The following is a 170,878-nucleotide window of genomic DNA, read 5'->3' as shown; positions in this document are numbered from 1 at the left end:
TGAGCGCCTCTGGCGCACGCGCCGTTGTAGTGCCGGAACTGATCGGTTCCTGGACGCAGGATATCATCGAAGGGCTCGATCTGGCCTTCGGTGGGTCTCCCGCCGAGTTGCTGCAGCGACCCGCTTCGAGCGAACCGCTCCCGGTCATTGATACAAATGACCTGTCCTATCTCCAGTTTTCTTCGGGCAGCACGCGCTTTCCTATAGGTGTTGCTGTGACGCAGTCAGCCGGGATGGCCAATGCCCGGGCAATCGCTCGTGACGGCTTGCAGGTTACCGAAACGGGCGATCGCTGCGTGTCCTGGTTGCCGCTCTATCATGACATGGGGCTCGTCGGGTTCTTTCTCACCCCCATGACATGTCAGCTCACTGTCGATCTGCTGCCCACGCGTGAGTTTGCCCGTCGCCCGCATGTCTGGCTCGATCTGATCAGCCGCAATCGCGGGACGATCGCCTACAGCCCATCCTTTGGCTATGAACTTTGCGCGCGTCGTCCGGTCTCCGGCGATCTCGATCTCTCCTGCTGGCGTATCGCCGGCATCGGGGGTGATATGATCCGCCATCATATCCTCGAGACTTTTTCCGAACGCTTTGCGGCATATGGTTTTGACGGTCGCGCCTTTGTTGCCAGCTACGGTATGGCTGAAGCTACCCTCGCCATCAGTTTCGCACCCCTCAACACAGGCATCGCGACCGACACGATTGATTTGCGCACGCTGGAGACCGAAGGCGTGGCGCGGGCATCCAACGATCCCTCTCATGCTCTTCGCACTTTTGTGCTTTGTGGCGTCGCCCTGCCAGAACACGATGTTCAGGTGCGCGATGCCAAGGGCGACCTGCTGGAGGAACGCCACGTTGGCATGGTCTATGTCCGTGGCCCCAGCCTGATGCGCGGCTATTTTGGCCGCGATACCGAGACGGCCGAAGTGCTTGATGAGAAGGGATGGCTCAACACGGGCGACCTTGGCTACATGCTCAACGGGCAGGTGGTCATTACAGGTCGCGCCAAGGACCTGATCATCATCAATGGTCGCAACATCTGGCCGCAGGACCTTGAGTGGTCTGCTGAGCACGAAATCACCTCCCTGCGGTCACGCGATGTCGCCGTGTTTGCCGTTGAAGAAGAAGCTGGCGAACGCGTAGTGGCCCTCGTGCAGTGCCGTGCGACCAATGACGACGACCGTGCCCGCCTGCGCGAGGAGACGATGGGCCTTTTCCGTCGCCAGCACGGCGTTGATGTAGACGTCATTCTCGTGCCGCCACATACCCTGCCCCAGACATCGTCTGGCAAGCTGACGCGAGCCCGGGCAAAGGCCATGCTTCTCGCTGGTCAGTTCGAGACCATGACCAGCAGCACCGCAGCCTGACAAACATGCCGGAGCCTCATCCAAGGTTCCGGCACCTCGTTCAGGGCTTCGGAGAAACTGCCCCCTCTGGCCTTCCTTTCAAGCCTGACGCATAAGACGCTTCATCTGGGGTGCTTGTCACCCGAACGCCAAAAGCCGGAGAATTTTGATGACCGATACGGTCGCCTCCATCACTGCGATGATCATCGACAAGCTCCTTGCCAATCCGAAGGTGCCACGCGACATCAACGGTGACAGCAAGATTGTCGAAGATCTCGCTTTCGACTCACTGGCCGTCATGAATTTTGTCATGGAAATCGAGGATGAACTCGATGTTTCCGTGCCGCTCGACAAGCTCGCCGATATCCGCACGATCCACGATCTTGCCGTGTGCCTCTCAAGCCTGAAATCGGGTGGTTGATCCTCGTGACCGATATTTTTGCCAAATATGCAGGCCTCAAAACCGCCGCCGCTGGTCTGACCGCCAAGTCGCCGCGCAACCCGTTCGGCGTCGTCATCGATCACCCTGTCTCGGCGACGGTAGGCCTGATCGAAGGGCGCGAGACACTGCTGTTTGGAACAAACAACTATCTCGGCCTGAGTCAGTCCCGTGCCGCGGCAGAAGCCGCAATTGAGACGGTCAGGCGCGAGGGCGTTGGCACAACAGGTTCACGCATTGCCAACGGCACCTATGCCCTGCACCGCAGGCTGGAAGCCCGTCTGGCTGAAGTGTTCCGCCGCCGTCACTGCATGATTTTCTCGACCGGCTATCAGGCCAATCTCGGCGCGATCTCGGCTCTCGCGGGCAAGGACGACATCCTGCTTCTCGATGCAGATAGTCATGCAAGCATCTATGACGCGAGCCGCCTCGGTTACGCCCAGGTCATACGCTTCCGCCACAACGACCCGGCTGATCTCGACAAGCGCCTGTCGCGCCTGAAAGACCACCAGGGCGCAAAACTCGTCGTTGTCGAGGGCATCTACTCCATGACCGGCAACGTCGCGCCCATGCACGAATTTGCCGAGGTCAAGAAGAAGCACGGCGCCTATCTCTTGGCGGACGAGGCTCATTCCTTCGGTGTGCTTGGTGAGAACGGTCGCGGCGTGGCTGAGCGGGACGGCTGCGAAGACGATGTGGATTTCGTGGTTGGCACGTTCTCCAAGTCGCTTGGTACCGTGGGCGGTTACTGTGTCTCGAATCTCGACGGGCTGGAGCTTATCCGTCTCTGCTCACGTCCCTACATGTTCACGGCGTCGCTTCCGCCAGAAATCATCGCCTCCACGCTCGCCGCGCTGGATGAGATGCAGGCCCGCCCCGAACTGCGCAAGCAGCTCTATGCCAATGCCGAGCAGCTCAATCATGGCCTGCACAAGCTGGGTTTAAAGACCAGCCCGCATGTCAGCCCGGTCGTTGCCGTGACGCTGGAGACAGTGGAGCAGGCCCTGGCATTCTGGAACCGCCTGCTCGAACTGGGCGTCTATGTGAATCTCTCACTGCCGCCCGCGACACCGGACGAGCATCCGCTGCTGCGTTGTTCTGTCATGGCTGTCCACACGGCTCAGGAGATCGATAAGGCGCTTTCCGCCTTCGCTCAGGCCAAGGCAGAAATTATGGGCTGAACATCGCCCGCCACGGCGTTAAAAAGGGAGGCCAGTCTGTCACTGGCCTCCCTTTTTTTGTCTCAGCAAGCCTTTGGCCTCAGCCCTTCATCCCCTTGAGGAAGATCCCTCTGGCCCGCCACAACAGGCAAGGCAGGCAGATGAGCGGGTGGCGAGCCTCGAAGGGCGAGAGTGCAAGACGAAAACCGCTATGTCGCTCGATTTTCCACGCAAGATAGGCCGCCCCATCGCGAAAAGTGAAGGCCGCCTTCACCAGGCGGGCGATATTACGCCATCGCCCGTGTCGCGCCATGCGGGCCCAACGTTTGCCGGCACGGATCCGGGCAAGCCGCGTTAATCTGGGCCTCAACTGGCCGTCCCGCTCGTCGAATTCCAGATGGCCCAGCGTCCACGCATCGCGTGTGAGAGCTGCATACCGGTTTTCGAGCCCCTGCATGATGGTTGAACCACGGCTCTCATGCTCGACCCGCAATTCGGCGCGATAGGTCCGACTGAAGAGAAGGCGCCACCACTCGGCGGGCGCATGCGTACCCTCACCCAGACGTGCGGCCCAGCCAGAAGCGGTCACAACGGCACGGCGCAGCACATCGAGAAGTGCCTCGGCGGAATCCGCATTGCGTACCCAGACAAGCCGTACAGGCTGGCAGAAACGCGCCCAGAGCGTCGTATCCTGCGAGCGTGGCGAAACACGGGAACGGAATTGCGCCAAGGTAATCAGTGCGACCTTGGCCCGCAAAATCTGACCCCCGACCTCATGCTCGGCATAAAACACATTCGGTGGAAGCAATGCGTTGCCGAGCAAGGCCAATGGAGGAGCTGGCCAGTCTGACAGGCGCTCGAGCACGATATAGAAGTCAAAAAGCCCGTCAGGATCGAACTGGCGCAGGCCCGAACCGTAGAACAGGACCCCGAGCGGGCGTGCAGTCCCAAGTATATGGGCCACCAGCTGGTGGATACGCGGGTCAACCGGGGTTGTCAGTTCGCTAATCAGCGTCCGGTCAAGCAGGGTCTCGGTCTCGACCGGACGTGCCGCATGGTCAGTCATGCACAAAGCCAAACTGGGGCCCTTCGGAAAGAAGGATACGATGTCCTGCTCCGGGCGCAAAGCGCTCACCATCAAGCACGAAATCCCCCGCGCAGGTCAGGACCATTCGGCTGGCGCGTCCGCTCATGTAGTCTCCGCTCTGGCGCAGCCACGAAGGAGCGCGCCCCCGCAGCAGCGACCAGGTCGCCTGAAGCAGGCGGCGGGGATGATCGGCCACATGCAGATAGTGCAGCCCTTCGGACCTCGCCTTGCCGCTATTCCAGAATGGCCAGATGCCCAGATCCAGCTTTTGCAGCGCCGTCGAGAGAAACAGGAAGCTCTGACCGTCAGCGAGGGTTTCGCCATCGCCCTCGAGCGTGAAGCGATCTCCCGTCAGCCAGGTCTCACGCTGCCGGCGCCAAAGCAGGCTGCCGAACGCGCCCACCAGCGTAACGGCCACAGCGAGATTATGCGGCGCGTAACGCAGCACATGCGGGGAATGGGCTATTGCAATGGCACGCGCATAGCCGGAACTGCCCTGAAACATGCCAAGGCGCGCCCCATGCTCGTTTTCCGGCCATGAAATCTTGAGCGGGCGTCGATTGGTGCGTGGAAGCACTTCGCCATGGTTCCAGAGCTGGCGCAGGGCGGCGATCCCGCGATGCGTGAACCCGACGTCACGGGCAATCAGATTGGTGTTGCCGGACGGAAAGATGGCGAGATCAGGCAACGCGCCTTCCGGATAGGCGCGCATGACGGCCGTCATGACGTCGCTGACTGTTCCATCACCGCCATTGATCGCAATCAGCCGGACATTGCGTCGCGCGAGATCCTCGACCATCTCGGTCATCTCGTCATGGGAAGCCGGGACAAGAAACCCCTCCCCCAGAAGCTGATGCGCCTGTCTGGCAAATTTCCTGCCATCGCGCCTGTTCTTGCGACTGCGTGGATTATGGATCAGGGCTAGGCGCACGGCAGTATCATTTATGTTACGGTCAATCCTCTGGCCCGACGCAACTTCGGGCGTCCGCCTTGCGCGGCGCCATAGCATGACTTACGCAGCGGGACCAGAAACCGATTGGTCATTTTTGGATTTTGCCGGTATCGGCCTTTGACCTGTGGTGACGAGGAGAGAGGCAGATGACCGGAAACAGCGATACGTCACCAGTGGTTCTGGCCCATCTGTCGGATGTTCACCTCCCCCCGCCTGCCCCCCTGCCGTCATGGCGTGCTTTCACGAACAAACGCGCCCTGAGCGTCGCTTCCTGGAAGCGCCACAGGGTGCATCGCCACCGACCCGAGCTTGCGACTATCGTGCGCGAGGATATCGTCGCCGCCGCTCCGGATCTCGTTCTCAATACGGGCGATCTGACCAATTTCGGACTGCCGGAGGAATGCGCCGCAGCGGCTGACTGGCTCGCCTCCATGCCGGCCCGGACGCTGGTGGTGCCCGGCAACCATGATGCAATGGTCCGCTCGAATTGGCCGGACCATGCCGGGTTATGGTCAAAGTGGATGGAAGACACCGACGAGACCAGCTTTCCGTATTGCCACATCCACGGCAATGTGGCGGTCATCGGGCTGAATTCCGCAATCCCGACACCACCCTTCATGGCTTGTGGGCGCATCGGCAAGACGCAGCGCGAGAAGCTGGCTCAACTTCTGGACGAGACAAAGATTCTTTGTCGCGTGGTCATGATCCATCATCCGCCACGGGCCGGGCTTGTTCCGTGGCGCAAATCCCTGCTCGATCACAAGGCCGTTGCTACAGTCATCGCCCAGCACGGAGCCTCGATTGTCCTTCACGGACATTCGCATGACGCTACGCTTGCAACGGTCCCGGGCAGCGAAATTCCTCTGGTTGGCGTTCCATCAGCATCCCTGCTGTCCTCACGCCCCTGGCGTCAGAGTGGCTGGAACAGAATCGCCATTACTCCCACGCAGGAAGGCTGGACCATCGACCTGCAAACCAGACAATTCACGAGTGATGTCGGCTGGCGGTGCAGCCGCCATCGGCGCTGGCAGCAACACTCAGAACTGCGCGGTCAGATCATGAAGGCGAATGAGCCACGATGATGCGCCTCCCCCATTTTCCCACGCTTGATCGCTATCTGCTGGCCCAGCTCGTTCCCCCCTTCGTGGTGTCGCTGGCGGCGGTGCTCGCGGCGCTCCTCCTGGAGCGCCTTCTCGTCCTGTTCGATGACCTCGCCGCGGAAGGCAGTTCGCTGGCGACCTTTGTGGCCCTGCTGACGGATCTGCTGCCGCATTATCTGGGCCTCGCCCTGCCTGCTGCCCTGTGCGTGAGCGTCTTCCTGATCATCCGGCGCATGAGCGACAACAATGAGATCGACGCCCTGATGGCGAGCGGCGTTTCTCTTTTGCGCATCGCACGCCCTTATATGTGGACCGGCGTTGCGGTCGGCTGCGGCAGTATTCTGCTCTACGGCTATATCCAGCCGGTTGCTCGCTACGATTTCCGCTCTGGTTTCTATTATGCCGCCCATTCAGGCTGGGCCCCCCACCTGCAAGCTGGCATGTTCGCGACAACAGCAGATGATTCCATGCTCACCGCCGATCGCGTGACCCGTAATGGTACCGTTCTGCATGAGGTTTTCATTCGCCAAAGAGAGCCTGGTGGCGCCGTCAGGATCATCACCGCCCATCGCGGACTGATCACCGCGGTGCCTTCGCTCAAACAGACACGCCTTGACCTGTGGGATGGGCTGATTGTCTACGACCCGCGCGATGGCAGCAACAAGGCCACGCAGACCCGCTTCGACCACAGCATGAAAGTGTTCGACCAAAGTCATGACACGGCGGTCTTCCGCTCGCGCGGCATTGATGAGCGTGAATTGACCCTCGTGGAGCTGGCAACCCGGCTCGAGGCGTCCCATCAATCCGACAATCAGAACGGAAATGGTGGTATTACCCGCTCGAGCCTGCGTGCGGAGCTCGATTTCCGTCTTGCGCGTGCGCTTGCCATACCGTTCATCCCGCCGCTCGCTGTAGCGCTGGCGATTGGTGCCAAAAGACGACGCCCGATCATTGGGCTGATCGCCCTTGCCCTCGTTCTGGTGGGGTTTGACCATACGCTGCAATTTGGTCACGGCCTGGTGGCGACGGGCAGCATGCGCGGCTTCTTCGCCATATGGCTGCCCGAAATCGCTTTCTGTACGGTCTGTCTCGCCTCAATTTTCAGACGCTCGCGTGGATCGTGGCGACGCCGCAAGGCCATTCCGCTCGGCCCGGCAAAGGCCACATCATGATCCCGCTCAATCCATCGCGCTCCGTGCTTCTGATGCATCTGACCAGAAGCTTCATCGGGCGCACACTGATCTGCGGGGCCATACTCGTCTCGATGATGGAGATCCTCGGACTCCTTGAGATGACAACGCCCATACTGGAGCGCCATCTTGGTGCCCTTGGGCTGGTCCGTTATGCCCTGCTGAAATTACCGGCCCTGACCGTACAGACCCTGCCACTCAGCACCCTCATCGGCGCGTTGTTCATGCTTATGCAGATGACGCTTGCAAGCGAGATGGCCAGTCTGCGCGCCGCCGGTCTGTCGACCACAAGGCTGCTGACACTCCTACTGCCCTCCATAGGCATCATCAGTGTCGCGGGGATTCTCACACAGGAAATCATCGCGCCACGCACCGAGCTTTCTCTCGCGAAATGGTGGAACCAGACCGATCCGAAAGCTGCCGGAAGCGGTCATGGTTTCTGGTTTCACGCCTCGGGCAATGTCATTCACATCGACAGCTTCACAGAAGGCGGTCGCCGTATCCAGAAAATCGCGGTCTACCACCGCGCCAATGGGGGTGATCTGACCGCTACGGATACCGCACCGGAGATGGTTTACGACACCCTCACTGGCTGGCGCGCTGCCTCGGTGCGCAGCCTCGTCCTGAAAAGCAACCGCGTGGAGACCACCTTGCGGCAGGACGTGTCGCTGCTGCCAGCCCGCGTGACACCGGATACGCTGATCCAGCTCTCGCAATCCTATCCGGTTCTTTCCTGCTGGTCGCTATGGACCATACTGCATCGTGGCGGTGCCTCCAGCCTGCCCAAGGCCACCTATCGCATGGCGCTTTTTGCGCCTTTCACCCTGCCGGTTTCGCTTTGCGCCATGCTGTTTCTGGCGCTGCCTGTCATCTATATTCCCCCCCGCACAGGCACCCGTAGCCTCCTGCCCATTGCGGCGCTGGCTGCGGGTTTTGGTTTCATCGTGTTGCAAGGCCTGATACAGGCTCTTGGCAATGCGGGGACCTTGCCTGCGTTAATTGCCGTCACGGCGCCTCCCGCCCTGGCATTCCTCCTTGGAGGGGCATGGATAGTGAAGATGGAAGAGAAATGAGTACGTTCAATTCTGAACACTCGGAAGGCTTCTGGCGCGCCTTCTGGAACGCCCGGAAAAACCAGGGCTCACTCCGCACGGGACGAAGCTTCGATCTGGGAAAGATGAGTCTGCCCCATCTCTGGATGGCCTATCTCACCTACCCCACCATTCTGCTCTATTTCGCGCTCATTCTGACTTCAGCTGCCGCCGCGCTCTGGTTTGGTCCGAAGGCTGCACCGACGCTGATCACCATCGTTCTGGTGGTGGGCATCTACCCGTTTGCCTGGTACGCCATCCATCGCTTCATCCTTCATGGACGCTGGCTGTATCGCAATCCGCTGACTGCCTCGCTTTGGAAACGCGTCCATTTCGACCATCATCAGGATCCCCATCTCCTTGATGTGCTGTTTGGCTCACCGCTCAACACGATCCCGACCATCGCCATCATTGTCATGCCTATCGGCTGGGCCATCGGCGGTATCAGCACGGCATTTGCCGCGCTCTCCACGGGCCTGGTCATGACCTGCATCTATGAGTTCTTTCACTGCATCCAGCATCTGGCCTACAAGCCGCGCTGGAACTGGGTTGCGAAAATCAAGCAGCTGCATGTCCTGCATCACTTCCATGATGAGGACGGCAATTACGGCATCACGAACTATGCTGCCGATCGCCTGTTCGGAAGCTTCTACAAGGACGCCCGCGCCCGCCCCCGCAGTGCTCATGTATTCGACCTCGGCTATGACCTTGAGGAGGCACAGCGCTATCCCTGGGTGATGAAGCACACGGGCGCCCCGCCCAAGCAGCGCCCCGACGGCGCCCGGCGTGGCAGCGCCGCCTCGTGACACTACCCGCGCTGGTTCTTGCAGGCTCACGCGACGGAGCGCAGGACCCGCTCGCCCGGCTTGGAAAGGTCGGGCACAAGGCCCTGCTGCCGGTCGGCGGTCGCCCCATGATCGACCGCGTGCTGAGCACCCTCGAACAGACAGACGGGATCGGCCCTGTTTCCGTCAGCATCGAGGATCACGCAGCCCTACGGACACTCGAACGTCCCTTCACCTGCCTGCCCACTGCAAGCGGCCCGAGCGGCAGTGTCGCGCTGGCGCTCGAGGCGCTCGGCACACCGCTCCTGATCACGACGGCAGATCATCCGCTGCTGCGCCCTTCCTGGATCACCGCCTTTGTGCGGGAGGCCAATCAAAGCGATTGTGATCTGGCTGTTGGCGTCGCCCTGAAGGCGACAATCGTGCGCGATGTCCCCCATACCAGACGCACCTATATACGTTTGCGTGACATGACGTTCTCAGGCTGCAATCTGTTCCTGATGCGCACGCCAAAGGCGCGTGCCGTCGTCACATTGTGGCAAAGCCTGGAACGCGACCGCAAACGCCCGCTCAAAATGGCGCGCACATTAGGCTACGGCATCCTCCTGCGAGCATTATTGGGCCGCCTGTCCAGCACGGCCCTCGTGGCCCGTTTCAGCCAACTGACCGGTGCAAAGGTCGCGCTGATCCCAATCGATGACGGTCGTGCCGCTGTCGATGTGGACAAGCCGCAGGATCTCGAACTGGTCGAAATGCTGCTGGCCCGATCCGCTTGAGCATGGCCCCATGAAAATTGCCTATGTCATCAATTCGGTCGAGGGGGGCGGCGCCGCCTTGCCGGTCCCGGCCATCACGCAGGTCATGCGCGATCAGGGTCACGAGGTTATCGTGCTTGCCCTCACCCGCCGCGATGGCCGCGCCATCAGGCCCATGATTCAGGCTGGACTGACCGTGCATGTCCGTGAAGGCGGCAGGAAGGACCATCTGGCCGCCCTTACCTGGCTTGATCGCGAGATTGGCGAGCAGCGACCCGACCTCATCTGGACCTCCCTCACACGCGCAACCCTCCTCGGGCAGCTCGTCGGGTTAAGGCGTCGTATCCGGGTGGCAAGCTGGCAACACTCCGCGCGGCTCAAACCCGCCAATGCACGGCTTTTGCGGCTCATGCGCGGGCTGTCCCGTCTGTGGATTGCCGATTCCACCTGCGTCGAACTCGAAACCGAGAAGAAACTAGGGCTTGGCGCCGATCGACTCACCTGCTGGCCTATCTTTCGGGCAAGCAGCGACTTCCCACGCGCCGTACCGTGGTCGGAAGCCGGCCCCATACGGATCGGCTCACTGGGGCGCCTCCATCCGGTCAAGGGCTATGACGTGCTCTGTGCAGCCGTGAAGCTGCTCGGCAAAATCGAGGGCCTGCCGGAATACGAGGTTCATATCGCCGGCGAGGGCGAGGAGCGTGATCGCCTGGCGGCCCTTATCGCCCGTGACAGGCTGCCGATCGTCCTGGACGGCTATAACGCTGACCCGAGGCAGTTTCTGGCAACCCTGCACCTCTATGTGCAGCCCTCACAATGGGAGGGGCTGTGCCTTGCGGCGCATGAGGCGCTGCTTTGCGGCGTGCCGGTCATCGCCTCCGAGGCTGGTGAATTGCCGCATACGATCACGCAATCCTGCGGCCGGATCGTTCCCCCGAACGACCCGGAGACGCTGGCGCTGGCGCTGGCCGGGTTGCTGCGTGAACCCGGCCAGTTGGCTGCGATGGGCGAAACCGGTCGGGCCCGTGTTCTCTCGCGTTTCGATGCGGCCTCTTTCGATCGACGGGGCGCCGAGATTCTAGCGCGACTCGAAAGCACTCTGTGACCGCGTCTGGGTCAGATGCCCGGAGAGGCGGAAATCCATCTGGGCAAAGACCACGGAAGCAACCAGCAGCAGGATCCACACCATGCGCGGCGCAGCCTGACGCTCTAAAAACGTCGCTGCCCCAAAGGCAATGAGCGCCAGCAGATCGAGCGCAAAATGCATCCGTTCATCAAGATGGCCGCAGAAATACCCCAGCAGGAACAGGAAAACGCCAAGACCTGCGGCACTTAGCGCTTTCTCCCGGCGCATAAAGGCAACAAGCGGCATAACCCCGTCCAACATCTCGCGTTTATCAGACAAATCTTTCTCCAGAAGGACGTGAGTTCGTAGCTGATGATGAGTAACGGCAAGTGAGCGATACGCAAAGTCCTGCGCCCGATGATCAGGCGCCCCCGCTCGATACCCAATCAGCCCTCACCCTGCCCGAAACGCAGTTTGCCATACGGCGCGCCATGCTCGGGCTATGCCGCACCATGCGCTGGGCCTGCATCAACGAGTTCTCGTTACCGGCAGCAGGTCGGCGGGCCGACATCATGGCGCTGACGCAAGACGGGATGCTGCATTGCATCGAGATCAAATCCGGACCTCGCGATTTTCTAACCGACCGCAAATGGCCTGAGTACCGTGACTGGTGCGACCGGCTCTATTTCGCGGTGGATCAGGCCTTTCCACGCGATCTGATCCCGCAGGATGTCGGGCTGTTCGTGGCCCATCTGCCCGAAAGCCCCTCAACCATCCTGCCGGAATGTGCCATGATCCGGGAAAGCCCGCTCTCGAAGCTGGCGACCGCCCGCAGGAAGACCCTGATGCAGCTTTTCGGCCATGGCGCCGCGCTGCGCCTCATGGCGCTTGAAGACCCTGCCATGACGGCCTCCCTTCGTGCGGCCCGACGTGTCGAATAAGGAGTATCTGCATGACCACCCCCGCGATGAGCGTTACCCATTCGAGTGATTCCGACACGAATCTCGAGCGCATGATTGCGCAGCGTCTGGAAGTCGCCCGTGCGGTTGTTGCCGATGCCGCCGCCCTTGCCATGGCCATGCGCCCCCCACCGGGCGGCCCGACCGGCACCACCAAGGGTATGCAGGATTACGTAACCGAGGCCGATATGGCGGTAGAGGCACTCGTCTCCCGTCGTCTGGAAACGCTCTTCCCCGAAGACGGCTTCATGGGAGAGGAAGGCGGTCGACACAGACAGGGCGGCCTGACCTGGGTGATCGACCCGATTGACGGCACGTCGAATTATGCGCGTGGCCGTGAGCGCTGGTGCGTTTCTCTCGGCCTGATGCACGGCGATGTGCCCGTAGCCGGGGTAATCAACGCTCCGGCTCTGGGCGAAATCTATACGGCCCAGCGCGGCGTGGGCGCCTGGATGAACGGCCGCAAACTTGTCGCCTCACCTGTGACAGACCCGAAAAGCGCCATGGTTGAAATGGGGTGGAGCGCCAAGGTCTCGCCTGAAACCTACGCCCGTCATGCACAGGCTTTTCTTGAGCTGGGCATCGCGCCACGCACTGGTGCCTGCGGCGCTCTGGCCCTCGCCGATGTCGCCTCGGGCCGCTGCGATGGCTATCTAGAAATCGCCATCAATCTGTGGGATGTCGCGGCAGCGCTGGTCCTGCTTGAGGAGAGTGGCGCGCGCGTCTCGCCCTTCCTGCGCGATGGCGGCCTGACCGGGGCGAGACCCATTCTGGCCACCGCTCCGGGCGTGGCTGAGGCGGTTGCACAAGCAGCCGGGATGGAACTGCTCTGATCGTCTCTTGCCGTCATCGCATGATCTGAACCATTCTCACGCCATAATTGCCGCTCAGGAAATATGGTCTGCCGTACCCGTCTTCGGATACGCAAATCCTGTTTTCCTGTTCGGGTGTTCCCGGTCCGGGCGCGCCCTGCCGGCTCCAGATATGAGGCCCCTACCCTATGGTTTCTTTTCCCTGCCGACTCGTCGCCTCGACGGTACTTCTGGCATCGGGCCTGAGCGCCCTGCCTGCCATGGCCGCATCGAAGCAGCAGGCGCTGGTCGATCGGGCAACGCTGGCTGTTCAGGACATTTTTCAGGGGACCAACCCCAATTCGCGGGCGCAGCGTTATCTGGCCAAGGCCCGCGCTGTGATGGTCTGCCCATCGGTCTTTCGCATGTCGATCGTATTTGGCGGCGCAGGTGGCGGCTGCCTTCTGCTCTCGCGCGATGCACGCGGCTCATGGTCCGACCCTGCTTTCTACACGCTGAGTTCGGCCTCGATGGGCATTCAGCTTGGGGTCGAAAGCTCGGAGCTGATGTTCTTCGTCATGTCTGATCGTGGCTTGCAGGCCCTGCTCGACAGCCAGTTCAAGTTCAGCGCAGGGGCCTCGGCCTCATTTGCCAATATGGGCAGTGGCATCGAGAGTGGCTCAGCAGGCGCTTCGAACACCGATATCCTTGCCTTGCAAAAATCCTCCGGGCTGTTTGCCGGGGCCTCGCTGGGGGGCTCGAAACTGACAATCGACAGCAGCTCGAACCGCGCCTTCTATAACCAGCCAGTCGGCCCCGAGGATATCGTCATCTCAATGCGGGTGAACAATACGGGGGCCGATCCCTTGCGCCGCGTTCTGATGCAGGTGGTCCAGCAGCAAGGCAGCACGCCCGCCACCGGTAGCGCCGCAGCGACAGGCCCGGCAACCACCAGCAGCGCTGGCAGCAGCCCCTACCCGGCCAACTATGACAGCCGCAAATCCTATGCCAGCCAGTCACACGGCGCGATCAAGAGCGAGTCTCTCGCTGCACCGAAATAAGCGCCGTATTTGAGTTGCCAGGGTTTCCACTGCTGGGCTGGCCCCTTAACGGAAACCCGCCCCCTGCGAGAGAGAGGGTATGGCGGGCAGTGCTTTCCGACACCTGCCCCTCACCTCAATGCCGATGTTGAGACGGCTCTCCGGCGCCACGACCATCGTGCCGCGCCGGCGCAGCTTGAGGTGACGCGGCTTTGACGGTTCCGCGCAGGGCTTTGAGCGTTTCAACACGCTGGTTATGCTCGTGCAAGTCATGCGAAAAGCCGTGGCCGCCTGTGCCATCTGCGACGAAGTAGAGCATATCCCCGCTCGCCGGATGGGCGACCGCATCAAGCGCAGCAAGCCCCGGTGAACAGATTGGACCGGGAGGCAGACCATCAATGACGTAGGTATTATGCGGCCCCGCTTGATGAAGCTCATCATGGGTCAAGGCGTAGTCGAGCGTGCCCAGCCCATCGCTCAGATCGTAGATGGCTGTAGGGTCGGATTGCAGTTTCATCCCCTGCGTCAGGCGATTGAGAAATACGCGAGCCACTTTGGGTCGCTCAGCCGCAATACCCGTCTCGCGCTCGACAATCGAGGCCAGAATGAGAAGCTGTTCAGGCGATGTCAGACCGATGGAAGGATCACGCCCTGCCCATACACGGGCGAGCGTCTCACTCATGAGCGTTTCCAGACGGCTGACAAGACGGGCGCGTGATGTATCGCGTTCATAGGCGACCGTCTGGGGCAGGATTGCGCCTTCACGCAGCGGCGGCACCTCTCCCGTCAGAAACGGGGCCTGTTGAAGAATTATCGCGATCTGCCGCGCTGTACGCCCCTCCGGGATGGTCAGAAAATGCCGGACTGGCTGCCCATGACGTAACACATAGAGCACGTCGAGCATCGAGGCCTGCGCCGGGAAATGCAGCTCAGCGGCATGCAGGGCCCCATGAGACGCCGTTGCCCGGGCGGCAAGACGGAAACTCAGTTCGGGTAGTGTTCCGGGCGAGATAATCCCGGCCTGCGCCAGATCATGGGTGATATGGGCTGTTGCGCCATGCGGGACGACATGATCGGTAGCGGCCTGCAAGGGACCGGGCTGCGTGACCTGATGCCAGATCAGTGCAGCCGCTCCTGCCGTGGAAAGGAGCAGAAGCAGGACAAGGGCGAGAATGACACGCTTCATGTTCACTCCCGAAAGATCAGATACCGGTTATCCGGCAACCATTACTGAAGATTCTTGACGTGGAACCGTTTCAAGCCAGCGCCCGGTGCCGATTCCCGTCACACTGCACCACGAGGAGCAATGATACGGGTCTGGCACCACTCAAAGGGTCAGAGCCGTGAAATTAGACGCCCTTGACGATCAGGCTGGCATTGGTCCCGCCAAAGCCGAAGCTGTTGGACAGGGCAATGTTGATCTTGCGCTGCTGGGCCTCGTGCGCCACGCGGTCAATGACGCTCTCACGCGCGGGGTTGTCGAGGTTCAGCGTCGGGGGGGCTACGTTGTCACGTATGGCAAGCATGGAGAACATGGCCTCTACCGAGCCGGCAGCGCCGAGCAGATGCCCGGTAGCGGATTTGGTGGAGGACATCGCAACATGCTTTGCGTCATCGCCGAACATGCGCTCAACCGCATCAAGCTCGAGGTCATCGGCCATGGTCGATGTTCCGTGGGCGTTGACGTAGTCGATATCGGCCGGGGTAATCCCCGCAGAACGCAGCGCAGCCTTCATGGCACGGAAAGCGCCTTCATGCCCTTCCGCCGGTGCCGTGATGTGATGGGCATCGCCGGACAGGCCGTAGCCGATGATCTCACCGTAGATCTTGGCGCCGCGTGCCTTGGCGTGCTCGTATTCCTCGAGCACGACAATGCCCGAGCCCTCGCCCATGACAAAACCGTCACGGTCACGATCCCAGGGGCGCGATGCCTTTTCGGGCGTATCGTTGAACCCGGTGGAGAGCGCACGGGCAGAAGAGAACCCGGCAATACCGAGCGGGCAGACGGCGGCCTCGGCGCCACCGGCAATCATCACATCGGCATCACCCAGCATGATGAGACGTGTGGCATCGCCAATGGCATGCACACCGGTCGCACAGGCGGTGACGGCCGAGTGGTTCGGGCCCTTGAAGCCATAACGAATCGAGACATGGCCCGAGATCAGATTGATCAGCGCCGAGGGGATGAAGAAGGGCGACAGGCGACGGGCCTTGCCGCTCGCAACGGTCAGGGAGGCGTCATAGATGGTCTGCAGACCACCGATGCCCGAGCCGATCATCACGCCCGTGGCGCAGCGATCTTCCTCGGTTTCCGGCTTCCAGCCTGAATCCTCAACAGCCTGAATGGCAGCCGCCATGCCAAGATGGATGAAGCGATCCATCTTTTTCTGGTCCTTCGTCGGGACCCAGTCGGAGAGCGTCAGACCGCCTTCTGCCGTCGGGCCCTCGGGCACTTCGCCAGCCACATGGGCGGGAAGATCGCTTGGGTCGAAGCAGGTGATACGGCCAATGCCGGTCTGTCCGGCGATAAGACGCTGCCAGGTCTGTTCCACGCCCACTGCCAGAGGCGTAACGAGCCCCATACCGGTGACGACAACGCGTCTTTCTTTCATTGCCGACAGGTTTGCCATCATGGGCGGACGAAGCTCCAGTCATAAACGCCAGCTCCCGGCGGCTGCCAAGGGGGAGCGGCTGTCAATCTCGTCGTATGTCCCGGCTCCGCACAGATCGGGAGCCGGAGAAGATCATTGCATCGGGCATTGCGGCCCGATGCAGCCAGATCAGGCGGCCTTCTGCTTTTCGATGTAGTCGATGGCGTCCTTGACGGTCGCAATCTTCTCGGCTGCATCTTCCGGGATCTCAACGCTGAAAGCTTCTTCAAACGCCATGACCAGCTCAACCGTGTCGAGGCTGTCAGCGCCGAGGTCGTCGATGAAGGAAGCGTCAGGGGTTACCTTGCTCTCTTCAACGCCGAGATGCTCAACAACGATTTTCTTAACCTTATCGGCGATTTCGCTCATCTGTTCTGGCTTCCTGTGTGCCCGGCAATTCGGGCGGTTCGAAACTGTTTACCATCCGTCTGGTTACCCAGTCGGTCCCCGTCTTTACTCCAGAGACGGCATGATCTGCCAGTACTCCGGATCGCGGACCGAAGATCGGGCCCCGGCGGGCCGAGACGCCCACGCTTCGGACGAAGCAGCGGGCGCTTAGCATGGTTTACCCTCGCACGCCAAGCTTTGCGTGCGAGCAGGGCCGATGCCCTTATGGCATCGCCATGCCACCGTTGACATTCATGGTCATGCCGGTCACCCAGCCGGCCTCTTCCGAAGCCAGATACACAGCGGCAGCCGCAATGTCTTCCGGCTTGCCCATACGACCGAGTGGGATCGAGCCGAGCAGCTTGTCGCGCTGTGCCTCAGGCAGAACCGCCGTCATGGCTGTCTCGACAAAGCCCGGTGCAATGACGTTGACCGTGACCCCGCGCGAGCCGGCCTCCTGCGCGAGTGACTTGGTCATGCCGATCATACCTGCCTTGGCAGCCGAGTAATTAGCCTGACCGCCATTACCGGTCACACCGACGATGGAGGCGATGTTGATGATGCGACCCGCGCGCCGGCGGAGCATCCCCTTCAGCGCAGCACGGCACAGACGGAACGGAGATTCGAGATCGACCGTCAGCACCTGCGACCAGTCCTCGTCCTTCATGCGAATGATCAGGCCATCGCGCGTCAGACCGGCATTGTTGACCAGAATATCGAGCGGCTTGCCGAGCAGCTCTTCCGCCTTGCCCACCAGGGCATCGGCCTCGGCACCGACGGAGAGGTTGGCCGCACAAACGTGCACCCGCTCCCCGAGGCTGGCGGCGACCTCGGCCAGTGCCGCCTCACGCGTGCCGGACAGCACGACTTCGGCGCCCTGCGCGTGAAGCGCGCGGGCGATAGCGGCGCCAAGGCCGCCAGAAGCACCGGTGATGAGGGCCGTTTTGCCTTCAAGACTGAACATCGTTTTCTTCTCCACGCTTTCAGAGGTCACGCAGCAGCGCCTCGATTTCTTCAGGGGTTCCGGCATTACGGGCCGTCATGTCAGGAGCAATGCGCCGTACCAGACCGGTCAGCACCTTGCCTGCGCCCAGCTCGACCTGCGAGGTGACGCCCATAGCCGCCATGGCCAGGACACTTTCACGCCACCGCACCGAGCCCGTCACCTGCTGCACCAGCAGGGAAGCAACGCGCGACGCATCGGTATTCTTTGCCGCCGTAACGTTGGTGATGACAGGAATGACCGGGGTCGCAATCTCAGCGCGTTCCAGAGCCTCGGCCATGCGTTCGGCCGCCGGCCCCATGAGGGATGAATGGAACGGCGCGGAAACGGGCAGCATCACGGCGCGCTTCACCCCCTTGGCCTTGGCCACTGCAATGGCGCGCTCGACCGCAGAAAGCCGGCCAGACACAACAATCTGGCCACCGCCATTGTCATTAGCAAGTTCGATTGTCTCGTGACGATCGGCCTCACCCTCAACCATCAGACGCGCCGCCTCGGCACAGATCTCCTGCGCCAGTTCAGCCTCGACGCCGAGCAGGGCAGCCATGCCACCCTCGCCTGCTGGCACGGCTTCCTGCATGGCCAGTCCACGCAGGCGCAACAGTGTTGCAGTCTGGGCAATACCCAGCGCACCTGCGGCGGCAAGGGCGGAATACTCACCCAGCGAATGACCAGCCACGACGGTCGCCTTGTCTGCGAGCCTGAAGCCACCCTCACTTTCAAGCACCCGCACCGTAGCCATAGAGACGGCCATCAATGCTGGCTGCGCATTCTCGGTGCGGGTCAGGTCGGCAGCTTCGCCGGTGAAGATCAGTTTGGACAGATGCTCACCAAGCGCATCGTCAACTTCCTGAAAAACCTCTCTCGCCGCCGGAAAAGCCTCGTAGAGGCCCTGTCCCATCCCGATGGACTGGCTGCCCTGACCGGGAAACACGAACGCATGAACTGACATGACCGTACCTTCATTCACGCCTTGGCACCTGCGCCGCGGCCCTCCTGCCCCGGCACAAGGACCAGGGACTATTCTGACCCGCGTGATGGCGGAGGCAACGGCTTCCTGTCAAATCGTTACTTTGCTGTGAGGTCGCCACGCAGGGCGAAAGGAAGGGTCATCACGACCCGACTGAGCGGTCTGGTTGCGCTGAACGCAGCATCCTTCCCGAAGTCCTGAGGGCGAAAGACATAGGGATAGGGCGTACTGCCCTGATTATCGACCAGCAGCCGCTCCACACCGCCCTCCCGCACAATGAAACGGCTACCGGGCGCGACATCGACACCCAGCCTGTGCGTATCTGGCAGCAACAGGGCCACAAGAAATCCACCTTCATCCTCGACACAGCCATCAAGCTGCGCCAGCCACTTCAAAGCCTGCCGCCGGGTGAAATGCTGCCTGTCCGCAGGCGTCACCGTGAAGAAGAAGCCGACATTCAGACGCTCACCGGGCTTGAGCCGTGCGTAGATTGCCGGATCGGCCTCCCAGAGTGCTGCCTCATGAGGCACGACGATTTCATCATCCGTGCCAAGCGGCGGACCGGGGAACAGGTGAATGACCCGCTCTCCCAGCTTCATCATCATACCCGTTGTCCGTGCGGCTCGGTCTCCGGGCTGGAGCACAGCCTGCAGATGGAGCGTCAACCCTGCACGATCCGCCTCAGGGAAGGAGTTGAACCGACGGAAAATGCGTTCCAGGCGCCGGTATCGTTGTGACAGGGGCACCATGCCTTGCGCCGTGACCCTGATCGTCTCGACCGATTGCCCAATCGCCTCACGCCCTTCGCCGGGCGTCAGGGGCGTCATGTCCGATGCTGGCAGAGCGCCACCATCAGTAGCCCTCTGCCCGAGACAGGCATCTGGCGTCAAAAGACACAAGGCCGCTGCAATGACGGGCCACAAAGCCGCCCGACCGGCTGTGCCGGCAACGGCCCGACGCAGAATGACGCGTAGCAGATACGACGGGTAATCAACGTTCATGGCGCTCTGTTCTTTTGCAAGACGATGAACACCTGCGGTACCCGCGCCGGATCGTCAAGAAACTCGATGATGCGGAACAGATGTCCCCATTTCTGGATGATGTAGGCGCGCGGGATGATCGCCTCACCATAATGGGCCGCCGGATGAGGACGCCTGACTGGCGATGCGTGAAGAAACCGGCCAGCGTCGTAACGCGCGTGAGCCCGTGCCTCATCCGTGAAGCTGTCGGCGCAGGCCTCATGCCAGCCATGCTCCAACCTGATGCCAGATGCCCGCTTGAGGCGTTGTTCCGCACAGAAATCGATAAATCGGCGGCTTTGCGTGGTGATGATCGCAAGGCCGCCCGGCGCCAGGAGACGATGGAACTCGGCAATCCACTGCCCGGCCAGATACTCATCGAGGTGTGAAAAGACCGAGAAAGAAACGATCAGATCAAAATAGCCGTCGATAAACGGGACAGGCGGGGCCATGCCGCAGCTCATGAAATTAAGCGCCGGATTGCAGCGGCGCGCCTCCATCAGGAACCGCGTTGTCGAGTCAATTCCATAAAGATTTTCAGGGCGTATATCCTTCATGAACAGGCGCAGGATACGCCCCCAGCCGCACCCGAAATCCAGCACCTTCATTCCGGCTGACAGGGGCCGGTCAGTGAAATGACCAAAAGCCTTGATCTCACGAAAGAACATATAGGCCTCATGCAAAGAGACCTCTCCCGAATGACCATGAATTTCCCGCTGCAAGGCTTCTGCAGGAAAAGCCGGCATACGGACATGATCGATCTCCGGCATATGGATCGACGCAACGAGTAATTTCAGCCAGTCCTCATCGCTGCACAACCTGAATCGCTCATGGAGTTCAGCTGCATCTGGATAAGAGGACATAGTTTACTGCGCCTGTATTGTTCGCAGACAGTCCTATAATAGATGAATGCCTAAGGGCAAATCGCTCAATTTATTACTCAAACAGAAACAGTACACCCGATATTCAGGTTCTGATCGTCTTGAGTTATCACGCCTTCACGGGGCAGGTCACCATACCCCGTGACAAGAGCCGACAATCGGCGCGCGGCGCCGAACTGTCTCTAGCGTGCGACGAGACGACCGCGCTGCCACGCCTCGGCAGCTTCTTCCGGGTCCATGCCATCGATCTGAATGGCGTAATCGAGCGCACTCATGACCTTGTTGCCCAATGTCATTTCAGACAACTCGTCGAGCATGTCCTGATCGGCACAGGCCGCCACGGCCTCACGCACCAGCAAAGACGCCTCCATTTCCTCGGACAGGCGCGGATCCTGCACAGGTTGAAATGCTTCGTGATTGAAAAGCGCGTGGGGCTGAGCCAGGAAAACCAGAACCCGACGTCCCTCCTCATGCGCCGTGTGTACGAAAGCGTGGAGCCCTGCATCATCGCAAATCTCTACCGACACGCCGTCAAGGCCGGGCGTCTGGGCCAACAGCGCGTTCATGCGTTCGGCGTCCGAGCGGCCCGCCACCACAAGGTCAACATCCTGAGCGTTGAGAGCCGCGATCGGGGAAAGGCCGTTGAAGCTCGCCCAGCAGTAATACGGGCGATAGAGCGTTCCCAGAACGCGCATCCCGTGTTGCAGCAGCGCAGCGTCGCGCGGCAACCAAGCCGAAACCAGAAGATCGATCGCCCCTTCCTCCAGCATGGACGGAAGTTCGCGCTCGTCGGCGTCCACGAAATCAACCTCCACCTCATGCGCATCGAGCACGCGAGCAACCGCGCTGGCGCAACCAGCATGGAGCGCGGTACCCAGATAGCCGAGGGAGATCGTGGTCATGAGAAGTCCTTTTGGCCGCACGTTACGACCGGGAAGAGGTTGAGGCATCAGGCCTGTGTTCGATCACTTCATACCATGAATGGCAAGAGCCGGGCGCCGCTTTGCTGAAATGATCGGCGCGATCGGTCAGACCGTATAGGGAACTGGCATGTGCACCGCTCAAGCAGAACATGCCCCCTCTGCGACGATGGATCAGTTCTCCTGCGCCTGACGCAGCGGCACTGAAAATTCAGCATCACAGCCCGTCGGTAGATAGCGCAAGGTCGTACGTCCCTGATGACCAAAACCGGCCTGCAACAAGCGTGACCCGAAACCCGAGGTTGAAGGAGGCGTGACAGAGGGCCCCCCTTCTTCCTGCCAATGCAGGGTCAGGGTGTCACGACCCGACTCATGCGTGATGTGCCACACAAGACTGACTTTTCCACCCTCGACGCTGAGCGCGCCGTATTTGGCGGCATTCGTCCCGAGTTCATGCAGCATGAGACCGAGTGTGGTGGCCGTATTGGGGCCGATCGACACTGTATCGCCAGCAAGATGAAAGCGGTCGATCGGGGCGATGCGTGAGAGCACTTCCCGGGCCAACAAGGCAAGATCGCCACGCTGCCACGATTGCCGCATGAGCAGATCATGCGCAGAACCGAGGGCAACCAGCCTTTTCTCGAAAGCCTTCACCGCTGCCCTGTTTTCGACACCACGCAAACTCTGGTTGGCGAGCGCCTGAACCAGAGCGAGCGTATTCTTGAGTCGATGCGCCAGTTCCTGATGGAGGGTAAGCTGATGGGCTCTGGCCTCAAGCGACGCCGCAGCTGCCTGCGCACGGTCAGATACAGCACGCATGAAAGCAAGCTCCTGATCCGACCAGTCACGCGGTGTGCAGCTTTGCACGAACAGGCAATGCGTCATTCTGCCCTGTGCCATGATCGGCATGAGCAACTGGGCCCGGACCTGATCGCTCTCGCCGCAATGGGGCATGATGCAGGGTATCCAGACATTCTCGCGAGCATCGCGCACCGCCAGCAACAAACCCTGGTCGAGCACGCCAAGGGCTGCCGGAAAGGCATCGTGACGGTAGCGACCGCTGGCGCTCGGCACAGAGGCGGTGTGCCAGTCCTGCGGCACACTGAAAAATCCTCCCTCGCCCGGCTCCACGACGGCACATCCGGCGCGATCCGTACCCAGAGCGTCACCCAGCGCACTCGCCGCGGCAAGATAAGCGTCGTCCGGCGTGTCTACCTTTCGCAGGGCATCACCCAGCATGACCATCGCAGCCAGTCGGTTGGTCGCGATACGATCGCGCGTGATATCCTCAATTGTGCCGATCAGACGCCAGGGTTTACCGCGATCATCTGCTTCTATCTCGGCGCGTCGTCTGACCCAGCTCTGCGTGTGATCGGTCAGGTTCCTGACAGCGTAATCGGTCTCCGGCAAGACGACCTCATCACTGGCCCCTTCCCCGAAATGAAGCATATCCGTATCGGGGACGGGCATGCATTGTGCGAACACCTCCAGCGGGCACTGCGTGCCTGTCGGAACGCCCGTCATACGCAGCAACTCCGCCGAAAGCGTGATCATGTTGCTGCCGTGGCGTATCTCGAACGTGCCGATCCCCGGCATATCTTCGATGGAAGGAAGCCGCCCCGGCATACGGGTGACCGGGAGACGGCTGATGCCCGAGGGCCGCGCCTCACCCGTGGCACCTTCATCTACCCCTGGGGCGGGACGCCCCAGAACCTGAACAATCTGCCTGACAAGCGCATCCAGCCCCTCCCGAAAGGAGGTCGCCTCGGTGTCCAGCAGGTGACGTGTGAGGAAACACAGGACACCCTCGCCCTGCCCGTCGGGCAACAGGAACGGGAGGGCAATCTGGAACGCATAGTGCCAGGGTGCGCGCGCCAGCTCAGCCAGGGGGGACAGGACCTCCTGCGTGAAGCTGCGCTGAGGCGGATCGCGAGCGTCGAGCATCAAGGGTAGCGCCCCGTAGGTTGTCCCGATGACATGCCCGCCGTTTTCGGGCAGGGCGATATAAGCCGCTGGTGCACGGGCTACGGCGGCGGCCACCGTAAGCAAATCGTGCAAATCGTGCTGGCGCCTCATGAGACGCCAGACTTCCGGATTGTGAACGGATTGGTCGTCTCTTCTGTCGGAGACTGTTCCCTCGCCGCTCGCATGACAAACATTATGCCTGCTTCACCTTTCAGGAACGGCACGCTCGCCATCGCATCGCACAGATACGGTGACAAGCCTGCCGGTTAACGATGATGATTCAATAATCACCATATTTTAACGCGATCCTCCGGCGCGAGATAGAGCTTGTCGCCCTTCTTCACGCCAAAGGCATCATACCAGGCATCGATGTTGTGCATGGGCAGATTGACGCGCGCTTCAGGCGCCGAGTGAGGATCGGTAACGGCGCGATTGCGGATCGAGTCAGGGCGGAGCTTCTGGCGCCATACCTGTGCCCAACCAAGGAACACGCGCTGATCACCGGTCAGGCCATGCACCACCGGTGCGGGCTTGCCATGCAGCGACGCGTGGTAGGCGTCGAGCGCCAGGGTGAGACCGCCGAGATCGGCAATGTTCTCGCCCATCGTCAGCTTGCCGTTCAGATGTACGCCCGGAAGTACTTCAAACGCGTCATACTGCTTGCCAAAACGATCGGCCAGCGCCTGGAAGCGCTTGACGTCATCAGGGGTCCACCACTGGTGCAAACGGCCATGCTCGTCGTACTGACGCCCTTCATCGTCGAAGGAATGGGTCATTTCGTGACCGATTACCCCGCCGATAGCGCCATAATTGACCGCCGCATCTCCCTTGGGATCAAAGAAGGGCGGCTGCAGGATGGCTGCCGGAAAGACGATCTCGACCTGGTTTGGATCGTTATAGGCATTCACCGTCTGCGGCGTCATGAACCACTCGTTGCGGTCCACCTTCTTGTCGAGATGACCAAGGTTGTATTGCCACTCGAAGGCCACCGCACGTGCGCCGTTACCATACAGGTCGCCCGGCTTGACCGTCAGACCGGCATAGTTGCGCCACGTGTTCGGATAACCGACCTGAATTTCGAAATTCTGCAGCTTGCGCCCTGCCGCTTCACGCGTCGCAGGGGCCATCCAGGCATTATGTGCCAAACGGTTTGCAAAGGCGTTTTTCACGTCATGAGTGAGTTCGGTGATACGTGCCTTGGCAGCCGGCGGGAAGTACCGGTCGACATAGACCTTGCCGATCGCCCAGCCCATGGCGTCTTCCGTATGCTCCACGGCCTGCTTCCAGCGAGCCGGAAGCTGCGGCGACCCTTCGAGTTCGTGATCATAGAAATCGAACGATGACTGCACGAAGTCGTGGCTCAGATAAGGCGAGGCATTGACCGCAAGATGGAAGGCAAGCCAGGCCCGCAATGTGCCATAATCAGCCCCGGCAAGGGTTTTGGCCATACCGGCCAGGGCAGTCGGCTCGCCAATGATGATGCGGCGCGCACCAAGCTTGTCCCCCGGAATACCGGCACCCGTCAGGAAGGCTGTCCAGTCGACACCCGGCGCTTTCTTTGCCAGTTCGTCGACAGTCATCGGGTTATACACCTTGACCGGATCACGCAGTTCGGTACGCGACCATTCCGACTGCGCGAGCGTGGTTTCGAGCGCGACGATCTTCGCGGCCGTCTGCTCGGCATCCTGCCATGAAATCATGCCAAGGGTTTTGGCAATATAGGCCTGATAAGCCTTCTTCTTCGCGGCAAAATCCGGCTTCAGATAATAATCCCGGTCCGGCAGACCAAGATGCCCCTGATGCAATGACAATGCATATTGCTCGGGATTGTTGTCGTCAGCGTTGATCATCAGACCGAACGGTGAATACTGGAAGTTGGAAGCTGCCTGACCAAACAGTCGGGCCAGGCTCGACGGGTCCTTCACAGCCTGGATGGTGGCAAGATCAGCCTTGAGCGGCTCCGCCCCCAGCTTGTCTGCCTTGGCCGTGTCAAGGAAGGTCGCGTAAAACGCCCCCAGCTTTTCCTCGGTCGTCTTCGGCTCGGCAGCGGGATGCTTGCCTGCATCGGTCAGGATCGATTGCACACGCTCATGCGCTGTCTCGGTCAGGATGACAAACGGACCAAAGGACGAGCGATCGGCCGGTATCACGACATTCTTCAGATAGGTGCCGTTGGCATACTGAAAGAAATTATCCCCGGGACGAACGGCCTTGTCCATACCGGACATGTTGAAGCCCCAGCTCGGGTCATAGGGCTTCACCGACGCGTCGGCCTTTGCAGGAGCGGCACCGGCCGCATGTGCCGCAGGGAGGACCTGATGAGTCAGGGCGATGACACTGACAGCTCCGAGCCAGAGCGAGGTGGTACGTTTGAATTTTCCGGTCACAAGCCATCACTTTCAGCAGGTTAAACACCATCCCGCCCATTTCTGGCGCGGGACACATCATGCAACGTTATGACAGATTTTGTTTAACGGCGAGTCCGTGTGTTTGCCTTGCGCGAAGTTGGTTCCAGGGTCGCAGAAGCCAGCACGTTGAAGTCGAAAACCACCACCTTTTCGAGTGACGGACCCGCAAATTCCTTGAAAGCCTCATGAGCAGGATCAAACCACGCCGGATCCATCACGACAGGCTTGCCAACATAGTAATTGCGATCGCCTTCTGAAGCGAAAGTCACGATGAAGGCCTGCTGCAAACCTGCATCCACGCCTTCGCCGCTGTTTTGCACACCCATCTCGATCGACCGCACAGGGTGAGACCCGTCGGGACGGCGTGAATCCTGCACAAGCCTCAAGAAACGCGAGGTGATTTCAGCGCGCATGGCATTGGTGGTCCCCGGCTTGTAGCGGAACATCACGACGTGCCGCAAAAGCCCCGGCCGCCAGCTGGACGCCGTGAACTGGGGGAGACCCACCTGAGCCGCGAGCTGACGGGCGGCAATCGTGCCATCATCAGCGACCGGGGGCAGACTCACCGGACCTGACGACGCGATCGGCAGGGAATAGGGATCAGCCATTGCCGATGTCACACAGAAGCTGGCGGCCACGGGGAGGAGCGCAGTGAGTGCTGCCCCCATAAGGCGAAGGCGTGTGAAAGTGAGCGACAAGGGTAGCCCTCCAATTGAGTCGGTTCCGTTCGTCTGACATTAGACCACGAAACCCGCTCGGGAGGGCTTAATTCTCAGTAGGAGAGAAAACGCTTTCGTTACGAGGCTGCGATAGCCTTGCGGAAGCGCTTCGCCTTGAACTGGATCAGCTGATACATCGCCTTGGCAATCAGCACCTGCACTTTCGAGTGCGGCGTGAAGCCGATGGTCTTGAAGATCATGCTGGTCACACGATTGATGTGCTTGGGCTGATAATAGCCCATCGCCCGCGCCATGTACGCCGCGATACATTTCTTGTGATCATAGGGCGTGTTGGCAGGCATGTTGGTGGTGTAATAGGCGGTCGCGAGCTCGTCATCCTCGCTTTCCGTCACACGCCCCAGCGCAATCTTTGTCCGCTGCCACACGCTGAGCTTCTCGCGCTTGAGATAACGGTGCATGTGGTCATAGAACAGCTTGAAATGACGGTATTCGTCAGCCGCAATCTGCTTGCAGATGGCCTTGAGTACCGGTTCATCCGTTGCATCTGCCATAGCAGTGTAGAATGACGAGGTGCCGGTTTCGACCATGCAGCGCGCGATGAGCTCGCCCGTGCGCGACCCGCGGATCGACGCGTCGACATCCTGCTCGATATGATAGGTCGCCCGGTAACGCTCGAACGCCTTCATATAGTCCCAGCTCGGATCGGCCAGCATGGCCCATTTGCCCAGCGCATCCCCATGCTGGACTTCCTCGACCGCCCAGTTATCCGCTGCCTGCCGGAAATCAGGGTCACCGACAAAGACATTCCCGAGGTACACGGCGTAATCGAGCCCGTTTCGCTCGACCACCGCCGCAGCCTTGATGACCGGAATCAGATCCGGGTCCACGCGGGATGCATCAAAGGCATCCCAGTCCATCTGATCGATGCGCCAATGTTTCATGACGCCTAGATGACATGTCCCGGCCATTTTGGGTAGAGTTCTCGCGCAGGCGCGTGACAAGCGCCCCCTTGCTGTGGCATCGCTGCCTGAGCTTTTCCTTTTCAAATGTTTTGGAGCCATGCCCCGCATGTCCCTCGATACCCTGACACGCGACCCGGTCCTCCCTCGTGAAATACGCGCCCACGGGCACGACATCCAGGCCGGCTGGAAACCCGAGATCAGGCATGACTGGACTCGCGATGAAGTTGCGGCACTGATCGACCTGCCCTTCCCCGAACTGATCTTCCGCGCCCAGATGGCCCATCGTGCCTATTTCGATCCCACCCGCGTGCAGATCTCGACGCTCCTCTCCATCAAGACAGGTGGCTGCCCCGAGGATTGCGCCTATTGTCCCCAGAGCGCCCTGCACGAGAAGAGCGTGAAGGCCGAGCGCCTCATGGCCGTCGAGAAAGTGCTGACTGAAGCCCGGGCCGCCAAGGCTGCCGGTGCCGGACGTTTCTGCATGGGGGCAGCCTGGCGCTCCCCCAAGGAGCGTGACCTCGACACCGTGTGCGCCATGATCGAAGGCGTGAAGTCACTCGGGCTCGAAACCTGCGTGACCTTGGGCATGCTCGATGGCGAGCAGTCGCGCCGCCTGAAAGAGGCCGGCCTCGACTACTACAACCACAACCTCGACACCTCGCCCGAATATTACGACAAGATCATCACCACACGCACCTATCAGGACCGCCTCGACACACTCTCGAACGTGCGCGATGCCGGTATCAATGTCTGCTGCGGCGGTATCGTCGGCATGGGTGAGGATGAGAGCGACCGCGCAGGACTGATCGCGACTCTTGCCTCCCTGCCCCAACACCCTGAAAGCGTGCCGATCAATCTGCTCGTACGCGTCGAGGGCACGCCGCTCGCCGAAGCCGAGGCCGTCGACCCCATCACCTTCGCCCGCGTCGTGGCCGCTGCACGCATCACCATGCCTGCCAGCCATGTACGCCTTGCCGCAGGCCGCGAACTGATGAGCGACGAAGCGCATGCCCTGGTCTTCCTCGCCGGCGCCAACTCGATCTTCTGCGGCGACAAGCTGCTGACTACCCCCAACCCCGCCGAGCATCGCGACCGCAAGCTTCTGGCGAGCCTCGGCATGAAGCCCATGACCGAAGGGCACTGAACCGGTCTGGTTAGGTACGGCTTGGAGGGGCCGGTTCCTGCAAGGGGACCGGCCTTTTCTGTAAGCGACAGCGCCGGGGCTCTGCCCCGCTCCCCGGAAAGGGGCGTGGGCCCCTTTCATCCCAGATGTTTTTGCAGAGCTTCAACGGGAACTGACCTGTCGAAATTGATATGAGCGCGATGGCCTGCGGCGCTGCTCTGTGAGTGTCAAGCTGGGACCGTATGGCAGCCGGGATTTGTCAATTCCTGCGAGGGTGGCGTCTCGACGGGTCGTACATATCCGCGCAGAGCGCGCACCCGATCTGACTGACAACAAAGCCCCCCAAAAAAAAAGCCAGCCCGAAGGCTGGCTCTGGAACAATCGTCATTCGGCCATCCCGGATGGCCGGGGGGCGAGGATCAGCTTGCCCCGTGAGCTGCTCAGAAATCGGCGGTGACAGAGAACTTGAACGTGCGCGGCAGGCCCTGAAGCAGATAACCACCGAATGCGCTTTCCCAATAACGTGTATTGGCAAGGTTATCGACACCCAGACGGGTCGTGATGGCCTTGTGCTCCACAACAAAGCTGTAGCGTGCACCCACATCGAAACGCGTCCAGTTTGGCACACGCATCTTGTTGAGATTGTCGGCATATTGATGGCCGGTCTGGATCACACGCCCCGTAAGCGTCGCGCCACGAATGAACGGCAAATCATATTCAAGATTACCGTTGATCGTATAACCCGGCACGCCGATCACACGGTTGCCATTGTACAGCCCGCCCGACGTGCGACGCTGATCCGCGTCGATGATCGAGGTACCACCGTTGAAGCGCAGACCCTTGAAGATTTCACCATTGACGGTGAACTCGATACCACGGTTACGCTGCAACCCATCGACTGAGAAAATGCTGGTGCTCGTGCCGGGAATAGCAACGCTGTAGGCGTTGGGCTTGTCGATCTGGAAAATCGAAACCGCCGTCGAGAAACGGCCGATATCGTATTTCGCCCCAAGCTCGTACTGGACCGTCTGGTAAGGTGGGAAAATCTGCCCCAGATTGACAACCTGACCGCTGGCCTGAGGGCCGGGCGCCAGTCCCTCGATGCGATTGAAATAGATCGACGTCTGGCGTGTAGGATGCACAACAAGCCCCACAACGGGCGTGAATGCTCCCTGATCGTAAGAGGTTGTGCCGTTGCCGTAATTATAGGCGACTGTCTTGATCGACTGATAGCGAAAGCCTGCCGTCAACGCGACGCGGTCATGAAATGCCGAGACGGTATCAGAGAAGAAAAGGCTCCACAGACGCGTGGTATTGTTCTTCTGCGGATTATCGATGTTTCCGCCAATATACGTTTCGGGCTGCGACGCATTATAAAGCGTCGGATGATAGATGTTCGTGGCCTGCCTCGTCAGAGCGAGAGCGTAGGCGGAAGCATTTTCCTCCCACAGGCCAGACCCACCGGCATTGATTTCGTGCTTGATGCCACCCGTGTTGAAATGCGAGCGCAGCCCGGCCTGTGTGCTTTCATTGGTCTGCACATAGGGCACATACATGGCCCCGTTATAACCCGCCCCGGTCTGGCTGTTGGTGACATAGGTGCTACCGTAATTGCCCTTCTCGTTGCCCCCCAGACCGCCGAACTGCGCATAAGCCGTCAGGTATTTGCTGAAATCATGCTCCACCTTCAGCTTGCCATAGATGTAGTTCAGCTCCGTATAGGTCCAGGGCTGACCGTAATTCGATCCTGCGCCCGGCACTTTCGGTACTGAGGTCGCACCGCTCAGGAACACGCCACCGCGCCCGCCATTCACGCCCTGGTTCTCATAGGCCATGTCCACGGTAACACGCGTGCGCTCTGCCCGGTCATGCCAGTCGAAACCGCCACCTACCGCAATCTGATGGCGCTTCTCCCGGTCGATGGCCGCAACACCGCTACGACCTGCAACGTTGATCCGCACCCCGAACTGCTTGTCCTGGCCAAAGCGTCGACCCACATCGACAGCGCCTCCGCCCATCGAGGAACTGGTGTAGTCACCCGTCACCCGCGTCAGAGGGGTATCACCGGCATGCTTGAATTCGAGATTGATATTGCCGCCCTGTGCCGTGCCACCCGGCGCCGCACCGTTAAGAAACGCCGAGGCGCCGTTGAGCACCTGCACCTGTTCGTAAAGCTGCGGCGAGACGAGCTGGCGCGGCGTGATACCGTATAGCCCGTCAATTGCCACGTCATCGCCATAGACAGGGAAGCCGCGGATCACGAACTGTTCGGAGAAATTGCCGTAACCGAGCGTTGTACGCACGGTCGGGTCATTCATCAGCACCTCGCCCAGCGTCTGGGACTGCTGGTTGAGAATCAGCGCCGAGGTGTAGCTGCGCACGTTGAAGGGCACATCCAGCCCCTTCTTGTTACCCAGCGCACCCAGATTACCGCCTGACTTCACTTCCATACGGTTCTGACGCTGCGCCTTGACCTCGATCTGCTCGTCGCTGGTCAGGGCCTGGCTACGCGCCTTGTTAGCCCCTCTCGCGTTTTTCTGACTGTCTTTCACCGCCCCCGATTGCGATTGTGCCTGCGCGGGTGTCTGATCCTGTGCGAAAGCTTGGCACGGCAGGGTTGCAGACAGCATGAGCAGGGCAGAAAGTGCCAGACGTCGTGGACGCGGCATTCCGGGCTTCAGGGCGGACAAGGTGAGCAGGCTCAAGAGGCTAATCTCATTGACAAGAGGTAAATGACGCGGCCAAATAGACGCGAATAAGAAACGCTCGCAACTAAACTTTGTCCTGACCTGCGATAATCGCGTCGCGAAGCTAGGCGCTGTTGCACAGGAAGCACATGCGAAAGAGTCTCAGTTACAAACAGGGCCGGAAACACATTCGTTCATGGGTCCGGCGCCTCGTCCTTGGTATGATCGTAGGGTACGCTGCTAGCCTGGGCGTTATGGCCATGTTCAGGCATTATGGGGGCGAACCGCTCATGATCGTCGGCTTCCTGACCGTCTTCGCGCTCCTTCCTGTCACGGTGCTGGTGGCATTCAGCCTGCCCCCGCGGCGGGTGACAACGCTTCCTGCACGTCAGATGCCCCTCACGGTGTGGCTGCTGCCCCTCGTCACTCTTGTTTCACAGTTCGGAACGCACTGATGCGCGATACTCTACGCATCAGAATGGGCTGGCTTCATGAATGGGTCGGCTTTATCGGCGGCATCATTCTGGTGGTGATCTTCACGGGCGGAAGCCTTGCCCTTTTCGACACCGAGCTGACGCGCTGGATGCAGCCTGAATTATCCCATTATGTCGCTCAGCCAATGAGTGATGAGGCGCTCAATCAGGTTGGAACCATCGCTGCGGAGTTGCGCGACGAGGGTCAGAATGCCTTCATCACGCTGCCCACCCCGCGCGATCCGATCATACGGATCCAGCATTATGATGGTCATGCCTTTATCGGGTCCGCATACCGTCCTCAGGATGCGTTCCCGGTAGCGACGCGTCAGACGGGAGGCGGTCAGCTTTTCTTCGATCTGCACCATTCGCTGTATTACGGACCCTTCTGGGGCAATATGCTGACCGAAATCGCCGCTATCGGCCTGCTGGTGGCGGTGGGCTCGGGCATCGTGATCCATTTCCGGTCGATTTTCAGCGATCTTCTGCTTTTCAGACCTTTTGCCTCGAAAAACCGCGCCTTCATGGATGCCCATATCCTGGCAGGCCTGCTTTTCCTGCCCTTCATGGTCATGATGGCCTATACGGGCGCCGTCATCCATGCCCCCCGTCTTTTCCCCATGTTCAGCACGGGCCATCATGGCCGCCCGCAGGCTGGCGCAGGGTCGCATGGCCGCGCCAGGGCAGCAGGGCTATCGCATCGCACGGCCGAACGGCCTGCACCCGAAGGGCCCCACCCTGCCTCGACCATGCCTCTCTCGCCCGATGCAAATGAAGCCGAGATGGTTACAGCGCCCCTGGCCCCCATGTTCCATAAGGCAGAGGACGTGTTTGGCAGTGGTTCGATAGGGCTTGTCCTGTTCGATCACGGCAAGGTCTCGATGACAAAGGCGGATTCAGCTTCCTTCGCCCTCACGCGAGATCATCTGGAGTTCTCCGAGAAAGACGGTACGTTGCTCAAGACGGTCCGGGCACCGGATACGCTTCATCGCCTCGGCGGCATATTGCGTGGGCTGCATTTCATACGCTGGGCACCACTGCCCCTGCGGTGGCTTTATTTCGTCAGCGGTGTAATCGGTAGCGCCATGATGTCGGGGGGGCTCGTGATTTTCCTGATGAAGCATCGGCCCAAAAAGGCGAGGACCTTCGGCTTTCGTCTGGCAGAGTCTCTGACCATCGCTGTGACGACAGGGCTTCCCCTGGCCGCTCTGGCGTATCTCTGGGCCAATCGCCTTCTCTGGGCCGATCTTCCCGACCGTAGTCATCTGGAAATCCGGTCCTTCTTCGTCGTCTGGGCGCTTGCCCTGCTTCACGGGGTTTTCCGCAGTTTCACCAACAGGGCACGGCACGGCTGGAACGAGCAGTTCTTCCTGTTCACGGCGTTCTCGGCGGCACTGCTGCCTCTCGATCTGCTGACCCGCAACACCGCCAATTTCCTCATCTGCCTCGATGTCTACAAGGCTGTCGATCTGACAGTGCTGGGTTTCGGGCTGATCGCTTTCCTCATCCATCGCAGGCTCGTCACCCCATGATCTTATCCTCTGCGATCCTGCTCTGGATTGTCGCCTTCGCAGCGCATGGGTTCCTGCAACCCAAGATGTGCCGTATCCTGGCCCTGCCAGCCCTGCCCCGCGTCATGCTCCATCCCTGCAGGCTACTCCTGCCCCTGCTGGCCCTTTATCTATGCTGCAAGGGTGGAGCCCTCTATGGCGTGATGATGTGGTTCGGCACAGCCTCGGTCGCCGGGGTACTGGCCTGTCTGATCCTCACGGCCATCTCCCTGCGCCAGACAGATGGCAAGGGCCTGACGAACCAGCCCGCTGCAATACTCTGATGCCGCCTCTCCCCCGCTGAGGCAGGCGCGCCGTGCTCAGCTCTTGTCACTGACCTGAGCACGGCTTTCGGCGGCACGCTGGCGGTAGGCTGCTGCCTGCCCGCTCTTGCCGGCAGCCTGAGCTGCACGCGCTGCACCATCGAGCGCTCTGGCCATGCCGCGATAATCCAGCATGTCGCGACGCAGATCGATCGCCTTGATCGCCTCCGATTCAGCCTGGTCATAATGCCCCTGACGCAGTGCCAGACGTGACGTCAGCTCGGCTCTGTCTGCCTGTTCCAGCCTCGGCGGCCTGGGTGACACTGGCAGGGCATTCAGCGAGGTCGCCAGAAAGCCCGTATCCCCCACCCCGTCAGCAGCAATACCCATCAGGAATGCGCGTCTCTCCATAAGCGCCGGGTCATCAGTGCTGATCCTGTGCGCCAGATCGATTGCCTGAGCATTTTGACCAAGCCGGCAATAGGCCGCCACGGCAACGAGATCGAGCGCTGGGCTGGGTGCGTCGCCGCGCAGCGCCATGTCACCATGAACCCGGCGCACGGTATCGAGCGTTGCTTTCGCATTACCCATCGCAAGGTTTGCGACAGCCAGATTATAACCGGCATCACGTATGGCCAGAACATCATCGCGAAGCAGGGCTCTACCATACGCATTCTCGAATTGTGTTTTTGCCTGGTCGGCATGGGTCAGGTCGAATGAGTCCCGCCCGACCTCCATGGCATTCAGATAATCCTGATCGGGACGTGCCGCGTCCTTGCTCCCAGCACCGCCACAGCCCGTCAGGGCCGTTACCCCCAACAATGTCCCGAGGAACAGGAAACGCGACCTCTTCATGGCTTGATATCTCCGGCTGGAAGCCTGCGCGCAGGGGCCTTGCCCGAGCTGCCACCCAGGATCCAGAGACCACGCAACTGGTCGGTCAGGCGCTTGAGGCTGATGGTCGTGGCCTGTGCCTGTGTCAGAAGTGCCGGAAGCTGGGCACTTGCGGCATTCAGATGCGCCATCGTGTCCTTGAGCTGCGGCGTGGCTTTCTTCACGTCATTGCTGCTTGAACGCAGGTTATCCATCGTGCCCTGTGTCTGCTTCAGAACGCCTGATATCTGAGCCTCGATCGGCTTGAGCTGCGCTATGGAGTCCTGAAGTGTTCTGATCACTTCATCCGCATGTTTAAGCAGCGTGTCATCCATCATCAGCCCACCGACTGTACCTTTACCGTTGCGGATGGATGTCGTCACGGCAGCGAGGTCAGCCATGATCTTGTCCGCATTGTGCAGGCTCGGCATCATGCCCGCACGAATATCACTGATGGTCTTGGTAATCATATCAGCCGGGTTGGGTTCGACCGTGGCTTCAAGCTCGGCAAACTCCCAGTCCATCGCAGGGCCTTTGCTGCGCTCAAGCTCGATATAGCTTGCTCCGGCCACGACAAAGCGATGACGGATGATGGCGCGGCTGTCCTTGCGGATATAAGGCTCGAATTGCGGGTCGATATCAGCAATGGCGTACATATTACCATGCGGGTTGATCTTCACCGCACGGATCGAGCCGATACGGATCCCCATAAGCTCGATGTCATTTCCCACGGCCAGGCCCGCAATACCGCTCTCGGGCAGATTGAAATGCAGCTTGCCTGAGGGCGTCAGCCAGTCTCGCAGAACGCCGGCCTCGATAATTGCAAAGATGAACAGGCCGAAAGTCGCGACGACCAGCATACCGACCCATTCATCGGCATAGCGGATGCGCAACAAAGGACGGGTGCGGCTGCCAGTGTTGGCGTTTGAACGGACACGAAACATCAGACCACCTGCTTCATTGGTAACAGACCCTCATCCAGCAACCTGTATCGCTGCGTTCCCTCGGCATGATAGCCACGCCACAGATCCGGTTCGCGGGAAAACCAGATCACACCACAGCCTCGCTCACGTGCCGCTGTCAGCTCGGCAAGGAAGGCAGTCATCATATCAGCAGTCTCCAGCTCCACCGGATCTTCCAGCAAGAGCAGCTTCGGCTCTCCCAGAAAGGCTCTCACACAGGCCGCCTTGGCCCGATCAGCCACGCTCAGCCGTCCCGGGGTCAATGTCGGCAGACCCGGCAGGCCAAAACGTCTGGAAAGCGCGATTGCCTCATCGATCAGTTCCTCGGTGGGCGTGCGCGTATGATGCAGCTGTTGCAGAAGAATATTGAGATCGGTGCCAAACAGGTCGATCCAGGCTCCCTGCTGCATCACACGGCCGATACGCCCCCGTAGCGCCCAGGCCCGGGGCTCGGCCAGCGCCTCCCAATTAAGCCCCTGGCACAGCACCTGTCCCGAGACGAGCGGTGCCATACCGGTGCAAAGATCCGCAAAACGTGTGGCGCGCTCGGAATCACGACAGGCAATCAGCATGCAGTCGCCCGGCATCAGGCGCAGCGAATAGGGAATGGACGTCAGACCGCTTTCCTCAAAAACCGGGCGGGCTTCGCGCAATTCCAGTACGGCAGAAAGGTCGTCGGTCATGCGACTGTCACCCCGAGCACGACATTGACGACCATGATCACGAGAATACCACGAGCAAAACCACGCGGCAGAAGGGTCGCAATCGTATCCGAACGCGTGGCATCGAGACCGGTCAGCTGCGTGGCAAGGCTCAGCAAAAATCCGCTGATCGTAAGCTTGAGGGGAATCCCGAGGTAATCGATCGGCTTCATGGCCCCGACGATATCGTAGAGGAACGTCCAGAGCGGCATGGTGATGACGGAGTGAACACGACAAACGCCATATCCGACCGACAGTGAGATGATGCTGAACACCATGCCCAGCGTGAAGGAACTCAGCATCATCGCCAGCGCACGCGGCATGACCAGTGTCATGAAGGGATCGATCCCCTGAGCCTGAAGCGCGCGCAATTCACCGCCCAGCGTTAGCTGTCCAAGCTGCGTCAGGCTCAGCATGGCGCTCCGGCCCAGCAGGATGATGCCCACCAGAACCGGGGCGATTTCACGCACGAGCACGGTAGCCAGCAGAGAGTCCGTGCTATCGGCCATACCGGCAATGCCCAGCCAGTAGATCGCCTGCGCCACAATCCCGAACCCTGTGAGCGCCGCCGTGAAAAGCGTGCTGAACAGCCCACCGCCCGCGGCCTGTCGCAGCGTGTTCTTGAACTCATGCAGCACCGTACGGCGCCACGAAGTCGGGCGCAGCGCCTCACGTACCACGCCCCAGCTCGCCCCGACGAGCATGAGCGAGAAACGCATCTGCCGCCTCGTCAGCGCGCCCAGACGGCGGAGCAGGCGCCTGTAGAGGGGAATCTCGTCACTCAACGCTTGGCTGCCAGAACATAGGTGTTGGTGATGCCAAGGCCCGGCAGGTAGAACATGCCGCGTGGCCTAAACAGATAGTAGTCGCGCAGCAACGCATGGGCGGCCTCCGACACCTGGATTGTCCCTGAGTCAGGTGCACTGATGGCCAGCAGCTCCGATGTCTGAGGTGCCTCGCCCCAGATATTGAACACACCCGGATCCTGACCCAGCGTCGCCCCGAAGGCCTGCCCGACATCGAGGCCAATACGGAAGCTCGGGGTAAGTTCGGCGTCGGACAGTGTCACAAGCGCCAGTTCACGCAGGGCCAACAGCGCATCGGCGACACGCCGTGCCGCATCGGGATCGGGCTCCTGTGAACACCCGCCAATCAGCACAAGCCTGCCACCCAGAACCTGAGCCGAAAACAGCCCGGCATGCTGGATGACGTCCTGAAACCGCTCCACCAGCGTCTGGACGATCGGGATCAGATCGACAGTTGCTTCCGACTTCGAGTCCTGGAACAGGACTGTCGCCACCGGGACCATTGCATATTGCCCCGCCTTGAGACCGTTAGCGCTGCTCTCGCCGGGTGCGGCAATGAAGCCCTCATTCAGTCGCGTGGTGATGGCACCATAATCCTCGCGTTGCGTCTGCTCCGGCTTTCCGGCTGAAGCCTCATCGGCCCTCATGCTTGCAAAACGGACGGCCGCAATCTCGGCAACAATCGCAATGATGTGCGAGACTGCATGGGGACGGGCAGCGTCTTCCAGCACCACCATGCCGATAACCGTACCTCTGGCCAGAATGGGCTGGATATAGACAGACTTTGAACCGATCTGACTCATGACCATGCGCTGGAAGGTGCGCAACCCCTCCTGTGCCGAGGCGTGATCGCTCTCGATCACCTCACCCGACATCAACATGGCAAAGAAATTCTTGAGATCGCTATGGGCCAGTTCCATGCCCGCACTATGAGCGTCTGTCGTCCGGTCATAGGAGTCTTCACACAAAAGACGCTCCTCCTCGCCAACCGACCGCCACAGGCTCACACGCCTTGCCCGGGCCAGTTCAGCCAGACGTTGCGTCAGGAGTGGTGCATCGTGTCCGGGGTCAAGGAGATGAGGCGTTCCGGCCATGGCATTGAGCGCATTGCTCTCGGCCTTGACCTGGGCACGTTCATACCGGATCTGGCGACGCAGACCCTCGGTCCGGCGGTTCTGTCGCACCAGAAACCCTGCCAGCAACCCGGCCAGCACGACAATCACCATGGAAAAAAGAAAACCCTGCCGCCCTGCTGCCGCAGCGAAAGCCGCAAAATCGTCCTCTGGCGCGTTCAGCAGCAATACCCATCCTGGCCTGATCTTGTGCAACGAGGCCATGATAGCGACGTATTGCGTGTCATGCGCCTTGATGAGGTGCACACCCGCCCCGTAAATGTGGAACAGCGAGAGCGCGCGTGTAAAAACCGGCTGCGTGGCAGGATCGAGCTGCATCTTGTCGAACTGCCAGTTCGCCTTTCGCGCCACATCCAGCAGGTGACTGCCCGCAATAAGATGCCCCTCCTTGTCCACCACGACAGCCTGGCCGCTTTTGCCAATCTTGATGGCTGCAAGAAAATCCGTCAGGCGGTTGAGGGAGATGTTGATGGCAAAGACGGCCTGATGCCCATCGGATGTGTGCAGGACGCTGGCCGCAGTCACGATCAGCTGTTCTGTGGCAACGGTGGGATAGGGGTCGGACCAGTTCAGGTCAGGGTGCTCGAAGGCTCCCTTGTACCAGGGGCGCTGACGCGGATCGTAATTCTTGCCCGGCGTGTCACTCGTGCGGACCAGCACATTGTTCTTGTCATAATACCAGTGCCGGAAAACATTCTTGTCCCGCAGCAGATGCACCCATTCCATGCCATCGGCGATATCCTTTGGCGCACGATCGATAAACCAGAACGAGCCACGATCATCGGCGAGATAGAAGCTCTCCACCTGCTCGACATTGCGCAGCATGGATGCGCCATAATTCAGAAAGACCTGGGGTGGCTCATCCGTCACCGGATCGGTCAGCAGGTCACGCGCCACCGTTGCAGTCGCCGGAGCGGGGGCCAGATAGTCTGAAACCTGCTGCGTCAGGTTTTTCTGTTCCTCGCGCAACAGATCGCGGGTGAGCGCAATCACCCCGTCGCGCGTCTTGTGATAGGAATGAAGCGTGACAACAACAATGACCACAATGACAAGAACAACGCCGAAGATCGGGCCTACGAGTTCGATCAGACGGCGTCTTCTCGTTTCGGCTTCGGGATCGGCCGGGTCAATGATCTCGGACACTGGCAAAAGTCACGCCTCCCAGGATATCCCCTCCTGAGGGGAATGACTTGCGTTGATAAGGCAACGCACGAATAACGCATGCGTCGCTTTCACATTTTCTCTCTTGTTTCAGCAGGCTGCAACCCGCATCTCCATTCAATACTGTCCGGATTGGAGAATGAAAATGGCAAGAGCATGGCTCACGGATCGCGTTATTCTCTCCCTCAGTGGCCGGGACAGGGTGAGTTTTCTTCAGGGACTGGTGTCGAACGACGTCAATGCCGCCTCAGACGAGGCCCTGATATGGGCAGGCTATCTCACACCCCAGGGCCGCTACCTTTCGGATTTCTTTTTATGGCATGAGAGCGAGCGCCTTCTGCTCGACGTACCTGCCGATCACGCTGATTTTCTGATCAGCCGGTTGATGCGGTTCCGCCTGCGCGCTGACGTGGCGCTAGAACGGACCGCTCTTTCCGTGGAAGCCCTATGGGATGACACCCCCCACGAGGGCGCACGTCGTGACCCAAGGCATCCCGATGCGGGATGGCGCCGTGTCACTGAGGGATCTGACACTGCCGATCAGGCCGATCTCACCGCCTATCATGCCCACCGCCTCTCGCTGGGCCTGCCCGATGCGCAGGATTGCGAGAGCGAGAAGACCTTGCTGATCGAGGCGAATTTCGACTGGCTGCACGGCATCTCTTTCACCAAGGGGTGCTATATGGGGCAGGAACTCACCGCCCGTACCCATTACCGTGGGCTGGTGAAAAAGCGTCTGGTGCCCGTGCAGGGTGATGGTCCCCTCCCCCCCTGCGGTACCATTCTGATGGCTGAAGGGCGCGAGATCGGACAGATGCGCAGCAGTCTCGGGCAGCATGGCCTTGCCTTTTTGCGTCGCGAGGTCTGGACAACGCCCGTGCATCATGAGGGAGTAACCCTCACACCCATCATTCCCGACTGGTTTCAGGACGAAGCATCATGAGCTACCTCCCCCCCGATCAGCAGACGATCGACACCCTGCTCGATACGGTGCGTTTCAATGAGGACGGGCTGATTACGGCCCTCGCCCAGGCGGCAGAGGCGCCACATGATGTTCTGATGCTGGCCTGGATGAACCGCGAGGCACTGGCCGAGACGCTCGCAACCGGTCAGGTCTGCTACTATTCACGCAGCCGCGACAGGCTTTGGCGCAAGGGCGAGAGCTCTGGTCAGCGCCAGACCCTTGTTTCGGCCCGGCTGGATTGCGATCGCGATGCGGTGCTGCTGCTCGTGAACCAGACAGGCGTGGCTTGCCATACTGGCCGTCGCAGCTGCTTCTATCATGAAGTCGTTCCTGAGGGGCTGCGGGATACGACAGCGCCGGAAGTCACGCCCGAGCAGCTTTATGGCAGCGCGCACTGAGCCTTGCCTCTATTACTGCCCCTTTATCCCCGTCTGGTGAAAAGGGCTGGCGCTTGCCGAGGGGCTTATCCGTGACGCGAACGGGGCCTTTCCCTCACAGAACCAGATCCCCCACCGCGGCACGCTGAGGCTGCTGCGCCCACAGAAAGCGCCGCCTGAGGCGTCTCAGGGCGCGTCGGGCTCAGTTGTCGTGACCGTCCCTAGCGCTGTCACCGGGCGTCGTTCGTTCAGGATACGCAGAACCGCTTCTGCCGCCGCGTCTGACGGGGTACCGTTATGGCTCGGTGATGCCGGAGGGCGCAGCTGCGCCATGACCGCATCGAAGGCTTCGCGTTGCGCCGCCCCCAGCGCCGGGTCGGTCAACAGGGCATAGGACGCATCCGCCAGATCCTCTGGCGTACAACGCTCCTGCAGAAGCTCGGGCACGACCTCCCGCCCTGCCAGCAGATTGACCATCGCCACATATTTCACCTTGATCAGGCGACGCGCCATGAACGCCGTGACCGGATTGACGCGATAAGCCACAGCCATCGGTACATGCGCCAGAGCCAGTTCGAGCGTCGACGTGCCCGATTTGGTCAGGGCTGCGCCTGCTGCGGCGAAAGCATCATGCTTGTCATGCAGTTCGGTCACGATGATCGGCTTGACCGGCCAGCGCGCCACGGCAGCGCGTACCGTCTGGGCGACAAGCGGCGAAAGCGGCAGGACCGGCACGATACCCGGCAGACGCTGTTTCAGCAGGGCGAGCATCTTACCGTAAACCGGCAAAAGGCGCGGCACCTCGGAGCGACGGCTGCCAGGCATCAGGATCAGCACGGGTGCCTCATCGGCAATGCCATGACGCAGCCGAAAGCGCTTCGCATCCCCCTGATCGGCCCCTGACTGAAGCACCGGATGACCGACGAAATCGACCGCTACGCCGCGCTCACCGAACCACTCCACCTCGAACGGCAGGAGGCAAAGCAGCCGGTCCCAGAGTTCGGGGAAACTGTGGACGCGCTTCTCGTGCCACGCCCAGACCTGCGGGCCCACATAATGGATTTTCGGTACGGTCACGTGTCGCAGGCGCTTGAGAAAGCGCAACGCGAAACCCGGTGAGTCGATCGTGACAATCAGATCGGGCTGACGCAGCACCACATCATTGACCGCCTCGTTCAGGCGTTGGGAGAGCTGTCGTATGCGCGGCAGCACCTCCACCAGCCCCATCACTGCCAGATCCCGCATGGGGAACAGGCTGGCGAGGCCCAAAGCCTCCATGCGCGGACCACCGATTCCAACGAAAATCAGATGCGGGTCGCGCGCGTGAAGTGCCTGCATGAGGTGGGCGCCCAGCACATCACCACTGGCCTCACCTGCCAGAAGCCAGATGACGCGAGGGGTGATGGCAGAATTGGGCATGCGGCCTCAGCGTCTCAGCGTTGCGCCGGTTGCCTTGGCAACGGCCGCAATGATCTTTTCGGAAACAGCCTCGATTTCCTCATCGGTCAGGCTCGCCTTGACGGGCTGAAGCGTGACCTCGATGCCCAATGACCGATGACCTGCCTCGAGCGACCCGCCCTCATAAACATCGAACAGGCGCACATCGCTGATCAGCGCCCGTTCGGCACCACGGGCGGCCTTGAGAACAGCCTGAGCTTCCACACCCGGTGCCACGATGAAGGCAAAATCGCGACTGACAGGCTGGAAAGCCGAGAGCGCAGGCGGCTGGCGACGCTTGACCTTGGGCAGCGGCACGGCATCGAGGAAAATTTCGAATACGACAAGAGTCGAGTCGATACCCATGGCGCGTGTCACGCGGGGATGCAGCTCGCCAAAGCAGCCCAGAACCGTCTTTGGACCCTGACGCACAACACCCGAGCGGCCGGGATGATAATGACCGGGCGCATCGGCTGTCACGCTCAGCGCCTCGGCAGGAAGCTTGAGAGCCTCGAGCGCCGCCATGAGATCCGCCTTGGCGTCCCACAACGTCATGGGTTGTGCCCGCGTACCGGGGCGCCTTGGCGTCTCACCACCACGCAGCCCGGCCAGCACGAGCTTCTGCCCATCTGCATGGAAGCAGGGGCCCAGTTCGAACAGGGCCGCATCGCTCAGTCCACGCGCCGCATTGCGCTGCCACGCACGGGCCAGATTGATCAGCGGCGTAGGGCGCATCTGGTTGAGGTCGGAAGCGATCGGGTTGAGCAGACGCAGCCCCTCAGGCGCTCCGCCGAACAGCAGAGCGTCCTCATGCGAGACGAAGGAGAAGCCAACGGTTTCCACCAGCCCACGCAACGCGCAGAGTCGACGCAGATCGCCCAGACGGACCTGTGCCGGCGTCAGGGCGGGAGCGGCAATCGCTGTCTTGAGCGGCAATGGCAGCGGGGGAACCGAGTCCAGCCCGTAGATACGCAGCACTTCCTCGATCAGGTCGTTTTCTGCCTCGATGGCATGAACCGACGCCGCAGCGTTCTGGGCCTGGGCAGGGTCGAGATGCGGTGCCTGATCGAGCGTGACACCTGTCGCCACGTCATTGCGCCATGATGGCACCGCGAAACAGGCGCGTGTCTCGTCCTGCTCATGTACGGCAAAGCCGAGATGCTCAAGGATGCGTGTGGCTTCCCCCGAAGGGATTTCGACGCCACCCAGCGTTTCGAGACGATCGAAACGCAGCCATGCCTCACGCTGCCAGGCGGGAACTGCGCCAGCGCTGGTGATTTCACTGGCCTCACCGCCGCAGAGCGACAGAATGAGCTGTGTGGCAGCTTCCAGGCCGGGCAGAACGAGTGCCGGATCGATTCCGCGCTCGAAACGCTGGCGGGCATCGGTATGGATGCCGAGCCTGCGTCCCGTCAGGGCGATACGGACCGCGTCGAACAGAGCGGCCTCAATGAACACATCCGTCGTTTCGTCAGAAACGCCCGTCGCCTCGCCGCCGATCAGGCCCGCCAGGGACTGCACACCAGCGCTATCGACAATCACAAGGTCATCCGTGCCGAGAACGAGGTCGCGCCCATCCAGTGCGCGGAACGTCTCACGTGCCGCACGGGTGAGAGACAGGGTGTTGCCGCTGATCTTGCCCGCATCGAACACATGGAGCGGACGCCCCAGATCGAAGGTGAGATAGTTGGTGATGTCGACCAGCGCGCTGATCGGCTTGAGCCCGATCGATTCGAGGCGCTGACGCAGCCAGTCGGGGCTTGGGCGGTTCTTCACGCCACGCACCAGTCGCCCGGCGATATAGGGGCATGCCGTATCGTACTGGATGTCCCAGTTGATCGGTGAGGCAAACTGCCCCTCGACCGTTTCAACCAGCCACGGCTTGAGATGGCCCAGTCCGGCAGCAGCCAGATCCCGGGCAATGCCACGCACGCTGAGGGCATCGCCACGATTGGGCGTGATCGAGATATCGATCACCGGGTCATCGAGCTTCGCATAGTCTGCAAAGGGCTGACCCAGCACCACCGTCTCAGGCAGCTCGGCAATGCCGTCACTTTCCGCCCCGAGACCCAGCTCGCGAAGGGAACACAGCATACCCCCGCTTTCCTGCCCGCGAATCTTGCCTGCCTTGATGGTGATGTCGCTGCCCGGGATATAGGTCCCCGGCGGGGCAAAGATCACATGCAGTCCGGCACGGGCATTGGGCGCACCGCAGACGACCTGCACCTTCTCGTAATCCCCGCCAGCGGCCACCACACAGACCTGCAACCGGTCAGCATCGGGATGACGATGAGCCTCGAGAATTTTGGCGACACGGAAGCCACGCAGCGAGTCGGCGGGATTTTCGACGCTCTCGACCTCGAGGCCTATGGCGTTGAGCTTGCTGACGATCTCATCCAGCGAGACCGTGAAATCGAGATGCTCGCGCAGCCAGGACAGAGTGAATTTCATGGTCTCAGACTCCTTCTGCGAGGCTGACGGAGGACAGGGCAGAGAAGCCGTAATGACGCAGCCATCTCAGATCGCTCTCATAGAAGGAGCGCAGATCGGGAATACCGTTCTTGAGCATGGTCAGACGCTCGATGCCCATACCGAAGGCAAAGCCCTGCCATATGGCAGGATCGAGGCCGCAATTGGCCAGTACGCGCGGATGAACCATGCCCGAGCCCAGAACCTCGAGCCAGTCGGTGCCACCGCCAATCTCACCCGTCTGGCGGGACCAGCCGATATCAACCTCCATCGAGGGCTCGGTGAACGGAAAATAGGAGGCACGGAAACGGACAGGAAGGTTCGGCTTGTCGAAGAAGATGCGCAAGAACTCGATCAGACAGCCCTTGAGATGACCGAGCGTGATGCCCTGATCGATGACAAGTCCTTCACATTGATGAAACATCGGTGAGTGGGTGGCGTCATGATCGGCGCGGTAGGTGCGCCCCGGCGCGATCACGCGGATCGGCGGAGGCTCGGTCAGCATGGTGCGGATCTGCACGCCCGATGTCTGGGTACGCAGCACACGCGGCGGCGACTCCTCGTGGGATGCAGGCAGGTAGAATGTGTCGTGCTCGGTCCGCGCAGGATGATGGTCGGGCGTATTGAGCGCCGAGAAATTATGCCATTGCGATTCGATGTCCGGCCCTTCGGCGACCGAAAACCCCATGGCACCGAAAATCGCCGTCATTTCCTCGATCGTGCGGTTGATCGGATGGAGCAGCCCGAGCGGAGTCGAGACAGCAGGCATCGACACATCGACCTGCTCGGATTTCAGCCGGGCTTCCAGCGCCGCCTCGGCAATGGCCTGGCCGCGCTCTTCAACAGCCGTATTGAGCGCATCGCGCAGGCGGTTCAGCGCCTGACCGCGCTCCTTGCGCATCTCGGGCGTCATCTTGCCCAGTTCCTTGAGCAGGACAGTAAGGCGCCCCGATTTGCCGAGCACCCCAACGCGAATGGCGTCCCAGCTGGCGTGATCCTGCGCCTGCGCCAGGGATTCGAGAGTTTCGCTTTTCAGCGCTTCGAGATCATCGCCCATCATTCGCCTGTCCCATCGGTCAACTGGTATCGTCAAAAAAGAAAACGGGCCGTCCTGATACAGGACGACCCGTTTTCTATCAAATCCGGAAATCTGCCGAAGCCGAAATCCGGAGGCTAGAGCCTTTGATCAGGCCTGCGCCGTCTGTTCCTGAGCGGACTGCTCAAGAGCCATCTGCGCCAACTTCACGATCTCGGCGAAGGTTGCGGCGTCATCAAATGCGATGGCGGCCAGAACCTTACGGTCGATTTCGATGCCAGCCTTTGCCAGTCCGTTGATGAACTTGCTGTAGGTCAGGCCCTGCTCGCGAACAGCAGCGTTAATACGCTGGATCCACAGAGCGCGGAAATCGCGCTTCTTGTTGCGACGGTCGCGATAGGCATAACGAAGAGCCTTCTCGACGCGCTCGAGAGCGATACGATAATTGGTAGAAGACCGGCCGCGGTAACCCTTGGCGAGATCCAGAACCTTCTTGTGACGGGCGTGCGTCGTTACGCCGCGCTTAACACGTGCCATTTATCTGCTCCTCAAGCCAGTCCGTAGGGGGCCCACTGCTTCACGGTCTTCGCATCCATGTCTGTCATGGTCTGCGGGCCGCGATTGGTGCGCTTCATTTTCTGCGGACGGTTGATGAGGCCGTGGCGCTTGTTGCCGGGACCGCACATCACCTTGCCGGTCGCGGTGATCTTGAACCGCTTCTTGACCGACGACTTGGTCTTCATCTTGGGCATTTCATTCTCCTCTCGACATATCAGGCAACCTCCCGCAATTGCTTGCGGGCGTTACCAAGCGGCCAGGCATGCCCTACCATCGCCTGGACGCGCGTTCGAAAGGGGGCACCTAAAGGATATCTCTGCCCTGCACAACCCATTTTAACGCGCTAAAACATTTACTTTGGGTTAGACAGAACCTTAACCACAATATGGGACGTTCTTGACGTAGATCAACATTTGGGCCTTTTACGACGCGGTCTCTTTTCGCAACGTTTCCGAACACGAAACCACACATAGGACGACGCATGAACACGGTTTCCCGGCCGCGGTTCTGGGCAGCCCTCACCGCCGTGATATTTGCCCTTTGTGGCATTTATCTGACACTCGGCGGTGTCTGGCTCCTGAGCTATGGCGACACCCCTTATTACGCAGTCTGCGGTATTGCCCTTCTGGCGACCGCCTATCTCGTCTGGAGGGGCCGCGCGGCCGCCTTCTGGCTCTATACCCTGATCATTCTCGGCTCGCTCATCTGGGCGATCAGCGAAATCGGCATCGATTTCTGGTCGCTCGTGCCGCGCGGCGACGTCATCACCATTCTCGGCATCTGGCTGCTCCTGCCGTTCGTCAGCCGCCAGATCACCACGAGCCGCCTCGCCACCCTACCCCTGCTCGGCAGCGTCGTCCTTGCGCTGATTGTCGTGGTCGTGGCCTTCGTGCAGGATCCGGGTGACAAGGCGGGCAATCTGCCCACCGAAAAGATCGCCGCCGCTGGCAGCGATGCCGCCCAGGTGCCCGATGGCGACTGGCAGGCCTATGGCCGTACCCAGTATGGCGATCGCTTCTCCCCGCTCACCCAGATCAATGCCGACAATGTCAGCAAGCTCAAGGTTGCCTGGACCATGCGTACGGGCGACTTCAAGGGCCCGAACGACCCCGGTGAAGCCACCAACGAAGCGACACCGCTTGCCGTCAATGGCACGCTGTATTTCTGCTCGCTGCACCAGAAGCTGTGGGCCGTCGATGGCGCAACCGGCAAGACGAAGTGGGTGTTCGACCCCCATCTCTATGTCAATCCAGGCTTCCAGCATCTGACCTGCCGTGGCGTGACCTACCACAAATCCGATGCCAGCGCCGTCACGTCAGATGGCACGCCGGCCCCTGATGAGTGCCATGAGCGCCTGTTCCTGCCCGTCAATGATGGTCGCATGTTCGCTGTCGATGCCCAGACCGGCAAGGCCTGCCCGAGCTTCGGCAATAATGGCGAGATCGACCTGCGTACGCCTTACATGCCGTATGACCATGTTGGCGGCTACGAGCCGACCTCACCGCCTGTCGTAACAGACAAGGTCGTGATCGTTTCCGGGGCCGTGACCGACAACAACTCCACCAAGGAGCCCTCGGGCGTTACGCGTGCTTTCGACCTGTTCACAGGCAAGCTCGTCTGGGTGTTCGACCCCTCGAACCCCGACCCGAACGAAATGCCAAGCGGTGACCACAAATACGTCGCCAACTCGCCCAACTCGTGGATCACCGCGTCCTATGACGCCAATCTGGGCCTGGTCTATATCCCGACCGGCGTTCAGACCCCTGACCAGTGGGGCGGCAACCGCACCCCCGATGCCGAACGCTATGCGTCGTCCGTGCTCGCCCTGCACGCCGATACCGGCAAGCTGGCCTGGAGCTACCAGACCGTGCACCACGATCTGTGGGACATGGATCTTCCGGCCCAGATGAGCCTTGTGGATATCACCCAGAAGGACGGCACCGTTATTCCGGCCATCTACGCGCCGGCCAAGACGGGCAACATCTTCGTTCTCGACCGTCGCGACGGCAAGCTGATCGTGCCTGCACCCGAGCTTCCCGTGCCGCAGGAAGTGGTTAAGAGCGATCACGTTGCTCCCACACAGCCCTTCTCTGATCTGACGCTGCGCCCCAAGGCCCTGCTGACGGGCAAGGACATGTGGGGTGGCACCGTGTTCGATCAGCTGATCTGCCGCGTGGCATTCCATCAGCTCGACTACAAGGGCACGTTCACGGCACCGTCCGAGCGTGGCTCGCTGATCTTCCCGGGCAATCTGGGTATCTTCGAGTGGGGTGGTCTTGCTGTCGATCCGCAGCGTCAGATCGCCATCTCCAACCCGATCGCCCTGCCTTTCGTGTCGCGTCTGGTTCCCCGTGGTCCGGGTAACCCGCTCTGGCCCGAAAAGGACGCCAAGGGTTCGGGCGGCGAGACCGGCCTGCAGCACAACTATGGCGCACCCTATGCCATCATGCTGAGCCCGTTCCTGAACCCGATCACCACACGCATCGGTCTGCCGATCCCGTGCAAGCGTCCGCCGTGGGGCTACATGGCTGGTATCGATCTGCGCACCAACAAGGTGGTCTGGCAGCATCGCAATGGCACGCTGCGTGACAGCCTGTACAATAGCGCCCTGCCCATCCAGCTTCCGCCGCTCAAGGTTGGCGTGCCCAGCCTCGGTGGCCCGCTCACCACGGCCGGCAACGTCGCCTTCCTGACGTCCACGCTGGATTTCTACATCCGCGCATACAACGTCACGACGGGTGAAACCCTGTGGCAGGACCGTCTGCCCGCCGGTGGCCAGTCCACCCCGATGAGCTACTCTGCCAATGGCAAGCAGTACATCGTGACCTATGCCGGTGGTCACGGCTCTTTCGGCACGAAGATGGGCGATTACGTCATCGCCTACGCTCTGCCGAACTGATCCTTCCCGGTTTCGGAAACAGGAAAACCCGCCTTTTGGCGGGTTTTTTTGTGCCTGGCTTCAAAGGGCCTGCACGGCTCTTGCACAGAGACGAATAATGTCAGAGTGTTGCTGAAACCTCAGCCAAGGATTTCATCATGCTCCGTGGATTTCTCGCTCTGACCGTGCTGCTCGGCACAGCCGCAGCCCCTGTTGCCTACGCCAAGCCCTGCCGCGATGCGACCTCGGGCAAGTTCGTGAAATGCGAAAAGCCGAAGGCCGAGAAATGCCGCGATGCCAAGGGCAAGTTCACCAAGTGCAAGGCTGATGCCGCCTCCAAGGACGATAGCAAGACGACCGCACCCGCGACCCCCGCTGATGGGGCCCCTGGCAAGAACTGATTTAGGGGGCGGTCTCCGCCTCTCGCAGTTCGGGTTGTTCCATGTAAAAAAGGCCCGGGAGACCGGGCCTTTTTTCTTGATTGCCGTTCTACCCTGTCAAAATCAGGCCCGGGCTCGGGCCCGTATGGCCTGGGCCATTGCCTCAACCCCATTGCCACGGTTGGTCGAGAGCGCCTTCACCAGTCCCAGATCATGCAGGAATGTCGGGTCCGTCGCCTCGATCTCCGCCCGGTCACGCCCGGAATAGACGCGCAGCAGCAGAGCCACCAACCCATTCACGATGGCCGCATCGGACGCACCGGCGAAGAACAGGCGGCCATCTGACTCATGCGCCTCAAGCCAGACCTGGCTCTGGCAGCCGGGCACACGATGCCCATCATTCTGCCACTCAGCAGGAAAGGGCGGGAGGTTGCGCCCCATCTCGATGATGTATTCGTAGCGATCCATCCAGTCATCGAACAAGGCAAGTTCATCGCCGATCGACGCAATGGCCTCCGCCGCCGTGCCATCCACGGGCTGGACGAAAGGGAGATCCGTTACCGCGCCGCTCACAGGATGAACCTGCTCAGATCGCCCTTGCGGGCCAGAGGCGCAACGCGCTCCTGCACATCCTGCGCGGTAATCACCACAGTATCCCCGCTCCGGTCAGACGCCCTGAAGGAAACATCTTCCAGCAGGCGCTCCATGACCGTCGCAAGACGACGGGCACCGATATTCTCGACACGTTCATTGATATCCGCCGCCACTTCGGCGAGCGCATCCACCGCGCCGTCCTCAAAGGAGAGCGTAAGATTTTCGGTGCCAAGAAGAGAGACATATTGCTTGAGCAAAGAGTGCTCAGGCTCGAGCAGGATGCGCTTGAGGTCCTCACGTGTCAAACCAGCCAGCTCAACGCGAATAGGCAGACGCCCCTGCAACTCAGGCAGCAGGTCCGAGGGCTTTGCCAGATGAAAGGCCCCGGATGCGATGAACAGGATATGGTCGGTTTTCACCGGCCCGTATTTGGTGGTGACCGTCGTTCCCTCGATCAGCGGCAGAAGATCGCGCTGCACGCCCTCACGCGAGATATCGCCACCCCGTCCACCGCCTTCACCCGAGCGGGCGCAGACCTTGTCGATCTCATCGAGAAAGACGATGCCGTGATCCTGCGCATGACGCACTGCATCCTGGGTCAGTGCGTCGTTATCCACCAGCCGGTCGGCTTCCTCGCGGATCAGAAGCTGACGCGCGGCAGCGATCGTCAGGCGACGCTTCTGGGGGGAGCGGTTCATGAGGTTTTTCATGAGATCGCCAAAGGCAGCGGCATTCATGACCGTGCCACCCGCCATGTCGGGCATCTCACCCGCGCCCGGCTCACGCCCCACCTGAATCTCGATTTCCTTGTCCTCGAGTTCGCCATTACGAAGCATCTGGCGGAACTTGGTCTTGGTGTCCGCCGTGGCCCCTTCACCGACCAGCGCGTCGACAAGGCGGGATTCGGCGGCAAGCTCGGCCTTGGCATTCACGTCCTTGCGCCGGGCCTCACGCAGCATGGTGAGTGACACCTCGACCAGATCGCGCACGATGGATTCCACATCACGCCCGACATAGCCGACCTCGGTGAACTTGGTGGCCTCGACCTTCAGGAAAGGCGATTGTGCCAGACGCGCCAGACGGCGGGCGATCTCGGTCTTGCCGCAGCCGGTTGGCCCGATCATGAGGATATTCTTTGGCACGACCTCTTCACGCAACCCTTCGGGTAGTTGCGCACGGCGCCAGCGGTTGCGCATGGCAATAGCCACAGCCCGCTTGGCCTCGTTCTGACCGATAATGAAGCGATCAAGCTCGGAGACAATCTCACGCGGCGAGTAATTCGGAATTTCCATTACAGCGACTCTCCGCCCAGCAATTCCACCCGGACCGAATGATTGGTGTAGACGCAGATATCGCCCGCAATCTTCATCGCACGGCGGGCCACATCCTCGGCACTCAGCCCCTCGATATCGATGAGCGCACGCGCGGCCGAAAGCGCGTAATTGCCGCCGGAGCCGATCGCGATGATTCCGTCCTCAGGCTCAAGCACGTCGCCATTGCCGGTCAGTGTGAAGGAGCGATGGGCATCGGCCACCGCCATCATGGCCTCCAGCCGGCGCAGATAGCGATCCGTGCGCCAGTCTTTCGCCAGATCGACACAGGCCCGTTCAAGCTGATCAGGATAGCGCTCCAGCTTGGCTTCGAGGCGCTCGATCAGGGTGAAGGCATCAGCTGTTGCCCCGGCGAACCCGGCTAGAATCGAGTTCTTGGGCCCTATGCGGCGTACCTTGCGGGCATTGCCCTTGATGACCGTCTGGCCAAGCGTAACCTGCCCGTCACCCGCCATGGCCACCTGTCCGTCGCGACGAACGCAAAGGATGGTGGTGCCATGCCAGCCAACAGGGTCATGGGGGGAAGAGGAATGAGTGTGCATGCCTCTTCACATAAGCCCTGCGCGCAGAGAGACAAGCCCGCCCTATGCCCAGTTACGCAGCGTGGTGGCGATTGCCTGACGCAACTCCACCGGGGTGAAGGGCTTGCCCAGCACGAAAGCATCGGCAGGCAGGTTTTCGGGGTCGGCGTAACCACTGACGTAAAGCACCGGCAGAGCGGGATATTTCTCCGCCAGGATGGCGCCGCATTCGCGGCCGCCCATGCCCGGCATCAGCAGATCGAGCACAACCAGATCGAAATGTTCACCCGCAGCCAGGCAGGCAATCACATCCTTGCCATCCGCAACGCTGATCACCTCATGACCGTCCTGCGAGAGGAATTGCGCCGTAACGAGCCGCACACCGGGTTCATCATCAGCCAGCAACACACGCAGCTTGCGCGGCCCCGAAACAACCTCGACCGCCTCCTGCTGCGCCCCTGCCGTCGCCTCGTGGCTGACAGGCAGAAGCATGATCATGCGTGTGCCTTCGCCCGGCGTGCTCTCGACACGGATATCCCCCCCGCTGCGCTGCAGGAACCCGTAGATGGTCGAAAGCCCCAGACCCGTGCCGCTTCCAAGGCCCTTCGTCGTGAAAAAAGGTTCGAAGATACGGCGCACGATCTCCGGCGGCATGCCGCAGCCCTGATCATCGACCGAGAGCACAACGCGCTCACCTTCGGGGGCATGAGCCTCATGGCTGAGCGCAATACTAATGACACCGCCATCCGGCATGGCATCGCGGGCATTGATACACAGGTTGAGCAGGGCCATTTCAAGCTGGCCGGAGTCACTCATCACGGGGGGCATGACCAGATCTCGCGGCACGGCAGAGAGATCGATCGTGCAACGGCCCGTTTCGCCGCGCAGATCGCTTGCCCGGCTCAGGCTCTGCACGATCAGGTCGTGCATGCTCCAGATCATCTCGACCAGATTGACCGGACGCAGCGCCATGGGTTTCGGCCGGCCGAATTCGAGCAGACGGCGGGTCAGAACCGTACCGCGACGGGCCGATTCAAGGGCATTGTCGAAAAGCTTGGTCACGGTCGGGTTTACCGCAGGGGTCATGTCCTGCAGCAATTCGAGCGAGCCCAGCATGGCGGTCAGCAGGTTGTTGAAGTCATGCGCAATCCCCCCGGCGAGTGTGCCAAGAGCATGCATCTTGTCATCCTGACGCAGGCGCTCCTCCATCGCGAGGCGCTCTGTCACGTCCCGGTCGAGCATCATCTGCCAACGCTGCGCGCTCGGGAAAGGGACACCCAGCGCATTGCGCGGCCAGGGCAGGGTCTGGCGCGTGATCTCGTGCCACCTCACCCCGTCAGCCGTATGCTCCGACACCAGCCGCGAGACCTCGCCCTCGCTTCGGGTCTCCTCACGCATGGCGGCGATATCGGGTCGAAGGGCATCGTTGAACAGGGAGTCCTCAGCGATATCGCCCCTGCTATCCGGCGTGACCTCGACCTCGATATTGTGGCGCAGTACCGTGCCATCGGCCTCAGAAAACACGACATCCATCGGCACCGATTCCAGTGCGCCATGCAAAAGCACGCGCTCCATCATCAATGCCCGCTCGAGGCGGTGATGGGCTGCAACCTCACGCACCATCGCGCGCAGTGAGTCGGATTCCCACGGCTTGTGGGCATAAAACTGGATCCTGCCCTGATTGAGGGCGGCAACCACGGCGGCCAGATCGGCATAACCGGTCAGGAGAATTCCACGCGCATCGGAATAGTCCCGCGCCTTGCTCAGCATCACATCGCCCGTCATGTTGGGCATGCGCTGATCGGAGACAATCACCGCGATATCGGGTGACTTGCGCAGGAATTCGAGCGCCTCCAGCGGGTCTGTACTGGAGAGAATATCGAATTCGTCTTCCAGCAGATCGGTCAGCGCGACCAGAATTTCAGCTTCATCATCCACCAGGAGGATACGGCTCCTCCCGAAGGGTACGCTCATTTCGGTCCGTTTCATGCGCTGCGTCCTATCGTCACCGGTCCCGTAGGGGTAAGGCGCACCGGAACGGAGAGCGTGAAACAGGCCCCCACATCGCGTCCACCCTCGAGATTCGCGTCCTCTATATCAATCGTGCCGCCATGCGCCTCGATCACGCCATAGGCAATTGCCAGCCCCAGCCCCGTTCCCATACCGACAGGCTTGGTCGTGAAGAACGGCTCGAACACACGAGCGCGCAGGGCGGCGGGCACACCCGGTCCGTCATCTGCCACGCTGATCACATAATTTGCATCTGATCCCTCCTGCTTCAGAACGGTCCGGATCACGATCTTGCCGCTGGGCGCCCCGGCCTCGAGCCCCTCTGCCTCTGCGCGCGAGCGTATGGCATCGGCTGCGTTGCTGACGATATTCATGACCACCTGATGCAGAAGGGCCGGCTGGCAGACCAGCATGCGTGGGGCCGACAGATGGCGCTCCACCGTAATCTCGCGGCCAAATTTATGCGCCAGAAGGGCGAGCGCGGTATCGATTGCCTCGACCACGTCAGTATCCTGAAAAGCGCTTTCATCGAGACGTGAGAAACGCCTCAGGCTCAGCACCAGATTCTGGATGCGCTGCAGCCCCAGCCGCATCGCGCCGATACGGCTCGAACATTTCTCGAGCAGCGCGAGCTGTGCTGGCAGAAGAGGCCCCTCGGACTCCGTAAGCCGCTGCAGGGCGCGTGCGATGGTTTCCTCGTGCGCCAGGGTGAAGGCGAGCGGGTTGTTGATCTCGTGGGCGATGCCTGCCACGAGCTCGCCGAGCGAGGCCATCTTGGCTGTCTGCACCAGCTTGGCCTGTGTCTCGATCAGTCGCGCATTGGCATCGGCCAGTTCTGAATTAGCGTGGGCCAGCGCCTCGGCCATCGCGGCCTTGGCAGCAATGGCGCGGGCCTCGCTCTGCGCTGTCTGAAGCGCCACTTCACGCACCTGACGCTTGATTTCCTGCTGTCTGATCTCGTCCTGAGCCAGCTTGCGACGCACCAGCACCCGGATGCGCAGCGCCAGAACATCGGGGGCAATGTCGCTGGGCACCAGGTCATCCAGCCCCGCATCGAACAGATCTGCCGCAGAGTGACGCCTGAACCGGTCAGCATCGACAATGCCGAGGATCCGGAAGGATGTTCCTCCGGCCTCAAGCACATCCTGACGGCGCGCATCGAGACGGCGGCAGAAATTCACGCCATCGAGCAAGCGCGATGTGAGGTCGAGCACCAGACAATCCGGCCCCTCCTCGCCCCCGAGCCAGCCCCCATGGATCAGCTCGCCCGAGGCGGTAACCGTGGTGACCGTATGGCCATCGCGCCAAAGCAGCTCCCCCAGAGACGCACCGGAGGAATCGCGTTCCCAATTGGCATTGTCGCCCGGCTCGTCCTCGAAATCCTCGGTATGGGGGCTCGTGACGATAACGATACGCGCCCGGCGAAAACGTCCAGCCTCTTCGGCCTGAAGAAAATCCGAGCCCTCTCGCAGCAGCGCACGGATGCGCAGCACCAGCAGGTCAGGATGGGCCGATTTGGAGATATAGGCATCCGCGCCGCTTTCGAGCCCTTCACGCTCCAGTCCGGGCCCGACATCTTCGGTCAGCATCAGGATGGGGATCGAGCGCGTCTGGGCGTTCATGCGGAACTGACGCGCCATCTGCCCGCCATTCATGCCAGGTAGGTGGTAGTCAGCCACCACCAGATCCGGCAGGCCGTCATCAAGGCAGGTCAGGGCTTCTTCACCGCTGGCCACGCGCCGGACGACAAACCCTGCTTCTTCAAGCAGAAGCGTCAGGGCTTGCGCCTGTATATCCGACTCCTCAACGAGAAGGATTGCGGGGCGGGGCACATCTTGCAGGGTCATGAATGCACTGGTCTCATGAGTTCGCGGGGGTGATCAAGTTCGCCAGCGCCTTCAGGACGAAAAGAGTTCCTCTATCGTCTGGTGGTTGCAGAAATGGCGACATGTCGAAGGCTCATGCCATCCGGCCTGCTAAGGGGTCCCTCACAACGCGGCATGTGCAGGTCGTGATGTTCATATGGAAGCAAGGCCGCATCTCAGGCTGATCATTGCATTTCGCCGCGCTGGCAGCTACCTCAGGATCCGACAACGTGGCCAGCCCTGACTGGACGCCACTTCATTCGTGCCCATCACGACAAGCTGGAAGCGCCCCATGGAAGTTTCGCCCCGCCCGTCCCTGTCACGCCTAGGCCAGCCGAGCGACGACCGCGAGCCCCGTGGCACAAACGGGCTTGGCACAGGCGGACGCAGCAGCAGCGGGCTTGCCGTCCTGCGTACGGCTTTCTGGGCTGTCTGCTACTTCGCGTTCTATTTCGCGCAGCAGGTGGCCGAGGTTCTGGCACCGCTTTGCCTCGTGCTTGGCATTGGCTGGATGGCCCTGCCCAAGGCTCTTTCGGCTATCACTACCGGCACGGCCTCGACCGACCCGCAGGCCCAGGATGTCATGAACCATGTGGTCGGAAGCATTCCCGATCATCTTGCCATCGGCAGCCATGTCATGACGGCAAGCGGCCTTGTCTTCGACGGTTTCATGCTGATGGCCATTGCCGCCCTTGGTGCGACAGTCTCCGCCGTCGCCGCGCGCAACATGTAACGACGCGACCGGGGCTTTCATGATCCGGTTCTACAACGTCAGCTATCGCCATGCCCTCCGTCGCCGTCTGGCTGGGCAACGCCAGATGCCGCGCCCGGTCCTTGAGGGGCTCGATTTTACCATCCAACAAGGCAGCTTCTACTGGCTGACAGGCCCCTCCGGCGCGGGCAAGTCCAGCCTGCTTCGCCTCGCCCATGCAGAGACTCTGCCAGAAAGCGGTACAGTCGAAATTCTCGGGGTCGCAACAGACCGGGCCAGCCGCCGCCAGCTGGCGCAGCTCAGGCAGCGCATCGGGTTCATCCCGCAGGATCTGCGCCTGCTTGGCGAACTGAACGTTTATGACAACATCGCCCTCCCTTTACGTCTGGCCGGCCAATCCGACAGCGCGATAAGGGGTGAGATCGGATCTATCCTCGACTGGCTCGATCTGGGGGCCAAATCGGACAGCCTGCCGGATGAGCTTTCAGGGGGAGAGCGACAGCGCGTTGCCATCGCCCGTGCTCTTGTAACCCGCCCGGCCCTGCTTCTGGCGGACGAACCGACCAATGCCCTTGCAGAGTCACAAAGCTGGCAACTCATCGAGGCATTGCGGGCTCTGAGCCGCACAGGCACGACGGTCATCGTCGCCACGCATAACGAGTCGCTGCTGCGGGCCATGCCGCTGCCCTGCATCAGCCTGCGTAACGGCCGCCTCGAAAAACCTGTCCCGCCCCCGGTGATGCATCCCCCGGACACGCACCCCGCCGACTTTCAACCCATGCCCCCGGGTGGCGATGTCAGTAACCATTCCGATAGCTTTGCCGCCTCATTCTCTCTCTCTGCCTCACGCCCCCGGCGGGAACGGGATCGATGAGCCGCAAGCTTCCTGATGGGCTGCATCTGGGTCGACGCGACCGGGGGCTGATACCCCTGATCGCTGCTGTGGCGGCAATCGCAGCCCTTGCACTGGGCGGCTGGAATGCGGCGCGCGTTCTCTCTCACGAATGGGACCATGGCGCCACGCGACAGGTCACGATCGAAATTCCGGATCTTACGGGCGATGCCGCAGACACAGCGCGCAAGCTGATTACTGTACTGAAGAGCGATCCCGGCATCGCCAGTGTCGAAATTCTGCCCGAAGCAAGGCTGCGCGATATCCTTCGCCCCTGGCTTGGCACGATGCAGGCCAGCCTGTCAGACCTGCCCGTCGTGCTCTCGATTACACGGCGCAGCGATGGCCCCGCCACCGATCTGCCAGTCATAATGGATACGATCGCGCCTTCAGCCATCATCGAGGAGAATGCCCGCTGGGGCGAACGCCTGATGCTTCTTGGCCAGACTTTGCAGGCCTGTGCGTGGCTTGCCGTGTTGCTGGCCGGTTTTGCCACTGCTGGCGTGACCACACTTTCCGTGCGCATGACGCTGATTGCACGACGGCGCACTATCGAAATTCTTCACGGTTTTGGCGCCCGTGACGGGCTGATCGCACGACGCATCGCCTGGCGCAGCGCCCTGCTCGGGCTGAGCGGAGGCGTAATCGGCACGGCACTCGGCGGGCTGATACTGGCCATACTCTATCACCTGTTGCTGCCCTTCATGGATCAGGCAGGCGCCGGTGCAACAACGTGGCCCCAGAGCTATGAACAATGGCTTGCCTTGTCGGCAGCCATACCTCCAGCTCTGCTTCAGTCCCTCGCCTGTGTGCCGGTGCTCGTTGCTGCCCTCAGCTTCGTTGTGGCTCAGGGTACGGTGCGTCTGTGGTTGCGCCGGCTGCCATGAGATTCTGGCTGGCCGTTCCGTTTCTGGTGTTCGTTCTGGCCCTCGTCTGGTGCGCAGGGTTCGCCTGGTTTTGCGTCGATGCGCTCCACCCCGTATCCAATCCGGTACATTGTGACGGCATCGTTGCCCTGACCGGGGGGCGTGACCGTATTGAGGCCTCTCTTCAGCTGCTGGACAAGGGGGTTGGGCGCAAGCTCTTGATCTCCGGGGTTGGGCCCCATGCCACACTCAGCCAGCTCAGCGAACATGCACCGATATCGCTGACACCCGAACTGGCGTCGCGCATCACACTGGGTAGGCGCGCGGTGTCCACCATCGGCAACGGGTCGGAAACGGCCCAGTGGGCCACGCAGAACCATATCCGGTCGCTGCTGGTCGTTACAGCGGGCTACCATATCCGGCGGGCTATGGTTGAGATCCATCGCGCCGCACCGGAGGTCATGCTCCATCCCTACCCTGTCCGCTCACCGGCGCTGAGACGCAGCCCCAATCGCGCAACATTCAGCCTACTGCTGCACGAATACATCAAATGGATCGGCTCCCATCTGGGCCTCTCGCGGGGAGTCAATCTCACTCCCCAGTCATGAACCCATCCGGGTGAAAACCGTTTCCAGCCCCGAATCCCGTGCTGTGCCGTTTCCCTCCTGCCCCGTGATGCTCTAGTGAACATCGGATTCTCGAGACGATACTGGGGGAGTGCATGATCCGGATACGCGCCTGGCTTTTCATGAGCTATTTCATCATCCTCACCCTGATCATGGGTGTGATCGCCATGCCCATACGCGCCCTGCGACGCCACAAGCTGGCCCTGCGCTATGCCCAGCTCTGGTCATCGCTCACCTTGCGCGGTCTGAGCCTGATCTGTCGCATACGCATCACCGTCATCGGTCGCGAGAACCTGCCTTCCGGGGCGTGCCTTGTCGCCTCGCAGCATCAGTCTTTCTTCGACGGCTTCATCTGGATGACGATTGCCGAGCAACCGGCCTATGTCATCAAGCAGGAGCTCACCCGCATACCGTTCATCGGTCCCATGCTGATCCTGTCCGGCATGGTGCCTGTCGAGCGCGCCGCGGGTGCGAAGGCCCTGCGTGCCCTGATGAAGGCGACACAGGAGCATTTTGATGAAGGCCGACAGATCATCATCTTCCCTGAAGGAACAAGAACCGTCCCTGGCGAGCGTGTTCCCCTTCAGCCCGGCGTAGTCGCACTGGCCAAGCAGGCGGCTGTGCCTGTCATTCCAGTCGCCACCAATTCTGGCCTGCACTGGCCGCGCCGTGGCTGGTTGATGACTCCGGGCGAAATCATCGTCGTCGTAGGAGAGGCTTTGCCTGCGAATGCCGGGCGACACTCTCTGATCGACTCGATCTACAGGTCCTGGGACAAGCTCTGCATTGCCCACGATATACCACACCCTGTGGATAACTCTGTGGACCTGAGACACTGATCGGGGGGAATCCTGTGCGGAACACCGTGCATAACCCCCAACGAACCGATACGATCCTGAAAGGATCCAGCCGGGGCGGGCAAGAAAGCGAGTCAAGAGACAATCGCCGCAAAAGCTAGGTTTTTCGCGCTTTATAGCGCAAAGAACAGTGCGGAGGGGGCATCTAACACAGCCCCCTGCGCTTTCATAGCCCCGCGGCGGAGACTCTTTCCCTTTTCCTCATTTCATCCGTTTTCAGCTCTGGGGATAAAATGTGCGGTTTCTCGCGACAACTGTGAAATCTGACGGCGTAACCTGCCAATTACCCAGTATTCACCGGGCTAATCCGAGATGAAAAAAGGGCTCTTCTTCGCCATCATCGGTGTTACGTCCCTGTTACTCGGGACACAGGCTCTGGACGCCTATCGCATCAGTCAAATCGACCGACAGATCGTGAAACTGTCCACGACGGCGCGGGCAGACGGTTGGCGGTTCACGTGGCAGGAGAAAACACGCCAGTGGCGCCCGTGGGGGTCACGCACCGTGCTGACTGCCCCCCTGATAGGCAATGCCTCCGGAGAGGGCTGGACCGGGCAATCTGTTACGATCACACCCGGCTGGAGGCACCCTTTCGCGGCGTCATTCACAAATGAGGGTGTGCAGATCCTGCGCCCCGGTGGCGATGTCGTGCTCAGTGGCGGTAGCGGATCGGGATGGTTCGACCCGTCGCGGCAGGTGATCGTCTATCGCACGGCAGGTGTGACGGCATCGGGGCTACCGATATCGGGAATCGATACGCTCACGCTGCGCGATGTCACAGCGCGGTTCCTGCCCGGCGGGCGGAGCGCCGATCCCTCTCTGGCATGGAGCCTGGACCTGCATGCAGGCAGGGTTGAGCCGAAGCTGACCGCGACACAGGGCAGCGGCAGCCTGACGCCCAGCCTGCAGGACCTCCTCGCGGCACTGCCTGCAGCGAGATATTTCCACCTCGTTCTCGCCGCATTGCATCGAACGAGCGATGGTCACGACCTAGGCGACCGTCCCGCTGGCTCGACCCATGATGTGGGTTATGAACGCTTTTTAATTCAGGAGGCGTCTTTCACGCTCGGCCCCCTCTCCGTCGTTGCCCGCGGAACCCTCTCAGGTACCGGGCAAGGCACAGTATGGGCCCATCTCACCGGCTTGCAGGGCTTTGCCCGTTACTGGGTTGCTCATACACCGCAAGCGCTACGGAACAACCCGGATTATGCACGCCTGCTCGCGGGTCTTGATGAACAAACCGCAAGGATACCGGACCATCTGGACCTTCCCATTCCGCTCGGTCCCGATGACATTTTATTGCAAAATCACATTTCCGCGATAATAACAGAGCATTATCGATGAACCGGAGGGGAAGCTGACGCCTTATGGGCGGTGGCAGTTAACCATTCCCCTTCACGACTGGCCTTGATGGCCGCGGATCCCTGCAATGCCTGACATGAGTGCTCTCTTCCTCGCACGATTGCAATTCGCGTTTACCGTCGGATTCCATATCGTCTTTCCCGCCTTCTCCATCGGCCTAGCTGCGTTTCTGGCTGTGCTCGAGGGGCTCTGGCTCAAGACGGACAAACCCGTCTATCTCGACCTCTTCAAATACTGGCTGCGCGTCTTTTCCGTGGTGTTTGCCATGGGTGTCGTTTCCGGCCTCGTCATGTCGTATGAATTCGGCACCAACTGGTCGCAATTCTCGCAAAAGGCCGGACCGATCCTTGGCCCGATGCTGGCCTATGAGGTCATGACGGCGTTCTTCCTTGAGGCCGGGTTCCTTGGCGTCATGATGTTCGGCCTCAACCGCGTGGGCAAGCGGCTGCATTTTGCTGCAACCTGCATGGTCTCGATCGGCACATTGATCTCCATGAGCTGGATCCTGGCTTCCAATTCCTGGATGCAGACGCCGCAGGGCTACAAGATCGATGCCGCAACAGGCCGCTTCCTGCCGGCCGACTGGTTCGCCATCGTCTTTAACCCCTCCTTCCCGTTCCGCCTTGTCCATATGGCCCTCGCAGCGTTTCTCTGCGTTGCGTTCATCGTGGGTGGCGTCGGCGCGTGGCATCTGCTCAAGGCCAAGCGTCAGAAGCGCCAGCCGACCGATGCCGTGAAGGTCATGTTCTCCATGGCAATGTGGATGGCTGCCATCGTGGCACCGCTCCAGATCCTGGCGGGTGACGCCCACGGCCTGAACACGCTGAAATACCAGCCCGCCAAGATCGCGGCGATGGAAGGCGACTGGGAGAGCGAGAGCCGTGCGCCCGAATTGCTGTTCGGCGTGCCGGACATGGAACATGAGGTGACACGCTACAAGATCGGCATCCCGCTGGTGGGCTCGCTGATCCTGACGCACAGCCTCGACGGCAAGGTGCCGGGCCTCAAGGATTTCCCGAAGGACCAGCGCGCCCCGATGTATGTCGTGTTCTACACCTTCCGCGTGATGGTGGCCCTTGGCAGCCTGATGGCCCTGCTTGGGTTCTTCTCGCTGTTCCTGCGCTGGAAGGGCGGATTCTATACCAACCCGATCCTGCTTCGCGGCGCCTTGCTCATGACGCCTGCCGGGTTCATCGCCCTGCTGTGCGGCTGGGTCACGACCGAAGTGGGCCGCCAGCCCTTCACGATCTACGGGCTGCTGCGCACCGTCGACAGCGTCTCACCCGTGACACTGCCGAACATGGAAATGTCCATGGTCGCCTTCGTCATCGTCTATTTCATCGTCTTTACCGCCGGTATCGGCATCCTGCTGCGCGATTTCGCCAAGGAACCCAGCTCGAACGAGCCTGAGCCCCCGCGCGATCAGCCGCATCGTGCCGCTGGTATCACCCAAGTCTCTCATCACCCGGCGGAGTAAGCGTTTACCATGAATACCCTCGCCTATTGGTTGCCCATCATCTGGGCAACCCTCGCGGCTCTGGCCATCTTCATCTATGTCTGTCTCGACGGGTTCGATCTCGGCATCGGCATCCTGTTCCTCGGCGAGCATCGCAAGGAACATCGCGATGTCATGGTCAACACTATCGCCCCGGTCTGGGACGGTAACGAAACCTGGATGATCTTCGGAGGCGCCACGCTTTATGGCGTGTTCCCCGTCGCCTATGGCACGATCCTCCCCGCGCTTTACCTGCCGATCCTGTTCATGCTGCTCGCGCTCATCCTGCGTGGCGTGGCGTTTGAATTCCGTGTGAAGGCAAGCGGCATTTTCGGCATGGGGTTCTGGGATCGCTCCTTCTGCTTCGGCTCACTTGTTGCCTCTGTCATGCAGGGCATCATCCTGGGTGAGCTCATCATGGGCGTGAAGGTCGAGAACAACACCTTCGTCGGCAGTGCATGGGACTGGGTCGCCCCCTTCCCGCTCTTCTGCGGCTTTGCCGTAGCGGTTGGCTACACCCTGCTTGGCGCGACCTGGCTAGTCTGGCGCACGGAAACCGATCTGAAGGCTGTCATGCAGCGCCTCTCCGCGCCGCTGGGCCTCGGCATGCTGGTGCTAATTGCCATCGTGTCGGTCTGGACGCCCTATCTGCACGCCAACTACATGCATCGCTGGACCGATTTCCCCGAAATCGTCTGGGTTGCGCCCGTGCCGGTTGCCGTAATCGTGCTCGCTGCGCTGTTCTTCATGTCGCTGCGCAAGCAGGCAACGCGCCTCACGCCGTTCCTCTGCGCGCTGGGCTGGTTCTTTCTGTGCTTCTCGGGTCTGGGCATCAATGTCTGGCCCTATATCGTGCCGCCCACGGTCACGATCTGGTCGGCTTCCTCGCCGCCGGAAAGCCAGCTCTTCCTGCTGGTCGGCGCATCGATCCTGCTGCCAATCATCCTGGCCTACACGATCTATTCCTACTGGGTGTTCCGCGGCACCGTGACCGCCGATCACCATTACCACTGACCCCGGGCTTTGCCTGACCCGGTATCGCCCTCATGCGATCAACCCAGTTCTGAACGGGAATGGATCTCATGAGGGCCCTGCCCCCCGGGCTTTTCATCGCCCGGGCTCAAATGTTCTAAACATCGGTCAGGCTATTTCTGGTCAGCCTGCCACTTCGCCAGAGGAGTTATGACAATGCCTGCTTCTCCAGCCCCTTCCTCCTCCTTCCTTGCCCGTCTCGGCTGGTTTGTCGGGCTCTGGGCAGGCGGGGTCGTGACACTGGCGATTGTCGCAACCCTGCTCAGGATCATCATCTTTCATCAATGGTAAGATGAGGCCGCACGTCGACGGCCCTCATCCCGGCATTATGGGCGGCCTCTAGCCCTTCCTCCGTGTCCTCGAAAACGAGACAGCGCGAGGGGGTAACACCGAGCTTGCTGGCGGCCAGCAGATAGAGATCAGGGGCCGGTTTGGGATGGGTCACATCCTCCACCGTCACCACACAATCGAACAGTTCCAGCAAATCGAGCGTACGCAATGTCGCGGTCACGATCGATTTGAGCCCGGCCGAGGCCACGGCCATCGGAACGTGGCCGAAATGTGTGCGGGCGATCTCAGCTGTGAAACTGTGCTCACGCAGCACATCAAGGTGGGCTTCGTAGAGCACACGGCAACGGGCAAGCAGAGCCGCCCGGTCGAGGATCACATCAAACGCTTTCTCATAAGCGTCGAACAGCTTGCTGCTCGAAAGCCCTGTGCGGGCGTAGTACCACTCTGACGTGAGAACCTGCCCCTGCTCCGCCAGCGCTTCCTTAAACGTCAGGAAGTGGACGGGGAGCGTGTCCGCGATTGTCCCATCGCAATCGAAGATGATGGCGTCAAAATCGTAATTGTTCAGATTGAAAGTCGTCACCTGATCTGCCTTTCGCCAGCGTACCAGCGGTCTGTTGTCTGACTCGACCTCCCCATAAGGAAGCCGTCTCTCAGAAGCGGTCCTTCGCCTGGCGCAGCCTGCCCAGTTCACTGCTGTCAGGGGCACGCAGGAACGGATTGGTCTCACGCTCAAGCCCAAGCCGCACCGGCAGGCTGGGGCGTCCCTCAGCACGAAGCGCCTCGACTTCAGTAGCACGCTGCCGCAGCGCCTCGTTTGTCGGGTCGACACTCAGTGCGAAGGCAGCATTGCTCTGCGTGTATTCATGACCGCAATACACCAACGTGTCATCCGGCAAAGGGTCGAAGCGATGAAGGCTGGTGAACATCTCTTCCGCCGTCCCCTCCAGAAGGCGGCCGCACCCGAGGCTGAACAACGTGTCACCGCAGAACAGCGCTGGGACAGAGCGGAAGTAGAAGGAGATATGCCCGCGCGCATGACCGGGGGTGGCAATGACCTCCCCCAGATCATGACCCACGGCAATACGGTCCTCATCATGAAGCAGCAGGTCAAGCGGTGGCAAACGGGCCTGATCCGCCTCCGCGCCGGCGATACGGGCACCGTATTTCTGGCGCAAGGCCTCGGCGCCTCCAATATGATCGGTGTGATGATGAGTGAGAAGGATGAGGTCGAGACGACCGTCACCAATCACTTCCGCGACCGGATCGGACTCGCCGGGGTCGATGACGGCAACGATTCCTGTCTGCGGGTCGGCCAGAAGCCAGGCATAATTATCACGTGCGAAAGGTACGGCTTTGATTTGTAGGCTCATAGTGCAGCTTTCCTGTTCCTGCAGTGTGTTCCGGCGTTAGCTGAAAGAGATATTACGCCTTGCCGGTCGAGAACGCATCACCAGCCCCTCTGGCCCAATAGTGAGGTTCGGTCTAGCGTATCCCCATGCCCAAGCGCCCACCCCAGTTCGTCCCTCCCGATGCTGCCGGTTTTTATGCCAGCCGGCGCGGCGATCAGGTCAATGCTCTGCTCATGGCGCAACTGGCCGGCCTGCTGCCCGACCCGACCGGGTTACGCGTTCTCGGTCTTGGCTACGCGCAGCCTCTCCTGTCCCAATGGCGTGGGCTCGCACGGGCACGCTGGGTGGCGTCGGCCCAGCTGGATACGCCGCTCACCCGGCGCGCGCCGCTGGACAATCATGGCGGCTTTGCCGTGCCTTCATGCCTTGTGGCGCCGGATGCCCTGCCCTTCGATGATCTGGGTATCGATCTGGTAGTGATGGTGCATGGGCTCGAACTGGCCAATCCCCATCCCCTGCTGCGCATGGTCTGGAAGGTCCTCGCCGATCATGGCCGGCTGATTCTTGTTGTTCCGAACCGGACAGGTCTTGCCGCCAAGGACGATACGTCGCCTTTCGGTCATGGCAGCCCGTTTTCGGCCAGCCAGCTCGATCGCGCCCTGCAACGCGCCCTGTTTCGCACCGAAAGCACGGCCACCGCGCTCAGCGCGCCTCTGGCGCTGCTGAAGCTGGGTGAGCAGGCGGCTCTCATGGCCGATCGGGCGACGGGGTTGCTGGGCCGCAGGCTGGGGGGCGTGCATCTGGTGAACGCGTGCAAGGATCTCTACTCCGGCATGCCGGTTGAGGCTGAACGCGCCAAGCTCGCTTTTGGCAGGCGCGTCACCACATTGGCGAGCTCTGCCAGCAGCTGTGACAGCCTGAGTGAAAAACCGGGCAGCTAGGGCCGAAAACAGGCAAAGCTTGACCCAAAACCAAGGTGTCGTAAGACTGCGCCCATGTCCCTGATTCAATCGATCAAATCCGTTCTGGCACCGCCTCACCGCGCTGCCTTCCCCTTTCTCGCACTGACGGGAGGGTTGACCCTGCTCGGCCGCGCAACGCCCTGGCGCGCCACGCGCCTGATTGGCAATGTGGCTCTGGGCGGGTTCGGATTCTGCCTTTACTTCTTCCGCGATCCCAAGCGTTTTCCGCCGGCGCGCACCGATCTGGCCCTGGCCCCGGCCGATGGCCGCGTCGTATCGGTCGAACTCGCGACGCCACCCGCAGCGCTGGGCATGGGCAGTGAGCCTGTGTGGCGCGTGGCAACCTTCCTTTCAGTGCTGAACGTGCATATCAACCGTATGCCTGCAGCCGGCACGGTCACGAAGATTGCCTATCACGCCGGGCAGTTCCTCAATGCCAGCCTCGACAAAGCCTCTGACCTCAATGAACGCAACGAGGTTCGCCTGACGCTCGAGGACGGTCGTCACATGGCCATCGTGCAGATCGCGGGGCTGATTGCGCGTCGTATCGTCTGCTATGTGGATGAGGGCAGCGCTGTGGAACCGGGCGATCGTTTCGGCCTGATCCGCTTTGGCTCGCGCACCGACCTCTATCTGCCGCCGGGCGTGACGCCGCTTGTCAGCACCGGACAAACCATGGTCGGTGGCGAAACCGTCATCGCCCATCTCTGAGCCTGTAAGCCCCGTGTCAGACACGCTCCCCGGTCCTGATGAAACGACAGGTCACGCCCAGGCCAACACGGCGCAAGAGACTGCCTCTGCAGACGGGCAGGCCGGCCTGCCTCCCCGACGCAGGAAGCGTCGGCTGAGGCGTATCCGGCCGCGCCGCGTGCGCGTGCGCGGCCCGTCTTTCAACAGGCTCATCCCGAACCTGCTGACCATGCTGGGTCTGTGCGCCGGGCTGAGCGGGATGCGGTACGGGCTGGAGCAGCAATTTGCCTATGCGGCCGCAGCACTCGTGATTGCGGCCTGTATCGATGGGCTCGACGGACGTATCGCCCGTCTGCTGCATGGCACATCGCGCTTCGGGGCCGAGTTCGACTCGCTCTCCGATTTCGTCTGCTTTGGCGTGGCGCCGCCTTTCCTGCTTTATCTCTGGACATTGCAGGCCAATGGCGGGCGCTACGCTTTTGTGCCCTGCATTCTGTTCACTGTGTGCATGGCGCTGCGTCTTGCGCGCTTCAATGCCAGCCTCGATGACGAGGAGAAGCCGGAATATTCCTACAGCTTCTTCACGGGGGTACCGGCCCCTGCCGGCGCAGGTGTCGTGCTGTTTCCCATCTTTCTCGGGCTGGAAGCCGACAGAATGCACTGGCCAGTTCTTGAATCCCTTGCCCGCTCCCCCCTGCTGGCAGCCGGTTTCCTGATCCTGACCGCAGCCCTGCTGGTTTCGACACTGCCGGTCTGGTCGTTTAAGAACTTCAAGATCCCGTCGCCCTTCGTGCTGCCGCTCATGCTCGGCACGTTGCTCTATGCGGCAATCCTTCTGGCCGATCCCTGGCTTGCTCTGGCAGCGGCTGGCATCATCTATCTGCTGATGCTCCCGTTCAGCCGCCGCAGCTTCCATCGCCTCAAGGAACAGGCCGAGGCCATGTCGGAAGACGTGCCCTAGGCCTGTATTCCCTGATCGGGTTTTCCTTTAGGTCGGTTTTTCCTGTGGGGCGGTTTTCCCGGGCCAGCCTCGCCGTGGTATCCCCCACCCTCAGGCCTGCCTTCCCCTCCCTGCCTCCGCGCTTTCGCAGGCAGATGACGAAGGGGCAAGCGACGGAATTTTCGCCCATCACACCGGCCGGGATTGTTTCAATTCCTCCCAGACACCGCATCTTGCCTGTCTGTAAGGCGGGTAAGACCTTGCAGACCGAGGTGCGCGGCATCCCCGGCCGTGGGCATCGAATGCTAGGCACCACTAGCGCCGGTGGCACCCGCTCTCAGAACGCCAGATCGACCTGTCCGCCAAACTGGCGCGCTTCATTGAAGTAACCCTGCAAGCCCGTCGTTACGCCCAAGGTCTTGAAGTAAACGTGTTGCTCGGCAAACAGATTGCGTGCCCAGAGCGAGAATGTGGCCTTTGCGCCGGTATGACCCAGCCGCACATTGGACACAGCGACACGCCCGTTGACGATCAGCCCACTGTCCCCCTTGGGCTGATAGACGTTCTTGGGGTTTCCGATCCCCGCGTAAACAGGGTCGGTCGTGCCGGCATAATATCCGCTGTCGATATTGCCATCGAGATGGCCAAGCAGGGTAAAACCCTGAAACGGACGCACGTAATCTGCCTGGAAGCTGCCGGAATGGGCCGGAGTATAGCTCTGGTAGATTGGCACGAGCATGGTGCTGACCACGCCCACCGAGTTGGGATAGGGATTGGCGGTGGGAGGAATGTGAACGTAGTTATAGGCGTAGGACAGGCCAAGCGTCAGGTAGCGTATGGGTGACACGCTCAGCTCGGCTTCGACGCCGCTCAGGTCACCACGACCGGGTGCATTGATGGATGAGGTGGTTGTACGCGTCGTCAGCTGATTGCCAATCTGGTAAGGCCTGCTGAAATCGACCTGTATATCCTTGTAGTCGCCCCAATATCCCGCAACGTTGAAACGTACACGCTGATCGAGAAACTCGGTCTTGGTGCCGACCTCGAACATCGAGACCGATTCAGGCCCGAAAGCCTCGTAATTCTGCGCCCGTGAATTGGCTCCGCCTGCTTTATAACCCGTGCTCCACTTGCCGTAGAGCAATACATGACGGGCAAGATCACCGCTGATTTCAAGCAGGGGGTCCACGCGCGACCAGCCTGCATCGAAATCGATCGGGCCAGACACACCCGCCGTATTGACCGGTGCCTTGTTGTTGACCGTTGTCAGCGTGCCCTGCTTGCCATCGTGAGACCAGCGCAGCCCCGCCGTCAGATGCAGCGCGTCATGCAGCACAGGTGGGGTATAGACCGCATTGCCGTAAACGCCCCAGCTCTTTGACGTGACATGGCTGGCACGATCGATGGGCTGCAGACTCCAGTCATCATAGGCCGGGCCGGTCAACAGCCTGTATTCACTGCCAGCAGCATTAGTGAACTGGTTTGTATAGAAGGCCTGCGCGTTATCGGCGGCATGCTCGCGGTAATAGATGAAGCCACCCTGATATTTCAGGCGCTTCGTATGGCCGAAAGCCTGTATCTCCTGACTGATCTGGTTCTGCCAGAATCCTGCCAGCGAGTTACGTGCAAAGCTCATGCCGGTGAAATTGCCTGTGGTGTTGGAAAGGCTCCCGGAGGCCATCCCGTTGTCGAACTGGCTCTGGCTCAGTTCGCGATACGCCGTGATGGATCTGAAAGAAAGATATTGCGGTATCGCCTTGTAATCGAGCGTCATGCGATGCCCGCTGTTCTTGCCGATACTTGGCTCTTCGGGAACGCCGACAAACGCTCTTTTGGCGCGGGTCGTCTGCAACGTCGCAAGCTGCGCGAGCTTGTTCGTTCCTCCCTTGAGTAACTGCATCCACAACGTGGTCGTGCTGTCATAGGAATTGTCATAGGCATAGTCAGCGGTGAAGTTATCGACCGGGTGATACATCGCCTCCACATGCACGCCGTGCTTGTCGTACTGGTTGAACCCACCAGTGTCCGGCATCGGGTTATCGACAAGTGGTCCGCGATGGGCGGTCACAGCGTCAATCTTGATCGCCAGATCATGGAAAGCTGGTAGATCGAGATGCAACTCGCCCTTGTTGCTGTTGTAATTGCCAAACCCGCCAACCAGACGCATGCCGAATTTGCCTGTGGGGCGACGCGTCACGATGCTCAGGGCGCCAGCCTCGGTATTCCGGCCAAACAGCGTTCCCTGCGGCCCCTTGAGCACCTCCATGCTCTCGACATCGAAAAGTGCCGTGCCAAGTGCCTGCGGTCTGGAGACATACACACCGTCGATATAGACTCCCACACCCTGGTCACGTGCGGGCTGGTTGCTGTCACCCAGCACGCCGACACCGCGGATATTGACCACCAGGGCTGAATTGCGGCCTGAAAACTGGGCAATACGCAAGGAAGGTACCGAGCCGTCACCGAGATCAACCAGTGAGACGACGTGACGGTTGGCGAGTTGCCGGGCACTGAGGACCGACACGGATGCCGGGTCCTTCTGGTAGTTTTTGCTGTGGGCCTGCCCTGTCACGCTGATGCTCTCCGGCGTAACGTGATGGGCAACATGACGGGCGGACGATGCTCGAGCCGACGCCGGCGCTGCGGCGACTTCGCTGGCCGCAGCCTCGCCTGCATGCCAGGCAGGCTTTCCTGCGCCGCCTATTTTGTGCCGCGTTGTTCCCGGTTTACCTGCAGGCGCTGCCCTGGCTGTAGTCGGGGTATTCTGATGGGCATCATCCGAAAGAGGCGTTGCGTAAGCGGCCCCCGAGCAGCAAAGGAAAGTGAACACCAGGCACAGTCTCTGACCTCTCAACACAAAACTCTCTCCTGCGCCGGATGCGCCGCATCTGGTCGTCCGGCTCTTCTGCAATCGACCCTGTTTCCGGCAAGTGCGCCCATCTGGCACTTCGGACTGGCTTCAATTAGATCGAAACAGAAATAGTTTTGTGTCGAATCAAGTATAGATCGTGAAGTAATTATTGCATTGACTTATTATTGAAACATTTAATCAATAATAAAGTCATATTGTTTGCTTAAACACAGGAAATGCCAAACAACCGCAGCGCCAAAGCGCGGGCCCATCATCGCGCGACACGGTGGCCCCATACGTGCCCACCGAACGCCCACTGGTCTCACTCAACCTCACTAGTGGATATGAAATCGGCGCGCGGTCAGGATACGACCAGCGCTTGATGCGCGCTTTCGGAGGCCTCCTCTGCCCCCTGAAGCGTCAGAGGTCCGAGGGAAGAGGTACGGAAAGTAACAGCCTCGAAAACAGGCGTTCATCCGCGCATGGGGTAAAGAAAGAGGACTGTGTGGGAAGGCCCATGGCCTCTTCACGCGGCGGCTTCGGCTTCCTGTTCGATGTCGTGAAGCCGTCTGTAATCCACGCGGTAATTGCCCGACGCGTCCTGCACGACCATATCCACGAAACGCATCCCCTTGATCATCTTTGCATGATCGTAACCGTGCTGGAGCAACACGGCCTGCCCGGTTGCTTCATCCGTGCCACGTACGGTGACCAGAATTTCCGCATAGGTCGCGTCAAGCTGCTCGACGCTCAGAATAGCAAGAGGGCTAGCGCTATCGATGGGGTGCACCAGGGTTTCGGTGAACCGCAATTCGGGCACCTGCGATTGCAGAAGGGCAAGCCGTGTGAAGATACGGGTGGGGTATCCCCCCTCACCAATCACGAATTGGGAGAGTGAAAGTTCCGCCTCCATCGCCAGCACCGCGCTCTTGCGCGAATTGGCGAGCCTGATGCACAGGGCGGCAGGTGAAGCGCGCTGGCTGATTACCCCGATATGACTGAAAAGAATTTGCGCCCGTGGGCGCGAGAAGCGGGCAAAGACCACGCCAGTGGAAAGGGCATTGATCATCATGCCCAGAAGCGCCTCAACGGATACAAGCGCATTGGCCATGTGCCCGGTTGGGGCCATGACTCCATAGCCAACTGTTGAGAAGGTCTGCACGCTGAAGAAGAACAGGGAGAACAGGTCGAGATCGGCAGCATTGTTGATATGGGCGTTGCATAGCCGATACAGCAGCGCAAAACCCAGGTTGATTGCGACATAGGCAATCGTGGACCACCCCAGAAACCGTGGCCATGAGGTGGTCAGGGCGTGATGATAGAGATCCGTCCAGAAATTGCTGCCAATGCCGACCCGTATGACCGACGCACGCTGACGCCCCGTGCCGATCTCATCGCCTTCCCGCCCGGTTCCTTCGTCAGCACCCAGCAAGGGCAGCCCGGACTGCACCCTGAAAAACTGCCGCCAGCGGGACCTGTCGCGCTTCATCGCCCTTGCGCGTGGGTAAGCCTTCGCACCTTACCCTATAGCCGCTTCCTGCAGGCGACGCAGAACCAGGTCACGCCCCATCAGAGGCAGAAGGGCATGCAGTTCGGGCCCGGCCTCCTCGCCCGTCAGGGCAAGACGCAGCGGATGGAAGAGAGCCTTGCCCTTACGGCCAGAGACGTCTTTCAGCGTTGCGATCCACTGCTTCCACGTTTCGCCGTCCCACGGGGCGTCAGGCAGGGTCTGCTGCGCCTGCTCCAGGAACCCGGCCTCGTCGCGCAGGGAGGGCGGCGCGATGTCGCCCTGTACCACTTCCCACCAGAAACCGATCTCGCCGGTCAGATCGACATTGCCACGTATGGCATTCCAGAAAGCCTCACTCGCCCCTTCAGGCAGGCGGGTGCGGACATCCTCGAAGGACATGGTATGCAGCAGGCGGCGGTTGAGCCCCAGCAGATGCTGCATGTCGAAACGCGCTGCCGAACGCGAAATGTGCGACAGATCGAAACTCGCGATGGATTCTTCCAGTGTCATGGGCACCGGGTCGTCCGAACTGCCGATTCTGGACAGGTAGGACACAACCGATTGCGGTTCCATGCCGTCATGACGCAGCGCACGCAGCGACAACGCATCGAAGCGCTTGGACAGCTTGCCTCCACCTTCATCCAGCAATAGGGGCAGATGGGCGAAAGTGAAACGCGCCCCCTTGCCACCCAGCGCCTCGATAATATCGAGTTGCACGCCAGTGTTGGTAATATGGTCCTCACCACGGATGATATGGGTAACATCCAGCTCCATGTCGTCCACGACCGAGGCCAGAGTATAGAGCACCGTTCCATCAGCCCGCACGAGAACAGGGTCGGAAATGGCCGTCAGCTTGACCGACAGATCACCCATCACCAGATCGCGCCAGCTCTTGTGACCGTCTGAGAGGCGAAAGCGCCAGTAAGGCGTCTTGCCATTGGCTTCGGCGCGCTCACGCTGCTCAGGCGTCATGCGCAGCATCGCACGGTCATAGATGGGAGGCTTGCGCGCCTTGAGCCGCAATTCGCGCTTGGCGGCCAGTTCCTGCTCACTCTCGAAACAGGGATAGAGTCGCCCCGAAGCCTTGAGTGCCTCGATCGCCTTGGCATAGCGGTCGAGCCGCTCCGACTGATGGGCCATCTCGTCCCAGTCGAGACCGAGCCATTCGAGATCCGTCTTGATCCCCTGCTCGTATTCCGCCTTGGAGCGCTCCAGATCCGTATCGTCGATGCGCAGCAGGAATTGTGCGCCATGCTTGCGGGCATACAGGGCGTTGGCGATGGCAAGGCGAGCATTGCCAACATGGAGATAGCCGGTCGGGCTGGGGGCGAAGCGCAGTTTCATGCTGCTTCTATGCCAAGGGCGCGGGCAATTTTCCATAGCCCGCGCACGGTATCGCCATCAGAAATATGCGTGAGTCCAAAAAGCGGTGCGTTCAGAAAACCCGGGAGAACCCCGCCCGCTGCAATTCGGCGAGTGCACCAAGTGCGCTCGGGGTCACGATGGCACGCGGATCGAGATGGTTCGTCAGCGTCGCCACAAGCTGTTCCTGTCCCGGATTACCGGCCACGGCACCCAAAGCGAGCAGACGCCCGGCATGGGCCCACACAGCATTATGGCAGGCAAGGAACACAACGCCACGGGCCTGCAAGGCCGGGATACTGCGTCCAGCCGCCCCGTAAACGCCTTGCTCATCCTGATGATGGCGCGAATACCCTGTGGTGACCTGCCTGAGCGGCAGTACCGACTGGCCCGACGAGGTCAGACGTGACAGGCCATAACGCGACCAGGCCTCGTCATCGTAAAGGGCCAGCTGCGCCTCACTCCATAACGCCATGACAAGCAGGGCTTCGGGGTGACCGAAGGAGAAAATCTCGCTGTTCAGCAGGTTCTGCGCCTCGACGGGCCAGTTGCCCGAAAGCGACGTCCCGGTGCCGATCATGCGCTCGTCGCTGCGATAGGCCCGAAGGGCTTCGAAAGCGACATCGTCCCACAGATCGGGATGATCCAGCAGACGCGGCAGCGTCGTGAACTGACGCCGGCGCGGCACGGCCTGAAGCTGACGGCTCAGCGCAGGCAGGCTGGTCTGGGGCGTTGGCGGCTGAGGAACGACCGCTGAACTCGTCTCCCGTGCCACTGCGGCGCGTGAAAGAGTCGCAAGCACAGGGCCAGCCGACAGGCCGGCCAGAATCTGACGTCGGTTCATCGGCATCAGAGCTCGACCTCCTCATCATCCTCCACAAGACGACGGGGATCGAGGGTGCGCCAGTCACGCTCCATGGGCGTGGCAGGGTTGGCAGCGAAATCCTCAAGTTCCGATGCAGACTTCCAGCCATCATCTCCGGCCTCGACGACAATGGCGTCCTCACCGAACGAGAACCAGGCTTCGAGCACTTCACGCCCTGCGGCCCCGCCAACGCGGCAGCGCTCGACGCTGTCGCGCACATAGGCACGTGCGTAGGCATTGGCGTGGGCGAGGTCCTGAAAGTCTTTCACTTCCTCCACGATGCCTTCTTCCGCACCGCCCGAATTATCGAGAATACGGACGAACCAGCCGCGATCGGGTTCTGCTTCAGAGCTGCTCATGCTTCGCTCTCCTTCTCTCTGGACCGGATTCTCTGCAGGAGGAACTCGCGTCCGACTTTCACCCGCTTTTCACCGTCATAAGCCACGATATCGGCCGTGGCGTAAGTTTCGTTCCATTTGACCGGAATAAACGAGCCTGTCCCGACCACATCGAGCGGGGCATGGGAATCACGCATGGTCATGCATTTCTGCAGGCCAAATCCCGACGAAACGATGATCCGCACCTCGGGGAAACCAGCGGCATTGAGCTGCTCGCGCATCCACCAGATGGCGGCGGCCGACACGCCCGTGCCGACCAGATCCTTCAGCTCGTTATCGGAACGGTAGCGCCGTATCGTGCCAGGCGTATGACGCTCCAGCACGGCATAGGACGATTGGGGGTCGAGCCCTTCAATGAAGCGCCCGCCATGCGTATCGAGACGCACGCTGATTCGCCCCTGCGCCGCCAGCTCGGGGAAGCGACGGCACACTGCGAGCGCATCGGTGATTTCCTGCCCGAAATAATCGACCAGCACCACGAGAGGGTCGTCAGGATAGACCTCGCGATACATCTCTGCGGCACGCAGCGTCGAGCCCGCATAACCGATCAGGGCATGAGGCATGGTGCCCAGCCCATGATCCTGGCCGAAGAAAGCCGCCGTAACATCATTGGCGCAACCGACGAAGCCCTTCGCGCCCTCGCGTCGGGCAGCGCGTGAGCCGATCGAGGCGGCATAGCCCATCATTTCCTGCATCTCGAATCCGGCGCAGTGACGGGCTTCCATGGCCATGAACGCTGCATCCGGCAGGGCCAGCGCCATCTGATAGGCATTATGGGCCGCGACGCAGGCTGAGCCGAGCTTTTGCAGCAAAAGGGTTTCGAGGGGGGCCATGCGGGTAAAGGGCCCGGTCAGGTAGAGCAGCGGCTCGCCTGCGCCAACCCAGCTTCCCTCAGGGTAGATCGTCTCGATCTCGACCGAAAAACCCTGCTCACGCGCGACATTCTCGAGCCACGCGACCATCAGCCCATGCGCCGCAATGACGGGCCGGCGAATGAACAGCGCGTAGGTGACCTGACACTCGCCAAAATGCGAGACGATCTTCTGCGTCCGGTTGAAATAGGCGTCTGTCCGCCCGGCAATCTCGCCGGGTGTCAGAGCGAGTTTCGGGCTTAACGCTGCATCAAGTGCAGCGCGTCCCTCATCGGCCTTGGGGGGCGTCATTCCCGCAGCGCCCCGTGATCGCGGAAGTGACCCGTCAGTTCCTCGGCCAGCAGGAACGCCATCTCAAGCGACTGCTCGGCATTGAGGCGCGGATCACAGAACGTCTCGTAACGCCCAGCAAGGTCGGCTTCCGTCAGACGATGGGCACCGCCGACACACTCGGTGACGTCCTGCCCGGTCATCTCGATATGGATGCCACCAGGGCGCAGCCCAGCCTGTTGGAATACCGAGAAGAAGCCCTTCACCTCACCCAGAATCGAGTCGAAGGAGCGGGTCTTGATCTTGTCTGCCGTGGCGATGGTATTGCCATGCATCGGGTCGCACAGCCATGTCACGGTGCGGCCGGAGCCACGCACCTTGTCAAGCAGCGGCGGCAGGAAATCACCCACCTTGCTGGCGCCCATGCGGGAAATGAGCGTGATGCGACCGGCCTCGTCCTTCGGGTTGAGGATATCGAGCAGCTTCTCGAGATCTTCCAGCGTGGTGGTGGGGCCGACCTTGATGCCAATCGGATTGCCCACACCGCGCAGGAACTCCACATGCGCCCCATCGGGCTGGCGTGTCCGATCGCCAATCCACAGGAAATGGGCCGAGCAATCGTACCAGTTCTCGCTCAGGCTATCGATGCGCGTCAGGGCCTGCTCATAAGGCAGTAAAAGCGCCTCATGCGAGGTGTAGAACTCGGTCTCGTTGATCTGCGGCGCGCTCTGGTTGAAGCCACATGCCCCCATAAAGGACAGGGTCTCATCAATGCGCTGGGCAAGGTCCTGATAGCGTTCAGCCAGTGGCGAGCGCTTGACGAAGCCGAGATTCCAGCGATGCACCTGATGCAGATTGGCGTAACCACCCGATGCAAAGGCACGCAGCAGGTTCATCACGCCAACAGACTGGAAATATCCTGTTTCCATACGCGCCGGATCGGGGATTCGCGCCGCCTCGGTGAATTCCGGGCCGTTGATGATGTCGCCGCGGTAACAGGGCAAGGTCACGCCGTTCTGCGTCTCGGTATCGGATGAACGCGGCTTGGCATATTGCCCGGCCATACGCCCGATCTTGATCACCGGCACCTTGGCACCGAAGGTCAGCACGACGGCCATCTGCAGGAGCACACGAAACGTATCGCGCACGATATCAGCGGTGAACTCATTGAAGCTCTCGGCACATGCCCCACCCTGAAGCACAAAGGCCTCGCCACGCGCTGCCTTGGCAAGCTGGCTCTTCAGGCGCCGCGTCTCGCCCGCAAACACCAGGGGCGGATATCGCCGCAGACGGGCTTCGACAGAGTCGAGCGCGGCTGCATCCAGATAATGCGGAGCCTGACGAATGGGGTGCGACCGCCAGCTCGACGGCGTCCAGCCGGCGTGCACAGCGGATTCGCGGTTCGGGTGCATGAGAGTATTTTCCTTGAGCCGAAAAAAAGGGTTCTCACTATGAAACGGAATGGCCGATCCGGCTAGGGGCTAGCACGCCCGCACCCGGCGAAACGTCAAATTCCAGCGCCGGTCTCCCGTCAATTCATGGTGGCCCGGCTTTAGCGGGGTAATCCCGTGATAGAACAGACGCGACGGGCCACCCCACACCACGACATCTCCGCTCAGGAGCGAAAGCTTGCGTGTCGGGGCCGTGCGCTCCAGCCCACCGAAGAGAAATTGTGCGGCCACACCGAGCGAGACCGATACGATCGGGCTTTCCAGCGCCGTCTCGTCGCGGTCCTGATGAAGCCCCATGCGTGCACCGGGCGCATAACAGTTGATCAGACAAGTCTGGGGCACAAAACCAGGATAGCCGGCCTGCTCTGCCATGGTCCGGGCCAGTACGAGCCAGTTATCCGGTATCCGCGGCCAGGCCGCACCACTCAGGGGGTCTCGGGACTCGTAACGATATCCAGCCTTGTCGGACTGCCAGCCCAGCGCGCCACAATTTGTCATCTCGACCGAGAAACGCCGACCACCCGGCGTCTCAAGGCGGCGCAGGGGTGCTTGCGCCATGATTTCGTGCAGCTGTTGCATCAGCCTGGCCTGCATGGCCCGCGCGGCGCCCGGCAGGAACAGCGCGCCGGGTGCCAGAAGCACGGGCTGTCTGGCTGCTGAGAAGAGATCGTCCATCATAATAGGCTCTTGCCGCCTCTGGTCTCACGAACTACTTGAAAACAGTATCTGCGCCAGAGATCGGGCCAAATTCCGAAATGGCAACCACCACTCCTGTGCGTCGACCGCAGCGGGACGAAACTGCAAGGGAAAGCTTTCATGGCAAAGCTCCGTCGCGGCGCCTTTCTGGCCGCCACTCTGTTTGTTCTGCCTGCCGGAACCGCCTTTGCGCAGTTTACCGGACAAAACGCCCCCAACGAGGCCCATGCACCGCAGAACAACAGCAATGACACCGGTGTGGAATATCATGGCAAGGGCGAACACCTGACTGCCAAGGGGCGCCACTCCCTGCCCCCCGGCTATCAGGAAACACCGAGCACCGAATTCAAGCACGGCCCGGACCCCGACCACGCCGATAACGTGCAGCGTGACGCTGTCACAGGTGCCGATCTGAGCAAGTTCGGCTCGGCCTATTCCAATTCCAGCCCGGTCCAGAGCGGCCAGCTTGGCGATGCCACCGGCAATGGCTGGGTCGCGCCGCGCTGATACGTCTCCTCCCGGCTGCGGCAACTCAGGCAGTCGGATGACATTTCCGCGGAAGGCCGCCTGAGCCTTCTGCGACCGAGGCGGGGCCGAACGCCCTGCCTGAATACTCTTCCCAGTCCAAGGCCTCACCGTCGCGTGACGCTTGCTGGCGGCTCCGGAACTTCAGACCGGACGCCCTGTTCTTTCCTCCATGCCAATCGCCTGGACATGGCCCCGTTGCGGGAGCCGCGCCGACAGGCCCAATGCAGAGGACAGGGACCATGCCTTCATTGAAACTACGCGACGGCAACAGCCTCCACTTCAAGGATATGGGCAAAGGCCGGCCCGTATTGCTGGTGCATGGCTGGCCTCTGACAGGCGATATGTGGGAATATCAGACCCTTGCCCTGCTGGAGGCCGGATACAGGGTTATCACCTATGACCGTCGAGGCTTTGGCCAGTCCAGCCATCCTTTCGGCGGCTATGATTATGACACGCTTACCGGTGACCTTGCCGAACTGATCGATCATCTCGATCTGCGCGATCTCACGCTCGTCGGATTCTCGATGGGTGGTGGCGAAGTGGCGCGTTACCTGAGCAGCTATGGCCCCTCGCGCCTGGCTGGCGTTGCGCTCATTTCTTCGGTCGTGCCCTACCTGCTGCAGGACCAGAGCAACCCGGATGGGGTGCCGGTCGATGTCTTTGCTGATTTCAAGGTCCAGATCCGGCGGGACCGTTTCCATTTTCTGGCAGAGTTCCTCAAGGGCTTCTACGGGGTCAGCATGATCCGCAAGCCGGTCAGTCAGGCGCTTATCGACTGGAGCTTCACGCTCGGCATCATGGCGAGCCCCAATGCCACGCTCGACTGCATCGATTCATTCAGCCGAACCGATTTCCGCCCTGATTTCGCAGCCTTTACGGTGCCGACGCTGGTGGTTCACGGCACTGGCGACAAGACAGTGCCCTACGAACTGACGGGCAAACGCGTGAGCGAAGCACTCCCCCATGCGCGCTATGTTGAATATGACAGCGCCCCTCATGGCCTGTTTGCCACTGATGCCGATGCGCTCAACCGCGACCTTCTGGCCTTTCTGACCAGCACCGGCATCTGACATCACTCCCCTCTCCGGTTTCCCCGGAGAGGGCTTGAGGCGTCATCCCTTGCGGGCGACCTGACGCGTCGGGCTGCGCATGGTCACGAACTCTTCCGCCGTGGTGGGGTGGATACCGATCGTGCGGTCGAAATCGATCTTCTTCAGCCCGGCTGTGATGGCAATCGCAATGCCCTGCATCATTTCCGCAGAGGCGTCGCCCATCATATGCGCGCCGACCACCTTCTGGCTCTCACGCTCGACCACCAGCTTCATGAAGGCCTTGCGTTCGCGGCCGATCAGTGTCTGACGCAGCGGACGGAAAGACGCTGTAAATACCTCGATATCCGCCTTTTCTGCTGCCTCCTCCTCGGTCAGGCCGACACTTGCGAGTGGCTCAGAGAAGAAGACCGCCTTGGGGGTGGTCTCGAACGACCAGCTTCTGGCGTGGCCAGTATAGAGCGCCTCTGCCAGAATATGCCCCTCGGCGATGGCGACAGGTGTCAGATTGATCCGGTCCGTGACATCGCCAATGGCGTAGATGTTCTCCAGATTCGTGGCGGATTGGTCGTCCACGGCAATGGCGCCATCCTTGACCGCCACCCCGACACCGTCCAGACCCAGCCCGTCGATATTAGGCTTGCGTCCAGTGGCGAAAAACACGCAATCGGTCTCGATCGTCTCGCCATTGCCGAGGCTGACGCGATAATGCCCCTCGCCCAGCTTCTCGATCCGTTCGGGGCTCTGGCCTGCATGAACAGCGATGCCATGATGAGGCAACGCCTCATGCAGCTTCTCGCGCAATTCGCGGTCGAAGCCGCGCAGGGGCAGATCCTGCCTGAATACCAGATCGACTTTCGAGCCAAGCCCCGCGAAAATGCCAGCGAACTCGATACCGATATACCCGCCCCCGATAATGCAGATCCGCTCCGGGCGGTCCTTGAGGTGAAAGGCCTCATCAGAAATGATGGCGTGCTCGGCACCCTCGATCGGCGGACGTGTGGGTCGGCCACCTGTGGCGATCACGATGCGCTTTGCCGTCACCCGTCGCGGCTCGGCCTGCTCGTCCAGAGGACCGGGCCCGATCTCGATCGTGTTGGGGTCGATCAGTCTGGCGCGTCCGACAAACAACTCGACCCCGGCCTTGCCCAGCATCGACTTGTAGATGCCATCGAGCCTCTCGATTTCCTTGTCCTTGGCCGCGATGAACCGTGACCAGTCGTGGGCACCCAGCTGCACGTCCCAGCCATAAGCCCGCGCATCCTCAGCGGCTTCGGCCCCTTCTGACGCATACACCATGAGCTTCTTGGGCACACAGCCCAGATTCACACAGGTCCCGCCCCAGTGGCGGCTTTCGGCAACCGCCACCTTCGCGCCGTTCTGGGCCGCGATACGGGCAAAGCGTACCCCGCCCGAGCCTGCACCAATCACGAAAACATCGAAATCCGGCATCAAGCCTCTCCCCAAAATCAAACGCGGCCGGAAAATCTCCCGGCCGCGCATGGTATGTTCAGTATTCTGTTCTGCGCCCCTTCAGAACGGGGCCGGAGGGCTTAGCGTTCCGCAAAAGCCTTCTCGACGACATAGGAGCCCTGATTGCTCATATTGCCTTCGTCAAAGCCCATGGACAGCAGCAGCTTTTCCGTATCGGCCAGCATTTCCGGCGAGCCGCAGATCATCACGCGGTCATGCTCGGGATCGAGCCTGGGCAGACCCAGATCCTCGAAGATCTTGCCGTTTTCGATCAGCGTGGTGATGCGATCTGTCACAGCGAAGTCTTCACGGGTAACGGCCGGATAATATTTCAGCTGCTTGGACACATACTCGCCAAGGAATTCGTGGTTCGGCAGGTCATGGCGTATATGGTTCATGTAGGCCAGTTCGCCCGAAACACGAACGGTATGGCTCAGCACGACATTCTCGTAACGCTCGTAGCATTCCGGGTCCTCGATCAGGCTCATGAACGGGGCAAGACCCGTACCCGTCGAGAGGAAATAAAGGTTACGGCCCGGACGCAGATTATCGAGTAGCAAGGTGCCCACCGGCTTGCGACCGACAAGCACGGTGTCACCCACCTTCACATGGCGCAAACGCGAGGTCAGCGGGCCATCTTCCACCGCAATGGACAGGAATTCCAGCTCTTCCTCGTAATTGGCCGAAGCGATGGAGTAGGCGCGCAGCAGCGGCTTACCCTCGACCTCGATGCCGATCATCGTGAACTGGCCATTCTCGAAGCGCAGACCCGGATCGCGCGTGCAGGTGAAGGTGAAGAGACGGTCGGTCCAGTGATGGACGCTCAGCACTTCACATGCCTGGAGATGCCCGTATTCCTTGCTGGGGGGCGCCAGACGATACTGGCCCGGATGCCCCTCAACGGGCAGGAGCCCGGACACGGGCTCGGCAATGGTAGGCATAGGCAGGGAGACAGGCGCGTTCATCAGGCACTCTTTCGCATGCTTGCAGGGGGCGGGCGGTCTGACACCGCCCAAAGTGGCGAAATTTCTAGATCATCCTTCCGCCGTTTGGAAACCCCACAGCCGCGCCTGTTCTAAATTATTACGACGATTTCGGATGCGTCCTTGCAATAAACTGCGAAACGTTATCGTGCATTTCCTTCAACGCGGGCAGATGGGCATAGACCATATGACCCGACGCATATTGCTTGATCTCGATATTTTTCGCGAGCGCGCGCGGGATCGGCAGATGGCGCATTTCATACACACCCTCGAAATAGGGCGTGCCAAGATCGTAATAACCCTGATTGAGCATGACCTGCAGTGAGGGGTTGGTTTTCATCGCCATCGCCAGATCCGGCAGCACATTGGGCTCGCCACGGGCCGGACCGCGCTGGTCGGGCTGCTTGTGGGTGAAGCTCCACTTGCCGATACTATGGGCGCTCACACGATATTCCATATACCCATCGCCAAAGGACGGATCGGCACCGTAATGCAGCGTCTTGCGCGCATAATCGTTGAACGCCGCCACATAGGCCGATTCCATGGCCGCCGATTGCGGATCATAGGCCGGGCGCTGGGCCAGCGGGTCGAGGCTCGGGCCCGAGAACCGGCTATCGAGGCGACCCGTATCCTGCCCCTCATCACCCAGCAGCGTCTTGGCAAACTCGCCGCCATTCACGCGCAGATCGGCCTTGATCAGATAATCGACCGGCAGGCCCGTATAGCGATGCAGCTTTTCGGCCGTGGCCTTGAGCTTCTCATCGCTGATGCCGGTGCCATCCTGCAGGGCGGAGGTGTAGTCGGTCAGCGCAAAATGCTCGACCTCGGCCAGAAATGCCTTCAGATCGACAGGCTGGTCGGGTAGCTTGTGATGATACCAGGCTGTCGCGGCAAAGCTCGGCAGGCCCAGCACATAAGGCTGGTCATTGCTCGGATTACCCTGCGCACGATCGATGGAATTGCCGTAATTCAGAATCTGGGAAAGCAGGATCACACCATTGAGGTCGATCCCTTTCTCATTGGCCAAGGCGTTTGCGATGATGGCGGAACGCGTCGTGCCATAGCTTTCGCCAAACAGGTATTTGGGTGAGTTGTAACGCCCGTGACGCGCCAGAAACTGCGCGATGAAATCGGTGAACGCGGCAGCATCGGGGTCAGTGCCGTAAAAGGCCTTGTCACGATCCTTGCCGATCACGCGGCCAAAACCCGTGCCCGGTGCATCGATAAAGACGAGATCTGTCGAATCCAGAAGTGAGTCGTCGTTATCCACGAGCTTGTAAGGCGCAGCAGGGGTGTGGACATCGTCCGATGTCACAACACGCTTGGGGCCGAGCGCCCCCATATGCAGCCAGACCGTCGCAGAACCCGGCCCACCATTATAGACAAACGTGATGGGGCGGTTTTCCGCATGCGCGCCTTTCTTGAAATAGGCGACGTAGAAAATGGAGGCGACAGCCTGCGGGGCCTTCGGATCGGGATTGGCATCGTCCCAGCCCTCGGGATGAACGATGAGCGTGCCCGACTCTGCCTGATAGGGAACAGCCTGCCCGCGAATGGTTACGCTGCCATCGCTCAGAACATGCTGTGGCTTCATCAGAAAGGCAGGACCATGCACCTCGCCGGGGCCACCATCGGGGCCGGGGGGCGGGGGTGGCGGGCCCATATGCGGCGGCGGCATGTCCGGCGCTGCGAGGGCCGTGCCGCCCATCAAAGCCGTCAGAGCGAAAAGAGCAGAAATCTTCGGAGCTTGCTTGAACCGCACCGGGTTCTCCTTGTGTCACGTCTCAAAAAAATACGCCGCGGCGTATCGTTCCGGTTGCGTATAGGAAAGCGAAACGCCCATGGCCGCAAGTCTCCCGTTGCAGCAAACCGTGTCATAACGCACAAACGGATTCATGGACTCAGCACTCTCCCCCGCCGATCACGCGCTCTCTGTTGCGATCGAGGAAACCGGCCTCTCGCCCTCCCCCAAGGAAGAGCCGCGCCTGCTCAAACTGATCGCACGAAGCCTCGTGCCGGGGACGAACACCATCCTCGCCTCTGAATATGAGCGCCTGATATGCGATGTGCGCCGCAAGGACTGGGCAGCACAGCTGATGAACCTCACCCGCCGCGCGGGTGAACTCTGGATCAGCAAGGCTGACATGCTCGATGCGGTGAGTCGCGTACACGACCCCCGGGCCACGCCAGAGCTGCTCCGTGCCACGCTGGCAGACACGCTGGCCGCACGTTTTCGCGATATGGGGCATACGCCGCGCGACGTGCTTGAAGCGGTGCAGGCCGATCTGACCGATGCGGGCACCTTCCTCTCGGGCGGACAGATCGATCGGCTGGCGCAGATCATCGCCTCGGCTTTCGGGGTGGAGGATACCGGCTTCGAGGCCGAACTGATCGCGAGCGAAAAGGCGCGACGCGAAGAGGAAGAGCGGATCGAGGCGCGTGCCGAGGCCCGGCGCAAGCGGGAAAACGAGCGCCTCAAGGCATGGGAAGAAAGCCTCGTCGGGTTCGATCAGGTGCCCGCTATCCTGCATTGCACCCCGCGTGAGGCGCTGCGCTGGATTGCCGAAAACCGCCTTCCCGTCACACGCCGTACCCCGCAGCCCGACGGCACCGAAAAATTCGAGTTCGATCCCGAAATCCTCAAGCGCCTGCGTTCGCAGCTGGCGGAATGGCGCGGAGGCCAGAAAGGCACGCCAGCGCTTGCCGGACGCAAGGTCGGCAATGCTGTCATCGCCCGTGTGGCCGCGCTCGATCGCTATGTCGCGCATTTTCGCACGGCACGCTCGCTCAAGCGCCGTATCACGCTGGTGACCGGCCCGACCAATTCAGGCAAATCCTACACCGCGCTCAATGCGCTGGCCAATGCCGAGAGCGGCCTCGCCCTCGCCCCCCTGCGCCTTCTGGCCCATGAGTTTCGCGAGTCCCTGTTGTCCCGCGGGGTTCCGGCCTCGCTCGCCACGGGTGAGGAACGCATCGATTTCCCCGGCGCCCGCCATCTGGCCGCGACGGTCGAGATGTGCCCCTTTCACAACCCGGTCGATGTCGCGCTGATCGATGAAGCGCAAATGCTGATGGACCCCGATCGCGGCGCGGCCTGGACGGCTGCCATCATGGGTGTACCGGCGCGTCATCTGTATATTCTGGGCGCCCCCGATTGCATCCCCCTCATCAGGCGTATTGCCGAGCTTTGCGATGACCCGCTGGATGAAATCAGCCTTGAGCGCAAATCGCCACTCCGCGCCGCCAGCGCACCCTTGCGCCTGCGCGATCTGGAGGCGGGCGATGCGCTTATTGCCTTCTCACGACGCGAGGTGCTGGATCTGCGCGCCGAGCTTCTGACGCTCGGCAAGCGTGTGGCCGTAGTCTATGGCGCGCTCAGCCCTGAGGTGCGCCGTGCCGAAGCCGCGCGATTCAATAATGGCGAGGCCGAAATCCTTGTCGCAACCGATGCCATTGGCATGGGGCTCAACCTGTCCATCAAGCGCGTGGTGTTCAGTGCGCTGCGCAAATATGACGGCAAGCAGACGCGAGACCTCACCGCGCAGGAAATCAAGCAGATTGGCGGTCGCGCCGGGCGCTACGGCCATCATGAAAACGGCGTCGTCGCCGTGCTGGGTGAAGCTGGCACACCGGCCCATATCCGCAAGATGCTGGCCGCACCGCCCGAGCCCATCACGGAACTGCGCCCCCTCGTGCAGCCGGATGCCGATATCGTGCGCGCGGTGGCTGAGGAAATCGAGACCGACAGCCTTTACGGTGTGCTGGTGCGCATCAAGCGCGCCGTGTTGCGCGCCGACGACCCGAATTACCGTCTGGCCGATATGGATCAGGCCTTCGAGATTGCCTCAGCCCTGGAAGGTGTGGAGGGGCTGTCCCTCACCCAGCGCTGGGTCTACGCCATGTGCCCCATCGATGAGCGCGATAATGGCATTTCGCGGCTGGTCGGCTGGGCCAGCGATCATGCAGCGGGTCGGCGGGTGCCGCCGCCCGGCACTGGGCGTCTGGTCCAGCCCTCACAGGCCGGGCGCGAGGAACTCGAACGCGCCGAGAAACGGCACAAGCGCCTTGTGGCGTGGCGCTGGCTCTCGCTGCGCTTTGCCGATGCTTACACCGACAAGCAGGCCGCCGAGGACAACACGACGGCCCTGAATGACTGGATCGAGGCGGTGCTTCGCCAGCAAAGCCGCGAGCGCGAACACCAGAAACGCGCCATGCCCGGCAGGCGCGGCGGCGGGAAAGGATTTGGTGACCGGTCCGGCGGAGGCTATTCCGGCCCCGGCCGCCCCCCGTCATCCAGAGGCGATGCGCGGCGTGACGGCGCCGGGCGCGATGGCGGCAGGAGCGAATCGGGTGAGCGCTCCCCCGGTGGGTCGCCCTCCGGCAAGCGTTTCAAGGGAGCGGGCGGCCCACGCAAGGGCGGCAAGGGTGGCCACGGCCGCGGCTGACACGCCGCAATCGCTTTTTATCCCGCGTCGTCTCGCTGCGCTTCGGCAGGGTGGCAGAACATACCCAGAATAGGAGCATGGGAGTGTGGCTGCGCAAGATCGCGCGTGCGCGTCCCCTCCCTGTCGCTGGCGCCTGCATCGCTGCCGAGCTGGCGTCAGCACCATGCGAAACGGTTGGGCGGGCGCTGTAATGGGCCGGATTTGACGAGTCGCCCAGCCTCGCCATAAGCCGGAAAATCAAGTCAAAACATAGACTTATCCAGATCATCGCCTCGGTTTCCGGCGCGACACATGAATTTTTTCGCGTGGTCGACGCAAAAAGTTCTTCCATTCTTCACAAAAACCGCGCTAGCGTTTCTTTGCGGCAACCGAGGTTGCTTCAAGTAATTCTCCGGAAATTACTCCGGTTGATTGAAGTAAAGTTCGGCCAACGCGAAATAGTGCGCATCGTGCGCCATGTGAAGAAGGAATACAGATATGTCGTCTGGTTTTTCCGTAAGCACATTTTCGTCGAAAACCATGATCTCGATCAGGGTTTTCTCTGCAGATGCCAAATATAAAGGGGTTGGCCCACCGTAAAGGCGCGCCTCGGCCCTACGCCACCTTGCTTTGACAGGTCTTGCGCAGGGCCACCCGTTCTACTCTCCTCAGATACTTTCTGCTTTCCAGTTTCGCTTCTTTGTCGACCTTCCGATACCGGGATTGAGACAGTTACAAGGGTCCAGATCCCGGTAATGGGCAAACAGGGCGTCATCGCCCTCATACAGATGACCGAGATTATGTTCCGCAGGATAGCGGGCCCCTCTCTGGTCCAGCTGCGTGAGCATTTCATGCTCGGTCGCTTCCGCTGACTCCCCCGGCTTCAGAACGTAATCCTGATGCATCACGTGGCAGAGAAAATGCCCGTAATAGAGCTTCTCCAAAATCCGGGCATCGAGTGCCGCGGGCAAGGTTTCGGACCATTCCCTGTCGTTGCGTCGCAGCGCAACATCAAGGGCAACAATCTCCCCCACCTTATGATCATGCACCGCGCGATAACGCAGCGCCGCACCGGCTGCCGCAAACCGATGCAGAAAGGCACGCTTGCCTTCATCAGGCGTGCAGGCGAACCAGTCTGTTCCTTCTGTCGCGAACGTATCGCGCAAATGCGCCTCGACCTTGGCGGCCAGATCTGCCGAGACGCGCAGCATGAGATGGTGCTCGAATCGCGCCTCGAAGGCGAGCATACGCTCTGGAATCTGCTGGGGTAACACACGCCCCAGCTTCTGCATGACCTTGTCGGTCAGGTGCGCAGGCAGCCATTTCCACTGACCAAGCCAGTCATCGAGCCAGGCCTTGGCCGCAAAAAGACGCGGAATATTTCTGGTGCCTGCGTAGCGTATGAGGGCCACCGTATCGCGCCCATAGGCCTCGGCAATACGAAAGGCATTGCGGTGCATGTATTCACCGGCGATCGGCAGCGTGTCGTAGGCCGTCAGCAGATGGCGGCGCAGATCCTCCAGCTTATCGGTGCAGTTCGTGCCTATATAGAAAACGCGGGAATCGAGCTCGGCCGGAAAGCTGTCAACGCGCACGGCAAAGACGATCAGCTTACCCGCGCAGCCGGATGCCTCGAACAGACGGCGCTCATCCTGGTTGAATCGCCCAGGTGTCTGGGCCTCAACATCGCGCACATGCGCGATATAGCCGTCATCATGCCCTTTCCGACCGGTCCATTCGATCTCGTCACGTGTGAACGCGCCACTTTCCAGACGGGCCAGCGCCTTGATGGGGTCAGCATCCAGTTTCACACCCAGATGGTTGACGAGCTCGAGTCGTCCCTCCGCCGTAACGCGACCATACAGGGCCATCTCGGTATAAGCCGGGCCGCGCTGCACCAGAGCGCCCCCTGAATTATTGCTGATCCCACCCAGCACCGAGGCCCCGATGCAGGATGAGCCAATAACCGAATGGGGCTCGCGCCCATAACGCGCGAGGGTGGTTTCAAGCTTGTGCAGGGTTGTGCCGGGCAGGCAGATCACCTGTCGGCCACCATCGATCAGATGCATGCCGCGCAGACGACGGGTGTTGATCAGGATGACGGGGCGATCATATGCGTCGCCGTCTGGCGTCGAGCCCCCGGTCAGCCCGGTATTGGCCGCCTGCACGATCATGATCTGGTCAGCCGCTACGCAAAGCTCGGCCACACGCCAGAATTCCACCAGCGTGCGTGGCCGGATGACCGCCCTCACCTTGCCCGATCCGAACCGGAACCCCTTGGTATAGGGCGCTGTCGCATGGGGCGCGACAAGCACATGCGGCGTGCCGACGATCTGACGCAACAGCACAAGAAGCCTGTCGGCATGAAGGGTCGGTTCGGTCAGACGCATGAGGGTCTTCCTTCTCGCAATGTCAGTCACGACGCCCTTTTTACGGGCGTGTCAGGCAGGCGCTCACCCGCACGGCGACGATGCGACCTGATCCGACAGACTGGCTTTGCCGTGCCATCGGATGCGCGTCCCATCGAGGGTAATCATCAGCCGATGCGGGTCATCCCGCCCATATAGGGGTGCAACACCTCGGGGATCTCGATCGCCCCATCGGCCGTCTGGCCGTTTTCCATGACGGCAATCAGCGTGCGCCCCACTGCCAGACCAGACCCGTTGAGGGTGTTCACAAAAGCCGGACCGTTCTCGGTGCGGTAGCGCGCATTCATGCGGCGTGCCTGAAAATCGCGCGTGTTGGAGCAAGAGGAGATTTCGCGCCAGGCCTTCTGGCCGGGCAACCAGCCTTCGAGATCGAATGTCTTGGCGGCACCGAACCCGGTATCTCCGGCGCAGAGCAGCATACGACGATAGGGAATATTCAGTCGCTCCAGAATGGTTTCTGCACAGCGCGTCATGCGCTCATGCTCATCTGCGCTGGCCTCAGGCGTCGTAACGGAAACCAGCTCGACCTTGCTGAACTGATGCTGGCGCAACATGCCGCGCACGTCACGCCCGGCCGACCCGGCCTCGGAACGGAAACAGCTTGAAAGCGCCGTCATACGCAATGGCAACGCCTTCGCCTCAAGGATCTCGCCTGCGACGCTGGCCGTGAGGGGCACCTCTGCGGTCGGGATCAACCAGCGGCCATCCGTGGTCTGAAAAGAATCCTCGGCGAATTTGGGCAGCTTGTCGGTGCCGTACATGGCCGCATCATTGACCAGAAGCGGCACGATGGTCTCGCTATAGCCAAATTCCTGCGTGTGGGTATCGAGCATGTATTGCCCGAGCGCACGCTCCAGCCGCGCCAGCGCCCCGCGCAGCACCGTGAAACGGGCCCCTGAAAGCTTGGCGGCCGTCGGGAAATCCATCAGCCCCAGCTGTTCGCCAAGTTCGAAATGCTGCTTGGGCTCGAAATCGAAAACAGGCACCTCACCCCATTGGTGAACAACCTGATTGGCCTCCTCATCGCGCCCTTCCGGCACGGTTTCATCGAGACGGTTGGGCAGACCGGCCAGCGTGGCGCTGATCTCGCTCTCGATTGTCGAGGCACTGGCTTCGAGCGCGGCGATATGATCGCGCAGTTCGACAGCCTTCTGCTCAAGGGTGCTGGTATCCTGCCCGGCTTTCTTGCCCTGACCGATTTCCCTGGCCAGCACCTTGCGCTGTGCCTGCTGCTCCTGAAGGACCTGAAGGGCCGCACGACGCTCCTCATCGCGTCGCACCAGATCACCGGCGACAGGCGACAGGCCGCGACGAGCCAGAGCCGCATCAAAACCAGCCGGGTCGGCGCGAAGGGCGCGCAAGTCATGCATGTCAGTAAAGTCCTGTCAGTTTTCAGTCGATCGTCGCAGGGCGCGGCTCAACGAGACGTGCCGTAAAGATCGAGATTTCATACAGAAAGATCAGCGGCACGGCGAGGCCCACCTGGGTAATCACATCGGGCGGGGCCAGTATGGCGGCAATGACCGTTGCACCGACAATGGCATAGCGGCGGAATTTCTTCAGGCCTTTGGAGGTTACAATGCCCACACGTGCCAGCAGCGTCAGCACGACGGGCAGTTCGAAAGCCGCACCGAAAGCCAGGATCAGCTTCATGACTAGAGAAAGATAATCCGAGACCCTCGCCTGCAACTCGATATGCAGCCCCTGCGAACCTGCCGGGGCCGTCTGAAACGACAGGAAGAAGCGCCATGCTATGGGGAAGATGAAGTAATACGCCATGGTCGCGCCAAGCAGGAACATGAGCGGCGTGGCAATCAGGAAGGGCGCAAAGGCCCGCTTCTCGTTGCGATACAGGCCCGGTGCGATAAAGATCCAGGCCTGCATGGCGATGATCGGAAATGACAGGAACACGGCCCCGAACACCGCCACGCGCACATAGGTAAAAAAGGCTTCTGACAGCGCCGTATAGATCAGATGCGGCTGCTCGCCCTGCTGCCGCATGATCTTCGCCAAAGGCTCGGCAAGAAACAGATAGATCTGCTCCGAGAAATGATAGCAGAGCAGGAAGGCGACGATAAACGCGACCAGAGACCAGATAAGCCGCCTGCGCAGCTCGATCAGGTGATCGAGAAGCGGCATGGCCTTGTCATCGAGGGAGTCGTTATTCGTCATGGCGCTGTCGGACATTCAGGCAGGATCACCCCCGGCGCATGGGCCGGGGCCGTTGAGACCTCTGGGGTCATGGCGGGATAGGGCGCTTGGGTAAGGTCGGGGGTCGCCGCAGCGGGATGACCGCTCATTGCGTCGCCAGGCTTTGACGATGCAGGAGGCACCGAGGCAGGCGCGGCAGGTGGCGGATCGAGCGCGACACGACGCCCATTATGGATGACCCGCAAGGGCGGAATGACGGCCGGGGCATGCCACAGCGTCTCTTCATGCCGGAGGCGACGCGCCGTTGCCGGGGGCAGGATCGCTGGACCAAAGGCCTCGGCCGGCCGGGCCGGACTGTGAGCCTCAACCTCACCGGTACCGTAGGCATGGGTATTGGGCGTCTCTGTCACGCCAGGCCCCGTGACCGGGATCGCGTTGTCCGTTCCGTGGGCCGGAAAGGAAAGCGACGGAGGAGGCGTGAAATCCAGGCTCTTGCTGATCGTCTTGTCGGAGTCGATCGTGCGCGCAATACGGTCCCGGAAGTCGAAGCGCTTCAGGTCGCGCAGATGGTCGCGTGCTTCACCCAGATCGGCCTCGCGGATCATCTCATCCACATGGCCCTGAAACTCGGACGCCATGCGGCGCACCGCCTTGATACCCCGACTGACGGCGCGAATGGCGGTCGGCATGTCCTTGGGGCCGATGAAAACCAGCGCCACGACAACGATCAGCGCAATTTCCGACCAGCTAAAATCGAACATCTTCCCCACTCATCTCAGAAACCCGGCTTCAGTCTTGCACGACGCCCGGCCTAGCCCGCGCCCTTCTGGGTCACGATACGATCATTACGCCCCGAAGCATCGGGATCGAGCAGCAATTCCTCACGCCGCGGCAGAGCCCCGAGATCACTCAGCCCGAAACTGCTCAGAAAATGCGTCGAGGTCCCCCATAAAATAGGGCGACCCGGTACTTCCTTGCGCCCTTTGGGCATGATCAGTCCATCCTCGATCAGGGTATCAAGCACGGTCTGGCTCAGCGAGACGCCGCGTATGCCTTCGATATCGGCACGGGTGCAGGGCTGATGATAGGCGATGATCGCCAATGTTTCCATCGCGGAACGGCTCAGCCGGCGCGGTTTCTCCACCACCCGTGTCAGTGCCGGGGCAATTTCCGGACGGGTCCGGAACTGCCAGCCTCTGGCGACCGACACCAGCTCCACCGCATGATCTTCATATCTTGCCACGACGCAGGCCAGAACCGGCCCCAGAAGCGACTCATCGGCCCCCTGCGAGACCACGAACTGCTTCAGCGCCGTTTCGGTGACGGGCTCAGCACTGGCAAAAATCAGTCCCTCAACCAGACGGGAGAGCGCGTTCACGGCCTCGAACGCGCGGTCGCGATGCGTCGCTGCCTGATGCGCGTCAGTGACCGCATCCGGATGAGCGATGGAACCTGGCGTCGATGAGGCGACCGACACATCTTCGGCCTGTTCCACTGCATCCGCAGGGGAGATCGGCCCGCCGGGCATGGAGAGTTCTGACATCAGCTTTCTGTCACTTCCTGAAAGTCACCCTGAGGGGCCCGAAGCATGATCTCGGCAAAAACGCTCTCCTGCCGCAATTCTACCGTGCCGCTCTTGGCCATTTCGAGCCCTGCCACAAGGGCGCTGGCCATGGCGGCAGCCCGTGCCCGTGGCGATGCAGCGGATTGCGCTGGCAAAAGCGAAGTCAGTTTCTGCCAGCCTACCACGTCACTCGTATTCAGAAGGCGATGCAGGGCCGAAACGGCTTCGGTCACGGTCCAGTAGCGCGGGCGTGGTGGCGCGTAGATACGTTTGCGTCCACGACGGCGGGTCATGGCCAGATAGGCGCCAATCAGCCCCATAAGATCCACCCGCAGCCCTGAACGATCGATACGCGTCATGTCCTCGCCATAGCCACGGGCAAAGACATGTTCGCCCAGTCTGGGGCGGTCATCGAGCCAGACGGCCAGCGCCCTGACGGATTCCAGCTCCTGCAATCGGCCCTGAAGCAATCCGGCGGCATCTTCAGCCTCGGCATCCGGCTCATTTTCGGCAGGGAGCAGTAGACGTGATTTGAGCCATGTCAGCCAGGCTGCCATGACCAGCCAGTCTGCGGCCAGTTCGAGTCTGATCTGCCGCGCGCCCTCAACGAAAGCCAGATATTGCTCAACCAGTTGCAATATCGAGATCTGTGCCAGATCGACCTTCTGGGCACGAGCGAGATCGAGCAACAGATCGAGCGGTCCCTCAAATCCGGTCAGGGAGAGATGCGGCGCCGATTCTAGATCTGCGCCATCCGGTACCATGGCCGACGAAAAGGCGGTGCTCCCCTCCCCCATACCGATCAGAAAACAGCCGGTGTGCAGGCAATCGAGCGTGCATGCAGGCGCACGCAGAACGACTTTGCGGCCTGGGTAGTGTCAAACCCGCCGACGCGCAGACGATAGAACACATGACCATTGATGGTCTTTTGCTCGATCGTCGGCGTGCGGTCGCTCAGCAGATCACTGGCCTGCTTCGAAAGCTTGCTCCACGTCGCCTTGGCGTCGGCTTCGCTGCCAAGGGCTGCAAGCTGGACCATATGCCCGCCCGTTGCCGTATTGGCGGCAGCGGTCTTGCTGGCAGAGTCAGTGGTTGCGGAAGACGATGCCGCAGGAGGGGCCGATGCTGCCTTGGCCGGTTTCTCGGACGGTGCGCGCTCGGGCACAGCTTTCTCCGGCACAGCTCTCTCAGACACAGCTTTTTCGGGCGTAGCCTTTTCGGGAGCCGTATTTTCCGCCGCCGCCGGGGCGGCAGACCCGCCCTGATCGGCTTCACCCTGCGCTCCGGTACCTTCCGGCAACTTCTGAACGGACGTGTCGGGCAGGCCACCAGGGGCGCTCTGCCCCGAAGCTCCGGCACTATCGGCTCCTGCATCCTGCCCTGCTCCCGCGCTTGCTGATCCAGCAGGCGCCGTTGCTCCAGCAGGAGGCGTCTCGGGGGCTGTGCGCGCCGCCAGCGCCTCGGGGCGTGGCTGCTCTGGTTCAGGGGCCAGATGCGCCTCACCCTTGCCTGTCACGTCAAGGTCGGTGCCATCACCCATGATCTGCATCCCGCCCGGATCGGCCGGGCGGTCGCGCACAGGACCGGGAGGCGGGCCAATGACGGGAATACCCCCTGAATGGCCGCCCAGCAGTGACCAGCCACCCACGCCAACCACGAGCAGCGCACCCAGACCCGCAGCCCCGTAAACGAGACGACGTGTCATGATGTCAGAGCCCAGCAGCGACGCCAGACCACCCCCTGCCCCGGCGCTGCGGCGCCTGAAGACAGGTTCGTCATCGTAATCGGCGCTCAGGCGCTCACGCGGAGAGGAAGTCTGTGACGATGCGCCACGAGAAGAGCCCGTCGCACCGTCATACCCGGCACCACCCGTAGCGTACGAAGGATAGGAAGGCGGACGCGTATCGGTAAAGCGCGGGTCATTGGCGCGCCGGTCCGGGCCACGGCCTGTTTCCTGGCGGGGGCGGTCATAGCCCCCGTCGCCACCCGGCTGATCGTCGCGCCAGTCTGGCGTATCGTCGTTCATCGCATCTCCTCAACCGGCTCGACACCGAGAATGGCTAGGCCACAGCGCAACACGCTGGCAACCGACGCCACGAGAGCAAGCTTGGCCAGACTCGCCGGGCGGTCCTGCTCATGCAGGAAGCGCAGCGTCGTATCCTCACGGCCCTTGTTCCACAAGGCATGGAAATCGGCCGCAAGCTCACCGCAATAATAGGCGATGCGGTGCGGCTCACGCGTCTGGGCAGCCCCCTCGACCACACGCGGGAACGTCGAGAGACGACGCAGCACCGCGAGTTCCACATCGGCATCAAGGCGCGACAGATCGGCACCGAGCAGGGAGGCATCGCTCGTGCTGTCAGCACCGAACATGGTTTCGGCACTGCGCATGACCGAGCGGCAGCGCGCATGGGCGTATTGAACATAGAAAACCGGGTTGTCGCGCGTCTGGGCCACGACCGCATCAAGGTCGAAATCCATCTGCGCATCGGCCTTGCGGGTCAGCATGGTAAAGCGCACGGCGTCGCGTCCCACCTCGTCCAGCAGGTCGCGTAGGGTCACGAAGGTACCGGCACGCTTGGACATGCGCACGGGTTCGCCACTCTTCATGATGCGCACGATCTGGCACATCACGACCTCGAACTCGGTCTTGCCATCTGTCAGTGCGCTGACAGCAGCCCGCATGCGCGAGACATAGCCGCCATGATCGGCGCCCAGCACATCGATCAGCACATCGGCTGCTTCGGCCTTCTTGGCGTGATAGCCGATATCATTGGCGAAATAGGTGTTGCTGCCATCGGATTTGCGCAGCGCACGATCCACGTCGTCACCAAACTGGGTGGAGCGGAACAGCGTCTGGGGGCGTGGCTCCCAATCTTCCGGCGTCTTGCCCTTGGGGGGTTCAAGCACCCCCTCATAAAGCAGCCCCTTGGCTTCCAGCGCGTTGATCGCCTCATCCACGCGACCACTGGCGAGCGTCTCGGCTTCCGAGGCGAAAACCTCGTGATGAATACCCAGAGCTGCAAGATCGGTGCGGATTTCTTCCATCATCGCCTTGAGCGTGGCGGCACGCACGATCTCGAACCATACGGAAGGCTCGGCGGCCTGCCCGGCCTCGTTCGCCAGCGCCTTGCCATGCGCAGCCGCAAGAGCCTCACCGATGGGGGTGAGGTAGTCACCCTGATATTGCAGACCGGTTGGTGTCAGCGCGGCAAAAGCCTCGGTATCGACCTGCGTGCCAATGGCCTGGAGGTAGCGCCAATATGCCGCCCAGGTCAGCGCAATGACCTGTGCCCCGGCATCGTTGATGTAATATTCCTTGGTTACATCATGCCCGGTCTTGGCCAGAAGATTGGCGAGAGCATCGCCTACCACGGCGCCACGGCAATGGCCCACATGCATCGGGCCCGTCGGGTTGGCCGAGACATATTCCACGTTCACGCGCTTGCCCGCACCCAGGCGCGACTCACCAAAACGCGGCCCGGCCTCGATCACGCTGCGCGCCACCGATTGCAGCACGTCAGGGCTGAGCGTGATATTCACAAAGCCCGGCCCGGCAGCTTCTGCCTTGGCGACACCCGGCAGCGCCACAAGCAACGGCACCAGATCGGCTGCGATATCGGCAGGACGACGACGGGCGAATTTCGAGGCCAGCAGGGCGGCATTGGTTGCCATGTCACCATGAGACGGGTCGCGCGTCGGCGTTACCTCGACACGGGCCGCAATCTCGTCAGGCAGATCGGCCACCACTGAACGCAATGCCTCACGCACCTGGTTCTGGTAACGGGCGAAAAGGCAGTCTGTGGTGGGCGTTGGTGTATCGGACATGAAGAGCCTTGCGTTCCTGACGTGTATTCTGCTGCCTGTATCAACCCAGCATCGAGAGTTCCGTCAACCGTCGATGTTCATCCATCGCAAATCGATCGGTCATTCCTGCGATGTAATCGGCCACGACACGTCTGCGCCCGTTCTCATCGCCCTGCTGTGCCTTTTCGCGCCAGCCATCGGGCAGCAGGCTTGGGTCTTCTGCCAATATCCCGAAAATCTCGCCCAGCGCCAAGCGGGCCTTGCGGGTCATGCGCTTCACCTTCCAGTGACGATACATGCGCGCATAGAGAAACTTGCGGATTTCCTTGTTCTCCAGCGCCACCTGCTCGCTGAAGGCAACCACGGGCCCTGGGGCCTGGCGGATGTCGTCTGACGATTCCGGCCGAAGCGCCTCGATATTGGCCCTTGTCTGCATCGTAAGATCGGTCACCAGCACGTTGATGACCTGCCTTATGGTCTCATGGCGTATCCGGCGTTCGCGATCATAGCGCTCGGTCGCCCTTGCGCCGCTCATCGCCCGCTCGAGCGCTGGTCCCACGATTGGCAGATTTGCGATATCCTCAAAGCGAAGCAGCCCTGCGCGCAACCCGTCATCGAGGTCATGGCCATGATAGGCGATATCATCGGCCAGCGCCGCCACCTGAGCCTCGGCAGAGGCATAGCTGGCGAAATCGAGGTGATGCTGGGCGTCGTATTCCAGCAGATAGGGCGTGGGGCGTTTGACCGGGCCATTATGCTTGGCCAGCCCCTCAAGCGTCTCCCATGTCAGGTTGAGGCCGTCAAAGGCGTGGTAGCGCCCCTCGAGCAGGGTCACGAGACGCAGGGACTGGGTATTATGATCGAAGCCGCCATGATCCTGCATGCAGGCTTTCAGCGCATCCTCCCCCGCATGGCCAAAAGGCGTATGACCAAGATCATGCGCCAGAGCGAGTGCCTCGGTCAGATCCTCATCCAGGCGAAGCTGGCGGGCAATCGAGCGGGCAATCTGCGCCACCTCAAGCGAATGGGTCAGGCGTGTGCGAAAGAAATCACCCTCATGATTGATGAAAACCTGCGTCTTGTATTGCAGCGTGCGAAACCCCGCAGAATGAATGACGCGATCGCGGTCACGCTGCCAGGGAGAGCGCGTGGGCGCATCCTCCTCGGGGTGCAGGCGGCCTCGCGCTGTCTCGCGACGCACGGCATAGGGGGCGACATCCTGACTGATCATCCACACTCTCCACTTTGCCCGCTTTAAGAGCATGGCCGGGCGCATTATATGGGAAAACATGAGCCAGACCACGCCCCCTTCCGACGCGGCCCTTGCGGGCAGCTTTTCGGTCTCGCCCGGTGCCGCTGCCCGGATTGTCGAGATCATCTCCCAGCAGGACGAGCCCGCGGGGCTGGCCCTGCGTGTGGCCGTGCTGGCCGGGGGCTGTAATGGCTTCCAGTATCAGTTCAAGCTCGACACTGACCGGGCAGATGATGATGTGGTGATCGAGCAGGACGGCGCAACGGTTCTGGTCGATCCGGTCAGCCTCGACCTACTGGGTGGGGCCCAGTTGCAATTCGTGGACAAGCTGATGGGGGCGCATTTCACGGTCGCCAATCCCAATGCTGCCTCGTCCTGCGGGTGCGGCACGAGCTTCTCCCTCGCATGAGCTTTACTTTCGCAAGCTGGAACGTCAATTCCATCCGCCAGCGTGAGAAACACGTGCTCGACTGGCTCGACCGCGTCAAACCGGATCTGCTCTGCCTGCAGGAATTGAAATGCGAGACGCATCTCTTTCCGGCAAGCTTTGCAGAGGCCGGATATCATCCGATTGTGGTGGGGCAAAAGGGCTATAATGGCGTTGCCATGCTGGCGCGCACGCCTGTCGAGGTGGTTCATGAGCGCCTGCCCGGCTTTGCCCATGAAGCCGCCCGCTATGTCGAAATTCGCATGGCAGGCATGACGATCGGCAATCTTTATCTACCCAACGGCAATTCGGGCGGGGCAGAAGGCTTTGCGACCAAGCTCGACTTTTTCGCGGCACTTGCCGAGCGGGCCAGAATCTTGCGCGATGAGGAAGCCGATTTCCTGTTCACGGGTGATTTCAATGTCTGCCCCACAGATGAGGACTTCGCCCCCGGTGCCTTGAGCCCGGGCGATGCTCTGCTTCGCCCCGAGAGCCGCGCAGGCTGGCATCGCCTGCTCTGGCTCGGGCTGACTGATGCACTAAGGGCGCTCAAACCCTCGGGACGACACTACACATTCTTCGATTATCAGAACGCCGCCTTCCAGCGAAACGCCGGCTTACGCATCGACCATGCGCTGCTGTCGCCAAGACTGGCCGAACGTCTTGTATCGGTCACGCCCGACCGTGATGAGCGGGCGAAAGATCAGCCATCGGATCACATCCCGCTGATTGTGACGCTGTCCTAGGCATTGGTTTTTGTTGGCCGTCGCTTGCGAAGGGCGCTACGGCCTTTACAGGTCCCCCTCATCCGGCTGTCGCGGCACTGGCCGCACCCGCACGAAAACGCATTCGGGGCGCGACCAAGAGCCGACACGCTCTTGTTGGGTGGCGGCAAGGCCGTCAATCGAAAGCGGAGGGTTCGTGTCAGGGGCAGTGCGGGTTTGGCAAACTTGTCAGGCTCTCGATCTGGCCTGACAGAACATAATCACCAAAATCGATCAGCAACCTGTCCTCGACGCCGTTCGTCCAGAGACGGTCGCTATAGGTCGAATCAGGCAAAAACGCCGCGTTGCCGACGCCAAAGCTCGCCACCGAGACCGGCACGGCGCTGAGCCCGTCAAAGAGCGCCCTGGGATTATCAGGCTTCACCTGCGCCAGTCGCCCCAGCGTGGCATAGCTTGGCGTCGCGCCATCGGTGGAAGCCCCGTCGAACAGATCACGCTCCAGATGCAGTACGCCCTTATGCGCGCCATCGAGCAATTGAAGGGTGAACTGCGTGGGAAAGACGACCCGTGCCGGCAAGGTCATGACCTTGGCCTCTGGCTTGGTAAAGCGCACCACCACATTGCCATTGCGCTGGCGTCTGGCCTCTCCGGCGGTCTCGCTGGTGGTTTCGTTATCCTGAGTCTGGACCGTCCGGAAAATGAAGGACCGCCCCTTCTTGTCCTCGAGCGTTGCAGATTGATAGCTCAGTGCCGAGACCGTGCCATCGGCACCGGTCACCTGCACATCGAGTTTCTGGCTGACCGACCAGACATCGCACAGATCATGAATCTGGTAAGTGGCCTGACCACCCGCCGTTGCCAGTGACCCCGCCTTGAGACGGGCGAGATCGAGCGTGTAGGTCACCTTATGCGCAAGCAAGGCTGGCTCGGCCTTCGGAACTTGCGCCGCGTGTGCCGGGGAAGCCAGACCGTAAAGGGCCAGCCAGAAACCCGACAGCGTACTGGCACCTGCCGAGGCCACAGCCCGAAGGCAGAGCATCGCAGGCGATGCTCCTTTTACCCGGCTCAATCGCATTTTTCTGCTCCGAGGGGGTCTCAGGCAGCCCCGTCCTTCTGGCCGGCTTCCTTCTGTCCCCCGTCCTTGACGACCGCAGCCTTGGGCTTGGGCGGCAGAATGGCGAGCGAGAGTTCCTTCAGGCGCGCGGGCTCAACCGGCGCCGGGGCTTCCATCATGAGGTCTTCACCGCTCTGGTTGAGCGGGAACAGGATGACCTCACGAATATTCGGCTCATCGGCCAGCAGCATCACAATGCGGTCCACACCCGGTGCCGAGCCACCATGCGGCGGGGCGCCATAACGGAATGCGTTGAGCATACCGCCAAAGCGCGCCTCGACCACGTCCTCGCCATAGCCGGCAATGGCAAAGGCACGGATCATGACTTCCGGCAGATGGTTACGGATCGCGCCCGAGGAGAGTTCGATGCCGTTGCAGACGATATCGTACTGATAGGCCTTGATGGTCAGCGGGTCCTGAGAGTTCAGCGCCTCAAGCCCGCCCTGCGGCATCGAGAACGGGTTGTGCGAGAAGTCGACCTGCCCCGTCTCCTCATTGCGCTCGAACATCGGGAAATCGACAATCCAGCAGAAACGGAACGCGTCCTGCTCGATCAGATCGAGTTCCTGCGCGATGCGCGTGCGCACCTGACCCGAGAACTTGGCCACGGCATCGCCCTCGCCTGCGGCAAAGAACACGGCATCGCCCGCCTTGAGGCCACAGGCTTCACGAATGGCCTCAACGCGATCGGCTTCCAGATTCTTGGCAATCGGGCCCTTGCCGCCATCTTCCTCGAAAATGATGTAGCCCAGACCGCCCGCACCGGCATCACGCGCCCAGCTATTGAGCTTGTCGAAGAAGCCGCGCGGACGCGTGCCGGCACCGGGGGCCGGAATGGCGCGCACTTCGCCGCCATTGGCCGCGATACGTGCAAACAGGCCAAAGCCGGAATTGGCAAAGGCTTCTGTCACCGTGCTGATCAGCAGCGGGTTGCGCAGGTCCGGCTTGTCGGAGCCATAAAGACGCATTGCCTCGTCATAGGGGATACGGCGGAAAGGTGCCGTGTCGACCTTGCGGCCCTTGCCGAACTCGGCAAACAGGCCGCTCAGCACGTCTTCCAGCACGGCAAACACGTCTTCCTGCGTAGCGAACGCCATCTCGAAATCGAGCTGATAGAACTCGCCGGGGCTGCGGTCAGCGCGTGAGGCTTCATCGCGGAAGCAGGGCGCGATCTGGAAATAGCGGTCGAAACCCGCCACCATGGCCAGCTGCTTGAACTGCTGCGGTGCCTGCGGCAGCGCATAGAACTTGCCCGGATGCAGGCGCGCAGGCACGAGGAAGTCACGCGCGCCTTCAGGCGAGGACGCGGTCAGGATGGGCGTCTGGAATTCGGTAAATCCGTGGCCGATCATGCGCGAGCGCATGGAAGCGATGACTGCCGAACGCAGGCGGATATTGGCCGCCATCTTCTCACGACGCAGGTCGAGGTAACGATATTTGAGGCGCAGGTCCTCGGGGTAGTTCTCGTTGCCCGCCACCTGGAAAGGCAGGACGGCGGCATGGGAGCGGACCTCGATCTCGCGGGCGCGCAGTTCAATGGCGCCCGTCGGGAGATGCGGGTTGCGCTGGCCGTCTTCACGCGCCACGACTTCGCCCGTAACCGTAATCACGCTCTCGACGCGCAGACGCTCGACAGTCTCCAGCAGATCCGTCCCCGAAGGAATGACGATCTGGGTGACGCCGGTCTGGTCGCGCAGATCGATGAAGAGAAGACCACCATGATCGCGCTTGCTGTGAACCCAGCCCGACAGACGGACGGTCTGACCGGCGTCGCTTTCGCGCAGGGCGCTACAGCTATGCGTGCGATAAAGGTGCATGGGCGTCTTCCTGATTCGTAACCACGGGGTTGCGGGGGTGTTCCCCCCGCGAATGAAGCGCAGGAAGCCGCTCCACCCCTTGTCTGTCAAGCATCGTCGAAGGTGACGGCTTCCTTCGCCATCTCTTTTGGACGTCCCGCCATGGCGAGACCCACGATTTTATCACCCTTCAGATAACGTGCCGTGAAATCGAAGCGATCCGCCTCGCCGTCGATCTCGACCCTGTCAAAGCTCTGGGGCCAGCCGAGATATTCGATCTTGCGGTCATATTGCTGCGTCCAGAACCACGGCACGGGCAATGCTCCGCCGGGCAGGCCCAGCATGGTGCGTGCCGCGATACGCGCCTGACACTGCGCGGTGCGCCAGTGCTCGATGCGGTAACGCTGGCCGTCATGCGCCATGCTGGCGATATCGCCCACCGCATAGACATGAGGGGCAACCCGCATGGACTCATCCACATCGAGCCCGTCCTGATTGTTGATGGCGTAATCAGGCAGATAATCCAGCACCGGGCTGGCACCGATACCGGCCAGAACCAGATTGGCGCTGATGGTGCTTCCGTCATCCAGCGTCACAGCGCTGACTGCCTTGTCTCCCTCAATGGCCTTCACCTTGCGCGAGGCGATGAAGGCGACGCCTTTCTCCTCATGCAGGCTGCGCATGGCACCTGCCACGCTGTCGCCAAGCTGCTTCTGGAATGGCAATTCGCTTTGCGACACCACCGTTACGCCAGCCCCACGCTTGCGCAAGGCCGCCGCCGCCTCCATGCCGATAAAGCCGGAACCGATCACGACAACACTCGTATTCTTGTCCACCGCCGCGATGATCTGCTGGGCGTCCTGTGCGGAGCGTAGCCCATGCACTCCTTCCAGCGTGGCGCCGGGCACATCCAGCTTGCGGGCGCGAGAGCCGGAGGCAAGCAGGATATGATCCGGCGTGAACGGATTGCCTTTCTCCAGCGTGATCAGGCGGGTTTCGAGATCGACCTTGACCGCCCGATCAACCAGCCGCTCGATCCTGTGCGCGTCATACCATTCCGTCGGGCGCAGAGCCGGAGGAGGTGCCCCCTCCTCACCTGAGCCAAGCACCATCTTGCTGAGCGCTGTGCGGTCGTAGGGCAGGTCTGGCTCAGGGCTGATCAGTACCACGCGTCCGGCGAAGCCTTCCTCGCGTAAGGTCACCGCCGCAGCAATCGCCGCCGCCCCGGCCCCGATGACGGCAACGAATTCGTGCTCGCGCATAGGGGCTGGCGCCGTCTGGCTCATGGGCTGTTTGCCCACGAGCACGCGATCATCATGAACTTCAACCGGGTAGCGATTGAGCGGATCGAGAGCGGGCGGCTCAATCAGGCGACCACTCTCGGCCGAGAAACTCGCCTTGTGCCAAGGGCAGACAAGCTGCACATCGCCCTGCAGCGAGCGGCAGGCCACACCCTGCTCCATCGGGGCTCCCTTATGCGGGCATTTTCCGTCGAAGGCCCGGATCTGATCGCCTGAGCGATAGAGAACCAGCGCCTTGTCGCCGATGGTAAAGGGCGTGATGACCTCCTCCGGAAGGTCATTCAGGGCCATAACATCGGTCCAGTCCAGCAGATCTTGGCTCATGTCGTTTCCAGTGCAATCGGATGAATCAGTGTTGGATACCGATTGCAACGCCGGGAAGCGGATCGGGTTGAGGCCTCTGGCTCGCGTCATCCCCCTGAAAGCAGCGCGTAACGTCAGCGAGCCCGGATCGGGTCATGACACGATACGGTAGCGATCAGTGCGAGACCTTCGCCTGCCCTTCCCCGATCTGACCGAGCAGAGGAGGCCGCTCGACGCCTAGCGGGGCCGTGCCATCAGCCAGTCATGGACCACCCTGTTTGTCCGCCCGAAAGAAAGCGGCGTCACGCTCACATGTTTCTCGGTGATGGCACGGGTTTCCGTACCGGGTGCGTCACCCTCGTGATCGCGCTTGAGATGCAGCCAGTGATAGGCCGCGCGGCGCATATCCTCGCGCGCCACAACCTCGACATCGCGCAGCAGCCCGCGGCCTTGCGTCGTCACCACGGCCTCCTTTGCCTCGCTGGCGGGACAGGCAGGAAAATTGATGTTCAGGCAGGCGGGCTCCGGCAGCGCGAGGGGGGCGAAGGCGGCAATGACATCCGGCGCCAGTTTTCGGGCTGTTTCCCAAGGCACATTATTGCCGTCGCTGAAGGCCTGACTGAGCGCAAATGCAGGCAGGCCGAGAAGCATGGCTGTCATGGCCGCCCCCACCGTGCCGGAAAACACCGTCTCGACGCCTAGATTTGCCCCACGATTGACCCCGGACAGGACAAGGCTCGGGGCCGCGTCGCCCAGAATATGCCGTGCCGCAATGGCCACACAATCGCCCGGCGTGCCGGTCACGGCGAAGCGCCTTGGCCCATGCTGATGAACACGCAGCGGGTCATGCAGGCTGAGTGCATGTGAGATTCCACTCTGATCCCGCGCCGGGGCAACCACCCATACATCATCCGACAGCTGCGCTGCCACGTCCTGAAGGAGCTCCAGACCGGGCGCGTCAATGCCGTCATCGTTGGTCAGAAGGATACGGCGGAAAACAGGATGGCTCATTCTGGAGTTTCTCCTCACGGATAGCGGGGCGGACAGAGATCATGCCCCGACGCCGGACATGGACAAGCGACCCTGTCACGATCTGTCGGCGGGCAAAAGAAAACCCGGCGTGAGGGCCGGGTTTTCCAGAAATCAGTCGTGGATCTGAGGCTTCCGCATGAATTGCACTGAGGCTGCATAGCCCGGAGATCCGCTCGGATCAGGCCATGATGACGGGCTCAGAAGGAATCGTCGCCCCAGCCGCCACCGCTGTCACCACCCCAGTCTCCGCCGCTATCGCCGCCATTATTGCCCCAGTCATTGGCGTCGTAGTTCTGCCCGGCGTCCTGACCGCCCCCGGCAAAGGGATCGTTACCCGCACCGCCGTAATTGTTGTTGATGATGGTTTCACCGCCACCAAAACCCCCGGCAGCATCGGCGCCATGATGGCCCGAAAACAGGCTTTCAATGGCGTTGGCAGCCAGCATACCGCCCGCGACACCGGTGGCCGTGGTCAGTGCCGAACCGAGAAAGCCCGACCCGCGCTGCTGGAACATGCCGGTCGAGTAACCCGGAGGCAGGTTGGCCTGCGGCGGCGGAGCGTAGCCCTGCTGGCCATAACCCTGCTGACCGTAGCCTTGCTGGGGCTGTCCACCCCAGCCCGGAGGCGGCGCCGATGACTGCTGGCGATTACCGCCGCCAAACAGACCGCCAAACAGACCGCCACCGCCCTGCGGGCGCTGCTGCTGTGCCTGTTGCAGCTGGGACTGCGCCTGCTGCAACTGGAACTCAAGCTGGCGGATGCGGTTCTGCGCTTCGGCCAGCGCCACTTCCTGCACCACAGCCATCTGGGTCACGCGGTAGCGGGCTTCGGGATATTTCTGGAAGTTATCCGCAATCCAGCGATCCGCCTCGGGATCGACCGGAGGCAGATTGGCCGGGGCCTGAGAGCCGCCAAACCCGCTATTCGGCGCTCCGCCGACGCGGGCAACGAACTGCGAAATAAGATCACGCTCTTGCTGGTTCATGGGGATGACTCTCCATCCGGTCAAAATGATAACGGCATATAATGTGGTTTGGGTCGGAAAGAGTTGCAAGAGCCCGTCTCAAAGGCCAGGCCTATTGAGTGTGGCACCTGAGATTGGCTTGTTTGGGCTGTCAGGGTAGAACAGGGCAAGTGAACAAGACCGGAGCCTCGATCCTTGACCCCCTTGCCCGAAAACGGCGGACGCCCCCTTTCCTTTCAGGATCTGATCCTGCGCCTGCATCAGTTCTGGTCGGCACAGGGCTGCGCCCTGCTCCAGCCCTATGACACAGAGCTTGGCGCGGGCACGCTCTCGCCGCACACCACCTTGCGGGCATTGGGGCGCAAGCCGTGGAAGGCCGCCTATGTGCAGCCCTGCCGCCGTCCCTCAGATGGCCGCTATGGCGAAAACCCGAACCGTCTTCAACATTATTACCAGTATCAGGTTCTGCTCAAGCCAACACCCGAGGACAGCCAGCGCCTGCTGCTCGACAGCTACCGTGCCATCGGGATCGATCCGGAAAAGCACGATATCCGCTTTGTAGAAGATGACTGGGAAAACCCGACCATCGGCGCCTGGGGTCTGGGCTGGGAAGTCTGGTGCGATGGCATGGAAGTCACGCAGTTCACCTATTTCCAGCAGGTTGGCGGCATCCCGACCGTCGTACCCTCAACCGAGCTGACCTACGGGCTTGAGCGTCTGGCCATGTATGTGCAGGGCGTCGAAAACGTCTATGATCTCGACTTCAACGGTCAGGGCCTGAAATATGGCGATGTCTTCCTGCGCGCCGAGCAGGATTACTCGCGTCACAATTTCGAGCTGGCCAATACCGAAATGCTCATGCGTCACTTCCGTGATGCCGAGGCGGAGTCTGTCCGTCTGGCAGAAGCCGGTGTCGCCCAGCCTGCCTATGACCAGTGCGTCAAGGCCAGCCATCTGTTCAACCTGCTCGACTCACGTGGTGTGATCTCGGTCTCGGAGCGTGCCTCTTACATCGGTCGCGTGCGCAATCTTGCGAAGCTGTGCTGCGAAACCTGGCTTGCTGGCGACGAGGAGTCGAAATAATGGCCGAATTCCTTCTCGTTCTCGATTGCGAGGAAATTCCCGCCCGGATGCAGGAAACGGCGGGGCAAGATCTGGCCCGTCTGGTCAGTGAGGCCCTCTCGCCCCTGTCACCCGTAAACGTCACAGCTTTCTGGGGCGCGCGCCGTATCGGCGTCTCGCTTGAGATCAACGATCAGATTGCTGAAACGACGCAGTCCGAGCGCGGCCCGCGCGAGAGCGCGCCCGAACAGGCGCTTGCCGGTTTTCTGCGCAAGCACGGTGCCGAGCGCGATGCGCTCGTGCTCGAAAACGGTTTCTGGGTGCTCAATCGCACACTGCCAGCCATCACCGCTTCCCAGCAGATTGCAGCGACCATTCCCGGCCTGCTCTGGCGCTTTCCCTGGCCCAAATCCATGCGCTGGGGACAGGGCAGCGCTTTCACCTGGGTACGCCCCTTGCGCCGCGTGATCTGCCTGCTTGACGGCAAGCTGGTGCCTTTCAGCCTCGCTACCGACGCCGATGATGCCCACGGGCTCGTGGCCGGTACGCAGACCGAAGGCCATCGCTTCACGGCACCGGAAGCGTTCGAGGTGACGTCCTTCGAGCAGCTCAGGAGCGAGCTGTTTGCCCGCAAGGTCGTGCTCGACCCGGCGCAACGCCTGTCGATCATTCGCGACGGGTTGCAGGCTCAGGCCGAGAGGGCCAGCCTGACCCTTGTGCAGGATGACAAGCTGGTCGAGGAAGTTTCGGGTCTGGCTGAATGGCCCGTTGCCCTGCTCGGGCGTATCGACGATGCCTATATGGATCTGCCCCCTGAAGTGATGCAGGTCTCGATGCGCATCAACCAGCGCTATTTTGCGCTGCGTACGGCAGACGGCAAGGCAGCACCGCATTTCGCATTCATCGCGAATATGGACTTTGCCGATGGTGGCGCCCTGACCATTGCAGGCAACGAGCGCGTGCTGCGGGCACGCTTTGCCGACGCCCGCCATTTCTGGGATCTCGACCGCAAGACGACGCTGGCCGATCGTGTTGCGGCGCTCGATGCCGTGACCTTCCATGCCCGCCTCGGCAGTCAGGGCGCGCGCGTCCAGCGCATCGTGACGCTGTCCGGTATCGTGGCGCAGGCGCTGGGGCTGGATGACACCGCACAGAACCAAGCAAAACGGGCCGCCCTGCTGGCCAAGGCCGATCTGACTACCGGCATGGTTGGCGAGTTCCCCGAACTTCAGGGGATCATGGGTGGCTACTACGCCCGTCATGACCATGAGGGCGATGCCGTTGCGGATGCGGTGGCAGAGCATTACATGCCGCGCGGCCTGAATGACGACACACCGCGCGCGCCTGTCTCGGTCGCCGTGGCTCTGGCAGACCGTCTGGATCTGCTGACGGCCTTTTTCGCCATGGGCGAGACACCAAGTGGCTCGGGCGACCCCTATGCGCTGCGGCGTGCGGCGCTCGGGATCATCCGCATCATCCGTGACAACCAGTTGCGCCTCGATCTGACAGCCCTGATCGCACAGGCTGCGCAGAACCTGCCCGAAGGCCTGCGCGAAGGCGGCGAGCTCGCCGCCCTGCCCGGCTTCCTGGCCGAGCGCCTGCGCGTGCAGCTTCGCACCGAGGGCGAGCGTCACGATGTGCTCGCCGCCACACTGGCAGGTGGACTGGATGGCGACCTCGTACGCCTCCTGGCCCGCACCTCGGCATTGGCCGAGATGGTGGACACGGATGACGGACGCAACCTGCTGGCGGCCAGCAAGCGCGCCGCCAATATCCTGCGTATCGAGAACCGCAAGGACGGCCCGCATCAGGGTGAACCCGATGCGGCACTCTATGTGCAGGATGAGGAGCGCGCTCTGGGCCACGCTCTTGCGGCCGCCCGCAAGGATATCCACGATGCCTTGGTGGCAGAGCGCTTTGCCGAAGCCATGCGTGTGGCAGCAGGCCTGCGCCCGAGCCTCGATCAGTTCTTTGCCGAGGTGACGGTCAATGATCCCGAGCCCGCTCGACGCCTCAACCGCCTGCGCCTTCTGACCCAGATTGGTGAGACACTGACCGAGATTGCCGAGTTCGGCCAGATCGAAGGCTGATATCGACGCATACCCCTGTCTCCGACGCCTGAAGCGATGGAGACAGGAGACTCCCTGCCTCAGCCGGGGCAGCGCCGCCCACAACTCTTGCGCAGTCATTCCGCGGATAATGCGGCCGCAAGCTGTACCCGGCGGTTTTGTCAGCCACAGTCTATCTTCCTATCAGACAAAAGCGCCCATCTGGGCTCGGGGAATGCATCGTCGCGAGTGTTGCCTGATATCAAAGCCCTGCAAACGACTTGCGCCGTGATTCCGCGGAAATGCTCCCTCACGTTCCCGGTTCCGGCTTATGGACGATGGCGCCTCAAACTCCCCAGACCCCAACGAGAATCACGCGGGGTTCTCGCGCCTGCGCTCTGTCCATGATCCGTGTCGGCAGGAAGAAGAAGCGCTCCGCGCCGAGCTTCCTGCTCAGTGCCCTATCGTCTCGCCCGGCGGGGCGCGTCCGTGGCCGACCAGACTGGCATCCTGATAGGCCGGTCCAAACGCACCGATCGATGTGCCTGTTGTCGGATCGTGCCCCGGTGCTCCATTCCCCACAGGAAGAAACTGCCGCCCGAAATCCACAATCCTGCCAATCGTGGTGCGCCTTAAAGGCGGTGCCGCCATCGGGCGAGGCATTGGCGCGGGTTCCCAGTGTCCCGATCCCGCCAAAGGGCCATTTGAGGGCGGAACCATCTTGCCGGCAGGCATATCGAGCTGGAGCGGCAGGACGGTCGAGAAGCCTTTCGCGCGGGCCGGATAAGGCAATGAGGCAGCCACGCAGGCCACAACGATCATCATCCGCACACGGTCTTGGATCATCTCGAAGCGTCCTTAGGAGCCAGAGACACGATCTTCAGATTCTGATCCGGAGTCGCGCAACAGTTTTACGGGTCAGGCGCTGTTTCCTGTTCCTAGCCCCCATGTTTCCCAGGCGATTGTTCGATACCTAAGCAGCAACCCCAAGGATACGATGCCTGCAACAAACCGCGGCCACACCGAGGATACTGTTCATGAAAATCGATCGGTTCGATCCATAATATCAATTGGATCGATTGACCCACGCCCCTTATAGTCCCTGAGACGCGAGGGAGTAGGAAACCATGGACAGGCCATATGAGATTGTCATTATCGGCGGGGGAGCCAGCGCAACCCTGCTTGCCCATGTTCTGAAAAGACAACATGGACGGAATTGTCTGATCATCGATCCCAGTGCCAACCCGGCTCTCGGGGTGGCCTATGGCACGCGGTGCATCGGGCACCTGCTCAACGTTCCAGCCTGCGGCATGAGCGGGCTGGCGGACGAGCCGGATCATTTCGTGCAGTGGCTACACCGACACATTGATCCGGGTATCGCACCCGATGCCTTTATCCCCCGCGCGATTTACGGCCTCTACCTCCAGCACCTGTTTGGCGAAAGCGGCGTCATCTCCATGCAGGGCAAGGTGGTGGCATGCGATGTTGTCGCCAGGGGTTTCCGGCTTGTTCTGGCCTCCGGAGAAATCGTCATGGCGCAGCAGGTCGTTCTGGCCCTTGGCAATTTCCCGCCTGCCATGCTGCGTGGCGCAACCCCTGAAGTCATGCACGACCCGCGTTATCATCACAATGTCTGGGATAGCGGGGCCGGTTACCGCACTGCCGCTGCCGAAGATATGGCCGCGACGGGCCGTCTCACCCCGTTTGCCCCTGAGGCAACATTACTGATGATCGGTAGTGGCCTCACCGCCATCGACATGGTCATGAAGGCGCGCCTCGCCAGCCATGCGGGACCAATCCATCTCCTGTCAGGCCATGCAAGCCTGCCGAAGTCTCATAAACCCGGCCAGAGATCCGTCGCGCCTGTTATCAGCGTCGAAAAAGGCGCCGATCAGAAAGGCGCCCGTCTCAGCCGATATGTCCGCGAGTTTCATGCAGCGCTGAGGCAAGGACTGGACTGGCGCAGTGCGATCGACAGCCTGCGTCCCATCACCAATATTTTGTGGGCGACGCTTTCGCAAACTGAACAGGCGCGGTTCAATCGTCATCTCAGGCGTCGATGGGATGTAGCGCGCCACCGCATCGCACCACAGATCGCCGCTTTCCTGCACGATGCCCTTCAGGAGGGCACGCTCGAACTTCATGCCGGCCGTGTCACGCATATCGAGGCGCAGCCTGAAGGCCTGATCGTGACAGCCAGCCATGCCGGGGGCCAGACGCGCTTTCGCGCTGACCATGTGCTGAATTGCACAGGTCCCGACCTCGACTACACGCGTGTCGGATCGGCCCTGCTTGAGCAGTTATTTGCCTCGGGGCTCGCCTCGCCCGGCAACCGGGGCGCCGGGCTGGATACGGGCAATGATGGCAGGCTGATCAACGCCAATGGCGAAAGTCCTCATGCCCTCTACACCCTGGGACCCGCCCGACTGGGAACACTGTTCGAATCCATCGCCATTCCGGAAATCCGCCAGCAGGCCTATGATCTCGCCACACGCCTCGCCAGCCCTTCAGCCATTCAGACACCAAAGGGCGCGTCTGCTTCCCCCCGTCATGAAAGCCGTTCCTGATGATTGCCCGCTATACCGACCACGCCGCCAATGAACGCACTTTTCTGGCCTGGGTGCGTACGGCGCTGGCGATGGTCGCCATCGGGTGCATGCTGGCAAAATTCAACATCTTTCTGCGCCTTATCAGCAGCGAGCATCATGCTGCCATGCCGGTTCTGCCGGGGTCCTCAGCCTGGATCGGGGTCGCCACCATCTGTGCCGGGCTTGCGCTTCTGCCTGCCAGCTGGTGGCGGTTTCGCAAGGTAAAGGAAGCCCTGTCGGCAGAGGAACCCCGTGAGATCACACTGAGTGGACTGGAGGGTATCTTCTGTCTGCTCCTCTGCGCCCTGATCGGCGCCATTCTGCTCTCGCTGCTCGGCGTTCTGCCTTCATGACGCTTGACCAGCTGCGCATCTTTGTGGCGGTCGCGGAACGCGAGCATATGACCCGTGCAGCCGAGGCGCTCTGCCTGACCCAGTCAGCCGTCAGCCATGCCATCATGACGCTGGAACAGATATTCGGCCTCGTCTTTTTCGATCGTATCGGGCGGCGCATACGCCTGACACAAGCAGGCGGGCTCTTTCTGGAGGAAGCCCGTGCAGTTCTCAAACGCGCTGGTGCGGCCCAGCAGCGCATGCGCGCCCTGACGACGCTTGATGAGGGGTCGCTGCATCTCTGGGCCAGCCAGACCATCGCCAGCTACTGGCTGCCCGCCCGTATCAACCGCTTTCATGAACAGCATCCGGCTATCACGCTGGAAGTCACCATCAGCAACACCGAGGATATCTGTCAGCATCTGCTGGACGATACGCTGGCCATGGGTCTGATTGAAGGCGCTGTGACGGACCCCACCCTGACAGCCACATCGGTCGCAACCGATCAGCTTCTGCTCGTGGTAACTCCCGAACACGAATGGGCCCGCCATCCGCCCTGCCCCCAGGACCTTGCCGGTTCAGACTGGATCCTGCGCGAAAAAGGCTCAGGCACCCGTGCCAGCTTCGAGAAAGCGGTGGCAGACTGGGGCGTTGACCGCGCTGCCCTGCCCATCGTGATGGAGCTGACATCCAACGAGGCAATCGCCAATGCTGTCGCGACCGGCAATGCAGCCACGGTGCTTTCGGCCAGTGTGGTCGCTGGCTTGATCGAGAACGGGCTGCTGCATCATGTCGGCATCAGCTTTCCCGAACGTTGTTTCTCGCTTGTGCGCAACGCCAGAGCGCTTTCCCCCGTAGAGAAAGCATTTATCGCCTTGCTTTGAACGCTTCGGTTAGCGCAAGGCGGTCGCATAGCCACACCAGCCGGGCCTTTTGTCCCCTTCGTGCGATGACGAGGGCATTCTGACCGAATTGCCGGCCCAGCACACGGGCTCTGTCAGGCGCGAGCGGCACTGCGAAAAACGGCTCCTGCCACTGCCCCAGCACCCCCTTGCCGCAGAGCACCACTGGCGTGAGCCCTGAGCCAGACGAACGCAATGCACGATCGAGTGTCGCATGCAGAGCCGTCATGGCGCGCTGATTGTACCGATCAGTCATACGCCTGCCACCAGGATTACAGGCCCCGATCAGCACAAGGGCCGGAACAGAAAAAGGCCACGGCTTGAGTGTCTGCCCGATACGCAGGGTAAAGGGCGCAATCCGATACGCCGTGTCATGATAGGCACGCAGGATCGCCGGGCTCGGCGGTCTGATCCTTCTCACAGATCCGGATTGCGCTCGACAACATCGCGCTCGTTGCGATGCACCCAGGAAGAAAGCAGCAGGCCAAAGCCGAACATCATGGTGAGCATGGCCGAACCGCCATAGGAGATAAGGGGCAGCGGCACGCCACCCACCGGAATAACCCCCATGACCATCGACAGATTGACCGCGCAGTAGAGGAAGAAATCGACCGAGATGCCCAGCGCCAGAAGCCGCCCGAACTGGTTGCGGCTGCGCATGGACATGAGCATCCCCCCGACCACAAGCGTGGCCAGAAGACCAATGACCGAAACCGCGCCGACATAGCCCCATTCCTCACCAATCATGGTGAAAATGAAATCGGTCTGTTTTTCCGGCAGGAAGTTCAGTTGCCCCTGCGTCCCGCGCAGATAACCCTCGCCCCACATCCCTCCCGAGCCAAGGGCGATCTTGGACTGGATGATGTTGTAGCCAGCGCCAAGCGGGTCATGCTCAGGGTGCAGGAAGGTGTCGATACGGGCCTTCTGGTAGTCATGCAAATGCGCATAGACGAACTTGCCAAGGAACGGCACGGGCGCCACCAGCAACACGATCTGCCAAAGGCGCATGCCCGCAGCAAAGAACATGGTCGCACCGATGAGACCGATGATGACAGCCGTACCCAGATTGGGCTCCTTGAGCACCAGAACCACTGGCAGGAGCGTCAGCAAGGCGGGCGGGATCAATCGGAGCGGATTGCCCATGCGCTTGATGTCGATGCGATGAAACCAGCTTGCCAGAGCCAGGACCAGGGCAATCTTGGCGAATTCCGAGGGCTGGAACTGGATACCGGCCAGATTGATCCAGCGCTCTGCGCCCTTGCCCACATGGCCCATGCGCAGCACGAGGGTCAGCAGGGTGATGGCCATGAGGTAAATTGGTATGGAGAGCAGACGCAGCACTCTGGGGCTGGTGAGTGCAACCACGATCATCATCACCAGACCAAAGCCGAACCGAACCATCTGCGGGCGTGCAAAAGGCTTGGCCGTGCCGCCTCCGGCAGAATAGAGCGCCAGATAGCCAACCCCGGCCAGAGCGCAGATGAGAAGCACGTAGAGCCAGTTGATCTGGAGAAGCTTGCCCAGAAGCCTGAAACTGGGCTCGGGACGCCACAGGCGTTTCTGCCAGTTCATTACTCGGCGTCCGCGACAGCCTGACCGGGGGCGTGGTCATGATTGACCGGGTCGCGCGTGAGCGTGTCGGTCATGATGTCCCGCGCCAGAGGGGCCGCGGCATCGGCACCGCCATTGCCATGCTCGATCACAACGGCAATCGCGTAGCGTGGCGCGTCATAAGGAGCGAAACAGATGAACAGCGCGTGGGGGCGCTCTTCCCAAGGCAGGTTCATCGAATTGAAGTGACCACTCTCACGCAGAGCACGTGAAACGCGTCGCACCTGCGCGGAGCCCGTCTTGCCCGCCATGGCCACATCGGGGATGTTCAGCCGGGCCTTGGGCGCGGTGCCTCGTGGTGCATTGACCACATCGAACATCCCCTGCCGGATAACAGCAAGATGCGTGTCGGGAATATCGAGCACAGGCGCGGCATCAAGCGGCGTGTGCTCGGAATCCTTGTCATTCACCTTGCGCACCAGATGCGGCGTGACATTCCGGCCGGAGGCGATGCGCGAGACATAGGTTGCAAGCTCGAGCGGCGTCACCTGCACGAAGCCCTGCCCGATACCGGCATTGACCGTGTCGCCACCATTCCAGTGGAAGCCGTGCTTCTGCCGCCATTCCGGCGTGGGGATCACACCCGCACGTGTATGGGGCAATTCGATATCGAGTTTGGTGCCAAGACCAAACCCGTTGGCCATCGCCTTGATCGGCTCCATGCCAATCTTGCGCGCTGCGAGATAGAAATAGACGTCGCAGCTATACATGAGCGCCTGCTGCATGGTGATGCTGCCATGCCCCCAGCGCGACCAGCAATGAAAGCGAACGCCGCCCATATCGTAATAGCCAGGGCAGGTGAACCGGTCCTGAGGGCTGATCTGCCCTGATTGCAATGCGGCAAGCGCCACGGCGGGCTTGAATGTCGAGCCCGGTGGGTAGACACCCGCCACAGTCTTGTTGATGAGCGGTGTCCGGACGTTGTTCGTCCACTCGATCCATTGCGCATGGCTCACGCCGGAATCGAAAAGCGACGGGTCGAATGACGGGGTGCTGACCATGGCCAGAACCTCGCCGTTGCGGCAATCCATCACCACAACGCTCGCTGCCTGATCACCAATGCGGTTGAGCACCATCTGCTGCAAGCCGGCGTCGATGGTCAGGACAACTTCATCGCCCTGCTGACCGTCCAGGCGGTCCATCTCGCCCATGACACGACCCTTGGAGTTGACCTCCATCTCAACCGAGCCCGGCTCGCCACGCAGCAGCAGATCCTGTGTCTGCTCGATGCCTGCGCGACCTGCGCGCATACCGGGCAGCGCCATCATGGGACTTGAGGCCACATCGCGCTCGTTAGGCGGGGCAACATAGCCGACGATATGCGCGAGCTGCGGCCCATAGGGATAAAGGCGCGTCGTTCCCACATCGATCAGCACGCCAGGCAGGCTGGGCGCGTTCAGTTCGATACGCGCCATATCGTCCCAGCTCAGGAAGTCCTTGAGCGCGACAGGCACATATTTGCGGATATGACGAAGGTCGCGCTCGATACGGGCCTGGTCGCGCTCGTCCAGCGCGATGATCTGACCGAAACGGGCAATCGTTGCGTGCAGATCGGTCGTCTCCTCAGGCATGAGAAGCGCTCGCCAGTTGACCTTGTTGCCAGCAAGCTGGATGCCAAAGCGATCGACAATCTGGCCACGCGCGGGGGCCAGCAATCGTTTGCTCGTGCGATTGCGCGCCGCCAGATCGCGCAGGTGGTCCCCTTCATGCACCTGAAGATCGTAGAGCTTCTTGCCCAGCACGCCGAGCACGCCGGCCTGCGTTGCCAGAACAAGAAGTGCCCTTCGCGTAAAGATACCGCGCGAGGGGGTGATCTCCTCGCGTTTGGCACGTGCCCGGGAAGGTGGAGTCCGCCTGTTCTTTCTCATCACGCGGCAAGGATCCCGGGCCTGAGACAGGTCACAACATCGCCTTCGCCGGTCGGACGTTCAACACAATGCACTGCGCTGTAACGGGACGTAAGGGTCAAGTCGGGGCCTTCAGGCTTGCTCGGGGTTGGCCACTGTACGGCGCGCCCAGGCAAACAGCGCGCTCAGTGTCGGATAGATACCAATCGTCACCGCTGCCTGAAAGAGACTCGGCCCCGGAGACAGCAATGTCAACGACCCGATACACGCGATGATCCATCCAAACAACGACAAAACAAGGGCAAGAGCCCCTAACAGCGCCCAGCCGAACAGAAAGCTGATCCGGCTCAGACCATAGCGCCACAGATGCGCAACGCCATGAAACACAAGCATCGAAAAAAGAAATACACCGGGCGGCCCGAAGCTCAGCGCCTCGCAGATCAACCCCACGCAGAACGTCATAAAAGGCGTCATGGATTGGGGGCGATGCGAGGACCAGAAAAACACGGTACTCGCCGCGATGCCGAAACAGAGCTCGCTCTGGCCCGGCAGGCCAAGCCCTGCCGAGAGAATGAGTGCACAGACGACCACGAAAAGCGACGGCATGAGAGCCCGTACAAGACCGTCGATACGCCGACGCAGGGTTTGTCGGGGAGCAATGCCGGGATGGATCTCAGGGGGCAGACGATGGGAAACCATGGTGTCAGCCCTGCCCGCGCACGGGCTTCTGAAACGGAACGAGGGGCAGTTCCGGCGCAACCGGCATGGGCGGGGTGAGATGGACGCGCCCCGGGGCATCGGGGCCGTTATGGTCAGCGATCATGTAATTGAACACACGAACGATATCAGGGTGATCCAGCGCTGCCTCCGGCACAACGACCGGTGAACCGGGACGCAGGTAGTGCACCGTGCCGACCACGAGCCCGCCCGGCATACCCGCAAAAGCCCCGTGATCACGCCCTTCTGGTGCAGGCTGTTCGCCCGTGACCACGCGCTCACCCTCTACCGGGCGGTTATCCTGCGCATAATAGATCAGACGCGGATAAAGCGAGCCATCGCCGGCCATGATCGCGTTGCCGCGTGACGCCGTGAGCATGACCGGGATACGGCTCGCTTCGTCATTGATCATCAGGATACGCACCGTATGCGACCCGGTTTCGGTTACGCGGCCCAGAAGGCCTGAAACATCAAGCGCGACGTCACCCGGCACGATTCCATGACCGTCACCCACTGCCAGAAGAATGGAACGGCCATATAACCCGCCCGCATCGCGAAGCGCGTGACCGCTGACGAAATTAGGCGCGTTGTCAGGAATCCAGTGCAGGCTGGCCTTGAGCTGCGCATTCTCATCCGCAAGAGCGACCGCGACATCATACCAACGGCGCAGTTTCTGGTTTTCGGCCCGCAGACGAGCATTTTCGCCCGCGATATCGGTCAGCCCGACTAGAGACTGGCGGAGGTGCCCTAAACCTGTACCTGGGGCCGCCATAAGGCGATAAGCCGGAGAGAGCCCGTCGGCGAGCTTCATGCGCAGGGAATCAACCGCCGGTCGTCGGGTCAGACCAAGCATGATCAACCCGACCGCCAGAATGAAGAAAAACGGCAGCATCAGCTTCGCGAGTGCATGTCGTCCCTGTATCGACAGCATCGACGGGATGCTCCCTGGCTATCAGTACATCGAGATAAGGACATTCCGCAGGCGACGCATCTCCTCAAGTGCGCGCCCGGTACCAAGCGCAACACAGGAGAGCGGCGATTCACCCACTGTCACCGGCAGACCTGTCGCATTGCGCAGGACATCATCCAGACGGTAGAGCAGTGCGCCGCCACCTGTCAGCACAATACCCTTGTCGACGATATCCGCAGCCAGTTCAGGGGGCGTGTTCTCGAGCGCCGTTGTGACGGCATCAACAATCTGCATGACGGGTTCGGAGAGACTCTCGGCCACTTGTGCCTGACTCACCAGAACCTCACGCGGTACGCCGTTGATGAGGTCGCGCCCCTTGACTTCCTTTACCGGTCCCGGGTCGCGCGGGTCATCGGGAAGGCAGGCCGAACCAATATCAATCTTCAGGCGCTCAGCCGAGCTCTCGCCGATGAGCAGATTGAAGGTCTTGCGAATGTAGGAGATGATTGCATCATCCATCTTGTCACCGCCGACGCGCACCGAACGCGCATAGACGATGCCACCAAGAGAAATCACAGCCACTTCCGTCGTACCACCGCCGATATCGACGATCATGCTGCCTGAAGGCTCCGTCACCGGCAGGCCCGCCCCGATGGCAGCCGCCATGGGCTCCTCGATCAGCATGACCTTGCGCGCACCAGCGCTTTCGGCGCTTTCCTGAATAGCGCGACGCTCGACCGCAGTCGAACCGGAGGGCACGCAGACGATGATCTGCGGACTGGCAAAGGCGCGGCGGTTGTGCACCTTGCGGATGAAATGCTTGATCATTTCCTCCGCGACTTCAAAATCGGCAATCACGCCGTCACGCAGCGGGCGAATGGCCGTGATATTGCCCGGCGTGCGACCGACCATCAGCTTGGCTTCTTCACCAACCGCCAGAACCTGCTTCTTGCCACGCACCTCGGCGATGGCGACGACAGAAGGTTCATCGAGGACGATACCCCGTCCCTTGACATAAACGAGCGTGTTGGCGGTGCCGAGGTCGATAGCCATGTCTGCCGACATGAGACCCAGCAGACGTGAGAACATTCAAGCCTCCTGGCTGAAAGGTTTTGCGCGCGGGTCGCGCCTTGCCTCCATCTCGCCTGCATGATCCCTTTTGGGGGCTACGCAAGCCCCTGGCGGGCTGAAGTCATGGCGCGAGATATTCTGGCGGGTGGCTTACCGGGGCCCCGTGTGGGGGGCAAGGGGTGATTGGGGAAAATTGCAGTTTAATGACCATAAACACCGCCGTAGCCATGCTTTATCGCAGCAGTTACCTTGCGTTACAAATCGTCCCAGCTTGGCCATGATGCGGACATGCTCCCAACCCGAGTCATCGGCTTATTTGTTCATAACCTGTTCACGACTCAGTGGCCTGAGGAAACTCACCAAAAACCACTCCGTTCTGACAGTGTTGGACAAATGACCTAGGATACAAGAACAATGACCAAGCGTGTTTCCTTCCGTAGCTCGCGCAAGCTGTTGGCCGCTTCGGCCTGTCTCGGCATGCTGGGCCTGAGCGCTTGCGGCAATCCTTATGACCCCGGCGCACGCGCTGGTTCCGGCGCCCTGATCGGTGCTGGTGGTGGCGCTGCCATTGGTGCACTGGCCGGTGGTGGCCGTGGCGCTGCCATTGGTGCTCTTGCGGGCGGCGCTCTGGGCGCTGCTGGTGGTGCCGCAACCACCCCCAATCGCCCGCGTTCCGGTTACTGATCTCTTACCCGCCGAAAGCGTGTCATGATACTTGCTTCCTCGCCCCGCCCCTCACGCCGCAAATGGCCACTGGCTATTCTGGGTACGGTGGGTCTCTGTACGCTGCTCAGCGCCTGCGGCAGCCCCTATGACCCGGGCTCGCGCGCCGGTTCGGGCGCCCTGATCGGGGGCGGTGCGGGTGCGGCGATCGGCGCCCTTGCGGGTGGCGGACGTGGAGCAGCGATCGGCGCGCTGGCAGGCGGACTGGTCGGCGCGGCTGGTGGTGCGGCCACCACGCCGAACCGGCCTGGAGGGGGCTACGCTCAAAGCGGGTATTACAACCAGGGTGGTTACTACAACCAGGCCCCGCCCCAACAGGGCTATCAGCAGCCCTATTACAATAATGGCCAGAACGGCTACGCCGCTCCGGCCTATCCCGCGCAGCCCCAGGCTGCGTATCCGGCCCAGCAAGGTTATCCAGCCTATAACCAGGGTTACGGATACTAGTCACAACGGCTTCGCTGTATTGAACACCACACGGAAGACGCCCCGCAGCAATGCCGCTTCGGGGCGTTTTCTTTTATCCCGGGCCGTTACTACCCTCATAAACGGGCGCAAGTTCATGACAGCCTCATGGTGCCATGAAAAACCCCGGCAGCATGAGGCCACCGGGGCTTGAAAACATCGATCTGCCGTCTGATCAGGCGTTAAGCGCCTCGGGCTCGCTGCGGGCACGCTTGACCAGCAGCTTGTTCAGCGCATGAACATAGGCACGCACTGCGGAAACGATCGTGTCGGCATCAGCACCCTGACCATCCACCATCTTGCCACCCTCCTGCAGGCGGACAGTCGTCTTGGCCTGGGCATCCGTGCCCTCGGTCACGGCGCCGACAGAGAACAGCGCCAGCTCGGCCTCATGCGGGAAGATCTCGCCAATTGCCTTGAAGGCAGCATCGACAGGACCGTTGCCGCTGACCTTTGCCGTGCGCACAACGCCATCCACGAGCAATTCGAGGGCTGCTTCGGCCGGACGCTTCGAGCCAGCCGTCAGCTCCAGCGAGACAAAGCGGATGCGGTCGTGATCACGGGTTTCGTCATCGACCAGGGCGCGGATATCGTCGTCGAATACGGTCTTTTTCTGATCCGCCAGAACCTTGAAGCGCTCGAACGCATCCTGGATCTTCTCATCCGGCAGGTCATAGCCCAGCGCCTTGAGCTTGTCGCGGAAGGCAGCGCGCCCCGAATGCTTGCCCAGAACGAGCGACGTCTTGCTCCAGCCCACGCTTTCCGGCGTCATGATCTCGTAGGTCGCGGCATTCTTCAGGATACCGTCCTGATGGATACCGCTCTCATGAGCAAAGGCATTGCGCCCGACGATCGCCTTGTTGGGCTGTACGTCAAAGCCGGTAATATTGGCCAGCAGGCGCGAAATACCCAGCAGACGTGGCGTTTCGATGCGGTTCTGGAAGGGAATCTTGTCACGGCGCGTGCGGATCGCCATGACGATTTCCTCGAGCGCCGCGTTGCCGGCACGCTCACCAATACCGTTGATCGTGCACTCGATCTGGCGGGCGCCACCGGCGACTGCTGCCAGCGTATTGGCGACACCCAGACCCAGATCGTTGTGGTTATGGGTCGAGAAGATCACCTTTTCCGCACCCGGCACGCGCTCACGCAGCATGGTGAAAATAGCCTGCAATTCATCCGGCGTGGTGAAGCCAACCGTATCAGGAATATTGATGGTCGTCGCGCCATGACGGATCGCCATTTCCACGCAACGGCACAGGAAATCCGGCTCGGTGCGTGAACCATCCTCAGCCGACCACTGCACGTCATCCGTGAAGTGGCGCGATGCCTTGTTGCCCTCGGCAATCAGCTCCAGAACCGTCTCGGGTTCCATGCGCAGCTTGTACTTCATGTGCAGCGGGGAGGTGGAGATGAAGTTGTGAATTCGACGACGCGGCGCTTTGGCAATAGCCTCACCTGCGGCCTCGATGTCCCGCTTGCCACCGCTTCGGGCCAGACCACACACCACGGCCTCGCGGACCGTCTCGGCAATCTTCTGCACGCTCTCAAAATCGCCGGGCGACGCAACCGGGAAGCCAGCTTCGATCACATCGACACCCAGCTCTTCAAGAGCCTTCGCCATACGGATCTTCTCTTCCAGATTCATCGAGAAGCCGGGCGATTGCTCGCCATCACGCAGGGTGGTGTCAAAAATGATGACGCGGTTGTCAGCAACCGAGCCGAAAGAAGGATGGATGATGGTCATGGCTTTGTCTTTTCGTGGCTTTGAACAACAGGATCGTAACCCCTGAACGCGCCGGTCGGACCGGCCGCAAAATGCGCTCAGGGGCAGATAAGTCGAAGCGTACGAAGAAGGAGGCCCGGGCATAGATCGGCGCGTGCTGCTGCACGGGATCCTATGCTTGAAAGGGGCGCCAGAATGTTCATGACGCCCTTCCTACTGTAAAAGACCAGCTCTTGCCTAGCGCAGTCGCATCATTTTCTAGCCCGAATGCGCAATATTCATGCCAGATCCGGCGAAATAGCGATCGATTGCCGCGCTCATGGCGGTCGCCACCTGCTTGCGATAGCCTCCCTGCCTCAGGGCCGCCTCGTCATGCCGGTTGGACATGAAACCCATTTCGACCAGCACAGAGGGAATATCCGCCGATTTGAGCACGACAAAGGCTGCATGGCGCGCGGGATGGCGCAGCAGGCCGATACGCGGCTGGAAAGCTGATACGACATTGGCGGCCATATGCGCCGACCCCCGCCTCGTCTCCTCGTTCACCAGACTGGCGAGGATGGCCTGCACCTCGGAGGACATGCCGTGAAACGCCGGGCCAGCAAACCGGTCGGCGCTGTTCTCGGTCTGGGCGAGTGAGGCAGTCTGCGCGTCTGATGCACCGTTGGAAAGCGTATAAACGCTGGCGCCCCTCACCTCCGGGTCATGAAGGGCATCAGCATGCATGGAAATGAAAAGCTGCGCCTTGTGGCGGTGCGCAAGATCCACGCGCCCCTCGAGCGGAATGAAATGATCGTCCGCTCGCGTCATCACGACATCATAGCGTCCGGCACTTCTAATCTGATGATAGAGTTCCTGCGCTGCGGCCGCGGCAATGTGTTTCTCATAGGTGCCGCTCACACCGATCGCCCCTGGGTCTTTGCCTCCATGACCGGGGTCGAGCATGATCACAGGGCGCGGTGGTGCGGCCTTGCCTACCAGCGCAGGCGCCTTGCCGCTGGCGTGCGGCGTCAGATGATGGCTGCCCGCCCCCTGCGCTGCGTGATGGGCTGCCCGGTGGCCTTCCGCACGCGCAGCGCGCACACCGAGCAGCGTACCTGTGGCCAGCGAGCCCCCCAGAAGTCGCGTCACCTTGCGGCGGGTCGGATCGAAAACAGGCATAGGCGGCCCCGGTGAAGAGAGATGACAGCGCATCTTCTGATCAAAAAATAAGGTGTCAACAAGGCGATGGCCGCCATCTTGCATAGCACGGCATTTTCCGTCATCCTGTGGGAGAAGGATCACGATACGGTCGATCCGGCGCCAGGACAGAGCCCCGTCTAGAGGGGCATTCTCCACGCGCCGCTCCCGTTTTCTGGCATGCTTCGCGCGTCATCATGGTTTGCAAGAGCCCCCTCCCTCCCGCAGGCACAGCCGCGGGACGACAAGAGAGGTCAGTCTTCCAAGCCTGGGCGCAGATGACAACTCGCAGGGGCCGCATGAAATCTGCCAGTCTCGTTTTGTGGAAAACTACCGGAGCAGGCATCGACCTGTGTCCGACGCTGTTCCGCGAGCGCTGGTCTGATGGCTCTTTCTCACAAACCACGCCTCGACATTCTGCCGCGCGCGCCGGAAACGCCACTGTGTCTGCACAGGGTTCGATACCGGCCGTGACAAGGGCTGACCGGAGTCTCCTTATTTATGAACAAGCGTATGCTGATCGACACCACACACGCGGAAGAAACCCGCGTTGTGGTCATGGATGGTGATCGTCTCGAAGATTATGATATCGAAACATCATCAAAAAAGCAGATCAAGGGCAACATCTACCTCGCCAAGGTCATTCGCGTAGAGCCCAGCCTTCAGGCTGCTTTTGTCGATTACGGCGGCAACCGTCACGGCTTCCTTGCCTTCAGCGAAATCCATCCGGATTATTTCCAGATCCCGGTTGCCGACCGCGAAAAGCTTCTCGCCCTTCAGGACGAAGATCTCCGCGCCGATGAGCGCGTCGAGACCGAGAACGAAGGCGCCGAGACCACTGCGGATGCGGAACAGGCCGAGCCTGCAGAGCAGCCCGATTTCGAAGCCCGCCCCGAGACCGTTGGTGGTGAGCATGACACGGGTGACGAGGGTGCAGCCGCCCGTCGCACGGCACGCTTCCTGCGTAACTACAAGATCCAGGAAGTCATTCGCCGTCGCCAGATCCTGCTCGTTCAGGTCGTCAAGGAAGAGCGCGGCAACAAGGGTGCGGCTCTGACCACCTATGTGTCTCTGGCGGGACGTTATTGCGTGCTGATGCCCAATGCCCTGCGCGGCGGCGGCGTATCGCGCAAGATCACATCCGACAGCGATCGCAAGCGCCTGCGCGACGTCATTGCCGAGCTCGACCTGCCGCGCGGCATGGCCATGATCGTGCGCACGGCTGGTGCGCAGCGTCCGGGGCCCGAAATCACGCGTGACTGCGAATATCTGCTTCAGCTCTGGGACGATATCCGCAACCATACGCTGTCATCGGTCGCCCCGACGCTGATTTATGAAGAAGCCAATCTGATCAAGCGCGCCATTCGCGATCTGTTCAGCAAGGACATCGAAGAAATCATCATCGATGGTGAGCCGGCCTGGAAGAATGCGCGCGAATTCATGCGTCTTCTGATGCCGCATAACGCCAACAAGGTGAAACTCTGGCGCGACCAGAGCCAGAGCCTGTTCGGTCGCTACCATGTGGAAGGCCATCTGGACGCGATCTTCTCGCCCACGGCCCAGCTGAAATCGGGTGGCTATCTGGTGATCAACCAGACCGAAGCCCTCGTCTCGATCGACGTGAACTCCGGTCGCTCGACCGGTCAGCGCAATATCGAGGATACGGCGGTCCGCACGAACCTCGAAGCTGCCGAGGAAGTTGCCCGTCAGCTTCGTCTGCGCGACCTTGCTGGGCTTGTCGTGATCGACTTTATCGACATGGAAAGCCGCAAGCATAATGCGATGGTCGAGAAGCGCCTGAAGGATGCCCTGCGTTCTGACCGCGCACGCATCCAGATTGGACAGATCTCGCATTTCGGCCTGCTGGAAATGTCACGCCAGCGACTGCGCCCGTCGATCTCGGAAGCCGTTCTGGTTCCCTGCCCCCATTGTCAGGGCACAGGCCATGTGCGCGGCGTTGAAAGTGCCGCCCTGCACGTGCTGCGCGCCTTGGACGAGGAAGGGCTGAAGCAGAAAGCCGCCGAGATCAGTGTCCACATTACGTCGGGCATCACGCTCTACATCCTCAACAACAAGCGCGACTGGCTGGGCGAGATCGAACAGCGCCACCGCATGCGGGTGTCGTTCCAGCCGGATGACAGCCTGACACCGGCCGATCTGCGTATCGAACGCCTGCGCCCGCAGGTTCCTGCCGAGCAGCGCGCGCCGCAGCCCGAGCGTCATGAGTCTGAAGCGCCCCCTGCCGCACCTGCCTCCATCGTTGTGGAAGAGGAGTCCGATCTGGGCGCGGTTTCGGCCGAAGAAAGCCGTGACGAAGCACCGCGCGAGGAAAACAGCCGTGAAGATGGCGGTCGCCGTCGCCGTCGCCGTCGTCGTCGCAATGGCCGACGCTCGGATGAGTCGCGCGACATGCCGCAGGCAGTCGAGTCCGATGTCTCTGATGAAGCAGAGGACGAAGAAGGCACGGCACCTGAGCAGGACGTTGCGGCATCGCACGACGATCAGGCAGCTGGCGACAGCGAAGCCCTGATCGTTCCCGGCCGTCGTCGCATGCGCACGCGTCGTGTCTCCCGTGAGGAACGCGGCCAGGCCGAAGCGCCGCGCGAAGCCCGCGCCCAAGAGCCCCGCAAGGCTGAGACGCGTGATAACGCGGATCGCAACGGTGAGCGCAATGGCGCCAAGCGTGGCAACGAGGAGCGTCGTCGCAACCAGCCGGAAAACCGCTGGAATGGCCCTACCCCGGCCGATCCCTTCGGTGGCGCCTCGTTCGACATCTTCGACATGATCGAACAGGCAGAATCCCGTCTGGGCGCTCCATCTGCGCGCAATGACGAGCCGAAGCCCACTCTGGCAGATAGCGTGGCCGACAATGGCGCGGAATCTGTAAGGGCAGAAAGCGCTGCCTCGACCGCCAGCCTTCCGACAGAAGCACCCGCCGAAACGGCTACAAGCCACCTTCGCGAGGGTGATGAGGCTGGCGCCCGCAAGGGGCGTGGCCGTCCGCGTCGTCGTCCCGTAGCTGCTGAGCAGGCTGAACCTGCGCCGACTGCGCCAGCGGAGTCAGATTCAGCTTCCGTAGCTGAGCCTGTGGCCGTGGCAGAGGCCGATCAGGACAAGCCCGCAGCCCGTCGTCGCGGCCGCCCTCGCAAGGCACTTGCTGCAGCAGCCCTGCCTGAAGGTGATGCTGTTGACGCTGACCCCGCAGAAGCAACCGCCGATGCACCCAAGCCACGCCGTGGCCGCACGCCGCGCAAGGCAGCTGCGAACGACGTTGAGACTGACAGCGCGGTGAAGGCAGAGGAACAGGCTGCGAAGGCGCCCGCCAAGACCTCGGCCCGCCGTGGCAAGGCCAAGGCCGATGATGCGGCCCCGGTCGTGCAGCCCATCAATGTCGATGAGGTTGCACCCGCCAAGCCCCGTACGGGCTGGTGGAAGCGGTAACCGCAACAGACTTCATTGTTGAACGCAGGAAAACGGGGCGGCTCACACCGCCCCGTTTTTTTTGGGAGAACGGATGGCGAGGCCCGGTATCGCAAGCAGCCGCGAAAAGACATCCCGAGAGAGGCAGTTTCCTGAAGCCGGAATAGGCACGGAGTGACCGCGCGATCTCCGCTATAAATCTAATTTGAGACGCCCAACGGCCACAGTGGCGCGCATGCGGAACTGTATTCACCTCGGCTTCGACCCCATACCGAGCGAAATAGTGCACCAATCGAGCACGCTCGACAGTCGCCCATGGGTTATACGCGCATCAAGCGAGTGCCACCCCGTCTCAACGAAGGGAGCTCGCTCCCTGACCGTATCGCATTATCAACTGAGTACAGCCTCCAGTCGGGAGACCGGGGAAGATACCCGCCTCAACTCAGCGGCAAACGCTCGGCGCGCCGGTCGCTGCGATATACGTGCCCGTCAACGGGTTGAAGCAGGCATTTTGCGGGCAGGTACTGCCTGAGGCCAGACCGTCGCTAAAGACCTGCCCGCCCATGCGGTTGGTCTCCTGCTGCACGGCACCGCAAAGGGGGGTGTTGACCGGGGCCGAAGGATCATTGGTCAGTTGCGCTTCATTGGCGGGCAGCGGTGTTTCGCCGGTCAGGCCGGGTGCGAAGTCCTGCGGCGGAATACGCGCCTGGGTCTGGGCCTGAGCTGGCTGGGGCGCAGGCGTGTCGGCACAACCGGCCAGAAGCGAAACCCCAAGCAGACCGGCATGCGCCAGTGTGAGTGCAAAGCGCGTTTTCATAGTCCTAAATCCCCCTGTTCTTTCTTTTGCGTTCCCAGAGGGTCGAGCCGTCCCTGGCGCGTGCCATCTGCAAAACGAAGCGTAATGGCACCGCCGCGTGGCCGCCCGGAAGCCGTTGTTACCGGCTTGCCCTGTGCATCCTGCACCAGTGCGTAGCCGCGGGCCAGAACTGCCTCGGGCGACACGGCCTCAAGCCTGCCCACCATACCGGACAATCTCGCCCGATCGAGACCAAGACGAGCGCTGACCGTTTCGGTTCCAAGACGCGCATGGGTGAATGACGCGCGCTCCTGCTGCATGCGATAACGGATGCCCGAAGCCAGAGCGGCGCTGGCCAGGCCAAGACGCGCCTGCTTCTGGCCCATGAAATGAGCGGCTGAGGGCATGCGTCCCTCAAGCGTCATCAGACGTTGCCGGGCTTTGGACGCCACCATCGGCAGGGCAAGCTCAAGACGCTGTCCGCGCTCGTCCAGCCTGAAACGCGCTGTTTCCAGCAATCCCGGCAGATCGGGCAGGCGCGCAACGATCTGGTCATGTCGCGCCCGGGCCATCTGCAGCTGCCGCGACAGGGCACCAGCAAGGCGTGCGCCGCGATGAGCCAGATCGGCCACCATCTCCGAACGAAGCGGAACGGCCATTTCAGCCGCCGCCGTGGGGGTGGGCGCGCGCTGATCCGACACGAAATCAATCAGGGTGGTATCGGTTTCGTGCCCGACCGCAGAGATCAGCGGAATGGGACAGGCCGCCACGGCGCGGAGAACCGACTCATCATTGAAGGCCATGAGGTCCTCTAGCGAACCGCCACCGCGCGCCACGATCATCAGATCGGGTCGGAGCGCTTCAGGCAGGGTCGGGCTCGAAAAACCTTCGATGGCCGCCGCTATCTGGGCCGCAGCGCCCTCACCCTGCACGGCCACGGGCCAGACCAGAACCGGGCGTGGAAAGCGGCGTGACAATGTGGTGAGAATATCGTGCAGCACCGCCCCGCGGCTCGATGTCACGAGCCCGATCAGCCGGGGCAGGAAGGGCAGCGGCTTCTTGCGCTCGCTGTCGAACAACCCTTCGGCCAGAAGCTTCTGGCGCAGCTTCTCGATCTTGACGAGAAGCGCGCCCTCACCCGCAAAACTCATCTGGTCGATGACAAGCTGATAGCTCGACCTGTCGCCATAAGCCGAAACGCGGCCGATTGCGATCACCTCGACCCCGTTCTCGGGCACCATGCCAAGGCGTGAGACCGAGCCGCGCCAGATCACGCCCGATATCTTGCCTCCCTGGTCTTTCAGGGAGAGATAGATATGGCCCGAGGGATAGCGCTTGAGTTCGGTAATCTCGCCGCGCACACGCACGCGGCCGAAGCTGCCTTCGAGCGTACGCTTGATGGCGCCGGAAATTTCACTGACCGAATATTCGGGGACATTCCCGCTCGCGCTGTGATCGTTTTCGCTCATGAGCACAGTCTATGCTACGGAACGCGGGCTACGACCAGTCAGAACAGGAAGAATGACAATGCGGGTGTTACTTGTCGGATCAGGCGGACGCGAACATGCTCTGGCAGCCTGCCTCTCCCGCTCTCCGGAGCTGGAAACGCTCTTCATTGCACCGGGAAATCCGGGCATGCAGACGCTTGGTACGCTGGTCCCTCTTGCCGCCGATGATGTGACGGGCCTCGTGAATTTCGCCCGTGAACAGCGAATCGATCTCGTCGTTCCCGGCCCGGAAGCACCGCTTGTTGCCGGTCTCGCCGATCTCTGCGCTGAAGCTGGCATTGCCTGCGCCGGGCCGAGCCAGGCCGCCAGTGCGCTTGAGGGCAGCAAGAGCTTTACCAAGGATGTGGCCGATGCCGCCGGCATTCCCACGGCACGATGGGAACGTTTTGAGGAAGCAGAACCTGCCCTCGCCTTCGTGCGTCGCCGTGGGTCCCCCATTGTCATCAAGGCCGATGGTCTGGCCGCCGGCAAGGGCGTGATCGTGGCCATGACGCTCGAAGAGGCCGAGGCCGCCATCATCGATATCCTGACCGATCGCAGTTTCGGTGCCGCCGGCGCCAGCATCGTGATCGAGGAATGTCTTGTCGGGCAGGAAGTCTCGCTGTTCGCCTTCTGCTCCGACGGTGAGGCTGTGCTGATTGGTGCCGCGCGCGACCACAAGCGCATTGGTGAAGGGGATACAGGGCCCAATACCGGAGGCATGGGTGCCGTGTCGCCGCCACCCAATTTCGATCGCGACGCGCAGGAAAAGGCGCTCGATATCATGGTGCGCCCGATGCTGGCCGAGATGGTCCGGCGTGGGACGCCCTTCAGGGGGATCATCTTTGCAGGGCTGATGCTGACCGAGGATGGCCCCAAGCTGATCGAATATAATGTGCGTTTCGGCGACCCCGAGGCACAGGCCCTGCTGATCCGCCTGCAATCGGATCTGCTGCCCGTGCTCAAGGCCTTGGCCGAGGGACGCCTTGATGACGCCGCCATCAATTTCACAGATGAGGCCTCGATTTCGGTCGTGCTGGCGGCGCGTGGCTATCCGGGCACCCCTTCCAAAGGTGGGGTGATACGGGGCATCGAGCGGGCCGATGCTGTGCCAGGCGTACAGGTGTTTCAGGCCGGCACAGCCATGCAGGACGGTAAGCTCGTCGCTTCCGGTGGCCGCGTCCTGACCGTGTGCGCCACAGGTGCAACGCCGGAAGAGGCACGGGTACGGGCCTATCAGGGCGTCTCGGCTATAGACTGGGATGACGGGATCTACCGTCGCGATATTGGTCTCTGAAGCCAGACTGACCCGCCTGCAAATGCGTCGGGTCCGTTCGCAAGGCATAGACTTGGTCCTGGCGTCGGAACAGGCGAGGTAATTCTGCCTGCCGAATACGAAAGTTTGAGTCAGCGGCGGATCAAACCGGCCGCGTCAGGCTTGGGTCTGACCCGTGGCCGCATCCGCCTCACGAACAGTGCGCGCGTATGAGCCCGTGAACACAATGCGCAAAGGCATGCGTACTCCTCTCCCCGCCGGGATGGGAACCGCCTTACGCAAAAATGCGGTGAGCCTCTCCCCGGCCCGGCAATCAGACCGGACCGAGAGGGCTTTGAGGCCCTAGTGGTATTCTGTCATTTCGACAGGGGCCGTGGGCTCAAGGAACGACGGGTCCATTTGGCTTTCCTGCGCAAGCGACGTGGTCTCATGATGTTGTCCTTCTTCCGAGCCCTTTACATCCAGCGGGGCATGGTCGTTGAGGATTTTTCTGATCTTGGCTTCGTTCAGCGTAGATGACGCGACGGCAACCAGCACAGGCTCGTTCCGCGCGCGGCTCTCATGATAGAGCGCCACCTGATGCGCCTTGTCCGAAGCCGGGGATGGATGATCATTGATCAGCCACGTCCACACGCCCGGTGGACGATGAAGCTCGTTGCCCGTTCGCATGGCCTCGGCAGGGGCATCGCCTGCATGCAGGGGATATTGGTGGATTGTCTCTGATGGAATGTCACAAACCAGAAGGTCATCAACAGCGATCTGGGCATGACGGGCGGTATCGAATACCGCCATGATCGTATGCTGCATCATCGTGTTCTCCACGACGCCGTGACGGCACGGCGGCGACCTCAAGATAGCGAAAATAACGTTACGAGTCCCATATATCACGTTATATTGAAGTTATAGATAACAATCCACCTGTGCCGCCTCGTCAGAGGATCCACTGACGCGACAAGGATGGGCCGGGCTCGCGTCGCATCAGCCATCATGGTGCCATGATGGGATGTCAGGTCCCAGCGTCATCATCCCTGCGGAGCTTTGCCACATCATAAGCGCGCCTCCGCGTCCCCTGTCCCCTTCCGCCATGCCTCTCTCTTGCGCCGCCCAAGAAGCGCAGGACGGGATCAACCCGCGTCGCAATGCAGGGATCGATTGCCTGCGCGGGATAGCCATTCTGCTGGTGGTCATTCATCATCTGGCGCTGCGCTTTCCCCTTACGGAAACCGGTCTTGCGAGCGTCATGCCTTATCGCGTGCTGAGGATGCTGAACTGGGGCGGCATCAAGGGGGTGACGATGTTCTTCGTCATTTCCGGCTTCCTGATTACGGATCACATGATCAGACGCTACGGCCGTCCTGCCGCGCTCGACTGGCGCGTCTTCTCGGGCCGACGTGCTGCACGTATCCTGCCCTGCCTTCTTGCCCTCATCGCCATCTGCTGCACACTTGGTGCGCTGCATGTGCCAAGCTTCGTGCCGGACCATCCGGGACAAAGCCTCGGTGGGGCCGCCTTTTCCGCCCTGTTCATGCATCTGAATGTCTATGAGGGCCGCACAGGATATCTGCCGGCTTATTGGGATGTGCTCTGGTCACTCTCGGTCGAGGAAGTTTTCTACCTTGCCTTCCCGCTGATCTGCCTGAGCCTCGGTCGTTCGAGCACAACCCTGCTGATCTGTGCAGCACTCCTCGCGCTCGCCGCGCCGTATTTCGAGTGGCAACTGCGTGATGCCACTGAGATATGGCAGGAAAAGGCCTATGGCCCAGGCATGAGCGCCATCGCCACGGGCGTGTTCGCGGCTCTGGTCGCAAGGCTGGCTTTGCATCGGCGTTATCGACTGGCTGTCACGATGGCCGGTTCAGCAGGCCTTGCCAGTATGGCGCTTTATCTTTTGCAGGGGGGCTGGTGCTGGTCCCTTTTCGGGCTCGCGACACCCTTGTTTTTTAATACGGCCATAGGCCTGTGTGTCTGGGCTTTTGCCCGGGGATGGGGGGCCGCATACACGGGGCAACATACGCTCTGGCTGCGTCGCTGGGGGCAAGACAGCTATGAAATTTATCTCAGCCACATGTTCATCGTCATGCCCGTCGTCGCGCTCACCCGGTTATCAGGGCTCGATACCGGCTGGGCATGGCTGATCTACGCCCCGACCCTGCTCGCTGTATTCGGCCTCGGCCGCGTGATCAGCTGCGGTTTTTCACAGCCGCTCGACAAGCGGCTGCGTGGCTGGCCAGGCGCCACCCCATCAAAGCAGCGATTGTTTGGGCGAGAGCGTGAGAGCATCTGAGCGCTCTCTTCAGACAGTGCCTGAACGACTACGCCCTTTGAGGAACCAATGTACGGGATGCGCGAGCCTATTGCACCCAGACCTGCGAAATCAGCATGTGGTTGAGCAATGAGTAGTGATAATTCCCCAGACGTTTCGAGACGAAATCCACATAGCGCATCTGAATGAGCGGTATGACGGCGCTCTGCTCCATCGCCAATGTGCCTGCCTGTTCCCACAGCGTGCGAGCCTGCCCTGCATCAAGACTGTGCTCGGCCTGTGTCATGAGCGTCTGAAGCCCGGGATGACAAAACCCGCTCGCATTTGTTGCGCTGTCAGAGTGAGGGCGTGCGTTGTCGCAACCCAGCAAGGCATCGAGAAAAGTCGAGGGTGACGGGTAATCCGCATACCAGTAAGCCAGGCTGATCTGCACGTGATTGTCTGAATTGCGGGCATAGCCTTCCGCCGTGGCGGGTGTCATGGGGCGCACACTGGCCTGAAATCCCAGGGATTGCAGCATGTTCCGCAGATAGACCCCCATTGCCAGTCCGACAGCCTGATTGGGCACGACAAGCGTCACGCTTTGCCCCGCATGGCCACTCTGGCGGATAAGAGCCCGGGCGCGATCGATATCAGGCCCCTGCCATTGCCCGGAATCGGATAGCCGCCCGAACCGGCAAGGAATATCGGCCCCGGCAATACCATGAGGCACAATCTGGCAGAGCGGCTCGGCAATGGCCGAACCGCCATAGAGAATGGTCATCGCATGGCGGTCGATCGCATGATTGATGGCCTGCCTGACAGCAAGCGAGTCAAAAGGCGGCTCATGCACATTCAGGGCCAGATAATACAGACCAAGAAGCGGCTGCAGATGCACCTGATCGGTAAACCGGCTGCCCAGCTCGCCCAGCCGGTCCTGCGGCTTGGCATCGAGCATAGAGTCATACTGCCCCTGCTCGATGGCGGTCACCTCGGCCTCATCCGATAGGCCGAAATCATAATCGATCCGATCGACATAGCCTTCGCTCTGCGCAGCCGGATTCCAGACCCTGAAATAGGTATTACGCCCGATTTCCATCCGACGCGACGGATCATAATGCGTGATCCGATACGGCCCTGTGCCCGGCAGGGGCGTCAGCGCCGATTCCGTCGCCGGGGCATCCCTTGGCAGGATCACAGCATGAGGAAAAGCGAGCTTCTGAAGAAATTCGCCGTCAGGGGTGTCGAGCCGGATGGTAATACGCCGCGTCGCCGGATCGGTCGTCACCCCCTCAAGACGACAATGGGCGGGATCGGCAAGGCAGGCCTTGGCGCCGGTGATATTGCCATAGAAGGACAAGGCGGTGGGGCTACCCACTTTGTAGATGCGGCGCAGCGATGCCGCCACATCTTCTACAGTTACCGGCGCGCCATTTGAAAAGCGTATCCCCTCACGCAGGCGAAACGCCCACACCAGACCATCCGCGCTCACCTCGGGCAGCGCCTCCGCCAGATCCGGCACGACTTCGAGCCCGCGCGTCCCGTCAGCCTGACGATAGGTCACGAGCCCGTCATACATGTTCACGAAAAGCTGGATATATTCACTGGTGTAATTGATTTGCGGGTCCAGTGTACCGCCCGGCGCATCGGCGGTCAGTCGCAACGCACCACCGCGATGAGGACTGCCTTGCGTAATGCCATCCGACATCGCGGGCGATGCTTCCTCTGCCCCGGGGGGCGCCGCCTGTGCTCCCTGGCCGTGAAGGGAGGGCGCCAGAAGAACAGCGCCCAGCCCGGCAAGAATGAGGCCGTAACGCCCTCTCACGCTGCGCTACTCTTCAGCCGCGATGAGCAAGCTGATGGATGCGCGTCACCAGCGCCTCGGTCCCTGCTGTCGAATCAACCGTCCCGGCGTAATGCCCTTGCGGGTCCATGATCACAATACGTGGGGCCGGGAGATGATAGGCTGTACCATCTTCGGCATGGACCATCTCGTTGGGTGCGTGAAATTCCTTCGCCACCCGGTCGATCATGCTGGGTGAGCCCGTAAGCGGTACGACATGATCGCCCAGAGGCAGGGCATATTTCTTGAGGTCGTCTGATTCATCATGAAGCGGGTCGAGCGTGATGGCCAGCGGGGCAACCTTCACCCCCTCGCGCGCAAGAGCCAGCTTGGTATCGCTCATGGTTTTCAGCACCGGACCACAGAGTCCCTTGGGACAATGCGTGTCGAAGAACCAGACCAGAACCCAGCTCCCCTTGAAATCACCCTCGGTGACATTGCCCTCGCCCAGCGCGACCAGACGATAACTCCCGCCAATCTCGTTGCCCTGGGTCGAAACCGTGCTGCCGTATTTCTCGGAAAGGCGATACGCGCTCCAGCTGAGCGCCAGAGCGAGAATGAGGACGACAATGGAAAGACGCGGAGCGGTCCAGGTCTTGCGGGGTGTACGGTTCTTGTTCATTGCTTAATGTGCTTCCGCCCAGTTCTTGCCAATACCTGTCTCGACAACCAGCGGCACACTCAGTGTCGCGGCCTGCTCCATCTCGATACGGACGAATTCTGCCAGAGCCTCAGCCTGATCGGCTCGGACCTCGAACAGCAGTTCGTCATGCACCTGAAGCAACATTCTGGCGTCCAGCCCGCTTTGTGGCAAGCGTCGCCCCAGGCGCACCATGGCGCGCTTGATGATATCGGCAGCTCCGCCCTGCAGGGGGGCGTTGATCGCCTGACGCTCGGCATAAGCACGTCTGGCCCCGTTCTTTTCGCCAATTCCCGGCACGTAGCACCGACGCCCCAGCGGCGTGGTGACGTAACCATCACGCTTGGCATCATCCTTGGTACGATCCATGTAATCGCGAATACCCGGATAGCGGGCAAAATATGCATCGATATAACGACGCGCCTCACCCGCAGCTATGCCAAGCTGACGCGCCAGACCGAAAGCCGAAATGCCGTAGATAATACCGAAATTGATGGCCTTGGCGCGTCGACGCGTCAGCGGGTCCATATTCTCGATCGGCAGATTGAACACCTCGGCGGCCGTGCGCGCATGGATATCCTGCCCCAGCGTGAAGGCTTCCTTCAATGGGCCGATATCAGCCACCTCGGCCAGAAGGCGCAGTTCGATCTGGGAATAATCCGCTGAAACCAGCACATAGCCCTCTTCGGCAATGAAGGCACGGCGTATGCGCCCGCCTTCCTCGGTGCGGATGGGAATATTCTGCAGGTTGGGGTCGTTGGATGACAGACGGCCTGTGGTGGTGATGGCCATCTGGAACGAGGTGTGTACGCGATGGGTGCGCACATCCATCTGCTGTACCAGCGCATCCGCGTAGGTCGATTTCAGCTTGGCGAGCTGACGCCACGCCAGAATACGCGCGGGGAGTTCATGCCCGGCATCGGCCAGTTCCTGCAACACCGATGAATCCGTGCCCCACGCGCCTGCCTTGGTGCGTTTCCCACCGGGCAGGTTCATTTCGTCGAACAGGATTTCGCCAAGCTGCTTGGGCGACCCCAGATTGAAACTGCGCCCCGCCAGAGCATGGATCTCGATTTCCATCTCGGCCATGCGCGAGCCGAAATCGGCCGACATGCGGCGCAGTTCTGCGGCATCGAGCTTGACCCCCGCCTGCTCCATGTCCCTGAGGATGGCAACCAGAGGGCGTTCCATCTCTTCATAGAGCGCCAGCGCATGACGCTCGCGCAGGGCAGGCTTGAGAGCGAGCCACAGACGCAGCGTCACATCGGCATCCTCAGCCGCATACTCCGTTGCGCGGGCTATGGGGACCTGTGCAAAAGGCACCCTGCTGCGCCCTGTTCCCGTAACGGAGTCATAGGAAATTGGCTCATGGCCCAGATGCAGGCGCGACAGTTCATCCATGCCCTGACCGTGCTCACCCGCCGACTGGGCATAGGAAATGAGCATGGTGTCATCAATCGGTGCCACATTATCGATACCCGCGTGAGACAGCACGAGCAGGTCGTATTTGGCGTTCTGGAAAATCTTCAGCACCGACTCATCCGCCAGAAGCGGGCGCAGGGTTTCGAGCACCTCTGCCACATCCAGTTGGCCGCCCGCAGGGTGCTCCAGCGTGCCCTCATGACGCAGCGGCACATAGGCCGCCTCGCCCGGTGCCACGGCCAGTGACAGGCCAATCAGCGTCGCCTGACGGGCATTGAGCGAATCCGTCTCGGTATCGAAAGCAAAATACCCGCGGTGCTGTGCGCGGGCGATCCAGTCCTTGAGTGTGTCGATGGACTGGATGGTTTCATACGGGCCATAGGGCTTGTCGCCCTCGGTCGTCTCTTCGGTTGCTTCGTTGGCCGTCGGCTCGACCTTGCCGACGCCGCGTTTGCCCGCCAGCGCCCCCAGACCCATGCGCTGGATGACCGAGTGAAACCCCATCTTTTCAAGAAAATCACGCAGGACGGGCGCGTCGGGCTCACGGCAGCCAAGGGCCTCGACAGGTTCAGGCAAGGGCACATCGCGTGCCAGCGTCACCAGCCGGAGCGAGATCCGGGCAGCCTCGGCGTGGTCGATCAGCGATTGCTGCCGTTTGGACTTCTTCATGTCGGGAGCGGCCGCGAGGATCGCCTCCAGCGTGCCGAATTCCTGCACTAATTGCGCCGCGCCCTTGGGCCCGATCCCCGGCACACCCGGCACGTTATCGGTCGGATCGCCCATCAGGGCCTGCACATCGATCACACGCTCTGGCGGTACGCCAAACTTGGCCTCAACCTCGGCCAGTTTGATCGGCTTTTGCTTGATCGGATCGAGCAGGGCTACGCGATCGCTTACAAGCTGCATCAGATCCTTGTCTGACGAGACGATCGTGCACTGACCGCCCTCTCGCTCGATGATTTCGGCATAGGAAGCGATGATGTCATCCGCCTCGAACCCGGCAAGTTCGATCATGGGCACGTTGAAAGCCCGCGTCGCATCGCGAATGAGCGGGAATTGCGGGCGCAGATCTTCTGGCGCTTCGGGACGATGCGCCTTGTACTGGGGGTAGATATCGTTGCGGAAGGTCTGGCGCCCGGCATCGAAAACAACGGCCAGATGCGTGCCGACATGATCGCGCAACAGACGTTGCAGCATATTGGTAAAGCCATACACCGCATTGACCGGCACCCCTTCGGGGCTGCTCATGGGCGGCAGCGCATGAAAGGCACGGAAAATGAAGCCCGAACCATCAACCAGAACCAGATGTTTCCCGGCGCTCATGCGGCAACCTGTATGATCGAGAATGACAAGCTGCGCATCTCCTTCTACGGGTACGCCATCATACGGCATCCCGGCGGGGCGGATTTGCGCCCCTACTGGCCAGCGCGCCCCGAGGACGCAATACTCTTCCGATGATACGAGAGTTCCGCCCACATTCAAACCACCGTCGCAGGGTAAGGGCGATCGATGCCTGCCCTGAGAAAGGCAAGAGCGCGTCCGTTTCGCCACGGGCACGGGTCGCGCGCCTCGTTCCTGTCGTGATCTGTGGCCTGATCCTGTCGGGTTGCACCACCGCCCCACCCCGCCATGCGCCGCAACCACGCGGGCAGGAAGCCGCGCTTATTCCCGCCTCAATGCATATCACCCTGTCTGACAGTGCCGTTGCGCCGCTGCGTGTATGGCCTGCCAAAGCGCCGATGCGTGCCATCATTCTGGCACTGCACGGCTTTGGTGACAGTCGTGACGCCTGGGAATTCTCTGCACCGCAGCTTGCCGCCTCGGGCATCGAAACCATAGCGCCCGATGCCCGCGGCTTTGGCGAAACAGCCAGTCGCGGCCGCTGGAGCAGCACCGCAAGGCTGGTTCAGGATGCGCGCGAAGAGGCCCGCTTCATCCATGCCCGCAACCCGACCCTGCCGCTTTTCATCATGGGGGAAAGCATGGGGGGCGCGGTTGCGACCATTCTGGCGACCGATCCGCAGGCAGCCCCCGAAGGTGCGGGATTAAGCGGCGTCATTCTCGTCTCCCCCGCCATATGGCGCTTTGACCCCTTCTCACGCCTTGTTCTGCAAGGGCTCGACACCATCGCCCCGGACTGGGTCTTTACCGGCGCGCATGTGCCGGGGGAGCATATCGCCACCAACAACATTGCTGCCCTGCGCCGACTCTATTTCGACCCCCTCACCCTGCATGAATATCGTCTGGACACATTGCACGGGCTGGTCGAACTGATGGCCGATGGCGAGAGCCAGGCCCGGAATGCACAACTTCCCATGCTCGTCCTGTACGGCGATCATGACCAGATGATCCCGGCCCCGCCCATGGCCTCGTTCTGGCACCACCTGCCTGCGGGCGTGCGCAAGGACCTCATTCCCGGGGGGCACCATCTGCTGCTGCGCGACCGCAATGGGCGCAATGCGACGGGTGACATCGCCTCATGGATTTTGTACCCGGACCAGCTTCTCCCCTCTGGAGGCGATGCCGCCGCGGCAGCATGGATGGCGGGTGATCCAGGCCATTTCGATCCTGAATAGGAAATATCTGGTGGCTCGAACTGACAAGCGATGCGCCGGGCAAGCCCTTTGGCAGAACTGTGCCAAATCTCACGGGAGACGGAACAATCAAGGAGCAGGAATTTGTTGTCACAAAGTCATATGCCCTCTGACGAAGAGGGCATATTGGCGTGTTCAGTTGTTGAACAGGCCCGTCTTCTGACTGACCGCCGATGACGACATTGTATATTTCGATACTGTATCACCATCAAAGAGGATGACGAGCTCCTTGCGCGTTCCGGAAGCGGACGCACCGAACATATTTACGACAGGGACATAGCTGACCGCATCGGCAGAGACATTGTCGAGGCGATACTTCCAAATCTCTTTTCCGCCATCAGTAAAGGACGTCTCTGTAGGATCGCCAAACTGCTTTCTTACTTCTTCTTTCGTGGTCACTCCATTCTTGATCTGTGTAGCAACCGTCGCCTGCGTCTGGTTACGCAAAGACTCGTTTCCGTTTGACGCACAGGCAGTGAGTAGAGAGAGGGCACAGCCCGCTATAAAGACTTTCTTCATGTCGAATCCTCAGAATGCCTCTCGCGTTATAATTCGACATAATAACGATGAGAACGTCATATTTTTGTTATTGGATAGTACTCACGACATCATGAACAAATCACCGCGTTGCGGCAATTAACGTACCGCTCGGCATCCAAACGGCGTGATGAAACTGAACAGCACTGCCAACTTTGCATCCTGTGAAAATACCATGCTGCAAAATGGGATAGACTTGGTTTCTTTTTCCTTCTCTTCAGCTCAGCTACAAGATTCTGTTTGAACGAACAGGTGTTCCCGGCGGCCACATATCAGTGCAATCGCAACACCTGCGGTTACCGCTTTCAACCTCAAATCTGCGCACGTGATACAGACAAGCTAGGGTCGCTCCCGGTGTGATTTCCTCGCTGCGAGAGAGAATGAATACGGATTTTGGGACTGGCGTGCTCTGGAAAATCTGGTTATGAAGCGATCCAGCGGGACCCGTAGCTCAGCTGGATAGAGCGTCGCCCTCCGAAGGCGAAGGTCGAAGGTTCGAATCCTTTCGGGTCCGCCATTTCTCTAAAAATCACATCAGCTTCAACGGCCCTGTAGCGCGGCATGTTCTCTGCGCGCCTCTCAGCCCAAGCGGAGTGCCCTTACAGGCCAGCCCCCAACGTTGCGAGGCGTTGGCCCGGGACCGCGAGGGGCCGGATCAGCTTATGCCGAAGGCCTTGACAGCCGCCTCGGCCAGACGGGCATCGGTCTCACCCTCCCCGCCGCTCAGTCCCAGCGCCCCGATAACCGCTCCATTGACCATGATGGGTGCACCGCCACCTGCGGGCAGAACATTGGGAAGGGCTGCAATCATGGTCTTGCCTGCATGCAGGGCCTTTTCCATATCCTCGGTCGGGCGCAGGAAAAGGGCTGAGGTACGTGCCTTGGACAGGGCGAGCTCAATGCTCCCCAGCTGCGTCCCGTCATCCTTCTTGAAAGCCACCAGATGGCCACCGGCATCCACGACGGCGACCGCAACTCTCACGCCGCGCTCGCGGGCAATCTGCAAGGCACGGTCGATATAATCCAGGGCGGTAGCGAGTTGCATCGGAGTTTTCTTTCTGAGTAGATCTGAAATCCGACTATAGGGACAAAAAATCCGGACGTCCGATCACGCAACGGCGAAGATTGTTACGATAGCGATGTGCTCGCCCGCCCCCAGACCCAGGACAGCCCCGACGCCCAGCACCATGTCGTGTGACAGTGGCAAGTTCTATAGAGCCTCGGCCTGCCCCCCTGAAAATGCTGCTGCATATGACGCGTTCAGTGATGGATGAAACCCATGCCGGTCTGCAGGGCTGTGCGGGCCATTTCAGTCCAGAGCCCACCCATATGGGATCCCCCTCCATGTGATCCATGCGCGCCATCGCTCTGCTGCGCCTGATCATCAGCACCCGCGCTGTCATCCATGTCTGGCTGCGTATGCGACGCACATCCGCAGAAGATCAGAACAAGGCAGAAACCGAGTGTCCGGGCTTTATAGGTCAACGCTATGGAGCGTCTGGGCGCCTGCTCGCCATCACGAGATCGCCCCCCGGCCTGCCTCCTTGCGCCGTTATCTTCAGGGGCGATCAGCACGTCACACAGGATAGGCGGGATCATCGCCCATATCCTTCCCCATCGGGAGGGGGCGGTGGAGGCGGACATCCATGCGGGGGATGGTGCCAGCGCTGCCCGTCCCCTGGTGGCGGCCCACGATCATCATCCGGCGGCGGGGGCGGGTGTCCGTCATCTCCCCCTGGAGGTCCCCTTCCGTCCCGTGGCGGCGGAGGAGGGCGTCTGCATCGCTGTTCCTGCCCGTCCTCCGGTCCGGCGGATGAGGTGGCGCCATAACCAGGCGAGGCCGTATAGACCTGCCCGTTATAGACCGTATTGCTCTGCGCAAGCGCCGCAGAAACCGACCCGGCTGAAATGAGCACAAGCAATGCGGATGTCGTGATCCGGAGTATCATGAAAGGGCGTGATCCGTCTGGCGATTGTCCTGCTCATTCTATGGCAGGGCGTTTCATACCGGACGAGGAACGAAGCGAAAGGGAATGTAACCGCCCCCATGCCTGCTCGCAGTCCACCAGAGGACGGGATGCGCAATGACCTGAACGATCTTTGCGAGCGGGCAAGGATGGCGCGCGATCGCCCCGGACCAGACCAGCCCTTCGCAACTCACGCCCAGGCTGGAGGGCGGAGCTATGAAAAGCCGCTTCTCACGTAGCCCATTTCATCAGAAGCAGGCCAGTGAGAATGAGAAGGGCCGCAATGCAGCGCAGAGGACTGCCAGCCTCTCCAAAAAGCGTGATCCCGATGATGAATGCCCCGATCGCGCCGATACCGGTCCAGATCATATAGGCAGTACCCAAAGGCAGGCTCTTCATTGCCCAGCCGAGAAGCCCGACACTCACCACCATGCCAATGACCGTGGCAAGGCTTGGCCAGAGGCGCGTGAAGCCCTCGGACTGCTTCATGGCCGCAGCCCAGAAAATTTCGCTCATACCAGCAAGAAAAAGCGCGATCCACGCCATGACGGACCTCCTGAAACGGGTTTCGCCGGGCCGTCCCGGTCTTGAAGCTCGCATGGAGGCAGGAACGTCGTCGCTGCTGAAGGCATTATAATCTGGTTGAAGACAGAGTTCAAATCGGCACGACGGGACAACTCGCGTCGCGCCATCGCGATTAACTCACCGAGACAACCGGCGGCCTATCGAGATTTCAGTCGCTTGGCCGTATGCCGGAACCGGAAAACAGATCGAACACATAACGGGAGGAAATTCTCATGGCAGCACGCATCACGCAGGCGGCACTGGTCGGATATGGTTATGTGAGCCGTGTTTTCCATGCGCCTTTCATCGACTCCCTGCCCGAATGGAACCTGTATGGCATCGTGTCGAGCCGGGCCGATGAGGTCCGGGCGGACCACCCTGACTGCCGCGTCTATGACGATCCGCAGGCCGCTTTTGCCGATCCGGCGATTGATCTGGTGGTGATCGCCACCCCCAATGATACGCATTTCCCGCTTGCCTGTGCTGCCCTGGCTGCGGGCAAACACGTCCTGCTGGAGAAGCCCTTCGCCCTGTCGCTCGATGAGGCGCGTCAGATCATCGCAACGGCAGAACATCATGGGCGCGAACTCTGCGTCTTTCACAACCGCCGGTGGGACAGTGATTTCCTGACAATCCGCGCCGCATTGGCGCAGGGTGTCATCGGGCAGGTCCGTCATTTTGAATCAACCATTGATCGGTTCCGCCCTCAGGTGAGGGATCGCTGGCGCGAGGGGAAAGGCGCTGGTGCGGGTGTCCTGTTCGATATCGGTCCGCATCTTGTTGATCAGGCACTTCAGATTTTCGGTCTGCCCGAGCAGGTTCAGGCCTCCATTGCCTTCCAGCGTGACGGCGCCCTCAGTGATGACTGGGCTCATATCATCCTGGAATATGGCCCGACGCGGGTCATCCTCCATACGGGTTCACTGGCGGCCGGAGGGGCTGTCCGCTTTCGTGTGCATGGCACGGGCGGCACCCTGATCAAGACACTTGGCGACCCACAGGAAGGGCAGCTTCGTGCGGGGTTGACGCCGGGCGAGAAAGACTGGGGACAGGACCCGGATCGCCTGCAGATCCACACCGATGAAACAAGCTTTCATGAAACCGACGCCCTGCCGGGTGACCAGCGCGAATTATATCGCTGCCTTGCAAAGGCCCTGTCAGGCGAGGGCGCAAACCCGATCAGGCCAGTCGAAGCGCTCGCCGTCATGGCGGTGATAGAGGCAGCGGCCCAGTCGGCTCGCGAGAAACGGGCTGTTCCCCTCCCCCTGACGGAGGAGGAGAAAGCAGCTTACTGACCGCTCAGGTGATAAAGCAGGGGGCGGCAAGGCTCCCCCTGCGGGACTTCAGAGCGTCGCTCGGCACATCGTCTTGTCGAGTGTGTAAATCTCGAGCGTTTCGATCGTGAACCCCGTCCCCTCGGTTACGAGGCGCAGGCGGTCGAGCGGTCTGGCCGGGTAAACGAGCGCCGTCGCCGTTTCCAGATACTCATTGGCGTAGAGTTCAAAGGCGCAGCCATCGAGGAACAGATGCAGGTCAACACTGCGGGCATCGGGGTAATAGGCCGTATTGACTGGCGCGGCGAAACGCCCCGTGAAGAATGGATGGTCGAACCCGCGCAGCTTGCTGCGATCCAGCCAGATCTGCGAGGATGGCACATCATAACCGATCGACAGCTTCTCGCCTTCCTCGTTAGCGAAAGCCAGTTCGAAGCGATTGATTACAGGGCCATTCTGACCCGGTTCAGTCTGGCGATATTCATCGGCGGTCAGGCGAATGACAATCTCAATGGCCTTGCCCACCGGGAGAGGAATTTCCCGACGCGTTGACACGGCGAGATAACGGTTCGCCTCGCTCAGGAGTGGGAGACGGAGTTTTTCCACGCCGCGTGGCTTCTGCACCAGACGCGGATAGCCGTTGGTGTCCTGTATGATAGTCATGGAGCGCGGCAGTGACATTGCGCCACGCCAATCCCGCGTCGGGAGTTCCTGACAGTACTGCCAGTTCCCCATCCAGGCGATATTGACCGCCTCGGAATCCGGCATGTTGCTCCATACCTGCAGGGCATAGGCATCCTTGGCGAAATCGGTCAGGCGGAGGATCGCATCGCAGGGTGTAAACACCGCGCCATCGAAATCACCGATAAAGTACTGCGTGACGCTGCCCCCCATCGGGCTGCCCGGATTGATGGAGACAAACAGCACCCAGCGCATTGCGCCGGCCTCGTCCCTCACCTGGATGAGGTTGGGACATTCGTAATTGACGGTCGGCAGTCCCGCGGGGCCAAAATGGCTGAGATGCGTCCAGTGGATCAGGTCATTCGAGGCATAGAAGCCGATGCGATGATGATCGACCTCGGCAATGACCACCACCCATTTCTGCGTGGGCTCGTGAAAGATCACCTGGGGGTCGCGAAAATTCGGGCTGCCGATGTCGAGAACGGGATTACCCGCATACTCCTCGAAGCTCTGGCCGTTATTGTCACTGATTGCGAGATACTGGCTCTGTCGTGTCGGCAGGGAGCGCGTGTAAAGCGCTGCGATGTTGGTGCCATGCGCATTGGCAAACAGGCCCGACCGATTGTCCCGATCGAGCACGGCACAACCTGTATAGGCCTGACCGTCAACCGTATCAGGCACGGCGATTGGCTGGTCTTTCCAGTTCAGCAGATCCGTGCTTGTGGCATGGCCCCAGCAGATATTGGCTGAATACGCGGCGTCAGGGTTATGCTGGTAATAAAGGTGATATTGCGTGCCATCGAAAACGAGTCCGTTCGGATCGTTCATGAAGCCCGTGGGAGGCGTGAAATGAACTGAGGGTCGATACAGCTTGCCCGTCAGAGCGACGGAACATTCGGTTTTCCGGTCAGTCATGTTTTTCCAAGATCTTGTTGAAGATTATTTATGAAAACAGCCCCTTTCGGTCAGGGACGAAATATAGATAGTGGCAAAATGCCAATTTGTCAATAATTCATGAATTAGCCGAACCTTGTTACAAGGCCTGCCAACGGGGTGGCGCGATGTTTCCGCCCTTCTCGCTCCGCCTTTGACCGACAGTTGAAGGGCTACCCTGCGCTTCTGCCTCGCCCCGTACGTCGCTTGGTGCCCTGCCCCGCACCCCGGCTCTTTTTCCGGTCTTTCGTTTCGCCAGTTACGCTGAGCCTGCCCGCATCGATCGCCGCGTTGAAATCTTCCCAGTCCTTGCGCGTCTGGCCGGCGTAAGCCTCGGCAAAATCGGCTATCGCTTCTGCAAAGCTGTCGCTGCTGCCCAGATAACCCGCAATCTTCGCCACATCGCCCGAACGCGCATGAGCACGTGCCAGCGCCCTGCCGCACAGGGCGGCATAATCATCCAGCCCTTCCTGCGCCACATCTGCGCCAATAGCGGCAAGACGGCTATCCTTGAGGCGCCGGACATAGAACTGCCTGTTCGAGCCATCAGGCGCATGACGCGAGCGCTTGGTGTTCGTTGTATGGGTCCAGCCAAGAAACCTGTCTGAAGAAGCCTGCATCAGGCGCTGGCCCTCCACCACGCGTTGCCCCTGATTATCGTAATGAGGTCCCCCACAATAAGCTGCGAGCACTGATTCCTGCGCCTCCTTGATCTGCAGCAGCAGGGTTTCGCCATCGGCCGTGGCAAACAGGCCAATCGCGCAATAAGTGCCGACGCTTCCCACCCCTACAACCTTGAACAGCACATCCTTCAGCCGGTAGCGCGACAGCAGCACCGCGCGTTCAGGGGGCTGGGTGGCGATGTAACGTGCGAAGGCCTGGTGGATGGTCTCGTCCTCGTCAGGCAGACGCACCACCAGCGGCGGTTTGACACGCAGGCTGGGTGTGTTCTTGTCGAATGAGACCAGACCGAAATGGTTACGCGCGCTCTCCAGCCGCGCTTCCAAACGCTCACGCACGCCCTTGCGTGTATGCTTGTCGGAAAAATCGGCTATGGCGGCTGCAAGATCGATCCGGTCGGACCAGATTTCCAGCGGGCTCATTGGCGCAAGACGGGCCATCTCATCCTGATAGGTCCGCACGGCCAGAAAAGCGTTATGCCGCGCCAGCCTGTCAGCCGCCCCTGCCTCCCCGCTTGCAAGAACCAGCGACGTTGCAAGACGCTTGATGTCCCATTCGAACGGGGCAGGACAGGTCTCGTCAAAATCGTTGATGTCAAAAACGGCTATACCATCAGCCGAGGCATAGGCCCCGAAATTGGCCATATGGCAATCACCACAGCTTTGCACATACGGCCCGCTGGCGACGGTATGGGCCAGATCGGCGGCCATGACGATGGCGCTCCCTCGCATGAAGGCAAACGGAGACGCACGCATACGTTCATAACGGATTGGCAGCAGGTTCTGGATACGGCTCTTACCCTGCCTGATAAGCAGATCGACCGGATCGACCCGATTTGAAGGCGGCTCCCATGCGGCGTGGGCGCTGCGGGGCACGGTTTTCCGCAGGCCCTGCCCCGCCTCATGGCGGGCATCGCGTGTCTCGAAAACGGATGTGGCGATGGAAGCGGGCGGTTGCGGAAGTTCAGCCATGCGAAAAGCAGCCTCGTATCGGTCGGGAGGTCCCCAGTCTTCCAGATGACATCCAATGATACAATCCGCCTCTCACGCTAACGGGGGTGAAACACCTGCACTCAGATCATCAGAACAAGCAAAGCGGCAATCAGGGCGGGTACGGTCAGCGCCATGCCAAAGCACATGAAGCGCCCATAGCTCATTTCAAGATCGTGCTTGCGCAGGATAATCAGCCAGAGCACCGTTGCCAGAGATCCGCTCAGCGTCATGTTCGGACCCAGATCCACACCAATCAACAACGCATCCTGAAAGGCGCTCCCATGGGATGAGAGCATCGGGGCAAGCTGGGCGGCCATCAGGCCCGAAGGCAGGTTGTTGATGATATTGCTCAGAATGGCCATGCCAAAGCCCGTTACCATGACGGCCTCAGTGCCGTGACCACAGGCGAAGATGAACCGGACAAGCGAGGCGATAACACCACTCTGCTCAACGGCTGCGACAAGCACGAAGAGACTGGCAACAAGCGGAAAAACCGACCAGGAAATTTCGCTGAGCCCTGGCAGAGGAGACTGGCGGCGGCGCAACGTTATCACGGCATAAAGCGCCACGCCTCCCGCGGCTGTGGCCCAGCCCAGCGAACCATGCATAAAAGAAACGAGGGTCAGCAGCAGCGTGATAACAAACAGGGCCAGCGCACTGAAACGCGCCGTCGCATCTAGCTTCGGCAACGGTTCCGACTGGCTGAATTCCACCTTGATCCTGTGTCGCATCATCAAGAAAAGCATCACAAAGCTGATCCCGATCGCCATACAGGATGGCGCGAGGAAACGCCCCAACCAGGGCACCAGTCCGGGCGGTGCCCCTCCGTAAAGCACGAGATTGGCCGGATTGCTGATAGGAAGGAGAAAGCTCGCCGCATTGGCAACAAAGGCGCAGGCAAGAAGCGAGGGATAAGGATCGATCTTGGCCTTGCTGGCAACCGCAATAACGGGCGGTGTCAGCAGGATGATCGTGGCATCATTCGAGAGAAAGGCCGTTGTGACGATTGCGACAGCAAAAATGATCAGGAACAGCCTTTGCCCGGAACTGCGCGCCCGGCTCAGCGCGAGGGCCGCCAGCCAGTCGAACAGCTTTTCCTGCCGTGCCACTTCGCTCAGCAGCATCATGCCCAGCAGAAACAGATACACTTCCTTGCCCGAGGCGATTGCCCGGCCAACATCTGGCCAAGCAAGAATCCCTGCAAGCGGCAGGGTTACGGCGGCGAGTGACGTCCATAGCGCCTCGGGCAATTGCCACGGCCGTAGCAGTAATCCCGCTACAGCGAAAAGACAGGCCCCCCACAGGATAAGCGCGTCCATGGCGGTTGTTCCTCAGGCTGTCACGGAAGCAGGGACGCCCTGCTCATCCGGGTCACGTGTTTCGGGCATGAGCGTCAGGAAAAATACCAGCGCCATTACAGCAATGACCGTGAGTGAGAGAAAGCCGGCGTGATAACCTTCGAGCTGCACGATGTATCCGCCAATCAGATTGCTTAGCCCACCGCCGATGCCGACGCTCAGCGCCACCATGCCCTGGAGGAAGTTGAACCGCCCCGTTCCATGCGTCAGATCAGCCGCGATGATGATGGCGATCACGCCGAAGATACCGGCCGCGATACCATCCAGCACCTGAATGGCAATGATGGCCCCCGGCGCGTCGAACCACGTGAACAGCAAGCCGCGTATCGGCAGGATGGCATAAGCGAGCAGGAAGATGGGCTTACGCCCGATGCCTCGCGCCATTGCGCGCCCAACCCCCCAGGCCACGAGCATCATCACGAACTGAGCAACGATCACGCAGGCGCTCAACGTAACGGTTTCGGAACCCGGATGGCTTTTGGCCATGACCTGACCGGCAAAAGGCAGCATGGCGGCATTGCCCAGGTGAAACAGCACGATGGAGCAAAGAAACACCCAGACGGGACGTTGGCTTAGGAGAGAGCCGATGGAGACAGGCGGTTCGTTTGAGTCATCCTCGCTGCCACGCGCAACCTTCTGGTCAATCTCACCCGGCCGTATGAGTAAGAGCGCCAGAGCACTGGCCAGAGCAGAGCCGCAAACCAGATAGAAAATCCAGTTCAGTCCCCAGTATTGCCCGCAGAGCCCGGCCAGCGCCGCTGAGGCGAAGGAACCGAAATGGTTGATACCCTGGTTGCGACTGATACGACCGGGCAAGCGGCGACGCCCCACAAGCCCCAGTGAAATGGCGGCAAGCGCTGGCGGTATGACCGCGGCAGCCGCTCCCATCATGATCTGCGCTGCCAGAACAGGGGCCATGCCGGGTACCGCGATGATCAGGATGCAGCTCAGGGCCGTGATCACCGCAGAGATTGCCACAAGGGCGCGTTTGTAGCGGATCGAGTCCACCATCAACCCCGCAGGGATCTGGCAAAGCGCCGTGGCAAGCCCTGTCATGGCCATGGCAACGCCAATCGGCCCCGCCTGCCAGTGTCGCGCACTGGCGAGATAGACGGTCAGGTATGGACCGACACCATCCTGCACATCGGCCAGAAAAAAATTGGTTGCATCCAGCCCGGCCCGGCTGCTGGCCGAAGGACCCCGCATCGACCCGGCCTCTGCCGGCGCCCTGTCCGCCTGTGCCTCTTTCACGTCTTCACTACCACCATAATTAGATTAAAAAATGAATTAATCGATCGATTACTGTCATCGGGCCATTAGATTATCGCCATTGACCTGCCAAGTGCTTGAGAAAGACAGTCATGGTCGTTCACGCGACACCGCCTTTCTCCAGCGGTTTGATCGGCGGTACCGTGTGATCTCTTCATGGCTGCCAGATTATCGCGATGAAGAAACATCTTGCGTGAACGGTCGCCCCTGCGAGATGTTCCGAACATCCGCTGGCAAGTTTCCCGACCGCTGCTGACACCCCGGATAGAACGCATGAACGGAGGATAAAATCGTGCAATCTACCATCGCGAGATCGCGCCCCGATCTGCACGCAACACGGCTGCTCTCGTGGTTGATGTGCCTTGCCTTTATGTCGGTCGGGCTGATGCGCTGCTTCTGGCCTTCGCATGTCGGATTATTCGTCTTCCCCGATCATCACTGGGCATTCGGCATCGTGCGCGATATCGCAGGGGGACACGAATATGGCGGCGCGTCGGTCACCCCTGTGTGCCTCGGCATCGCTGCTCTGCTGTTTCTGGCACTGGACCGATCGGAAGGAGGCCGTCGATAGAGGTTGGGGGTATAAGACACTCAACCGTAGACGTGGCCGCATCATGCTCCAGCGTTCCGAAACCCTCTTAGTAAACCCGTCACGGATCTGCCGAGCGCTCAGGTAACAATTCCCTCACACTACGCCATAGCGTTCAGCCCAGCGCGGAGAGATCCAGCGCGCGGCAAGAAACAGGCAGAGGGCGAAAATCATCACTGAGCACGCCACGCTGGCCAGAGCCGCCCCTGTCACGCCGATGACTGACATGAGGCCCGCCAGCACGACAAAATAGAGCACCATGACGGCGAGCCGATATTTCAGGATGATCGCAAGCCGCCCCATAACGGTCAGCAATGTCTCAAGCGGTATGATGCACACCTCAAGCAGGGCGCTGCATACCATGAGAAGAATGATGAGGCGCTCATGGGCAAAACTGTCATGCAGCATGAGATGCAGGATCGCCTTGCCCCCGAACAGTGCCACAAGCACTGCCAGTATCGAAAACCCGATAATCACCAGTGCCAGGCGTCGCGTGACATGGCGCAAGGCCTGCCAGTTCTGGCTGTCGCGAAACCGTACGAATTCCGGGTACAGGCTCGGGATCATCATCTGGGCCGGTTTGGCAAGACCATCGCATATCTGCTTGGTCACGCGATAAATCGCGACATCACGCGCGCCGAGCACGGCACCGATAATGAGCGTACCACCCTGACGGAACACAGCATCGAGGATCTGATTGACGCTGACCCTGATGGTGAACCCCCAGATACCGACAATATCCGCGGCACAAAAAAGGCAGGAGAAGAACCCGATATCCCGCCCCATATGACGGCGCAGAAGGATAAACCCACCGAGGCTGGTCACGACGAATAAAGCTGCCTGATGCAGGAACCAGACGAACAGGAAGAACTCCAGCGAAGCGTGCAGCAGATAGCCGATCAGATAACCGATCGTACGAACACAGGTCGAAACGAAATCGAACAGGGCTGCCAGCCCGAAACGGTTGCTTAGCCGGATCAGCCCCGTGGACCACCCCGTATTCATGAAGGCGACCGTGAGCATCATCCATGAGGCATCACGCTTGACCGCGTCCGACCAGCCCAGAAAATGCGTGCCCGCGACGGCAATCACAATCAGACCGCCAACCAGCCCCGCCAGACCGCTGAGCATGTCCGAGCGCATGCAATAGCCCAGTATGGGCATGAAACGCCTGCGATCCCGTGCCTCATATGACGCAGCGCCATAATGCAGCAGCGTTTGCCATGACTGAAGATGCGTCATGTCTGAAACGAGCATGACGAAGGTGGTGATCAGAAGCAGCACACCAAAGGTTTTCAGGCCCAGCGTGTGCGCAGCCCATGCCACATAGGCAAAACTGCACAGCGCATTGATGATGCGGCTGGAAACCAGAAAGCCGGTATTGCTGAAGATGCGGTGCAGCGCCGAGCGTTGTTCAGAACCCATGATCAGGCAACAGATTACGCGCGGGCCGTTTTGTCAAAGCCCTGCCCTGCCAGCCCCGGAGTGATCGTCTGTCGCGGCTGCATGAGCGTGAGGAAAAGCCGCCCCCCATGCGAGACATGAAAGCGATCCACCAGAGGGGTCAGGTCCGCGGGCAGGGTCGGTGCCTCGTCCAGCACATCGGCCAGAGCACTGGCCAGCGCCACTTCGTCACGCGTGGGTACGATCCGCCCCGCAGAACGGCTCGTGATGAATGTGCCCACCGCGGGTGAGCAGTCTGTCGCGACAACCTGACGTCCGGCAGCCAGAGCCTCGATCAGCACCGCGCCAAAGCTCTCGCAATGAGACGTCAGGGCGAAAACCCGCGATTCCGTAAGGGCTTCCCGTATGGAGGGCACATAGCCGCAAAGCGACACCCGGCCTGACAGGTCGAGCTGCTCAATGAGGGTTTCCAGCTCGGCGCGCGCTTCGCCCTCGCCGCAGATCACGAGCTTTGCCTGGGGATGACGCACGAGCACGAGGCGAAAAGCCCGTATTAGGCCGTCAAATCCCTTGATGGCAGTAAGACGCCCAGCCGCCAGAATGGTCTTGCTGTCCGTCGGTACCGGTGACGGGGGGGCCTCATCCCACAGCGCCGGAAGCGGGACCACATCGACCGGTGTTCCTCTCAGGATTTCACGCGTCTGCTGCGCCAGATCATGACTGAGCGTTGTGACCCGATCAGCGTGGCGTAACAGAGTACGCATGCGACGGTCGTAGCGCGACTGCGCCGCAGGAGAGCGGCCTTCGCGACAGACAGGTGAACTGACCTGCGCAAGAATGAACGGACGCTTTTCGCGCGTCAGTGTGGCCAAAAGGGGCACGACCGGCCAATGGCTGTTCCCCGGTATGTAGACAGCATCGAAGGCAAAGCCGGCCGCACGATGCCGGGCCCGCCATGCGAGCATCCAGACCAGAGCCGTATCATTCAGCCGTGCGGTAATGGCGAAATCCACGATCGCCACGCCCCTCGCAACAAGTGCACGCAACGGTCCGGTCCCCCGCCCGGCCATGATGACAACCTCAAGGCCGCAGGAGGCCCAGAAATTGGCAAGGCCGATGGCCACGCGCTCACTACCGCCGAGACGGAAGTCACGCAGGACAATGCCGATGCGCGAAAGAGGCTGCTGTGCCGCAGGGGGGCGAATAGGCAGTGTGACAGACATGACGGGCGTGCTGATCCGCGAAACTGGGATATTGAGGCCTGATTGTCATAGTTTGACACAAGATACAATGCGTTACTTTAAGGTTACCGATTAATTAGCGTTTGTCGCCTGATGTTCGAGATGCGCCCACAAAAAACCCCGGCAGCGCATCAGAAGATGATGCCTTGCCGGGGTCTCGGATTTCGTGGTGTTCAGCCTTTCCCTCCGGGACGTCATGCTCCTCAGTGGGACGAGCCTTCTGGTACCAGTTGATACCTTGGTAGACGACGCGCAGTCGATGAAAGGACTACCCCGATGGCAACGGGACTCTCATCGGCCGGGTTCGCTGGAGGCGGCTTCAGTTCTTCGGCGGCGGGGCGTCAGACGGGGCGGATTTTCCCGGCTGCGTCGAGTGTTCGACATCGTAAGCCGTAGCCTTCTCCTCATAGCTGCCCTTGGCGCCCGGATGCTCCTTGTCATAAGCCGCTGCCTTCTCCTTGGCTTCCTTGCGGTATTCATGACGGCGATACATTCCCGTCGCGCAGCCGCCCACGGCACCCAGCACGCCGTGATTGACCAGATGGCCGCCTACGGCACCCGCCGCGCCGTATTTCAGGCAGCCACCCGGCTCGGCCATAGCCTGCGGAAGCGTGATGATGAGGCTTGCTGCCATGAGCGTGCAGCCGAGAAGATGACGCATGGTATAATTCCTTCCAGTCTGGCCCCGTCGCATTACTGACATCGGAGCGAGGTGAGCGTAACGCCCTTCATCACTGAAGGGTCGCAAACATGTCAGGTCAGATCTCGACCTGATGGCCAATCTCGATCAGTCGTTCGCGTGGCAGGGTGAAGCGGTCAGAGGCCCGCACAGCATTGCGATAGAGAAAACCGAAAAGGATACGACGCGGCGAGACCATTTTGGGTGTCTTGAGGTCAGGCACCACATCGTCATCGCCCGCAAAGAAAACGACCGTCTCGAGATCGAGACCACAGCCCGCCTCCTTGGCCTGACCCAGCACATAGTAAAGGTTCGGTATTTCCACGAAGCCAAAGCTGACATTCACGGTCCAGATACCGTGGCCGACATCCTTGACCGACATGCGCTCATCGGCTGGCACACGGGGCACCGTATCGAATTTCACATTCAGGATAACGACATGTTCGGGCAGGCAATGGAAATCGGCAACGTGGCGCATCACGATGGGTGGCAGAGCCGTCTCATAGCGCGAGAGGAACACCGCAGCGCCGGGTGTGCGGATCAGCTCTCCGTCACGCAGCTTCTGCAGCACCTTGTCTGAACGCTCACCCAAGGGAGCAAGGCCAGCACGCAGGAGGGTGATACCGCGACGCCAGGTGGTCATGATCACATAGATGAACAGGCCGATCAGTAGGGGCACATAGCCGCCCTTGTCGATCTTGAGCAGATTGGCGACGAAGAACGCAACGTCGACCACCGAGAAGCAAAGCGCAATCGGCAGGGCCTTCCAGAGTGGCCATGACCAGCGTTCACGCATGACATCGAAAATGAGCAGGGTCGTCATGAGCATGGTGGTGGACACCGCCGTGCCATAGGCACCGGACAGGGCATCCGAACTCTTGAAGCTGAGCGCGATGAGCAGTGTGACGATCATCAGCGCCCAGTTCACTACAGACACGTAGATCTGCCCGTATTCCTCATCCGAGGTCTGGCGGATGTTGAGGCTCGGGAACCAGCCAAGCTGCATGGCCTGACGCGTGAGCGTGAAGGCGCCGGTGATGATGGCCTGGCTGGCAATGATCGTGGCGAAGGTCGCCAGAATGACCATGGGCAGCACAAGACCATGCGGCATGGAAGCAAAGAACGGATTATCCTTCACCTGCGGATGGCTGACCAGAAAAGCCGTCTGCCCGGCATAGCTCAGCACCAGCATGGGCAGCACGATCACCGCAAGGGCAAGGCGTACGCTGGGCCGGCCCACATGGCTCATATCGGCATAGAGCGCTTCAGCACCCGTTACCGAGAGAAAAACCGCCCCCAGGATGATCAGGCTGTTCGCGCCGTGCTCATACAGAAACCGCAAACCGTAAAGGGGGTTGAGTCCCACCAGCACGGAGGGATCATGCAGCAGGGAGAAGAGACCAATCCCACCGAGAGCCAGAAACCAGACCAGCATGATCGGGCCGAACACGGCACTGATACGCGCTGTCCCGAGCGGCTGTATGGCGAAGATGCCAAACAGGATGACGGTGGCGATGGGCAGGATGTAAGGCTGGAGCGACTTCGTGACAACGCCAATGCCCTCGATGGCGCTGAGCACCGAAATGGCCGGGGTAATGGCGCCGTCACCATAAAGCAGCGCTGCGCCGAACAGCCCGGCTGCGGCGAGCAACGTCCCGCGTGCATACCAGTGTTTGCCGAACGAGCCGCCAACGAGCGAGAACAGGGCGAGGATACCGCCCTCCCCCCGGTTATCTGCCCGCATGACCACGGTCGCGTATTTCACCGCAACCACCATGATCATCGTCCAGACAAGCAGGGAGAACCCACCGAGCAAGGTCACCCGGTCGGTCGAGCCTGTGTCGTTCAGGACGGTCTGGAGGGTGTAGAGTGGGCTGGTGCCGATATCACCAAAAACGATGCCAAGGGCTGCCAGTGCGCCTGGCAGCACCTTTCTGTGTTCTTCGGCCATACGGCTCCCCGTGCAAGCGACCCCGCGATCACTCGTGGCGAGGCGCGTCGGAGTCCAAAAGTTTGACGTCGATGATCATCGCACCCGAGAAATACATGGGCTTGACGAGATGCTTGATGATGTAGTGCCCGTCGCCCCCCTGGATATGCACCGGTACGGTGATGTCGTAACCGGAGAGACGGGCATCGTAGGTTGCATCCGCACCATTAAGGGCTACGAGGGCGATCAGTTCATCGTTTGTCATAATTTTATCCAGAACCTTTCAGGGCTGGTTACAAATCGGGTTCCCTGATCAAACGATACCGTCCACCGCACGGTTGCAGCCCGCGCCTGCTGAGGTGGAATACGATTTTGTCATCCGACGCGGGACACTCCCCTCGTCTCGTGATATTGGCATCCCGCACCCGGTGGGGCGGCGCCCGGCTGTTACGCCTTCAGCCGGTCTGCCAGCCATGCCCGATGAAAGCGACGCGCCGGCCCACTGGCATGTCCTGCACCACGATGATCTGGCGTTCCTCCAGATAGGCAAGCTGCCGACGCGCCCTGCCGAGTGAATGCGTGCCATAGGCCTCGGCTATGGCCTCATCACCGGGGCACGGCGCTCCGTCCAGGGCGGCACGTGCCAGAAGCAGCACGACACCCTGCACATCCTCAGGCACGACCCGGGCTATATCGAGCGCCTGCTGCCAGGTCTCTTCCTGCGCCTGCTCGAAGCTCGCCCCTGAGCGCACGCTGGCAAGCAGCAGGCGAAAGGCGCCGAGATCCAGCACATTGCGGTTGAGCCGCTCGATGCGGGCGCGCAGCTGGAAATCCTGATAGAGCGTAGCCAGCGGGCGATAGGCCGAATCCGTCTCGGCAATCACCGCCTCGACCAGACGCCAGAGCAGTTCCGGCGCAGCGTCGATTTCCGGCGCGACTTCCTCGACCGGCGCTGCGGCCGAATAGGCGTCAAGCTGCGCGAGCAGATCGGGCGCAGGCGTACGCCGCTCACGCGGGCGGGGCGTCGCTTCCACCACAGGTTCGAGAATGAGGCTGTAATTATCCTCGGCGGGACGTGCCTCGAACGGGGTCAGGACCGGCCCTGTTGCGTGGCTGGCGGTCTCGACCGTGCCGATCGTGACCATGAGCGGCCTGCGGCTCAGCGCGGGGCCAAGCGCCATGAACTGACCGCGCGCCAGATCACGAAACCCCTCTGCCGTGCGGCGCTCCATCCCCAGAAGATCAGCCGCGCGAAGCATGTCGATATCGAGGAAGGTGCGGCCCATCAGGAAATTGGAGGCCTCGGCCGCCACGTTCTTGGCGAGCTTCGCCAGACGCTGCGTCGCGATCACCCCGGCCAGACCACGCTTTCGCCCACGACACATGAGGTTGGTCATTGCCCCAAGGGACAGACGCCGCGCCTCATCGGAAGTATCACCACTCGCGACGGGGGCGAAAAGCTGCGCCTCATCCACGACCACCAGCACCGGATACCAGTGCGCGCGCGGTGCCTCGAACATGCCGTTGAGGAACGCCCCTGCCGCCCGAAGCTGCATTTCTGCCTCGACCGATTCCAGATTGAGCACCACCGATGCCCTGTGGGCACGCGCGCGCTCACCGGCAGCGCGGAGTGTGGCCTCTGTCTGTTCCGATGCATCAATCACGAGGTGGCCGTACTTATCGGCCAGTGTCACGAAATCACCCTCGGGATCGACGATAACCTGCTGGACAAGCGTTGCCGTCTGTTCAAGCAGACGACGCAGCAGATGCGACTTTCCCGAACCCGAATTGCCCTGCACCAGCAGGCGGGTTGCGAGAAGTTCTGTCAGGTCCAGCTGGACATCCGCACCGTCGCGGCCACGACCCATGGTAATCGATACGCTCATGGGGGTCTCCCTACCGCAACTCGCCTCTAAAGTCAGCCATTCGCCAAGGCATGAGAGCGGGTTTTAGAGAGCGCCGCGGTACCACGAATTCGCACTGACCCGGGTTCGGGACTCAACGATCGAGGGAAGAGGATCTGACTCACGCTCTGCGAAGAGGCGCGAGTTGGATGAACTGGCATGGCTGACAGATGAGTGGAGCGTGCGCCTTGAACCGCTTGTGCCAAGAAGCCACCGAGCGCTGCACATCAATGATCGGTGCACGCTGAGCAGGATGACTCTTATCGATCGCAACACGCGCTGCGATAACGCTTTTCCGCAGGCTTATGAGCTGACCAAGACGCCCGACAAGCGCTGGAAGCGTTACGGTGCTACGAGGTTCTTTGCCCGGATAAGAAGCGGCCTGTCCACTCTGGGGGTGGATCATCAGATGATCATGCTCGAGGCGGGGTGTTTCAAGCTATGGAGTGCGGCATCGTGCCTGCGGATCAGGCGGGTTCGGGACGCCTGTTGGGGCAAGCCAGAAAGGGCGTGCATACCGGTCAATACGCAGTTACGGATCGAAACGGCCGTCCGATCAGGTTCTGCACGATGGCAGGCAAGAGCAGCGGTCGTACACGCGCAGCGACTCTGCCAGATGATTTGGTGTGCTGCAAAATGGCTTATGGCCACGCAGCGCCTTACTGACTGAGCAGGGAACGGGCTGGAGGGAGAAAAGGCCAAGCCCTGCGCCCCTGCGGCGCAATCGTATCAGGATCGTGTTCGCTCGGCTCACGAGCTCATGGCGAAGCCAGCCCGCTAAGGCACATGCCCGACCGTCTTCCTTCACCATCTGCCACATCGCGCCCGTCATGTGCCGGCCGGAAGCAAGACCTCCATCAGCTATAGTGGTCCTTGCGTAAAGCCTGTACCGTTCAGGCGTGATTCGGCTGGCAACGATCCAGAGCCTGCACGGCCACTTCGCCGAATTCGAGATCGTTCAGATTGATCGAGGCGTGAAAGACCTTGCCGAAATTCTCATTGGTCCCCCAGGCGGAATGATGCGCGCCACTGCCGCGGGAAGAAAGCATTTCGACCTCATCATCCTTATCCTCAGGCCAGTCTACAAAAACCATTGCCGATTTTGACATGGCACTCAGAAGGTCCTTGAAGCCGAACTCCTGCTGGATACGTAGCCAGAACTCATTAAATTGGGCTCCCGATTCCGGCTCCATGGAATCAAAGGATTCATCCGGGATAGGCCTAGGTAAGCGAGCCCCGAAATCTTCACTGCTATACAGCGCCTTCTTGAGATTGGCCCCGATCCATTCCGTCGTGACCTGTTTGCGGGGAATGAAGGTGGACCAGCCAGAGCGTGAGAAGTAACTTCCCCCCCAGCGTTCCATGCAGATTACGGCTACATATTTTCTGGTGCGGATGAGCCGGGCACGACGGGTGGGGATCTGCCAGGAGGGAATGATGGTGCTCATGCGATGTCTGCAATCCTGAAATCGATAGTTTTACTGCCTGCAAAGTCAGCCGCAACGCGGATCTTCGCGCGTTTCAGGCGTAATTCGGCTGGCAACGATCCAGAGCCTGCACCGCAACCTCGCCGAATTCGAGATCACTCAAGTTGATCGAAGCATGAAAGACCTTGCCGAAATTCTCATTGGTCCCCCAGGCGGAAAAGCCACCACCACGACCACGCGTTGCGACGATCCGTACCTGATCCCCCTGGTCTTCGGGCCAGTCGATATAGATGCCCGCAGATTTGGACATGGCGGTCAGAATATCCTCGAAGCCAAATTCCTGCTGGATGCGCAACCAGAATTCATGCGACTTCCAGTCCGATTCGTCATATGCAGGCTTTGAGAACTCACTGGGGATCGGCCGGGGCAAATGTGCACCGAAATCCTCGCTGCTATACAGGGCCTTTTTAAGATTGGCCCCAATCCATTCCGTCGTGACCTGTTTGCGGGGAATGAAAGTCGACCAGCCGGAGCGAGAGAAGTGACTCCCACCCCAACGTTCCTCGCAAATCACGGCTACATATTTTCTGGTGCGGATGACCTGGGCACGCCGGGTGGGGATCACGGTGCTCATGCGATGTCAGCAATCCTGAAATCAATGGTTTTACTGCCCGTCGAGCCAGCGGCAACGCGGATCTTCGCGCGTTTCACGCGTAATTCGGCTGGCAACGATCCAGAGCCTGCACGGCCACCTCGCCGAATTCGAGATCACTCAGATTGATCGAGGCGTGAAAGACCTTGCCGAAATTCTCATTGGTCCCCCAGGCGGAATGATGCGCACCGCTTCCACGAGAAGCGACCATTTCGACCTGATCCTCTTTGTCCTCCGGCCACCTTACGAAGACCAAGGCCGATTTTGACATGGCAGTCAGGATATCCTTGAAACCAAATTCCTCCTGGATATGCAGCCAGAACTCGCGAGACCTCTGGTCTGACTCATCATATGCGGGCTTTGAAATCTCACTGGGGATCGGCCGAGGCAGCTGAGCCCCGAAATCCTCGCTGCTATACAGCGCCTTTTTGAGATTGGCCCCGATCCATTCCGTCGTGACCTGTTTGCGAGGAATGAAAATCGACCAGCCAGAGCGCGAGAAATGCATCCCGCCCCAGGTTTCTAGGCAGATTACGGCTACATATTTTCGAGTGCGGATGACCTGAGCATAGCGTGTGGGGATCTGCCAGGAAGGAATGACGGTGCTCATGCAATGTCCTGCTTCGGTGATTCGATATCCGCAATTCCAAAATCGACGGTTCTAGTGCCCGTAGTTCCAGACGCAACGCGATCCCTGGCAATCTTGAGAGCCTTTGGCGCTTAGCGAAGTATCAGAGCGTTCAGATTATCATCGGATAGCATCACGGAAATTGCACGTGGTGAACGGGTCACATTATGGAGCGAGTCAGAAGACAATTCGTCCCATGCGATTATCGCCATTCTCGGACCAGAATTTGCGCAGACTCTATGGCCCCGCCTCCAGCCACGACAGTACCCCATCGCCTGCCGCCCGACCGGTGGCGAAACAGGCCTGAAGCAGATAGCCGCCCGTTGGCGCTTCCCAGTCCAGCATCTCTCCTGCCACGAACACGCCGGGCCGCGCCTTGAGCATCACCGCCTGGTTCACGGCATCGCGCCGCACACCGCCCGATGTGGAAATGGCCCGGTCGAGGGCATCCGTACCGCTCAGCCACAGCGGGCAGGATTTAATGAGCGCGGCCAGCCCGTCAGCGGCCCCTTCCGTCTGATTTTCGACGCAGGACCCTGCGGGTTGCACCCGATTTTCGAGCGCCTCGCGCAGCAGCCACCGGGCGGGTGCGGAGAGGCCAAGGCGACGCAGCCTGTTCGCCTGGCTCTCCCGCGCGCGGAATTTGTCCAGACGCTGGGTGAGTGCGTCGCGGGTCAAGCCGGGGCGGAAATCGATCCTGATGTCGAGCGGCGCCCTCTCCGCCAGCGCGTCGCGCCATGCCGCCGACACGCGATAGACGGGTGCCCCTTCGATGCCGCGCTGCGTGATGGTCACATCACCCCGTGCCTGCACGCCTGCCCCGCTGATGACGACCGAATGGAGCACCTCACCGTGAAAGCGCTCGTGAAAGGCCGCAGGACAACACGTCTGAAAGCCGCAATTGGCTGGCTGGAGCGGAGCAACGCTATCGGGGGGCAGATACTCAACCCATCCGCCATCACTCCCCAGACGAGACCATGATGCACCACCGAGAGCCAGAACGACAGCGTCCGGGCAGGCGCTGGCCATGCCCTCTGGTGTCGAAAATAGCAGCCGTCCCTGCGCGTCCCATCCGGTCCAGCGGTGGCGCAAAGCAAGCCGCACGTTTTGCGCTGCCAGACGCCCGAGCCACGCCCGCAAAAGCGGTGAGGCCTTCATGGCATGAGGAAAGACGCGACCGCTGCTGCCCGTAAAACAGCTCTGCCCCAGCCCGTCGGCCCAGTCGCGCAGCGCTTGCGGAGGAAAGCGCTCGATGAACGGCGTCAGCCATGCTTCTGCTGCACCATAGCGCGTCCGGAACAGGGAGAGATCTTCGGCATGGGTGAGGTTCAGCCCGCTGCGCCCGGCCATCAGGAATTTACGGGCCGGGCTTGGCATATGGTCATAGACCACCACATCGTGCCCGGCCGCCGAAATCCGCTCGGCAGCGGCAAGTCCGGCCGGGCCCGCGCCAATTACGGCAATCGTTTTCCTGTTCATCATCGAGGCGGTGTAATCCTCCTCACCAAATAGTGCCATAGACAGTCCGTTTTATCGCTTGAGGGATATCAGGGAACCGCCACATCATCCGGCGCGCTGCACTACAGATTGCGTGGCTGAACGAGGCCATGCCCGGACTGTTCCGGCATTTTTCCATCCGGGGCAGGACGACCCCAACGCCATTGTTGTGATCGCGAAAGATCACACCCAGGATAGCTCATGATTGCTCTTTCCACAGCAACTCTCCCGGCCCTGCCCTCCAGTGTCGAGACATTCTCCTATGATCGCGACGCCCTGACAGCCGGGATCGTGCATCTGAGCGTGGGCAATTTCCACCGCGCTCATCAGCTTTGGTACATGGACAAGCTTCTGCACGAACCGGGCAACAGCCATTGGGCCTTCTGCGGCGTCGGGCTGATTGATGACGCCACCGAGCGCCTCAAGCTGGAGGCATTTCCGGCGCAGAACGACCTGTACACGCTGACCCGCTACGCCCCTGACGGAAAGACCCGCCATCAGGTGATCGGCAGCATGATCGCCTATCTTTTCGCCCCGGCCGACCCTGAGGCCGTTCTGACCCGCATTGCTGCTCCTGCGACGCGCATCGTCTCCATGACCATCACGGAAGGCGGCTATAATCAGGATCACGCCACAGGTGCCTACCGTTTGGAAGCCCCTCTGACCCAGCGTGAACTGGCCGACCCGGCCCGACCGGAATCGGCTTTTGGCTTCATTGTCGAAGGGCTGCGCCGTCGCCGTGAGGCGGGCATTGCGCCCTTCACCGTGCTGTCCTGCGATAACCTGCGCGATAATGGCGTGGTGACGCGCCGGTCCGTTCTGACCCATGCCGAGGCGCTCGACCCCGATCTGGCGGCCTGGATCGCCCAGGAGGTGTCATTTCCGAGTTCGATGGTCGATCGCATCACGCCAGCCGTGCTCAAGGAAGATGCCGAGCGGGTCAATGCGGAATGCGGGGTGATTGACCAGCTGCCCGTGATCTCGGAAGAATTCGCGCAATGGGTCATTGAGGATCATTTCGTCAACGGGCGCCCCGAACTCGAAAAGGTCGGCGCGCAGCTCGTCCCTGACGTGCATCCCTACGAGCTTGCCAAGGTGCGTATGCTCAATGCCTCCCACTCCATGCTGGCCTATCCCGGCCAGCTTGCCGGGCTCGACACCGTACGTGATGCGATCACCGATCCGGGCATCCATGCTCTTGTCGATCGTTTCATGACGCTGGACGTCATCCCGCATCTTACCGCGCCCGCCGGTATGTCCCTGCCCGATTATCGTGACCTGATCGTGGCCCGTTTCAGCAATCCGGCCGTGGGCGACAGGCTGGCCCGTATCACGGGTGACGGCGGCAGCAAGTTGCCCGTCTTTCTTGCGCCGACATGGAACGTGCTGGTTGAAAAAGGGGCTGACATACAGCGCATCGCTCTCGTGCTGGCCTGCTTCATTCGCTACCTGCACGGCCGCACCGATGCCGGCGCACGCTTTGAGCCGTTCGAACCCGCCATGGGCGACGCCCAGCGCGAGCGCGCCCTGTCATGGGAGAGCGTTTTCAGCATGACGGTGTTCGAAAGCTTTTCCCTGAGCGAAGCGCATCGCAGCCTGATACGTGAAATGGCAGAGAGAATGGAACAGAAAGGAACCCCCGCCGTTCTCGCTGAACTTCTCGCAGCGACGGACTCCGGCAACTGACCTGACAGGCCCCGGAGGCGCGTTGCCCTTGCCCGAAAAGGCCCTTTCATGGCTCAGCGCGCTTCCGGTTCTTTCCAGCCTCTCTCAATCCAGCCTGCCATTTCGCGACCCAAAGCAGCCCGGTTCCGGTTCGGGTCGGGCCTGCCAGCGATCCCCCACCTTGCGGAGATGCGTCTCGCCTTGGGCGGCCTGTGCTTCGCCCTGGCGTTTGGGGGGGGCATTACAGGGGCGAGAGCGGCCCCGCTCGACTCACTGAGTGGCGCCACCAACTGGCTGAACTCTGCGCCGCTCACGGCGCAGGCGCTCAAGGGCAAGGTGGTTCTGGTCGATTTCTGGACCTATTCCTGCATCAACTGCCTGCGCGAAATGCCTTATGTCGAGGCCTGGGCCAATAAGTACAAACCCTACGGGCTTGTCGTGATTGGCGTCCATGCGCCCGAATTTGCCTTCGAGAAAAACCTTGAAAACATCGAGAAAGCGGTCGCGCGCTTTCACATCACCTTCCCGGTAGCCGTCGATAACGACCGCGCCATCTGGAACGGCTTCAACAACGAATACTGGCCTGCCGCCTATTTCGTCGAAGGAGATGGCAAGATACAGGCCCATCATTTCGGTGAAGGTGATTACGACCGCTCCGAACATCAGTTACAGGCCATGCTGCGCGATAATGGCGCGAAGAACGTGCCAGATGACCTCGTTCATCCTGTGGGAACGGGCGAGCAATCCGAAGCCGATCTCTCTGCTATCGACTCCCCCGAAACCTATATCGGCTATGAACGGGCCAGTCATTTCATCTCGACCGGAGGGGCCGTTCAGGACTCACCCAACGATTATGTCATCGAAAACAGCCCCGCCCTTAATGAATGGGGCTTGAGCGGGAACTGGACGATCGGGCCTGAAGCCGCCCGTCTTAACAAGCCGGGTGGTTCAATTACCTTTCGCTTCCATGCGCGTGACCTGCACCTTGTGCTCGGCCCGGCGAAAGACGGCAAACCCGTCAGGTTTCGCGTCACCCTCGATGGCCACCCCCCGGGTGCCATGCATGGTACGGATTGCGATGCCGACGGCATAGGAACGGTAAGCGGCCAGCGTCTCTATCAGCTCATCCGTCAGGGTGAGAACAACGTGGGCGACCATCTGTTTCGCATCGAGTTTCTGTCACCCGGTGTCGAGGCATTCTCCTTCACCTTCGGCTGACCTGCAAAAAACGCCCCGCGCTTCAGCCGGGGCGTTTTCGATGGCTCTGCCTTGAGCGAGATCCGCTCAGAAACTGGTGGAGACCGTTCCTGTCATGGTGAAGCGCGCGGCCGTCATGAAGGAATTGCCGTAGCCGGTATAGGGCGCAAGGCTGCCACTATAGACTGTGCTCGGATCCTTCGCGCTATAGATCGCGCCCATAGCCCCCGTTCGCACAATCGAGCCCGTCACATTGGCGAAGTTCAGCTTGATGGTCGGCGACTGGGCGATACCGATTGGCTTGAAGCGATAGCCCAGTGAAATCGTGTTCGTGACGAATCCGGGCATGCGCTGATCGCCTGCGACACTGACGGATTGCGGACCTGTGTAATGGAGGCTCGCGTTGCCGAAGAACCCGGCATATTTATAGGTCAGACCGAAATTCGCGAGCACACGCGGCGCCATGATGGCCTGCGTGCCCTTCGAGTTCAGCATGCCATTTGTATAGGGGTCGAACACATTGCTGTCCTGAACAGCATGGAGATATTCGACCGAGGCATAGGGGCTGAATCCGTGAATCGGGCGGCCCGAGATCATGAAATCGAAACCACGCATATGCTGGTTACCGATTGAGAACGGCTTGAACTGATTCATGCCCAGATACTGGTTCACGATACGGTTCGTGACATTGTAGTTGAAGAATGACGCATCAACGATGATGTGCTGATCATGATAGCGATAGCCCAGCTCTTCCTTGATGGAATACTGGTTTTTCGGGATCGGTACGCTGGTATAGAGCCATCCCAGATCCACGGCGCTCGGCTGACGGTAATCCCCTTCTGCATTCAGGTAGATCTGGCTGTGCTCGTCGATGGTATAGCCGACAGAAAGCTGCGGCAAAGGGGCGGTCCGGTTGTTGGACATGCGCCCGTACAGATCCTTGTTCCAGGTATTGGACATGACGAATTTGAATCCGGCCTGGATATCAAGCTTGTCGTTCAGATATTTGGCATGATCCTCGACGAACAGGCTGTGGATTTCCGTGCCAGCATTCTGCTGATCGCCCGCATCGATCCGATAGGCTGCCCAGTTGGGGCTGGGGGCAGCACCGTTATCCTGCGTGTAGCTGGTTGGGTAGGATTGCTGGGTGTAGTTGTTTTCGTACCAGTAGCCGAAGGACACATGGTTGTGGCGATCCACATCGATACCAAGCTTTGCGGTCGCCCCGCGGCGCTCGGTCGCTCCCTGCAGGAAGTAGCTGGTCACGTTGCGGGTGGTACCATCAGCCTGTGTTACCGTGCCACCTGGTGACGCATCCCAGCCCCGTCCAAGGTTGTAATAAGGCTGAAGATCGAAGGCGATGCGGCGCGTCAGGACAATATGGATCGGAGCAGAAAGATAGACCTGATTCCAGTAATCCGTATTATTTTTCCAGTAATTTATGTTGTTCGAATTTGCCGATCGGCCGTATCCCTCACCCGTATGCTTGTATTTGTAGAATTCCTGCTGGGTCGGATAATTGTCGATCGTGAAGTCTTCCCAGTTCCACGAGACGAAGGCCTTGGCGAACGATCCATTCTTCCACTGCTTGTTCAGGCCAAAATCAACATGACGGCGGTCATTGATACCCGCCCCCATCCAGCTGCGTGTGTGGGTGTTCGAAAACGAGACATAGCCGCGCACGCCACTATGGCCGATTTCGCCGGTTTCCAGCCGGATGAACTCGCGCGACAGGTTGTTCGTGCCATAGGAAAAATCAACCAGACCGCCAAACTTCTTGTCAGGCGTATGGGTGGTCTCATTCATCGTTCCGCTGGCCGCCGACATGACGGGCAACGCGGTCTCGGAACTGCCGGGCGTCAGCGAGACGGATTCGACGTTCTCGGTATCCACATTCTCTGTGATGTATTTGGCGGCCGCCGCGGGCGCGCCATCGACCAGAAGCGCCATATCGAGATCAGTCAGACCGCGTGTCTGGATCTGACCACCCTGCATACCATAGGGATCGGGCGTGCTGATGCTGACGCTGGGGAGATTCTGGATCAGATCGAGCGCCGTGCTCGAGGGGTTACGCATGGAAATATATTCATGATCGACGGTCTGCACGTTACGCGGCGCGTGCTCGATGCGCATCATGCCACCGCCGCCATTGAGGGCCTGGCGTGAGGTGGTGACCGATATCTGCTCCTCGCCCCTGGCCTCGACAGCCTTCTTGCGACCCGCGTGCGGCGCGGGTGCCGTTGTTGTCTGGCCAGGCCGGGCCACCGTATGTTTCGGGCTACCATGACGCGGGGTCCGGGCTGAAGCCGGCGCACTGGAGGCCGCATGGGCAAAATTCTGCGACAGACAGGTGGCCGAGGCCAGACAGATCGCCAGCCCGATTTTCAGTTTCGCACGACCAAACACATACGCCATCGAGACCCTCTTCCCAATTTCTGAAAGTTTTCTAGTTTATTACTTAAGAGACACAAAGTTACGTCTCGAAAGCCCCGCTTGCAGTTTTATATCTGCACGAACACAAGCAGGTATACAAGTCGAAATCAAGTCGTAATGTGTCGGATATGGAACGTTTCTGTTCGGGTCTGATGCATAGGGGCCACCCTGCCCCCCCCTCAGCAAACAGCATGGACTTATGCCTTCCGAGGCCAAACCTTACTCAACCTGCGCCCACGCAGAACGGGCTCAGAAGACCCTCCCTCCCGGAAGGCCGACGATCTCGCGCCTTTAAGTCAACCGTGCTAGCGAGCGCAGGCCAGACAGGCCAGAACGCAAACCGTCTATGCCGGATGATGCTCACTCATATGCTGCGCGGATAAATTACTGGCGTGCGATCCTGCTCCCCCCTGCCCGGAATGAGGGTGGGAGCAGGAGAAGGCGACATCGTTACAGATCGATATCAAGCCCGATATCGAGAGCCTTGACGCTATGGGTCAACCAGCCGAGGGAGAGCACATCCACCCCTGAAGCCGCAATGGCTGGCGCCGTGTCAGGCGTAATGCCACCGGAGGCTTCTGTCAGGGCGCGGCCCTTGACCATCTCCACGGCGCGCCGAAGCATGTCGGGTCCCATATTGTCGAGCAGATAGACATTTGCCCCGCCCGTCGAGAGGGCCGTTTCAAGCTGATCGAGCGTGTCGACTTCAAGCGCGATCGCCATCAGATGCCCTGCGCGCTGCCTTGCGGATTTGAGCGCCGAAGCCACCCCTCCGCACAAGGCAATATGATTATCCTTGATCAGGATCGCATCATCGAGACGATAGCGATGATTGCTCCCGCCCCCTGCCTTGACGGCATATTTCTGAATGGCTCTCAGTCCGGGCAGGGTCTTGCGCGTGCAGCATACACGGGCTTTCGTACCGTGGATGGCGTCTACAACCTGACGCGTTGCGGTTGCGATGCCGCTCAGATGGGAGAGCAGATTGAGCGCTGTGCGCTCTCCCCCCAGAACGATCTCCGCAGGCCCCTCGATTTCGGCAAGGATGTCACGCGGCAGAATGCGGCATCCATCCTCCTTGAGCGCTGTGAAATTCGCATTCGGGTCAAGCAGAGAAAATGCCAGCCTGACACCCGCCATTCCAGCCACAACGCCCTCATGACGGGCGCGGAACACCGCGCGCAGGCGTTGGCCGGGCCGGACGATGGCCTGTGATGTGGCATCACCTCCGGTGCCAAAATCCTCGGCCAGACCGGCCCGTATGACGGGTTCCCACAACAGATCGGGCAAGGGAGGAATGAAAATTGTCATGCGTGCACGTAGCTCCTCTGCGCATGGATCATGGGGGCTGAACCCGACGCGGCGATATCGCCCTGTCCAAGACCGATTTCGGCAAGGGTAAACTGGAAACGCCCGGTCTGAGGCGCTTCGTCTCCATCGAGACGCCAGTGGCTTCCACGGCTCTCCTTGCGGCGCAAGGCAGCTTTGGCGATGGCTGCACCAACCAGAGCATGGTCATCGCGCGCGGCAAGCGGGGCAAGAAAGGCCGACAGACCCTCCAGCCCGTCATGATCCCGCAGGATCCCTGCCCCCTTATCCATGCGCGGCCCAAAACTCGCCGCACCAAAGCGCACAGGCTCTGTGGGATTCTGACAGGAATGGCGCTCGCGCGTGGCATTGTTCACATCCCACGCCACGGCCCGCCCCATCACGAACGCCTCAAGCAGTGAGTTGCTGGCCAGTCTGTTCGCGCCGTGCAACCCGGTGCAGGCGACCTCGCCGCAGGCCCATAGCCCCGCGAGGCTTGCCCGGCCATGCAGATCTGTCGCCACACCGCCCATGTGGTAATGAACCGCTGGCCTTACCGGAATGGGCTCACGATCGGGATCGATACCGTGCTGGGCACAGATGCGCGCAATACCCGGAAACTGGCGTGAAAAGACCTGCCGCAAACCCGTCGCCTGCCCGGCACCCTGCCGGTTGCCGCGCGCATGAGGCCCATTGTAGCGCGCATCGAGAAACACGCGATGCCCCAGTGCCCGATGGCGCGCAATCGCACGTGATACGCGATCACGGGACTGCAGTTCGTCCGTAAAGCGGTTGCCGGTTTCATCCACGAGCACCGCGCCCGCACCCCGCACGGCTTCGCTGATCAGAGGCGAGCGTCCACCCCCTGTCTCGACATCGAGGGCAGTTGGATGAAACTGGACAAATTCCATATCGGCCAGCCGGGCCCCGGCTCGCGCGGCGGCTGCCAGACCCCGCCCCGTATTGCTGGCAGGGCTCGTTGCACCGACATAGAGCGCCCCTGCCCCGCCACAGGCCAGGATACAGTGATTGGTTGGAATGAACTGCCCCGTGTTGAGCCATACGCCGCGCACACGTCCGTCCAGCACATGGAGGTGGTCCAGTGTCACCCCATCGAGCACCACAATGCGCTGGGAGGCTTTGACCCGCGCTATGAGCGCCTCCATAATTCCCGCACCGCTGCCATCACCACTCACATGCGCAATGCGCGCGCGTGAATGGGCCGCCTCCAGATGCAGGTCCAGATCGCTGCTCCCTGTGCGGGTGAACGCCACCCCCCAGTCAAGCAATGTCGCTATTACTGAGGGACCAGCCCCGATAATGGCCTCGACCGCACGGGGATCACACAGCCCGTCACCGGCATCGAGCGTGTCGCGCATATGAAGCGCCACGTCATCATCATGGCCGATGGCCGCTGCGAGGCCGCCCTGCGCCAGCATGCTGGCCGCTTCCGTCCCCAGAGGGGACGGGCTGAGCACCACGCAGGGCCGATCGAGATGCAGGGCCGCCGAGAGCCCCGCAAGACCTGCACCCGCAATGACGGGCCAGCCTGCAAAACGGGTGAGTGTCATCATGGCTCAGGCCCTCAGACCGCAAGCATCCGCTCGACCGCGCGCCTGGCCTGCGGAAAGAGCGCATCGGGAATGGTCACTTCCTCCTGCATGGTCTCCAGCGCACGACGAATAGCGGGCAGCGTGATACGTTTCATATGTGGGCAGAGATTGCACGGGCGAACGAACTCGACCGCAGGGTTGAGCGCGGCAAGGTTGTCGCTCATGGAACATTCCGTGACCAGCAGCACCTTGGCGGGCTGCTTGACCGCCACAAACTCCATCATCCCCGCCGTCGAGCCTGCATAATCGGCTTCTGCCACAACTTCGGGCGGGCACTCCGGATGGGCCAGCACCACGACACCGGGATGCATACGCCGGTACTGCCTGATCTCGAGGGGCGTGAAACGCTCATGAACCTCGCAATGGCCAGGCCAGGTGAGCATCTCGATGCCGGTCTCGTTCTGGATGTTCTTCGCCAGAAACTCGTCAGGAATCATGATGACGCGCGGCACACCAAGGCTTTCGACCACCTTCTTGGCATTGCCGGACGTGCAGCAGATATCGGTCTCCGCTTTGACGGCAACCGAACTGTTCACATAGGTCACGACCGGAACACCGGGATAGGCCGCCTTGAGCGCCCGGACATTCTCAGCCGTGATGGATTCCGCCAGCGAGCAACCTGCCATCGAGTCCGGTATGAGCACCGTTTTCTCCGGGTTCATCAGCTTGGCCGTTTCAGCCATGAAGTGAACGCCGGCCATCACGATCACCTGCTCCTCACAGCGCTGGGCCTCGCGGGCGAGCGCAAGGCTGTCACCGCGGATATCGGAGATGCAATGGAAGATTTCCGGGGTCTGGTAATTATGCGCAAGAATGACTGCATTGCGTTCGCGCTTCAGCCGCAGGATCGCCCGGATATCATCCTCGAAATTGCGCTCCCAGTCCTCACGGGTCATCAATCTTGACACGGGTTCGTAAAGGGCGTCGCCACGATCTCTGACGAGGGTCATCTGATCCATCGGATCCTCTCCGCTTAGTTATGCTCTATATGAGCATAATAGGGACAAAACTGTTGAGACCCATACATTGGGTGCCTCCCCGATGTTTTCAAAGCCACAAAGCCGTGATTGTCGAAAAAGCACGGCCAAGAACCATTCAAGATCACACTGACCGGGCAATCGGCAATTTGGAGCCCATAAGCTGTCGGGCACCGATCACCTCTCGCCTGAAGCGATAGAGCCGCGCAGGGCGTCCCTGGGGCTGGTTTTCCGCCTCGCCCGTTTCCTCCACGAGGTCCTGAGCCAGGATCAGCCGCCTGAAATTCTGCTTGTGCAGCGGTCTTCCCGCAATGGCCTCGACCGTGCGCTGCAACTGCCAAAGCGTGAAGGTCTCGGGCATGAGTTCGAACACCACGGGGCGATAGCGTATCTTGGCCCGCAGACGCGCCAGAGCAGTCGCGAGGATGCGCCGACGGTCCGACGGCATGGCACGGCCAGGCACCACCCAGGCGCCGGGCCTGCGCGATTCAGGCAGAAGATCGGCCTCCCACAGCAGTTCATAGCGGTGCAGGACCAGCTCGTCATTCCAGGGCTGCCCTTCAAGCCCGAACGTCTCGGCGCAGCGCCATTGCCGGGCTGGATCGCGCCAGGCCCAGTTTTGCAGCGCCCGGCCGATTTCGCTCTCGATCAGTTCCGCGCCGCTGCCCCGCAAATTCTCCCACGGGAAATATTCGTACAGCCCGCGCCAGCCTTCCTGTGCATCCTCCAGACGGGTCAGCCCCATATAGGAAATACGTATGAGACGCGGCGCGTCTGCGCCGGCCTGCCCTGCATCCGCCGATCCTGCTTCACCGCCCGACGCCTCAGCAAAGGTATAAAGCTGCTCGATATGGCCAAGGTGACATTGCGTCTGCTGCTCGACCCAAAGGCGCATGCCACGCTGCAAGGAGCGATGCGCCGTTTCCAGCGGCCCGGAAGGCAGGTTGCGCCCCTGGTCGAGTGTCAGCACGAGAGGCTGTTCGTCCTGCACCGCAAGCAGCACCGCCACCAGTTCGGTCTCGATATTACTCATGCATTCACGACCCGTCCGGTCGTCAGCAGAAGCAGGGCGCGCAGGATTTCTGCCGGGCTGGGTGGGCAGCCACGCAGGGCCACATCGCATTGCCGCACACCGGCCAGACC

Annotated in this window: 150 protein-coding genes and 1 tRNA gene (2 of these 151 running past the window's edge); 53 read left to right on the top strand and 98 right to left on the bottom strand. The window is 60.9% G+C overall.

The features are described 5' to 3' along the window. The 3 genes from Asbog_RS04670 to spt all read left to right on the top strand — a co-directional run. Window positions 1–1,367, top strand: the 3' portion of a protein-coding gene (locus Asbog_RS04670; protein ID WP_062164254.1) for a fatty acyl-AMP ligase. Its footprint begins 373 nt before the window's first position; the window shows 1,367 of its 1,740 coding nt (coding positions 374–1,740); the start codon falls outside the window, past its left edge; its stop codon occupies window positions 1,365–1,367. Between the two features lie 148 nt (window positions 1,368–1,515). Then, window positions 1,516–1,767, top strand: a complete 252-nt coding sequence (locus Asbog_RS04665; protein WP_023979234.1) for an acyl carrier protein — start codon at window positions 1,516–1,518, stop codon at window positions 1,765–1,767. A 5-nt stretch (window positions 1,768–1,772) separates the two neighbouring features. Next, window positions 1,773–2,966: a serine palmitoyltransferase gene (gene spt / locus Asbog_RS04660; RefSeq protein WP_062165711.1), complete on the top strand. Its 1,194-nt coding sequence runs from the start codon at window positions 1,773–1,775 to the stop codon at window positions 2,964–2,966. A 79-nt stretch (window positions 2,967–3,045) separates the two neighbouring features. Here spt and Asbog_RS04655 read toward each other — a convergent pair whose 3' ends face one another. Both Asbog_RS04655 and Asbog_RS04650 read right to left on the bottom strand, forming a co-directional pair. Beyond that, the gene (locus Asbog_RS04655) at window positions 3,046–4,011 is read right to left on the bottom strand and encodes a hypothetical protein (RefSeq protein ID WP_062164253.1); all 966 of its coding nucleotides are present in this window, start codon (window positions 4,009–4,011) and stop codon (window positions 3,046–3,048) included. Further along, window positions 4,004–4,963: a diacylglycerol/lipid kinase family protein gene (locus tag Asbog_RS04650; protein ID WP_062164252.1), complete on the bottom strand. Its 960-nt coding sequence runs from the start codon at window positions 4,961–4,963 to the stop codon at window positions 4,004–4,006. The genes Asbog_RS04655 and Asbog_RS04650 overlap by 8 nt, the downstream gene beginning before the upstream one ends. A 167-nt stretch (window positions 4,964–5,130) precedes the next feature. On the opposite strand from Asbog_RS04650, the gene Asbog_RS04645 reads away from it, so the two are divergent. The 6 genes from Asbog_RS04645 to Asbog_RS04620 all read left to right on the top strand — a co-directional run bounded on the left by Asbog_RS04645 (window position 5,131) and on the right by Asbog_RS04620 (window position 11,010). Continuing rightward, window positions 5,131–6,066 (top strand): metallophosphoesterase family protein, encoded by a 936-nt coding sequence (locus Asbog_RS04645; RefSeq protein WP_062164251.1) that lies wholly within the window; start codon window positions 5,131–5,133, stop codon window positions 6,064–6,066. Beyond that, complete coding sequence (locus tag Asbog_RS04640; protein WP_083510706.1) at window positions 6,063–7,256, top strand: LptF/LptG family permease; 1,194 nt, start codon at window positions 6,063–6,065, stop codon at window positions 7,254–7,256. Before Asbog_RS04645 ends, Asbog_RS04640 begins: the two co-directional genes overlap by 4 nt. Next, window positions 7,253–8,347 carry an LptF/LptG family permease gene (locus Asbog_RS04635; RefSeq protein ID WP_023979228.1) on the top strand — a complete coding sequence of 365 codons (1,095 nt, stop codon included), beginning with the start codon at window positions 7,253–7,255 and terminating at the stop codon, window positions 8,345–8,347. Before Asbog_RS04640 ends, Asbog_RS04635 begins: the two co-directional genes overlap by 4 nt. Before the next feature lie 104 nt (window positions 8,348–8,451). Further along, window positions 8,452–9,171 carry a sterol desaturase family protein gene (locus Asbog_RS04630; RefSeq protein ID WP_231944692.1) on the top strand — a complete coding sequence of 240 codons (720 nt, stop codon included), beginning with the start codon at window positions 8,452–8,454 and terminating at the stop codon, window positions 9,169–9,171. Further along, window positions 9,168–9,926 carry a nucleotidyltransferase family protein gene (locus tag Asbog_RS04625; protein ID WP_062164249.1) on the top strand — a complete coding sequence of 253 codons (759 nt, stop codon included), beginning with the start codon at window positions 9,168–9,170 and terminating at the stop codon, window positions 9,924–9,926. Before Asbog_RS04630 ends, Asbog_RS04625 begins: the two co-directional genes overlap by 4 nt. Window positions 9,927–9,936: 10 nt before the next feature. Next, window positions 9,937–11,010 carry a glycosyltransferase family 4 protein gene (locus Asbog_RS04620; protein WP_062164248.1) on the top strand — a complete coding sequence of 358 codons (1,074 nt, stop codon included), beginning with the start codon at window positions 9,937–9,939 and terminating at the stop codon, window positions 11,008–11,010. Here Asbog_RS04620 and Asbog_RS04615 read toward each other — a convergent pair. Next, entirely contained in the window at window positions 10,984–11,310 is a 327-nt protein-coding gene (locus tag Asbog_RS04615) for a hypothetical protein (protein WP_146926490.1), read from the bottom strand. The two genes, Asbog_RS04620 and Asbog_RS04615, sit on opposite strands and share 27 nt — an antisense overlap. 50 nt (window positions 11,311–11,360) lie before the next feature. Here Asbog_RS04615 and Asbog_RS04610 point away from each other — a divergent pair, with 50 nt between their 5' ends. From Asbog_RS04610 to Asbog_RS04600, 3 genes are all read left to right on the top strand, one after another. Further along, window positions 11,361–11,912, top strand: a complete 552-nt coding sequence (locus tag Asbog_RS04610; protein WP_307723602.1) for an MmcB family DNA repair protein — start codon at window positions 11,361–11,363, stop codon at window positions 11,910–11,912. Between the two features lie 26 nt (window positions 11,913–11,938). Next, window positions 11,939–12,763 carry an inositol monophosphatase family protein gene (locus Asbog_RS04605; RefSeq protein WP_371861670.1) on the top strand — a complete coding sequence of 275 codons (825 nt, stop codon included), beginning with the start codon at window positions 11,939–11,941 and terminating at the stop codon, window positions 12,761–12,763. 167 nt (window positions 12,764–12,930) lie between these two features. Beyond that, window positions 12,931–13,782, top strand: coding sequence for a lipid-binding SYLF domain-containing protein (locus Asbog_RS04600; protein WP_062164246.1), 852 nt, complete (start codon window positions 12,931–12,933; stop codon window positions 13,780–13,782). A 115-nt stretch (window positions 13,783–13,897) separates the two neighbouring features. Here Asbog_RS04600 and mltG read toward each other — a convergent pair whose 3' ends face one another. The 12 genes from mltG to Asbog_RS04540 all read right to left on the bottom strand — a co-directional run bounded on the left by mltG (window position 13,898) and on the right by Asbog_RS04540 (window position 27,586). Beyond that, window positions 13,898–14,947 (bottom strand): endolytic transglycosylase MltG, encoded by a 1,050-nt coding sequence (mltG, locus tag Asbog_RS04595; RefSeq protein WP_062164245.1) that lies wholly within the window; start codon window positions 14,945–14,947, stop codon window positions 13,898–13,900. A 163-nt stretch (window positions 14,948–15,110) separates the two neighbouring features. Then, complete coding sequence (gene fabF, locus Asbog_RS04590; RefSeq protein ID WP_023978089.1) at window positions 15,111–16,394, bottom strand: beta-ketoacyl-ACP synthase II; 1,284 nt, start codon at window positions 16,392–16,394, stop codon at window positions 15,111–15,113. A gap of 147 nt (window positions 16,395–16,541) precedes the next feature. After that, the gene (locus Asbog_RS04585) at window positions 16,542–16,781 is read right to left on the bottom strand and encodes an acyl carrier protein (protein WP_023978090.1); all 240 of its coding nucleotides are present in this window, start codon (window positions 16,779–16,781) and stop codon (window positions 16,542–16,544) included. Between the two features lie 241 nt (window positions 16,782–17,022). Continuing rightward, entirely contained in the window at window positions 17,023–17,763 is a 741-nt protein-coding gene (gene fabG, locus Asbog_RS04580; protein ID WP_062165708.1) for a 3-oxoacyl-[acyl-carrier-protein] reductase, read from the bottom strand. Between the two features lie 19 nt (window positions 17,764–17,782). Beyond that, window positions 17,783–18,754, bottom strand: a complete 972-nt coding sequence (fabD, locus tag Asbog_RS04575; protein ID WP_062164244.1) for an ACP S-malonyltransferase — start codon at window positions 18,752–18,754, stop codon at window positions 17,783–17,785. 116 nt (window positions 18,755–18,870) lie between these two features. Further along, window positions 18,871–19,773: a hypothetical protein gene (locus tag Asbog_RS04570; RefSeq protein ID WP_062164243.1), complete on the bottom strand. Its 903-nt coding sequence runs from the start codon at window positions 19,771–19,773 to the stop codon at window positions 18,871–18,873. After that, window positions 19,770–20,654, bottom strand: coding sequence for a class I SAM-dependent methyltransferase (locus Asbog_RS04565; RefSeq protein WP_031240308.1), 885 nt, complete (start codon window positions 20,652–20,654; stop codon window positions 19,770–19,772). Before Asbog_RS04565 ends, Asbog_RS04570 begins: the two co-directional genes overlap by 4 nt. Window positions 20,655–20,854: 200 nt before the next feature. Continuing rightward, the gene (locus Asbog_RS04560; protein WP_023978094.1) at window positions 20,855–21,574 is read right to left on the bottom strand and encodes a glycine betaine ABC transporter substrate-binding protein; all 720 of its coding nucleotides are present in this window, start codon (window positions 21,572–21,574) and stop codon (window positions 20,855–20,857) included. A gap of 192 nt (window positions 21,575–21,766) precedes the next feature. Continuing rightward, complete coding sequence (locus tag Asbog_RS04555) at window positions 21,767–23,668, bottom strand: sensor histidine kinase (protein ID WP_062164242.1); 1,902 nt, start codon at window positions 23,666–23,668, stop codon at window positions 21,767–21,769. 176 nt (window positions 23,669–23,844) lie between these two features. Next, a complete protein-coding gene (locus Asbog_RS04550) occupies window positions 23,845–25,944 on the bottom strand; it encodes a M13 family metallopeptidase (RefSeq protein ID WP_062164241.1) in 2,100 nt (699 codons plus the stop codon). 83 nt (window positions 25,945–26,027) lie between these two features. Then, entirely contained in the window at window positions 26,028–26,663 is a 636-nt protein-coding gene (locus Asbog_RS04545; protein WP_023978097.1) for a Dabb family protein, read from the bottom strand. 98 nt (window positions 26,664–26,761) lie between these two features. Continuing rightward, window positions 26,762–27,586 carry an acyl-ACP desaturase gene (locus Asbog_RS04540; RefSeq protein WP_062164240.1) on the bottom strand — a complete coding sequence of 275 codons (825 nt, stop codon included), beginning with the start codon at window positions 27,584–27,586 and terminating at the stop codon, window positions 26,762–26,764. A gap of 127 nt (window positions 27,587–27,713) precedes the next feature. Here Asbog_RS04540 and bioB point away from each other — a divergent pair, with 127 nt between their 5' ends. Further along, complete coding sequence (gene bioB / locus Asbog_RS04535) at window positions 27,714–28,751, top strand: biotin synthase BioB (protein ID WP_083510944.1); 1,038 nt, start codon at window positions 27,714–27,716, stop codon at window positions 28,749–28,751. 419 nt (window positions 28,752–29,170) lie between these two features. Here the strand turns inward: bioB and Asbog_RS04530 are convergent, their stop codons facing one another. Beyond that, window positions 29,171–31,399 (bottom strand): TonB-dependent receptor, encoded by a 2,229-nt coding sequence (locus Asbog_RS04530; protein WP_062164239.1) that lies wholly within the window; start codon window positions 31,397–31,399, stop codon window positions 29,171–29,173. Between the two features lie 278 nt (window positions 31,400–31,677). Here Asbog_RS04530 and Asbog_RS04525 point away from each other — a divergent pair, with 278 nt between their 5' ends. The 3 genes from Asbog_RS04525 to Asbog_RS04515 are packed head-to-tail and all read left to right on the top strand — an operon-like array spanning window position 31,678 to window position 33,724. Continuing rightward, complete coding sequence (locus Asbog_RS04525; RefSeq protein WP_146926488.1) at window positions 31,678–31,872, top strand: hypothetical protein; 195 nt, start codon at window positions 31,678–31,680, stop codon at window positions 31,870–31,872. Beyond that, a complete protein-coding gene (locus tag Asbog_RS04520; protein ID WP_062164237.1) occupies window positions 31,872–33,422 on the top strand; it encodes a PepSY-associated TM helix domain-containing protein in 1,551 nt (516 codons plus the stop codon). Before Asbog_RS04525 ends, Asbog_RS04520 begins: the two co-directional genes overlap by 1 nt. Next, window positions 33,419–33,724, top strand: a complete 306-nt coding sequence (locus Asbog_RS04515; protein ID WP_062164236.1) for a hypothetical protein — start codon at window positions 33,419–33,421, stop codon at window positions 33,722–33,724. Before Asbog_RS04520 ends, Asbog_RS04515 begins: the two co-directional genes overlap by 4 nt. Window positions 33,725–33,760: 36 nt before the next feature. On the opposite strand, the gene Asbog_RS04510 is transcribed toward Asbog_RS04515, so the two are convergent. The 5 genes from Asbog_RS04510 to Asbog_RS04490 are packed head-to-tail and all read right to left on the bottom strand — an operon-like array spanning window position 33,761 to window position 39,321. Then, the gene (locus Asbog_RS04510; protein ID WP_062164235.1) at window positions 33,761–34,558 is read right to left on the bottom strand and encodes a hypothetical protein; all 798 of its coding nucleotides are present in this window, start codon (window positions 34,556–34,558) and stop codon (window positions 33,761–33,763) included. Next, window positions 34,555–35,520, bottom strand: coding sequence for an MlaD family protein (locus tag Asbog_RS04505; protein ID WP_062164234.1), 966 nt, complete (start codon window positions 35,518–35,520; stop codon window positions 34,555–34,557). The genes Asbog_RS04510 and Asbog_RS04505 overlap by 4 nt, the downstream gene beginning before the upstream one ends. Then, window positions 35,520–36,221 carry a P-loop NTPase family protein gene (locus tag Asbog_RS04500; protein ID WP_062164233.1) on the bottom strand — a complete coding sequence of 234 codons (702 nt, stop codon included), beginning with the start codon at window positions 36,219–36,221 and terminating at the stop codon, window positions 35,520–35,522. Before Asbog_RS04500 ends, Asbog_RS04505 begins: the two co-directional genes overlap by 1 nt. After that, window positions 36,218–37,024 carry an MlaE family ABC transporter permease gene (locus Asbog_RS04495; protein ID WP_035439481.1) on the bottom strand — a complete coding sequence of 269 codons (807 nt, stop codon included), beginning with the start codon at window positions 37,022–37,024 and terminating at the stop codon, window positions 36,218–36,220. The genes Asbog_RS04500 and Asbog_RS04495 overlap by 4 nt, the downstream gene beginning before the upstream one ends. After that, window positions 37,021–39,321 (bottom strand): cache domain-containing protein, encoded by a 2,301-nt coding sequence (locus Asbog_RS04490; protein ID WP_062164232.1) that lies wholly within the window; start codon window positions 39,319–39,321, stop codon window positions 37,021–37,023. The genes Asbog_RS04495 and Asbog_RS04490 overlap by 4 nt, the downstream gene beginning before the upstream one ends. Before the next feature lie 157 nt (window positions 39,322–39,478). Between Asbog_RS04490 and ygfZ the strand changes: the two genes are divergently transcribed. Together ygfZ and hisI are read left to right on the top strand one after the other, a co-directional pair. Then, window positions 39,479–40,282: a CAF17-like 4Fe-4S cluster assembly/insertion protein YgfZ gene (ygfZ, locus tag Asbog_RS04485; RefSeq protein ID WP_062164231.1), complete on the top strand. Its 804-nt coding sequence runs from the start codon at window positions 39,479–39,481 to the stop codon at window positions 40,280–40,282. Continuing rightward, window positions 40,279–40,701 (top strand): phosphoribosyl-AMP cyclohydrolase, encoded by a 423-nt coding sequence (gene hisI / locus Asbog_RS04480; protein WP_062164230.1) that lies wholly within the window; start codon window positions 40,279–40,281, stop codon window positions 40,699–40,701. Before ygfZ ends, hisI begins: the two co-directional genes overlap by 4 nt. A gap of 165 nt (window positions 40,702–40,866) precedes the next feature. Here the strand turns inward: hisI and lpxB are convergent, their stop codons facing one another. From lpxB to rpmI, 5 genes are all read right to left on the bottom strand, one after another. Next, window positions 40,867–42,099, bottom strand: coding sequence for a lipid-A-disaccharide synthase (gene lpxB, locus Asbog_RS04475; protein ID WP_062164229.1), 1,233 nt, complete (start codon window positions 42,097–42,099; stop codon window positions 40,867–40,869). Window positions 42,100–42,105: 6 nt separating this feature from the next. Then, a complete protein-coding gene (gene pheT, locus Asbog_RS04470; RefSeq protein ID WP_062164228.1) occupies window positions 42,106–44,568 on the bottom strand; it encodes a phenylalanine--tRNA ligase subunit beta in 2,463 nt (820 codons plus the stop codon). A gap of 4 nt (window positions 44,569–44,572) precedes the next feature. Then, the gene (gene pheS / locus Asbog_RS04465; protein ID WP_062165706.1) at window positions 44,573–45,643 is read right to left on the bottom strand and encodes a phenylalanine--tRNA ligase subunit alpha; all 1,071 of its coding nucleotides are present in this window, start codon (window positions 45,641–45,643) and stop codon (window positions 44,573–44,575) included. Between the two features lie 129 nt (window positions 45,644–45,772). Beyond that, window positions 45,773–46,159: a 50S ribosomal protein L20 gene (rplT, locus tag Asbog_RS04460; protein WP_062164227.1), complete on the bottom strand. Its 387-nt coding sequence runs from the start codon at window positions 46,157–46,159 to the stop codon at window positions 45,773–45,775. A gap of 11 nt (window positions 46,160–46,170) precedes the next feature. Continuing rightward, window positions 46,171–46,374 carry a 50S ribosomal protein L35 gene (gene rpmI, locus Asbog_RS04455; protein WP_023978115.1) on the bottom strand — a complete coding sequence of 68 codons (204 nt, stop codon included), beginning with the start codon at window positions 46,372–46,374 and terminating at the stop codon, window positions 46,171–46,173. A 287-nt stretch (window positions 46,375–46,661) separates the two neighbouring features. Here rpmI and Asbog_RS04450 point away from each other — a divergent pair, with 287 nt between their 5' ends. Both Asbog_RS04450 and Asbog_RS04445 read left to right on the top strand, forming a co-directional pair. After that, window positions 46,662–49,079, top strand: a complete 2,418-nt coding sequence (locus tag Asbog_RS04450; protein WP_062164226.1) for a glucose/quinate/shikimate family membrane-bound PQQ-dependent dehydrogenase — start codon at window positions 46,662–46,664, stop codon at window positions 49,077–49,079. Between the two features lie 137 nt (window positions 49,080–49,216). Then, window positions 49,217–49,459, top strand: a complete 243-nt coding sequence (locus Asbog_RS04445; RefSeq protein WP_062164225.1) for a hypothetical protein — start codon at window positions 49,217–49,219, stop codon at window positions 49,457–49,459. A 102-nt stretch (window positions 49,460–49,561) separates the two neighbouring features. On the opposite strand, the gene Asbog_RS04440 is transcribed toward Asbog_RS04445, so the two are convergent. Genes Asbog_RS04440 through Asbog_RS04420 form a run of 5 tightly spaced genes read right to left on the bottom strand, consistent with a single transcriptional unit; the run spans window position 49,562 to window position 55,741 of the window. Next, window positions 49,562–50,011: a SufE family protein gene (locus Asbog_RS04440; RefSeq protein ID WP_062164224.1), complete on the bottom strand. Its 450-nt coding sequence runs from the start codon at window positions 50,009–50,011 to the stop codon at window positions 49,562–49,564. Then, window positions 50,008–51,324 carry an ATP-dependent protease ATPase subunit HslU gene (hslU, locus tag Asbog_RS04435; RefSeq protein ID WP_062164223.1) on the bottom strand — a complete coding sequence of 439 codons (1,317 nt, stop codon included), beginning with the start codon at window positions 51,322–51,324 and terminating at the stop codon, window positions 50,008–50,010. Before hslU ends, Asbog_RS04440 begins: the two co-directional genes overlap by 4 nt. Continuing rightward, window positions 51,324–51,905 carry an ATP-dependent protease subunit HslV gene (hslV, locus tag Asbog_RS04430; protein ID WP_062164222.1) on the bottom strand — a complete coding sequence of 194 codons (582 nt, stop codon included), beginning with the start codon at window positions 51,903–51,905 and terminating at the stop codon, window positions 51,324–51,326. Before hslV ends, hslU begins: the two co-directional genes overlap by 1 nt. A gap of 42 nt (window positions 51,906–51,947) precedes the next feature. Beyond that, complete coding sequence (locus tag Asbog_RS04425) at window positions 51,948–53,873, bottom strand: response regulator (RefSeq protein ID WP_083510703.1); 1,926 nt, start codon at window positions 53,871–53,873, stop codon at window positions 51,948–51,950. Beyond that, complete coding sequence (locus Asbog_RS04420; RefSeq protein ID WP_062164220.1) at window positions 53,870–55,741, bottom strand: response regulator; 1,872 nt, start codon at window positions 55,739–55,741, stop codon at window positions 53,870–53,872. The genes Asbog_RS04425 and Asbog_RS04420 overlap by 4 nt, the downstream gene beginning before the upstream one ends. 310 nt (window positions 55,742–56,051) lie before the next feature. Between Asbog_RS04420 and Asbog_RS04410 the strand changes: the two genes are divergently transcribed. The 9 genes from Asbog_RS04410 (at window position 56,052) to Asbog_RS14175 (ending at window position 63,892) form a co-directional block, all read left to right on the top strand. Then, the gene (locus Asbog_RS04410; protein WP_062164218.1) at window positions 56,052–56,492 is read left to right on the top strand and encodes a hypothetical protein; all 441 of its coding nucleotides are present in this window, start codon (window positions 56,052–56,054) and stop codon (window positions 56,490–56,492) included. A gap of 19 nt (window positions 56,493–56,511) precedes the next feature. Next, the gene (locus Asbog_RS04405) at window positions 56,512–57,345 is read left to right on the top strand and encodes a cell division ATP-binding protein FtsE (protein WP_083510702.1); all 834 of its coding nucleotides are present in this window, start codon (window positions 56,512–56,514) and stop codon (window positions 57,343–57,345) included. After that, complete coding sequence (locus Asbog_RS04400) at window positions 57,342–58,250, top strand: cell division protein FtsX (RefSeq protein ID WP_062164217.1); 909 nt, start codon at window positions 57,342–57,344, stop codon at window positions 58,248–58,250. Before Asbog_RS04405 ends, Asbog_RS04400 begins: the two co-directional genes overlap by 4 nt. After that, window positions 58,247–58,837, top strand: coding sequence for a YdcF family protein (locus tag Asbog_RS04395; RefSeq protein WP_062165705.1), 591 nt, complete (start codon window positions 58,247–58,249; stop codon window positions 58,835–58,837). Before Asbog_RS04400 ends, Asbog_RS04395 begins: the two co-directional genes overlap by 4 nt. A gap of 113 nt (window positions 58,838–58,950) precedes the next feature. Then, a complete protein-coding gene (locus Asbog_RS04390) occupies window positions 58,951–59,694 on the top strand; it encodes a lysophospholipid acyltransferase family protein (RefSeq protein ID WP_062164216.1) in 744 nt (247 codons plus the stop codon). Between the two features lie 330 nt (window positions 59,695–60,024). Continuing rightward, window positions 60,025–61,056, top strand: coding sequence for a hypothetical protein (locus Asbog_RS04385; protein ID WP_062164215.1), 1,032 nt, complete (start codon window positions 60,025–60,027; stop codon window positions 61,054–61,056). 85 nt (window positions 61,057–61,141) lie between these two features. Then, window positions 61,142–62,551 carry a cytochrome ubiquinol oxidase subunit I gene (locus Asbog_RS04380; protein WP_023978129.1) on the top strand — a complete coding sequence of 470 codons (1,410 nt, stop codon included), beginning with the start codon at window positions 61,142–61,144 and terminating at the stop codon, window positions 62,549–62,551. A 9-nt stretch (window positions 62,552–62,560) separates the two neighbouring features. Further along, window positions 62,561–63,583 (top strand): cytochrome d ubiquinol oxidase subunit II, encoded by a 1,023-nt coding sequence (cydB, locus tag Asbog_RS04375; protein ID WP_062164214.1) that lies wholly within the window; start codon window positions 62,561–62,563, stop codon window positions 63,581–63,583. A gap of 174 nt (window positions 63,584–63,757) precedes the next feature. Then, complete coding sequence (locus Asbog_RS14175; protein WP_122039115.1) at window positions 63,758–63,892, top strand: DUF2474 family protein; 135 nt, start codon at window positions 63,758–63,760, stop codon at window positions 63,890–63,892. Here the strand turns inward: Asbog_RS14175 and Asbog_RS04370 are convergent. Together Asbog_RS04370 and gloB are read right to left on the bottom strand one after the other, a co-directional pair. Next, window positions 63,873–64,475, bottom strand: a complete 603-nt coding sequence (locus Asbog_RS04370; protein ID WP_062164213.1) for an HAD family hydrolase — start codon at window positions 64,473–64,475, stop codon at window positions 63,873–63,875. The genes Asbog_RS14175 and Asbog_RS04370 overlap by 20 nt on opposite strands. A gap of 70 nt (window positions 64,476–64,545) precedes the next feature. Then, entirely contained in the window at window positions 64,546–65,265 is a 720-nt protein-coding gene (gloB, locus tag Asbog_RS04365; RefSeq protein WP_062164212.1) for a hydroxyacylglutathione hydrolase, read from the bottom strand. 125 nt (window positions 65,266–65,390) lie between these two features. Here gloB and Asbog_RS04360 point away from each other — a divergent pair, with 125 nt between their 5' ends. The 3 genes from Asbog_RS04360 to Asbog_RS04350 all read left to right on the top strand — a co-directional run bounded on the left by Asbog_RS04360 (window position 65,391) and on the right by Asbog_RS04350 (window position 67,857). Continuing rightward, window positions 65,391–66,185, top strand: a complete 795-nt coding sequence (locus Asbog_RS04360) for a class I SAM-dependent methyltransferase (RefSeq protein WP_062164211.1) — start codon at window positions 65,391–65,393, stop codon at window positions 66,183–66,185. A 54-nt stretch (window positions 66,186–66,239) separates the two neighbouring features. After that, a complete protein-coding gene (locus Asbog_RS04355; protein WP_062164210.1) occupies window positions 66,240–66,917 on the top strand; it encodes a phosphatidylserine decarboxylase in 678 nt (225 codons plus the stop codon). Window positions 66,918–67,023: 106 nt separating this feature from the next. Beyond that, window positions 67,024–67,857: a CDP-alcohol phosphatidyltransferase family protein gene (locus tag Asbog_RS04350; protein ID WP_035444177.1), complete on the top strand. Its 834-nt coding sequence runs from the start codon at window positions 67,024–67,026 to the stop codon at window positions 67,855–67,857. 316 nt (window positions 67,858–68,173) lie between these two features. Here the strand turns inward: Asbog_RS04350 and Asbog_RS04345 are convergent, their stop codons facing one another. The 8 genes from Asbog_RS04345 to alkB all read right to left on the bottom strand — a co-directional run bounded on the left by Asbog_RS04345 (window position 68,174) and on the right by alkB (window position 78,093). After that, window positions 68,174–70,666, bottom strand: a complete 2,493-nt coding sequence (locus Asbog_RS04345) for a TonB-dependent receptor (protein WP_197669053.1) — start codon at window positions 70,664–70,666, stop codon at window positions 68,174–68,176. Window positions 70,667–71,213: 547 nt separating this feature from the next. Next, the gene (locus Asbog_RS04340) at window positions 71,214–72,176 is read right to left on the bottom strand and encodes an ion channel (protein WP_062164208.1); all 963 of its coding nucleotides are present in this window, start codon (window positions 72,174–72,176) and stop codon (window positions 71,214–71,216) included. A 30-nt stretch (window positions 72,177–72,206) separates the two neighbouring features. Next, on the bottom strand, window positions 72,207–73,541 hold the full coding sequence (gltX, locus tag Asbog_RS04335; RefSeq protein ID WP_062164207.1) for a glutamate--tRNA ligase: 1,335 nt from the start codon (window positions 73,539–73,541) through the stop codon (window positions 72,207–72,209). 91 nt (window positions 73,542–73,632) lie between these two features. Beyond that, entirely contained in the window at window positions 73,633–74,409 is a 777-nt protein-coding gene (locus Asbog_RS04330) for a hypothetical protein (protein ID WP_062164206.1), read from the bottom strand. Further along, window positions 74,409–74,783 carry a hypothetical protein gene (locus Asbog_RS04325; RefSeq protein ID WP_062164205.1) on the bottom strand — a complete coding sequence of 125 codons (375 nt, stop codon included), beginning with the start codon at window positions 74,781–74,783 and terminating at the stop codon, window positions 74,409–74,411. Before Asbog_RS04325 ends, Asbog_RS04330 begins: the two co-directional genes overlap by 1 nt. After that, complete coding sequence (locus Asbog_RS04320) at window positions 74,780–75,985, bottom strand: beta/alpha barrel domain-containing protein (protein WP_023978143.1); 1,206 nt, start codon at window positions 75,983–75,985, stop codon at window positions 74,780–74,782. The genes Asbog_RS04325 and Asbog_RS04320 overlap by 4 nt, the downstream gene beginning before the upstream one ends. Continuing rightward, complete coding sequence (locus Asbog_RS04315; RefSeq protein WP_023978144.1) at window positions 75,982–77,376, bottom strand: class II 3-deoxy-7-phosphoheptulonate synthase; 1,395 nt, start codon at window positions 77,374–77,376, stop codon at window positions 75,982–75,984. Before Asbog_RS04315 ends, Asbog_RS04320 begins: the two co-directional genes overlap by 4 nt. A gap of 69 nt (window positions 77,377–77,445) precedes the next feature. Then, window positions 77,446–78,093, bottom strand: coding sequence for a DNA oxidative demethylase AlkB (gene alkB, locus Asbog_RS04310; protein WP_371861668.1), 648 nt, complete (start codon window positions 78,091–78,093; stop codon window positions 77,446–77,448). A 138-nt stretch (window positions 78,094–78,231) separates the two neighbouring features. Between alkB and Asbog_RS14660 the strand changes: the two genes are divergently transcribed. Together Asbog_RS14660 and Asbog_RS04300 are read left to right on the top strand one after the other, a co-directional pair. Further along, window positions 78,232–78,618 (top strand): hypothetical protein, encoded by a 387-nt coding sequence (locus Asbog_RS14660; protein WP_023978146.1) that lies wholly within the window; start codon window positions 78,232–78,234, stop codon window positions 78,616–78,618. Window positions 78,619–78,878: 260 nt separating this feature from the next. Then, window positions 78,879–79,709, top strand: coding sequence for an alpha/beta fold hydrolase (locus Asbog_RS04300; protein ID WP_062164204.1), 831 nt, complete (start codon window positions 78,879–78,881; stop codon window positions 79,707–79,709). 42 nt (window positions 79,710–79,751) lie between these two features. Here the strand turns inward: Asbog_RS04300 and gorA are convergent, their stop codons facing one another. From gorA to Asbog_RS04285, 3 genes are all read right to left on the bottom strand, one after another. Continuing rightward, a complete protein-coding gene (gene gorA, locus Asbog_RS04295) occupies window positions 79,752–81,140 on the bottom strand; it encodes a glutathione-disulfide reductase (RefSeq protein WP_062165703.1) in 1,389 nt (462 codons plus the stop codon). 101 nt (window positions 81,141–81,241) lie between these two features. Next, window positions 81,242–82,126: a ferredoxin--NADP reductase gene (locus Asbog_RS04290; RefSeq protein ID WP_062164203.1), complete on the bottom strand. Its 885-nt coding sequence runs from the start codon at window positions 82,124–82,126 to the stop codon at window positions 81,242–81,244. A 118-nt stretch (window positions 82,127–82,244) separates the two neighbouring features. After that, window positions 82,245–83,822: a S10 family peptidase gene (locus tag Asbog_RS04285; RefSeq protein WP_406567153.1), complete on the bottom strand. Its 1,578-nt coding sequence runs from the start codon at window positions 83,820–83,822 to the stop codon at window positions 82,245–82,247. Window positions 83,823–84,039: 217 nt separating this feature from the next. Between Asbog_RS04285 and Asbog_RS04280 the strand changes: the two genes are divergently transcribed. Then, window positions 84,040–86,589, top strand: coding sequence for a helicase-related protein (locus tag Asbog_RS04280; RefSeq protein ID WP_062164202.1), 2,550 nt, complete (start codon window positions 84,040–84,042; stop codon window positions 86,587–86,589). A 647-nt stretch (window positions 86,590–87,236) separates the two neighbouring features. On the opposite strand, the gene dld is transcribed toward Asbog_RS04280, so the two are convergent. The 9 genes from dld to Asbog_RS04235 form a co-directional block, all read right to left on the bottom strand. Continuing rightward, on the bottom strand, window positions 87,237–88,958 hold the full coding sequence (gene dld, locus Asbog_RS04275) for a D-lactate dehydrogenase (protein WP_062164201.1): 1,722 nt from the start codon (window positions 88,956–88,958) through the stop codon (window positions 87,237–87,239). A 146-nt stretch (window positions 88,959–89,104) separates the two neighbouring features. After that, window positions 89,105–90,367, bottom strand: a complete 1,263-nt coding sequence (serS, locus tag Asbog_RS04270) for a serine--tRNA ligase (RefSeq protein WP_062164200.1) — start codon at window positions 90,365–90,367, stop codon at window positions 89,105–89,107. Between the two features lie 22 nt (window positions 90,368–90,389). After that, on the bottom strand, window positions 90,390–91,184 hold the full coding sequence (gene tatC / locus Asbog_RS04265) for a twin-arginine translocase subunit TatC (RefSeq protein ID WP_171840661.1): 795 nt from the start codon (window positions 91,182–91,184) through the stop codon (window positions 90,390–90,392). Next, window positions 91,166–91,909 carry a Sec-independent protein translocase protein TatB gene (gene tatB, locus Asbog_RS04260; RefSeq protein ID WP_083510699.1) on the bottom strand — a complete coding sequence of 248 codons (744 nt, stop codon included), beginning with the start codon at window positions 91,907–91,909 and terminating at the stop codon, window positions 91,166–91,168. The genes tatC and tatB overlap by 19 nt, the downstream gene beginning before the upstream one ends. 50 nt (window positions 91,910–91,959) lie before the next feature. Continuing rightward, window positions 91,960–92,691 (bottom strand): SMC-Scp complex subunit ScpB, encoded by a 732-nt coding sequence (scpB, locus tag Asbog_RS04255; RefSeq protein WP_231944653.1) that lies wholly within the window; start codon window positions 92,689–92,691, stop codon window positions 91,960–91,962. Next, window positions 92,691–93,476, bottom strand: a complete 786-nt coding sequence (locus Asbog_RS04250) for a segregation and condensation protein A (protein ID WP_062165700.1) — start codon at window positions 93,474–93,476, stop codon at window positions 92,691–92,693. Before Asbog_RS04250 ends, scpB begins: the two co-directional genes overlap by 1 nt. A 38-nt stretch (window positions 93,477–93,514) precedes the next feature. Beyond that, window positions 93,515–94,738, bottom strand: coding sequence for an SPOR domain-containing protein (locus Asbog_RS04245; protein ID WP_062164199.1), 1,224 nt, complete (start codon window positions 94,736–94,738; stop codon window positions 93,515–93,517). Then, window positions 94,735–96,540 (bottom strand): arginine--tRNA ligase, encoded by a 1,806-nt coding sequence (gene argS, locus Asbog_RS04240; RefSeq protein WP_062164198.1) that lies wholly within the window; start codon window positions 96,538–96,540, stop codon window positions 94,735–94,737. Before argS ends, Asbog_RS04245 begins: the two co-directional genes overlap by 4 nt. 40 nt (window positions 96,541–96,580) lie before the next feature. Further along, a complete protein-coding gene (locus Asbog_RS04235; protein WP_062164197.1) occupies window positions 96,581–97,750 on the bottom strand; it encodes a deoxyguanosinetriphosphate triphosphohydrolase in 1,170 nt (389 codons plus the stop codon). 58 nt (window positions 97,751–97,808) lie between these two features. Here Asbog_RS04235 and erpA point away from each other — a divergent pair, with 58 nt between their 5' ends. Together erpA and xth are read left to right on the top strand one after the other, a co-directional pair. Next, a complete protein-coding gene (gene erpA, locus Asbog_RS04230; protein WP_062165699.1) occupies window positions 97,809–98,180 on the top strand; it encodes an iron-sulfur cluster insertion protein ErpA in 372 nt (123 codons plus the stop codon). Further along, a complete protein-coding gene (gene xth, locus Asbog_RS04225) occupies window positions 98,177–98,944 on the top strand; it encodes an exodeoxyribonuclease III (RefSeq protein ID WP_062164196.1) in 768 nt (255 codons plus the stop codon). Before erpA ends, xth begins: the two co-directional genes overlap by 4 nt. Window positions 98,945–99,122: 178 nt before the next feature. On the opposite strand, the gene Asbog_RS04220 is transcribed toward xth, so the two are convergent. The 5 genes from Asbog_RS04220 to Asbog_RS04200 all read right to left on the bottom strand — a co-directional run bounded on the left by Asbog_RS04220 (window position 99,123) and on the right by Asbog_RS04200 (window position 105,455). Further along, the gene (locus Asbog_RS04220; RefSeq protein ID WP_062164195.1) at window positions 99,123–99,962 is read right to left on the bottom strand and encodes an EipB family protein; all 840 of its coding nucleotides are present in this window, start codon (window positions 99,960–99,962) and stop codon (window positions 99,123–99,125) included. A 56-nt stretch (window positions 99,963–100,018) separates the two neighbouring features. Next, window positions 100,019–101,854 carry an aspartate--tRNA ligase gene (gene aspS, locus Asbog_RS04215; protein WP_062164194.1) on the bottom strand — a complete coding sequence of 612 codons (1,836 nt, stop codon included), beginning with the start codon at window positions 101,852–101,854 and terminating at the stop codon, window positions 100,019–100,021. 86 nt (window positions 101,855–101,940) lie between these two features. Beyond that, the gene (locus tag Asbog_RS04210; protein WP_171840659.1) at window positions 101,941–103,458 is read right to left on the bottom strand and encodes an FAD-dependent oxidoreductase; all 1,518 of its coding nucleotides are present in this window, start codon (window positions 103,456–103,458) and stop codon (window positions 101,941–101,943) included. A 216-nt stretch (window positions 103,459–103,674) separates the two neighbouring features. Next, on the bottom strand, window positions 103,675–104,448 hold the full coding sequence (gene surE / locus Asbog_RS04205; protein WP_062164193.1) for a 5'/3'-nucleotidase SurE: 774 nt from the start codon (window positions 104,446–104,448) through the stop codon (window positions 103,675–103,677). Between the two features lie 218 nt (window positions 104,449–104,666). Further along, window positions 104,667–105,455 (bottom strand): DUF2076 domain-containing protein, encoded by a 789-nt coding sequence (locus Asbog_RS04200; protein ID WP_062164192.1) that lies wholly within the window; start codon window positions 105,453–105,455, stop codon window positions 104,667–104,669. Window positions 105,456–105,629: 174 nt separating this feature from the next. Between Asbog_RS04200 and Asbog_RS04195 the strand changes: the two genes are divergently transcribed. Both Asbog_RS04195 and glyS read left to right on the top strand, forming a co-directional pair. After that, window positions 105,630–106,517 (top strand): glycine--tRNA ligase subunit alpha, encoded by an 888-nt coding sequence (locus Asbog_RS04195; protein WP_062164191.1) that lies wholly within the window; start codon window positions 105,630–105,632, stop codon window positions 106,515–106,517. Further along, complete coding sequence (gene glyS / locus Asbog_RS04190) at window positions 106,517–108,586, top strand: glycine--tRNA ligase subunit beta (protein ID WP_062164190.1); 2,070 nt, start codon at window positions 106,517–106,519, stop codon at window positions 108,584–108,586. Before Asbog_RS04195 ends, glyS begins: the two co-directional genes overlap by 1 nt. Window positions 108,587–108,997: 411 nt before the next feature. On the opposite strand, the gene Asbog_RS04185 is transcribed toward glyS, so the two are convergent. Further along, window positions 108,998–109,390, bottom strand: a complete 393-nt coding sequence (locus Asbog_RS04185) for a hypothetical protein (RefSeq protein WP_062164189.1) — start codon at window positions 109,388–109,390, stop codon at window positions 108,998–109,000. Window positions 109,391–109,671: 281 nt separating this feature from the next. Between Asbog_RS04185 and Asbog_RS04180 the strand changes: the two genes are divergently transcribed. The 3 genes from Asbog_RS04180 to Asbog_RS04170 are packed head-to-tail and all read left to right on the top strand — an operon-like array spanning window position 109,672 to window position 112,348. Then, entirely contained in the window at window positions 109,672–111,111 is a 1,440-nt protein-coding gene (locus Asbog_RS04180; protein WP_062164188.1) for an FAD/NAD(P)-binding protein, read from the top strand. Beyond that, window positions 111,111–111,485: a YidH family protein gene (locus Asbog_RS04175; RefSeq protein ID WP_023978667.1), complete on the top strand. Its 375-nt coding sequence runs from the start codon at window positions 111,111–111,113 to the stop codon at window positions 111,483–111,485. Before Asbog_RS04180 ends, Asbog_RS04175 begins: the two co-directional genes overlap by 1 nt. After that, window positions 111,482–112,348, top strand: coding sequence for a LysR family transcriptional regulator (locus Asbog_RS04170; protein WP_062164187.1), 867 nt, complete (start codon window positions 111,482–111,484; stop codon window positions 112,346–112,348). Before Asbog_RS04175 ends, Asbog_RS04170 begins: the two co-directional genes overlap by 4 nt. Here Asbog_RS04170 and Asbog_RS04165 read toward each other — a convergent pair. From Asbog_RS04165 to Asbog_RS04140, 6 genes are all read right to left on the bottom strand, one after another. After that, window positions 112,332–112,787, bottom strand: a complete 456-nt coding sequence (locus Asbog_RS04165; RefSeq protein ID WP_062164186.1) for a DUF3293 domain-containing protein — start codon at window positions 112,785–112,787, stop codon at window positions 112,332–112,334. The genes Asbog_RS04170 and Asbog_RS04165 overlap by 17 nt on opposite strands. Continuing rightward, a complete protein-coding gene (gene rodA / locus Asbog_RS04160) occupies window positions 112,784–113,938 on the bottom strand; it encodes a rod shape-determining protein RodA (RefSeq protein ID WP_023978670.1) in 1,155 nt (384 codons plus the stop codon). Before rodA ends, Asbog_RS04165 begins: the two co-directional genes overlap by 4 nt. Further along, window positions 113,938–115,848, bottom strand: coding sequence for a penicillin-binding protein 2 (gene mrdA / locus Asbog_RS04155; RefSeq protein WP_371861666.1), 1,911 nt, complete (start codon window positions 115,846–115,848; stop codon window positions 113,938–113,940). The genes rodA and mrdA overlap by 1 nt, the downstream gene beginning before the upstream one ends. A gap of 108 nt (window positions 115,849–115,956) precedes the next feature. Continuing rightward, window positions 115,957–116,523: a hypothetical protein gene (locus Asbog_RS04150; protein WP_062164184.1), complete on the bottom strand. Its 567-nt coding sequence runs from the start codon at window positions 116,521–116,523 to the stop codon at window positions 115,957–115,959. 4 nt (window positions 116,524–116,527) lie between these two features. After that, on the bottom strand, window positions 116,528–117,472 hold the full coding sequence (gene mreC / locus Asbog_RS04145; RefSeq protein ID WP_062164183.1) for a rod shape-determining protein MreC: 945 nt from the start codon (window positions 117,470–117,472) through the stop codon (window positions 116,528–116,530). Between the two features lie 21 nt (window positions 117,473–117,493). Further along, window positions 117,494–118,540, bottom strand: a complete 1,047-nt coding sequence (locus tag Asbog_RS04140) for a rod shape-determining protein (RefSeq protein ID WP_023978674.1) — start codon at window positions 118,538–118,540, stop codon at window positions 117,494–117,496. Window positions 118,541–118,936: 396 nt separating this feature from the next. On the opposite strand from Asbog_RS04140, the gene Asbog_RS04135 reads away from it, so the two are divergent. Together Asbog_RS04135 and Asbog_RS14170 are read left to right on the top strand one after the other, a co-directional pair. Further along, on the top strand, window positions 118,937–119,206 hold the full coding sequence (locus Asbog_RS04135; RefSeq protein WP_031240782.1) for a hypothetical protein: 270 nt from the start codon (window positions 118,937–118,939) through the stop codon (window positions 119,204–119,206). A gap of 24 nt (window positions 119,207–119,230) precedes the next feature. Further along, entirely contained in the window at window positions 119,231–119,692 is a 462-nt protein-coding gene (locus tag Asbog_RS14170; protein ID WP_083510696.1) for a hypothetical protein, read from the top strand. A 193-nt stretch (window positions 119,693–119,885) separates the two neighbouring features. Here Asbog_RS14170 and Asbog_RS04125 read toward each other — a convergent pair whose 3' ends face one another. Then, window positions 119,886–121,457 carry a 2-isopropylmalate synthase gene (locus Asbog_RS04125; protein WP_062164182.1) on the bottom strand — a complete coding sequence of 524 codons (1,572 nt, stop codon included), beginning with the start codon at window positions 121,455–121,457 and terminating at the stop codon, window positions 119,886–119,888. Between the two features lie 237 nt (window positions 121,458–121,694). After that, entirely contained in the window at window positions 121,695–122,597 is a 903-nt protein-coding gene (locus Asbog_RS04120) for an N-acetylmuramoyl-L-alanine amidase family protein (protein ID WP_083510940.1), read from the bottom strand. A 519-nt stretch (window positions 122,598–123,116) separates the two neighbouring features. Here Asbog_RS04120 and Asbog_RS04115 point away from each other — a divergent pair. Beyond that, window positions 123,117–126,056, top strand: a complete 2,940-nt coding sequence (locus Asbog_RS04115) for a ribonuclease E/G (protein WP_062164181.1) — start codon at window positions 123,117–123,119, stop codon at window positions 126,054–126,056. A 421-nt stretch (window positions 126,057–126,477) separates the two neighbouring features. On the opposite strand, the gene Asbog_RS04110 is transcribed toward Asbog_RS04115, so the two are convergent. Both Asbog_RS04110 and xseA read right to left on the bottom strand, forming a co-directional pair. Further along, window positions 126,478–126,852 carry a hypothetical protein gene (locus Asbog_RS04110; protein ID WP_062164180.1) on the bottom strand — a complete coding sequence of 125 codons (375 nt, stop codon included), beginning with the start codon at window positions 126,850–126,852 and terminating at the stop codon, window positions 126,478–126,480. Continuing rightward, window positions 126,849–128,300 (bottom strand): exodeoxyribonuclease VII large subunit, encoded by a 1,452-nt coding sequence (gene xseA, locus Asbog_RS04105; protein ID WP_062164179.1) that lies wholly within the window; start codon window positions 128,298–128,300, stop codon window positions 126,849–126,851. Before xseA ends, Asbog_RS04110 begins: the two co-directional genes overlap by 4 nt. Before the next feature lie 58 nt (window positions 128,301–128,358). On the opposite strand from xseA, the gene purD reads away from it, so the two are divergent. Further along, complete coding sequence (purD, locus tag Asbog_RS04100) at window positions 128,359–129,615, top strand: phosphoribosylamine--glycine ligase (RefSeq protein WP_062164178.1); 1,257 nt, start codon at window positions 128,359–128,361, stop codon at window positions 129,613–129,615. Between the two features lie 321 nt (window positions 129,616–129,936). Here purD and Asbog_RS04095 read toward each other — a convergent pair whose 3' ends face one another. Continuing rightward, on the bottom strand, window positions 129,937–130,404 hold the full coding sequence (locus tag Asbog_RS04095) for a hypothetical protein (RefSeq protein WP_146926484.1): 468 nt from the start codon (window positions 130,402–130,404) through the stop codon (window positions 129,937–129,939). A gap of 193 nt (window positions 130,405–130,597) precedes the next feature. Here Asbog_RS04095 and Asbog_RS04090 point away from each other — a divergent pair, with 193 nt between their 5' ends. Beyond that, a complete protein-coding gene (locus Asbog_RS04090) occupies window positions 130,598–131,878 on the top strand; it encodes an acyltransferase family protein (protein ID WP_062164176.1) in 1,281 nt (426 codons plus the stop codon). A gap of 67 nt (window positions 131,879–131,945) precedes the next feature. Here Asbog_RS04090 and Asbog_RS04085 read toward each other — a convergent pair whose 3' ends face one another. The 3 genes from Asbog_RS04085 to polA are packed head-to-tail and all read right to left on the bottom strand — an operon-like array spanning window position 131,946 to window position 137,064. Beyond that, window positions 131,946–133,661, bottom strand: coding sequence for an ABC transporter substrate-binding protein (locus Asbog_RS04085; protein WP_231944652.1), 1,716 nt, complete (start codon window positions 133,659–133,661; stop codon window positions 131,946–131,948). A gap of 13 nt (window positions 133,662–133,674) precedes the next feature. Then, window positions 133,675–134,301, bottom strand: coding sequence for an SCO family protein (locus tag Asbog_RS04080; protein ID WP_062164175.1), 627 nt, complete (start codon window positions 134,299–134,301; stop codon window positions 133,675–133,677). A gap of 3 nt (window positions 134,302–134,304) precedes the next feature. Beyond that, window positions 134,305–137,064 (bottom strand): DNA polymerase I, encoded by a 2,760-nt coding sequence (polA, locus tag Asbog_RS04075; RefSeq protein ID WP_062165695.1) that lies wholly within the window; start codon window positions 137,062–137,064, stop codon window positions 134,305–134,307. Between the two features lie 131 nt (window positions 137,065–137,195). Between polA and Asbog_RS04070 the strand changes: the two genes are divergently transcribed. Continuing rightward, window positions 137,196–138,317 carry an alpha/beta fold hydrolase gene (locus tag Asbog_RS04070; protein WP_083510695.1) on the top strand — a complete coding sequence of 374 codons (1,122 nt, stop codon included), beginning with the start codon at window positions 137,196–137,198 and terminating at the stop codon, window positions 138,315–138,317. Between the two features lie 153 nt (window positions 138,318–138,470). On the opposite strand, the gene Asbog_RS04065 is transcribed toward Asbog_RS04070, so the two are convergent. Then, window positions 138,471–138,854 (bottom strand): hypothetical protein, encoded by a 384-nt coding sequence (locus Asbog_RS04065; protein ID WP_062164173.1) that lies wholly within the window; start codon window positions 138,852–138,854, stop codon window positions 138,471–138,473. Between the two features lie 458 nt (window positions 138,855–139,312). Here Asbog_RS04065 and Asbog_RS04060 point away from each other — a divergent pair. Continuing rightward, window positions 139,313–139,389: transfer RNA gene (locus Asbog_RS04060), tRNA-Arg, on the top strand. Between the two features lie 138 nt (window positions 139,390–139,527). Here the strand turns inward: Asbog_RS04060 and Asbog_RS04055 are convergent. From Asbog_RS04055 to Asbog_RS04035, 4 genes are all read right to left on the bottom strand, one after another. Further along, window positions 139,528–139,917, bottom strand: coding sequence for a GlcG/HbpS family heme-binding protein (locus Asbog_RS04055; RefSeq protein WP_062164172.1), 390 nt, complete (start codon window positions 139,915–139,917; stop codon window positions 139,528–139,530). Window positions 139,918–140,132: 215 nt separating this feature from the next. Next, entirely contained in the window at window positions 140,133–140,471 is a 339-nt protein-coding gene (locus Asbog_RS04050; RefSeq protein ID WP_231944651.1) for a hypothetical protein, read from the bottom strand. Beyond that, on the bottom strand, window positions 140,449–140,601 hold the full coding sequence (locus Asbog_RS14480) for a hypothetical protein (protein WP_171840658.1): 153 nt from the start codon (window positions 140,599–140,601) through the stop codon (window positions 140,449–140,451). Before Asbog_RS14480 ends, Asbog_RS04050 begins: the two co-directional genes overlap by 23 nt. Before the next feature lie 469 nt (window positions 140,602–141,070). Next, window positions 141,071–141,385 (bottom strand): DMT family transporter, encoded by a 315-nt coding sequence (locus Asbog_RS04035; RefSeq protein ID WP_062164168.1) that lies wholly within the window; start codon window positions 141,383–141,385, stop codon window positions 141,071–141,073. A gap of 251 nt (window positions 141,386–141,636) precedes the next feature. Here Asbog_RS04035 and Asbog_RS04030 point away from each other — a divergent pair, with 251 nt between their 5' ends. Further along, the gene (locus tag Asbog_RS04030; RefSeq protein WP_062164167.1) at window positions 141,637–142,698 is read left to right on the top strand and encodes an oxidoreductase; all 1,062 of its coding nucleotides are present in this window, start codon (window positions 141,637–141,639) and stop codon (window positions 142,696–142,698) included. A gap of 48 nt (window positions 142,699–142,746) precedes the next feature. Here Asbog_RS04030 and Asbog_RS04025 read toward each other — a convergent pair whose 3' ends face one another. From Asbog_RS04025 to Asbog_RS04010, 4 genes are all read right to left on the bottom strand, one after another. Continuing rightward, entirely contained in the window at window positions 142,747–144,273 is a 1,527-nt protein-coding gene (locus Asbog_RS04025; RefSeq protein WP_062164166.1) for a glycoside hydrolase family 32 protein, read from the bottom strand. 191 nt (window positions 144,274–144,464) lie between these two features. Continuing rightward, window positions 144,465–145,943 (bottom strand): DUF2252 domain-containing protein, encoded by a 1,479-nt coding sequence (locus Asbog_RS04020; protein WP_062164165.1) that lies wholly within the window; start codon window positions 145,941–145,943, stop codon window positions 144,465–144,467. 101 nt (window positions 145,944–146,044) lie between these two features. Then, entirely contained in the window at window positions 146,045–147,283 is a 1,239-nt protein-coding gene (locus Asbog_RS04015) for an SLC13 family permease (protein WP_062164164.1), read from the bottom strand. Window positions 147,284–147,295: 12 nt separating this feature from the next. After that, window positions 147,296–148,528, bottom strand: a complete 1,233-nt coding sequence (locus Asbog_RS04010; RefSeq protein ID WP_062164163.1) for an MFS transporter — start codon at window positions 148,526–148,528, stop codon at window positions 147,296–147,298. Between the two features lie 355 nt (window positions 148,529–148,883). Here Asbog_RS04010 and Asbog_RS04005 point away from each other — a divergent pair, with 355 nt between their 5' ends. Next, the gene (locus tag Asbog_RS04005; protein ID WP_146926482.1) at window positions 148,884–149,162 is read left to right on the top strand and encodes a hypothetical protein; all 279 of its coding nucleotides are present in this window, start codon (window positions 148,884–148,886) and stop codon (window positions 149,160–149,162) included. A gap of 114 nt (window positions 149,163–149,276) precedes the next feature. Here Asbog_RS04005 and Asbog_RS04000 read toward each other — a convergent pair whose 3' ends face one another. From Asbog_RS04000 to Asbog_RS03950, 10 genes are all read right to left on the bottom strand, one after another. After that, window positions 149,277–150,605 carry a lipopolysaccharide biosynthesis protein gene (locus tag Asbog_RS04000; protein ID WP_062164161.1) on the bottom strand — a complete coding sequence of 443 codons (1,329 nt, stop codon included), beginning with the start codon at window positions 150,603–150,605 and terminating at the stop codon, window positions 149,277–149,279. A 14-nt stretch (window positions 150,606–150,619) separates the two neighbouring features. Further along, the gene (locus Asbog_RS03995) at window positions 150,620–151,807 is read right to left on the bottom strand and encodes a glycosyltransferase (protein ID WP_062164160.1); all 1,188 of its coding nucleotides are present in this window, start codon (window positions 151,805–151,807) and stop codon (window positions 150,620–150,622) included. A 337-nt stretch (window positions 151,808–152,144) separates the two neighbouring features. Beyond that, a complete protein-coding gene (locus Asbog_RS03990; protein ID WP_122049249.1) occupies window positions 152,145–152,459 on the bottom strand; it encodes a hypothetical protein in 315 nt (104 codons plus the stop codon). Between the two features lie 124 nt (window positions 152,460–152,583). Continuing rightward, on the bottom strand, window positions 152,584–154,455 hold the full coding sequence (locus Asbog_RS03985) for a potassium transporter Kup (RefSeq protein WP_062164158.1): 1,872 nt from the start codon (window positions 154,453–154,455) through the stop codon (window positions 152,584–152,586). Window positions 154,456–154,483: 28 nt separating this feature from the next. After that, window positions 154,484–154,699 carry a hypothetical protein gene (locus Asbog_RS03980; RefSeq protein WP_062164157.1) on the bottom strand — a complete coding sequence of 72 codons (216 nt, stop codon included), beginning with the start codon at window positions 154,697–154,699 and terminating at the stop codon, window positions 154,484–154,486. A 190-nt stretch (window positions 154,700–154,889) separates the two neighbouring features. Then, window positions 154,890–156,320, bottom strand: a complete 1,431-nt coding sequence (locus tag Asbog_RS03975) for an ATP-binding protein (protein ID WP_062164156.1) — start codon at window positions 156,318–156,320, stop codon at window positions 154,890–154,892. Between the two features lie 911 nt (window positions 156,321–157,231). Next, entirely contained in the window at window positions 157,232–157,786 is a 555-nt protein-coding gene (locus Asbog_RS03965; RefSeq protein WP_062164154.1) for a hypothetical protein, read from the bottom strand. A gap of 73 nt (window positions 157,787–157,859) precedes the next feature. Next, the gene (locus Asbog_RS03960) at window positions 157,860–158,399 is read right to left on the bottom strand and encodes a hypothetical protein (RefSeq protein ID WP_062164153.1); all 540 of its coding nucleotides are present in this window, start codon (window positions 158,397–158,399) and stop codon (window positions 157,860–157,862) included. Between the two features lie 73 nt (window positions 158,400–158,472). Beyond that, entirely contained in the window at window positions 158,473–159,027 is a 555-nt protein-coding gene (locus Asbog_RS03955; RefSeq protein ID WP_062164152.1) for a hypothetical protein, read from the bottom strand. A 255-nt stretch (window positions 159,028–159,282) separates the two neighbouring features. Continuing rightward, window positions 159,283–160,563 (bottom strand): TIGR03862 family flavoprotein, encoded by a 1,281-nt coding sequence (locus tag Asbog_RS03950; RefSeq protein ID WP_231944650.1) that lies wholly within the window; start codon window positions 160,561–160,563, stop codon window positions 159,283–159,285. Window positions 160,564–160,743: 180 nt separating this feature from the next. On the opposite strand from Asbog_RS03950, the gene Asbog_RS03945 reads away from it, so the two are divergent. Then, the gene (locus tag Asbog_RS03945) at window positions 160,744–162,228 is read left to right on the top strand and encodes a mannitol dehydrogenase family protein (RefSeq protein ID WP_062164151.1); all 1,485 of its coding nucleotides are present in this window, start codon (window positions 160,744–160,746) and stop codon (window positions 162,226–162,228) included. A 48-nt stretch (window positions 162,229–162,276) separates the two neighbouring features. Beyond that, entirely contained in the window at window positions 162,277–163,425 is a 1,149-nt protein-coding gene (locus tag Asbog_RS03940; protein WP_062164150.1) for a redoxin family protein, read from the top strand. A gap of 66 nt (window positions 163,426–163,491) precedes the next feature. Here the strand turns inward: Asbog_RS03940 and Asbog_RS03935 are convergent, their stop codons facing one another. From Asbog_RS03935 to Asbog_RS03910, 6 genes are all read right to left on the bottom strand, one after another. Beyond that, complete coding sequence (locus tag Asbog_RS03935) at window positions 163,492–165,819, bottom strand: TonB-dependent receptor (RefSeq protein ID WP_083510693.1); 2,328 nt, start codon at window positions 165,817–165,819, stop codon at window positions 163,492–163,494. A 468-nt stretch (window positions 165,820–166,287) separates the two neighbouring features. Next, window positions 166,288–167,148: a carboxylating nicotinate-nucleotide diphosphorylase gene (gene nadC / locus Asbog_RS03930; RefSeq protein WP_062164149.1), complete on the bottom strand. Its 861-nt coding sequence runs from the start codon at window positions 167,146–167,148 to the stop codon at window positions 166,288–166,290. Next, the gene (locus tag Asbog_RS03925; RefSeq protein WP_146926480.1) at window positions 167,145–168,719 is read right to left on the bottom strand and encodes an L-aspartate oxidase; all 1,575 of its coding nucleotides are present in this window, start codon (window positions 168,717–168,719) and stop codon (window positions 167,145–167,147) included. Before Asbog_RS03925 ends, nadC begins: the two co-directional genes overlap by 4 nt. Before the next feature lie 11 nt (window positions 168,720–168,730). Beyond that, on the bottom strand, window positions 168,731–169,708 hold the full coding sequence (gene nadA / locus Asbog_RS03920; protein WP_369794239.1) for a quinolinate synthase NadA: 978 nt from the start codon (window positions 169,706–169,708) through the stop codon (window positions 168,731–168,733). Between the two features lie 151 nt (window positions 169,709–169,859). Then, window positions 169,860–170,768: an NUDIX hydrolase gene (locus Asbog_RS03915; RefSeq protein ID WP_062164148.1), complete on the bottom strand. Its 909-nt coding sequence runs from the start codon at window positions 170,766–170,768 to the stop codon at window positions 169,860–169,862. Then, window positions 170,765–170,878: the final stretch of an NADH-quinone oxidoreductase subunit B family protein gene (locus Asbog_RS03910; protein ID WP_062164147.1), read on the bottom strand. 369 nt of this gene lie beyond the right edge of the window; 114 of the gene's 483 nt are visible here — the last part of the coding sequence; its start codon lies off the right edge, out of view; it ends in the stop codon at window positions 170,765–170,767. The genes Asbog_RS03915 and Asbog_RS03910 overlap by 4 nt, the downstream gene beginning before the upstream one ends.

Source organism: Asaia bogorensis NBRC 16594, from assembly GCF_001547995.1.
In the GTDB taxonomy this organism is placed as follows: Bacteria; Pseudomonadota; Alphaproteobacteria; order Acetobacterales; family Acetobacteraceae; genus Asaia; species Asaia bogorensis.
Note: the sequence above shows the minus strand (reverse complement) of the source record. Positions and strands in the feature narration are given on the sequence as shown.

Excerpts from the sequence above, each read along its gene's own strand:
- Asbog_RS03960 (WP_062164153.1), bottom strand. The coding sequence starts at position 158,399 with ATGAGCACCGTGATCCCCACCCGGCGTGCCCAGGTCATCCGCACCAGA.
- Asbog_RS03985 (WP_062164158.1), bottom strand. The coding sequence starts at position 154,455 with ATGGCCGAAGAACACAGAAAGGTGCTGCCAGGCGCACTGGCAGCCCTT.
- Asbog_RS04505 (WP_062164234.1), bottom strand. The coding sequence starts at position 35,520 with ATGTTTCGTGTCCGTTCAAACGCCAACACTGGCAGCCGCACCCGTCCT.
- Asbog_RS04285 (WP_406567153.1), bottom strand. The coding sequence starts at position 83,822 with ATGCCGCCGCCGCATATGGGCCCGCCACCCCCGCCCCCCGGCCCCGAT.
- Asbog_RS04665 (WP_023979234.1), top strand. The coding sequence starts at position 1,516 with ATGACCGATACGGTCGCCTCCATCACTGCGATGATCATCGACAAGCTC.
- Asbog_RS04035 (WP_062164168.1), bottom strand. The coding sequence starts at position 141,385 with ATGGCGTGGATCGCGCTTTTTCTTGCTGGTATGAGCGAAATTTTCTGG.
- Asbog_RS03935 (WP_083510693.1), bottom strand. The coding sequence starts at position 165,819 with ATGGCGTATGTGTTTGGTCGTGCGAAACTGAAAATCGGGCTGGCGATC.
- Asbog_RS04115 (WP_062164181.1), top strand. The coding sequence starts at position 123,117 with ATGAACAAGCGTATGCTGATCGACACCACACACGCGGAAGAAACCCGC.
- Asbog_RS04405 (WP_083510702.1), top strand. The coding sequence starts at position 56,512 with ATGATCCGGTTCTACAACGTCAGCTATCGCCATGCCCTCCGTCGCCGT.
- Asbog_RS14170 (WP_083510696.1), top strand. The coding sequence starts at position 119,231 with ATGATACTTGCTTCCTCGCCCCGCCCCTCACGCCGCAAATGGCCACTG.
- Asbog_RS04095 (WP_146926484.1), bottom strand. The coding sequence starts at position 130,404 with ATGATGCAGCATACGATCATGGCGGTATTCGATACCGCCCGTCATGCC.
- Asbog_RS04560 (WP_023978094.1), bottom strand. The coding sequence starts at position 21,574 with ATGACCACGATCTCCCTCGGCTATCTGGGTACCGCGCTCCATGCTGGT.
- mltG (WP_062164245.1), bottom strand. The coding sequence starts at position 14,947 with ATGAAGCGTGTCATTCTCGCCCTTGTCCTGCTTCTGCTCCTTTCCACG.
- Asbog_RS04425 (WP_083510703.1), bottom strand. The coding sequence starts at position 53,873 with ATGAAACGGACCGAAATGAGCGTACCCTTCGGGAGGAGCCGTATCCTC.
- Asbog_RS04530 (WP_062164239.1), bottom strand. The coding sequence starts at position 31,399 with ATGCCGCGTCCACGACGTCTGGCACTTTCTGCCCTGCTCATGCTGTCT.
- Asbog_RS04515 (WP_062164236.1), top strand. The coding sequence starts at position 33,419 with ATGATCTTATCCTCTGCGATCCTGCTCTGGATTGTCGCCTTCGCAGCG.
- Asbog_RS04080 (WP_062164175.1), bottom strand. The coding sequence starts at position 134,301 with ATGAACAAGAACCGTACACCCCGCAAGACCTGGACCGCTCCGCGTCTT.
- Asbog_RS04520 (WP_062164237.1), top strand. The coding sequence starts at position 31,872 with ATGCGCGATACTCTACGCATCAGAATGGGCTGGCTTCATGAATGGGTC.
- Asbog_RS04175 (WP_023978667.1), top strand. The coding sequence starts at position 111,111 with ATGATTGCCCGCTATACCGACCACGCCGCCAATGAACGCACTTTTCTG.
- Asbog_RS04025 (WP_062164166.1), bottom strand. The coding sequence starts at position 144,273 with ATGACTGACCGGAAAACCGAATGTTCCGTCGCTCTGACGGGCAAGCTG.
- glyS (WP_062164190.1), top strand. The coding sequence starts at position 106,517 with ATGGCCGAATTCCTTCTCGTTCTCGATTGCGAGGAAATTCCCGCCCGG.
- Asbog_RS04235 (WP_062164197.1), bottom strand. The coding sequence starts at position 97,750 with ATGATCAGTCAGGATGTCGCCCCCTATGCCGTGCGTCGCGAGACAGCG.
- Asbog_RS04170 (WP_062164187.1), top strand. The coding sequence starts at position 111,482 with ATGACGCTTGACCAGCTGCGCATCTTTGTGGCGGTCGCGGAACGCGAG.
- Asbog_RS04250 (WP_062165700.1), bottom strand. The coding sequence starts at position 93,476 with ATGGTACCGGATGGCGCAGATCTAGAATCGGCGCCGCATCTCTCCCTG.
- Asbog_RS04140 (WP_023978674.1), bottom strand. The coding sequence starts at position 118,540 with ATGTTCTCACGTCTGCTGGGTCTCATGTCGGCAGACATGGCTATCGAC.
- polA (WP_062165695.1), bottom strand. The coding sequence starts at position 137,064 with ATGAGCGCCGGGAAACATCTGGTTCTGGTTGATGGTTCGGGCTTCATT.
- argS (WP_062164198.1), bottom strand. The coding sequence starts at position 96,540 with ATGTCCGATACACCAACGCCCACCACAGACTGCCTTTTCGCCCGTTAC.
- Asbog_RS04340 (WP_062164208.1), bottom strand. The coding sequence starts at position 72,176 with ATGAAGCGCGACAGGTCCCGCTGGCGGCAGTTTTTCAGGGTGCAGTCC.
- rplT (WP_062164227.1), bottom strand. The coding sequence starts at position 46,159 with ATGGCACGTGTTAAGCGCGGCGTAACGACGCACGCCCGTCACAAGAAG.
- nadA (WP_369794239.1), bottom strand. The coding sequence starts at position 169,708 with ATGACCCTCGTCAGAGATCGTGGCGACGCCCTTTACGAACCCGTGTCA.
- Asbog_RS04585 (WP_023978090.1), bottom strand. The coding sequence starts at position 16,781 with ATGAGCGAAATCGCCGATAAGGTTAAGAAAATCGTTGTTGAGCATCTC.
- Asbog_RS04180 (WP_062164188.1), top strand. The coding sequence starts at position 109,672 with ATGGACAGGCCATATGAGATTGTCATTATCGGCGGGGGAGCCAGCGCA.
- Asbog_RS04600 (WP_062164246.1), top strand. The coding sequence starts at position 12,931 with ATGGTTTCTTTTCCCTGCCGACTCGTCGCCTCGACGGTACTTCTGGCA.
- rodA (WP_023978670.1), bottom strand. The coding sequence starts at position 113,938 with ATGAACTGGCAGAAACGCCTGTGGCGTCCCGAGCCCAGTTTCAGGCTT.
- erpA (WP_062165699.1), top strand. The coding sequence starts at position 97,809 with ATGAGCCAGACCACGCCCCCTTCCGACGCGGCCCTTGCGGGCAGCTTT.
- Asbog_RS14660 (WP_023978146.1), top strand. The coding sequence starts at position 78,232 with ATGGCAAAGCTCCGTCGCGGCGCCTTTCTGGCCGCCACTCTGTTTGTT.
- Asbog_RS04030 (WP_062164167.1), top strand. The coding sequence starts at position 141,637 with ATGGCAGCACGCATCACGCAGGCGGCACTGGTCGGATATGGTTATGTG.
- gorA (WP_062165703.1), bottom strand. The coding sequence starts at position 81,140 with ATGCCGGATTTCGATGTTTTCGTGATTGGTGCAGGCTCGGGCGGGGTA.
- Asbog_RS04065 (WP_062164173.1), bottom strand. The coding sequence starts at position 138,854 with ATGAAGAAAGTCTTTATAGCGGGCTGTGCCCTCTCTCTACTCACTGCC.
- Asbog_RS04360 (WP_062164211.1), top strand. The coding sequence starts at position 65,391 with ATGCCCAAGCGCCCACCCCAGTTCGTCCCTCCCGATGCTGCCGGTTTT.
- cydB (WP_062164214.1), top strand. The coding sequence starts at position 62,561 with ATGAATACCCTCGCCTATTGGTTGCCCATCATCTGGGCAACCCTCGCG.
- Asbog_RS03945 (WP_062164151.1), top strand. The coding sequence starts at position 160,744 with ATGATTGCTCTTTCCACAGCAACTCTCCCGGCCCTGCCCTCCAGTGTC.
- Asbog_RS04635 (WP_023979228.1), top strand. The coding sequence starts at position 7,253 with ATGATCCCGCTCAATCCATCGCGCTCCGTGCTTCTGATGCATCTGACC.
- tatC (WP_171840661.1), bottom strand. The coding sequence starts at position 91,184 with ATGTCCGACAGCGCCATGACGAATAACGACTCCCTCGATGACAAGGCC.
- Asbog_RS04290 (WP_062164203.1), bottom strand. The coding sequence starts at position 82,126 with ATGAACGCGCCTGTCTCCCTGCCTATGCCTACCATTGCCGAGCCCGTG.
- Asbog_RS04330 (WP_062164206.1), bottom strand. The coding sequence starts at position 74,409 with ATGCCGATGAACCGACGTCAGATTCTGGCCGGCCTGTCGGCTGGCCCT.
- aspS (WP_062164194.1), bottom strand. The coding sequence starts at position 101,854 with ATGCACCTTTATCGCACGCATAGCTGTAGCGCCCTGCGCGAAAGCGAC.
- Asbog_RS04125 (WP_062164182.1), bottom strand. The coding sequence starts at position 121,457 with ATGACCATCATCCATCCTTCTTTCGGCTCGGTTGCTGACAACCGCGTC.
- Asbog_RS03995 (WP_062164160.1), bottom strand. The coding sequence starts at position 151,807 with ATGTCTGTCACACTGCCTATTCGCCCCCCTGCGGCACAGCAGCCTCTT.
- Asbog_RS04380 (WP_023978129.1), top strand. The coding sequence starts at position 61,142 with ATGCCTGACATGAGTGCTCTCTTCCTCGCACGATTGCAATTCGCGTTT.
- surE (WP_062164193.1), bottom strand. The coding sequence starts at position 104,448 with ATGAGCCATCCTGTTTTCCGCCGTATCCTTCTGACCAACGATGACGGC.
- Asbog_RS03955 (WP_062164152.1), bottom strand. The coding sequence starts at position 159,027 with ATGAGCACCGTCATTCCTTCCTGGCAGATCCCCACACGCTATGCTCAG.
- Asbog_RS04315 (WP_023978144.1), bottom strand. The coding sequence starts at position 77,376 with ATGCACCCGAACCGCGAATCCGCTGTGCACGCCGGCTGGACGCCGTCG.
- Asbog_RS04655 (WP_062164253.1), bottom strand. The coding sequence starts at position 4,011 with ATGACTGACCATGCGGCACGTCCGGTCGAGACCGAGACCCTGCTTGAC.
- Asbog_RS04300 (WP_062164204.1), top strand. The coding sequence starts at position 78,879 with ATGCCTTCATTGAAACTACGCGACGGCAACAGCCTCCACTTCAAGGAT.
- ygfZ (WP_062164231.1), top strand. The coding sequence starts at position 39,479 with ATGAAAATGGCAAGAGCATGGCTCACGGATCGCGTTATTCTCTCCCTC.
- Asbog_RS04220 (WP_062164195.1), bottom strand. The coding sequence starts at position 99,962 with ATGCTCTGCCTTCGGGCTGTGGCCTCGGCAGGTGCCAGTACGCTGTCG.
- xseA (WP_062164179.1), bottom strand. The coding sequence starts at position 128,300 with ATGAGCGAAAACGATCACAGCGCGAGCGGGAATGTCCCCGAATATTCG.
- Asbog_RS03950 (WP_231944650.1), bottom strand. The coding sequence starts at position 160,563 with ATGGCACTATTTGGTGAGGAGGATTACACCGCCTCGATGATGAACAGG.
- mreC (WP_062164183.1), bottom strand. The coding sequence starts at position 117,472 with ATGCTGTCGATACAGGGACGACATGCACTCGCGAAGCTGATGCTGCCG.
- Asbog_RS04450 (WP_062164226.1), top strand. The coding sequence starts at position 46,662 with ATGAACACGGTTTCCCGGCCGCGGTTCTGGGCAGCCCTCACCGCCGTG.
- Asbog_RS04355 (WP_062164210.1), top strand. The coding sequence starts at position 66,240 with ATGTCCCTGATTCAATCGATCAAATCCGTTCTGGCACCGCCTCACCGC.
- nadC (WP_062164149.1), bottom strand. The coding sequence starts at position 167,148 with ATGACAATTTTCATTCCTCCCTTGCCCGATCTGTTGTGGGAACCCGTC.
- Asbog_RS04210 (WP_171840659.1), bottom strand. The coding sequence starts at position 103,458 with ATGAGCCAAGATCTGCTGGACTGGACCGATGTTATGGCCCTGAATGAC.
- pheS (WP_062165706.1), bottom strand. The coding sequence starts at position 45,643 with ATGGGCGATGATCTCGAAGCGCTGAAAAGCGAAACTCTCGAATCCCTG.
- Asbog_RS03940 (WP_062164150.1), top strand. The coding sequence starts at position 162,277 with ATGGCTCAGCGCGCTTCCGGTTCTTTCCAGCCTCTCTCAATCCAGCCT.
- Asbog_RS04540 (WP_062164240.1), bottom strand. The coding sequence starts at position 27,586 with ATGAAACATTGGCGCATCGATCAGATGGACTGGGATGCCTTTGATGCA.
- Asbog_RS03915 (WP_062164148.1), bottom strand. The coding sequence starts at position 170,768 with ATGAGTAATATCGAGACCGAACTGGTGGCGGTGCTGCTTGCGGTGCAG.
- Asbog_RS04325 (WP_062164205.1), bottom strand. The coding sequence starts at position 74,783 with ATGAGCAGCTCTGAAGCAGAACCCGATCGCGGCTGGTTCGTCCGTATT.
- purD (WP_062164178.1), top strand. The coding sequence starts at position 128,359 with ATGCGGGTGTTACTTGTCGGATCAGGCGGACGCGAACATGCTCTGGCA.
- Asbog_RS04620 (WP_062164248.1), top strand. The coding sequence starts at position 9,937 with ATGAAAATTGCCTATGTCATCAATTCGGTCGAGGGGGGCGGCGCCGCC.
- Asbog_RS04280 (WP_062164202.1), top strand. The coding sequence starts at position 84,040 with ATGGACTCAGCACTCTCCCCCGCCGATCACGCGCTCTCTGTTGCGATC.
- Asbog_RS04090 (WP_062164176.1), top strand. The coding sequence starts at position 130,598 with ATGTCAGGTCCCAGCGTCATCATCCCTGCGGAGCTTTGCCACATCATA.
- Asbog_RS04640 (WP_083510706.1), top strand. The coding sequence starts at position 6,063 with ATGATGCGCCTCCCCCATTTTCCCACGCTTGATCGCTATCTGCTGGCC.
- Asbog_RS04645 (WP_062164251.1), top strand. The coding sequence starts at position 5,131 with ATGACCGGAAACAGCGATACGTCACCAGTGGTTCTGGCCCATCTGTCG.
- Asbog_RS04020 (WP_062164165.1), bottom strand. The coding sequence starts at position 145,943 with ATGGCTGAACTTCCGCAACCGCCCGCTTCCATCGCCACATCCGTTTTC.
- Asbog_RS04500 (WP_062164233.1), bottom strand. The coding sequence starts at position 36,221 with ATGACCGACGACCTTTCTGCCGTACTGGAATTGCGCGAAGCCCGCCCG.
- dld (WP_062164201.1), bottom strand. The coding sequence starts at position 88,958 with ATGCGTCTGACCGAACCGACCCTTCATGCCGACAGGCTTCTTGTGCTG.
- Asbog_RS04245 (WP_062164199.1), bottom strand. The coding sequence starts at position 94,738 with ATGAACGACGATACGCCAGACTGGCGCGACGATCAGCCGGGTGGCGAC.
- scpB (WP_231944653.1), bottom strand. The coding sequence starts at position 92,691 with ATGTCAGAACTCTCCATGCCCGGCGGGCCGATCTCCCCTGCGGATGCA.
- Asbog_RS14175 (WP_122039115.1), top strand. The coding sequence starts at position 63,758 with ATGCCTGCTTCTCCAGCCCCTTCCTCCTCCTTCCTTGCCCGTCTCGGC.
- bioB (WP_083510944.1), top strand. The coding sequence starts at position 27,714 with ATGTCCCTCGATACCCTGACACGCGACCCGGTCCTCCCTCGTGAAATA.
- xth (WP_062164196.1), top strand. The coding sequence starts at position 98,177 with ATGAGCTTTACTTTCGCAAGCTGGAACGTCAATTCCATCCGCCAGCGT.
- Asbog_RS04410 (WP_062164218.1), top strand. The coding sequence starts at position 56,052 with ATGGAAGTTTCGCCCCGCCCGTCCCTGTCACGCCTAGGCCAGCCGAGC.
- Asbog_RS04010 (WP_062164163.1), bottom strand. The coding sequence starts at position 148,528 with ATGCGGGGTCCTTCGGCCAGCAGCCGGGCCGGGCTGGATGCAACCAAT.
- Asbog_RS04385 (WP_062164215.1), top strand. The coding sequence starts at position 60,025 with ATGAAAAAAGGGCTCTTCTTCGCCATCATCGGTGTTACGTCCCTGTTA.
- Asbog_RS04390 (WP_062164216.1), top strand. The coding sequence starts at position 58,951 with ATGATCCGGATACGCGCCTGGCTTTTCATGAGCTATTTCATCATCCTC.
- Asbog_RS04070 (WP_083510695.1), top strand. The coding sequence starts at position 137,196 with ATGATACGAGAGTTCCGCCCACATTCAAACCACCGTCGCAGGGTAAGG.
- Asbog_RS04565 (WP_031240308.1), bottom strand. The coding sequence starts at position 20,654 with ATGTCCTCTTATCCAGATGCAGCTGAACTCCATGAGCGATTCAGGTTG.
- Asbog_RS04055 (WP_062164172.1), bottom strand. The coding sequence starts at position 139,917 with ATGCAACTCGCTACCGCCCTGGATTATATCGACCGTGCCTTGCAGATT.
- hslV (WP_062164222.1), bottom strand. The coding sequence starts at position 51,905 with ATGCACACTCATTCCTCTTCCCCCCATGACCCTGTTGGCTGGCATGGC.
- Asbog_RS04400 (WP_062164217.1), top strand. The coding sequence starts at position 57,342 with ATGAGCCGCAAGCTTCCTGATGGGCTGCATCTGGGTCGACGCGACCGG.
- alkB (WP_371861668.1), bottom strand. The coding sequence starts at position 78,093 with ATGATGGACGATCTCTTCTCAGCAGCCAGACAGCCCGTGCTTCTGGCA.
- Asbog_RS03925 (WP_146926480.1), bottom strand. The coding sequence starts at position 168,719 with ATGATGACACTCACCCGTTTTGCAGGCTGGCCCGTCATTGCGGGTGCA.
- pheT (WP_062164228.1), bottom strand. The coding sequence starts at position 44,568 with ATGAAATTCACTCTGTCCTGGCTGCGCGAGCATCTCGATTTCACGGTC.
- fabD (WP_062164244.1), bottom strand. The coding sequence starts at position 18,754 with ATGTCAGTTCATGCGTTCGTGTTTCCCGGTCAGGGCAGCCAGTCCATC.
- Asbog_RS04525 (WP_146926488.1), top strand. The coding sequence starts at position 31,678 with ATGTTCAGGCATTATGGGGGCGAACCGCTCATGATCGTCGGCTTCCTG.
- Asbog_RS04200 (WP_062164192.1), bottom strand. The coding sequence starts at position 105,455 with ATGAACCAGCAAGAGCGTGATCTTATTTCGCAGTTCGTTGCCCGCGTC.
- Asbog_RS04420 (WP_062164220.1), bottom strand. The coding sequence starts at position 55,741 with ATGACCCTGCAAGATGTGCCCCGCCCCGCAATCCTTCTCGTTGAGGAG.
- Asbog_RS04135 (WP_031240782.1), top strand. The coding sequence starts at position 118,937 with ATGACCAAGCGTGTTTCCTTCCGTAGCTCGCGCAAGCTGTTGGCCGCT.
- Asbog_RS04605 (WP_371861670.1), top strand. The coding sequence starts at position 11,939 with ATGAGCGTTACCCATTCGAGTGATTCCGACACGAATCTCGAGCGCATG.
- hisI (WP_062164230.1), top strand. The coding sequence starts at position 40,279 with ATGAGCTACCTCCCCCCCGATCAGCAGACGATCGACACCCTGCTCGAT.
- rpmI (WP_023978115.1), bottom strand. The coding sequence starts at position 46,374 with ATGCCCAAGATGAAGACCAAGTCGTCGGTCAAGAAGCGGTTCAAGATC.
- Asbog_RS04015 (WP_062164164.1), bottom strand. The coding sequence starts at position 147,283 with ATGGACGCGCTTATCCTGTGGGGGGCCTGTCTTTTCGCTGTAGCGGGA.
- Asbog_RS04150 (WP_062164184.1), bottom strand. The coding sequence starts at position 116,523 with ATGGTTTCCCATCGTCTGCCCCCTGAGATCCATCCCGGCATTGCTCCC.
- Asbog_RS03990 (WP_122049249.1), bottom strand. The coding sequence starts at position 152,459 with ATGGCAGCAAGCCTCATCATCACGCTTCCGCAGGCTATGGCCGAGCCG.
- lpxB (WP_062164229.1), bottom strand. The coding sequence starts at position 42,099 with ATGCCCAATTCTGCCATCACCCCTCGCGTCATCTGGCTTCTGGCAGGT.
- Asbog_RS04630 (WP_231944692.1), top strand. The coding sequence starts at position 8,452 with ATGAGTCTGCCCCATCTCTGGATGGCCTATCTCACCTACCCCACCATT.
- Asbog_RS14480 (WP_171840658.1), bottom strand. The coding sequence starts at position 140,601 with ATGACGGACACCCGCCCCCGCCGCCGGATGATGATCGTGGGCCGCCAC.
- Asbog_RS03965 (WP_062164154.1), bottom strand. The coding sequence starts at position 157,786 with ATGAGCACCATCATTCCCTCCTGGCAGATCCCCACCCGTCGTGCCCGG.
- Asbog_RS03980 (WP_062164157.1), bottom strand. The coding sequence starts at position 154,699 with ATGACAAACGATGAACTGATCGCCCTCGTAGCCCTTAATGGTGCGGAT.
- Asbog_RS04120 (WP_083510940.1), bottom strand. The coding sequence starts at position 122,597 with ATGCCTGTTTTCGATCCGACCCGCCGCAAGGTGACGCGACTTCTGGGG.
- gloB (WP_062164212.1), bottom strand. The coding sequence starts at position 65,265 with ATGAGCCTACAAATCAAAGCCGTACCTTTCGCACGTGATAATTATGCC.
- Asbog_RS04185 (WP_062164189.1), bottom strand. The coding sequence starts at position 109,390 with ATGATCCAAGACCGTGTGCGGATGATGATCGTTGTGGCCTGCGTGGCT.
- tatB (WP_083510699.1), bottom strand. The coding sequence starts at position 91,909 with ATGTTCGATTTTAGCTGGTCGGAAATTGCGCTGATCGTTGTCGTGGCG.
- Asbog_RS04445 (WP_062164225.1), top strand. The coding sequence starts at position 49,217 with ATGCTCCGTGGATTTCTCGCTCTGACCGTGCTGCTCGGCACAGCCGCA.
- Asbog_RS04320 (WP_023978143.1), bottom strand. The coding sequence starts at position 75,985 with ATGACGCCCCCCAAGGCCGATGAGGGACGCGCTGCACTTGATGCAGCG.
- hslU (WP_062164223.1), bottom strand. The coding sequence starts at position 51,324 with ATGGAAATTCCGAATTACTCGCCGCGTGAGATTGTCTCCGAGCTTGAT.
- Asbog_RS04000 (WP_062164161.1), bottom strand. The coding sequence starts at position 150,605 with ATGGGTTCTGAACAACGCTCGGCGCTGCACCGCATCTTCAGCAATACC.
- Asbog_RS04570 (WP_062164243.1), bottom strand. The coding sequence starts at position 19,773 with ATGAACGTTGATTACCCGTCGTATCTGCTACGCGTCATTCTGCGTCGG.
- Asbog_RS04510 (WP_062164235.1), bottom strand. The coding sequence starts at position 34,558 with ATGAAGAGGTCGCGTTTCCTGTTCCTCGGGACATTGTTGGGGGTAACG.
- fabF (WP_023978089.1), bottom strand. The coding sequence starts at position 16,394 with ATGATGGCAAACCTGTCGGCAATGAAAGAAAGACGCGTTGTCGTCACC.
- Asbog_RS04395 (WP_062165705.1), top strand. The coding sequence starts at position 58,247 with ATGAGATTCTGGCTGGCCGTTCCGTTTCTGGTGTTCGTTCTGGCCCTC.
- gltX (WP_062164207.1), bottom strand. The coding sequence starts at position 73,541 with ATGAAACTGCGCTTCGCCCCCAGCCCGACCGGCTATCTCCATGTTGGC.
- serS (WP_062164200.1), bottom strand. The coding sequence starts at position 90,367 with ATGCATGACTTGCGCGCCCTTCGCGCCGACCCGGCTGGTTTTGATGCG.
- Asbog_RS04050 (WP_231944651.1), bottom strand. The coding sequence starts at position 140,471 with ATGATCCCGCCTATCCTGTGTGACGTGCTGATCGCCCCTGAAGATAAC.
- Asbog_RS04110 (WP_062164180.1), bottom strand. The coding sequence starts at position 126,852 with ATGAAAACGCGCTTTGCACTCACACTGGCGCATGCCGGTCTGCTTGGG.
- fabG (WP_062165708.1), bottom strand. The coding sequence starts at position 17,763 with ATGTTCAGTCTTGAAGGCAAAACGGCCCTCATCACCGGTGCTTCTGGC.
- Asbog_RS03975 (WP_062164156.1), bottom strand. The coding sequence starts at position 156,320 with ATGAGCGTATCGATTACCATGGGTCGTGGCCGCGACGGTGCGGATGTC.
- Asbog_RS04555 (WP_062164242.1), bottom strand. The coding sequence starts at position 23,668 with ATGAGGCGCCAGCACGATTTGCACGATTTGCTTACGGTGGCCGCCGCC.